207 protein-coding genes, 3 tRNA genes and 2 pseudogenes (2 of these 212 only partly in view) are annotated in these 229,406 nt (G+C 63.9%); 106 read left to right on the forward strand and 106 right to left on the reverse strand.

Annotated elements, in window-relative coordinates:
• Positions 1-174, forward strand: the 3' end of a protein-coding gene (locus tag QYC26_RS13980; protein WP_317512834.1) for a TetR/AcrR family transcriptional regulator. Its footprint begins 1,095 nt before the window's first position; the window shows 174 of its 1,269 coding nt (coding positions 1,096-1,269); its start codon lies beyond the left edge, outside the window; the stop codon is at positions 172-174.
• A 14-nt stretch (positions 175-188) separates the two neighbouring features.
• On the opposite strand, the gene QYC26_RS13985 is transcribed toward QYC26_RS13980, so the two are convergent.
• Positions 189-626, reverse strand: a complete 438-nt coding sequence (locus QYC26_RS13985) for a universal stress protein (RefSeq protein WP_317512835.1) — start codon at positions 624-626, stop codon at positions 189-191.
• Positions 627-732: 106 nt separating this feature from the next.
• Here QYC26_RS13985 and QYC26_RS13990 point away from each other — a divergent pair, with 106 nt between their 5' ends.
• The 4 genes from QYC26_RS13990 (at position 733) to QYC26_RS14005 (ending at position 6,022) form a co-directional block, all read left to right on the forward strand.
• Positions 733-1,692, forward strand: a complete 960-nt coding sequence (locus QYC26_RS13990; RefSeq protein WP_317512836.1) for a LysR family transcriptional regulator — start codon at positions 733-735, stop codon at positions 1,690-1,692.
• A 112-nt stretch (positions 1,693-1,804) separates the two neighbouring features.
• A complete protein-coding gene (locus tag QYC26_RS13995; RefSeq protein WP_317512837.1) occupies positions 1,805-3,439 on the forward strand; it encodes an MFS transporter in 1,635 nt (544 codons plus the stop codon).
• 26 nt (positions 3,440-3,465) lie between these two features.
• Positions 3,466-4,524, forward strand: a complete 1,059-nt coding sequence (locus QYC26_RS14000) for an HlyD family secretion protein (protein ID WP_317512838.1) — start codon at positions 3,466-3,468, stop codon at positions 4,522-4,524.
• Between the two features lies 1 nt (position 4,525).
• A complete protein-coding gene (locus tag QYC26_RS14005) occupies positions 4,526-6,022 on the forward strand; it encodes an efflux transporter outer membrane subunit (protein ID WP_317512839.1) in 1,497 nt (498 codons plus the stop codon).
• Positions 6,023-6,065: 43 nt separating this feature from the next.
• Here QYC26_RS14005 and ycaC read toward each other — a convergent pair whose 3' ends face one another.
• Together ycaC and QYC26_RS14015 are read right to left on the reverse strand one after the other, a co-directional pair.
• Positions 6,066-6,692 carry an isochorismate family cysteine hydrolase YcaC gene (gene ycaC / locus QYC26_RS14010; protein ID WP_317512840.1) on the reverse strand — a complete coding sequence of 209 codons (627 nt, stop codon included), beginning with the start codon at positions 6,690-6,692 and terminating at the stop codon, positions 6,066-6,068.
• A 139-nt stretch (positions 6,693-6,831) separates the two neighbouring features.
• Entirely contained in the window at positions 6,832-7,698 is an 867-nt protein-coding gene (locus QYC26_RS14015) for a pirin family protein (protein WP_317512841.1), read from the reverse strand.
• Positions 7,699-7,816: 118 nt separating this feature from the next.
• Here QYC26_RS14015 and QYC26_RS14020 point away from each other — a divergent pair, with 118 nt between their 5' ends.
• Positions 7,817-8,728: a LysR substrate-binding domain-containing protein gene (locus QYC26_RS14020; RefSeq protein ID WP_317512842.1), complete on the forward strand. Its 912-nt coding sequence runs from the start codon at positions 7,817-7,819 to the stop codon at positions 8,726-8,728.
• A 10-nt stretch (positions 8,729-8,738) separates the two neighbouring features.
• Here QYC26_RS14020 and QYC26_RS14025 read toward each other — a convergent pair whose 3' ends face one another.
• The gene (locus tag QYC26_RS14025; protein WP_317512843.1) at positions 8,739-9,194 is read right to left on the reverse strand and encodes a VOC family protein; all 456 of its coding nucleotides are present in this window, start codon (positions 9,192-9,194) and stop codon (positions 8,739-8,741) included.
• Positions 9,195-9,495: 301 nt separating this feature from the next.
• Here QYC26_RS14025 and QYC26_RS14030 point away from each other — a divergent pair, with 301 nt between their 5' ends.
• The 5 genes from QYC26_RS14030 to QYC26_RS14050 all read left to right on the forward strand — a co-directional run bounded on the left by QYC26_RS14030 (position 9,496) and on the right by QYC26_RS14050 (position 14,456).
• The gene (locus QYC26_RS14030) at positions 9,496-10,653 is read left to right on the forward strand and encodes a helix-turn-helix transcriptional regulator (protein WP_317512844.1); all 1,158 of its coding nucleotides are present in this window, start codon (positions 9,496-9,498) and stop codon (positions 10,651-10,653) included.
• A 64-nt stretch (positions 10,654-10,717) separates the two neighbouring features.
• Positions 10,718-11,203: a nuclear transport factor 2 family protein gene (locus QYC26_RS14035; protein ID WP_317512845.1), complete on the forward strand. Its 486-nt coding sequence runs from the start codon at positions 10,718-10,720 to the stop codon at positions 11,201-11,203.
• Positions 11,204-11,226: 23 nt separating this feature from the next.
• Entirely contained in the window at positions 11,227-11,682 is a 456-nt protein-coding gene (locus tag QYC26_RS14040) for a nuclear transport factor 2 family protein (protein ID WP_317512846.1), read from the forward strand.
• Positions 11,683-11,709: 27 nt separating this feature from the next.
• Positions 11,710-14,061, forward strand: a complete 2,352-nt coding sequence (locus QYC26_RS14045; protein ID WP_317512847.1) for a membrane-bound PQQ-dependent dehydrogenase, glucose/quinate/shikimate family — start codon at positions 11,710-11,712, stop codon at positions 14,059-14,061.
• Positions 14,062-14,090: 29 nt separating this feature from the next.
• Entirely contained in the window at positions 14,091-14,456 is a 366-nt protein-coding gene (locus tag QYC26_RS14050) for a nuclear transport factor 2 family protein (RefSeq protein WP_317512848.1), read from the forward strand.
• Between the two features lie 57 nt (positions 14,457-14,513).
• Here QYC26_RS14050 and QYC26_RS14055 read toward each other — a convergent pair whose 3' ends face one another.
• Positions 14,514-15,671, reverse strand: a complete 1,158-nt coding sequence (locus tag QYC26_RS14055) for a sulfotransferase (RefSeq protein WP_317512849.1) — start codon at positions 15,669-15,671, stop codon at positions 14,514-14,516.
• Positions 15,672-15,950: 279 nt separating this feature from the next.
• Between QYC26_RS14055 and QYC26_RS14060 the strand changes: the two genes are divergently transcribed.
• Positions 15,951-16,736, forward strand: coding sequence for an SDR family oxidoreductase (locus QYC26_RS14060; RefSeq protein WP_317512850.1), 786 nt, complete (start codon positions 15,951-15,953; stop codon positions 16,734-16,736).
• A gap of 73 nt (positions 16,737-16,809) precedes the next feature.
• Entirely contained in the window at positions 16,810-17,601 is a 792-nt protein-coding gene (locus QYC26_RS14065) for an SDR family oxidoreductase (RefSeq protein WP_317512851.1), read from the forward strand.
• Positions 17,602-17,651: 50 nt separating this feature from the next.
• Here the strand turns inward: QYC26_RS14065 and QYC26_RS14070 are convergent, their stop codons facing one another.
• From QYC26_RS14070 to QYC26_RS14095, 6 genes are all read right to left on the reverse strand, one after another.
• Positions 17,652-18,419: an SDR family NAD(P)-dependent oxidoreductase gene (locus QYC26_RS14070; protein ID WP_317512852.1), complete on the reverse strand. Its 768-nt coding sequence runs from the start codon at positions 18,417-18,419 to the stop codon at positions 17,652-17,654.
• 139 nt (positions 18,420-18,558) lie between these two features.
• Entirely contained in the window at positions 18,559-19,311 is a 753-nt protein-coding gene (locus tag QYC26_RS14075) for a helix-turn-helix transcriptional regulator (protein ID WP_317512853.1), read from the reverse strand.
• A 3-nt stretch (positions 19,312-19,314) separates the two neighbouring features.
• Positions 19,315-20,442 (reverse strand): helix-turn-helix transcriptional regulator, encoded by a 1,128-nt coding sequence (locus tag QYC26_RS14080; protein WP_317512854.1) that lies wholly within the window; start codon positions 20,440-20,442, stop codon positions 19,315-19,317.
• Between the two features lie 95 nt (positions 20,443-20,537).
• On the reverse strand, positions 20,538-21,260 hold the full coding sequence (locus QYC26_RS14085; RefSeq protein WP_317512855.1) for an SDR family NAD(P)-dependent oxidoreductase: 723 nt from the start codon (positions 21,258-21,260) through the stop codon (positions 20,538-20,540).
• Complete coding sequence (locus QYC26_RS14090) at positions 21,257-23,401, reverse strand: NAD(P)/FAD-dependent oxidoreductase (protein WP_317512856.1); 2,145 nt, start codon at positions 23,399-23,401, stop codon at positions 21,257-21,259. The genes QYC26_RS14085 and QYC26_RS14090 overlap by 4 nt, the downstream gene beginning before the upstream one ends.
• Positions 23,402-23,447: 46 nt before the next feature.
• Positions 23,448-23,906, reverse strand: coding sequence for a nuclear transport factor 2 family protein (locus QYC26_RS14095; RefSeq protein ID WP_317512857.1), 459 nt, complete (start codon positions 23,904-23,906; stop codon positions 23,448-23,450).
• A 161-nt stretch (positions 23,907-24,067) separates the two neighbouring features.
• On the opposite strand from QYC26_RS14095, the gene QYC26_RS14100 reads away from it, so the two are divergent.
• On the forward strand, positions 24,068-24,319 hold the full coding sequence (locus QYC26_RS14100; RefSeq protein ID WP_317512858.1) for a hypothetical protein: 252 nt from the start codon (positions 24,068-24,070) through the stop codon (positions 24,317-24,319).
• Between the two features lie 10 nt (positions 24,320-24,329).
• Here the strand turns inward: QYC26_RS14100 and QYC26_RS14105 are convergent, their stop codons facing one another.
• Positions 24,330-25,241, reverse strand: coding sequence for a histone deacetylase (locus QYC26_RS14105; protein ID WP_317512859.1), 912 nt, complete (start codon positions 25,239-25,241; stop codon positions 24,330-24,332).
• Positions 25,242-25,471: 230 nt separating this feature from the next.
• Here QYC26_RS14105 and QYC26_RS14110 point away from each other — a divergent pair, with 230 nt between their 5' ends.
• Both QYC26_RS14110 and QYC26_RS14115 read left to right on the forward strand, forming a co-directional pair.
• Complete coding sequence (locus tag QYC26_RS14110) at positions 25,472-30,070, forward strand: autotransporter domain-containing protein (protein ID WP_317512860.1); 4,599 nt, start codon at positions 25,472-25,474, stop codon at positions 30,068-30,070.
• 420 nt (positions 30,071-30,490) lie between these two features.
• Positions 30,491-31,858: a tyrosine-type recombinase/integrase gene (locus tag QYC26_RS14115; RefSeq protein WP_317512861.1), complete on the forward strand. Its 1,368-nt coding sequence runs from the start codon at positions 30,491-30,493 to the stop codon at positions 31,856-31,858.
• Between the two features lie 221 nt (positions 31,859-32,079).
• Here the strand turns inward: QYC26_RS14115 and QYC26_RS14120 are convergent, their stop codons facing one another.
• Positions 32,080-32,874: a universal stress protein gene (locus tag QYC26_RS14120; RefSeq protein WP_317512862.1), complete on the reverse strand. Its 795-nt coding sequence runs from the start codon at positions 32,872-32,874 to the stop codon at positions 32,080-32,082.
• Between the two features lie 198 nt (positions 32,875-33,072).
• Between QYC26_RS14120 and QYC26_RS14125 the strand changes: the two genes are divergently transcribed.
• The 14 genes from QYC26_RS14125 (at position 33,073) to QYC26_RS14190 (ending at position 49,806) form a co-directional block, all read left to right on the forward strand.
• On the forward strand, positions 33,073-33,447 hold the full coding sequence (locus QYC26_RS14125) for a DUF2946 family protein (protein ID WP_317512863.1): 375 nt from the start codon (positions 33,073-33,075) through the stop codon (positions 33,445-33,447).
• Between the two features lie 106 nt (positions 33,448-33,553).
• Positions 33,554-35,728, forward strand: coding sequence for a TonB-dependent receptor (locus QYC26_RS14130; protein ID WP_317512864.1), 2,175 nt, complete (start codon positions 33,554-33,556; stop codon positions 35,726-35,728).
• A gap of 129 nt (positions 35,729-35,857) precedes the next feature.
• Positions 35,858-36,460: a TonB family protein gene (locus QYC26_RS14135; protein WP_317512865.1), complete on the forward strand. Its 603-nt coding sequence runs from the start codon at positions 35,858-35,860 to the stop codon at positions 36,458-36,460.
• A gap of 974 nt (positions 36,461-37,434) precedes the next feature.
• Positions 37,435-38,703, forward strand: a complete 1,269-nt coding sequence (locus QYC26_RS14140; RefSeq protein WP_317512866.1) for a TolC family protein — start codon at positions 37,435-37,437, stop codon at positions 38,701-38,703.
• A gap of 2 nt (positions 38,704-38,705) precedes the next feature.
• Positions 38,706-39,875, forward strand: a complete 1,170-nt coding sequence (locus QYC26_RS14145) for an efflux RND transporter periplasmic adaptor subunit (protein WP_317512867.1) — start codon at positions 38,706-38,708, stop codon at positions 39,873-39,875.
• Positions 39,876-39,878: 3 nt separating this feature from the next.
• Positions 39,879-43,121 (forward strand): CusA/CzcA family heavy metal efflux RND transporter, encoded by a 3,243-nt coding sequence (locus QYC26_RS14150; protein WP_317512868.1) that lies wholly within the window; start codon positions 39,879-39,881, stop codon positions 43,119-43,121.
• The gene (locus tag QYC26_RS14155) at positions 43,118-43,621 is read left to right on the forward strand and encodes a hypothetical protein (RefSeq protein WP_317512869.1); all 504 of its coding nucleotides are present in this window, start codon (positions 43,118-43,120) and stop codon (positions 43,619-43,621) included. Before QYC26_RS14150 ends, QYC26_RS14155 begins: the two co-directional genes overlap by 4 nt.
• Before the next feature lie 47 nt (positions 43,622-43,668).
• Positions 43,669-44,181, forward strand: a complete 513-nt coding sequence (locus QYC26_RS14160; protein ID WP_317512870.1) for an SRPBCC family protein — start codon at positions 43,669-43,671, stop codon at positions 44,179-44,181.
• Positions 44,171-44,779, forward strand: coding sequence for a cation transporter (locus tag QYC26_RS14165; protein WP_317515077.1), 609 nt, complete (start codon positions 44,171-44,173; stop codon positions 44,777-44,779). Before QYC26_RS14160 ends, QYC26_RS14165 begins: the two co-directional genes overlap by 11 nt.
• A 95-nt stretch (positions 44,780-44,874) precedes the next feature.
• Positions 44,875-45,171, forward strand: coding sequence for a zf-TFIIB domain-containing protein (locus QYC26_RS14170; RefSeq protein ID WP_317515078.1), 297 nt, complete (start codon positions 44,875-44,877; stop codon positions 45,169-45,171).
• Positions 45,172-45,349: 178 nt separating this feature from the next.
• Positions 45,350-45,691: a hypothetical protein gene (locus QYC26_RS14175; RefSeq protein WP_317512871.1), complete on the forward strand. Its 342-nt coding sequence runs from the start codon at positions 45,350-45,352 to the stop codon at positions 45,689-45,691.
• A 69-nt stretch (positions 45,692-45,760) separates the two neighbouring features.
• Complete coding sequence (locus tag QYC26_RS14180) at positions 45,761-48,262, forward strand: heavy metal translocating P-type ATPase (RefSeq protein ID WP_317512872.1); 2,502 nt, start codon at positions 45,761-45,763, stop codon at positions 48,260-48,262.
• A 282-nt stretch (positions 48,263-48,544) separates the two neighbouring features.
• Complete coding sequence (locus QYC26_RS14185; RefSeq protein WP_317512873.1) at positions 48,545-49,444, forward strand: LysR family transcriptional regulator; 900 nt, start codon at positions 48,545-48,547, stop codon at positions 49,442-49,444.
• Positions 49,445-49,500: 56 nt separating this feature from the next.
• Positions 49,501-49,806 (forward strand): hypothetical protein, encoded by a 306-nt coding sequence (locus QYC26_RS14190; RefSeq protein ID WP_317512874.1) that lies wholly within the window; start codon positions 49,501-49,503, stop codon positions 49,804-49,806.
• Between the two features lie 10 nt (positions 49,807-49,816).
• On the opposite strand, the gene QYC26_RS14195 is transcribed toward QYC26_RS14190, so the two are convergent.
• The 50 genes from QYC26_RS14195 to dndB all read right to left on the reverse strand — a co-directional run bounded on the left by QYC26_RS14195 (position 49,817) and on the right by dndB (position 95,217).
• Positions 49,817-50,035 (reverse strand): DUF2274 domain-containing protein, encoded by a 219-nt coding sequence (locus QYC26_RS14195; protein ID WP_317512875.1) that lies wholly within the window; start codon positions 50,033-50,035, stop codon positions 49,817-49,819.
• Entirely contained in the window at positions 50,032-51,390 is a 1,359-nt protein-coding gene (locus QYC26_RS14200; RefSeq protein ID WP_317512876.1) for a TrbI/VirB10 family protein, read from the reverse strand. Before QYC26_RS14200 ends, QYC26_RS14195 begins: the two co-directional genes overlap by 4 nt.
• A complete protein-coding gene (gene trbG, locus QYC26_RS14205) occupies positions 51,387-52,424 on the reverse strand; it encodes a P-type conjugative transfer protein TrbG (RefSeq protein ID WP_317512877.1) in 1,038 nt (345 codons plus the stop codon). The genes QYC26_RS14200 and trbG overlap by 4 nt, the downstream gene beginning before the upstream one ends.
• Complete coding sequence (gene trbF / locus QYC26_RS14210) at positions 52,421-53,104, reverse strand: conjugal transfer protein TrbF (RefSeq protein ID WP_317512878.1); 684 nt, start codon at positions 53,102-53,104, stop codon at positions 52,421-52,423. Before trbF ends, trbG begins: the two co-directional genes overlap by 4 nt.
• Positions 53,105-53,110: 6 nt before the next feature.
• Positions 53,111-54,490 carry a P-type conjugative transfer protein TrbL gene (gene trbL, locus QYC26_RS14215; protein WP_317512879.1) on the reverse strand — a complete coding sequence of 460 codons (1,380 nt, stop codon included), beginning with the start codon at positions 54,488-54,490 and terminating at the stop codon, positions 53,111-53,113.
• Positions 54,487-54,756: a putative entry exclusion protein TrbK-alt gene (gene trbK-alt, locus QYC26_RS14220; protein WP_317512880.1), complete on the reverse strand. Its 270-nt coding sequence runs from the start codon at positions 54,754-54,756 to the stop codon at positions 54,487-54,489. Before trbK-alt ends, trbL begins: the two co-directional genes overlap by 4 nt.
• 27 nt (positions 54,757-54,783) lie before the next feature.
• Positions 54,784-55,506 (reverse strand): P-type conjugative transfer protein TrbJ, encoded by a 723-nt coding sequence (gene trbJ / locus QYC26_RS14225; protein ID WP_317512881.1) that lies wholly within the window; start codon positions 55,504-55,506, stop codon positions 54,784-54,786.
• Positions 55,503-57,953, reverse strand: a complete 2,451-nt coding sequence (trbE, locus tag QYC26_RS14230) for a conjugal transfer protein TrbE (protein ID WP_317512882.1) — start codon at positions 57,951-57,953, stop codon at positions 55,503-55,505. Before trbE ends, trbJ begins: the two co-directional genes overlap by 4 nt.
• 15 nt (positions 57,954-57,968) lie before the next feature.
• Complete coding sequence (locus tag QYC26_RS14235; RefSeq protein ID WP_317512883.1) at positions 57,969-58,241, reverse strand: VirB3 family type IV secretion system protein; 273 nt, start codon at positions 58,239-58,241, stop codon at positions 57,969-57,971.
• A complete protein-coding gene (locus QYC26_RS14240; protein ID WP_317512884.1) occupies positions 58,241-58,573 on the reverse strand; it encodes a TrbC/VirB2 family protein in 333 nt (110 codons plus the stop codon). The genes QYC26_RS14235 and QYC26_RS14240 overlap by 1 nt, the downstream gene beginning before the upstream one ends.
• Positions 58,570-59,544 (reverse strand): P-type conjugative transfer ATPase TrbB, encoded by a 975-nt coding sequence (gene trbB / locus QYC26_RS14245; RefSeq protein WP_317515079.1) that lies wholly within the window; start codon positions 59,542-59,544, stop codon positions 58,570-58,572. Before trbB ends, QYC26_RS14240 begins: the two co-directional genes overlap by 4 nt.
• 188 nt (positions 59,545-59,732) lie before the next feature.
• Complete coding sequence (locus QYC26_RS14250; protein WP_317512885.1) at positions 59,733-60,170, reverse strand: CopG family transcriptional regulator; 438 nt, start codon at positions 60,168-60,170, stop codon at positions 59,733-59,735.
• A 16-nt stretch (positions 60,171-60,186) separates the two neighbouring features.
• Entirely contained in the window at positions 60,187-62,184 is a 1,998-nt protein-coding gene (locus QYC26_RS14255; RefSeq protein WP_317512886.1) for a conjugal transfer protein TraG, read from the reverse strand.
• 128 nt (positions 62,185-62,312) lie between these two features.
• Entirely contained in the window at positions 62,313-62,495 is a 183-nt protein-coding gene (locus tag QYC26_RS16800) for a type II toxin-antitoxin system VapB family antitoxin (protein WP_411197604.1), read from the reverse strand.
• Between the two features lie 47 nt (positions 62,496-62,542).
• Positions 62,543-63,010 carry a PIN domain-containing protein gene (locus tag QYC26_RS14260; RefSeq protein ID WP_317512887.1) on the reverse strand — a complete coding sequence of 156 codons (468 nt, stop codon included), beginning with the start codon at positions 63,008-63,010 and terminating at the stop codon, positions 62,543-62,545.
• Positions 63,007-63,237: a type II toxin-antitoxin system Phd/YefM family antitoxin gene (locus QYC26_RS16805; RefSeq protein ID WP_411197605.1), complete on the reverse strand. Its 231-nt coding sequence runs from the start codon at positions 63,235-63,237 to the stop codon at positions 63,007-63,009. Before QYC26_RS16805 ends, QYC26_RS14260 begins: the two co-directional genes overlap by 4 nt.
• A 42-nt stretch (positions 63,238-63,279) precedes the next feature.
• The gene (locus tag QYC26_RS14265) at positions 63,280-65,034 is read right to left on the reverse strand and encodes a relaxase/mobilization nuclease domain-containing protein (protein WP_317512888.1); all 1,755 of its coding nucleotides are present in this window, start codon (positions 65,032-65,034) and stop codon (positions 63,280-63,282) included.
• Positions 65,035-65,287: 253 nt separating this feature from the next.
• Complete coding sequence (locus QYC26_RS14270) at positions 65,288-66,016, reverse strand: lytic transglycosylase domain-containing protein (protein WP_317512889.1); 729 nt, start codon at positions 66,014-66,016, stop codon at positions 65,288-65,290.
• 4 nt (positions 66,017-66,020) lie between these two features.
• Entirely contained in the window at positions 66,021-66,356 is a 336-nt protein-coding gene (locus QYC26_RS14275) for a DUF736 domain-containing protein (protein ID WP_317512890.1), read from the reverse strand.
• A gap of 54 nt (positions 66,357-66,410) precedes the next feature.
• Entirely contained in the window at positions 66,411-66,908 is a 498-nt protein-coding gene (locus QYC26_RS14280; protein ID WP_317512891.1) for a S26 family signal peptidase, read from the reverse strand.
• Positions 66,905-67,381 carry a DUF2840 domain-containing protein gene (locus QYC26_RS14285; RefSeq protein ID WP_317512892.1) on the reverse strand — a complete coding sequence of 159 codons (477 nt, stop codon included), beginning with the start codon at positions 67,379-67,381 and terminating at the stop codon, positions 66,905-66,907. Before QYC26_RS14285 ends, QYC26_RS14280 begins: the two co-directional genes overlap by 4 nt.
• On the reverse strand, positions 67,378-67,638 hold the full coding sequence (locus QYC26_RS14290) for a hypothetical protein (RefSeq protein WP_317512893.1): 261 nt from the start codon (positions 67,636-67,638) through the stop codon (positions 67,378-67,380). Before QYC26_RS14290 ends, QYC26_RS14285 begins: the two co-directional genes overlap by 4 nt.
• Entirely contained in the window at positions 67,635-68,273 is a 639-nt protein-coding gene (gene parA / locus QYC26_RS14295) for a ParA family partition ATPase (RefSeq protein WP_317512894.1), read from the reverse strand. The genes QYC26_RS14290 and parA overlap by 4 nt, the downstream gene beginning before the upstream one ends.
• Before the next feature lie 178 nt (positions 68,274-68,451).
• Positions 68,452-69,324, reverse strand: coding sequence for a replication initiator protein A (locus QYC26_RS14300; protein ID WP_317512895.1), 873 nt, complete (start codon positions 69,322-69,324; stop codon positions 68,452-68,454).
• Between the two features lie 3 nt (positions 69,325-69,327).
• A complete protein-coding gene (locus QYC26_RS14305; protein WP_317512896.1) occupies positions 69,328-69,591 on the reverse strand; it encodes a helix-turn-helix domain-containing protein in 264 nt (87 codons plus the stop codon).
• A gap of 96 nt (positions 69,592-69,687) precedes the next feature.
• Positions 69,688-70,329: a DNA -binding domain-containing protein gene (locus tag QYC26_RS14310; protein ID WP_411197653.1), complete on the reverse strand. Its 642-nt coding sequence runs from the start codon at positions 70,327-70,329 to the stop codon at positions 69,688-69,690.
• Positions 70,250-70,420, reverse strand: coding sequence for a transcriptional regulator domain-containing protein (locus QYC26_RS16810; protein WP_411197654.1), 171 nt, complete (start codon positions 70,418-70,420; stop codon positions 70,250-70,252). The genes QYC26_RS14310 and QYC26_RS16810 overlap by 80 nt, the downstream gene beginning before the upstream one ends.
• A 216-nt stretch (positions 70,421-70,636) precedes the next feature.
• Entirely contained in the window at positions 70,637-70,900 is a 264-nt protein-coding gene (locus tag QYC26_RS14315) for a DNA -binding domain-containing protein (protein WP_317512898.1), read from the reverse strand.
• Positions 70,901-71,080: 180 nt separating this feature from the next.
• Positions 71,081-71,293: a helix-turn-helix domain-containing protein gene (locus QYC26_RS14320; RefSeq protein ID WP_015460457.1), complete on the reverse strand. Its 213-nt coding sequence runs from the start codon at positions 71,291-71,293 to the stop codon at positions 71,081-71,083.
• 137 nt (positions 71,294-71,430) lie between these two features.
• On the reverse strand, positions 71,431-71,604 hold the full coding sequence (locus QYC26_RS14325; protein WP_015460458.1) for a hypothetical protein: 174 nt from the start codon (positions 71,602-71,604) through the stop codon (positions 71,431-71,433).
• 440 nt (positions 71,605-72,044) lie between these two features.
• Entirely contained in the window at positions 72,045-72,461 is a 417-nt protein-coding gene (locus tag QYC26_RS14330; RefSeq protein WP_317512899.1) for a single-stranded DNA-binding protein, read from the reverse strand.
• Between the two features lie 676 nt (positions 72,462-73,137).
• Positions 73,138-73,848 carry a thermonuclease family protein gene (locus QYC26_RS14335; RefSeq protein WP_317512900.1) on the reverse strand — a complete coding sequence of 237 codons (711 nt, stop codon included), beginning with the start codon at positions 73,846-73,848 and terminating at the stop codon, positions 73,138-73,140.
• A 36-nt stretch (positions 73,849-73,884) separates the two neighbouring features.
• Positions 73,885-74,823 carry a DUF2493 domain-containing protein gene (locus tag QYC26_RS14340; protein WP_317512901.1) on the reverse strand — a complete coding sequence of 313 codons (939 nt, stop codon included), beginning with the start codon at positions 74,821-74,823 and terminating at the stop codon, positions 73,885-73,887.
• A 365-nt stretch (positions 74,824-75,188) separates the two neighbouring features.
• Positions 75,189-76,241 (reverse strand): toprim domain-containing protein, encoded by a 1,053-nt coding sequence (locus QYC26_RS14345; protein WP_317512902.1) that lies wholly within the window; start codon positions 76,239-76,241, stop codon positions 75,189-75,191.
• Positions 76,242-76,255: 14 nt separating this feature from the next.
• A complete protein-coding gene (locus tag QYC26_RS14350) occupies positions 76,256-80,590 on the reverse strand; it encodes a strawberry notch-like NTP hydrolase domain-containing protein (RefSeq protein WP_317512903.1) in 4,335 nt (1,444 codons plus the stop codon).
• A gap of 216 nt (positions 80,591-80,806) precedes the next feature.
• Positions 80,807-81,613, reverse strand: a complete 807-nt coding sequence (locus QYC26_RS14355; RefSeq protein WP_317512904.1) for a DUF7007 domain-containing protein — start codon at positions 81,611-81,613, stop codon at positions 80,807-80,809.
• Positions 81,610-81,918, reverse strand: coding sequence for a hypothetical protein (locus QYC26_RS14360; RefSeq protein ID WP_317512905.1), 309 nt, complete (start codon positions 81,916-81,918; stop codon positions 81,610-81,612). Before QYC26_RS14360 ends, QYC26_RS14355 begins: the two co-directional genes overlap by 4 nt.
• 100 nt (positions 81,919-82,018) lie before the next feature.
• Positions 82,019-82,213: a hypothetical protein gene (locus QYC26_RS14365; RefSeq protein ID WP_317512906.1), complete on the reverse strand. Its 195-nt coding sequence runs from the start codon at positions 82,211-82,213 to the stop codon at positions 82,019-82,021.
• Between the two features lie 89 nt (positions 82,214-82,302).
• The gene (locus QYC26_RS14370; RefSeq protein ID WP_317512907.1) at positions 82,303-83,058 is read right to left on the reverse strand and encodes a hypothetical protein; all 756 of its coding nucleotides are present in this window, start codon (positions 83,056-83,058) and stop codon (positions 82,303-82,305) included.
• Between the two features lie 68 nt (positions 83,059-83,126).
• Positions 83,127-83,501 (reverse strand): DUF6915 family protein, encoded by a 375-nt coding sequence (locus QYC26_RS14375; RefSeq protein WP_317515080.1) that lies wholly within the window; start codon positions 83,499-83,501, stop codon positions 83,127-83,129.
• Between the two features lie 10 nt (positions 83,502-83,511).
• A complete protein-coding gene (locus tag QYC26_RS14380; RefSeq protein ID WP_317512908.1) occupies positions 83,512-83,982 on the reverse strand; it encodes a DUF6878 family protein in 471 nt (156 codons plus the stop codon).
• Positions 83,983-84,093: 111 nt separating this feature from the next.
• Positions 84,094-86,244: a ParB N-terminal domain-containing protein gene (locus QYC26_RS14385; protein ID WP_317512909.1), complete on the reverse strand. Its 2,151-nt coding sequence runs from the start codon at positions 86,242-86,244 to the stop codon at positions 84,094-84,096.
• Positions 86,245-86,449: 205 nt separating this feature from the next.
• Positions 86,450-86,662 (reverse strand): hypothetical protein, encoded by a 213-nt coding sequence (locus QYC26_RS14390; RefSeq protein WP_317512910.1) that lies wholly within the window; start codon positions 86,660-86,662, stop codon positions 86,450-86,452.
• Between the two features lie 140 nt (positions 86,663-86,802).
• Positions 86,803-87,777, reverse strand: a complete 975-nt coding sequence (locus QYC26_RS14395) for an ArdC family protein (protein ID WP_317512911.1) — start codon at positions 87,775-87,777, stop codon at positions 86,803-86,805.
• Between the two features lie 212 nt (positions 87,778-87,989).
• Positions 87,990-89,090, reverse strand: a complete 1,101-nt coding sequence (locus QYC26_RS14400) for a class I SAM-dependent methyltransferase (protein WP_317512912.1) — start codon at positions 89,088-89,090, stop codon at positions 87,990-87,992.
• Positions 89,091-89,111: 21 nt separating this feature from the next.
• Positions 89,112-90,275 (reverse strand): cysteine desulfurase family protein, encoded by a 1,164-nt coding sequence (locus QYC26_RS14405; protein ID WP_317512913.1) that lies wholly within the window; start codon positions 90,273-90,275, stop codon positions 89,112-89,114.
• Positions 90,272-90,649, reverse strand: coding sequence for a DNA sulfur modification protein DndE (gene dndE / locus QYC26_RS14410; RefSeq protein ID WP_317512914.1), 378 nt, complete (start codon positions 90,647-90,649; stop codon positions 90,272-90,274). Before dndE ends, QYC26_RS14405 begins: the two co-directional genes overlap by 4 nt.
• Positions 90,630-92,615 carry a DNA sulfur modification protein DndD gene (gene dndD / locus QYC26_RS14415; RefSeq protein ID WP_317512915.1) on the reverse strand — a complete coding sequence of 662 codons (1,986 nt, stop codon included), beginning with the start codon at positions 92,613-92,615 and terminating at the stop codon, positions 90,630-90,632. The genes dndE and dndD overlap by 20 nt, the downstream gene beginning before the upstream one ends.
• A 7-nt stretch (positions 92,616-92,622) precedes the next feature.
• Positions 92,623-94,104 carry a DNA phosphorothioation system sulfurtransferase DndC gene (dndC, locus tag QYC26_RS14420; RefSeq protein ID WP_317512916.1) on the reverse strand — a complete coding sequence of 494 codons (1,482 nt, stop codon included), beginning with the start codon at positions 94,102-94,104 and terminating at the stop codon, positions 92,623-92,625.
• 24 nt (positions 94,105-94,128) lie between these two features.
• Complete coding sequence (gene dndB, locus QYC26_RS14425; RefSeq protein WP_317512917.1) at positions 94,129-95,217, reverse strand: DNA sulfur modification protein DndB; 1,089 nt, start codon at positions 95,215-95,217, stop codon at positions 94,129-94,131.
• A gap of 271 nt (positions 95,218-95,488) precedes the next feature.
• On the opposite strand from dndB, the gene QYC26_RS14430 reads away from it, so the two are divergent.
• The 5 genes from QYC26_RS14430 to QYC26_RS14450 all read left to right on the forward strand — a co-directional run bounded on the left by QYC26_RS14430 (position 95,489) and on the right by QYC26_RS14450 (position 100,365).
• Complete coding sequence (locus QYC26_RS14430) at positions 95,489-97,363, forward strand: ATP-binding protein (RefSeq protein WP_317512918.1); 1,875 nt, start codon at positions 95,489-95,491, stop codon at positions 97,361-97,363.
• Positions 97,364-97,582: 219 nt separating this feature from the next.
• Positions 97,583-98,026: a hypothetical protein gene (locus QYC26_RS14435; protein WP_317512919.1), complete on the forward strand. Its 444-nt coding sequence runs from the start codon at positions 97,583-97,585 to the stop codon at positions 98,024-98,026.
• Between the two features lie 62 nt (positions 98,027-98,088).
• Positions 98,089-98,334, forward strand: a complete 246-nt coding sequence (locus tag QYC26_RS14440; protein ID WP_317512920.1) for a hypothetical protein — start codon at positions 98,089-98,091, stop codon at positions 98,332-98,334.
• Positions 98,335-98,488: 154 nt separating this feature from the next.
• Positions 98,489-99,025 carry a hypothetical protein gene (locus tag QYC26_RS14445; protein WP_317512921.1) on the forward strand — a complete coding sequence of 179 codons (537 nt, stop codon included), beginning with the start codon at positions 98,489-98,491 and terminating at the stop codon, positions 99,023-99,025.
• On the forward strand, positions 99,025-100,365 hold the full coding sequence (locus QYC26_RS14450; protein ID WP_317512922.1) for a DGQHR domain-containing protein: 1,341 nt from the start codon (positions 99,025-99,027) through the stop codon (positions 100,363-100,365). Before QYC26_RS14445 ends, QYC26_RS14450 begins: the two co-directional genes overlap by 1 nt.
• A 485-nt stretch (positions 100,366-100,850) precedes the next feature.
• Here QYC26_RS14450 and QYC26_RS14455 read toward each other — a convergent pair.
• From QYC26_RS14455 to dapB, 4 genes are all read right to left on the reverse strand, one after another.
• Positions 100,851-100,927: transfer RNA gene (locus tag QYC26_RS14455), tRNA-Arg, on the reverse strand.
• Positions 100,928-101,198: 271 nt separating this feature from the next.
• Positions 101,199-101,570, reverse strand: a complete 372-nt coding sequence (locus QYC26_RS14460; protein WP_317512923.1) for a hypothetical protein — start codon at positions 101,568-101,570, stop codon at positions 101,199-101,201.
• Between the two features lie 3 nt (positions 101,571-101,573).
• A complete protein-coding gene (gene nth / locus QYC26_RS14465) occupies positions 101,574-102,245 on the reverse strand; it encodes an endonuclease III (RefSeq protein WP_317512924.1) in 672 nt (223 codons plus the stop codon).
• A complete protein-coding gene (dapB, locus tag QYC26_RS14470; RefSeq protein WP_317512925.1) occupies positions 102,242-102,970 on the reverse strand; it encodes a 4-hydroxy-tetrahydrodipicolinate reductase in 729 nt (242 codons plus the stop codon). Before dapB ends, nth begins: the two co-directional genes overlap by 4 nt.
• Positions 102,971-103,009: 39 nt before the next feature.
• Between dapB and QYC26_RS14475 the strand changes: the two genes are divergently transcribed.
• Positions 103,010-103,342, forward strand: coding sequence for an SMR family transporter (locus tag QYC26_RS14475; protein WP_317512926.1), 333 nt, complete (start codon positions 103,010-103,012; stop codon positions 103,340-103,342).
• A gap of 91 nt (positions 103,343-103,433) precedes the next feature.
• Positions 103,434-103,507 (forward strand) — tRNA-Gly (locus QYC26_RS14480).
• A gap of 46 nt (positions 103,508-103,553) precedes the next feature.
• On the opposite strand, the gene QYC26_RS14485 is transcribed toward QYC26_RS14480, so the two are convergent.
• The 3 genes from QYC26_RS14485 to QYC26_RS14495 form a co-directional block, all read right to left on the reverse strand.
• On the reverse strand, positions 103,554-104,396 hold the full coding sequence (locus QYC26_RS14485) for an SMP-30/gluconolactonase/LRE family protein (RefSeq protein WP_317512927.1): 843 nt from the start codon (positions 104,394-104,396) through the stop codon (positions 103,554-103,556).
• A gap of 90 nt (positions 104,397-104,486) precedes the next feature.
• Positions 104,487-105,545, reverse strand: coding sequence for a type I restriction endonuclease (locus QYC26_RS14490; protein ID WP_317512928.1), 1,059 nt, complete (start codon positions 105,543-105,545; stop codon positions 104,487-104,489).
• Positions 105,546-105,699: 154 nt separating this feature from the next.
• Positions 105,700-107,844 (reverse strand): FAD-dependent oxidoreductase, encoded by a 2,145-nt coding sequence (locus QYC26_RS14495; protein ID WP_317512929.1) that lies wholly within the window; start codon positions 107,842-107,844, stop codon positions 105,700-105,702.
• A gap of 218 nt (positions 107,845-108,062) precedes the next feature.
• On the opposite strand from QYC26_RS14495, the gene QYC26_RS14500 reads away from it, so the two are divergent.
• Both QYC26_RS14500 and QYC26_RS14505 read left to right on the forward strand, forming a co-directional pair.
• Positions 108,063-108,926, forward strand: coding sequence for an AraC family transcriptional regulator (locus QYC26_RS14500; protein WP_317512930.1), 864 nt, complete (start codon positions 108,063-108,065; stop codon positions 108,924-108,926).
• Between the two features lie 285 nt (positions 108,927-109,211).
• Positions 109,212-111,449, forward strand: coding sequence for a TonB-dependent receptor (locus QYC26_RS14505; protein ID WP_317512931.1), 2,238 nt, complete (start codon positions 109,212-109,214; stop codon positions 111,447-111,449).
• A gap of 153 nt (positions 111,450-111,602) precedes the next feature.
• Here the strand turns inward: QYC26_RS14505 and QYC26_RS14510 are convergent, their stop codons facing one another.
• Positions 111,603-112,457 (reverse strand): alpha/beta fold hydrolase, encoded by an 855-nt coding sequence (locus tag QYC26_RS14510; RefSeq protein WP_317512932.1) that lies wholly within the window; start codon positions 112,455-112,457, stop codon positions 111,603-111,605.
• Positions 112,458-112,546: 89 nt separating this feature from the next.
• Positions 112,547-113,392 carry an AraC family transcriptional regulator gene (locus QYC26_RS14515; protein WP_317512933.1) on the reverse strand — a complete coding sequence of 282 codons (846 nt, stop codon included), beginning with the start codon at positions 113,390-113,392 and terminating at the stop codon, positions 112,547-112,549.
• Between the two features lie 275 nt (positions 113,393-113,667).
• Between QYC26_RS14515 and QYC26_RS14520 the strand changes: the two genes are divergently transcribed.
• From QYC26_RS14520 to QYC26_RS14565, 10 genes are all read left to right on the forward strand, one after another.
• Positions 113,668-115,968: a TonB-dependent receptor gene (locus QYC26_RS14520; protein ID WP_317512934.1), complete on the forward strand. Its 2,301-nt coding sequence runs from the start codon at positions 113,668-113,670 to the stop codon at positions 115,966-115,968.
• 64 nt (positions 115,969-116,032) lie between these two features.
• Positions 116,033-116,905: an alpha/beta hydrolase gene (locus tag QYC26_RS14525; RefSeq protein WP_317512935.1), complete on the forward strand. Its 873-nt coding sequence runs from the start codon at positions 116,033-116,035 to the stop codon at positions 116,903-116,905.
• Positions 116,898-118,715 carry a long-chain-acyl-CoA synthetase gene (locus tag QYC26_RS14530; RefSeq protein ID WP_317512936.1) on the forward strand — a complete coding sequence of 606 codons (1,818 nt, stop codon included), beginning with the start codon at positions 116,898-116,900 and terminating at the stop codon, positions 118,713-118,715. Before QYC26_RS14525 ends, QYC26_RS14530 begins: the two co-directional genes overlap by 8 nt.
• 2 nt (positions 118,716-118,717) lie before the next feature.
• Positions 118,718-119,893 (forward strand): acyl-CoA dehydrogenase family protein, encoded by a 1,176-nt coding sequence (locus QYC26_RS14535; RefSeq protein WP_317512937.1) that lies wholly within the window; start codon positions 118,718-118,720, stop codon positions 119,891-119,893.
• A gap of 8 nt (positions 119,894-119,901) precedes the next feature.
• A complete protein-coding gene (locus tag QYC26_RS14540; protein WP_317512938.1) occupies positions 119,902-120,846 on the forward strand; it encodes a bifunctional MaoC family dehydratase N-terminal/OB-fold nucleic acid binding domain-containing protein in 945 nt (314 codons plus the stop codon).
• Positions 120,847-120,858: 12 nt separating this feature from the next.
• Positions 120,859-122,001: an acyl-CoA dehydrogenase family protein gene (locus tag QYC26_RS14545; protein ID WP_317512939.1), complete on the forward strand. Its 1,143-nt coding sequence runs from the start codon at positions 120,859-120,861 to the stop codon at positions 121,999-122,001.
• Positions 121,998-122,399, forward strand: a complete 402-nt coding sequence (locus tag QYC26_RS14550; protein ID WP_317512940.1) for a MaoC/PaaZ C-terminal domain-containing protein — start codon at positions 121,998-122,000, stop codon at positions 122,397-122,399. The genes QYC26_RS14545 and QYC26_RS14550 overlap by 4 nt, the downstream gene beginning before the upstream one ends.
• Before the next feature lie 13 nt (positions 122,400-122,412).
• The gene (locus QYC26_RS14555; protein ID WP_317512941.1) at positions 122,413-123,582 is read left to right on the forward strand and encodes a lipid-transfer protein; all 1,170 of its coding nucleotides are present in this window, start codon (positions 122,413-122,415) and stop codon (positions 123,580-123,582) included.
• A gap of 187 nt (positions 123,583-123,769) precedes the next feature.
• Positions 123,770-126,706: a TonB-dependent receptor gene (locus tag QYC26_RS14560; protein ID WP_317512942.1), complete on the forward strand. Its 2,937-nt coding sequence runs from the start codon at positions 123,770-123,772 to the stop codon at positions 126,704-126,706.
• A gap of 31 nt (positions 126,707-126,737) precedes the next feature.
• Positions 126,738-127,244 (forward strand): hypothetical protein, encoded by a 507-nt coding sequence (locus QYC26_RS14565; RefSeq protein ID WP_317512943.1) that lies wholly within the window; start codon positions 126,738-126,740, stop codon positions 127,242-127,244.
• Positions 127,245-127,761: 517 nt separating this feature from the next.
• Here QYC26_RS14565 and era read toward each other — a convergent pair.
• From era to QYC26_RS14590, 5 genes are all read right to left on the reverse strand, one after another.
• A complete protein-coding gene (gene era, locus QYC26_RS14570) occupies positions 127,762-128,673 on the reverse strand; it encodes a GTPase Era (protein ID WP_317512944.1) in 912 nt (303 codons plus the stop codon).
• 61 nt (positions 128,674-128,734) lie between these two features.
• Positions 128,735-129,403 (reverse strand): ribonuclease III, encoded by a 669-nt coding sequence (gene rnc, locus QYC26_RS14575; RefSeq protein ID WP_317512945.1) that lies wholly within the window; start codon positions 129,401-129,403, stop codon positions 128,735-128,737.
• Complete coding sequence (lepB, locus tag QYC26_RS14580) at positions 129,400-130,239, reverse strand: signal peptidase I (protein ID WP_317512946.1); 840 nt, start codon at positions 130,237-130,239, stop codon at positions 129,400-129,402. The genes rnc and lepB overlap by 4 nt, the downstream gene beginning before the upstream one ends.
• 58 nt (positions 130,240-130,297) lie before the next feature.
• The gene (locus QYC26_RS14585) at positions 130,298-130,423 is read right to left on the reverse strand and encodes a hypothetical protein (RefSeq protein ID WP_317512947.1); all 126 of its coding nucleotides are present in this window, start codon (positions 130,421-130,423) and stop codon (positions 130,298-130,300) included.
• On the reverse strand, positions 130,420-131,640 hold the full coding sequence (locus QYC26_RS14590) for an MFS transporter (protein ID WP_317512948.1): 1,221 nt from the start codon (positions 131,638-131,640) through the stop codon (positions 130,420-130,422). The genes QYC26_RS14585 and QYC26_RS14590 overlap by 4 nt, the downstream gene beginning before the upstream one ends.
• Positions 131,641-131,862: 222 nt before the next feature.
• Between QYC26_RS14590 and pgi the strand changes: the two genes are divergently transcribed.
• Together pgi and gorA are read left to right on the forward strand one after the other, a co-directional pair.
• Positions 131,863-133,365 carry a glucose-6-phosphate isomerase gene (gene pgi / locus QYC26_RS14595; RefSeq protein WP_317512949.1) on the forward strand — a complete coding sequence of 501 codons (1,503 nt, stop codon included), beginning with the start codon at positions 131,863-131,865 and terminating at the stop codon, positions 133,363-133,365.
• A 121-nt stretch (positions 133,366-133,486) separates the two neighbouring features.
• Positions 133,487-134,833, forward strand: coding sequence for a glutathione-disulfide reductase (gorA, locus tag QYC26_RS14600; RefSeq protein ID WP_317512950.1), 1,347 nt, complete (start codon positions 133,487-133,489; stop codon positions 134,831-134,833).
• 47 nt (positions 134,834-134,880) lie between these two features.
• On the opposite strand, the gene acs is transcribed toward gorA, so the two are convergent.
• Positions 134,881-136,821 carry an acetate--CoA ligase gene (gene acs / locus QYC26_RS14605; protein ID WP_317512951.1) on the reverse strand — a complete coding sequence of 647 codons (1,941 nt, stop codon included), beginning with the start codon at positions 136,819-136,821 and terminating at the stop codon, positions 134,881-134,883.
• 146 nt (positions 136,822-136,967) lie between these two features.
• On the opposite strand from acs, the gene QYC26_RS14610 reads away from it, so the two are divergent.
• Complete coding sequence (locus QYC26_RS14610; RefSeq protein WP_317512952.1) at positions 136,968-137,891, forward strand: DUF808 domain-containing protein; 924 nt, start codon at positions 136,968-136,970, stop codon at positions 137,889-137,891.
• Positions 137,892-137,901: 10 nt separating this feature from the next.
• On the opposite strand, the gene QYC26_RS14615 is transcribed toward QYC26_RS14610, so the two are convergent.
• Positions 137,902-139,248, reverse strand: a complete 1,347-nt coding sequence (locus tag QYC26_RS14615) for a helix-turn-helix domain-containing protein (protein ID WP_411197606.1) — start codon at positions 139,246-139,248, stop codon at positions 137,902-137,904.
• 185 nt (positions 139,249-139,433) lie between these two features.
• Here QYC26_RS14615 and QYC26_RS14620 point away from each other — a divergent pair, with 185 nt between their 5' ends.
• The 7 genes and pseudogenes from QYC26_RS14620 (at position 139,434) to QYC26_RS14650 (ending at position 147,890) form a co-directional block, all read left to right on the forward strand.
• Complete coding sequence (locus tag QYC26_RS14620) at positions 139,434-140,966, forward strand: acyl-CoA carboxylase subunit beta (RefSeq protein ID WP_317512954.1); 1,533 nt, start codon at positions 139,434-139,436, stop codon at positions 140,964-140,966.
• Between the two features lie 10 nt (positions 140,967-140,976).
• The gene (mce, locus tag QYC26_RS14625) at positions 140,977-141,396 is read left to right on the forward strand and encodes a methylmalonyl-CoA epimerase (protein WP_317512955.1); all 420 of its coding nucleotides are present in this window, start codon (positions 140,977-140,979) and stop codon (positions 141,394-141,396) included.
• 80 nt (positions 141,397-141,476) lie between these two features.
• Positions 141,477-142,268 carry an enoyl-CoA hydratase-related protein gene (locus tag QYC26_RS14630; protein ID WP_317512956.1) on the forward strand — a complete coding sequence of 264 codons (792 nt, stop codon included), beginning with the start codon at positions 141,477-141,479 and terminating at the stop codon, positions 142,266-142,268.
• 47 nt (positions 142,269-142,315) lie between these two features.
• Entirely contained in the window at positions 142,316-144,463 is a 2,148-nt protein-coding gene (gene scpA, locus QYC26_RS14635; RefSeq protein WP_317512957.1) for a methylmalonyl-CoA mutase, read from the forward strand.
• Complete coding sequence (gene bioB / locus QYC26_RS14640) at positions 144,460-145,485, forward strand: biotin synthase BioB (RefSeq protein ID WP_317512958.1); 1,026 nt, start codon at positions 144,460-144,462, stop codon at positions 145,483-145,485. Before scpA ends, bioB begins: the two co-directional genes overlap by 4 nt.
• Positions 145,485-145,865: a lysozyme inhibitor LprI family protein gene (locus tag QYC26_RS14645; RefSeq protein WP_317512959.1), complete on the forward strand. Its 381-nt coding sequence runs from the start codon at positions 145,485-145,487 to the stop codon at positions 145,863-145,865. The genes bioB and QYC26_RS14645 overlap by 1 nt, the downstream gene beginning before the upstream one ends.
• Positions 145,866-145,867: 2 nt before the next feature.
• Positions 145,868-147,890 (forward strand): annotated as a pseudogene (locus QYC26_RS14650) (biotin carboxylase N-terminal domain-containing protein).
• Here the strand turns inward: QYC26_RS14650 and QYC26_RS14655 are convergent.
• Positions 147,871-148,143, reverse strand: a complete 273-nt coding sequence (locus tag QYC26_RS14655; RefSeq protein WP_317512960.1) for a hypothetical protein — start codon at positions 148,141-148,143, stop codon at positions 147,871-147,873. The pseudogene QYC26_RS14650 and the gene QYC26_RS14655 overlap by 20 nt on opposite strands.
• A 2-nt stretch (positions 148,144-148,145) precedes the next feature.
• Complete coding sequence (locus QYC26_RS14660; RefSeq protein WP_317512961.1) at positions 148,146-149,225, reverse strand: Glu/Leu/Phe/Val dehydrogenase family protein; 1,080 nt, start codon at positions 149,223-149,225, stop codon at positions 148,146-148,148.
• 119 nt (positions 149,226-149,344) lie between these two features.
• Here QYC26_RS14660 and QYC26_RS14665 point away from each other — a divergent pair, with 119 nt between their 5' ends.
• Complete coding sequence (locus tag QYC26_RS14665) at positions 149,345-149,833, forward strand: Lrp/AsnC family transcriptional regulator (RefSeq protein WP_317512962.1); 489 nt, start codon at positions 149,345-149,347, stop codon at positions 149,831-149,833.
• A gap of 55 nt (positions 149,834-149,888) precedes the next feature.
• A complete protein-coding gene (locus QYC26_RS14670) occupies positions 149,889-150,896 on the forward strand; it encodes a Tim44 domain-containing protein (RefSeq protein WP_317512963.1) in 1,008 nt (335 codons plus the stop codon).
• Between the two features lie 51 nt (positions 150,897-150,947).
• Here QYC26_RS14670 and QYC26_RS14675 read toward each other — a convergent pair whose 3' ends face one another.
• Together QYC26_RS14675 and QYC26_RS16815 are read right to left on the reverse strand one after the other, a co-directional pair.
• Positions 150,948-151,109, reverse strand: coding sequence for a hypothetical protein (locus QYC26_RS14675; RefSeq protein ID WP_317512964.1), 162 nt, complete (start codon positions 151,107-151,109; stop codon positions 150,948-150,950).
• A 280-nt stretch (positions 151,110-151,389) separates the two neighbouring features.
• Positions 151,390-151,581: pseudogene (locus QYC26_RS16815) on the reverse strand (hypothetical protein); the annotation flags it as partial.
• A gap of 242 nt (positions 151,582-151,823) precedes the next feature.
• Here QYC26_RS16815 and catB point away from each other — a divergent pair.
• On the forward strand, positions 151,824-152,456 hold the full coding sequence (gene catB, locus QYC26_RS14685; protein WP_031281281.1) for a type B chloramphenicol O-acetyltransferase: 633 nt from the start codon (positions 151,824-151,826) through the stop codon (positions 152,454-152,456).
• 7 nt (positions 152,457-152,463) lie between these two features.
• Here catB and QYC26_RS14690 read toward each other — a convergent pair whose 3' ends face one another.
• Positions 152,464-153,372 carry an alpha/beta hydrolase gene (locus QYC26_RS14690; protein WP_317512966.1) on the reverse strand — a complete coding sequence of 303 codons (909 nt, stop codon included), beginning with the start codon at positions 153,370-153,372 and terminating at the stop codon, positions 152,464-152,466.
• 62 nt (positions 153,373-153,434) lie between these two features.
• On the opposite strand from QYC26_RS14690, the gene QYC26_RS14695 reads away from it, so the two are divergent.
• Positions 153,435-154,181 (forward strand): metallophosphoesterase, encoded by a 747-nt coding sequence (locus tag QYC26_RS14695; RefSeq protein WP_317512967.1) that lies wholly within the window; start codon positions 153,435-153,437, stop codon positions 154,179-154,181.
• Between the two features lie 65 nt (positions 154,182-154,246).
• Here the strand turns inward: QYC26_RS14695 and rpsI are convergent, their stop codons facing one another.
• From rpsI to QYC26_RS14720, 5 genes are all read right to left on the reverse strand, one after another.
• Positions 154,247-154,768 carry a 30S ribosomal protein S9 gene (gene rpsI, locus QYC26_RS14700; RefSeq protein ID WP_317512968.1) on the reverse strand — a complete coding sequence of 174 codons (522 nt, stop codon included), beginning with the start codon at positions 154,766-154,768 and terminating at the stop codon, positions 154,247-154,249.
• Complete coding sequence (gene rplM, locus QYC26_RS14705) at positions 154,768-155,247, reverse strand: 50S ribosomal protein L13 (protein WP_317512969.1); 480 nt, start codon at positions 155,245-155,247, stop codon at positions 154,768-154,770. The genes rpsI and rplM overlap by 1 nt, the downstream gene beginning before the upstream one ends.
• A 149-nt stretch (positions 155,248-155,396) precedes the next feature.
• A complete protein-coding gene (gene cutA / locus QYC26_RS14710) occupies positions 155,397-155,726 on the reverse strand; it encodes a divalent-cation tolerance protein CutA (protein ID WP_317512970.1) in 330 nt (109 codons plus the stop codon).
• A gap of 6 nt (positions 155,727-155,732) precedes the next feature.
• Complete coding sequence (locus QYC26_RS14715; RefSeq protein ID WP_317512971.1) at positions 155,733-156,764, reverse strand: COX15/CtaA family protein; 1,032 nt, start codon at positions 156,762-156,764, stop codon at positions 155,733-155,735.
• Positions 156,765-156,827: 63 nt separating this feature from the next.
• Entirely contained in the window at positions 156,828-157,229 is a 402-nt protein-coding gene (locus tag QYC26_RS14720; protein ID WP_317512972.1) for a GFA family protein, read from the reverse strand.
• 162 nt (positions 157,230-157,391) lie between these two features.
• Between QYC26_RS14720 and QYC26_RS14725 the strand changes: the two genes are divergently transcribed.
• The 10 genes from QYC26_RS14725 (at position 157,392) to QYC26_RS14770 (ending at position 168,427) form a co-directional block, all read left to right on the forward strand.
• On the forward strand, positions 157,392-157,760 hold the full coding sequence (locus QYC26_RS14725; protein ID WP_317512973.1) for a MerC domain-containing protein: 369 nt from the start codon (positions 157,392-157,394) through the stop codon (positions 157,758-157,760).
• A gap of 75 nt (positions 157,761-157,835) precedes the next feature.
• Positions 157,836-158,294: a Fur family transcriptional regulator gene (locus tag QYC26_RS14730; protein WP_317512974.1), complete on the forward strand. Its 459-nt coding sequence runs from the start codon at positions 157,836-157,838 to the stop codon at positions 158,292-158,294.
• Positions 158,295-158,461: 167 nt separating this feature from the next.
• Entirely contained in the window at positions 158,462-160,387 is a 1,926-nt protein-coding gene (dxs, locus tag QYC26_RS14735; RefSeq protein WP_317512975.1) for a 1-deoxy-D-xylulose-5-phosphate synthase, read from the forward strand.
• A gap of 7 nt (positions 160,388-160,394) precedes the next feature.
• Complete coding sequence (locus QYC26_RS14740) at positions 160,395-161,126, forward strand: TlyA family RNA methyltransferase (protein WP_317512976.1); 732 nt, start codon at positions 160,395-160,397, stop codon at positions 161,124-161,126.
• 102 nt (positions 161,127-161,228) lie between these two features.
• Positions 161,229-162,281, forward strand: coding sequence for an efflux RND transporter periplasmic adaptor subunit (locus tag QYC26_RS14745; RefSeq protein WP_317512977.1), 1,053 nt, complete (start codon positions 161,229-161,231; stop codon positions 162,279-162,281).
• A 10-nt stretch (positions 162,282-162,291) separates the two neighbouring features.
• Positions 162,292-165,396: an efflux RND transporter permease subunit gene (locus QYC26_RS14750; protein WP_317512978.1), complete on the forward strand. Its 3,105-nt coding sequence runs from the start codon at positions 162,292-162,294 to the stop codon at positions 165,394-165,396.
• Positions 165,397-165,414: 18 nt separating this feature from the next.
• Positions 165,415-165,969 (forward strand): TspO/MBR family protein, encoded by a 555-nt coding sequence (locus QYC26_RS14755; RefSeq protein WP_317512979.1) that lies wholly within the window; start codon positions 165,415-165,417, stop codon positions 165,967-165,969.
• A 28-nt stretch (positions 165,970-165,997) separates the two neighbouring features.
• Positions 165,998-166,279 (forward strand): accessory factor UbiK family protein, encoded by a 282-nt coding sequence (locus QYC26_RS14760; RefSeq protein ID WP_317512980.1) that lies wholly within the window; start codon positions 165,998-166,000, stop codon positions 166,277-166,279.
• Between the two features lie 102 nt (positions 166,280-166,381).
• Complete coding sequence (locus tag QYC26_RS14765) at positions 166,382-166,891, forward strand: YbjN domain-containing protein (protein WP_317512981.1); 510 nt, start codon at positions 166,382-166,384, stop codon at positions 166,889-166,891.
• Between the two features lie 48 nt (positions 166,892-166,939).
• Positions 166,940-168,427 (forward strand): glycerol kinase, encoded by a 1,488-nt coding sequence (locus tag QYC26_RS14770; protein WP_317512982.1) that lies wholly within the window; start codon positions 166,940-166,942, stop codon positions 168,425-168,427.
• A gap of 28 nt (positions 168,428-168,455) precedes the next feature.
• Here QYC26_RS14770 and QYC26_RS14775 read toward each other — a convergent pair whose 3' ends face one another.
• Positions 168,456-168,818 carry an EthD domain-containing protein gene (locus tag QYC26_RS14775; RefSeq protein ID WP_317512983.1) on the reverse strand — a complete coding sequence of 121 codons (363 nt, stop codon included), beginning with the start codon at positions 168,816-168,818 and terminating at the stop codon, positions 168,456-168,458.
• A gap of 251 nt (positions 168,819-169,069) precedes the next feature.
• Here QYC26_RS14775 and QYC26_RS14780 point away from each other — a divergent pair, with 251 nt between their 5' ends.
• From QYC26_RS14780 to QYC26_RS14795, 4 genes are all read left to right on the forward strand, one after another.
• Entirely contained in the window at positions 169,070-170,179 is a 1,110-nt protein-coding gene (locus tag QYC26_RS14780) for a M48 family metallopeptidase (RefSeq protein ID WP_317512984.1), read from the forward strand.
• Between the two features lie 2 nt (positions 170,180-170,181).
• The gene (gene msrA, locus QYC26_RS14785; protein ID WP_317515081.1) at positions 170,182-170,730 is read left to right on the forward strand and encodes a peptide-methionine (S)-S-oxide reductase MsrA; all 549 of its coding nucleotides are present in this window, start codon (positions 170,182-170,184) and stop codon (positions 170,728-170,730) included.
• A gap of 65 nt (positions 170,731-170,795) precedes the next feature.
• On the forward strand, positions 170,796-171,665 hold the full coding sequence (gene galU, locus QYC26_RS14790) for a UTP--glucose-1-phosphate uridylyltransferase GalU (RefSeq protein ID WP_317512985.1): 870 nt from the start codon (positions 170,796-170,798) through the stop codon (positions 171,663-171,665).
• Between the two features lie 22 nt (positions 171,666-171,687).
• Entirely contained in the window at positions 171,688-171,945 is a 258-nt protein-coding gene (locus tag QYC26_RS14795; protein ID WP_317512986.1) for a hypothetical protein, read from the forward strand.
• A 63-nt stretch (positions 171,946-172,008) separates the two neighbouring features.
• Here the strand turns inward: QYC26_RS14795 and aqpZ are convergent, their stop codons facing one another.
• Together aqpZ and QYC26_RS14805 are read right to left on the reverse strand one after the other, a co-directional pair.
• The gene (gene aqpZ / locus QYC26_RS14800) at positions 172,009-172,710 is read right to left on the reverse strand and encodes an aquaporin Z (RefSeq protein ID WP_317512987.1); all 702 of its coding nucleotides are present in this window, start codon (positions 172,708-172,710) and stop codon (positions 172,009-172,011) included.
• 101 nt (positions 172,711-172,811) lie between these two features.
• The gene (locus QYC26_RS14805; RefSeq protein ID WP_317512988.1) at positions 172,812-173,765 is read right to left on the reverse strand and encodes an L-threonylcarbamoyladenylate synthase; all 954 of its coding nucleotides are present in this window, start codon (positions 173,763-173,765) and stop codon (positions 172,812-172,814) included.
• A 47-nt stretch (positions 173,766-173,812) separates the two neighbouring features.
• On the opposite strand from QYC26_RS14805, the gene QYC26_RS14810 reads away from it, so the two are divergent.
• On the forward strand, positions 173,813-175,537 hold the full coding sequence (locus QYC26_RS14810) for an acyl-CoA dehydrogenase (protein WP_317512989.1): 1,725 nt from the start codon (positions 173,813-173,815) through the stop codon (positions 175,535-175,537).
• A 74-nt stretch (positions 175,538-175,611) separates the two neighbouring features.
• Here the strand turns inward: QYC26_RS14810 and QYC26_RS14815 are convergent, their stop codons facing one another.
• Positions 175,612-175,968: a GntR family transcriptional regulator gene (locus tag QYC26_RS14815; protein WP_317512990.1), complete on the reverse strand. Its 357-nt coding sequence runs from the start codon at positions 175,966-175,968 to the stop codon at positions 175,612-175,614.
• A gap of 80 nt (positions 175,969-176,048) precedes the next feature.
• Positions 176,049-177,257, reverse strand: coding sequence for an MFS transporter (locus QYC26_RS14820; RefSeq protein WP_317512991.1), 1,209 nt, complete (start codon positions 177,255-177,257; stop codon positions 176,049-176,051).
• Positions 177,258-177,460: 203 nt separating this feature from the next.
• Here QYC26_RS14820 and QYC26_RS14825 point away from each other — a divergent pair, with 203 nt between their 5' ends.
• A complete protein-coding gene (locus QYC26_RS14825; protein WP_317512992.1) occupies positions 177,461-179,551 on the forward strand; it encodes a radical SAM/SPASM domain-containing protein in 2,091 nt (696 codons plus the stop codon).
• 18 nt (positions 179,552-179,569) lie between these two features.
• Here the strand turns inward: QYC26_RS14825 and QYC26_RS14830 are convergent, their stop codons facing one another.
• On the reverse strand, positions 179,570-180,148 hold the full coding sequence (locus QYC26_RS14830; RefSeq protein WP_317512993.1) for a nitroreductase: 579 nt from the start codon (positions 180,146-180,148) through the stop codon (positions 179,570-179,572).
• A gap of 139 nt (positions 180,149-180,287) precedes the next feature.
• On the opposite strand from QYC26_RS14830, the gene QYC26_RS14835 reads away from it, so the two are divergent.
• The 5 genes from QYC26_RS14835 (at position 180,288) to QYC26_RS14855 (ending at position 185,654) form a co-directional block, all read left to right on the forward strand.
• On the forward strand, positions 180,288-181,868 hold the full coding sequence (locus tag QYC26_RS14835; RefSeq protein WP_317512994.1) for a peptide MFS transporter: 1,581 nt from the start codon (positions 180,288-180,290) through the stop codon (positions 181,866-181,868).
• Entirely contained in the window at positions 181,865-183,253 is a 1,389-nt protein-coding gene (locus QYC26_RS14840) for an amidohydrolase (protein WP_317512995.1), read from the forward strand. The genes QYC26_RS14835 and QYC26_RS14840 overlap by 4 nt, the downstream gene beginning before the upstream one ends.
• The gene (locus tag QYC26_RS14845; RefSeq protein ID WP_317512996.1) at positions 183,250-184,560 is read left to right on the forward strand and encodes an amidohydrolase family protein; all 1,311 of its coding nucleotides are present in this window, start codon (positions 183,250-183,252) and stop codon (positions 184,558-184,560) included. The genes QYC26_RS14840 and QYC26_RS14845 overlap by 4 nt, the downstream gene beginning before the upstream one ends.
• A gap of 104 nt (positions 184,561-184,664) precedes the next feature.
• Positions 184,665-184,973 (forward strand): hypothetical protein, encoded by a 309-nt coding sequence (locus tag QYC26_RS14850; RefSeq protein WP_317512997.1) that lies wholly within the window; start codon positions 184,665-184,667, stop codon positions 184,971-184,973.
• Between the two features lie 48 nt (positions 184,974-185,021).
• Positions 185,022-185,654 carry a DUF2238 domain-containing protein gene (locus QYC26_RS14855; protein ID WP_317512998.1) on the forward strand — a complete coding sequence of 211 codons (633 nt, stop codon included), beginning with the start codon at positions 185,022-185,024 and terminating at the stop codon, positions 185,652-185,654.
• Between the two features lie 39 nt (positions 185,655-185,693).
• Here the strand turns inward: QYC26_RS14855 and QYC26_RS14860 are convergent, their stop codons facing one another.
• Positions 185,694-186,686, reverse strand: a complete 993-nt coding sequence (locus tag QYC26_RS14860) for an aldo/keto reductase (protein ID WP_317512999.1) — start codon at positions 186,684-186,686, stop codon at positions 185,694-185,696.
• A gap of 115 nt (positions 186,687-186,801) precedes the next feature.
• On the opposite strand from QYC26_RS14860, the gene glmM reads away from it, so the two are divergent.
• The 6 genes from glmM to QYC26_RS14890 all read left to right on the forward strand — a co-directional run bounded on the left by glmM (position 186,802) and on the right by QYC26_RS14890 (position 192,882).
• Positions 186,802-188,139: a phosphoglucosamine mutase gene (gene glmM, locus QYC26_RS14865; RefSeq protein ID WP_317513000.1), complete on the forward strand. Its 1,338-nt coding sequence runs from the start codon at positions 186,802-186,804 to the stop codon at positions 188,137-188,139.
• A 22-nt stretch (positions 188,140-188,161) separates the two neighbouring features.
• On the forward strand, positions 188,162-189,307 hold the full coding sequence (thiD, locus tag QYC26_RS14870; RefSeq protein ID WP_317513001.1) for a bifunctional hydroxymethylpyrimidine kinase/phosphomethylpyrimidine kinase: 1,146 nt from the start codon (positions 188,162-188,164) through the stop codon (positions 189,305-189,307).
• Positions 189,300-189,893: a ribonuclease HII gene (locus QYC26_RS14875; protein ID WP_317513002.1), complete on the forward strand. Its 594-nt coding sequence runs from the start codon at positions 189,300-189,302 to the stop codon at positions 189,891-189,893. Before thiD ends, QYC26_RS14875 begins: the two co-directional genes overlap by 8 nt.
• A 217-nt stretch (positions 189,894-190,110) precedes the next feature.
• Entirely contained in the window at positions 190,111-191,238 is a 1,128-nt protein-coding gene (locus QYC26_RS14880) for a site-specific DNA-methyltransferase (RefSeq protein ID WP_317513003.1), read from the forward strand.
• A 46-nt stretch (positions 191,239-191,284) separates the two neighbouring features.
• Positions 191,285-192,364, forward strand: coding sequence for a dihydropteroate synthase (gene folP / locus QYC26_RS14885; protein WP_317515082.1), 1,080 nt, complete (start codon positions 191,285-191,287; stop codon positions 192,362-192,364).
• A gap of 53 nt (positions 192,365-192,417) precedes the next feature.
• Positions 192,418-192,882 carry a hypothetical protein gene (locus QYC26_RS14890; protein ID WP_317513004.1) on the forward strand — a complete coding sequence of 155 codons (465 nt, stop codon included), beginning with the start codon at positions 192,418-192,420 and terminating at the stop codon, positions 192,880-192,882.
• On the opposite strand, the gene bla is transcribed toward QYC26_RS14890, so the two are convergent.
• Positions 192,872-193,780: a class A beta-lactamase gene (bla, locus tag QYC26_RS14895; RefSeq protein WP_317513005.1), complete on the reverse strand. Its 909-nt coding sequence runs from the start codon at positions 193,778-193,780 to the stop codon at positions 192,872-192,874. The genes QYC26_RS14890 and bla overlap by 11 nt on opposite strands.
• A gap of 72 nt (positions 193,781-193,852) precedes the next feature.
• Positions 193,853-194,398, reverse strand: coding sequence for a hypothetical protein (locus QYC26_RS14900; protein ID WP_317513006.1), 546 nt, complete (start codon positions 194,396-194,398; stop codon positions 193,853-193,855).
• A gap of 170 nt (positions 194,399-194,568) precedes the next feature.
• Between QYC26_RS14900 and QYC26_RS14905 the strand changes: the two genes are divergently transcribed.
• The 6 genes from QYC26_RS14905 to QYC26_RS14930 all read left to right on the forward strand — a co-directional run bounded on the left by QYC26_RS14905 (position 194,569) and on the right by QYC26_RS14930 (position 198,924).
• On the forward strand, positions 194,569-194,694 hold the full coding sequence (locus tag QYC26_RS14905) for an aa3-type cytochrome c oxidase subunit IV (RefSeq protein ID WP_317513007.1): 126 nt from the start codon (positions 194,569-194,571) through the stop codon (positions 194,692-194,694).
• A gap of 10 nt (positions 194,695-194,704) precedes the next feature.
• On the forward strand, positions 194,705-195,832 hold the full coding sequence (locus QYC26_RS14910) for a Re/Si-specific NAD(P)(+) transhydrogenase subunit alpha (RefSeq protein WP_317513008.1): 1,128 nt from the start codon (positions 194,705-194,707) through the stop codon (positions 195,830-195,832).
• 113 nt (positions 195,833-195,945) lie between these two features.
• Positions 195,946-196,233, forward strand: a complete 288-nt coding sequence (locus QYC26_RS14915; protein WP_317513009.1) for an NAD(P) transhydrogenase subunit alpha — start codon at positions 195,946-195,948, stop codon at positions 196,231-196,233.
• Between the two features lie 11 nt (positions 196,234-196,244).
• The gene (locus QYC26_RS14920) at positions 196,245-197,657 is read left to right on the forward strand and encodes an NAD(P)(+) transhydrogenase (Re/Si-specific) subunit beta (protein WP_317513010.1); all 1,413 of its coding nucleotides are present in this window, start codon (positions 196,245-196,247) and stop codon (positions 197,655-197,657) included.
• A 158-nt stretch (positions 197,658-197,815) separates the two neighbouring features.
• Positions 197,816-198,763 carry a winged helix DNA-binding protein gene (locus QYC26_RS14925; RefSeq protein ID WP_317513011.1) on the forward strand — a complete coding sequence of 316 codons (948 nt, stop codon included), beginning with the start codon at positions 197,816-197,818 and terminating at the stop codon, positions 198,761-198,763.
• An 85-nt stretch (positions 198,764-198,848) separates the two neighbouring features.
• Positions 198,849-198,924 (forward strand) — tRNA-Val (locus QYC26_RS14930).
• Positions 198,925-199,363: 439 nt separating this feature from the next.
• On the opposite strand, the gene QYC26_RS14935 is transcribed toward QYC26_RS14930, so the two are convergent.
• Both QYC26_RS14935 and QYC26_RS14940 read right to left on the reverse strand, forming a co-directional pair.
• Positions 199,364-201,022, reverse strand: coding sequence for an arylsulfatase (locus QYC26_RS14935; RefSeq protein ID WP_317513012.1), 1,659 nt, complete (start codon positions 201,020-201,022; stop codon positions 199,364-199,366).
• Between the two features lie 25 nt (positions 201,023-201,047).
• A complete protein-coding gene (locus tag QYC26_RS14940) occupies positions 201,048-203,321 on the reverse strand; it encodes a TonB-dependent receptor (protein WP_317513013.1) in 2,274 nt (757 codons plus the stop codon).
• Positions 203,322-203,850: 529 nt separating this feature from the next.
• On the opposite strand from QYC26_RS14940, the gene QYC26_RS14945 reads away from it, so the two are divergent.
• The 4 genes from QYC26_RS14945 (at position 203,851) to QYC26_RS14960 (ending at position 210,331) form a co-directional block, all read left to right on the forward strand.
• Positions 203,851-204,894 carry an AraC family transcriptional regulator gene (locus QYC26_RS14945; protein WP_317513014.1) on the forward strand — a complete coding sequence of 348 codons (1,044 nt, stop codon included), beginning with the start codon at positions 203,851-203,853 and terminating at the stop codon, positions 204,892-204,894.
• A 123-nt stretch (positions 204,895-205,017) separates the two neighbouring features.
• Positions 205,018-206,229 carry an amidohydrolase family protein gene (locus QYC26_RS14950; protein ID WP_317513015.1) on the forward strand — a complete coding sequence of 404 codons (1,212 nt, stop codon included), beginning with the start codon at positions 205,018-205,020 and terminating at the stop codon, positions 206,227-206,229.
• A 19-nt stretch (positions 206,230-206,248) separates the two neighbouring features.
• A complete protein-coding gene (locus tag QYC26_RS14955; RefSeq protein ID WP_317513016.1) occupies positions 206,249-207,967 on the forward strand; it encodes an N-acyl-D-amino-acid deacylase family protein in 1,719 nt (572 codons plus the stop codon).
• Positions 207,968-208,042: 75 nt separating this feature from the next.
• Positions 208,043-210,331, forward strand: coding sequence for a TonB-dependent receptor (locus QYC26_RS14960; protein WP_317513017.1), 2,289 nt, complete (start codon positions 208,043-208,045; stop codon positions 210,329-210,331).
• A 274-nt stretch (positions 210,332-210,605) separates the two neighbouring features.
• Here QYC26_RS14960 and QYC26_RS14965 read toward each other — a convergent pair whose 3' ends face one another.
• Complete coding sequence (locus QYC26_RS14965; RefSeq protein ID WP_317513018.1) at positions 210,606-218,789, reverse strand: autotransporter-associated beta strand repeat-containing protein; 8,184 nt, start codon at positions 218,787-218,789, stop codon at positions 210,606-210,608.
• Between the two features lie 298 nt (positions 218,790-219,087).
• Between QYC26_RS14965 and QYC26_RS14970 the strand changes: the two genes are divergently transcribed.
• Together QYC26_RS14970 and QYC26_RS14975 are read left to right on the forward strand one after the other, a co-directional pair.
• The gene (locus QYC26_RS14970; protein ID WP_317513019.1) at positions 219,088-221,574 is read left to right on the forward strand and encodes an energy transducer TonB; all 2,487 of its coding nucleotides are present in this window, start codon (positions 219,088-219,090) and stop codon (positions 221,572-221,574) included.
• A 7-nt stretch (positions 221,575-221,581) separates the two neighbouring features.
• Positions 221,582-222,667, forward strand: coding sequence for a cytochrome-c peroxidase (locus QYC26_RS14975; protein WP_317513020.1), 1,086 nt, complete (start codon positions 221,582-221,584; stop codon positions 222,665-222,667).
• A gap of 4 nt (positions 222,668-222,671) precedes the next feature.
• Here QYC26_RS14975 and QYC26_RS14980 read toward each other — a convergent pair whose 3' ends face one another.
• The 4 genes from QYC26_RS14980 to QYC26_RS14995 form a co-directional block, all read right to left on the reverse strand.
• Entirely contained in the window at positions 222,672-223,379 is a 708-nt protein-coding gene (locus tag QYC26_RS14980; RefSeq protein ID WP_317513021.1) for a TonB family protein, read from the reverse strand.
• Between the two features lie 117 nt (positions 223,380-223,496).
• Positions 223,497-224,267, reverse strand: coding sequence for an SDR family NAD(P)-dependent oxidoreductase (locus tag QYC26_RS14985; RefSeq protein WP_317513022.1), 771 nt, complete (start codon positions 224,265-224,267; stop codon positions 223,497-223,499).
• Between the two features lie 576 nt (positions 224,268-224,843).
• Entirely contained in the window at positions 224,844-225,026 is a 183-nt protein-coding gene (locus tag QYC26_RS14990; protein WP_317513023.1) for a CsbD family protein, read from the reverse strand.
• A 131-nt stretch (positions 225,027-225,157) separates the two neighbouring features.
• Entirely contained in the window at positions 225,158-225,721 is a 564-nt protein-coding gene (locus QYC26_RS14995; protein ID WP_317513024.1) for a helix-turn-helix domain-containing protein, read from the reverse strand.
• A 106-nt stretch (positions 225,722-225,827) separates the two neighbouring features.
• On the opposite strand from QYC26_RS14995, the gene QYC26_RS15000 reads away from it, so the two are divergent.
• The 4 genes from QYC26_RS15000 (at position 225,828) to QYC26_RS15015 (ending at position 229,129) form a co-directional block, all read left to right on the forward strand.
• A complete protein-coding gene (locus QYC26_RS15000; protein WP_317513025.1) occupies positions 225,828-226,310 on the forward strand; it encodes a DUF6456 domain-containing protein in 483 nt (160 codons plus the stop codon).
• Positions 226,311-226,368: 58 nt separating this feature from the next.
• Positions 226,369-227,010: a glutathione S-transferase family protein gene (locus QYC26_RS15005; protein WP_317513026.1), complete on the forward strand. Its 642-nt coding sequence runs from the start codon at positions 226,369-226,371 to the stop codon at positions 227,008-227,010.
• Between the two features lie 174 nt (positions 227,011-227,184).
• Complete coding sequence (locus tag QYC26_RS15010; protein ID WP_317513027.1) at positions 227,185-227,814, forward strand: hypothetical protein; 630 nt, start codon at positions 227,185-227,187, stop codon at positions 227,812-227,814.
• Positions 227,804-229,129, forward strand: a complete 1,326-nt coding sequence (locus QYC26_RS15015) for a DNA-packaging protein (protein ID WP_317513028.1) — start codon at positions 227,804-227,806, stop codon at positions 229,127-229,129. Before QYC26_RS15010 ends, QYC26_RS15015 begins: the two co-directional genes overlap by 11 nt.
• A gap of 15 nt (positions 229,130-229,144) precedes the next feature.
• Here the strand turns inward: QYC26_RS15015 and QYC26_RS15020 are convergent, their stop codons facing one another.
• Positions 229,145-229,406, reverse strand: partial view of a hypothetical protein gene (locus QYC26_RS15020; RefSeq protein WP_317513029.1) — the 3' portion only. Its footprint extends 71 nt past the window's final position; only the last 262 of its 333 coding nucleotides appear in the window; the start codon falls outside the window, past its right edge; its stop codon occupies positions 229,145-229,147.

The following is a 229,406-nucleotide window of genomic DNA, read 5'->3' on the forward strand; positions in this document are numbered from 1 at the left end:
GCACACGGCCTGCCACGCCCGGCCACTCATGCTGCGCGCGCATTCTATGTGCACGCCACCTTCGCGGTCCGTTTCCTTACGGTCCGGCAATTTCCGGAACCCGCGCAGCGCGACGCCTATTCGCGCGAAGCGGCCATTCTGTTCCTGAAGGGGATCGGCGCCACTGCGGCCTAGGGCGCCGGGCGTGTTCAGTTGCTCACAAGCACCGGGCAGGGGGCGGTGTCGATCACCTCGGCGCAGACCGAGGGGTGGAGCAACCGGCTCAGCCAGGAAAGGTGCCGGTGCCCCATCACGATCATCCGGCAATCGAGCGCTGCGGCGGCCCTGACGATCGCGGGGGCGGGCTCGCCCACCAGTTCCATCGCCTCGGCGGCGCATCCTTCGGCGCGCAGCCGGGCGACGGCATCGGCCAAGACGCCCACCGCGCGGCATTCTTCGTCGGCGGCGGCCGGATAGTCCTCGGCCTCCTGTTCGGTCGCATCCGTCAGCGGCAGCGCATAGGCGCGGTCGACCGTACACAGCACATGCACCGGGGCATTCAGCGCGCGCGCAATCTCGCTCGCCAGCGTCAGCACACCCGTGCTTTCGGGTGATCCGTCAACGGCTACGGCAATGGGGCTCGGCATCTTTCTGTTCCTGTGATCGATCCATGCTTTGCCATTGCGCGCCAAGCCGGTAAATCGCGCGGGGCGCACGGCATTGTTTCGCTTTGCGTCATGGCTGGATCACCGCATGTCACATCCCGATCTCAACCTGCTGATTGCGCTCGATATCTTGCTTGAGGAAGAAAGCGTTGCCGCCGCCGCGCAGCGCATGAACCTGAGCGCGCCCGCCATGAGTCGCACGCTCGCGCGGATCCGCGATACGCTGGGCGATCCCATTCTGGTGCGTGCGGGCAAGAAACTGGTGCCCACGCCCCGCGCGCTCAAGATGCGTGAGCGTATTCATGCGGTTACCGCCGACGCGCTCGAACTGCTCCAGCGCGTGTCAGAACAGGGGCTTGAAACGATCGAGCGTCAGTTCACGATCCGCGCCAACGATGTCTTCGTCGCCGCCGTCATGCCTGTGCTGCTGCGCAAGCTGCGCGAAAGCGCGCCGGGCGTGCTGCTGCGTTCGATCCCCGAAAGCGATCTCGACGACGATGCCCTGCGCCAGGGGCGGGTGGATCTGTTCGTCGGCGGCACCGAAAAGCTCCCGCCCGAAGTGCGCGTGCAGACGCTCTTCACCACCTATTATGTCGGGCTCGCGCGCGCCGGTCATCCGCTGTTCGACGGGCCGGTCACGCCTGAACGTCTGGCGTCATACGAACATATCAGCGTCTCGCGCCGGGGCGCGCGCACCGGGCCGATCGACGATGCGCTCGCCGCGCACGGGCTGCACCGTACCGTCGCGATGATCGCGTGGAACTTTTCCTCGGCGATGTTCGCGCTCCCCGATACCGATTTCATCCTGCCCGTGCCGCGCCACATGATCTGGGGACTCGACAAGCTCCACACCGATTTGCGCGCGTTCGAACTGCCGCTCGATCTGCCCCGCGTCGCGATCCGGCAGGCCTGGCATCCGCGTTTCGACAATGATGCGGTGCACCGCTGGCTGCGGCGGATGGTGCTCACCGTGTGCGGGCGCATGGCGGCGGCGCAGGAACTGGCGCTTGAGCGCGGGTCGGGGGCCTTGTCCTTCCCGGTCGAATAACGCCGTCATCATCCGTGCGTCAGACGCACGGATATATTGCAGCGCAAAAAGTTTTGTCGCGCCGCAAGCGGTTTTATGACCGCGCCGGTTGTAAAACATTTCGATCGGCCCGATGTCCATCACCCCGTCCAATCGGCTGGAAAGCTTTGCGCGCTCTGCGTACCGGCGGGGATTCGATAGCCGTCGCCTTGCGGTCATCGTCCGCAAGAACACCCGTCAGGCGCCGGCGTCGGCGGGCGTCTGGGGCCCGCGTGTCGCCACCGGGCTGGCGGCGATGCTGCTCGCCTCGTTCATGGCGGGGCTCAACGACCGCGTCACCGCCACCGCGCTCGCCGATATTCGCGGCGCGCTCGGCATCGGCCATGACGAAGGCACCTGGGTGCTCGCGCTTTACGAGGCGACCAATGTCGCGATGATGGCGTTCGCGCCGTGGTTCGCGGGCACCTTCTCGATCCGGCTGTTCTCGATCTTCGCGATCATGATCGTCGCGGGCACGGCGCTTCTCTGCCCGTTCGCGCCCAATGTCGAAATGCTCCTCGTGCTGCGCACCGTGCAGGGCATCGGCGCGGGCTGCCTGCCGCCGCTGCTCCTCACCGTCTGCCTACGCTATCTGCCGCCCCATATCCGGCTTTACGGGCTGGCGGGCTATGCGATGACGGCCACCTTCGGCCCCAATCTGGCCACCCCGCTTGCGGCGCTGTGGACCGATTATGTCAGCTGGCAGATGGCCTTTTGGCAGATCGTTCCGCTCTGCCTGTTCAGCGCGGTCGGCCTTGCCTGGGGGCTGCCGCAGGATGCGCTCCGGCTCGAACGGCTGCGCCAGTTCAACTGGATCGGCTTTTTGACCGGTTTCTCCGCGATCGCGATGCTCGTCATCGCGCTGATGCAGGGCGATCGGCTCGATTGGCTGCGCTCCGACGTCATCTGCGCGCTGCTCGCGGGCGGGGTGGGGCTGCTCGGCTTCTTCTTCGTCAACGAATGGACGCATCCGCAGCCCTTCATCCGGCTGCATCTGCTCACCCAGCGCAATTTCGTCCATGCGCTGGTCAGCCTCACCGGCATTCTCGTCGTCTTTGCCGGGCTCACCGCCATTCCCACCGCCTATCTCGGTTCGGTGCGCGATTACCGCCCGCTCGAAGTCGCGCCGATGCTGCTCCTCGTGGCGCTCCCCCAGGTCGTCACGCTGCCGCTTACCGCGGCGCTGCTCAACATCCCGCGCGTCGATTGCCGCTGGGTGATGGGCATCGGCTTCGCGCTCGTCTGCGTCTCGTGCGCGCTCGGCAGTTTCCTGACCGAGGAATGGGTGCGCGAGAATTTCTACTTGCTCCAGGCCATGCTCATCCTGGGCCAGCCGATGATCGTCGTCTCGATCCTGATGGAGCTCACCGGCGGCATGGCGCCGTCCGACGGGCCGTTCACTTCGGCGATGTTCAACACCTCCAAGGGCTTTGCCACCGCCATCGGCGTGGCTGTCGTCAGCTCGCTCACCCGCGATCGCGGCCGCTATCATTCCGAAATGACGGTCGACCGGCTGGGCAATGTCCCCGGTATCTCCATGCCCGATATGTCGACCGACGCCGCGCTCCGCGCGATCGGCGCGCGCATCCGCGATCAGGTCAATGTGCTCACCGCGGCGGATCTCTACCGCGTCATGGGGCTCATCACCTTCGCGCTGCTGCTGCTCACGCTTTTCCTCCCCACCCGCACCGTCCCGCCGCGACCCGTCGGGGCACCTCCTTCACGCTGAATCAGGCCAATCCAATGCCCTTTCAAATGACCAGGAAGTTTCTTCTCGCAGGCTGCACCGTCCTGCTGCTCGGTGGCGCCGCGCTCGGGGGAGCGGCGCTCATTTCCGACAGCCCGAGCCAGGCGACCGACGATGCCTATGTCACCGCCGATTTCACCCGCGTCGCGCCGCGCATCGCGGGGCAGGTGGAGCGCGTCTTCGTCGAGGATAACCAGCAGGTAAAGGCGGGCCAGCTTCTCGCCAAGATCGATGATCGCGATTACCGCGCCGCGCTCGCCGCGGCCGAGGCGCTGGTGCTCGAGGAAAAGGCCGAAATCGCCAGCCTCGATGCCGAAATTGCGCGCCACCCCGCGCTGGTTGCGCAGGCGCGCGCCGCGCTCCGGGCAGACCGCGCCGCCATCTCGTTCGCGCAGGCCGATGCCGTGCGTTACCATAATCTGTCGGAAAAGGGCGCGGGCGCGCTGCAGGAAGAGCAAAAGGCGCACAGCGCGCTCGAACAGCAGCGCGCGGCGCATGAACGCGACAGTGCGGCGCTCACCGCGTCGCAGCGCCAGCTGCCGATGCTAGAGGCCGCGCGCGCCGAGCAGGTGGCCGAACTCGCCAAGGCCGAGGCGGCGCTCGAACAGGCGCGGCTCAACCTGTCCTACACCGAAATCCGCGCGCCGATCGACGGCATGGTCGGCCAGCGCGCGCTGCGTGTCGGCCAGTTCGTCACGCCGGGCACGCACATGGCTGCGGTCGTGCCGCTGGCGGATGCCTATATCCTCGCCAATTTCCAGGAAAACCAGCTCGAACACATGCGCATCGGCCAGCCGGTCCGGATCACGGTCGACAGCTATCCCGATCTCGTCCTCAGCGCGCATGTCGACAGTCTGGCGCCCGCCACCGGCCTGTCCTTCGCGCCGATCGCACCCGACAATGCAACGGGCAATTTCACCAAGGTCGTCCAGCGCATCCCGGTCAAGATCGTGATCGACAAGGGGCAGGCGCGCGCCAACATGCTGCGCGTCGGCATGTCGGTCATCCCCACGGTCGATGTCACCGCACCGGGCATGCGGATGCTGCGTCCCGGAAAGGCTGGCTGACATGAACCGCGCGCTCTGCGTCGCCCTGCTTCCCGCCACGCTGCTTGGCGGGTGCATGGTCGGCCCCGATTTCGAAAGGCCGGTGGTGGAGGCGCCCGCCGTCTTCAAGCAAAAGCCGCTGCCCGAAACCGCCAGCATCACCACGGCGGACGATATCGATCCCGAATGGTGGAAATTGCTGGGCGATCCCGTGCTCGACGAACTCGTCGAAAAGCTCGAGGAACAGAATTTCGACGTCCAGATCGCCTCGGCGCGGATGCAGCAGAGCCGCGCGATCCGCCGTGTCGCGGGCGCCGCGCAAAACCCCAGCATTGGTGCCGCCGGTTCGTTCTACGAGGAACGCGCGAGCCCCAACGGCATCTTGTCCCTGCTCGGGACCGAGCCTGCATCCGCGCCGCCACCGTCGGCGGGCGGGGATTCGGGCCTCGGCGTCGTCGGCATGCCGGGGGAAAAGGGCTCGCCGCCCTTTGGCCTCTGGCAGTTCGGCTTCGATGCGCTCTGGGAGCTTGATATATGGGGCAAGGCACGCCGCGCGGCGGAGGCTGCGGACGCGGGGATGGCGGCAGCGGCCGAGGAACGGCGCGGCATCCTCCTCTCGGTCGAGGCGGAACTGGCGCGCAACTATGTCGAGCTGCGCGCCACGCAAAAGCTGCTCCACATCGTCGAGAATAATCTGGATATCGCCGAGGACAGCCTGAAGCTGACCGAGGTCCGCTATTCGGAAGGCGTCATCACCCAGCTCGACGTTGCCGACGCCGCCGCGCAGGTGGCGGGGATCGAGGCGCGCGTCCCCAAGCTCGAGGCGCGCGAGGAAGCGTTGATGAACGCGATCAGCCTGTTGCTCGGCCAGATGCCCGGCGCGCTCGAAGAGGAACTGGAAGACGCCGTTGCCATCCCCGGCGTTCCCGCCAAGGTGCCCGTCGGTCTGCCGTCCGATCTCGCGCGCCGCCGTCCCGATATCCGCGCGGCAGAGGCGCGGCTGCATCAGGCAACCGCCGCGATCGGCGTCGCCAAGGCCGATTTCTATCCCAGCATCTCGCTCACCGGCAGCCTCGGCGCACAGGCGCTCCAGCTTTCGGGGCTGGGCAACTGGAATTCGCACCAGTTCGTGATCGGGCCCAGTATCTCGCTGCCCTTTTTCCAGGGTGGCAAGCTCAAGGGCCAGCTCGACCTGCGCAAGGCCGAGCAAAAGGAAGCCGCGATCGTCTTCCGCCAGACGGTGATGCGCGCCTGGCACGAGGTGGACGACGCGCTCACCGAATATAATGCCGAACAGCGCCGCCAGGCACGGCTGGCAGAGGCCGTCCGCCATCACAAAAAGGCGCTTGAGGTCGCCCAGCTCCGCTACCGCGAGGGGGCGATCGATTTCCTCAACGTGCTCACCGTCCAGGCCGCTCTGCTCGACGCCGAAAGCGCGCTCGCCGAAAGCGATGCGGGCGTCTCCCTCCACCTCGTCGCGCTCTGCAAGGCGCTGGGCGGCGGCTGGGCCAAGGGATGATGTGGTTGCGGGAGGCGCCGGTGAAGCGCCTCCCGCGTGTCGATTACTTGCCCTGGGTCAGCATGGTGTGGCTGGTGATCAGGTTGCGGTAATCGGGGATGTGGTTCGAGAACAGCGCGCCGAGGCCTTCGACATCGTTGCGCCAGTCGCGGTGCAGTTCGCACGCCACGCCGAACCAGCTCATCAGCTGCGCGCCGGCTTCGGCCATGCGGCTCCACGCGGCGTTGCGGGTGATTTCGTTGAACGTGCCCGATGCGTCGGTGACGACGAAGACGTCATAGCCTTCTTCAAGGGCCGACAGCGCCGGGAAGGCGACGCAGACTTCGGTCACCACGCCCGCGATGATCAGCTGCTTCTTGCCGGTGGCCTTCACCGCGGCGACGAATTCCTCATTGTCCCACGCGTTGATCTGGCCGGGGCGCGCAATATAGGGCGCGTCGGGGAACTGTTCCTTCAGTTCGGGGACGAGCGGGCCGTTGGGTCCGGTTTCGAAGCTGGTGGTCAGGATCGTCGGCAGGCCGAAATATTCGGCGATATCGCCGAGCGCGAGGACGTTGTTCTTGAACTTGTCGGGATCGAAGTCGCGGACAAGCGAGAGCAGGCCGGTCTGGTGATCGACCAGCAATACGGCGGCATTGTCCTTGTCGAGGCGGACATAGGGCTTCGTCATCAATTTTCTCCTGGCAATGCCCGCGTGAAATCATCCATCCGGAACATCGTTCCGTCGGTGGGAATGACGGTGCGGGGAAACCGTCTCCTGAATTTGGGGAAAGGGTGGCCCAGCCCCGTTAAGGGGCCGGGCCGAAGGATCAGGCGGCCTGGGTGAAGCGGCCGCTGTTGAAGTCGTCGATCGCCTGCCGGATCTCGGCTTCGCTGTTCATCACGAACGGCCCGTGCCCGACAATCGGTTCGTCGATGGGCTCGCCGGTCAGCACCAAGAGCGTCGCTTCGCCATCGGCATGGATCGAAACGCCGCCGCCTTCGCGATCGAGCAGAACGACCTCGGCTTCGCCGGCGGCCATGCTGCCGTTCACCGTGACATGTCCGCCAAGCACCACCAGCATCGCGGTGTGCCCTTCGGGCAGGTCAAGATCGATGTCCGCATCGCGCGTCAACCGCATGTCCCAGACGTTGATCGGGGTGAAGGTCCGTGCGGGGCCCTTCTTGTCCATCATCTCGCCTGCGATGATCCGCGCGGTGCCGGCGCCTTCGGGCAGCGTCACCACCGGAATCTCGTCCGAGGTGATGCCCTGATAGCCACCGGGGGCCATCTTGTCCTTGGCGGGCAGGTTCACCCACAGCTGCACCATGCGGAACGGTCCTCCGGTCCTGGCAAAGGCCGGCGAATGATATTCCTCGTGCACGATGCCGCCTGCGGCCGTCATCCACTGGACGTCGCCGGGGCCGATCACCCCGCCATTGCCGGCGGAATCGCGGTGCTCGACCTCGCCGTCATAGACGATGGTCACGGTTTCGAAGCCGCGGTGCGGGTGTTCGCCCACGCCGCGCCGTCCATCGGTCGGCTCGAAATAATGCGGGCCGGCATAGTCCAGCAGCAGGAACGGGCTGACATGCTGGCCAAGCGTGTTGTACGAAAACAGCGAACGGACCGGAAAGCCATCGCCAACCCAGTGTCCGCGATCATTGCCGTAACGGCCCAGGATCTTCCTCGTCATCTTCTATCTCCAGGGCGGTCGCACCCTTTGTGGCCGACCGCTGTTGAAGGCAAGATATGACAGGGACGATCGGCCCGAAAGATTGTGAAACTGGACCCTGCGTTCTATTGATAGAACGATGCAGGACCTTAATGACCTCTATTATTTCGTTCAGGTGGTCGATCATGGCGGCTTTGCCCCCGCCGGGCGCGCGCTGGGGATGCAGAAATCGAAGCTCAGCCGCCGGATCCAGCAATTGGAAGACCGGCTGGGCGTGCGGTTGCTCAACCGCTCGTCGCGGCGCTTTTCGATCACCGAAATCGGCCGCGAATATTATGAACGCTGCGTCGCGATGCTCGTCGAGGCGGAGGCCGCCGACCAGATGATCGCGCGGATGAGCGCGGAGCCGCGCGGCGTGGTCCGCATCGCCTGCCCGGTGGCGCTGATCAACTTCCAGTTCGGGGCGCTGATCGCGCGCTTCATGGCCGAGCAGCCCGCGGTGCAGGTCCATCTCGAAAGCACCAACCGCCGCGTCGACGTGATCGCCGAGGGGTTCGACGTCGCGATCCGTGTCCGCTTTCCGCCGATCGAGCCGAGCGACCTTGTGATGCGTCGGCTCGACACCAGCACCCAGTGCCTTGTCGCGAGCCCCCAATTGCTGCCGCACAGCCTGGTATCGCCCGCCGATCTCCATGCGCTGCCCAGCCTCGACATGGGGCCGCCGCACGACCGGCATCAGTGGCAGCTCGAAAGCAACGATGGGCAAAAGGCCACCGTCCCGCATCGCCCCCGGCTGGTGACCGATGACATGGCTGCGCTGCGTCAGGCGGCGCTTGCCGGGGTGGGGATCGTCCAGCTGCCGACGATGATGGTCTGGGACGATATCGAAAGCGGGCGGCTCCTCCATGTCCTGCCCGACTGGCATCCGCGCGCCGGTATCATCCACGCGGTATTCCCCTCGCGCCGTGGCCTGCTTCCGGCGGTTCGCGCACTGCTCGATTTTCTCGCCAATGGTTGCAGCGAGCATCGCCAGCGCATCCCGATGGATTGAAACGCTTCGCTCAGCTTTCCGCTTTGGCTTCAATCCGGGCAAGGCTGACCGTAAAGCCGCAGCGCGGGGCGGTGTCGAGGTTGAATTCCTGATAGCGCTGGAACAGCCCGCCCAGATGCTCGTCGATTTCGGCCTGCGTATAATCGAGCGAATGGACGCTGGTGTAACCCTGCCGGGTGGCGCGATCGATCGCCGCTTCCCCATCGGTGACGTTGAAGAAGACATTCATCACGCCTTCTCCGTGGCTCGCGAGAAAGCCCGAAACGGCGCTGCTGTCTTCTCGGCCGGGCAGGGGGGCGCACAGCTCGATCCCGGCATCCCAGGCGATCGACACCGCGATTCCGAACGGGGCGCCGGTCCAATGCGCATCGAGGAACGTGGCGCCGAGCAGATCATGATATTTCTTCTTGGCCGCTTCCAGATCGTGCACGGCGATTAGGATGCGATTGACTCCATTGATGGCCATAAGCCGCCTCCCGTGTTGAACGTCGGGACCGATGCTACGCGGGGCGCGTGCCGCCGCAAGTCTATCCGGCGCGATGGAATGAAATGATCAATCGGCACAAAAAAAAGCCCCGCCGGGGGATCAGCGGGGCCAGAGGAGAGTGTCACTGGCTTTTTTCTACGGACGCATCCCCCGCGCGCGATATGCGTAGATATGCGTAACCTGCGCTTTTCCGGCGTTCGGGCCCGGCTAGTCCGAATTGAGGTGACGCCCCGCCCGAAAGACCGATAGGGTCTGGCAAAAGCGTTTGGAGAGGCGCGTCGTGCACAGTTTGAACGAAGTCGACGCGGTTTCGGGGCCGCTGCTCAAGCTCTATTCGAGCCTGACGCGCAGCGATCCCTGGACCGGATTTCTGGAGGCGATGCGCCAGCATTTCGACGCCAGCTTCGTCACGATCATCCTCACCCCGCCCACGGCGCAGAAACCGGGGCTGATCATCACCCCCAATGTCGATCGCGCCGCCATCGCTGCGGCGGAGAATTATTTCGCCTGCGATCCCTTTGTCGGCCTGCCCGAGGGCAAGGCCGTCTCGACCATGGGCCATATCGGCCGTGCGGCGTACCGCAAGTCGCGCTTCTACCGCGAATATGTGGCGCACTATCAGATCGGCGACATTCTCGGGCTCGATCTGATGGCGCGCAGCGGTTTCCAGATGCGCGTGCGCGTCTGCCGGCTCGAAAGTCAGCCCGATTTCAGCCGCGAGGAACAGGATTGGCTGATGCGCTTCGTCCCGCACCTGCGTGCCGCGATCGACCTTTACGAGCGGTTCAAGGCGCAGCACGGCGAGGCCGATGTCTATGACAGCGCGATCGAACAGCTGTCGATCGGCACCATCCTGCTCGATCGCACGGGCAACATCATCCGCTGCAACGATATCGCGCGCAGCGTGCTGGCCGAAAGCGACGCGATCAAGCTGGTCGGCAACCGGCTGGCCTTTTCCAGCCTCGCCACCGACCGCGCGTTCAAGCGGGGGATGACCGAACAGCGCGACATGGGCGGCCCATCGCTCCGTTTCCTGCGCGTCGAAAATCCGTCGGGGCAGCGCGATATCGGCCTTGCGCTGCGCGCGCTTACCCCACCCAGCGCCACCGGCGTCAACATGGTGCCCGCCACCGCAGTCTTTCTCACCGATCCCAACCGGCAGGCGGACCTCACCGGCAAGGTGATTTCGGGCATTTTCGGCCTGACGCCGATGGAGGGGGAGATTGCGGCCTGCCTGTCGAACGGACTGCGCCTCAGCCAGACCGCCGAGGTGCTGGGGATCGCGCAGAATACCGTGCGCGCGCATCTGCGCTCGATCTTCACCAAGCTCGGCGTCAGCCGCCAGTCACAGCTCGTCCAGCGCATCCGCGTCGGCGTGCACGGTCTTGTCGCCGGGGCCTCCGCGCCCGCGGCTGGCGCGCGCGCGCTCTCGCTCTGACGCTCTTGCGCGGGTCCAGCACCCGCGTGGCACTTTCTTCCATGCCAATTCAGGGAATTCGCTCATGACCCTTCGTCTCGAAGACATCGAACTGATCAAGCAGCTCAAATATCGGTATTGCCGCTTCATCGACACCGCCGATGTGGCGGGGCTGGAAACCGTTCTGACCGAAGACATCGTCGTCGATTATGTCGGCGCCACCTATCATTTCCATGCCGAGGGGCGCGACGAGGTGGTCTCGGTCCTGAACGCCGCGTTTCACGAGGATTTCGTCGGCTGCCACACCGTGCACCAGCCCGAAATCACCGTGCTCAGCGATACGCATGCCGAGGGGCGCTGGACGCTCACCGATTATGCGGTGGACATGCGCACCCGCATCGAAACCACCGGCGCCTGCCTCTACCGCGACGAATATCGCAAGGTCGATGGCGCATGGCGCATCGCCCGCTCGGCCTATCGCCGCCTCTATGAACGCGTCGAGACGCTGGCGGTGCTGCCCAACTTCACCTCGCGCTACCTCGCCGAAAAGGCGGCAAATCCCGAAATCTGATCTCTGAAGGGGGACACGCGATCATGTCGGACATTCTGTCGGCGGCGGATTATCAGCAGATCCAGAATCTCATCCACCGCTATCCCAAGCTGCTCGATCAGGGCGATCTCGACGGCGTCGGCCAGCTTTTTGCCGGCGCCACCGTATGGATACAGGGGCAGGAAGAACCGATCCGCAGCGATGCGACGCGGATCACCGGCATGTTCGCCGATTTCCTCCAGCTTTACGAGGGCAAGCCGCGCACGCGGCACATCATCGCGAATGTCATCATCGAACCCGATGGGGCCGATCATGCCACGGCCAGCAGCACGGTGGTGGTGTTCCAGCAGACCCCGGCGCTGCCGCTGCAACCGATCATCACCGGCGATTATCACGATCGCTTCATTCGCCGGAACGGCCGCTGGCAGTTTCTCGAACGCCGTATCTCGAACGACCTGTTCGGCGATCTGAGCGCGCACGGCCGATATGATTATCGCTGACCCGACATTTTGGATGCATACCTGACAATGATCGAAACCCGCGCCCGCCGCACCCCGAATGCGCTGTTCTCGGCGCTCATTGGCGCCGTCGTCGCCCTTTATGGCGGGGCGCTGGCCGTCGCCGGGGGCATGCTGATGGCGCAAGGGGGCAGCCCCTATTATCTCGCCGCCGGGCTCGGCACGCTGGCAAGCGGCGTGCTCGTCGCGCGACGCAGGCGGCTCGGCCTGTGGATAACTTTGGGCGTTGTGCTGCTCTCGCTGGTCTGGGGCGTGACCGAAGCGGGCACCGAAACATGGCTGCTCGTCCCGCGCATCGCCGCGCCGCTGATCGCCGGGCTGTTCGCCTGTCTGCCTTGGCTCTTTACCGGACGGGGCAGGGGGGCGGCCGAGGAACGCCGCGCCGTCTCGCCGCAGCTGAAGACCGCACTGTTTATCGGCGGGGGTGGTCTGGCGCTTGGCGTCGTCGCGCTTAATACCCCGCTTACCCGCGCCTCGGGCGATCTGCCCGTTCCCGGCGGGGCCGATGCCAGCCAGTGGCTCCATTACGGCAACGATCTTGCCGCCACGCGCTATTCGCCCGCGCAGCAGATCACGCCGGATAATGTCGGCGATCTTGAGGTCGCATGGACGTTCCGCGCCGGGCCGCTGCGCAATATCGGCGCGGGCAACCTTCCCGCGCTTGAAACGACCCCGCTCAAGGTGGGGCCAACCCTCTATATCTGCACGCCCGAAAGCACGGTCATCGCGGTCGATGCAGCCACCGGTGTCGAACGCTGGCGCCACGATCCCAAGGCGAAGATGGTGGGGCTCGGCACCATCACCTGTCGCGGCGTGGCCTATTATGAAAAGCCGGGTGCGGCCGAATGCCCCAGTCGCATCATCGCCCCGGTCATCGACGGGCGGCTCGTCGCGCTCGATGCGCGCACCGGCCAGCCCTGCCGCAGCTTCGGCGCGGACGGGCAGGTCTCGCTGCTCGAAGACCTCGGCGAAGTCCTTCCCGGCTATTACAGCCTCACCTCGCCGCCCACTATCGTGCGCGGCGTGGTCGTCGTCGGCGGCGCGGTGAAGGACAATGCCTCGGTCGACGAACCCTCGGGCGTCATTCGCGGTTTCGATGCCGAAACCGGCGCGCTGCGCTGGGCATGGGATCCCGCGCGCGCGCCGGATGCCCCGGCGCGCAAGCCGGGCGAGCATCATACCCGCGGCGCGCCCAATGCCTGGGGCGTGTTCAGCGGCGATGAGGCGCTTGGCCTCGTCTATCTCGGCATGGGCAATGCCACCCCCGATTTCTTCGGCGGGCTGAAGGATGACGACAAGGCACGCTATGCCAGTTCGGTCACCGCGCTCGATGTGGCGACGGGGCGTCCGCGCTGGTCGTTCCAGACGGTCCACCGCGACATCTGGGATTATGACGTCGCCGCCCAGCCCACGCTTGTCGATCTCGACACCCCTGCCGGGCCGGTTCCCGCGCTTATTCAGGCCACCAAGAGCGGCCAGCTCTTCCTGCTCGATCGCCGCACCGGAAAGCCGCTTGCGGATGTGGAAGAGCGTGCCACTCCGCGTGGCGCCGCACCGGGCGAACGGCTGGCGCCGAGCCAGCCCTTCTCGGTCGGCATGCCCTCGCTCGTCCCGCCGCAGCTTTCCGAGGCGTCGATGTGGGGCATCACCCCCTTCGATCAGATCTGGTGTCGGATGCGCTTTCTGGATCTGCGCTATGACGGCATCTTCACCCCGCCATCGGTGCAGGGCACGATCTTCTACCCGTCCGCCGTGGGCGGGGTGAACTGGGGCGGCGTTTCGGTCGACCCCGAACGCCAGCTGCTCATGGTCAATTCCAACCGCATCGCGCAAATCTGGACGCTCGTTCCGCGCGGCGAAAAAGCCGCCGAACCGGGCAAGCGCCAGCCGCTGCAGGAACAGGGCTATTATCAGGAACAATCGGGCACGCCCTACGGCGTCGCGCTCGAAATGTTCCTGTCGCCGCTCGGCATCCCGTGCACCCCACCGCCCTGGGGGGTGGTGGAGGCGATCGATCTCAAGACGCGCACGCGACTGTGGACGAAACCGCTTGGCGGCACGCGCGATCAGGCGCCGGTGCCGATCGACATCGCGCTCGGCACCCCCAATTTCGGCGGATCGCTCACCACCAAGAGCGGGCTCACCTTTATCGGGGCGGCTGCCGAGAACAGCGTGCGCGCCTTTGATAGCCGCACGGGCGCGGTGAAGTGGAAGGCGCGCGTCCCCGCCGGGCCACAGGCAACCCCGATGACCTATGTCGAGAACGGGCGCCAATATGTCGTCTTCGCGGCGGGTGGTTCGGCGATGCTGGGCACGGTGCCGGGCGATTATCTGATCGCCTATGCGCTGCCCCGGCGCTGACATTGGTAATTTTGGAGAGGAGAGACACGATGAATCTTGAGGATATGCCGCAGGCATCGCTGAACGCCGTCAAGGCCAAGGACCGTGCCGGCTGGCTCGCGCTGTTCGAGGATGATGCGCTGGTGCAGGATCCGGTCGGCCCGTGCGAATGGGATCCGGAGGGCGTGGGGCAGCAAGGCAAGGAAGCGATCGGCCGCTTCTACGACATGTTCATGGGGTTTCAGGATTCGCTCGATTACGAAATCCACCATCAGGTCGTGCGCGGCAATGAGGCAGCGGTGGCGCTGACGCTCCACATCATGATGAAGGATGGCACCAAGCAGGAATCGCGCGCGATCAATATCTACAAGGCCTCCGAAAACGGAAAGATCGCGTCGCTGCGCTCCTTCTGGTGAGGGCAGGGCGGCGCCAGTCGACGGGAATAGCCCCACAGCTGGCGCCGCCGCATCCCATCAGGCGGCCGGAAGCCCCTTGAGATAGGGGGCGAAATCGGCCTGGATCCGGTCGATCGACAGACCGAATTCTTCCATGCTGTATTTGTGCTTGGGGCGCTTTTCGCGGGCATTGCTGGCCACGCACGCCTCCATCGCCGCCGCATCGGCCGCGGTGAACTCCAGCCCCATTGCCGCCATCGCCGCGCGCCCGGTGTCCACCGGGTTGCTCACGGTGTTGCGGTAATGGACGTCGAACACCGCACCCTCGCCCAGTTCGCTGCGCAGCGCGTCGAACCGCTTCAGCCCGTCAAGGAAGCGCGCGGTCCAGTATGCGCCCTGATCTTCCTTGCGATAGGTGGACGAGGCGTTGATCGTCATCGACGCGCACATGCTGCAATAGCTGGGAAGCACCTCGGCCGGGTCGCGATGGGTCATGATCAGCCGCGCCTCGGGGAACACCTTCACCAGCCCGCCCATCCCGCCGAGCAGGTGATGCGGCGTCTTCAAGATCCATTTCTTACCGCGCCGGTGCGGCTGCTGGCTCTGCAGCACCTGCAGCCAGATCTTCAGCTCGCGGTAGGCCGGTTCATGGTCCTGCTCGGCCTGCCAGAAACCATAGCTCGGCACATGCATCATCGAATCCCACGACGATGACAGGAAGGTCTTGTCGAGCAGGATCACCTCTTCGGCCACCGCCATCGCGTCGATCGGGTCGATGCTCTCGAAATCGGGCCAGGACTTGAGGAGATATTCCACCGTCTGGTGCGCCAGCTCGATCCGCGGCGATGCATCGCCCGGGTCTTCGCCGTCGAGCGGCAGGGGAAAGGTCGTTTCCCACCAATAGGGCGAATTGAGCTGGGGGGAACTGGCGAGCAGCCGGTGCACCATCGTCGATCCCGTGCGCGGCATCCCCACAATCGCGCCCGCGATCGCGATCGGCTCGTCGAGGATCTGGGGCTGCTGCTTCAGCAGCTGGACCAGCTTCAGCCGGTCCATCAGCGACGCGATGATCCGTTCGACCGGCCCGTTTTCCTGCTCGCGAAGCCCCGCCTCGCGGTTGACGAACCCGACCAGCGCCTCAAACGGCGCGCGGAACCAGTCATCGCCATAATCCTCAAGCCCGGTGCGAACCCGGGCAATCTCCAAAAGGCTGGAGGGCCGATAGTGCGCGCTCATGCACAGGCCCCCTCGAAACCGAAAAACGCTGTCATCATCGTAAACCCTGCGATCAAATGGCCCCGGTTGGGACGGGGATGATCGCGGGACTATCGCCGCCGGAGCCGCGCCACTTCCCCCAATTCGACTAGGCCGCGCGGACAAATGCTGCGGCGGACGGACGGGGTTTGGGACAATGGCGCACCTAGTCGATTTGAAGGAGTTGCGGCCTTCTCACCGCGCATATTGTGGCGCTCCCAAGGAGAGGTTCTTGGCTGAAACAGCCGGATAGAGAGGGTTATGTTACTCAAGGACAAAGTCATCATCGTCACGGGCGTGGGCCCGGGCATGGGCCGCGCGATGGCGCGGATCGCGGCCAGCGAGGGCGCGAAAGTCGCGGTTGCCGCGCGCAGCTCGGCGTTCATCGATTCCGTCGTCGCCGATATCCGCGCGGCGGGTGGCGAGGCGATCGCCAAGCCGACCGACGTCACCAGCCGCGCCGATTGCGATGCGCTGGTCGCCGCGACGGTGGAGGCCTTTGGCCGTGTCGACGGGCTTGTGAACAGCGCCTATATCGGCGGCGAGGACGCGCTGTTCGAAAATGGCGATGTCGAGCGCTGGGGGCAGGTGATCGACGTCGCCGCGCTGGGCGCCGCGCGCATGGCGCAGGCCGTGCTCGAACCGATGAAGGCACAGGGCGGCGGCGCGATCGTCAACGTCGCGACGATGCAGTCGTTAAAGCCGATGTCGGGCGGGTCGGTGTCCTATGCGGTGGCCAAGGGCGCGCTGACCACGCTCACCCGCCAGATTGCCGCCGATGTCGGCCAGTATAATATCCGCGTCAACAGCACGCGCATGGGCTGGCTCTGGGGCGATCCGGTGCGCGAAGCCGTCGGCCGCATCGTCGCCGCCACCGGCGGCACCGAAGAAGCTTTCATCGCCCACGTCGCCTCGCGCATCCCGCTGGGGGTTATCCCGCCAGAGGAAGAATGCGCGCGCTCGGTCCTCCTCTTCGTCTCGGATTACACGAAGATGGTGACCGGTGCCGTGCTCGACGTGAACGGCGGGGAATGGATGGCGCCCTGACGGGTGCCGTCCTGATGGGGTGGGCCCAGCGCCCGCCCCATTCCCTGTACCAGATGGCATGATTGGCGGGAGAATGGCGATGCGTGTGGACCTGTCCGGGCTTTCGGCCCTTGTCACCGGCGCAACGCGCGGGATCGGCCATGAAGTGGCGCGCCAGCTTGGGGCGAACGGCGCGCATGTGGTGGTCAACGGCCGCACGCAACAGGCGGTCGACGCCGCGCTCGAAACCTTGTCGCCGCACGGCCGCTTTTCGGGCTTTGCCGCCGACATGGCCACGCCCGAAGGGGCAGGGGCGCTTGCGGCGAGCCATGCCGCCTTCGATATCGTCGTGGTCAACGCGGCGGTGTTCGACTGGACGGGCTTTTTCGATACCACCGACGAAGACTGGCTCAGCCATTTCCAGATCAACGTGCTTTCGGGCGTGCGCCTCGCGCGTACCTATCTGCCGGGGATGCTGGATCGGAACTGGGGCCGCATCGTCCTCGTCGCCTCCGAAGCCGGGCTCAACATCCCGCCCGAAATGGTGCATTACGGCGTCGCCAAGGCCGGGGAGATCGCGCTCGCGCGTGGGCTGGCAGAGCTGACCGCGGGGACCGGCGTCACCGTCAACAGCGTGCTGCCCGGCCCCACGCGTTCCAGCGGCGCCGATGCGTTTCTGGCCGATTATGCCGAACAGCACGGGATCGCGGCGGAGGATGCCGATCGCCACGCTGCGCTCAGCCTGCGCCCCACCATGCTCCTCCACCGCATGGCGCGGGTGGAGGAAGTTGCCAGCATGATCCTCTATGCCTGCTCGCGCGAAGCCTCGGCCACCAACGGTGCCGCCCTGCGCGCCGAGGGCGGGATCTTGCGCCACGTTGGCTGAACATCCCGGCCCGGTGCCACCTGTCCCGGGCCGGAAAAGAACGGCCGTGCTTACAGCCCGAAACCGCCCGACACGTTGATCTGCTGGCCGGTGATATAGGCGGCATCCTCCGATGCCAGGAACACGGCGGCGCGGCCGATTTCGTGCGGCTTGCCCCAGCGCTTGATCGCCAGCATCGCCTGCGTCTCGTCGATCCATTTCTGGTCGAACTGCCCCTGTTCCAGCAACTGCGGGAACATCCCGGCCTCGATCACGCCGACAAGGATCGAATTGGCGCGGATATTGTAGCGGCCTTCCTCGCGCGCCACGCCGCGCACCAGCGATTCATTGGTCGCCTTGGGCGCCACCGAAAGCCCGTCGCGGTCTGGCCAGCGCAAATGCCCGGCCGATCCCAGCGTCACGAACGATCCGCCGCCCTGTTCGCGGAAATGGGGAAGGGCGGCCTGCACCGCGTTGAAGAAACCCATCACCTCAACCTCGATCGCCTGGCGCCAGTCGTCATGCGTCATCGCGCTGATATGGCGCTGGTTCACGAACGGCCCCGCCGCCCAGACGATGGTGTGGACGCGGCCATGCGCCGCCACCGCCGCATCAACCGCGGCCTGCACCTGCGCCGGATCGGTCACGTCCACCTGAAAGGTCGATGCCTGAACGCCCAGCGCGCGGATATCCGCCGCCACGCGTTCGGCCACATCGGCCTTGCTGCGATAGCCGATCGACACCGCCGATCCCGCCTTGCCGAATTCCAGCGCCACACCCTGGCCAATGCCGCCGCTGCCGCCGAACACCAGCGTCGCGCCTTCGGGAAACTGCCTCATATTCGAACTCCTTTTGCCTGAACCCTGTCGTTGGCAAAGGGATCGCAAAAGGGGCCTTTCGGGCAAGTCATTGTTGAAAATGGTTTTAAAGGATCATCAGCTGATCCCTGTCGGGGGCGGTGCATGGCCCCGGCGCGGCTCAGCCCGCGTCGTCGGCGCTTTCCCAAAAGGCACGCGGATCGATCGGCCGCGCGGCGCAGAGCAGGCTGTACCATCTGGTCTGTTCGGCGGGCAGCGCGCGGTCCTCGATCGCAAGCTCGCGGATGCGGGTGGAAAGCGCCGCAATCATCTGCCCCAGCTTGGCGATCGATCCGGCCGAAAGCTTCATCGTCTCCAACTCCCACACCGAGCTTGGGGCATGGAAATCCATCTTCTCGAAATGCATCCGCATCGAATGGTCGATCTGCCGGCGCAGCGGGCCGCCGGGCAGCCATTCGGGATTGCGCACCGTCAGCAGCCGCACCCGGTTGCCGGGATAGAGATCCAGCAGCCGCAGCTTTTCCAGCCGGCGCAGGTGCAGGATCAGTTCGGGCTCGCCCAGATCGAATTCGCGCTGCACCTCGGCGGGCGTCCAGTCATGGCGCAGCAGCAGGAAGAGGAAGGCGGTAAACAGATTGTCGGCAAGCCCCGCTTCCTGTGCATGCGTCAGCGCGCGGGCCCTTGCATGGCCGCGCTGCGCCGCCAGTTCGGCCAGTTCGATCAGCCCGATATCGGCAATCCGGCAGATCGCCTCCAGCGTAACAAGGCTCAGGCCCCGGCCATTGAGCTGGCGCTTCACCGTCGTCTCGCTCAGCGCCAATTGCGCGGCGATGTCGCGGTACCGGATGTTCCGGTCCTTCAGCACCTTTTTCAGCTCGGCGAGCAGCAGCGCCTGATCGCTGGTTTCGCGCATGGATCAGCCGATCGCGAAGGTTTCGGGAAAGCTGGTGTGGATCAGATGGACCAGCTGGGATTGGCGGCTGATGTCCAGCTTCAGAAAGATCGAGCGCAGATGCGCGCGCACCGTGTTCTCGGCAATGCCCAGCTGTTGCGCCGCCTCGCCGACGAGATGGCCGTTGGCGAGCGCGGCGGCGATCATCCCTTCGGTGGGGGTAAGCCCGAACAGCTTGCACAGCGCATCGCCGTCGATCTTGCGCTTGCGCGCGGGGTCGGTGATCAGCAGCGCAACCGCGGGCACCGCCTCGCCGTGCATGAACACCGGCGTGGGCACCGGCTGCACGATCGCCATGATGTCGCTGCCCGTCGCGCCGCGTTTGACGGGAAAGAGCTGGCGCCCCGATGTGCTCGCGTCGCGCACCGCCGCCATCGTCGCCCGGAACGCGCCGTCCGCGTCGGCATCGGTCAGCACCACCTGCCCGTCGATCAGCGCGATCCCGTCAGCCTCGGCCAGGATCGACGCCGCGACTTCGTTGAGCTTCAGCACCTGGAAACCGGAATCGAGCAGCACCGTGCCCACCGCGAACTGCTCGACCGTGTCGAACATCACCGCGCGCTCATATTGCGACAATTCCAGCCGCTGATAGATTTCAAGCGCCTGGCGCAGATGCGGCAGGATCTTTTCCACCCAGCGGCGTTCCTCGGGCGTGAAGGCGCGTCCGCCCGGCGCGCGCGACAGGCGCAGCCGCGCCTCATAGCCGCTCGCCAGCCGCATATCGACGCCCAGGATATGCGACGCGTCCACCGCCGCCAGCCATTCCCTGTAATCGGGCAGCTGCTCCAGCGTCTCGCGCCCGACATATTCGAACAGCGCCACCACCTGCCCCTCGGGCAGGCGCACGAACGGATCGATCTCCAGATAGCGATCGATATATTCCTGAATTTCGTGCGGCGTCGATGTGGGCGTGGTCATCGTTCCCCGGCCGCCCGCATCGGGCGGCACAAGGATGAGCGTGCCGTGTTTGGCGTCGATCTGGCGGCTCAGTTCCAGCAGAAACCCGCGCCACGGATCGTCGCTCACCAGCGAGGTGCTGAGGCTGAGAACTAGGGTCGAGAAAGCATCTACCGGATCTGAAGGAATACCCAATGCAACGTCTCCGGCGGGGCCGCTCCCCCAAAATCTGCCCGGAACCGTGTGTAGAGCCTTTCGTCGTGCCAACTCCAGCATAATGTCGCGCCCGCTCAGGAATCCGCGATCATATAGCCGCCGCTCGCTGACAGGCATTCGCCGGTCACATAGGCCGCCGCCGGGCTGCACAGGAACAGCGCGGGCCCCACCATGTCCGCGGGGGTGCCCCAGCGGCCAATTGCGGTGCGCTTCGCGGCTTCGGGGCCGTAAAACGGATCGTCGGCAAATTTCTCGGTCATCGGCGTGCGGATCGCGCCGGGGGCGAGCACGTTCACCCGCACCCCGCGGGCGCCCCAGCCTTGCGCCAGCGACCGCGCCAGCACCAGCAGTGCCGCCTTGGCCGCACCGTAACCGGGGAAGATCGTGTTGCCCAGAAACGCCATCATCGATGCGGTGAACAGCACCGCGCCGCCGCCCGGCTGACCGCTTGCAGCCAGCACCGGCAGCAGCGCGTTGGTGAGCGCATAGGTGCCCTTCAGATTATCGTCGATCGCCGCGTCGAAATCCTCCGGCATCGCGGTGCGCCCGGCATTGTTGATGAGGATGTCGAGCGACGCGCAGGCACCCGCCACGCGCTCGATGCTCGCGCGGTCGGCAAGGCTCATCTGCAGATAGCGGGCATGGGTGGGCAGGGCGGTATAGGCCGAGGCATCCGTCGCCGTCCCCGTGATCGTCACTTCGGCCCCGGCATCGGCAAAGGCCTGCGCCAGCGCCGCGCCGATCCCGCTCGTTCCCCCCGTCACGAGCACCGACCGGCCCGAAAAATCGAACATCATGCAGTCATTCCTTCCAATGTCCGGGCCAGCTCCGCAGCATCCTGCATCGCGCCCTCAATATATCCCACGCCCTTGGCGTCGCCGATCGCGTGCACTGCCAGCCCGGCCGCCGCGAATGCATCGGCCAGCCGCAGATCGCCCGTCGCGCCCTGCGCCACGATCACATGGTCGGCCGCCAGCGTGCGGATCTGCCCCGCCGGATTGGCATAGCTGACGGTGTGATCCCCGATCGCAATGTCCTGCGCGTGCGAAAGCATCGTCACGCCCAGATGGTTGAGCTCGTCCAGCACGCGCCAGCGCCGCACCACTTGCAACCCGGCGCCGGGGCGCGCCGCCGGATCGACGATCGTCACCTTGCGCCCGCGCTGCGCCAGGAATTCGGCCAGTTCCATCCCCACCAGCTCGCCGCCGATGATGACGATCCGGTCCCCCAGCGGCATCCAGTGCCGGCTGGCCGCGCGGACAAAGCCGGGCCGTCCGGTCAGCCCGGTCATCCGCCCCAGCGTCACCGCCATCCGGGTCACCCCGTCGATCTTGCCCGACAGCGCATCCAGATTCTGCGCCAGCATCAGGCTGCGCATCTCGTCGCCGTTGAACACGAAATCCTGATCCGCGCCGGGGATGGGGGGCATCGCCCGCCGCGCGCCCGTCGCCATGACGACATGATCGGGGTTGATCTGACGGACACGCTCCAGCGTCGCCTCGGTGTGCAGTTGCACCGTGATATTGGGCAGCGCCGCCACCTGTCGGCGCAGCCAGTCGACAATGCCGCCATTGGGCGCATAGGCGATGGAGGCGAACCGCGCCGTCCCGCCCAGCGTCCCGCTCGCTTCCATCAGCGTGATGGTGTGCCCCTGCAGCGCCAGCCGCCGCGCGGCCTCCATCCCCGCGGGCCCGCCGCCGACCACGACGATCCTCCTCGTCTTCGCCGCCGGGGTCAGCGCGCGTTCGCGCTCGAAACCGGTTTCGGGGTTCACCGCGCATTTCACCGGGCGCGAAAAGAAGATCTGGCTGATGCAGGTATAGCAATAGATGCAGGGACGAACGTCCTTGGCGCGCCCTGCGGCCAGCTTGCCCGGCAGTTCGGGATCGGCCAGCAGCTTGCGCCCCATGGTGATGAAATCGATCCGCCCTTCGCGGATGAAACGGTCGCCGTCCTCGGGCTCGATCCGTCCGGGGCAGATCACCGGAATGTCCACCGCCGCGCGAATCCGCGTCGCGGCGTCGATAAAGCCGTTGCGCACATCGGTCGCATGGCCGGTGGAATAGGTCAGCCCCCGGCCGGGGTGGCCGTCGGCCGAAACATGGATGGCGTCGGCGCCCGCGTCCTCGGCCAGTCGTGCGGTCGCGGCGGCATCCTCGACGGTCACGCCGCCGTCGATCAGGAAATGCTGGCTGTCGATCCGCGGCCAGATCGGCATGTCCGGCCCCACCGCCGCGCGTACGCCGCGGATGACGTCGCACAAAAAGCGCGCGCGGTTCTCGATCGATCCGCCATAAGCGTCGTCGCGGGTGTTGATGAGCGGGTTGAGAAAGGCCGAGATCAGATAGCCATGCCCGGCATGCAGCTCGATCGCATCGACGCCCGCGCGCTGCGCCCGCACCGCCGCGCGCGCGAACATGTCGACGATCTGGCGGATGTCACTGTGGTCCATGATCCGGTAGCGCGGCTCGCCCATCGTCGCATAGGGCGCGGCAAAGATCGCCAGCTCGTCTTCGAGGAACCCGTCCATCATGTCGCCATCCGCCTTGCCGATAGCGGGGGCGGAGGGGGTCCAGATCGGTCGTCCGGCCAGCATGTCGTTCATCGCCACCAGCCCGGCATGGTGCAACTGCACCGCCAGCTTCGCGCCGTGGGCGTGGACGGCATCGGCGATCGCGCGGACGCCCGGCACATGGCGTTCGTCGGAAATCGCCTCCTGCCGCCAATTGCTCGATCCGTCGGGATAGCCCACCGAAACCGAACCCATCGTGATCAGCGCCGCGCCGCCGCGCGCGCGCGCCTCGTAATAGACGCGCAGGCGGTCGCCCGAAATGCCGTCATCCTCGGCCAGGTTCGATCCCATCGGCGTCATGAAGATGCGGTTGCGCAATTCCATCGGGCCGATCCGCCCCGGCTTTAGCAGGTGCGCGAATGCCATAATCTCTCTCCCGCCCGGCGCCCGTGGCGCGGGCTCTGTTCCAGGTTCAGGCGGCGGCGTCCGGCGTCACGGGGCCGCTCGCCTCGGCGCTCCATTCCTGCGCGCCCATCACATTGGCGATCACCATGGGGTTGAGATATTCGCGCCAGCGGCTGATCCGCCCGTCCGCGAACTCGACGATCGAGACATAGCGGTTCGAATAGGGCGCGTTCGTCGGGTGATAACGGCTGTGCGAGCTATATTCGGCCACCAGCATGTCGCCCGCCGCCATGTCGTGAATGGCCTCGATCCGGTAGGCATAGGGATCGAAATCGCGCCAGCTTACCTCCAGCACCTCGCGAAACCACCGCGCCCCGCGCTGTTCGAGTGGATAGCCCTCCATCACCGGAAACGGCCATTCCAGCAGCACGTCCTCCGCCAGGCAGGCCTCGAACGTGTCGAAGTCCTTCTGCCCAAGCGCGGTCAACATCGTGATGAACAGCTCGCGGTTCGCGCTGTCGGTCATATCCTCTCCCTCATCTCCCACCGCCGCACCGCGCCGATGGCTCAGGAGAATCACGCTAGGCGCACCGGAGCGGGGGCGCCTCCTTCGATTTGACTAGGGCGGTCGGCGGGCGGTCGGCTTTCAGCCTATGCATTCGCCCTAAGTCGCGATAGGCGCACATCATGATGAACATTCCCTGGGACCAGCCCGCAACGCTGATCGATCTGGATGGCAAGACGCCGGTAATCGGATCGATGCTCGAATGCGTGGCGCATTTTTCGCTCTTCACGCCTTTGGCCAAGGAACAGGCACGCATCCTGCTGACGGGGCCTGTGATGCGCGAAGGCCGCAAGACCCGCACCTGGATTCTCAATCCCGACGAGATCGAAAAACTTGTCGACCGGCTCGATGCCGAGAAGAAGGCGGCGCAGTAAGCCCGCGCGATCAGGCGGAATTTTTCGCGTTGATCGTGGTGGAAAGGGCCAGGATCGTGCGCGCGTGCCGCAAGGCCACGGCTTCGCGGTCGGCGCCATAACCACCGCCCAGCGTACTCGCCAGTGGAATGCCGCGCCGCTTCGCCTCTGCCGCAACAAAGCGGTCGCGGTGCGCAAGGCCTTGGTCGGTCAGGCTCAGCCGGCCAAGCTTGTCGTCCCTATGGGCATCGACGCCGGCCTGCAGCAGGATCAGGTCGGGTATGAAATGATCGAGGACCATGGGCAGCGATCCGGCCAGAGCGTCCAGATAGCCCGCATCGCCCGTTGCATCGGGAAGCCCGACATCCAGTGAAGAACGCGCCTTGCGGGCCGGAAAGTTCTTCTCGGCATGAATGGAAAGCGTGAAGATGTCGCTGCGCCCTGCGGTCAGGGCGGCAGTGCCATCGCCCTGATGCACATCGAGATCAAGGATCAGGATGCGCGCGGCGTCGCCCTCCTCGATCAGCCTGTTGGCGGCGAGCGCCAGATCATTGAACACGCAGTAACCCGCGCCCGAATCCGCCAGCGCATGATGGCTGCCGCCGGCGGAATTGGCAGCATATCCGTGCTGCAACGCCAGCTTCGCCGCAAGCCATGTTCCACCGGGGGAGAGTTGCGAGCGCCGGGAAATCCGCTCGTCGATCGCAAAACCGATCCGGCGCTGCTTGGCCGCCGGCACCGTGCAACTCATGACTTCGTCGACATAGGCCGGTTCGTGGACAGCCTCGAGCCATTTTCGCGGCATGATGTCGGGCGCATGGACCGTCATTGTCACGCCACTTTCGCCCAGCACCCGCATGACCAGCGCATATTTGTCATGCGGGAAAGTGCCCGCACGCTCGGTTTCGACCACATAACCGGGATGATGGACGACATGCAGCATGGCCTTGCAGGTAGAACGCCAAGGCGCCCAGGTCGAGCCGCATTGCCGGGCATAGGGCCTGACGATTTCAGCCGGGGTTTGCGGTCACAATCTATACGATCTGCACTGACGGCGGACAAATCGCGCAAGACCCGAAACAGGGGCATTTCTTAGCGATTTGTTGACCGGAAACCAGACGTTCGCGCCCTTCATCCTATAACGCATGATATTGGATCAAGGGGAGTATTGATTTGAATAAAAAGGTTATTCGTGGTGGCATCCGTCACCGCGCGATTTTGAGCGCCAGTGTCATTGCGCTTGCTGCGATTCCGACGGCGGCACTCGCGGTTCCGGCCAACCCGCCGTGCGAGGATGCCGATACCGGCTTCTGCCGGATCGTCGTGACCGACACCGTCGGCCCAATCTACACGCAGGAACCCACCCATATCGTCAACAGCGGCACGATCAACGAGATCCGTCGCGGCACGCGCGATATTCTCTCCGTTGTGAACCAGGCGGGCGGAACGATCGGGGGGATCGACGCTGTAGTCCCCGGCTCTCCTAGCTATAATAGCAGCGAGGCCATCATCAACGCCGGCACGATCGCCGGAGATGTCGTGCTGTCTGACGGCTTCAGCATTTTCGTCAATTCGGGCGGCACGGTGACCGGGCAGGTGCGCATGGGCAATCCGACGGGCACCGGCAGCCTGCTTTATGTCAACCGAACCTGGAATTCCAACATGGCCAATGTCGACGCCGGCCTTGGCGATGACATCTATGTGCTATCCTTCGCGGAGCGCGGGCAGTCTGTTATTGGCGCAACGCCACCGACGAGCTTCGAGATCTGGGGTGTCGAGGCGCTTGGCGCCAACACCGCCGTCACGCTGATTTCGCCTGATCCCGAACAGCCTGGGTCGGGCATTGTGCTGATGGGCGATGGCCATATCGTCAACCAAGGGAATATCGGCCTGATCCCCGGCACGCTAATCGGCAATCAGAGTGAGTACGCGATCTTCTATCTCGGCTCTCTGGGCACGGTGAGCGACATGGCCAATAATGGTCCATTTAGTAGCAGCCAGGCCGGGCTCGCCAGCTTCACCAACCAGGGCACGATCGGCGGGAACATCCAGCTTGCAGCCGCATCATTTGCCAATGATGGCGTGATCAACGGCGATAGCTATGTTGGCGCCGGATCATTCACCAACAGTGGCACGATCAATGGGAATAGCCAGGTTTCTGGCAGGTCGTTCACCAACACCGGCACGATCAACGGGAATAGCTATGCTGCGGGCGAAACGTTTGCCAACAGCGGCACGATCAACGGCGACACTCAGGTTCTCGCCACATCGTTCACCAACGATGAGACGATGAATGGGGCAAGCTTTCTTGCAACCGCATCGTTCACCAACAATGGCACGATCCGTTCGACGAATGCGAATGCCGACCCGATGGTTACGGTCCTGGCGACCGGCAACCCCGACTTCTCGTTCGTGAACACGGGCGATATCACCGTCGATATCGATACCTCGGGCGCAGGCGCGTCGAACTGGATGCGCTTTCCCCTCGCGGTCCGGATCTATGATCAGGCGATGGAGCCCGGCGGCCGGAATTTCCGTGTCCAGAACGACGGCAGCATCACCGGCGGTATCCAGATCAATGCGCTGTCCGAAACCTTCACCTTCACCAATGACGGTGTGATTTCCAGCCCCGGCAGCGCCCATGTCGGCGCTTCTCAGGCAGTCAATGCCAATATCGGCTATAATGGCAACGGCCGGGCCGCGAACGCCGCAACCGCGACGATCACCAACCGCGGCGACATTCTGGGCGGCGCGAGCTTTGATATCAGCGCCGAGGAGACGCATTTCGTCAACACCGGCCGGATCGAGGCGGCGTACGACAGCGACCGGGCGATAAACCTGAGCATCTATAACACGCAGGGTAGTGGCAGCCTTGCCAGCCTGAACTTCGCGAATGAGGGCGATATCGTCGGTTCGGCTTCGATCTTCAGCGAGACGCGGGTTTCCAACATCGTCAACAGCGGCAGCGTCAGTGTCGAGGCGACGCCCTGGGGCAGCTATAACAGCTCGGCCTTCCAGATCGCAAACTATGCCGCCGATGACTCGGTGATCAACTTCACCAATTCGGGCACCATCACGAACGGCCAGGCCGGCGGCAACGCGGTCTTGATCAATGCCGGTGGCGGTATCATTTACGGCCGCGCCGCTGCGCAGCCCGTCGCCAACAAGGACGTCGTGATAGCCAATAGCGGCACGATCGCGGCCACCGGCGGGCTCAACGACACGGGTTGCGGCGTGGCCAACCCGACTGCGCTGGCGGTGCTGCTCGACGGCGGAGATGCAGACAGCATCACGATCACCAACGCCGCGGGCGGCATCATCACCGCGCAGGCGGCGGCGTCGGAGCTGAATCCCGATGCGACGGGCCATGGCGTCGGCATCGTCGCCCGCGCCGATCGCGTTACGATCGTCAATGCCGGCCTTATCGCGGGCGCCAACCAGCTCAGCAATGACAGCGCGGGTTACGGATTTGTCCAAAATCTGGTGGGCGACGAAACCCTGTTCGGTGGCGCGATCGACACCTTCGGCTCGACCGATCTCGTCCGCAACGAGGAAACCGGGCAGATCATCGGCGGCATTTCGCTGCGCGAGGGGGATGACCGTCTCGAAAATTATGGCTCGATCATCGGCGATGTCGCGATGGGTGATGGCGACGACATCTTCATCCAGGGCGTGCGCGCAAGCGTGGACGGCCTGATCGACGGCGGAGCGGGCAATGATTCCTTCCTGTTCGACCTGACGGGCGGCGGCACGCTCAACAACGCGCTGCTCGACCGCGTCGTCAATTTCGAGACTATCGACCTCACCGGCATTGGCGCGATCGATGTCAGCGGGCTGCTCGCGGTCAACACCGTCCAGCTTAACGGCGGCACGATGACGGTGGCGCAGGGTTCGACGCTGCAGACCCAGGGTGCAACCACCATCACCGGCGCCGACGGCCAGAACAATCATATCGTCAACAATGGCACGATCCTCGGCGCGATCGCGATGGGCAATGGCGACAGTTCCGTCACCAACCATGGCGCGATTCTCGGCAATATCGTGTTCGGCAATGGCAATAACCGCTTCAATCTGTACGGCGGATCCTCCGTCCTTGGCACGGTCACTGCGGGCACCGGGCAGAATACGATCGGGCTCTATCTCGGCGGGACCGCCGATGCGCCGCAGCTGCTCGATTTCGGTGGTTTCTCGGGCTTCAATACGCTGCTCGTTGAATCGGGCGTTGGCCGTATCAACGGCGCGACGGCGTTCGATTTCTTGACGATCAACGGCGGCCGCCTGATCGGCGGCGCGGGCAGCACGCTCACGGCCGCGCTGTTCAACGTCGGCGCCAACGGCACCTTCGGCAGCGCAGGCACCGTCAACGGGAATGTCAATGTCGCCGGAACGCTGTCGCCGGGTGCCTCGCCGGGCACGATGACCATCAACGGCAATCTGTCGCTGGCCTCGGGCTCGAACACGCTGTTTGAAATGACGCCGACGATCAGCGACGCGATTGTCATCAACGGTGCGCTCACGATCGCCGATGGGTCGACGCTGACGCTCACCGGCGAACGTCCGCTGACCCCGGGGCTCGCCTATAACCTCATCACCGCAACGGACGGCATCACCGGCACGTTCGGCACGATCGACAAGGCGGCATCGGTTCTCGGCTATATCCGCCAGTCGGCGAACAGCATCCAGCTGCTTGGCCAGTTCGCGCTGCACGACGGCGCCAAGCCGCAGGTGACCGCGGTTGTCAGTTATATGAACAGCCTGCTCATCGACGGTACGGCATCGGCCGGAATCCTCGATGCGGTGCCCAGCCTGCTCACCACCGACGGCTTTGCCAATGAAGCCGCGATGGCGCGCCTCTCGTCCGAGCCCTATGCTTCGGCGACGCAGATCGGCATCGAAAACGGCCTCGCGCTCGCCGGCGCCGCGCGCACGATGCAGATGGGGCATGGCGATCAGGCAGGCCTGTTCACCTTCGGCCAGATGTTCGGCAACTGGCGTCGCCTTCCCGGCAATGACGACAGCGGCGTTTCGCGCGCCAATGTCTCGACGCAGGGCGTGCTCGGCGGCATCGGCTTCGGCTCGCAAAAGGCATCGATCGGCGCGTTCGTCGGCTATGTCGATGCCCAGCAGAACGTCAACGCGCTGGGCGCCAAGACCGATGCGGATGGCGTGATTGCGGGTGTGATCGGCAAGGCCGAAATGGGCGGCTTCGACGCCAGCGCACTCATCGCATGGGATGGCAGCAAGGCCGATACCCAGCGCGAACTCAACGCCAGCACCACCGCGGCCAGCCACTACACGCTGCGCGGCTGGACCTTCGACGCGGCGGTTGGCTACACCGCGCCGATCGGTGGCGGCTGGATGGTGCGCCCCGAACTCGGCATCACCCACATCGCAACCAAGCGTGGCGATGCCACGGAAAGCGGCGCCGCGCATTTCGACCTGATCGTCGACGGCAAGAAGACCGATGCGACCTTCCTGAGCGGCGCCATCGCCGTGCAGGGCAACGCAGAGGCCAAGCTCCAGCCTTGGGCATCGCTCGGTATGCGTCACCAGACCGCGGGCAACCTGACCAGCGTCAGCGCGCGCTTCGTCGACACCCCGACCAGCTACACGCTGCCGGGCGTCGCCCGCGATCGCACGCTCGCAACGGTCGAGGCGGGCCTCAATGCCAGGGTCTCCGACGGCGCGGTGCTCTTCGTCAACGTGAACGGCGAATTCGGCGCCGACACCAACGCGAAGGGCGGCCGCATCGGCGCACGCGTCAGCTTCTGATCCGCTGACAGGCGAAGCGAAGGGGCGGGTTCCGAAAGGAGCCGGCCCCTTTTGCTTTGGCGATACTAGGCTGAAAAGCAGGGGCTTGCTGACAGCCTCCATAAAGTGGGCGTGACTCGGGCATAACTCGGACATGACCCGATTTAGGTCAGAAGCTCAGTCTTAATTTTTTTGACGGAATATGGTGCACCCAAGAGGATTCGAACCTCTGGCCTCTGCCTTCGGAGAATTAGAACATAGGCCACGCCACGGTTTGATGTTCTATGCCAAACTACGAAAATCTACGCTAATGCTCTATATTAATTAGCATTTTTCTAAAATAGAATACGCCGCTGGTACGCTGTTGTTTCCGGGACTTTGCTCCCACCTGCTTCCGTGGTGCTTCCGTGGAAGCAGCTCAGACGCTGGAGGTATTTCGCCATGGCCAAGATCAACAAGCGCAATGTGGATGCTGCTGAGGTTCGTGAAAAGGACTATTTCGTTTGGGACGACGAGCTTCCCGGTTTCGGCCTGAGGGTCTTCGCTTCAGGGAAACGCAGCTATCTCGTTCAGTACCGCGCGCTTGGACGGACCCGGCGATTCACGATCGGCTTGCACGGTGTCTGGACGCCGGAGATGGCGCGAAAGGAAGCAAAGGTGCTTCTCGGCCGGATCGCGCAAGGCGAGAATCCCGCAGAGGAGAGACAGCTCGACCACAAGTCGATCACGGTCAAGGAGCTGTGCGATCTTTACCTCAAGGATTTGGAGGAAGGGCTGATCCTGGGCAAAGGTGGCCGACCCAAACGGTCCGGAACAATCGTATCTGACAAGGGGCGTATTCATCGTCATATCGTGCCGCTGATCGGCACACGCCGGGTGAAAGATTTGACAAAGGCCGATGTCACGAAAGTTCTTAAAGATGTGATGGCGGGAAAGACCCGTCGAAACGTCAAGACAAAGACACTCCGTGGTCGCTCCATCGTCAAGGGCGGCGCCGGGACGGCGAACCGCACTGTGGGTTTGCTCGGAGGAATTCTGACCTATGCCAAAGATGCGGGCATCATTGAGGTCAATCCTGCTGCCGGCGTCAAGAAGCCAAAGGACCAAGTCCGTACTCGACGCCTGACTGAATCGGAATATCGACGGTTTGGCGAGATTTTAAACGATGCGGGTCGGAACCCCAACTTTTCGATGACTGTAGAGATCGCGCGGCTTATTGCGCTGACGGGCGCGCGCCGCAGCGAAATCATTGGGCTGGAGTGGAGCGAATTCGACGCCGACGAAAGCTGCCTGCGATTGAACGATAGTAAGGAAGGCGCGTCCGTCAGGCCAATCGGCCTACGTGTGATCGACCGGCTCGAAAGCCTCCGTCCGATCGAGGAGCAGACATTTATTTTCCGGGGAATCCGGAGACGCGACCAAGCCTTTGGTGGGTTTCCCCGTCAGTGGCGGGCGATCTTCAAAGGCACGGAGTTGGAGTGGATGACGCCTCACGTGCTGCGTCACAGCTTCGCGAGCCTTGGCAATGACCTGGGATTCACTGAGGCGACCATATCCGCGATCGTGGGTCACTCTCGCAATAGTGTGACAAGCAAGTATATTCATACGCTCGATACGGCGCTGATCATGGCCGCAGATACCATCTCAGGTTATATTGCGGGCCTGTTGGACGGAATGTTGCTCAGCCACACATCATACGCCCTTGATCGCATGTCGCGCCAAGCAGCCTTGTCTCGATTCCTCGGTCTTTCAGATGGTGACAGCCAGCCTGGAATCGATGATTCGACGTGCCTACCGATGGCCGCGTAAAGTTGCCAGTGCCGACTCCAAAGCAGTTGTATTGCGATCGCTCTTCGCCCTTAAGCGGGCCGAAGGCGCGCTGGCCTGTGCTCGTATCCGGCAAAGAATGGCTCAGCGACCGCGCAACAACCGAATGAGCTGGCGACGTCGGCGGTCGATGAGAAGCCCGTACCGTCAGATTCCTCATCAGCAGAGTGTCGCCGATCTGGAGGTTTTCGCGAGCGTATCAATTATCCAGTCATGTACCAGGAAAGTTCGGAGCATTGAGTGAACTGTCTGGTGGCATTGCCGAACAGCCGGTCGCGCAAGGTTCGTTCGCTGCGAGCCCCGGAAATGACGATGTCAGCCCCGGACGCTAGGGCATGGTCGATGATCACCTCGCCAGGGCGACCTTTGGGATCGGGCAAGTGGATCGCCCTGGCCGGCAGGCCCGATCGCCCGAGAAAGTCGACAACCTCGTCCAGCCTCCGCATCGTGACCTCGTCGCCGACGCCCACGACCTGAATTTCGTTCGCCAACGCCAGCAGTGCGCGCGACGCATGCAAGGCGTGTCGCGCTGCCGCGCCATCCTTCCAGGCGACGACGGCGACTCCGATCGGGGCAGCCTTAATGCCGCCTTTTAGCCTGAGAACAGGTGTTCCAGAGCGAACCGCAAGGTCGATCGGGTCCGGCGTGACGCATTGACGGCTCGATCCTGCGATCGAGATAAGCATATCCGCAGTATGGAGATGATCAAGAATGGCGTCGTCCGGTTGCGCGATGCCGGTACACCAGCTTGTATCGGGAGACTCCAGGATCTTCGTTCCGGCATCCCGCACGGATGCGATTTCCAATTCCATGCGTCGCTCGAGCCCGGCAGTTCCGAGCGGATTGAGAAGCGCCTCCTCGAGATCAGATTTGGGCCAGGCGTAGGACACGCATGACAAACGCGCCTGGAGCCGCTCGTTGAATCGGTCGACCCAGGAGAAGAGTTGCTCGATCCCCTCTTTTGGGCTCGCATCAATGACGATATCCCTGATCGGCATTCATCCTCCTCACCGTGACGGGTTTCGCACACCTTAGCGAAGCCACCGGACTGAAGCGATCAAAACACGGTAGAGCCGTTCATTGTCGATCGCCAAATCCCGATCCGGCTTTTCCATTGTTGAGATGGGCCGCCACATGTGGCTAACAGGCAGTCCGTGACGCACCGAGTCCTCTCGACGTCGTGGCACGCAGGGACATTGCGGCTTTTCGCACTTCTGCTGCTGGCGACCAGCTTACTGATGCCGCGTGGCTTTATGCCTGCGCGCGATGCGCACGGCGTTATCCGCGTCATGTTGTGCACCGGCACCGGCCCGGCTTCGATGGCCATGGTGATCCCCTTCGACAAGGACCATCAGGATCATGATGGTCATAAAGACGGGCAACCGGATAAGACCTGCGCGTTCGCAAGCAATGCCGCGCCTCTGGCTGCAGCGGACAATGTCCGGCTACCGGCGCCTATCGCGGGGTTCGATCTGGACCGAAATGGCGCTCCGCTTGTCGGCCTTGCGCCCGGCCGCGGCATGGCTGCCCCGCCACCGCCATCGCAGGCCCCTCCCGTCGCTTTGAGTTGATAGCAAGCTTCCCGGCCCGCAGGCCGGTAAGCGCCTTTCACTTGTCCTGTCTCCTCCACGGGAGGCGGGATCGGCCCGATGGCCTTGCTCAATTGCGAGATTTATAATGTCACATGTCAATGGTTTCCGCGCGGCCCGCCGCCACGCATCCTGCTGCCTGCTTTCCAGCGTTGCCCTGCTGGGGCTGTCCGCGCCCGTCTTTGCCCAGGAAGCGACGGCGCTTCCGGATGTCGATGTCGATTCCACGGCCAGCCAGGATATGTCTCCGGCAGCACCCGAGCGCATCGACCGATCGCAGCTGCGCGCTCGACAGGCAGAGTCGAGCGATACGGCAAAACTGCTGCAGTCCCTTCCCGGTGTCAGCGGCCGCTCGGCGGGCGGCTTCTCGACCTTGCCAATCATTCGCGGTCTTGACGCTCAGCGTATCGGCATCACCGTCGATGGCGTTACGATCGCTTCGGCTTGTCCCAACGACATGAACCCGCCGCTTTCCTACACCGATCCGCAGACGATCCGCTCGATCGGCGTCATCACCGGCGTGTCGCCGGTCAGCGCTGGCGGCGACAGCATCGGCGGGATTATCGCGGTCGAAACCGCGCCGCCGCAATTTGCCTCGATCGGCGAGACGCTGCTGACCGGGGAGGCCTCGGCCTTCTATCGCAGCAATGGCGATGGCTTCGGCGGCGCACTTTCGGTCACGGCTGCCAGCGACACGCTGAGCCTGACCTATAACGGCTCCTACACGCAAGCCGACAATTTCGAGGGCGGCGGCTCGCTTGGAAAGGTGCGCTCGTCCGAGTTCGCCAAGACCGATCACAGCCTCAATCTCGCCGCGCAGACCAACATCGGCCTGTTCGAGCTCAAGGGCGGCTATCATTTCTCGCCCTATGAGGGCTTCCCCAACCAATATATGGACATGACGTCCAACAAGAGCTGGTTTCTCAACGGCCATTATGCGGGTGCCTTCGACTGGGGCGATCTCGATGTGCGGGCGCATTACCGCAAGACCGACCACGAGATGAACTTCCTCGACGACAAGGGCGGCACTGCGGGCGGCGGGATGCCGATGAACACCGCAGTGCGCCAGGCAGGCTATAATGTGAAGGCCGACATCCTGCTGGGCGGTGCCGGGATACTCCGGATCGGCAACGAGTTTCAGCACCAGTGGCTGAACGATTTCTGGCCGCCGGTCGCAGGCAGCATGATGATGGGGCCGAACCCCTATATCAATGTCAATGGTGCGAAGCGCGACCGGCTCGGCACTTTCATTGAATGGGAAAAGGGCTGGGAGAATGGCGTCACACTGATCGCCGGCGTTCGCAATGACCAGATCTGGATGAATACCGGCGACGTCCAGCCTTACGGGACGGGGATGATGCAGATGGCCGACATGATGGCGGCGGCGGATTTCAACACCGCGAACCGTCGTCGGCACGACAGCAATTGGGGTGGCTCGGCGCTGTTGCGCTACGATCTCTCCGGAATCGCGACGCTCGAACTCGGCTATGCCAGGAAGGTGCGCTCGCCCAATATCTATGAGCGCTACACTTGGGGACGCGGCGCCATGTCGAGCAGCATGATCGGCTGGTTCGGCGACGGCAACGGCTATGTTGGCAATCTCAATTTGAAGCCAGAAAAGGCCGATACGATCAGCGCCGCGTTCACGCTGAGTGACGGCGGTGACGAAGGCTGGTCGTTCAAAATCGCTCCCTACTACACCCGTGTGAACGACTATATCGATGTCGTGAAGTTGCAGGACTTCACCGACATGATGGGAATGCCGACCGGCTTCGTGCAGTTGCAGTTCGCCAATCAGGACGCGGAAATCTACGGCATCGATGTTTCAGGTGTCGTGCCGCTGTGGTCGAATGATCGCTTCGGCAAGGGCCGTATTTCCGCCAAGACGAGCTGGCTGCGCGGGCAAAACAAGAGTGAGGGCGCGCCGCTTTATCACCAAATGCCATTGAGCGGCACGGTCAGCCTCGAACACAGTCTGGATGGGTTCGAGTCGCGCATCGACTTCACCTGGGCGGCGGACAAGGATCGCGTCGATCCGACCCGTAATGAACCCCGCACCAAGGGATATGCGCTGCTCGATGCCCAGGTCGCCTATAGCTGGAAGAATTACCGCTTCACGCTCTCGGCGGAAAACCTGTTCGACAAGGCCTATTACGCACCGCTCGGGGGCACGTCGCTGGGCGACTACAACGCAACCGGTGTGCTGCGCCCGGTGCCGGGACGCGGTCGGTCGATCAATCTCGGCCTCGGCGTCAAGTTCTGACGTTTGGGCAATCGGCCATCCTCTCAGGCAACAGGGCCGGGATATGCTTCATATCCCGGCCAAGCCGGCGCACATCTTGGAACGAGGCTGGTTGGCGCGGGCACGTCGCTGCTGCTGACCGGACTGCTCGTGGCAGGACTGGCGGAGGGACTGACAGGCACTCCGCCGCGCCTCCCGATTCCGGAAGCACGCCAGATCAACCTGCTCACCTTGCCTTCTGAGGTGGCGGCGGCGCCCAAGCTGGAACCGCGTCAAGCGGCATCGGTGCCCGACCCAAGGTCGGTGGCCCCCAAGCTTGCTGTTTTACCACCACCCGTATCGCCAATGCCGGGAAGCGGCCATGACGCGGAGGAAGTGAAGCAACCGGCCATCGTCTTGCCAGCGCGGGCACAGACCAGCCCGCCCATCCAGGCTCCCAGGCCATCGCCTCCTCTCGTGAGAAGCCAGCAAATCGCCGACACGGCATGGAACAGTTATCAGCTCCTGTTGTGGCGCCAGGTTCTGGCGCGGCGGCCGGACGGATTGTATTTGTCCGGCGAAGCGACCCTGCGCTTCACGCTCGACACGAATGGCGCGCTCATCAATGCGGACATCGCTCGCTCGAGCGGCAATCGAATGCTGGATCGCCTGGCGCTTCGAGCGCTGAGGAACGCAGCCCCCTTTCCAGCGCCGCCGGAGGAGATCAGGGACCGGATCCTAACCTTTACAATCCGCTTCCAGTTCAACAGATAACCGTCATGCCATCCCGGATTGTCGCCCGAACAAAAGCGACAGTCGAATAGCTGCGTTGCTCGCGCGTGGACCTTGCCTTGTCTCAGGCCGAATGCGGTTCCATCGCGACGTGGACGCCTTCGCCATGTACTCCACCTCGTCTCGACGCACTTCATCGCGGTGCGCGCAGGGAAGCCGGTACAGCGGTCGCCAAGGGCGGCATTATCCTGCCTTTCGGCCTCGCGGTGATCGCCGAAATCTCCGACAAGATCGTGAACGACGCGCCACATCACTGGGCCTTATGCTGAGTATGGGCGGCGGCATGGCGCTGATCGACAATTTCATTTGCCTCGCGCTGTTCCGGCGCTTCCGCTGCGCCAGTACGTTGAGACAAAACCCATATAGTTCTGGAACGATTTAGGAAGATACGTAGTATCATATCCATCTCTATTTCCCGATCATCTTACGACAGCATCGACTTCAAGTGCGCGATACAAATAATCGAGGTTCTTAAACGAATATCTTTGAATATATTCATGCCTCCTCCACTTTGGCCATGACACCGGGGGCAACATAGGCTATGCGGCTCACCATGTTCCGCAAAGGGTTCCTCCTCATCTGGCTGGTCGTCGCGTCGCTGACGGTAACAACGACCGTGCATGCGCAGGAATTCCCTGGCATGGTCACGCTGGAATGCTCCGGTGCCGTTCATACGGAAAATAGCGAAAAGTCGTCACCTGGGGACACTGATCCCGGCGTGATGCACCATCATGGATGCCATAGCGCTTCCCATTTCCTCCCCGGCGATCACGCTGTCTCATCGCTCCTGGCGTTGCCCACGGATGACTATCCGACTTCACGAGTCGCGGGACACAGAGTGCGCCACGCTGGCCCGGACCTGCGCCCTCCTATCGTCTGAACAAGTCGTAACTCTGTCCACGCCCTGATCCCGTCAGGCGCGGATGTTTTGACGTCTCTGTTCAGGATATCCAACTATGTACCGATTGATCGCGGCCATGCTGGCCGCGGCGTCCTGCGCGACTATCGCGCAGGCGCAAAGCGCGCCGCCGCCTGTAGTAGAGGTGGGCGCGACGCTTAGCCTTGACCAGGCTCTCTCCATGGCCGGTGCCTCGGCACCCTCACTCGATGCGGCTGAGGCCGACATCAACGCCGCTGCGGCCGCGCGGACGGTCGCGGGCCTGCGTCCCAATCCCAGTATCTCGGTGGAAGCCGAGAATGTCGCGGGAAGCGGCCCTTACCGGGGAACGCAAAGCCTCGAGACGACAACATCCTTCGCCTTGCCGATCGAACTCGGCGGCAAGCGCTCGGCCCGGATCGGCGTCGCCGATGCGCGCTCGCGGCGTGTCGCGGTGCAGGCGGCGATCACCCAGGCCGATCTGCGCTTCAACGTTATTCAGGCCTATGCGGAGGCTGCTGCTGCGCAGCAGCGGCTGGTAACCGCAAGCGACCAGGCCCGGATCGCTGCCGAGGGGTTTCGGGCAGCACAGGTGCGGGTGCAGGCTGGACGTGCTTCGCCCATCGAAATGCAGCGCGCCGATGTCGCCCGCATCAACGCTGATGCCGATGTCGAGCGGGCCCAGCGCCTCGTCGAGGTGTCGCGATTTTCCCTGTCGAAACTGATCGGGCAACCTGTGTCGGGCACTCTCGACACCAACTGGTTTACGGGCGTCCGCTCTAACTATGGCCCGCTTCGAGAGATCGACAGCACCGGTACGCTGGCTATGGCGGCGGCCGAAGCGGACCTGGCGGTGGCCGACGCGGGCGTCCGTCTCGCCCGCTCCCAGCGGGTTCCCGATCTGACCGTCGGCGCGGGCGCGCGTTACATGCGCGAAACCGGCGATACCGCAGCGCTGTTCAGCCTGACGATCCCGCTGCCCCTGTTCAACAATGGCAAGGCTGCGGTCGATCAGGCCTCGTCCGAGCGTCTTCGGGCCGAGGCGCAGAAGCGTGTGACCGCGCTGGAAGTCGATCAGGCGATCGCCCGCGCGCAGGCCGAGGCGGCCAATGCGTCGACCTCCGCCGTCACCGCGAAGGGGCCGGCATTAGCTGCGGCCGAAGAAGCCGCCCGCATCGCCCGGATCGGCTACCGCGAGGGCAAGTTCGGACAGCTCGAATTGCTCGATGCGGAACGCACGCTCGCCGAGACCCGGCTCGCTGCGATCGACGCGCTGCTGAATTACCACAACGCCCAGGCGCAGCTGGAACGGCTCACCGTGCGCGCGCCAGACCTTGAGGGGAACTGATCATGAAGACCATCTACAAGGCAGCCTTGCCGCTGACGTTTGCCGCCCTGCTGATGGCGGGCTGCTCTGGGGGCGATCCCGCTCCGGAGAAAAACGAGGCAACCGAGAATGCGGCGGCCGGTGAGGAAGCCGGACATGCGGATGAAGAGGGCGAGATCGATCTGACGGCAGAGCAAATCAAGGCCGCTGGCGTTGAACTTGTTCGTGCCATCCAGAGCGGTGGCGGCGCGCTCACGCTGCCTGCCACGATTGAGGGCGATCCGCAGGGTATGCAGGTTGTATCAGCCGCGATCGGTGGGCGTGTGGTCTCGCTCACGCGCAATCTCGGCCAGACGGTTGGCCGGGGACAGCCGCTCGCGATTATCGAAAGCCGCGAAGCCGCCTCGCTTAATGCCGAGATCGAAGCCTCGCGTGCGCGCTTGTCTCTCGCGGAATCCAACCTGCGCCGCGAGCAGCGCTTGTTCGATCAGAAGGTCTCGCCCGAGCAGGACCTCATTGCCGCGCGAACGGCGGCGGCTGAGGCGCGCATTGCGCTGCGTCTTGCACAGCAACAAGTAGCTGCAGCCGGCGGCGGTGGCGGCGCGCTCAACCGCATCGCCATCACTGCGCCGCTTTCTGGCCAGGTGGTCGGCCGCAGCGTGACGCTGGGTCAGACAGTCGCGGCCGATGCGGAGCTGTTCCGTGTGGCGAACCTCTCGCGCGTGGCCGTTACTCTGGCGCTATCGCCTGCCGATGCCGGCAAGGTTCGGCCTGGCTCAGAGATCGAGATCGTATCCGGCGACCGCCGATCGGTGGCGAAGGTCGATTTCGTCTCCCCGATCCTCGATGAGACCACGCGTCTGGCCACGGTGATTGCGCTGATCGACAACCGATCGAGCCAATGGCGCGTCGGCGAGCCGGTCACCGCCTCGATCCGGCTTGCCGGCGATACCGGTGGCAGCGCGGCCTCAGTCCTGGTGCCGCAAAGCGCGGTGCAGACCGTCGAAGGGCGGTCCACTGTTTTCGTGCGCACCGATCACGGGTTCCAGGCGGTTCCTGTCACGCTCGGCAGTCCAAGCGGCGACAATATCGTCGTGACGTCCGGACTCAAGGGCGGCGAACAGATCGCAGGCAAGAACAGTTTCACGCTCAAGGCCGAACTCGGCAAGGGCGAAACGGAGCATGGACATTAAACCATGATCGACAAAATCGTCACATTCGCCGTCGAGCGGCGCTGGTTCGTGCTGCTCATGACGCTCATCGCCATGGTGATCGGAGGCTGGGCGCTGTCGCGCCTGCCGATCGACGCCGTTCCCGACATCACCAACAATCAGGTTCAGGTCAATATCGTCGCGCCCGCCCTCTCGCCCGATCTGGTCGAGAAACAGGTGGCATTCCCTATCGAAACCGCGCTCGCGGGTGTGCCCGGGCTTGAATATACCCGCTCGCTAAGCCGCAATGGCTTTGCGCAAGTCACGGCGGTCTTCTCGGAAAAGACCGACATCTATTTCGCGCGGCAACAGGTCGCCGAACGATTGCGAGTGGCGGAAGAAAGCCTGCCCGATGGGGCTACGCCCACCATGGGGCCAATCGCCACGGGTCTTGGCGAAGTCTATATGTGGACGGTCCATCTCGAACATCGCGAGGGTGACCAACACAAGCCGGGACAACCGGGGCTTCAGCCTGATGGCAGTTATATCACGCCGGAAGGCGACCGGCTCGTCAGCGAAGCGGACAAAGCGACCTATCTGCGGACCGTGCAGGACTGGATCGTCGCGCCACTCCTGAAGAATACGCAAGGTCTTGCTGGCGTCGATTCCATCGGTGGCTATGTGAAGCAGTTCCAGGTCATTCCCGATACGCAGCGGCTCGCGGCGCTCGGCATGAACCTGACCGATCTGGCGCAGGCGCTCGAAGCCAACAACGTCGGGGTCGGCGCCGGTATTGTCGATCGTGGTGGTGAAGGCCTCGCGGTTCGCTCGGACGCGCGCATTCGCAATATCGGCGAATTGGCCGCAACCGTCATCGCGACGCGCGAAGGCACGCCGATCCGGCTTGATTCCGTGGCGCAGGTGCGTCTCGGCCAGGCCATCCGGCAAGGCTCTGCGTCAGAGAATGGCGAGGAAGTCGTCGTCGGCACCGCCATCATGCGGATCGGTGAGAACAGCCGAACGGTGGCATCCGCGGTCGCGGAACGGCTCGATGAGGTCAACGCCTCGATGCCGACCGACGTGGTGATCCAGCCAGTGCTGGACCGCACCGCGCTCGTTAACTCGACAATCAAGACGGTTGCGAAGAATCTCTCCGAAGGCGCCTTGCTTGTCATCGTCGTGCTGTTCCTCCTGCTGGGCAATTTCCGGGCGGCGCTGATCGCGGCGCTCGTGATTCCGATCACCATGCTGATGACCAGTTTCGGGATGTTGCAGGGCGGCGTCTCGGCCAACCTCATGAGTCTTGGCGCACTGGACTTCGGCCTCATCGTCGACGGCGCGGTCATCATCGTGGAAAACGCGCTCCGGCGCATATCGGAACGACAGCATCATCTGGGCCGCAACCTGACGCTTGACGAACGGCTCAATTCGGTTGCGCGCGCCGCGCGTGAGATGATCCGCCCCACCGTATTCGGCCAGGCTATCATCATCCTCGTCTATGTACCGATGCTCACCCTTTCGGGGGTCGAGGGCAAGACCTTCTCGCCAATGGCGCTCACCGTCATCATCGCGCTGGGTTGCGCCTTTGTGCTTTCGCTCACCTTCGTGCCGGCGATGCTCGCCATCTGGCTGTCGAAGCCGGTTGAGGAGAAGGAAGGCCGCATCATGTCCTGGCTCAAACGCAAATATGAGCCGGGTCTCGATAAGGCGATGAAGCGCCCGACGCTGACCATGGGTGTTGGCATCGGTGCATTCCTGATCGCCATCCTGACCTTCTCCTTCCTGGGCCAGGAATTCCTGCCGCAGCTCGACGAAGGTGATCTCACCGCGCAGGTTCTGCGTGTACCGGGCACCTCGGTCGACCAGAGTCAGGCGATGCAATCGCGCATCGAGAAGGAAATCGCCAGGCTGCCCGAAGTCCGCTTCGTCTTCTCCAAGACGGGCACGGCGGAGTTGGCGTCCGATCCTATGCCGCCCAACATCTCCGACACTTTTATTATCATGAAACCGAAAAAGGAGTGGCCTGACAGCGGCCTGACCAAGGCCGAGCTGGTGGCGAAGGTCGAGAAGGTGCTGGAGGGTATTCCGGGCGGTGCGTTCGAGATCAGCCAGCCGATCCAGATGCGTTTCAATGAACTTATCGCCGGCGTGCGCGGCGATGTTGCGATCAAGGTGTTCGGCGACGACTTCGACAGTATGAACGCAACCGCGAACGAGATCGCGGCTGTTCTGCGCAAGACCGAAGGCGCCGCCGACGTTCGCGTCGAACAGACGCAAGGACTGCCGATGCTCGACATCCGCCCGAACAGGGACGCCATGTCACGGCTCGGTATCACTGCGCAGACCGTCCAGGATACCGTCTCCGCCGCGATCGGCGGGCGCGATGCCGGGATGATCTTCGAAGGCGACCGGCGCTTTGCCGTCACCATCCGTTTGTCGGATGCGGCAAGAGCCGATCTCCAGACGCTGGCGCAGGTTCCGGTGCCGCTGCCGGGCGGCGGGTTCGTCCCGCTCCAGAGCGTTGCGGATATCGGCGTCACCGATGGCCCCAACCAGATCAGCCGCGAGAATGGCAAGCGGCGGGTCGTGGTGCAAGCCAATGTGCGCGGCCGCGATGTTGCCGGCGTAGTTGCCGACGCGCAGGAGATGATCGACAAGGAGGTACGCCTGCCCGCGGGTCAGTATCTCGACTGGGGTGGCCAGTTCGAGAACCTGCGTTCCGCCAGCGAACGGCTGATGCTGGTGGTGCCTGCGTGCTTCGCCCTGATCATCCTGCTGCTCTACGGGGCGTTGGGAAGTGTACGCGATGCCGTGATCGTGTTCACCGGAGTGCCGCTGGCGCTTGTTGGTGGTGTCCTCGCATTGTTCCTTCGAGGAATGCCCTTCTCCATATCGGCGGCCGTGGGCTTCATCGCCCTGTCCGGCATCGCGGTGCTGAACGGCCTTGTGATGGTGACCTCGATCCAGGCGCTGATGGAAGATGGCATGGATCGGGCGAAGGCCGCTTATGAAGGCGCCATGATGCGCCTGCGTCCGGTGGTCATGACCGCTCTGGTGGCCAGTCTTGGGTTTGTTCCCATGGCGCTCGCCACGGGATCGGGGGCCGAGGTGCAAAAGCCGCTTGCGACGGTCGTCATCGGCGGCCTCATCTCCGCGACGTTGCTCACCTTGTTCGTCCTTCCAACGCTCTATGCCCGTTATGGGCATCGGATCGGCGACGAACCCCGTGAGCTTGTCCCGGAGGAGCCTGAAGGCGGTGATGGCGGTCTTTCTGAGGCGCATACATGAGCATAGGCAACAGGTGCGTGGGCTTTACGGCCGCGCGCTCGTCCCGGCAGTGGGTGGTCTTGCCGCTTGCTGCCGGGATGGCTCTCCTTGCTGGTTGCGCTTCGGCCCCACCGCTCCAGGCTGGCATCAAGGTCGTGCCCGACGAGCGGATGGAAATATTCTGGGTGCGGACTTATCCCGGCAAGGAGGCAGTCCTTGTCACCGGACAGGTCCGCAGAGCCGGGATGAGCAAGCCGGCGCTCGGGGGACATCTGCATGTTACCGCCGAGATGGAAGATCGCCATCAGCCCGCCAGCGTCGATACCCGCTGGACCGGCAGCCTGTCAGGACGGGTTCGCCGCTCGGCCCGCTTCAGCGTGTTGGTCCCGGTGGTTCCGGTCGACAAGCTCCGCTCGATCCGCGTCGAGTATCGCGCCGGTCGCGACGCGGCGCCCAAAGGAAGAGCCGCGGCCGAGAGCCCATCCGTTCCGGTAGCCGGAGGCAGCCACGATCGCATCTGAGCGATCGTCCTGTCCTCATGCGACCCGTGTGAAAGGTCACACAGCCGATGAAGGCAGAAACGAGTTTTACCATCAACATGGCCCCAATCCGGGTCTGGTCCCATCTCGCCGATTTTGGCGCCTATGCGTTCTGGCATCCGAACTATCGTTTCGAGACGGACGCGATTACGCCCGAGCAACGCATTCCGTTGAGCTACGCCCTCTACAAGGGAGAATATCGCATAAAGGCGGAGGCGACGATTACCGCTTCCGAAAAGCCGGACCTTTTCTCGTGGACCGTGGGGATTGGTGGCATCGCGGTACTCGAAGAGACCTATAGACTGGAGTCGCTGGCTTCGGGCACGCAGGTTCGCCATTCGATCGCGTTCGACGGTTTCTTCAGCCGCATCATAGCCGTACCGTTCAGGCGCGGGCTGACGCAAACACTCGCCATCCAGGATGGTGCATTCGTTCGCTTCCTAAAAAAGGAAATGCACCGCGCTGGGAGCGCCAACCTCAACCGTCATCGTCGTCGCGCGCGTGCCGCCCGCCACCCACAAAAAGGGGCTAATGATGGGTAGAAGCGATCGCTCCGCCACCACCGAGCGGCACACCTTGTGGATCGTGCTGATCCTCAATGCCGGCATCTCCGCGGCCTTCTTCCTGGTCGGCCTCACCAGCGATTCCAGTGCCCTAATCGCCAACGGCGTCGATAATCTCTCCGATGCACTTGTCTATCTGTTGAGCCTCATCGCGCTGAGCCGCGGCGCTGTTTGGAAAACTCGCGTAGCGACGGTTTCAGGAACAATGCTGCTGCTCTTCGCCGTCGGAATCCTTGTCGATGTCGGGCGCCGCTATCTCTATGGCAGCGAACCGATCGGGTCAGCCATGATGGCGATGTCGGCCGTCGCAGCCGCGGTGAACTACATCTGCCTTAGGCTGCTTCAGCGCCTGGAAAAGCCCGATGTCGCGCTGCGCGCGGCCACCACCTTCAGCTTCAACGATTTCATATCGAACGGGGGCATCCTTGTCGCGGGCGGTCTGGTGCTGTGGCTCGGCGGCAATTGGCCGGACCTCATCGTCGGTGTGATGACGGCGCTCATCGCCATCAAGGGCGGCATCGAAATCCTGAAGGACGCGCGGGCCGAAGCCGGCCAGCGCGCGGAGACCGCGCCATGACCGGACCGGCATTCGCCCATTCCCGAAAATTGCAGCCCGATGCAGCGCTGTTTCATGCCGCATCGTCCATTCTGTCAAGGAAGAAGGAATTACGCATGGTAGAACGCGCGTCAAAGCAGGGGCTTCCCTGTCCTGTCTGCAAGGTCGATCTCGTCATGAGCGAGCGGCAAGGCATCGAGATCGACTATTGCCCACAATGCCGGGGCGTGTGGCTCGATCGCGGCGAACTCGACAAGATCATAGAGCGCAGTGCCGTCGAAACAGCTCCCCCTCCGCCCACTCCGTCGCGCGGAGGATACGATCGCGGCCACGACAGCCACAGAGGCGATTACGGTTACGGCGATCACAAGCGCCGCCGCCGCAAAAGCTTCTTCGAGGAGCTGTTCGACTGACATGAGGATTGGCCCCCCACAAGCCTATGCCCCCCTTGCGTGCTTGTGCGAGAAGGGTCCGCGCCGTGAACGCCGCACCCCAGCGTTCACGGCGAAAGATAGCACGCCGCAGCCTCGCAGTGGCGTGCCCTTTTCAGGGTGGGCCCAGCGGCGGCGCGCTGTCGCGCTGTTGGCCGGTATGTTCATGCTGGTCGCCAACACGGCATGTTCGCCCGACAGCAACGTGGACAAGGAAGATCGCCCGCTTCCTCTCGCCGGAACGCATATCTTCACATGCGGGAACGGAACGAAGGTGCGGGTCGATTTCGTCGGCAACGGCTTGACGATCGATTTCGCCTCCTTGCCTGATGGCGAAACCGAGCGCCTAACCTCTCCAGCTGCCGGTGTTACCTATTTTGGTGATGCCATGAATCTCGCAATCTCGAACGGGTCGATCGTGGTCATTCGGCCCGACACCGGATCGCAGGTGTGTCGCCCCGATGGCCCCGCCCCGGAACGGGACGGACGACCACCTCCGTGATCTCTGACCGCCTCGCTCTATTCCCACGGTGCAGGCGCTGAACGAGATCGATGCAACAGAGGAAATTTTATGACCGAACAGATCCAGCTCGAAATTCCGCTCATTCTTCCCGAGATTCCGGATGCGACCGATGCCTGCGTCGATCGCCTCACCGCCAATCTCTCCGCACGGCCAGGAATCGAAAAGGCGCATATCGTGCCAGCGCAGGATGCAAAGCCAGCGCTCTTATGCATCCATTACGATCCGGACATGGTGCCGCTCCCCCGTATTCGCGACATAGCGCTAGCAGCGGGCGTGGCTATCGCGGAGCGATATGGCCATGTGGTGTGGTCGGTTAAAGGCATCCGGCACCAGCGAAAGGCCCGATCCGTGGGCGAGCAGCTGCGGGCCTTGCCTGGCGTGCTCGAAGCCGATGCCAATGCCGCGGGCATGGTTCGCATCGAGTTCGATCTGGAACAGATCACCGAACGCCAGCTTCAGGACGCCCTTGCTGGCATGGGTGTCGAGCACAGGCGGCGATCCCTTGTTCTGTCTGCGCAGGAGACCCATGCCGGGCATGATCACGCGTCAGAGGGCGATGGGAAGGATAAGAAGACAGATGCCAACCATGATCATGATCATGGCGAATTTCTGGGTCCCAATACCGAGCTGATCTTCGCGCTCGCCTGCGGATCCTTGCTCGGCATCGGCTTTGCGATCGAAAAACTCGTCACCGGAGTACCCGTCTGGCTGCCGACAGCGCTTTATGTCGCAGCTTACTTCTTCGGCGGCTTCTTCACGCTGCGCGAGGCGATCGACAATCTCAAACGCCGCAAGTTCGAGATCGACACGCTTATGCTGGTCGCGGCCGCTGGCGCGGCGGCGCTTGGCGCGTTCGCCGAAGGCGCGCTGCTGCTGTTTCTGTTCAGTCTGGGGCATGCCCTCGAACACTATGCGATGGGCCGAGCCAAGCGGGCGATCGAGGCACTGGCCGAACTGGCGCCGCGCACCGCCACGGTGCGGCGCACCGACGGCACGACAGAAGAAGTCTCCGTCGATGCGCTGAAGGTCGGCGATACCGTGATCGTAAAACCCGACGCACGGGTGGCGGCAGACGGCTTCATCATCAAGGGCACCAGCGCCATCAACCAGGCTCCCGTGACGGGCGAGAGCATTCCGGTCGACAAGCAGCCTGTCATGGACGATGCGGCCGCCCGCGCCAATCCCGATCGGGTCGATGCCGCGAGCCGGGTGTTCACCGGCACGATCAACGGCAGCGGCCTCATTGAAATCGAGGTGACCCGCCTGTCGAGCGAAAGCACGCTCGCCAAGGTGGTCAAGATGGTGAGCGAGGCGGAGACGCAGAAGTCGCCGACGCAGAGGTTCACCGATAGGTTCGAGCGGGCCTTCGTGCCGCTCGTCCTCCTGCTGGCGTTTGTGCTGCTGTTCGCCTGGGTCGTGGTCGATGAGCCCTTCCGCGACAGCTTCTACCGTTCAATGGCTGTGCTGGTGGCGGCCAGTCCCTGCGCACTAGCCATCGCCACTCCCAGCGCGGTCCTTTCCGGCGTAGCGCGTGCAGCGCGCGGCGGTGTTCTCGTCAAGGGTGGCGCCCCGCTCGAACTGCTTGGCTCGCTCGATGCGATCGCGTTCGACAAGACTGGCACGCTTACCAAGGGCGAGCCGCGCATTCAGCAAGTCATCACCGCGCCGGACGTGGACAAGCGGGAGTTGATGGCGATTGCGGTGGCGGTCGAAGGCCTGAGCGATCATCCGCTGGCACAGGCGATCGCGCGAGATGGGCGCGATCATATAGGGGACTTTCCGGTTCCGAAAGCGGAGAGCCTGCAAAGCCTCACGGGTCGCGGCGTCTCGGCCGTGGTCGGGGAAGACCAAGTCCTGATCGGCAAGCCGGGAATGTTCGGCACCGACGGCATCCCGCCACTATCCCCAGCGATTGCGGCGGCCGTCGAGCAATTGCGCGAAGGTGGTCAAACCAGCATGGTCGTGCGGCGCGATGACCGTGATCTGGGCGCGATCGGCTTGCTCGACACGCCGCGCGAGACGGCGTCAGCGGCGCTGAGGCGCCTGCACGACATCGGCATCAAGCGGATGATCATGATCTCCGGCGACCATCAACGGGCGGCCGAAGCGATTGCCCGTGAAGTCGGGATCGACGAGGCATGGGGCGATCTCATGCCGGAAGACAAGGTGAAGGCAATCAAGAAGCTCCGCGCCGAAACCAAGGTTGCTATGGTTGGCGATGGCGTCAATGACGCGCCCGCCATGGCGACGGCGACAGTTGGCGTAGCGATGGGAGCAGCGGGTTCTGACGTGGCGCTGGAGACGGCCGATGTCGCGCTGATGGCGGACGATCTCTCGCATTTGCCGTTCGCGGTTGGTCTTAGCCGCACAACGCGATCGGTGATCCGCCAGAATGTGTTCGTGAGCCTCGGGATCGTCGCCTTCCTCGTACCAGCGACTATTCTGGGGCTTGGCATTGGCCCTGCTGTAGCTGTGCACGAAGGGTCGACCTTGCTGGTGGTGTTCAACGCGCTGCGGCTGCTCGCTTATCGGGACAGTGGCGGTGCCTAAGTTCTCGACCCGAATTTCAATTCGACCGAGGAATACTGAACAATGAACCATCCGTCTGCCACGCAGGCTATGCTTTGTCAGATCTGCCGGATTCCATTGACGCTGTCTGAGCGACATGGAGTCGACCTGGCTTGATCGGGGCGGACTCGAGGAGATTGTCGCGTGCTCGAACGCCCGAATTCACGTGAGGGCAGACTCGCGCTTTCTTATGATCAACGACACGATGATGGACAATTAAATTGCAAAACATCCCCGTTCGAATAACCTTAAAGAAGGCCGTTCATGCCGCTTGAAACCAAACAGCTGCGTTACGCGGTACTCGCAGCAGATATGATGAGTTTTTCAAAGGCTGCTTCCTTTTTGAATATCAAGCAGGCGACCCTCAGCCGTAATGTATTGAATCTAGAGCATCGCTTGGGTCTAAAGCTGTTCGAACGACAAACGCGCGGTGCAATTCTCACGCCCGCAGGTATTCCAATCATTGACGCCGCACGGCGGATATTGACCGAGGTTGATAATCTCAAGAGTCGCGCTCGGGCGATCCGAAATGGCGATGCTGGCGAACTCACCATCGGCTTTTGCAGTTCGCTCACCGCAGGTGACCTGCGCTTTGCCATTGTCGAGTTTCAGCGGCGTTTCCCTGATGTTCGGCTGAATGGCGTCGAGCGCGACCGGCGATTCCTCCACCATGCGCTCCATGCCGGAGTGATCGATCTAGCAGTCGTCACCGGCGAGCTCGCGGACCCGGCGGTCAAACGCCGTTCGCTCTGGTCGGAGCGGGTGCTGGTGGCTTTGCCCGAAGGTCATCCGCTCGCCGAGGCCGAGCGTGTCTATTGGCACGATTTGCGCCGGGAGAGCTTCGTTCTGGGGACACAAGACCCTGGACCGGACCTGATGCGGCTCCTGCGCGCCCGGCTCGCGGAGCCCGGCTATGAACCCGAAGTCGAAACCCAGGACGTCAGCCGCGAGAATGTGGTGGCGATGGTGTCGGCGGGCTGGTTCCTGACGCTGGTATCGGAATCGGCGCTGGGCTTCCAGCATCCCGGCATCGTGTTCCGCGAGGTGCATGAACCTACTGGCCAGGCCCGCATCGACTATGGCTGTTACTGGCGCAGCAACGATAGCAGCCCGGCGCTGCGGCGATTTCTCGGCCTGATCCGCGAACGCTATCCCGAAACCTGAGATACGCAGGCGGCCCGCGCCCGATTTCGCATCACCTGATCGAAGGAGTGAGCATCATGAATGGCAAGACAATCTTCATCGCAATCGTGGCGCTCGCGATCGGCTTCGGGTCGGGCTTCGTGCTGCGCCCCGTGATTCTGCCGGTCGCCGCGCCCGGCCTCACCTGTCAGGGTGCAGATCTGACGCCGACAATCAGCGAGGCGCGCGGCACGCAATATTTCGAGGCCAATATCGAGGAAGCGCGCAAGCTTGTCGCCCAATGCGCTGCGGGCACGGTGCGCGGCCAAGAATGCGCCAATGCCGAGCAAGCCGTCGTCGAGGCCGAAGGCAAGGAACGGTTCGAAGCCTTCATGGGGCGCTGACCGGCCTGCCTCAGTCAGTCTTTGTGCGATAGCGCCGGAACGCCCGATCGGTCGCCATGAACCGCTCCAGCATGGGCGCAATCAGCCGCGTAGGCGGAACAGGCTGGGCGCCGTCGACCGCCAGCACCCGGCCATAGGCTTCAAGATCATGGTGAACCGAGGCGGGCAGTTCTATGGTGAGACGCACCGGCCTGGCCTCTGCGAGATCGGCAAGTTTGAGTTTGGTCATCGTGTCTGCCTCCATGGAGAAAGCACCAGGTCGCGGCTGACCAGAACGCGAACCGGATAGCCGGGCCGCACGGTCAGCGTAGGCTGGATGTTGAGCTGGCGCCGGACGATCTCCTGGCCAGCCTGATTGAGTGTGTTCTGCCCGCCGTTGCGAATGGCGCGGGCGATATCATCCTCGGAGTCCGTCCCCAGCTCCGCCCCGACGCTGAGCAATGTCGAAAGACCGGCTGCGCGCAGGATGCCGCCCCAATGCTCATTGACCCGGTCTTCCAGCCCAGCATAGCCAGCGGGATCGCCTGCGGGCTGGCGATCGAGAATGAGCGAGCGGCCATCGGGCAGGATCAGGCGATCCCACACCAGCAGCACCCGGCGCTGGCCAAAGGCGACCTCGGCGTCATAGTTGCCGATAAGCCGCGAGCCCTGTGGAATGAGCAAGGTTCGGCCTGTCGGGCTGTCATAGACGCTCTGCGTGACCTGCGCGGTGACCTGCCCCGGAAGATCGGACCTGATGCCGGTGACGAGTGCCGCAGCGATGACGCTGCCAGCCTGAACGACATGAGGCGAGACCGGCGGCGTCAGCTGACCGCTGTTGACAGTGCGGCTTTCGGGCGAGCGTTCAACGAACTCACGCTTCGCCCGCTGCATATTGGGGCCGTCTGCCGGCTCCGGCGCGGCGGGCACGGCCGCGCCCAGCGCCGCGAGATCGAGACCCGGCGTTGCACCACTGGAGGCGCTCGCGGTTGCGCTGCTCCCTGCTTGACCACCGAGGAACAAGCGGCTCGCCAGCGCCGCCTCGCGCTCTTGCGCGGCCCGCTGTGCCGCCAGTTCCTCCGGCGTCATCGCCTGCGCTCCGGCAGGCGGCGGCACGGTTGGGTCGCCAGTCCCTTCGCCTTGCTGAGCGGCAAGGATCGGCCCGCCGAGATCGCCGGGAAGTGGGTCGCCGAGCGGCGGCACGCCGGGCTGCAATTCGCTGTAGTCGCGTGGGCCGGTTGAGACCTGCTCGGTCACCGCGCGGCTGTCGGTGTTGTAGAGTTCCTCCGGCGCTACTCTGTCGCGGCTTTGCAGCGCGAAAGTGAGCGCGCCGCCGACCGCCAGCGCGCCGACCGCTCCCAACGTCGCCATCGCCTTGCGCGAAAGACGCATGACGCGTGGCGGATCGCCGCGCAGTTTGAAGCCCGAAGGGTCCGCAAGAGTTTCGGGGCCAACGCGCGTCTCAATATCCGCCGGACCATCCAGCTCGATGCCGGCCTCGTCGTCGCCGTCGACATCCTGTCGCGCCGGTGCGCGCGGCGTGGGTGCGCCCTCCTCCCTTTCTGGCCCGTCAGCCAGAGCGCGGTTCTTCTCGTCGTTGCTCATCGCCGGTTCCTGCGCTGTGTCCGTCCATCATCACGCAGGATGCGGACACGCTGCTGCCGCTCACTGCCGAGACGAAGTTCGGCGGCCGCGAACAGGTGATCGACAATGATATGACGTTCGCTGACACGATAATTGACCAGCTCGCCGCCGCCTTCTGGGCCGATCACGAACAAAGGCGGCATTTCGCCTTGGGCGATCCCGGCGGGAAATTCGATGAAGACCTGAGTGCCATCATCAAAGGCACGAAGCGGGCGCCAGGGCGCGTCGTCGCCTTCGATCCGGTAACGGAAATTAAGCCGGGCGATATCGACGCCGCTTGCGACGGACGCCGCTCCTGCGGCAGACATATTCTGCCCGCGCAAGGCGATGAGGCGATCCTGCGGATAGGTCCAGGAGACCGACGCCATCCAGGTCGAGCGCGTGGCGCGCAGTTCGATATGGTAGGTTCGCCTGTCGGTATTGATGACGAGGTTGGTCGCCAGGTCGGACCGGGTCGGCTTTACGAGAATATGGACCCGCGCCGACGCACCGGCGCCGCTCACCGTGTTTCCGATGATCCAGCGCACCGTATCGCCGGCAGCGACCGGCCCCGGTCCGACGAGCTGCTCGCCTTCCTGCAGGGCGATATCGGTCACCTGACCGGGTGCGGCATAGACCTGATAGAGCGCGCCGTCCGACCAGGGATAGACCTGGATCGCATTGATGAATCCATCGCGCACCGGCTGCATCCGCGCGGCGGCGTTGGCCTGATTGACGCGAGCCGATGGATCAGCCTGTTCGGGCGCAGGCGCGGCATCGCCCACCGGCTTTAATTGACCCGGCAAGGGCAGCGGTTCGGGGATGGTGACGATTTCAACGGGGGCCGCCGGTGCGGGCGTCGGGATCGCAGCGATCGCAGGCGCATCATCGTAGCGTATCGCGGGCGTCTTCGCCGATGTGCTGGCGCAGGCGCCGAGCGTGGATACGGAAATCAGGAGAAGCGGAAGGCCGCCGATACGCAAATGCGCACCGCGGCGCTGTGTGGAGAGGGTCATTGGCCAAGCTCCTTCGACCAGTTGATAGCGTTGACGTAGACGCCGAGCGGGTTCTTCTTCAGGCGCTCCGGGTCGCGGGGCGGCTGAACGGTGATGGTCAGGATGGCCGACCAGCGCTCGGTGGCGGCGAGGCTGCCGTCCTGATAGCGGCGCTCGACCCACGCGACCCGGAAGCTGTCGGGCGAAGCCCGGATGACACTGGAGATTTCCGTGGCGATCTGGATGCGGCCGATATTGGCGAAGGGATCGTTCGTGCGCGCATAATCATTGAGCGCCATCGCGCCCCGATCCGTCGTGAAGTCATAGGCGCGCAGCCAATTCTCGCGCACAATCACCGGATCGGCGGGGATGCTGCGGACCTGTTCGATGAAGCGGGCGAGATGGAAAGCGATCTGGGGATCGCTCCACCGATAGTCGGCGTTGGCCGGGGCGACGGTCTGAGCCTGGCCGAGCTTATCGACCTCGACGATCCATGGCGTGATCGTGCCGCGCGCGCCCTGCCAGACGAGGCCGCCCGCGAGGCCCGCCGAGACGGCGAGGCAGCCGAAGGCGATCAGCCGCCAGTTGCGGGCCTGGATACGGGCCGATCCGATGCGGTCATCCCAGGCCTGTGCGGCGCGCTGATAGGGCGTGTCAGGATCGACGGCCTTGCCGTACCGAATGGAGGGTCGCTTGAACATGAGCGCTTAATCCTTCTGCTTGATGTCGGGCGACATTCCGCCGCCTCCGCGATCGCCGGAGCGGACCGCGTGTGTGACCGAGGTGACACCGCGTTGCAGCGCCTGCTGCCGTTTCATGGCCTGCGCCCATGCGGGTGGAGAGCCCCCGCCTGCCGGCGCGGAAGTCGATGCCGATCCAGCGCCGCCAGATGCGCCCGACCCGCCGGATATGGTGCCGCTGCTCGCTCCGAAACCGGCGCGCGCACCGGAACGGAAGCTCGATTTCACGCTGTCGCCGGCCTTGGCGGCGGCCTTTTTGAGCGGGGCTGTTGCCGCCTTGGCCGCACCGCTGGCGGCGGATTGGCCAACGGCTACAAGTCCGCCGGCGACTGCGCTGGCGCCGCTCTTGCCAAGCGATCCCATGCTGTAGCTACTGGCGGCGGCGCCGGCGGCGAAGGACCCGCCGCGTGCAGCGGCCGTGCCGGCTTTCATACCGCCGCCGATGGCAGAGGCCGCACCGCCTGCCGCCATGCGGGCACCCATTGCGCCGCCCACGGCCATTCCGCCTGCGGCGAGCGCTGTGCCAACGGCGGCGCCAGCACCGAGCTGCGGGGCGCCGGAGACAAGTCCGGTCGCGATACCCGGACCGAAGATCGATAGGCCAAGCAGCGCCAAAGCGGCGAGCGCCACCGACATCGCCTGTTCGGCCGTCGGAATTTCACCGAACGCGCTTTCAAACTGGGCGAAGAGCCCGGTGCCGATCCCGACGATGACGGCCAGTACCAGCACCTTGATGCCGGAAGCGACGACATTGCCCAGAACCTTTTCGGCCAGGAAAGCGGTCTTGTTGAACAGTGCGAACGGCAACAGGACGAAACCAGCAAGCGTGGTCAGCTTGAACTCGATCAGGGTCACGAAGAGCTGGACGCTCATGATGAAGAAGGCGATCAGGATGATCACCCAGGCGATGAGCAGGATCGCGATCTGGACGAAGTTGGTGAACAGGCCGACCGGCCCGGTCAGTTCGCCCGCGGAATCCAGCAGCGGCTCGCCAGCATTGAACCCGGCGGCGGCGACGCTGCCCGGTTTCATGAAATCGGCAAGGCTGATCGCCGATCCGCTGGCTTTGAGGCCGAGCCCGGCAAAGCTCTCGAACACGATCCCGGCGAGCGCAGAGAAATTGCCGATCACAAAGGCGAAGAAGCCGACATACATGACCTTCTTCACCAGCCGGTGCATCACATCTTCATCGGCGCCCCAGGCCCAGAACAGCCCGGCGAGCGTGATGTCGATGACGATAAGCGTGGTCGAAAGGAACGCCACCTCGCCGCCGAGCAGGCCAAAACCGCTGTCGATGTAGCTGTTGAAGGTGTTGAGGAAGGTGTTGATGACGCCGGTGTCGTTCATGGCCGCCCGTCCTTACGACCAAGGGAATCCTCACGGCCCATGAACCGACGGCGATGCTCCTCCCAGGCCGCATCGCAGCCTGAATCCGGCATGGTGATCGTGCGGCAGCGGGCGAGTTCATCGGGCAGCGGGTCATACGGCGCCAACTCAGTGGGCGATGGCAGCGGCGCTGTCGGCTTGCGCTCATCGACGGCAATCGCGATCGCAGTCGCCATCAATATGCCCCCGGCAAGCGCGACCCCGGCTATTTTGGCGCTGCGGCTCATCGTCCATTCCCTTCCGTCAGCGCGGCGTCACTGGCCGCTGCGTTTCATGAAGCGGCGAAAATGCTCACGTCCCTGTTCCTCGGTCGCCGCGTTGCGGGCGGATTCGAGCGTCTGGGCGCGTCCCTGCGCCGCGATCAGCGCGGTCAGATCCGCAATCTGGCGCGATTGCAGGGCGAGAAGCTGATTGCCGGCCTGGGCGGCCTGAAGCGCGCCGGTCGCCGACTGGCTGGCGCCGACGATATTCGCCATTGCGGTCTGCGAGCCTTCGATATTGCCAACGACGCCGGCCTGAACACGCAGCGCATCCTCGAAACTGCCGACGCTGTCCTTCCAGCGCTCGCGCGCATTGGCGATCAGCGTGGCGTCGGACGCGCTCATATCGACATCGCGGTAGCGCTGGGTGAAGGCGTCCTCGATGGTCTTCACATCATAGGCGATGCGCTGGGCTTCGCTCAGCAACTGCCGGGTCTGCTGGATTTGCGCCTGAAGTTCATTGAGGCTGCTGAACGGCAGCGAGGCGAGATTGCGGGCCTCGTTGATGAGGGAGGTTGCCTGCTGCTGAATCTGCTGGATCTGATTGTTGATCTGCTGAAGCGTTCGCGCGGCGGTCAGCACATTCTGCGCGTAGTTGGTGGGGTCATAGACGATCCCACCAAACCCGAACTGGGCGCTGGCGGGGGTGGACACCGCCGTCAGCCCCAGCACGGCGATGCCGGCGATGAGGCTGCGACGCAGGTTGCGATGGGTCATGGCACTCTCTCCTCTGTGAAGGCTGGCAAAAGATCGGCGGCCCAATGGAGGCCGCGATGGCGCAGCCAGGCGGCCGCGAAGCCGTCCGCCCCATGGGCGTCGATGAGATCGCCGATGGCGATCTGGTCGGTCTTGGAAGAGGCAGCGGCGAAGGCGAGCGCCACATCACCCAGACCCAGCTCGAACAGCCGATTGCCGCGTGGGGACTGGCAATAATAATCGCGCTTCGGCGCCGCGCGCGCCAGGATTTCGATCTGCCGGTCATTGAGACCGAACGCCCGGTAGATGCGGGCGATCTGCGGTTCGAGCGCGCGTTCGTTCGGGAGCAGGATGCGGGTCTTGCAGCTCTCGATAATCGCCGGCGCGACGCTGCTACCCTCGATCTGGGCCAGCGACTGGGTGGCGAAGATGACGCTCGCGTTTTTCTTGCGAAGCGTAACCAGCCAGGTCGAAAGCTGCCGAGCAAAGGCCGGAGAATTGAGCGCGAGCCAGCCCTCATCGATGATGATCAGCGTGGGGCTCCCGTCGAGCCGATCGGCGATGCGGTGGAACAGATAGGCCAGGACCGCGGGCGCCGCGCCGCTGTCCATCAGCCCTTCGGTCTCGAACGCCTGCACCGAAGCGCTTCCGATCCGTTCCTGTTCGGCATCAAGCAGCCGGCCCCATGCGCCGCCGACGCACCAGGGCGCGAGCGCCTGCTTCAGCTCCTGCGACTGGAGCAGTACGGCAAGGCCGGTGAGCGTGCGCTCGCCGGGCGGGGCGCTGGCGAGCGAGGTCAATGCCGACCAGATGTGGTCCTTCGCCTGCGGGTCGATCGTGGCGCCTTCGGCCTCGAAGATGCCAGCGAGCCATTCGGCCGCCCATGCGCGCTCGGCTGCGTCGTCAATCCGCGCCAGCGGCTGCAACAGCACGCCGCTATCATCTTCCCTCCCAGCCTCGCTGGCGAACAGGCTGCCGCCAAGATCATGCCAATCCCCGCTCATGGCCAGCGCGGCGGCACGGATGCTGCCGCCGAAATCGAAGGCGAATATCTGGCTGCCGGAATAGCGGCGGAACTGAAGCGCCATGGTGGCGAGCAGCACGGATTTACCCGCGCCGGTGGGACCGACGATCAGTGTATGGCCAACATCGCCGACATGAAGCGACAGGCGAAACGGCGTGCTGCCCTCGGTCTTCGCGAAAAGCAGCGGCGGCGCCTTGAAATGCTCATCACGCGCTTGTCCCGCCCAGATCGCCGAGAGCGGAATCATATGGGCAAGGTTCATCGTCGAAATCGGCGGCTGCCGGACATTGGCATAGACATGGCCGGGGAGTGATCCGAGCCAGGCCTCGATCGCGTTCATGCCTTCGGGGATGCAGGTGAAATCGCGGCTCTGGATGATCTTCTCGACCAGTCGCAGTTTCTCGGCGGCGATGCCGGGATCTTCGTCCCAAACAGTCACGGTCGCAGTCACATAGGCCTGACCGACATCATCGGCGCCCAGTTCCTGAAGCGCGGCATCGGCATCGGCGGCCTTGTTCGACGCATCGCTGTCCATCAGGACGGACGCTTCGTTGGTCATCACTTCCTTGACGATGGCGGCGATCGACTTGCGCTTGGCGAACCATTGGCGCCGGATCTTCGAGAGCAATTTGGTCGCGTCGCTCTTGTCGAGCATGATCGCGCGGGTCGACCAGCGATAAGGAAAGGCGAGCCGGTTCAGCTCATCGAGAATGCCCGGCCAGGTCATTGTCGGAAAGCCGATCACGGTCAGGACGCGCAGATGATGCTGGCCGAGCTGGGGTTCGAGGCCGCCGGTCAGCGGCTGATCGGGGAGCAGTGCGTCGAGATACATCGGCGTTTCCGGCACGCGGACCCGCTGGCTCCGGGTCGAGATCGTCGAATGGAGATAGGTCAGCGTCTCGCCGTCATCGAGCCAGGCCGATTCCGGGACGAAGCCTTCAATGAGATTGAGAAGCTGAGCACAGCGATCGGTGAAGCTCTTGACCATTTCCCAGGGATCGACCCCGTCTCTGGCCTTACCTTCATAGAGCCAGCTCTCGGCGCGCGCGGCATCCTCCGCGGGCGGCATCCAGAGCAGGGTCAGATAATAGCGGCTCTCAAAATGCGCGCCTGCATCGACGAACTGGGCGCGCCGTTCCTCATCGACCAACGCCGAGACCGGATCGGGAAAAACGGAAACCGCATAGTCATCGGATGGGATGCGCTGGGCTTCGACGAAGATCGACCATCCCGATCCCAAACGGCGGAGCGCATTGTTCAGCCGGTGGGTGACGCCGACCAGCTCAGAAGGCGTCGCGGAATCGAGATCGGGCCCGCGAAAACGCGCGGTGCGTTGGAAAGAACCATCCTTGTTGAGGACCACGCCCTCGGCGATCAGTGCGGCCCAAGGCAGGAAATCGCTGAGCGAGGCGGCGCGATGGCGATATTCGGCGAGGTTCATCATGCTGTTGGCTCCTCGTCACACGCGCAAAAAGGCGGGATATCGAAGGTGGCGGCGAGCGACGTCGGCGAACTGCGCGTCGCGGCGGGCGGCCCAGACGGCGGCGAGATGACCGACCAGCCAGAACACCCCGCCGGCGATCCAGAGCTGGAGACCGAGACCGATCGCGGCCGCCAGCGTGCCATTGGCGATGGCGAGCGTGCGCGGGGCGCCGCCCAGGAGAATGGGCTCAGTGAGCGCCCGGTGGACCGGGGCGTAGAAGCCCGCCACCTCATCGCCGCCGCCCTGCATCAGATGACGGCCCCGCCGCCGAAGCTGAAGAAAGAGAGAAAGAAGGAACTGGCGGCAAAGGCGATGCTGAGACCGAAGACGATCTGGATGAGCCGCCGAAAGCCGCCATTGGTGTCACCGAAGGCGAGCGTCAGGCCGGTGACGATGATGATGATTACCGCGACGATCTTGGCGACCGGCCCTTCGATCGACTGGAGGATCGATTGAAGCGGCGCTTCCCAGGGCATGGAAGAACCCGATGCCTTGGCGGCGCTGGACATGGCGAGCGCGACGGCGACGCCGATGATGGCGGTGTTCGCTGTGCTGCGTAGCCGGACAAGTGCGTTGGTCATGCGAGTTCTCCTGGTTGATGGATCGGGAATTCTGCCGCGGTGCGGATGGGTTCGAGCGGCCCCGGAAGCTGGCGCAGCGCATATTCGCCGGCGGCATTGAGCCCATCGACGCGCGCGAGTTCGGAAAGGCGGCGTCCATGGCCGTCGCGCACGAGGACCGCGACGTAATTGATGGTCTCGGCGATCAGCGCGCGCGGCACGGTCACCACCGCCTCCTGGATGAGCTGCTCCATGCGCCGCAGCGCGCCGATCGCGGTGCCGGCGTGGATCGTGCCGACGCCGCCGGGATGCCCGGTGCCCCAGGCCTTCAGAAGATCAAGCGCCTCGGCGCCGCGCACCTCACCGATGGGGATGCGATCAGGGCGCAGCCGCAGTGACGAGCGGACAAGATCCGACAGGCTGGCGACACCATCCTTGGTCCGCATCGCCACCAGATTGGGCGCGCTGCACTGGAGTTCGCGCGTATCCTCGATCAGCACGACGCGGTCGCCAGTCTTGGCGATCTCGGCGAGCAGCGCATTGGTGAGCGTGGTCTTGCCGGTGCCGGTGCCGCCCGCGACAAGGATGTTGGCCTTGTCCGCGACTGCGATGCGAAGTGCTGACGCCTGCAACCGCGTCAGAATCCCATCGGCGACATAATCATCGAGGGTGAAGACAGCGACGGCAGGCTTGCGGATCGCAAAGGCCGGCCCGGCGACGACAGGCGGCAACAAGCCTTCGAACCGTTCCCCGCTTTCCGGCAGTTCCGCCGAGACACGCGGGCTTCCCGCATGAACCTCGGCGCCGACATGATGCGCGACCAGCCGGATGATCCGTTCGCCGTCTGCCGGTGCGAGCCGTTCGCCAGTGTCGGACAGGCCTTCGCCTAGCCGGTCGATCCAGAGCCGGCCATCGGGGTTCAGCATCACCTCGGCGGTTTTCGGGTCCGCCAGCCAGCCCGCAATTCCAGCACCCAGCGCTGTGCGCAGCATCCGTGCGCCGCGAGATAGGCTCTCCGATTTGAGACTGGTGGCCAAGTGATCGTCCCCTGATTGCGCCAGCGCGCAAGCCGCGTGCGGGCATGGGGACAGTTAGAAGAGGCAGAAAAAACGCTATCGCAACAACAATTTGCGTTTAGCGTAGGGTGTCGAAGTAATAGAAAGATAAGCGTAGGGCGCGATCAATCCTCGAACCCCGATGCTACCGTTCCCGGCTGCGAGTTCACATCGAGCGATATTTCCCGCGCAAGACTCGATCCCGATTCGACGCGGCGGCCCAGAGCTTCGACGAAACCCTTGTAGCGTTCATAGCCACTAACCTTTGCGGCGCCGAGCGCGGTATCCGGCAAGGGTGGCGTGGTCGTCAGCCAGAAGCGAACGAACAGCGCGACAGCCTCATTGGATATGGTGATATTCTGCTCAAGGCGATCGAGCTGGCGTGACAGCCGGTCCAGTCGCCGGGCCAGGGTCGCTTCGAGACGTTCGGGGCCATCCGGGGAGAGGAAAGACAGGAGCGCCGCTTCGAGGATCTGAGTCTGCGGCACCCGTTTGCGGGCGGCATAGTCTTCGATCTGGTCCGCCAGTTCCGGCGGCAGGCGATAGGTGCGTTTGACGCGCATGGTTATAATCTCCGCTTCAAAGTTCAATGCCGTCATTGGGATCGAGGCTCGCAATGCGGGCGATCCGGTGCATCCGCCGCTGCGCGGTCGCATCATCGGCACTCGCGTCCGGTTCATCGAAGTCGAATTCCTGCACGGGCGCTGGCGGCTCGCGGACAATTTCCTCATGGTCCGGCAGATCGGGCTCGCGGCGGATATTGGCATTGGCGTCGTCGCTGTCCGCAGGTTCAGCAGGCTGCGCCATCGCCCCCGACTGGCCGGGCGGTGTGCCATCGGGAGATGGCGGCGGCTCGATCCCGGTCCAGTCGTCGGGATGCGGCGGCTTTCGGGAGCGATTGGGTTTGGGTGCAGGCAACAGTCGCCGGGTCAGGCGCGGGTCGGTGAAGTAGCGCGCCTTCTTCGCCCGCACCGGTGGCGTGCCGGCCACCATCACGATCTCATCATCGGGCGGAAGCTGCATGATCTCGCCCGGCGTGAGGAGCTGGCGGGCGGTCTCTGATCGCGAAACCATCAAATGCCCAAGCCAGGGCGACAAGCGGTGCCCGGCATAGTTCTTCATCGCCCGCATCTCGGTCGCGGTGCCGAGTGCGTCACTCACCCGCTTTGCGGTTCGCTCGTCGTTGGTCGCGAACGAGACGCGCACATGGCAGTTGTCGAGGATCGAATGGTTGACGCCGTAAGCCTTTTCAATCTGGTTGAGGCTTTGGGCGATGAGAAAGGATTTCATCCCGTACCCCGCCATGAACGCCAGCGCGCTTTCGAAGAAATCCAGGCGTCCCAAGGCCGGAAATTCGTCGAGCATCAGGAGCAGACGCTGACGTTTGGCGGTGGAGGCCAGTTCCTCGGTCAGCCGCCGCCCGATCTGATTGAGGATTAGGCGCACCAGTGGTTTGGTGCGGTTGATGTCGGACGGCGGAACGACGAGGTAGAGCGAGACCGGATGCGGACCGTTCACCAGATCGGCGATGCGCCAATCGCATTGTCGGGTGACGGCCGCCACGACCGGATCGCGGTAAAGCCCCAGGAAGGACATGGCGGTGGACAGGACGCCGGAGCGTTCATTGTCGCTCTTGTTGAGCAGCTCGCGCGCGGCCGACGCGACGACGGGGTGGACCCCGGCTTTGCCCAGGTGCGGGGTGAGCATCATCGCCCGCAGCGTGGTCTCGATCGGACGGCCCGGATCGCTCAAGAAATTGGCGACGCCTGCCAGTGTCTTGTCGGGCTCGGCATAGAGAACATGCAGGATGGCGCCGACCAGAAGCGCATGGCTGGTCTTTTCCCAGTGGTTGCGTTTCTCCAGCGAGCCTTCGGGATCGACCAGTATGTCGGCGATATTCTGAACGTCGCGGACTTCCCACTCGCCTCGGCGCACTTCGAGCAGCGGATTATAGGCAGCGCTCGCCGCATTGGTCGGATCGAACAGCAGCACTTTGCCGAACCGGCTGCGGAAGCCTGCGGTCAGACTCCAGTTCTCGCCCTTGATGTCATGGACGATGCAGCTACCCGGCCAGGTCAGGAGACTAGGGACGACAAGGCCCACGCCCTTGCCCGATCGTGTCGGCGCGAAGCAGAGAATATGCTCCGGCCCATCATGGCGCAGATAGTCGGTTCCCAGTTTGCCGAGGATCACGCCATCGTCGCCGAGTAGCCCGGCGGTGCGGGCTTCGTTCTCGGTCGCCCAGCGCGCTGACCCGTATGTCTCGGCGTTCTTGAGTTCGCGCGCGCGCCAGACCGACATACCGATGGCGACGGCGATCGAGATGAAACCGCCTGATACGGCGATATAGGCGCCGCGCACGAATATGTCCGGCGCATAGGCATCGAAGGAGAACCACCACCAGAAGAAGGCGGGCGGCGGATAGACAGGCCAGTCGCCTATGGTGAACCAGGGCGATCCGAGCTGGGGCTGATGAGCAAGGGCCGCGGCGGTCCACTGCGTCGCCGACCAGACCGACAGCAATACGATCGTGAAGACAGCGAGTATCTGACCCCAGAGAATCTTGGTCGCAGACACATCCTTTCCTTTCCGGTCAAAAGCCAGAAGGTCGGGATTGAAACTACGTTATTACAATACCTTGGCGCAGTATGGCGCAGGAATAGAAAGGCGGTCGCGCAAATAGAAACGATGGCGTAGGTGCGGACCTATGGGCGGCGTGTAGTTTGACCGCTTCGCTCTTCACACAGTCGCCAAGACGCGCGACGATTGCTCTCGCGTTGAACCAAGGCCTCCATTGCTTCGTGTGCAAGCGGAGTGATGGCCTCTATCCCGGTGAGCGCCCTGGCCTTCGCTACCAAATTCTCATCCAGCTCTAATGTTACGCGCATATGGGGTCTCTTTCGTAGGAGGCGGCGGTGCGCGATGGGAAAGGCACTCAGGCTGATGCAATCAGCAACTGGGCGAGTTTCGGATGAGGCTCATCGGCGAGCGGGTTAACGATCGTAAGCCCACGGGTGACAAAGCCTGATTGCATATCTTCGGACAGTAGAAGCGTGCAGCCCGCATCCGCGGCCGCCGTCAGAATCAAAGCGTCCCAAAATTGCAGCTTGTGATCGACTACGAGATCAGCAGCCGTTAGGGCAGTGCGGACTTCGGATGCGGAAGTTCCGAACGCCTCTGAAAACTCTAGAAGGATCGCGCGCGCCTCCGAGGCCGTCGCGCCGCCCCGCCGCAGAACCACGAACAGTTCACCTAATGTCTGCGCAGGAGCGATCAGGCTAACGCGATCGGAGAGGCGTCCCATCATTTGACGGGTCTGCGCGATCTTCGCGTCATCCTCTTCCGCGCGGGAAACTCCGGCCAGATAGGCTAGAATGTTTGTATCGAGCGCGACGCGACTCATTCGTAGAGATCGTCCCGCGTCCATTTGCCAGCTCGCCGGATGGGCAGTCCCGAAACGAAGTCGAGGAGACGTGTAACAGCCTGATGCTCCTGTAGACGATCGACAGGCAGGACGCGTGCAACGGGCCGTCCCCGCGACATCACGGTGAAACTCTCTCCTTCCGCCACATCGCGGAGGAGTTCGGAGAAGCGCTGGTTGGCTTCGCTAGCGGAAATGGCTCTATCCATGGACCTTAGTTAGTGGATAACACTAAAAACATCAAGGTGAGCCTATAGACCCAGTCCACGCTGCCGTCCAAAGGACCAGTCCACGCCTCCGCCCGGCGTCATCGTACCGGAGACATGGCGACCGAGATGCTGTTCGAGCGCCGGCCGCCAGGGGACGAGCTGGAAACCCAGCCCATTATCGATCATGGCAAACCTACCTGAGGCCAGCGTTACGCGCTGCCGATAGATACCCGCGACATGATCACCTGGCCTCGATGGCAGAGGCGCAAGGCCGGTTCGGTCAACAAGGTCGGTCTTGATGTGCAGCATTTCCCGGTCCTTGAGCGTCTGGATCAGCGCGCGGGCGAAAATGACGCGGGCGCCGCGCCGTTCCGCCAGTCCCTCATTGACCAGATGATCTGTGCGCGCCTCCATGGCTGCGGTGACGTCCGCGCCAAAGCCGCCACCCAATATGGGGCGTTCAGGAGCGATGAGATTGCGATCGAGCCAGGTCGCGCCATCGGAGGTGATCTGTTCTCCAAGCGACAGATCGGATCGGGTCGCGAGCGAATGGCGTTGCTGCCCCCTCGCATCTTCCCAGGAGCGCAGTTCGACGATCGCGCCGGCCTTTGCGTCTCCTGTCATGTCGATATCAGCGAAACGCAAATGGTGGGTGCGACCATCAACGCCATCGACAACAGCATAGGCGCTGCCCTTGAGTTCGTCGTAAAGCCCGCGATCGACCAGACGCCCAACGACCGGATCGACCGGCGTGCCATGATGGATCGCAAAGCGCGACACCTCCGGGCTCGGCGTGTCCCGCGCCATCGCCTTGTGCATCGTCTTGATGATGTCCTCTCGAATAGCGAGATCGCGGAGCTTCTCCTCCAGGCCTGACTTCATAGTCCAGGCCGCAGGACCGAGCGGTTCGACCAGACCCATGGCCTCCAGCTTTTGCGCACGGCCCACCAGAAGATGTCGGTTCTCAGGTCCGCGTCCATTGGAGTCCGGGCGCAGATCGACAATGCCTCCGTGGCGGTCGGCGAAATCCCGCAAGCTGCGATCTAGGCTGGTCCAGCGATCGGCCCGCACCTCGCGGCCGAGCGCCGCATGGATCTCGCGCTGCGTCCGTGGCCCCAATTCGAGGGTCACGCGATCTTCGGCACGATGACGGAAGCCCTCGCGGATATAGTCCCGGCTTATGACGAGGTCGCGGCCATCGTCACCGCGACCCCGAACCAGCACATGAATATGGGGGTCATCGGTATTCCAGTGATCGACCGCCACCCAATCGAGCGAGGTGCCGAGGTGACGCTGTGCGTCCGCCATCAACTCGCGGGTAAAGGCACGCAGGTCGTCCATCTCCCGCGCATCTTCCGGCGAGATGATCATGCGAAAATGATGGCGATCATCTTCGCAGCGATCGGCAAAGGCGTTCCCGTCGGCCTGATCGCCAGCCGCATCGAACAGGCGGCCCGGCGTGCCGTCACGGGTCACGCCTTCGCGTTCGAGATAGTTGGCGTGCCGCGCGAGTGGCGCCGCCCGGAACCTGGCGCCCTGATGCCGGACGATACGCATCTTGACGACGACGCGCCGATCCGTCGCTCGGCGCGCGCGACGTGGGGCAGTCACCCTGCCGCGCCCGAAGCGGGAAACGCTGCCCCCTTTCCGGCGAGGATTGTAAGCGCGCCCGCCGCGTCCGCCCTTGTTCGCCGCGCGCATGACCTGACCGACGAAGGACTTCGCTTGCCGGCCTTTTGTCCCGCCGTCGCGGGACCGTCCCGGTCTGACCTCGAACTCGTCGTCGCGGTCGCTCATCGGTGGAGGAAACCACAGGCGAAATCTGCTGCCAGACGCAGAAGTGCGGAAATATAGGCAGTTTCATGAAAAGATGCTGGCAGGCTTCTCAAGGAGCCATACGCAAAAACCCCATCCAACCAACCATCTGGACCCAGCCTGCTGGCGGTCCTTTTATCTTGCCGTGCCTCCTTCTTTTCCCTGCTTTCCCAGCACCTTCCACTATAGCGACCGCTATTGCGCGCCTGATTACGCCTGCCTGCGAGTGCGCGCTTCATGACGGCTGTTGACCGGAAAGAGGAACGAACAGACCGTCTCCGACTTCGGAGGCGTCTGCTTCAGGTGCATCTCCGGCATCGTCCTGCGGCGCGTCGGACGGCTCGGGGGCTGCGCCAGAGGCGACGTTCACAGGACGCGAAAAGAGCGGCGCGTGAGTCCAGGCGAGCGCATCGGCGGGCGGGCTTGAGGCGATAAGACCGGGCGCGCCGCCGACCATCGGCGTGAGCATTGCAAGATAGGCACGCGTCTCTCGCGGCAACGGACGACCGGTCGCGAGATGTTCATCATAGCGTCCCGGCCCGGCATTGTAGGCCGCCAGCATTGCGTTTGGATTGCCGTAGCGATCATGCAACTCGCGCAGATAGGCGGTGCCTGCAATGACGTTGTCGCGGGGATCATAGGGGTTGCGGCCGAGACGGTAGCGCACACGAAGTTCCGCCCAGGTGCCGGGCATGATCTGCATCAGGCCCATGGCGCCAGCGTGCGAGATCGCGGTCACATCGCCCGCGCTTTCGACGCGCATGACCGCCCATATCCAGCGTTCCGGGATCGCGAAGCGGCGAGACGCCTCGGCGACATGGGCGGCGATCGGCGAGATGGGTGATGGTCTGGCGGACGGTTCGTCTTCGGTACGGGCGAAAACCGTCGCCGGTGCGCTCGCAAGGCAGGCGAGCAACACCAGCGACAGCGCCCGACGACACGCAGAACAGCGGCGCGGGCGCATCAGATCAGCCCCGTTCTTCGCGGGCGCGCGGGCGGCTGATCGACAGCCGGAACGCGGTCCCATCATCATCGGCTCGGAAGAGATGCGCGCGCAGATTCTGGCCGGCAAACAGCGGGCTTTCGATCTCCAGCGAGACATAGTCGCCGGCGCGTTCGCCGACATCCTTCCATGCGGCGCCGACTCTCGGGCCATGCTCATCATCGAGCAGGACGCGGAAATCCGGTGCCTTGTCTGCATCACTCGGTTCGGCGGGAACGAGGCTGACAACCTCGTCTATGCCGAACAAACGGATGCGGCCCGTATAGCCGTCATCGGTGGGCTTGAAGATATTGGGTTGCATTGCCAGTCTCCTTTGCTTGGCGGGGTGAAAATGAAATCGGGACACGCTGCGCGCTCACATCGGCGTCGCCCGTCCGATCACGGTCGCGGCGGGAAGCGGCCCGAAATAGCGGCCGTCGAGGCTGTCCTCGCGGTCGGCATTGAGGAAGAAAATCTGGTCCGCTGCGAGTGTTCGGCAGCCCGACCAGACGGGCAGAAAACGGCCGAGCCGGTCGGTTCTCTGCGCCAGTGCGATCGCATCGCCGTCGATGCTGATCGTGTCGCCGATCCGGCAGACCGTCTGCCCGGGAACACCCGCGACGCGCTTGAGGAGCGGCAGGCCGAGCGGCAGATAACCGCCCTTGTCGAGGAACCCGGCCATGCCCGGCGGCGGCGCCACGACGGCAAGATCGCCGCGCGATACCGGCTCGCCGACCCGCACCCGGTAGAAGCCGATCGGGACGCTGGGACTGGCGTTCCAGATCAGGCGCGGCGGCGGCTCGATCCACATCGAGATGCCGATCAGACTGATCGCGACGACGGCGAGCGCGAGCGTTTTTCTGTGACGGGTCATTGCAGGGAGCCTTTGCGGGCGAGCCAGGCGCGGTGGCGCTCCAGCCTGTAGGGACGCGGCGTCTCGCGGGCGGCGAGGCGATTATGGACGTGGCGCCAATGGTCCGGGGCGGTGTCGGCGGGATCGATGCCGAGCGCGTCCACCGCGTCGATCGCCTCGAACACCCGTTGCACCTTGGGCCAGCCGGAAACCCGCAGCAGAATGTCACCGCCAGGATCAACGCCGGGCACGGTCTGATAGGGCTCGCCCGGTAGGACGGCGCGCAGGATGTCGATGCGGGAAACGACCGTTCCGAAGTCGTTGGACGCCCAGCGCACGAACGCGAACAGGCTGTCGGGCGCGAAGCCGAGGCGGCGACGGCGGCGATCGAGTATCTGATCCTCGACGGGTCGCCCGAAGCGTATCCAGCGCTCGATCTTCTTTTCGATCCACAGCAGATCGACGCGGGTACGATCATCGCGAACGGCGATCATGGCGCGCTCCCCTGATCTTCGTCGGGGAAAGCCTCGGCCAGCATCGCGCGCAACAGATCGGCCAGTGTCAGCCCGCGCTGAAGCGCCGCCAGCTTGATCCGTTTGCGCAGTTCCGGTGTCACGTCGATGGTGAGCCGCGCGGTGTTGGCGCTTCGCGACGGCGGCGCCGGTGGCTTCCCATCGCCTGCGGAAATCCAGGCATCGACTTTGCGCGGTCGGGCAGCGAAGCGGCGGGACGATTTGCCCGGCGCGCTCATGATGGGAGATTCCCGACCTGCTGCGCCAATGCGGCGATCTCGTGTGAAGCGATGCTATCGGGGGCCAATTCGGGGGCAAGGCGCCCGGTCCGCATGGCGTCCGCGAAGATGACCCGCTGGCCGATATGTTCCGGCAATAAGGACGGGTCGTGGTCAGCAAGACTGTCTGCGGTAGCGCGGCCGATCAGCGTGCGGGCGGGATATCGGTTGAGGACGAAATGCGCCCGGATGTTGGGTTTGAAGATGCGTGCCTGGTCGAGCAGCGCCAGCATCTCGGCCGATGCCCAGCCGTCGAGCGGCGAAGGCTGCACCGGCATCAGGACAAGATCTGCGGCGAGCAAAGCTGAGCGAAGCAGCCCTGCGACGCGCGGCGGCCCATCGATCACCACATGATCGACACTGCGCGCCAGCTCGGGAACCTCGTGGTGCAGCGTGTCGCGCGCGAGACCCACCACGCTGAACAGCCGTGGCAGGCCTTGCGATGCACGCTCTTGCGCCCAGTCCAGGGCTGAGCCCTGCGGATCGGCATCGATGAGCAGGACACGCTTGCCGGTCATTGCCCACTGGCCTGCCAGATGGAGCGCGAGGGTGGTCTTACCGACGCCACCCTTCTGATTGAGCAACGCGACGATCATCGCATTTCGTCCACAGGCAAACTGCGCGTTAGCATGAATCCGAAGGATTCAGAGTTAGCAATGTTAAGGGGCGGAATCGCGCAATGATTCCATAACCTTATACCCTGTTTCGGTTCCCGATAGTCCGAGGATCGGGTTCCTGATCGTCCGATAGTCGCGGTTCCTGATAGTCCGTGTCTCATGGCAACTTATCCACAGGCGGATAGCCCATCCGCCGCATGGCGGCGTCGAGCGGATCGATGGGGAGCGGAGCGAAGTTCAGCCGATGGCGGCCAAGTTCGAAGGTGAGCGTCAGGCGGTATCCAGGCAGCGGCTGACGGCGGACGATATCGCGCAGATCGAAGCTGAACCGCTTGAGGGGCGAGAGGACGCCCGACTTCAGGTGAAGGTGGGCGACATCAAAGCTCCACCCATTTTCCTGACGCCCGCCATGCTTGCGGCAGATGCGATAGAGCCAGCGTTCCAGGCCGCCGGTCAGGCTGAAATAAGCGCGGTCGATGGTGAGGACGAGCGCATGGTCCAGCACCCCGGCGTAGAACCAGTCGGGTACAATCATCTCGATGCCGAGCGCGCGGCCCTGGCCGTCGAGACGCTCACGCCACTCATTGATCCATGAGAAGCGATGGCGCCGACGCTGGGTGTTTTGACGGATGCTAGTGGCGATCGTGGTCGACTGAAGCCGGTCGAGGCCGGCGCGCAGCCGCTCATAGCTCGCCTTGCCGGTGCCGCGCCGGGTGAAGGTCAGGATGTCATAGGGCGTGGCGGCGATGAGACGCGAGGTGGGCAGGCCCGCGTCATTCGCTTCGACAATTTGGCTTGCCGCCCAGATCAGGATATCGGCGTCCCAGATGGTCGCCATCCCATGTTCCGGCGTGGCTTCGACATGGATCGAGACATCGCCCATGCGGAACAGGATCGGCGCGACCCGCTTGCTCTTGGCGAGCGAGAAGAAGGGCCAGCTCATCAGATCCTGGGCGTCACGCGGGGCGATATCTCCAGCGATCGGACGGAACAGGTCGAGCTGCTGGGCGGAGAGACGATTGGCTGACACGGATTAGCGTCCGCGCTCGCCAGCAGCCGCCCGTCTCGTGGTGGCGATGCCCGGTCCCGGGTCGGACGTTGACCGGCGCATCCCGGCCGCTGCCCATTCGTCGATGTCGGCGACCGTGTAGACGATGCGGCCACCGAGCTTGTGGTAGATCGGGCCGGTGCCGAAGCAGCGATGTTTCTCCAGCGTGCGCGGCGAGAGGCCCAGACGCTTCGCGGCATCAGGGGTTTTCAGAAAGCGTGGCGCATCATCTGCGGGATTGGGCTGCATCGTCGGTCTCCGTCGAAGCGCAGGCCGCACGGGGCGAGCGCGTAGTGGCGGAGACAAGGCTGGCGTATGCTGATCGGATCGGGAGAGTGGGCAAAATCACGGCGCGGGAAATGTCGCACCGGGCGGCGGCTTTCGACCGCGCAGCAGGTCGAGATATCCGCTCTCGCTGAGGTGGATTGCTTCGTCTCGTAGCCGCTGGACCTGACGACGTTCGTTGGCGCCACGCCAATCGGAGCCGTGAAGGCCAAGTTCAGGATAGACGGCGGCATCAGCGAGTTCGCGCGTGCTGAGGCCCGTCGCGAGGAGGCCGAGCAGATGCAGAAGGAAGGTCAGCCTCATCCGCTGGAATTCTGTCGGCCGAAACGCTGTGGGCACGCGCCCGCCCACGGCGCCGTGCAGTCGGCGGGCCAGACGATCGGCAACGGCCCGCCGCAAAGCATAGTTGCTGTCCGGGATCAGGATGATGACCGGATCGATTTCTATTTCCGGTTCGGCGAGCCACAGGCGCAAGCGGCCGCCAGGGTCGTTGATGACGAGGTGGCGGCCATCCTGATCACTCTGATCGGCGAGGATCAGCCCCAATCGTTCCGGCTCAAACCGCCCCTTGGTCGCATGACCATGCGGCGGATGCGTCAGGACAACGGTTCCGGGAGCAATCTCAGGCCGCCAGAGCGCAGGACAATCTGCCGCGGAAACCTGGGGATCGATCGGGAAACACCAACCCCCAGCGCCGGGCAAAGCCCGTGCTGAGGGTCTCCTTTGATGAAGCGCCGTTCCTGCGCGCGGCATATCGAGCGTATTGCCGCCGGTATTCCTTGTTGTGCCGCAGGAACTCCTAGGCAAAATCGGCATAATCGAGATTGGCGGTTTCCGCGGCGATCGTTTGCGACCGCCAATTGCTGGCAGTTGGCATCGCACCTCTCCCTGTCGCCCCTTTTTCGGGACTGTCGAAGAGCTTGCCCGCGCTGTTGCCCCCCGGAAGAGCCAGGCGCGCTACGGAGTTCACCGCGACTTCGAATAGCTGCGGGCTGTCGATCCATTCGGTCTAATGCGGTCTACCACGAAGGAGATGGAGGTAGCCGGTCTCGGTCATCCACTTGGCGCGCGCCAGATGGCTTTCGTAGACGCCCCATGCTCGCTTCGGCTCCCGAACTGGGTCAAGATCGAAGATGATGCGGACGATTTCATGCCAATGCGCGCCTTCCTCATCTGCCTCCAGCATTCGCAGATAGGTGACGAAATGGCGTTCGTCGTAGCGGGTCACACGCTCCGATTGCGGCGGGTGATCATCGAAATCGGGGAACGCCATCTTCAGCGGTCCGCCCGGCGCGCGGCGCGCCAGTTCTCCGGTCGTCGGGGTGAAATTATCCTCTTCGGGGGATAATGGTGAAAGCGGCGGCGTCTCGACACAATCATCGCGCCGGGGGTGCGCATTCGGAAACGAGATGGTGCTCGTCCAACCAGTCCCGACGACAATACCGCTGGAACGTCAATCTGCCTTGCGGAAGAATTCGATCGGATCGACTTCGAGTATCGCGGCGATACGTTCGAGCATATCGACCGTCGCGGCGTGTTCTTCACGCTCCAGCATTCCGATATAGTTGCGATTGACACCTGCACGATCGGCAAGCTCCTCCTGCGACAGGCTCTTGGCATGACGCATTTGACGCAAATTCGTGGCGACGATCTCCCGCAGGCTCATGCGGGGGACGTCGCCGCTCTGCCTAACCCATGACCACCCAATATACTAGGGAATCGTAAATACGTATCTGCGCATCTACGCAAAAGCGCGCTTCTGGGTTTCAGGAAAGCGGGGCCGACCTGCGGCCCCGCTTCGCCTTACCAGGCGAAGGGATCAAACTCGCGAACGATGCTCGCCGAGTCGCCGTCCCATTCACTGGCCGGCATTGCGCTGAAAAGACCGGCTTCGGTGCGGAACACGATGATATTGACCATGAGGCTGCGGGCGAGGCTCCAGGCATAGGCGGATACGGTTTTGAGCGACGTGGACATTTTTGAGCTCCTGTCTTTCGTCGCGGGGGGCATCCCCACTCGACAGGCTCCCGAAGTGTCGGGCGCATGGCCGCAATCACCGCGCAGGCGCAGCCTGAAGGCCGCACGCGAAGCGTAGCGGACCCTTTACGGGTTGATGGCGTCAGGCCTTGGGCCAGACCAAGGAAAGAGCCAATGTGAGCGGGGATGGCGCCGGCGGCGAAGCGAGCGTGATGTCCGTGTCGATAAGCGTCCCTCTGCCTCGAATCTTCCGTGCATGTCCGCTGTCTCGGCTGCGACGTTGAACAGCCCGCGCCATTCGCGATCACCTCGGATGTCGCGCCGACCCGGGAGCCTCTGGCAGCATGTTATGGCGGTGTCGGCGCCGCGCCCCGATCCCCGCGGGCGTCGGCATGAAAAAAGGCCCGGCGGATCGCTCCGCCGGGCATGCTGCGTTCTGGTCAGAACGGGATGTCATCGTCCATGTCGTAGCTGCCGCTGCCGCCTTCGCCGCCATTGTCCTGAGCGGGCTTGCCCCGGCTGAGGAAGTCGATCGTCTCGGCGATGATCTCGCAGCCGTAGCGCTTCACGCCCTGCTGATCGTTCCATTCGGTGTAGTGGATGCGGCCGCGCACCAGAACCTTCATCCCCGTGGTACAATGGTCCTGAACCGTCTTGCCCAGGCCGTTGAATGCGGTGATGCGGTGCCATTCGGTGTCCTGGAGGCGGCGGCCCTGGTCGTCGCGAAGCGCCTTGCCGGCCGCGTAGCGGGGACGCGAGGTTGCGAGGCGAAAACTGGTGATGTTGGTTCCGCCCTGGGTGCTGCGGCTTTCCGGCTCGGCGCCGATGTTGCCGGCGAGGATCACGATGTTCTGCATGATGTATCTCCGTTGCTTCAGATCCGAGGGACCGTCCCTCCGACGAAGCCCGGATGAAGGCCGTCCAGAGCCGTCTGCATCGCCGCCCTCGGGCGGCGGCCTGACCCCATAGGCCCGGAGTGGTGCGGGCAGCCGCTCAGCGGCAACTCGGTCCGGCGCCGCCGGGGTTGCTGGCGGAAATGGAACGGACTTAGGGATTCGCCAGTCGGAGGGAACGAACCCTCGATCGACGCATGACGGCGATAACCGCGAAACCACGGCAACTCTGGCGCATTGGCTCTGAGCCGAAATGACGCCTCATCTGAAAGACGAACCCGTTCCAACCTCGCGCACCCGACCGCCCAGGCCTTACGGCACATGTCTTCGCAATTCAGGCCGCCGCTGATCGCCACCCTACGCCATCACGCAGCGACAGCCGCGACAGGTCAGACCAGGCAACAGGCGTTAAGGTGGTGCGGACGCCTCTTCCACGACCTTGGACCTGACAGCAGGGAGAGGACGCTGTGATGCACGATGCGAGACACAGCACTGGGACCGAACTGCCCGTTCACGAATAGCGGCGACGCTGCGGTGCGCGTCCAACGTAACGAGACACTGTGATGGCTCTGATCGGAATGCAGCAGGGCTGGCGGCTCGATCCGTGCTGCCTGCTTATCTGGCCGCGCCCGTGTATCGATCAGCGCAATGCTGGACGCCAACCGGCACGCCGGGCCTCCGCGATCGAACAGAACCAGCGTTCGCCCCGCGCGGTGTCGATCCTGACGGCGGCATAGTCGCGCTGGCCGGGTGCATGGACGATCCGGCGTCCATCCGCATTGATGTTGCCTTTGAACGGGCAGCGCGGATTTGGCGGCGCGGCCGATGCCCTGCGTCGCTCGTCTTCGCGGGCCACGCGCCATTCCCAGGGCGGTGTGATCATCCCGGCCCAGACGCCGATGCGGCGACGCCGGGCGCCCTGTTCGGCGGTGCGATAGGCGCCTTCACTGTAGCGCGGAAAATCGAGCGCCCAGCCATTCTCGACCAGCCAGCCTCCTATATCGCGGCCGCGGGCGGTGCAGCGCGCGACGGGACGGCCGCCCTGGGCGCGATAGGCCGGAACGCAGCGAACGGAGGCGCTGCCGAGCCAGGTCCGCAGGGCCGCCTTGGCGCGCTGACCGCATGGCCATGACCGACCTGCTGCATCGGTACAGGATTGAGCCAGCTCCGGGGCGTCGATTCCCAAAATCCGCACCCGTTCCCGGCCGAGATCGAACGTGTCGCCGTCGATCACGCTGGCCCGGCCCTCGATGGGCGGGGCCGCGTAACTCGCAGCCGGAAGGCCGAAGGATAACGCCGCGAGAAGGCCAGCAGCTATGTTGCACATGATGTTCATGATCGAGGGCACCATATCGCCCGATCGAGAGAATGCGAGGATGGGCGGCGCTTACGCGCCGCCCAGGTGACGGAAATCCCAGACCTTGATGCCGAGCGCCTTGGCCTTGTCGCGGATGTTCGACTGGATGCCGGTGCCCGGAAACACGATCAAACCCTTCGGCATGGCGGCGAGCACTTCGTCATTGCGCTTGAACGGTGCGGCCTTGCCGAGTTTCCAGTCGGGCTTGATGGGGACGCTCGGCACGCCGCGCTGGTCGGCCCAGAGCACTGCGATATGTTCGCCGCCGCTTTCGGTCGCGCCATGGATCAACACCATGTCGGGAAATTTGGCCCGGATCTTGTCGAGCGTCGACCAGATCAGCCGCGTATCGTTGAAGGTCGTACCCGACGATACCGCGATGCGAACACCCTTGGGCATGAGCACCTGCTTGTCGGCCCATTTGCGGTCGTTGATGAAGTCCTTGCTGGCGATGACCGCCGAGGTCAGCGCCTTGCGATTGACCTTCGAACCGGACCGGGGAAGCCAGGGTTTCTTGATAAAGCTGCGGTACTGGTCGGCGGCGGCGTCGCGCAGATATTCGAACGTATCGCGCCGCTCGATCATGGTCACGCCCTCGGCGATCGCGCGCTCGAGTTCGAACGACTTCACCTCCGAGCCGTCCTGTTCGCGCTGCATCCGCTTCTGCGCCACCTCGTTATCATCCAGTTCGCGTTCGACGCGATTGATGCCGCTCTGGAAGACGTTGACCAGTCCCCAGAGGATGTCTTCGAGGTCGGGTTCGATCCGCGTGTCGACCAGCGCCGAGACCATGCCGTCGAACATATCGGCCACCGCGCCATCGACGAGACGGGATTCGGGCAGTGGGCGCTGATCGGGTTCGTCCTCGAAGGGACGGTAGCCATAGAGCTGCATTTCTTCGAGTAGATAGGCCATCTGGGATTGGGCGTGTTCGGGCTCGTCAGCGGGAATATCGTTGCTGTCGTTCATGGGATGTCGCCTGTTCTAGTCTGGGAGCCGCGACCCTCGCGGCCTTCATGGCGACGAAAGGCAGCGGGCCGGACGGCGCGCACACCGCCAAGCGCCATGCGTGCGCGCGCCCCTTTCGGGCGCGTGATGGCGGCCGGAGCAAAGCGGAGGACGGACAAGAGGGGGCTATTTTGCTTCGCGATGCAAAGCGGCCGCTCGCGGGCGCGGCGGGAAATAGCCCCCGGCGTCCGTTGTGCTCGCTGGACGCCTGCTGCTTCTGTCGCCCTCTATGAAGGCGTGGGCGCGGCCTCTTCAGCGGAAATGGCGCCTATGACGCGACATAGCTTCGCCGGTGACGACAAAGCCGAACTCCCACTTCCCGGCCTTCAGCCGGACAGGAGAAGGTGACGCTCGGCATCTTCGTCCCGCAGTTGAGGCGCCAGATGCGTCCGCAGCCGATCCGCCCCCAGACCATGCAGGTCCGAGTTGAAATCGTCGAGCATCGGCGCCAGCGGGATAGCCTCGATCCCGGCTGCGGCAGCCCTGCGGGTCAACAGGCTTTCCGCAGCGGCTCCCGTGGAATCCTCGTCGCGAGCGATATAGAGGCGCCGAAGATCCGGCGGGAACCGTATGGCCGCGAGGTGGGCGCCCGATAGCCCGGCGATTGCGGGTAATGCCGGCATGATCGTGCGGAGCGACAGGATCGTCTCAATGCCTTCGCCGGCGACCATCACCGGACCAGCGCGCCCGGAGCGAACGCCGTGGCCGAGAAGATGGCCCATCGCCCGGCGGGGATAGGCGACCGGCGCTTTATCGATCGTCGTGGGATCGAGCCAGGTGCGATGCACGCCCGTGATCGCGCCGGCCAGATTGGTGACGAGAGCGATCATCGCCGGCCAGGCCCGACGCGTGCCCGGGCGATCTTTCCGGGATGCTCGATAGTAGCAGCGCGGATGGAAGCGGAGCGGATCGCCGGCTTGCAGCGGTGCGATGCTTCGCCCTGTGAGATAGTCCGCGACAAGGGTGCCGTGAACGGCAAGCGATGCTGCGGCCAGACGCTGGGCAGCCTCCGGCGTTCCGGACGGCGCTTTGGGTTCCCGCCGCGATCTGGCCCCCGCATGCCGGGGCGATGGCTGCGGCAGGCTGAGGAAGCGCCGGGCTTCCTCCAGCGTATCGCGCAGCCGCGCATGGCCTCCCGCGATGGTGATGATATCGAGCAGATCGCCATGATCGCCGGTCGCGGCATCGGTCCATTTGCCGGCCGCGCCTCCATCGGGAGAGGCGACCAGGCGGACATAGAGGCTGCGACCGGGCGTGTTGCGGGCATCGCCCACCAGCCAGTAGCGGCCTTCGCGATGCCCTGTCGACAGATAGCGGCGACAGACACTCTCGGCATTATCAGCGAGACGCTGCGCAATGTCGGTGGCGGAGTTTTTCATCTCACATCCCTCCGTCACGCCGCATGGCGCTCGCCGACCCGCTGAAGCGGATACCGCTCCAGCAGTCGGGCGAGCACGGTGGGGCCGTCGCTTCCGGTCGGGATGAACAGCCGCAGCTTCCAGGAGATGATCTCCGAGATCAGTCCCATCGCCTTCAGCCGATCCCGCATCGTGTCGGTGAAACCGTCCAGTTCGATGCGGTGCACGCCCATGACGCGCACCCGGCGAAGCTGGAGCCCTTCGGCGAGATCGAGGATGGCCTGACCATTCATCAGCGCCGTGAAGGCGGCGTCGGGCGCGAGCACAGGGCCATTGTCGTTCACGGTGGCGGTCGCCGCCCAGGCAGGCGACACCCGGCGGCCGACGATGCGCTCGCCGTCGTCGGTCTGGAGCCGGTAGACGCGAGTGGATTCCTGCGGCAGCCGCTTCCAGATCGGCAGCAGAAGCCCGGCGACGATGTGCATGGTGCTGGTCGCAAACTCCGGCACATCGACAAGTTCCGCCTGCCATGCCCGCTCGAACGCGCCTCGATCGGCTTCGCGCCACTGGGTTTCCGCCATGGCCGCGAGCGGAAGCGACGTCGATTCCATCGGCCGGACAAGCCGGATGCGCGCTTCCACGCTTCCATCATCTAGTTGCAGGCCGCGCGTCGGTATCTGCACGGCAGCACGTCCGGACTGCGCGTTGACCAGCAATCTGGCGCGGCGATCGCGCAGATGGTCGAAGGCGTCATCTAGCGTCACCGGCCTGTTGCGGTCCTTGCGTTCGATGGTCAGCAATCGCGTCTCCGCTCTCGTGCCCGGATGGGTATAGATGGTAGCGCGGTCGACGATCTTGAAGCTCTCGGCCTGGAGCGTCTCCAGTCCCAGCTCATAGGTTCCACTCGCAATCGCCCCCTCGATGCGGGCGGTCAGCAGATCCTCGAACCGCGTGAACAGGATGTTCTGGAGGTCGATGGTGAGCGCCAGCATCCGGTTGAGGAAGGTGGTGATCGGGGGCAGTTCGTCCCGAAGACCGCCCTCATCGCCGAGCGTCAGGCCGGTCGCGGCTTCGAACTCGCCGAGCGAACAGCCCTCGACCTTGCCGCTGAAGATCAGCCGGTAGAGCTGGCGCAGCGCATCGCGCGCATACCAGGATTCCAGATTATCCTCGGGCCGGAACAGCCCCTGGCCGCCGGTCTGGCGCTGGCCGCGCGTAATCGCGCCGAGGGAATCGAGCCGCCGCGCGATGGTCGAGATGAACCGCTTCTGCGCCTTCACATTGGTCGTGACCGGCCTGAACAGCGGCGGCTGCTTCTGGTTGGTGCGGTTAGAACGGCCGAAGCCCTGAATCGCATTGTCGGCCTTCCAGCCCGCCTCGAGCAGATAATGGACGCGCAGGCGCTGGTTCTTCGCGCCGAGATCGGCGTGATAACTGCGCCCGGTGCCGCCCGCGTCCGAGAAGATCAGGATGCGCTTGGCGTCGCTCTGGAAAGCGTCGGTCTCGGATATATTGGCCGAGCCCGGCCGGTTCTCGACGACGAAGTGGTCGATGCCGTCCGATCCGCGCCGCTTGACGATGCGCCGCGAGCGGCCTGTGACCTCCGCGACCACATCCGTGCCGAAATGGTGAAGCACCTGGTCGAGCGCGGCCGGAACCGGCGCCAGCGAAGCGAGCCGCTCGATCATCCGGTCCCGGCGTTCGATGGCATCGCGCGATTCAACCGGATGGCCGTCCTTGTCGGTGACGGGCCGGGACGAAAGGTTGCCTTCGCTGTCGCTGAAGGGCTCATAGAGCTGCACCGGGAAGCTGTGTTCGAGGTAGGAGAGAACATATTCACGGGGCGTCACATCCACGCGAACATCATCCCATTCCTCGGTCGGGATGTCGGCGAGGCGGCGCTCCTGCAGGGCCTCGCCGGTCGAGACGATCTGGATGATGGCGGCATGGCCGGCTTCGAGATCGCGTTCGATGCTGGCGATCATCGCCGGGGTCTGCATCGCCGTAATAAGGTGATTGAAAAAACGCTGTTTCGCCGACTCGAAGGCGCTGCGGGCGGCCGACTTCGCCTGGCTGTTGAGGTTGCTGCCGGCGGCGCGCATGGCCGCGTCGAGATTGTTATGGATCACCTGAAACGCCCCGGCATAGGCGTCGTAGATGGCGATCTGGGGCGCGGTCAGCGCGTGTTCGAGCATCTCATATTCGACGCCGTCGAAGGAGAGCGACCGCGCCGAGTAAAGACCGAGCGCCTTCATGTCGCGGGCGAGCACCTCCATCGCCGCGACCCCGCCATTCTCGACCGCGCCGATGAACTCCCCGCGGGTGGCGAACGGGAAATCCTCGCCGCCCCAGAGGCCAAGGCGCTGGGCATAGGCGAGGTTCTGCACGGTGGTCGCGCCGGTCGCAGAGACATAGACGATGCGCGCGTCCGGCAGCGCGTGCTGGAGCCGCAGGCCTGCACGGCCCTGCTTCGACGGCGCCTGATCGCCGCGGTCGCTCTTGCCACCGGCAGCATTGGCCATCGCGTGGGATTCGTCAAACACGATCACCCCGTCGAAATCTGCCCCGAGCCAGTCGACGATCTGCTGGACGCGGCTCGCCTTCTCCCCGCGATCCTGGGAGCGCAGCGTGGCGTAGGTCGTGAACAGGACGCCCTCGTCGAGCATGATCGGCTTGCCCTGGCGGAAGCGCGAGAGCGGCGTCACCAGCAGACGCTCCTGACCGAGCGCCTCCCAGTCGCGCATGGCGTCCTGGTGCAAGGTCTCGGAGCGGCTCACCCAGACCGCGCGGCGGCGGCCCTTCCGCCAGTTGTCGAGGATGATGCCGGCGACCTGGCGGCCCTTGCCCGCGCCGGTGCCGTCCCCCAGCATCCAGCCGCGCCGGAAGCGCACGGCGGCCTTGGCATCGTCCGGTGCGGCGGAGATAACGTCCCAGGTCTTGTCGACGGTCCAGGCACCCGCGAGATGTTCGCCATGCGCTTCGCCCGCGAGAATTATGGATTCGAGCTGGGCGTCGGAGAGGATGCCGTCATCGACCAGATGCGCCGGGAGCGAGGGCCGATAGCTCGGCACCGGCGGCGGCACCGAAGCCATCGACGCCGACTGGACCAGCGGAGTCGGATGCGGCCGGGCGCCGGGGATGCGGATTGATTGGAGCGCATAGGGCTCGTAGATCGCATCGGTCAGATGGCCGTGACCCGGGACAGCTTCAGCGCAGGGCGTATAGGCCAGCTCGATGCCCTCGATCACGGGCGCTGGAACCACGGGCCGGGCAGCGGCGACGCGGCGTACCGGGCGAGCAGCCATCGTCTGGACGGCGAGCGGCGCGCCGGGCGGCGGGGCATCTGGTGCGGGGGTGCGCGGCGGCACCTGAGCCAGCACCATGTCCAACAGTGCGGACGTATCGGGGGCAACGCCTGGAGCGTCAGGGAAACGGCGCGGATCATCGGCAGGCGTCCGGTCGATGACGGTGAGCCGCGTGTCGATCGTGGTCCCGTGCTTGCGATAGACGCGGCCGTCGATCGCCGCCGAGAACAGGACGCGGCCACGCTCCTGGAGTGCGACAAACGCTTGCGTGAAGGCGGGATTGTCGGGCGCGCAGGAGGCGCCGGTGATAACGACAAGACGGCCGCTAGGCCGCAGGCGGGCCAGCGCCGAGCCGATATGGCGCAGCGCCGCATCCTTCATCCGGGCATCGACATGGGCGATCGCCGAGAATGGCGGGTTCATCACCACCACGTCGGGCACGGCGGCGGGATCGAGATAGTCGTGGATATGAGCGGCATCGTGCGCGGTGACGCCGACCTGCGGGAACAGCAGGTCGAGCAGTGCGGCGCGGGTTTCGGCCAGCTCGTTGAGCATGAGACGGCTGCCTGCAATCTCGGCCTGGATCGCCAGCAGGCCTGTGCCCGCCGAGGGTTCGAGCACGCGCTCGCCCGGCTGGAAACCGGCCGCGACGCCGGCGACATAGGCGAGGCCGGCCGGCGTCGAGAATTGCTGGAGCGCCTGGGAGGTTTCCGAGCGGCGGGTATGGGTGGGCATCAACCCCGCGATCTTCTCGATCAACGCGAGACGTGCTTGCGGATCAGCGTATTTGCGGAAGAGCGTATTGGCGTATTTCCGCAGGAACAGGGTCTGAGCTGCCTCGCAGGCGTCATAGGCCGCCTTCCAGTCCCACAGCCCTTCGGCGTCGGACCCGCCGAAAGCGGTTTCCATCGCGCCGCGCAGCGCGGGCGCGTCGACGGGACGGCCGCTTTCGAGGTGAGGCAGGATGAGCTGCGCGGCGGCAAGCAGCTTCTCGGCGGCATCGGCGAAATGACGCGCAGCGCCAAGCGGCACGGCGGCGAGTGCCGTGGAACGTGTGAAGGTCATGGGGAATCTCCGGAAGAGGTGCGGGATCGCAAACCGGCGGACCCTCTCTCTCAACCCGCCAGGCTCACCCCGTTCCGGCTTTCCACTTCCTCTCCGAGATTACGGGTTCCGAACAATGCAAACTGCGCATCCTGCGCCAGCCCGACCGGATCGATACGAGACTCTGACATGCGAACAAAAAAATGGGCGACCCCATGACGGGGCCGCCCGGATTGATCAGACTTCCAGATGCCGGGCCTCGTCGATTACGAAGCCGAAGCGCGCGGCGACATATTCATCGGATGGAACGAGGAAACGCCGCTCATCACCGTGATCGCGGCGACCGCCGAGCCGCGCGATGCAATCCGTCATTTCGGGATGCTCGTTTGATCGGATTGCGGACACGACCACCCAGTCGTGCCGGTGGTTATCGCCAAAAAGCCGCCGGTCATTCTCGACAGATTCACCGGGCGCCAGGAAACGACCGTGGATCGCCTCCCAGCAGTTCGGGTAATAGTCGCGCAGTGTCTTCTCTGCATGACGCCGTTCATAGGCCGTGAAGAGATCGGGGAAGCCCGTCGCGACCTTCGCCCATTCTGCATCTTCTTCATACCAGCTACCGGCAACCCTTATGGCCGCTGGCATCCTCGCGTTATGCGCGCGATCGAGCTTGATGCCTCCATGGCTGGCGGTGGAATGGAAGACCACGCCATCGGCGTAGATCTCGCTGGACTGGGATTTTCCCCAGGGCGTCGCAACCTTTCCGTTACCGCGTTTGCGATCGAGCCTCAGTAATTCCTCCCTGTGCCGGACCAGTTCGGCGATTAGGTTATTGAACCCCAGCGCATCCGCGACGACGGCGATTGCGCCATGGAAATCATCGCGCCGCCATTCGCTCATCGGCTTGCGGAGCCGCCAGCGGTTCGCGACCCGCAGGCCGCTCCGACCTGGAATGGCGGCGTAGGCAGTGTCGTCGACAAGCGCGGCGAGATCGCCATCGACGGTGCGGCCATAGGTGGCCGGAACCAAAGGCGCCGCGTTCATGCCGCCCTCCTGAGGGTCGAGACGACGGGTTCATCCTCGACAAGCTGGAGGACGAGATTGGAATAGCGGTTCCGGGAAACCCAGCTTTCGGCGTCCGCCATATTGGCGGCAAGATGTTGTAGTTCGTGCTTACCGTTCCAGCGGGTGAGAACCCGCACCATGCCCGGCTGCGGCAATTCGAGAACGTCGAATCGAAGGTCGGTCGTGACCATATAGTGTCGACGCACGACAAGGACCGGCGTGATGCCGGACATGAAGGTACCCTCGTGGAGCACGAAGCTTGCCGGGTAGGTGCTGCCGCCCATAACCGCCGACCGCTCTCTCTCAAGCCGGCCGGCTCACCCGCTTCCCCGCCGCCCTCTCACTCTGGCCGCCGGTCCGGAGACGCAGCCGACGACAGACCGATCACTCCCTCAGCGACCCTGCGGCAATATCCGCCAGCCACTCCAGGGCCTCTTCCACGTCTGCGTTATCCTCTTCGACAAGCCGCGCGAGAGCGACAGCGCCGTTGCGGCCCAATTGGCCAAGGCGCTGAAGTACGGTGAGCAACACAGGCGCAAGCGCCTCCGGGCCGGCGTTTTCGATGTCGGAAATCTTCATGGGTCAGTCTCCATTGCCTGGGAGGAAAAGACCCGAGCGCAGGGCGCCCGGGCGTTGATCACCGGCAGAATCCCGCCGGCCTGCGCGGTTCAGCGGGCAGCGAGTTCGCGCTCGGCTGCGAGAGAAATCGCTCGCGTCGCGGCCTTGAAGGCGGCTTCTCCCTCTTCATGGGAGAGATCGCTCGCCGCCTTCACATCGAGGGACGCCTGACGAATATCCGCGTTGCTCACATCGGCGATCTGGAGACCATCCGGCGCTTCCGTCTCGAAGACCACGTCCACTGTCGCGCGGACATGCTCCTCGCAGAGGCGAAGCAGGACATGCGAGCCGAGCCCCGGCTCGACGCCGAGCGGCCCATATTCCGCGATGCCGAGCATTTCATCGAGCATGGACTCAGTGCTGCGCACCATGATCTCGTCGGCCGTGATCAGCACGGCCATGCCGCCGAAACCGTCTGGCCGCATTTTCGTGCAGGTCCAGGCGGACATGGCGGAGACATAAGGAAGTGCGGACGAGCGCCGGACGATGCTCTGGAAAAACACTTCCCAACTGGAATCCGACAGGTCCAGTTGCAGATAGGCGTCATCATCACCGAGTTCGGCGAGGCCCGCCCGGACCGTGTCTGCTGCCGCGCTTTCAATATCGCCGGACAAGGCGAGTGCTGCGCGGACCTCGTCGACAGGATAGGCGGGCATGTCATTGGCGCCCTGTTCGGCATAGAAATAGAGGCCGTCTCCATCAACTTCACTGCTGAAGATGCGCGAGAGGATCAGCCGTTCAAGCGCGGTCATCGCGCTCAGCGGAATGGTGGGCTGGACCACCGTGGAACAGTAATAATCAGCCATATCGGGTCTCCAAAAACGCGAAAGCCCGGCGCGTGGCCGGGCTCTCGATGAAGGTGATGGGGTATAAATCAGGACGCTGGGGGGCTTTCGATCGCGAAAGGGTCCACCAGCTTGTGGATCGGCTGCGCGCGGCCCATCCAGGGCTGCGGCCGGATGCAGCGCACCCAGTCCGCGAAGCTCGGTATGAAGCCGAGATCCTCCAGGACATGTTGTTCACCGATCAAGCGGGCCGGAACGACCCGGCCGCTTGTGACCGTGATGGTCGCGCCGAAAAACCGCTCGAGCATGAAAATGCCCTCGGCGTGATGGCGCAGCGCGCGGTGGCGGAAGTCAGCGGTGATCGCCTTGGACTCGTCGAACCACTGATGCAGTGGCAGATAATCCTCGGCCGAGCCGCCCCATTTCCGCACGGACGAGAGCGCGTGATGATAGCAATGGCCCATCATCGCCTCCCTATAATTCGTAATAATGGTTTTCAGACCGTTCGATCCGATAATTGAAATCGATCACGACAGTCCCGGCGGCGACGTCAAAGGTGAACTCGCCATAGCCGCCTTCATTGTTCTCCCAGCCGCCATGCTTGCTTTCGAGGAGGTCGTAACACATCGCCTCGATCGCATCCGAGAGTGGGACCGTTACATGCCGGACCTCCTCGTCGTGACATTCACAGCGAGCGAGCACGACAGATGTATCGGGCAGGTCAGCACTGCTCTCACCGGAGCGCGCGTCAATCTCTTCGATCTGACCGCTGTCACCGCCGCCATCGAACCGCACAGTGACAAGGGTGATGCCAGATCCTGCCAGAACAGACAGGACGGCAGCCTTATTGGCGGGAAAGATCTCGCTCGCTCGTTTCTCATATTCCGCCTGGCGTGCCAGGAAGGCGGTCATGTCGAACGTGGGAACAAAAGGCGTATTGCTCATTGTCGATCTCCGAAAATGAATAAGCCCGGCGCGTGGCCGAGCTGAGAATGGGATTGTAAGAAAGACGGTGCGGGACGAGGCAGCGACTGCCAGCTCGCCCCGCACCAGCATTCAGGCGGCGATATCGTATTCTTCGTCGCCCTCCTGGTCGTTGGCGGCTTCCTGCTCGGCGAAGGTGTCATCCCCGTCGAGGAAGGCCGGCAGCGCGTCCGCCTCACCCGTCAGCGGCAGCGGCTCATCGATGACCGGGGTCCGCAGCGGCTCGGGGAGCCAGTCCGCATCGGCCAGCAGGCGTTCGGCCTCGCGCGCCATGTCGCCCTTCTTCAGATGGTCGATCAGGCCCGCGGTTTGCGGTCCCTTCGCCTCGGCGACCGCCTCGAGGATGCGCGGTTTCGCGACCCGGTTGAGGTAGTTGTCGAAGGTCGGACGCCAGCCCGCGCCGATCATGTCGAGACCCACCGCACGCGCCAGCACATTGGCATGGTCGATACGGCGGGCGACGCAGCGTACGGAGACACGGCCACCGCCATGCTTGGGGACCGGCTCCCACTGTGCGTTCACCGAATAGGCGGCGCAATGGGCGAACAGACTGGCCTGTTCGCTGCCGTCGAGCTGCTGGAGCGCATCCCAGACATCCTTGTCGGCCTGGGGAAGCCGCTCCTTCCAGCGGGCGTGACGCTCCTGGATGGATGCCGCCGACGGACTGCTGCGCAGGTCAGCGCCCTGGAACGGCATGGAGACGCGGTGGACGCCCAGTTCCATGCAGCTTTCGGTACGGCCGATGTAGAAGACCGAGAGCACCATGGCGTGCAGCACGGCGGCGAAGGCCACCGAAGGCGACTGCGCGAAGGCATCCTGAAGCGCCAACGTGCGGGCCGCGGTCAGTTCGGCGACGAGCCGGTCCGGGAGCGGCTTGATGACCTCGCCGTCGTCATCGTCATCATTCGTCGTCGGCGCGGCCGGGGCCGTGCGGGCTTCGGGATCGGCAACTTGCCCGCCGATCTCATCGGGGGAGTGGTCAGATCGGGCATCGGACGCCTCTTCGGCGCCGTCGTCGGCATCTTCCGCCTCCGGCTCATCCTCGGCGCGGACATAACCGCGATCGATATAGAGTGTGCCGTCGTCCTCGAGACCGATGAACACACCGGCATTGTCGATCTCGGCAGCATCGAACACCCGGTTGCCCTGGGCGAGAACACCCAGCTCGGCGTCGATGGCGGAGACCCGCAGCTCCACGTCGGCCGGAATGTCGGGCTTGCCGTCCCATTTGGCCTCAAGAGCATCAGCCTCGGCCCGCAGGGCGACGATTTGCGCCTCCTGCGCCTCGGACAGCGGCTGCACCTGGCTGGCGATGGCACGGCAGTCCTCGTCATAGCCGTAGGGAAGATCGACCAGCGCCTCGACCCACTTCCAGCCTTCACCCATGACCGTGTCGGCTTCCACGCGCAGCTTCTCGTCGACCAGACGGTCGAGCAGGGCCGGGTCGGAGAGCCAGCCGCCATCGTCGGGTTCGAACAGGTCGCGGATGGGACCAGCGCCGCCGGCGGCGATATAGGCGTCCAGCCCGATGAAGCGGACACGCTTGTCCGTCACCTCGACCTTGTCCTCCAGCAGCTTGGACTTGATGAACCAGGACGACTTGTTGTTGCTTTGCGCGAGTTGCGCCCACAGATCCTCCTGACGCTGGTGACCGTCGCTCACCGTAAACGCCATGAGCTGGTCGAGGGTCATGTCGCCTTCGGCATAGCATTCGTGCAAGGCAGGCGAGACTGACGCGAGCTTGAGGCGCTGGCGAACGACGGCAGGCGTCACGCGGAAGTGGGCGGCGATCGCCTCCTCCTGCTCGCCCTTGTCGAACAGGGTCTTCATCGCCCGGAATTCATCGAGCGGGTGGAGTGGCTCGCGCTCGCTGTTCTCGGCGAGCGAATCTTCTTCGGCCGGGACCGGATCGTTCGCCGCCTTGACCACGCAGGGAACCGGCGCATCCTTGGCGAGCCGCTTGCGCTTCACCAGGATCGCCAGCGCACTGTAGCGGCGGCCACCGGCGGGGATCTCGAACATGCCGGTGTCTTCGCCAGCCTCGTCGAGCACGGGCCGGACGTTGAGGCCGGTGAGCAGGCCGCGGCGTTCGATATCATTGGCCAGATGCTCGATGGTCACGCCATGCTTCACGCGGCGGACGTTCGATTGCGAAAGGACCAGTCTGTCGAACGGAATGTTCTGGGACTGGTTGAGGGTGATCTTCGATGGGGCTTTCGCCATGACACGTCTCCATGACGGGCGGCCGGAAGTCTCTCTCCCAGCCTCCAACCCGTCACGAAAACCAGGGCCTCCCTCTCACTCTTTCCAGCCGGCAGGCAAGACGCAGCGGATTTGCGGAAATCCGTATTGTCGGATCTACGAAAGGACACTGCGTAGCTCGTGCTCAAACCGCTGCGGTTCGGTGGGAAGGAGTATTCGGCCACCATCACCGATATTCATCGGGCAAATCCTCCTGGTTGCCCTGCCAGATAATCCGGTCACCCTCATAAACGGTGACCATGCCATCATGGGCCGGGACCGACATCGCGGCGTCGGCCTGGAAGTTGAGGCAGGTGAAGCCGGGCGCGGTGGCGGAAAAGCTCACAGGCCGCCCCTCGGCGATCAGTACCCGATCACACTGGCCGATTGGCTGTTTCACAGGGCGTTTCGTTATACCTGCGCGAAACGCGTCGAATGCCGCAAGAAGCGTTGCAGCAGGCGCATGCCAGTGACGACAATGGCGGCAGCACCGGAGGCGATGCTGTAGTTCTCGTCCCGCCGGACGGTCCTTATGGCCGCTCATGACACGGCACCGTCGACCGCGGAGGATCGAGATCCTGCTCTTCGTTGTCGTTGGGCCGTGGCAAGGACTGGCCGGAATGCGAGAATATGACCCGCCGCGCGAGATGCGGCGCTTGCTGCCTTAAGGACCGCTTTGTTGTCTTCGCGCATAAGCGCAAGCCAGGCGCCGATATAGTCGCTGTGACGAACGGTGGGCACGATCCCGAGTTCGGCGCAAAGGAAGGCGCCCGAAAGCTCAGCGACCAGTTCTTCGCGGGCATAGGCGTCGGTTCCGAATGTCTCCGCCTGGTTTCGATCGAGGCGTGAACGGTGGCCGGTCCAGTGCGACAGCTCATGAAATGCTGTTCGATGCCAGTCGATGGGTTCAAAGAAATCCGCAGGGCACGGCACCTGCACGAAATCATGAAGCGGATCATAGAAGGCTTGCGTCCCGCCGATCCGGAAATCAGCGCCAGTTTCCTGGATCAGCGCCTCGGCTGCGGGAATGATGAGGGAGGTGTCCGGCGCGCGCTGCGAGCTTGTGAACTCAGAGGGCAGGCCATCGCACTGATCGACCGAGAAGACCGTGAAGTGCCGGAGGAACGGGACTGAGGCGACCGGCTCACGGCCTTCGTGTTGGGCGCACAGGCGTTCGTCACGGGTGGCGACGCGGTGTGTGTAGATGATATCGGTGCCCTGTTCGCCCCGGCGAACCGTGCCGCCCAGCGAGCGGGCCTGCCGAAACGTCAGGAAGCCCTGTCCGGAAAGCCCTCTTGAAGCCATCGCGTGCCAAAGGGTCAGGACATTGATGCCGCTGTATTTCCGGCCACTGACGATGTTAAAGGGTATGCCCACCGGAGCAGCGGCACTGGCCCAGGGCTGGACCCAAGGCACGCTTCCCGCCTCCAGTTCGGCGATGATACGATCGGTAATCGTCTGATGTAGATTAGTCCGGGCAGCGCCTTTTCGATGCCCGCGAGAACGATAAGCCATCGCGTGTCTCCGCGACGGGCGGCGCGAGGCTCTCTCGCACCCCTCAACCCGTCACGGCCGAACCCGGCCTTCCTCTTTCTCTAGGTTCTATGTGGCAGCGTACAATCAGCCGCGCGGCTCACCGCCAAGAGGGCGGTGTCCCCCTGTGATGCCCAAGCTTTGCGTGTCGTTCTCTCGCTACACTTCAGGTGCGACTTGAGCGATCCAGCATGTCAGTTCGTTACAGGGGTCTGGGTTGGCGCACGTTTAAGTTCGATCTTCTGCCAACGAACATCAGCACGTGAAAGAAGATCAGGACTATCTCCCAAGAGATGAACGGCGAGATTTTGTGTCTGTCCTAGCCGGACCACTTCTTCGAAAGATACTGCGTGGATAGAACGCGCCTTGTCAGTCGGGCCAATGCGCAGCGTCAGGTAAATCGACCCATTTGGGCCAAGCAGCCCGCCAAGACGCTGCAAGGCCTTTGGGCGATCGGCGGGAAGTATGTGCATCCAGACCGCGCTCAGCATGATCAGATCATAGCCCCCGCTCGGAACGCTGCGTAAATCCGGCAAGGCGTCATCGATCCACACGACCTTGTCGGACCGATGACGCATTTTCGCGAGCTGTCGCATCTTGGAGGATGGCTCGACTGCGATGACGTCGTGGCCATGTCCGGCAACCCAGGCAGCATCACGCCCCGAGCCGGCGCCGATTTCGAGTACTTTCAGGCGCGCATTCGAGGTCAACAACGGGACAAGGTCAGGATGCGCCGCTTCGAAACTGATCGCCTCATAGCCGTCAGCCAACTCGGCGGCGTGCCGGTCATAATAGGCGATCGAGGAGCGGCTGGTCGGATCCGAGGACATTGAAGGACAAAAAACTCCGGCGAGGAATGCTATGACTGCGGCGACGGCGCCGAGCAGCTCCTGGCGATAGGTGACACCGATGAGGAAGAGACTGATCGCGGTGGCCAAGCCCAGCAGCCACTGAAACGTGCGCTGGACCAGTCGGCTCCGTGTAAACAGGCTTTCACCCTTGGCCGAGACATGACCTTCGGGATAGGCGTTCTCGAACCAGGTCAAATAGCAGCCCATGATATAGCGCAGTCGTCCCAGGGCGACGATGAGACCCATATTCCCTACTGCCGCCAGAAGCAGCAGGCAGACCTGGAATGCCTTGTTGGCCTCGACTTTTGACACACCGAACCAGAGACCGCCCGTCAGCGTCATTGCGATTAGCGGAATCTGCCACATCAGACCGTTGAGCGACCGGAAATGCTCCGCATTCTGGTTGTAGGCGGCCAGAAACTTGTCGTCGTCGAACTTGGCCAAGACCTGCTTCCTTCCGCCGTGTCAGGCCGCGAATCTTCGCAGGGTTTCGACTTCGGACACCAGGCGCCGGGCAAAATCGAGCAGTGCCCCCTTATCCGTAAAACGCCCCGGAGCAACGCGGAACGCCTGCCGGGCGCGCGCTGTGTCGCCGAACATCGCGAGCAGGACCGGGCTGGTCTCCACCTTTTCAGTCGAGCAGGCGCTCGATGCCGAAAAGCTCGCGATGTCATTGAGCTTGTGCATCAAGGCCAGCGGTTCGACACCTTCGATAGAAAGCGAGTTGTTGCCTGCGAGGCGCTGGACCGGATGGCCGTTGAAGGAGACGCCCTCGAGATTGGCGGCAACATAGTCCCGGAAGGCCGATGATATAGCCTGCAAGCGCGCCGCATCCGCCGCTCCTTGCCGCGCGGCGATCGAAATAGCCTCTCCCATACCAACGATCAGGGGAACATTGAGCGTCCCGGACCGCAGGCCCTTTTCCTGGCCGCCGCCATATTGAATGGGCACCAGTCGCGCACGCGGAGAGCGTGACCGGGCATAGAGCGCCCCCACGCCCTTAGGCCCGTAAGCCTTGTGGCCCGACAGGCTGGCCAGATGCACATGGTCGGCAATGACGTCGATCTGACCCTGAGCCATGATCTGGGCCAGGTCGACGTGGAATAGAACGCCAGCCTCCTTGCAGACCATTCCAATCTCGCTGATCGGCTGAATGGTCCCGACCTCATTGTTGGCGGCCATGATCGAGACCAAAAGCGTATCAGCACGCAGCGCTGCCTTCACATCCTCTGGCGAGACCATGCCCGACTCGTCGACGGGCAGAATGGTGAGCGACCAGCCCTCGCGCTCCAGTTGCCGACAAGGTTCAATGACCGAGGGATGCTCGATCGCGGTGGTGATGAGATGTTTCTTGTCAGGCTGCGCGCGCGCAGATCCCAGGATGGCGATATTATTGGCTTCAGTGCAACTGCCGGTGAAGATGATCTCATTCTCGCGGGCACCGATCGCCTGAGCGACCTGCTCGCGGGCAACCTTCACAGCGGCCTGCGCCCGGTTGCCGTGCACATGTTCAACGCTCGACGGATTGCCGAATATGTCGGTGAAAAAGGGTAGCATCTTGTCGACCACGCGCGGGTCGGTCGGGGTCGTGGCATTATGGTCGAGATAGAGCGGGGTGACGCTACTCATGCCACCATCGCCAGGCGCGTGAGGTCAGCGGGCGCTTTGGCCCGAACGGCTAGGGTCGCGACACCGCGATGGATATGCGCGCGCAGCCGGGCTACGAGTTCGTCACTTTCGAGCGGCTCCGACAACCCCGGCTCCACCTCCTCGACATAGCGCAGCAAGGCCGCGATGAGCCCGTTATAGTCGCCTGTCAGTGTGTAAGCGTTGAATTCCTGGCCATTCTCGTCCGGCCGAGCGCCCGCACCCACCGGGCCTTCCTCGAGCGAAAGCATGATTGCCGCGCGGCACAGGAGATTGGGCGTTAGACCGGTGCGTTGGCGCAGCGAGCGCAGACGGCTCGTGGCATCGGCTGAGATTTTAAGCTTGTTGAAGCGCATCGCTCGCTCCCTCTTCGTCATGAAAATAGCCCGGGCTGACCTTGGTAGCGCGCAGGTCATGATCATAGTCGAGCCTGAAGCTGTGGCTGATATTCGGTCCAAGCTTTTCGAGCAGCCCATCATCGATTTCGGTGTCTGTCGACAGCACGATGACCTGATGGCTTGCCTCTGGGAAATAGCGCTCGACCAATGCGGCGCGATGCTCGGTATCGAGGCGGGCCAGCGGGGTGTCGATAATCATCGGCAACTGGCGACCGCTGGTATGAGCCAAGGCCCAGAGCATGGCGATCGCGTAGATCTGCTTCTCGCCGGCGGAGAGGCTGGACTTGTGCAATTCCCTGCCTTTGGCATCGATCAGCACCGCATCAAAGGTCGAGCGATCAATCCGCACATCGGCGACGAATGCTTCCTTCCGCGCCAGGTGATTGAAGCGCTGGACGAACGCGGTCTTGAGCTGGGCGAGCTTCAGATCGAGCAACTGCTCTTCATAACGCTGAAGGACGGTGCCGACGCGCTGGGCAAGACCAGCGCGGCCTTCCGCGTCACGGACTTCATTCTGCGCTTCCTCCAGCTTGCGCTTTTCGCGCTGCAAGCTGATCTTGCGGAATTCCAGAACTCGAAGCTCTTCGGTCCTGGCGGTAAGTTGCGCAGCGGCCGATGCCAGTTGCACTTCTGCCTGGTTGAGCTCTTCGAATACGACACCGGTCGCCTGACCTGCCGCGCGAACAAGTTCTGCCTCGATTTCGCGCAGCCGATTGGCGTGTGCGTCCAGGTCCGAGGTCAACAGTCGCGCGCGCGCCGAGGTCTGGTCGCGCACTTCCTCAAGGCGGGCGAGCAGGCCGCGCCGCTCCCCGACTTCGAGCCACGACAATTCGGTATCGGTCGGCGTTGACTGATCGGATGCCAAGAAGCTTTCAAGATCGTCCCAATGCGCCTTCTTCCAGCCGCCCTTGCGTTCAGGCTGGCCCGTCGCACGCCACTCCAGCAGGCGTTGCCGCATCAAGGCGAGCGCACCATCGAGGCCGGGATCGCCCGCCAGCGCCAAAGCCTTGGTGAACCGGCCGATGAGCTTGGGTGCCATCGCGAACGGCAGCAGTCCCCCTGCGATTTCCTTCAGCTCATTCTGGCGTCGGGCGATCTGCGATTTAACCTCCGTGCGCGCGGCTTCCAGCGACACGCGCTGGCTTGCCGCATCGCCGCCCTCCGCCACGAAACGCTGCCGGATATTCTGGGCGTGGCGCTCCTGGCCGGCATGAACCGAACGCAATTCGGCGACGTCTTCGGCCATGCGCGCGATTTCAGCCTCCACGGCGCCGATCTCGCGAACGCATTCCTCATAGCGTTTTGCCGCCGTGCGGTCCTCGCTTCTGGCGTGCCGAGCGAGATAGAGGCCGAGGTCGGTGCGCAGACGCTCGACCAGTTCGATGCCCAGCAGACCGCGAACGGCTTCTGCCAGACCTTCATCAGGTCCATCATGGGCGATTTCCGCGATCTTCTCCCCATCGAAGAAGAAGAGCTGCGAGACGCCGGGCGGGATCAGTTCCTGAAGGAAATTCTGCCATTCCTCGCGCGGAACCTTCTGGACCGGTGCCCCGTCTTTTTCGAGGAGAAGGGTTTCGGTCGTGCGCTTATCGGTGACCGACCACCGGCGGATCACGCGGTAGCGATGGACCAGTCCGTCTTCGGTATAGTCGAAATCGAGGCCCACTGAGGCATGGGTCGCCTGTTCATGGGCACCAAGGTGGATCCGGCGGCGCAAATGTTGCTCGTAGGAAGATTGCGCCACCCGGAAGCCCAGCGCCCGGCGACCGTAGAGCGCCAGACGCACGGCCTCGAGCAAGGTGGTCTTGCCGGCACCGTTTCGGCCACCCAGAAGAATGACCGGCCGTCCGCGCGGAACCAGGTCCAGCGTCTGCAATCCCGCATAGAGGCCGAAATTCTCAAGTTGTATGGATCGCAGGATCATCGTGCTGTCACTCGCTTCCTGCCTTGGGATCGCCGGCAATATATTCGGCGTCACCCTCGTCGTCGTCGTCGATGACAATCGCGTCATCAGCGTCCTGGCCGATCTCAGCGCGCCGTTCGGCGACAAGCGTGTCGAGGTCGCGCCATTCCAGGCGGAACACATCTTCGATCCGCGTATGAACCGCATGACGGCGCTTTAAGCCGTGCGACGCGCGTTCCACGTCGAGCAGCTTCACCACCAGGTCGGTCGGCACGTCATGTTCCGCGCACAGACTATCCAGGAGTTCGTTGTCGTCCTCGGTGAACGCCACCGTATCTTCAGTGAGCCAGTCGAGATCGCGGCCGAGCTCTTCACGCACGATCCGCGGAACGCTGTCGGGCCAATCACCCCGCTCCGTTCGCCACAGGCGGCGGATTTCATGGAGTTCGGCCTCATGGATAAGGATGGGCGCCTCGCCCGGCGGGGCATCGGCGGCGACATCCTTCTGTGTTTTGAGAAGTTCTCGCAGCAGTTCGCGGCAGAAGTTCATCGTGTATGGGCCAGGCATTACGCGGTCCGTATCGCCGATGAACTGCACTTTGCCCGAGCGCCGCTTGTAATCACGATACCTGGATTTGAGTTCAGGCTTTTGGGTTTCAGAGAGCTTGTCGCGAAACTCGAGCAGCGGGGTCAGCCACTCCTCGCCGCTGTCGATCATCGCTTCCATGGCCTTGTCCCGTTCAACGACCGTGCAGACCCAGCAGCCGAACCTCGAATTACCGCAAGAGGGCGTCGTCGTATCGACCACCAACGGGCATTCGCCCGATGCAGCATTGCGATACATGGCAACGAGGTCGCGATTGTCGCTGCCCCAAGGCGAGGGATTTTGCAGCAGATAGGTCCAGACATCGTCCGTCGAGAAGTCGGCGATCGGTGCATAGACGAAGGCGTTAAGCAGACTGGAATGCCTGGAGAGCTTTGAGCCCTCGATGCGGTGAAGCGACATGACCTGCGCGCGCGTCGCCGATTCCTGCGAGCGGACGCCCAGCACCATGATGACCTCGCCGAATTCGGCGACCCGGCTCTTGATGAAATCGTTGGCTGGCTCGATCTTCAATCGCTCGGTACACCAGCGAAAGCGGCGCGATGGCGCCGGATAGCCGCGGCCGATCAGATTGACCCAGAAGCTGCGATCGATCGATGGAATGACCTTCTTGGTTTCCACTGGCATCTTCTGTTCAGCGGCTGCCTTGCTGATCTTTTCCAGCGTTACGTCGATATAATGCGATACGACGGGCGTTTCGACGAGTGTGTCCGAACTGATGACATAGATGGTCTTGGATCGTTGTTCTTCAGGAATTGCCCGAATAGCTGTCCATATTATTTGCAGGGCGGTGGTCGAATCCTTGCCGCCGCTGTAACCAACGACCCACGGGCGTGTGTCAGCAAGATATATCTGCCTGATATCTTCATAAAGGCCTTCAAGGAGGCCGGCTTTTTTGCCTGTCATACTCTTTAATCACGCCTAGCAGGATTACGTTCTCGTCTTGTCCCACTTTAGGGCCGGACGCGGAGGAACGCCACCGTCTTGCGAGGCGAAAATGCTCCAGATCAGCTCGGCCGTCATGAGAACGCTAGTGCGGGACCGATTGACGCGCCCGCCAACCAGTGCGCGCCCTTCCCAAAGGGCCGTATTGCTGCGGGCCCAGTCGATCGAACGCAGCGCGCTCACATGATCGCGCCAGCGTTCCGGATAGGCCTGGAGAAGACGGGCGCCCGCCACCGCAAGCGCCTCGAGCGCCAGCCCATGGGCGTGAATCATGTCGCGCCGCAGTTCGGCAGGGTTGAGAGCCAGCCGTGCGGCCGCTTGCCAGTCCGGCATTTCGTCGGCCACCGCCGTCCAATAGGCCAGCGCCGCCTCCTGTGCGGCATCGCTGTCAGCACCCAGATCACTGAGGAAGGCGCGCATGGCGCTGTGAACGCTGGAAAGACCGAACAATTTGCGCGAGCCGGCCCTGGGTGTCACATGGACAAGATCGGTAAGCGCCCGGAACACGGGGATTGCTTCGATGACGGCCTTTGTGAGTTGCGCTGCCTCGTCCCGATGATCGTAGAACAGGCGCAACGAGCGGGACGGTTTCACCCCGTGCTGGTTGAGGTCGACGAACATCTGCTGGGCATGCTCGATTCCGCGATGGGGGAACAAGGTGACCGCGACGGTCTCCCGTCCGAGATGGGGCCGCTCGCGCAGCGCTTCGATGATCGCGGCGCGCCGGTGCTGTCCGTCATGCAGCGTCAGCGTGGCGGCAATATCGATTTCCACGGTGCCGATTGATCGGTCGCCTTCGCCTCCCTCGAACGGGTAGAAGACAAATCGTCCGTCGATCGAGGCGGAGAGTGCTGCAAGCACATAATCCTCGCCATTGTCCAAAATGTAGTTGGCCAGCGAGGGCACGCGATGGGCAGCCAGCGCTCGCTGGGCCATGAGCTGTGGCGGCAGCTCCTCTTCCACGGTGAACAGGCGCTCGACCGCACCGAATGGAACCATAATAACATAGTAGGCGCGACCGGCCTGAACGCCGCGGATCGCGGCAAATCGATAACAGTTCACAAGCAGCCTCATGCGCCTGCCGCCTGCGCTTGCAGGGGAAGCGTAGCTCAAATCTAAAGGGACGTCCGTTCATCATGCGCGGCTGTTCGCGCACGGCCGACCACCTTGACCAAGGCGCCGTGGACGAAGGCTTATAGCTGCAAAATCGAGAAAAATCGAAGAATCAAAAATTTTCCCGTTACGTTCCGTAGGCGTCGCCCACCTTAGTTAGTGAGTGGCCATGACGGCGCTCGATTTTCCGAACGCAAGAGCGCGTTCAGAACCATGGAAAAGGAATGCAACGATGTTGAATGAGACTGAACCGGCGACGAATCCGCTCCCTAACGACCCCTATCACAGCTGGGGCAATGACGCTCCGAAGGGCGGCCGCGCCGTCCTCCAGCGCATCCTCAAGGAAGGCACGAAGGTTCCGCTGTTCCTGGGGCAGACGTTGGTCAATTCGCTGCGCGACGTGGGCTACAACAATACGACGTCCGCAGTGTGCGAGCATGTCGACAATTCGTTGCAGTGGGGCGCGACCGAAGTCCGGATCTATTTCCATGAGACGAAGGACAAGGCCGGCAAGAGCATCGATGTGATGGTCATCGACAATGGCAGCGGCATGGCGCCGCACGTTCTTCAGGTCGCCACCTCCTTCGGTGGCTCGATGGTCTATGAAAACCGCTCCAGCATCGGCCGCTACGGCGTCGGCATGAAAGCGGCGGCGCTCAGCATGAGCCCGGTCATGGAGCTTTATTCCTGGCAGGAACCGCGCGCCTTCTATCGCATGGTTCTGGACGTTCAGGACATCAGCAACAACCGTTCGAACCTCATCGAGCTTCCCGAACCCGAGATGATGGCTGAGCTGCCGGCGACCATCGAGCGCGTCCTCGCCAAGCCGATGATCTACCCCAAGAACCCCGCCGATACCCAGGAGCTGTTCGCGTCCAGCGAGGACGATATTTACGAGCGCCTCGGTTCTCACGGCACGATTCTGCTCATGCCAGACTGCGATCGTCTGACTTACAAGTCGGCCAAGGGGCTGGTCGATCATGCCGTGCGGGAAATGGCGCGGGTTTACCGCCGCTATATCGAGAAGGGGGTGAAGATTTACGTCAACAACCGCCGGCTCGAAGCCATCGATCCCACCTTCTGGATGCTGTCGGCCCGCCATGCCAAGGTCGAGGACCTGGAGGAGAAGCGCAGCCGGCTCGTGCAGACCTGGAGCCGGATCGAAGTTCCCGTTTCGGAAGGTAGCAGCAAGACCGCGCCGGTCGCTGTTCGCCTCTATCGCCTGCCGATCGAGGAATGGAAGAATCTTTCCAAGAAATCGCTCAAGAGCGACATGGGGGTGTTCGACAACCACCAGGTCTCATTCATGCGCGCTGACCGCGAGGTAGCGGCAGGACCGAACAGCCAGCTGAAGCTTCCCGCGCATGGCGACACTTTCTGGATCCGCCTTCAGATCGACTTCCCGGCCGAACTCGACGAAGCCTTTGGCGTCTCGATGAACAAGCAGGGCGTGCGCCCGAAGGATTATGTCTATCAGGTCATCAAGGCCGCCATCCAGGATGAGATCCAGTCGGTCCGACAGAGCATCCAGAAGTCGCGCGCGCAGAAGGATGCTGAACAGGGGGGAAGCCCGGCAAGCGAGGCCGAACGCCGCGCGAACGCCGCCGACCCGCTACAAGGACGGCAACTCCCGACGCCTGCGCCCGAAACGGAGGAAGAGCGCCAGGCGCTGGAAAGCAATCTGCGCGGTCTGGCGGTTGCGCTCAAGCGCGATGGCGAGAGCGACGAGGACGCTTTCACCCGCGTCACCGGGTCTACCTATCTCACCCAGTTCAAGCATGATGAGTATTGGCCGTTCTACCATGCCGATTTTCAGTATGGGAAGGTGATCCTCACCATCAACACGGCGCATCCCTTCTACAGCAAGCTCTACCAGCCGCTGGTGAAGCTGGCGTCGGCCATCGGCATTGAGGGTGAGGATGAAGAGACGACCGGCGACGCCGAAGCCAATGAGGTGGTGATCGCGCTCCAACTGCTGCTTCTCAGCCTCGCACGCACGCAGGGCCAGCTCACGAGCGGGCCGGACAGCGAGGATCGCCGCGACCTGTTCGACAAGCTGCGCCGTGACTGGTCGGAGAACCTGCGCGTCCAGCTCCAGACCAACTGAAAAGAGGCGACGCCGGCCTGGTTGGCCGGCGTCGCTGGCATCGATCCTGATTTTATAGTAACCAACCTGTTCACGAAGGAATCGACCGCTTCGCCGCGATCAGCCCTCACCCCCGGCACAGCGTCCGGGAATGAGGACGAGGCCAGGTGGCACGGCCCTTCTTGAGCATCCTGCCCAGCAAGAGCGCTGGCAGAACGATAGGATGAAGACATGAAGACTTTGCCCGAAGAATGGGCTTTCTACGCCCGCGTCCAACGCGGCGCGAACCGCACCCAGATCACCAGCCGCTATTGGGCTGCCGATGAAGCCGCGGACATCGCGCTTGAGATGCTGGCGGTCCCTACGCCGTCTCTCTCAGAACTGTCCATCGGCCTGAAGAATATCGCCGCCAATCGCGCAGCGAAACATCGCCACCGTGCCCGCATTCTCCATGACCAGTTCTTTCCGATGATGCAGGACATGACCATGCCGCCGATTGATCGGCAGGTCGTGGCGATGGCCGAACTGGAGCGCATCCGCCATCGCCTTTCCCGGCAGGATTGGCACCTCCTGCTCGAAGTCGCCCAAGGCCAGAGCTATGCAACACTTGCCGCGCAGTGTGACGAAACCGTCGGCGCGCTCAAAATGCGCGTATCGCGCCTGCGCAAGCTCCTGCTTCATTGACGGTGCGGGCCGCGGGAGCGCCACACGGCGGCCCGTGGCCAGCGCCAAGAAGGATTTCCGATATGTACGTAGTGTTCGATAGTTTCTGCAAAATACCCACCTGGGATACCAGCCACCCACTCGATGTGGACCGGTTTCGCGCTGCGCTGGCGGAAGTGGTTCACGAGCCGGATTTCTCGCCCGAAGCCATGGGAGACTATATCCGCGCCAATCACGCCGAACCGATGTGGCCAAAGTCGCCCGCGCACCTCGACCGCGTGATTTCAGGCTTGGTCAGTGATGCCGCAGCTGCGCTGCACCGTCGCTAATCTGCTTTGCAGCAAAATATCGCCAATAGCAGGTAAAAATACATGTTCTCGATGCGTTCGAGGAATGCTTGATCGGAAGACCTTGCTTGACGATGGTCGGTGTATCAATAACGTTGCTCTTGGGCGACGATGATTTGTCGCATCGGGGGGAATAATGAGTTCGGGCGAAACCGAAACTGATGCGGGTGAAAATCCATGGGCGATGATAGGCCGACGCCTTAAACGGCCATGTCGGCAATGGACTTTTTATGTCGTTCTGATCCTTGGTATTGTGATCCTCGGCTACCTGGCAGTCTGGATCGAGGTGACGCGCGCTTGGAACTTCACGGCTACGCCTGGAGCTCCGCATCTCGATCTCAACTCGATCAGGCTTGCCTATGCGACCGCCATCCTGGCCGTTGGCGCACCGTGTTGCATGCAGATTGTGCTGACACTGAACAAGATGGCGATCCTTGCTGGTATCATTCTCATATTCGTGATCCTCACGCTCGCTTATTCAGTGTCTACAAGCGATCTTAGTCTGACCGGCGTTCATTCTGCGGGACTTTTCGGGTTGCTCTTCGCAACATTGTCTTGGTGGCTGGCTAACGGCGAGGATGAGCTGTTCCAGGACCGGGTCAATCCGAATGCTGGATCTGGCGGAGACCTGACGCGCAACCTCTCGGGCGGTAAAAGTGGGGTGAAGGTTTAATGGCGTCGAGTATCCCTCCTGAAGCCTTTCCGTTGCGCCTGAAAGCGCTGCGTGTCGATCAGCCAATCGGCAGCTTCTTCGCGGTTGTCATGACCGCGCGTATGCTGCTCGAACTTTCATACACGAAGGCGGTGTCCGCCGAGCTTGACCCGACTACCGGGGGCTACAATGTATCCGGCACGCAGCGTTTGCAGGACCCTAAGCGTCTTTCTGCCATCGCCGATTATATCGATCAGGTTGATGCCACCTTCCCGAACTCAATCATCCTGGCCGCCAATTTCAGGCGTGATGAAACGCGCATCGAAGGTGATATCGATTCCGATTTGGATGACGAGCCCAACGAAGCGGAAGCGCAGGCAGAGTTCAGTCGTCGGTGGATTATTGAAGCACAGCCGGTGCTGAATGAGGCCGGTGAAGCGAGCAGCGAGACGTATGAGTTGGTTATCCCGACCGGCGACCAACTCGCTCGTGTGATCGACGGTCAGCACCGGCTTTTCGCGTTCGCTGAGGCCGAGCCAGATCGGCTCGACACGCAGCTGCTTTGCGCCATTTTCATGGACTTGCCGCCACCGATGCAGGCGACAATCTTTGCAACGATCAACTCCAATCAGAAGCCAGTGGACAAGAGTCTCACCTATGAGCTCTTCGGCTACAATGTCTCAGACGAGCGCGAGACCGAGTGGTCACCTGAGAAACTTGCGGTGTTCTTGGCGCGTCGGCTGGCGACAGACACGGAATCGCGTATGGCGGGTCGGATTGCAGTGGCGCCCATCAATGATTTCGCGTCAGCACAAGCCATCCCCAAAACTGAGATGAAAATCTCGTTTGCCACCATTGTCGGCGGGATCGTGCGGCTGATCAGCTCCAATCCCAAGGCAGACGCCAATAAGCTTAAAAAATCTTTCTTCGCAAAGCGGTCCTCGTTGGGACTCGGCCGGGCTAATGGCCCGCCATTTCGGCAGCTATATCTCAACGGCGACGACGTGCTGATTTATGCAGCAACGCGCAATTTCGTAAACGTCGTTGATGAGCTGTTCTGGCGCGAGGCGGATCCGAAGTCCTTCATACGGAAAACAGTCGGTGTGCAGGCACTGTTCGACGTCTACCGCGAAATTGCCGGATCATTGTTGGAGGCCGGCGACTTAAGCGAGGACGCATTTCGCGCCCGGCTCGCACCTGCACGCAAGATCGATTTCGCCAATGTGCGTTTCCAGAACGCATCCGGCTCCAATCGCACGGCGATTCGACGCATTATGCGGGTTAACCTCGGGCTGATCCCTGCGTCGGAACTGCCGCCTGGAGATGAACAATTCATCACGCAAGAAGCGGTGCTTATATAGATTACTTCGCTGAGGAGCTTGCGTGGCTTCGCATTCTCCAGAAAATGCGAGCTTCACGTACTTGAACTGCAATCTTGCACTTGCCGTCTGATCGCCATCACAACCAGGGTGCCTTCCGTCTGCCCGCAAGCAGGAAAGGCAGAGCACGATGCTGCTACGGGGCTAGTTGTGGCGGGAAATCCAGTTCGAGATCCGAGTAGCGCGGTTCTAAGCTAAATGTCCCCTCGCTATTCCGGCCCGTACAACGACCAAGTAGGGGCGACCTTTGCGCCGGTCGGTTCCGAGCTCCGTGATACGCTCGATTCGGCAAAGACGCGGAAGGGCGCCGTCCGGTCAGAGAGGCGCTTCCGCAAAAAGCTACAGAAACCACGCAAAACCAAGGAGAAGCGGGGCAAGCTGAGCGCAAGGCGCTTCCGTGGCCAGAAACTGCTTCGTACAGCCACGATTTCTGATGTCGGATAGCGTGTTGATATTTAAGGGAAAATTGGCGCACTCGACAGGATTCGAACCTGTGGCCTCTGCCTTCGGAGGGCAGCGCTCTATCCAGCTGAGCTACGAGTGCATCCGGTTCCCCCTAAGCGGGGGCTGGAAAACCGTCAATCTGCCGATTGCTTCCGTGGTGCTTCCGCGGCGTTTTTGCCCCGAAAATCCGCTTCCGTCAAAATCGACCTAAAACCTTGTTATTAAAACCTTATTCTTATCGTTTGGCACCCCTGAATCAGCTTGACTTCCGCCTTCGGAGGGCAGCGCTCTATCCAGCTGAGCTATGGGTGCCTATCGCTTCGCAGCGTGTGATGGCGCTTAGCAAAGCAATTTGCGCTTGGCGAGAGGGTTTAGCGCTTTTCCAGCTTGATCGGCTGGAATTTTCCAAGCCCGCAGGTCGGCCCCTGCACGGCCGGGGGCGTGTGGAGCACCGTGATCGTGTCGGTCGAGCACAATTGGCTGAGCGAGGTCTTGTAGAGGAAGCGTTCCTCGAAGCCGAGCGAACTGCACTCATAGGGCAGCTCGTTGCGATAGACGCGGTTCCCGGTCATGTAGAAATCGATCACCTTGTCGCTGCGGACGCGGGTGTTGCGGATCTGGTTGAGCGGGATGCAGCTCACCGCCTCGCCATCGGGCGTGCCGACGGGGATTTCGGGCTTTTTCGCCGATGCCGCGCCCGTGGCGAGCAGGGCGGCAATCGTTCCAAGCACAAGCGCACGCATCGTTCAGTCTCCTGGCTGCAGCTTTGCCTTACGGTGCGCCGGGGCAGATGACTTGGGCCTGAACGCGCACAGGTCCTCGACCTTGCAGCGCCAGCATTCGGGGGTGCGCGCCTTGCAGACATAGCGGCCATGAAGGATCAGCCAGTGATGCGCATGGAGGCGAAAGGGCTGGGGCGTCGCCTTGTCGAGCTTCTTCTCCACCGCCAGCGGGGTTTTGCCGCGCGCCAGCCCGGTGCGGTTGCCGACGCGAAAGATATGCGTGTCGACCGCAAAGGTCTCCGCGCCGAACGCGCAGTTCATCACGACATTGGCGGTCTTGCGGCCAACGCCGGGCAATTGCTCCAGCGCGTCGCGATCGGCGGGCACCTGGCTGCCATGCTCGGCGATCAGCTTTTCGGACAGCGCGATCACGTTCTTGGCCTTGGAATTGAACAGGCCGATCGTCTTGATATGTTCGCGCAGGCCTTCCTCGCCCAGCGCGACCATCGCCTCAGGGGTCTGCACTTCCTGAAACAGCAGCCGGGTCGCCTTGTTCACGCCGACATCGGTCGACTGCGCCGACAGGACAACCGCGACGAGGAGCGTGAAGTCGTTGACATATTCCAGTTCCGTCTCGGGCGACGGATTGTCTTCGGCGAGGCGGGAATAAAATTCGACGACGTCCGCCTTCTTCACAGGCCGAGAACGTCCGACATCTTGTAACGCCCGGCGGGCTTGTCGCGCAGCCAGAGCGCGGCCTTCACCGCCCCTTGCGCAAAGACCGACCGGTTTTCGGCACGGTGGCCCAGTTCGATGCGCTCCGCATTGCCAGCGAGGATCACCATATGGTCGCCTGCAACCGATCCGCCGCGCAGCGCGGCAAAGCCGATATCGCCTTCGCGGCGCGGGCCGGTCATCCCCGAACGCCCGCTGTCGCTGTGGCGCGAAAGATCGATCCCGCGGCCTTCGGCGGCGGCCTGCCCCAGCAGAAGCGCGGTGCCCGAAGGCGCGTCCACCTTGTGGCGGTGGTGCATCTCGACGATCTCGATATCCCAGTCGGTGCCGAGCCGCGCCGCGGCCTGCTTCACCAGCGCGGACAAAAGCGTGATGCCGAGCGAGGTATTACCGGTCTGGAGCACGGGCACATGGCGTGCGGCATCGTCCACATTCTGCAGATCGTCTTCGCTCAGGCCGGTCGTCCCGATCACGATCGGCTTGCCTGCGGCCACCGCCGCGCCGAGATTCCCGACAAGCGCTGCGGGTACCGAGAAATCGACGAGCACATCGGCCTGACGGGCCAGCGCAACCGGATCGCCGCCGGCATCGCATCCACCGGCAAACTCGGCGCCTGCCTCGGTTATGGCCTCGGCAATCGTCTTGCCCATGCGGCCTTCGCTTCCGTAGATACCAATACGCGTCATCGTCTTGCCTCGTTTCTCCTGCGATGCTTCATGGGGGACATGAACGCATATGTCTATCTCATGCTCGCGATCGTCGGCGAAGTCATCGCCACCAGCGCCTTGAAGGCTTCCGAGGGTTTTTCCAGGCTCTGGCCCAGCCTCATCGTCGTCATCGGTTATGCGTTCGCATTCTACATGCTTTCGCTCACGCTGCGCACCATCCCCATTGGTATATCCTATGCGCTTTGGTCGGGGATCGGCATCCTCCTCATCACGCTTGCGGCGTGGCTGCTCTATGGCCAGAAGATCGATGTGCCCGCGATGATCGGCATGGGCCTCATCGTCGCGGGGGTGGTGGTGATCAATCTTTTCTCGAAAAGCGCAGGCCATTGAAACTGTGATCTTGCCGAATGCCGATCGGCTGGGTATCAGCCGATCAGACGGCGGTGAAAACCCGCCGCCCGATCAGCAGATCCCCGGATTTGCGGGTGTAGCTCAATGGTAGAGCAGCAGCTTCCCAAGCTGAATACGAGGGTTCGATTCCCTTCACCCGCTCCACGGATTTCATCCAGCACATAATCGTAATCAGCCAGCGTGCCGCCCGCTATGCGGCGGCAATGTCAACGCGTACCGTTTCAATCGCGCCGTGGCGCAAATCGCCACCCATGTCGCGGTAATCGCCGGCAAATGTGCAGCAGAACAGCGTGCGCCCGTCGGCGCCGCCCAGCGCGCAGGCGACCGCACGGCGGCCTGGCACCGCAACGCGATCGGTAACCACGCCGCCCGCACGAACACGGACGAATTCGTCGGTGTCATAGCACGCAACCCAAAGGCCGCCTTCGGCATCGGCGCAGATGCCATCGGGGGAGCGCCCATCCAGATCGGCAAAAATCCGGTGGCCTGACAAATTGCCATCCTGATCGCGGTCAAAGGCCGCGAGGCGCCGGGCCCAGCTTTCGGCAACAACCAGCGTGCGTCCGCCGTCGATCAGCGCCATGCCATTCGGAAAACTGAGCCCTGAGGTCACGATGCGCGCTGCTCCATTCGGCTCGATCGCGATCAGATCGGCGTCTGCGGGCGCAGCGCCGCCATGCACATCGAAGCCGAAATTGCCGACATAGGCGCGTCCGGTTTCGTCGACGAGCATGTCATTGCAATCGCCACCGACCAGCGCCGACAGATCGGCGTGCAGCACCAGCGCGTCATCCACCACCCGCATCACCCGTCGATCGGCCATCGAGACGACGAGTGGCGTGCCATCGGGAAGGAAGCCCAGGCCCGAAGGCCGCTGCGGCACGGTGCACAGCGTCGTGCGTGCGCCGTCCTCGGTGACGCGCAGCACTGCATGGCCCCACATGTCCGAAACCCAGAGCGCCCCATCACGCCAGCGCGGGCCTTCCAGAAAAACGAAGCCGTTCGCCAGCACTGTGGACTGATGCTCTTTCACTGTCGCTCTCCCTGACTATGGCCGCATTTCAGAGGATCGTTTGGTTTGTTAGAGGAGACGCCTTGTGGTCGGCGTCGTCCCGTCCTCTGATTATACTTCAAGCTCCTGGATGCGCGTTTCCAGATGGTTTGTCAGTTGGTAGATATCGGCCAAATCACTGATTTGGTGACGTGTCTCATCCTTTCCTGAAAAGGTGCTCACGTATTTTACGGTTGCAGCATTGAAGTGCAATCGTGCCAATGATTTGCGATTGTTGTCATCCAGAAGGATGGCTGCATATGATTTGGCATCTCTTAGGTGGATACGCTTCGGATCGACCAATTTGGCTGCAATCGCTTGAACGATTCGAAAGCCCGAAATTTCTTCTTCCGTCGTTACGATTTCATCATTTGAATTTTCAGCGGCGGAGGCACTGTCGGGTATATCATTAGGCTCGGACACTTTCAGGGCGGATGATAACCTCTCGGTGACGAGTTCACGCACAATGGAATTGATTGCCGCTGCAACGTGTTTTGAAAAGTTTTCGCGGATCGCAGGAGTAAGGCGTCCGTCGTGAATCCTTCTGGCCAGCATGGTAACGAATTCATCAGACGGAGCAGAAAATTCCTTTTCTATCTCCAGCCGCAATTGTGATTGGATTTTTAGTCCGGCCGCTTCCTGAACAATCAGGTCGATATCGAAAGCGGGTTTGGTGAAGCGTTCAATGATGCGCGTATCGCTTTGCTTAAGGGCATCCAAGCTGAATGTGAAAAATGGCTTCTCGTCCATTTTGTTGGGCTGTTCGATATCTGAATAGAATTGATAGACAACGCCATTCGTGAGAATGGCCAACCGCGCTTCAGTGACGCTGAAATAGCGAAAGAGCTGGCTGGCATGGTTGATGTTGAGTGCGATAGAGACTGGCTTGCATTCAACTAAAATGGAAACCTTTCCCTCCCGGCATACAGCGTAATCGACTTTTTCGCCCTTCTTCGTGCCGACGTCGCACGTAAATTCCGGGACGACCTCAGAAGGGTTGAACACATCATAGCCGAGCGCCTGGATGAACGGCATGACCAGCGCGGTTTTTGCAGCTTCTTCCGTAAGCAGAACTTCACGATGTTCAGTGGCGCGTTTTTGAAGGTCAGCTAGGCGCGTGGCTAATTCCATGAATAATCCCCTCCCAATATTATTGGTTAGGCTAACAGATAGAAAACTCTTTTCAACTTTCAGGTGATCATTGATTTAGATTGAAAATGGTCGGGCATTTTCTGTTTCGTGATGGGCCTGGTTGGCTCATCGCTTGCCGTGGCGTCATTTGTTTTTAGCCGAAATTCGGCACAGCCCCGCCAATCGCCGCCGCAGCCCGCGCCGCGCCGCGCATCGCGCCTTCGATATAGCCGACACCGGTGCAATCGCCCACTTCGTGCACGGCAAAGCCCGCCGCCTTCAGCTGGTCGGCAAGGGTGAGGTCGCCGGTTGCCCCCTTGGCGACGATGACATGGTCGGCCGGGGCGCTCTGGCCGGCGCCCTGATTGTCGGTGAAGCGCACCGCATCGCTATCGATCCGGATGTCGGCCGCTCCGGGGTAGAGATCGATTCCGTGTTCCTTCAACTCGGTGATCAGCCGCATCCGACGGACGATCGTCAGCCCCGCACCAAAGCGCGGTGCATCGTCGACCACGGTGACGGTGCGGCCGCGCTCGGCGAGGAATTCAGCGAGTTCGAGCCCGACCAGCTCGCCGCCGACGATCGCGATATTCTTGCCCAGCGGCATCCATTTGTGCGTCGCCTGGCGAACGAGATCGAGATTGTCGGTCAGCCCCGTCGCGGCGCCGATCTTGGTTGCGATACGCGTCGTCCAGCTCGTCTTCGCCTTCAGCGCGTCGGAACTTTCGCCCAGCATCAGCTTGCGCATATCGTCGCCGCTGAACACATGCGGGTGATCATTGCCGGGAATATCGGGGAGCGCACGGCGCGCGCCGGTCGCCACCACCACGGCATCGGGGTTGAGTGATTTGAGCAACTCCGGGGTTGCCTGTGTGCGCAGCCGCACGTCGATCCCCGCCTTGTCCACCTGCGCGCGCAGCCAATTGAGCAGCCGTTCATTGGCGGGATAGGCGAGCGACGCAAACCGCAGCGTTCCGCCCAGCCGCTCGCCCTGTTCCAACAGGATGACATGATTGCCCGCAGCTTTTAGCCGGCGCGCCGATTCCATCCCGCCCGGCCCGCCGCCGATGACGACCACGGTCTTGCCGCTGGCAAGGCTCTTGGGCTGGAGATGCTCGAACCCGGTTTCGGGGCGCACCGCGCAGCGCAGCGGCTGGCAGACATAGATCGCGCTGATGCAGGTATAGCAATAGATGCAGGGCAGCACCTCGTCCGCGCGCCCCTCTGTGAGCTTTTTGGGCAGCGCCGGGTCGGCGAGCAGCTTGCGCCCCATCGAGACGAAATCGATCGCACCGCTCGCGATATGCGCGTCGCCCACTTCGGGTTCGATCCGGCCAGATGCGATGACGGGGATGGTCAGCGCCTTGCGCAGCTGCGCTGCAAAGGGAAGGTTCAGTCCCGGTTCGTGCGGGGTATGCGATCCCGAATGAAGCTTGGGCTTGCCGGCATCGTGATAGGCGGTGGCGGTGATCGCGTCCGCGCCCGCGGCTTCCACCATCTGCGCGGCGCGCACCGCGTCCTCGATCGTGATCCCGCCCTTCTTGCCTTCCTCGCGCGTGTCGAGCTTCACCCAGACGGGGAAATCGGGGCCGACAGCGGCGCGCACTGCGGCAATCACTTCGAGGAGAAAGCGCATCCGGTTTTCGAGCGAGCCGCCATATTCGTCGGTGCGCCGGTTCGATTTTGGCGAGATGAAGGACGAGAGCAGATAGCCGTGTCCGGCATGGATCTCGGCCCCGTCAAAGCCGGCGCGCTTGGCGCGGTCGGCGGCGGCGGCGAACTGGTTGACGACGAAGGCGATGTCCTCGGCGGTCATCACCTTGAAATCGACGCTGCGAATCCGGCCGAACGGGGCAGCGGCAAGCTCTTCGGCAAGGAACATCTCGGTAAAGTCGCCCGAGGCCGGCTCGGGAAGCGAGGGACACCAGATCGGGCGTCCGGCGAGCATGTCCTCCATCGCAACCAGCCCGCCATGGTGCAGCTGCGGCGCGATCTTGGCGCCGTGCGCATGCGCCGCGCGCACCAATGCTTCGAGCCCGGGGAGAAAACGATCGTCCGAAATCGCGATCTGGTTCACCTGATTGCCGCCCACCGGCCAGGCCACGCCCGCCACGCCGGTGATGATCAGCCCGACCCCGCCCTCGGCCTGCGCCTCGTGATAGCGGATGATGCGTTCGCCGCAGTGGCCGTCAATCTCGGCCAGGCTCGCGCCCATCGCGGTAACGGCAATGCGGTTGCGCAGCTCCATCGAACCGATGCGGCCGGGGGAAAGCAGGTGGGGCAGGTGGGTGCGGCTCATCGCATATAGTCCGTTTTGGGGTGATCGAACCGCGAGCCTGCCGCTAAATACGAGTGATCACTATCCACGTATTTTACGCAAAACGATCATTTTTGTGGGAAATGGTGTAAGAATAGGAGGTGTCAAGCGCGAAATTCGATTGAATCATGTTGAATCTTGGCTAGCCTGCCCCGCAGACAAGGTCGGGCGAACCGCCTGTCGGAGGGAGAGCGTAGACGATGAAGTCCTGGCAGGAAGGGCGTGTCGAAACGGTGGCGGTGGACGGTATGGTCGTCCGGCTGTGCAAACCGTGGCTGCTCAATGCTGACACTCCGGAACTGAGCGGGTGTGAAACCACCTATCAGGTCGGGCTGTGGACTTCGGAAAGCTGCCGTCCCAAGGGCCAGTTCCGCTTCGGCGCCCATGCCGACAGCATGCCGATGGGCCGGATCAGCTATGTTCCCGCAGGCGTGAAGTGGAGCGCCACGATTGAATCGCAGGAAGACGCGCGTGCCGCCTTGTTCTGCGATTTCGATCCCGGCCGCTTCCGCAATGTCACGGGGCTCGATCCGGACGAGGGCAGCCGCCATCTTGTGGCCTGCCACACCGTCACGACGCCAAGAATGCAACAGGCGCTGTGGGCGCTGCTCGAGGAAGTGAACATGCCGGGATTTGGGCACCACATGTCGGTTGAGGCCCTTGGCCAGCTCATCATGGTAGAGGTCGCCCGCTATTTCCGGGGCGTCGAAACCATCGACGAACGGCGCTGCAAGGGGTTGTCCGACGTGCAGGTCGCGCGGATCCGCGGGTTTATCGAGGAAAGCAGCGGTCAGCGGATCACCATCCGCGCGATCGCCGATCTCTGCGGTATCAGTTCCTCGCACATGCGCCGCGTGTTCAAGGAGACGACGGGGCTCAGCCTTGGCGCCTATGTTGAACAGGTGCGCATCGCACGGGCCAAGGCTCTGCTCGGGGAAAACCGTCTGCCGCTCAAGCAGATCGCGTTCCAGCTGGGTTTTGCCAATCCCAGTGCGTTCTCGGCGGCCTTCCGCCGGGCAACGGGCAGCACACCGCGCAACTATCGGCTCGCACTCGCAGCCTGATCGAAGATCGTACGCGCGCTGATTATTGCGCCTTCGCATCAATTCTGACGAAAGCTGCTCGCCGCGCTTGCGGGAGGCAACGGGCATGGGCAACGGCGGCGCCTGACAACACGGCGCCGCAAGCGCCTGTCGCTGTCACGGCATAACAGAGGCGGAAAAATCCGTCCGCCGCCACCGCGCCGCAAATGTGCAGGGCGTGTTGGCCGATCCGGCTTCTGCTGACGCAACGTCACGGGGCCACTGCATATCGAAAACAGCCCATTTTGAATGGAGAGGGGCCTTTCAATGAAGAGTCTTGGTAATCTGTTGCTTGCATCCGTCGCATTTCTGCCAGCCATGGCACAGGCGCAGGACGCGCCTTCCGGGATCGAGGACATCGTCGTCACCGCGCAGAAGCGCGCAGAAAACCTTCAGGACACGCCGATCGCGATCACCGCGTTCACGGCGGATTCGCTTGCGAACATGGGCACCAGCAACGTGTCCGATCTCGCGCGCAACACCCCCAGCCTCTATGCGGCGCCTTATCCCAGCTCGTCGAACACCGTGACGCTCTATATCCGCGGTCTCGGCGTCAACGATCCGATGCAGATCACCAAGGACGGCGCAGTCGGCGTCTATGTCGACGGTTTCTACATGTCGCGCCCGCAAACCTCGACGGTCGATCTCGCCGATGTCGAGCGCGTCGAAATCCTGCGCGGCCCGCAGGGCACGCTGTACGGCCGCAACACCACGGGCGGCGCGGTCAACATCGTCAGCCGCAAGCCCACGGGCGAATTCGGCGTGCGCCAGACGCTTACGCTCGGCAATTACGATCATGTCCGCAGCCTGACGAACATCGATCTGCCCGCAGTGGGCGATTTCGCGGTCAAGCTCACCTTTCTCGGCAGCGCGCGCGACGGCTGGGCCCGCAATCCGCGCGGCAATGATTTCAACAAGGAAAGCCAGATGGCGGGCCGCGCGGCGGTGCGCTGGACGCCGTCGTCCGATGTCACCGTCGACTATGCGTTCGACAAGGGCCGCGTTGAAAGCACGCCGATCTATTATGTGAACGATTCGCTTGTCGGCGTGTATCCGGGCTACACGGCGGATCCGAAGCGCCCGTACCGCGAATTCGATCTGCCCGAAAGCGTCACCGAATTCGAAGGCCACTCGCTCACCGGTGAATGGCAGGCTTCGAACGATCTGACGCTGCGTCTCCTGCTCGGCATGCGCGATCTCGATTTCCTTGCGGTGCAGGATTATGCCGAGGCATTCGGCGTGCCCTTCCGCTCGCGCGATGTGCTCGACAGCCGTCAATATACCGCAGAGCTTCAGGCCGTCGGCTCGCTGGGCGACCGGATCGATTATGTCGCGGGTCTCTATTATTTCCGCGAAAAGGTCGGCCACCCGCAATATGTTTCGATCCTCGACGGGGCTATCGAAAATAATCGCGACGTGAATGCGCGGGCACGCTCGCTGGCCGCCTATACCCAGGTCACCTGGACCCCGGACATGCTCGACGATCGCCTCGCCCTTACCCTCGGCGCGCGCTACACCAATGATCGCCGCAGCGCGACGCGCGACCTGACGTCGGTCTTCCACGCGGCCCCCGGCGTCGATGTCGATCTGCGCCCGCGTGAAGATGGCATCAGCAACGCGCAGAAGTTCAGCCGCTTCAATCCGTCCTTCACCGCCAATTTCCGGGCAACCGAGGACGTCACCGCCTATGCCAAGGTGTCGACCGGCTACCGGGCGGGTGGTTCGAACGAATCCGGCATGGATTTCACGCGCACCTTCGGCCCTGAAAAGGTCATCAACTATGAAGTCGGCCTGAAGACCGATCTGTTCGACCGGCGCGCGCGTATCAATCTTGCCGCGTTCATGCTCGACTATAAGGCGCTTCAGCTCGATACCTCGCCCAGCGAGACCGATCGTTCGATCACCGATACGATCAATGCGGGCAACGCCAAGATCAAGGGGTTCGAGGCCGAAGTCACGCTGGCTCCGGTCAGGGATTTCACGATCACCGGCTCCTATTCGTTCCTCGACGCCAAGCTGCGCGACATCTACGTCACGCCGGGGTCGACCTTCGATCCGAACATCAGCCCGCTCGCGGCGTCGATGGGCTTCCAGATCGGTGACGACGTGTCGGATCGCTATGTGCTCTCCTTCGCGCCGCGCCACAGCTATTCGATCGCGGGTGACTGGACCTTCCTGCGCAACGACAATGGCAATTTCGCCGCCCATGTCGATTATGTGTGGAAGGATTATGCCTATACCACGGCGGGCGCGGGCTCGGCGGTGCCGGGGCACGAGATTTACCGCATTCCGGCTTACGGCCTGCTCGGTGCGCGTCTCACCTACACGCACGAATTGTCGGACGATCGCAATGTCCGCTTCTCGATCTGGGGCCGCAACATCACCGATAAGCGCTACAAGTCGCACGTCGTTGGGAATGGCGATATCGTGCAGGGTTATTTCAGCACGGCCTATTCAATGGGGACGCCGGCAACCTACGGGATCGAATTCGGCTTCGATCTTTAATCTGAAGCGATTTCGAAGCAGATGGATGGCATCTGCTGACTTGGAAATCGCGGCATAACGAAAAAGCGGTGCCCGATCCCATCGGATCGGACACCGCGCGAGGGGAGGGCCGCCGCGGACCTGAAAGGGAACCGCGGCGGCTGAACCGCAGCTTTAAGCGCGCGTCAGATATTCGAGCGCGATCGACTGGAATTCGTCGCGGCGCTCGATCATCGCCCAGTGGCCGCATTTCGGGAATACGTGCAGTTCGCAATTGGGGATGAGCCGCATCGGCAGCAGCGCGCCGTCGAGCGGGTTCACCCGGTCATCGCGGCCCCAGGTCAACAGCGTCGGCGACTGGATACGCGGCAGATGGGCGAAATGCTGCACGGCGTCCATCCCGCGCTGCATCTCGGCGATCGCGTTCAGCGCCTCGCGCGTATAGATTTTCCGGCTCGTTTCCATCGTCATCGGCTCGATCGCGGCGTTGTAGCGCAGGTCGATCAGTTCGTCGGTGACAAGCGCCTGATCATAAACCATCGAGCGCAGCCAGCTTTCGATCCGCGCGCGGGTCGGGTCCTCGATGAAATCGACAAGCCGGGTCAGCCCTTCGCCTGGAAAGCTCGAAAAGATGTTCACGCCGATCCCGCCGATCGCGATGAAGCGTCCGGCCTTTTCGGGGAAGCGGGCGGCAAGGTGCGCGGCGATGATCGCGCCATAGGAATTGCCGATGAGATGCGCGCTTTCCAGTCCCATCGCGTCGATGAAGCGCGCGATCGCGTCGACTGTCGCGGGGATGGGGATGCCGGTCACCGGATCGCTGCGGCCATAGCCGGGCAGATCGGGGACGATGCAGCGGAAATGCGGCGCGAAAAAGTCGAGGTTCCCGCCGAAATTGGCCCAGCCGGTCACCCCGGGCCCCGATCCGTGGAGCAGGATCAGCGCGGGGCCTTCGCCCGCTTCGTGGTAATGCATGGTGCCGGTGCCGATCTCGATGGTCCGGCTGGTAGTGTCGAATGAATAGGTCAAAACATCCTCCGTGCGCGCCGTGCTTCGGCGTCTTGGGGAGGGATCATTGGCGTCCGTGCCAGAAATGCAATGCTTCAGCGTGGCAACATTCAGTTTTTCAGCATTTTTCGATAATTTCCGGGGCTCGTCCCGGTCAGTCGGCGAAAGGCGATTGAAAAGCTTGCCGGGTTGGCAAAACCCATTCGTGCGGCGATCTGCTTCAGCGGCATCGCGGTGCCCGCCAACAGCGCCTGGGTCTGCTCCAGCCGGATCTGTTCGACGAAACTGTGCACCGTCGCGCCCATGCTCTGCTTGAATGCGCGCATGAAATGGGCGCGGCTCAGCCCGGTCAGCGTCGCCAGATCGGTCACCTTCACCCCGCCGACCGGCCAGTCGCGCACATAATCCTCGATGGTGCGCAGCTGGTGCGGGGTCAGTCCGCCGCGCGCCAGCGGCTCGTCTCCGCGCATCGTGTGGAATAGCCGCGCCAGTTCGATCGGCAGCACGCTGGTCAGCGCATCCACCAATATGTCGCTGCCAAAACCGGGGGTGATCACTTCCTGCCCCAGCCGGCGCATCGTGTCGGTGATCCGGCCCGATCGCAGATCATAACAGCGCGCCAGTTCGCGCCGATCCAGGCTTGTCTCGAAATCGGCCAGCGCGTCGATCTGGCCGGGGGCAAAGGAACAGGCCACCATGTCCTGCGGGCCACCGGGGCCGCTGCCATACAGCGCATGGCCGGCGGGCACGAAGATCAGTTCGCCCAGTTCGGCAAGGCTGTTCTGGGGCCCCGCCTGAAACTGGCCGACATTGCGGCGCTGCGGCGTGGTCATCAGCGTCAGCGTATGGTTGGACGGCAATCCCACCATTTCAGACGGTTTTTCATAATGATAGGTCTGAACCCTTATGCGGGTGGGCCCATTGTGCATCTCGGCCCGGACGATATTGCGACTCATCCACCTCTCCACACGCGTCAGGGCCCTTTGCCGGGCAAACCTTGTCCGCTTGCAAAGGCTAACACGGGCTTTGCGGTGAAAACAACTCGCATGGCGCAATCTCCGGTCGCGGCACGGCTTTCGCACGAATCATTTTGTGTCACGATCGGATAATCAGAGCACTTTTGGAAAAGACGTGCCCGGTGCGTCCGGGCCCCCAATCGTTACTCTCTGCGCGTACGAGAAATCAGACGCTCAGGACCCGAAATCGGGCCGGGCAGCAAGGGGAGGACTTTGTGGTACGTGTAAATCATCGCGCCGGTTTCGTAAGGGCGCTGGCACTTCTCGGTGTATCGGCTGCGGCCATCAGCCTGCCGGCTGCCGCCTGGGCGCAGGATGGCGGCAACCAGCCGACCGCGCTCGACGACATCATCGTCACCGCTGAAAAGCGCAGTGAATCGCTGCAGCGCGTCCCGCTCGCGATCAGCGCGGTCAGCGCCGATACGATCGAAACGCGCCGCATCACCGACGCCTCGATGCTGAGCGCAGTCGCGCCGAACCTCACCACCACCACCGGCCCGTCGACCAAGGGGCACCTTATCATCCAGGTGCGCGGCGTCGGGGAATCCGAACCGATCCTCACCGCAGACTCGCCCGTCGGCGTCTATGTCGACGGCGTCATCGTCGGCCGCTCGACCGGCGCGGTGTTCGAACTTGTCGATCTCGAACGTATCGAGGTGCTGCGCGGCCCGCAGGGCACGCTCTATGGCCGCAACACCACGGGCGGCGCGGTCAGCCTCATTTCGCGCAAGCCCTCCGACGAATTTGGCATGGAAATGACGGGGTCGTACGGCAACCGCGGCTACTGGCAGGCCAAGGGCTCGCTCGACACCGGCGAACTGGGCAATAGCGGGCTCAAGGCCAAGTTCAGCTATCTCCACAAGCAGGCCGACGGTTTCGTCAATTCCCTCAACGCCAAATCGAGCCGAGATCCCGGCGCCTACAACACCGATGCGTTCCGCATCGCGCTGGCGTTCGACAATGGCGGGCCGTTCCGCGCAAATTACACGTTCGACTGGTCGGAAATGGAGGCTGTCGCCACGCTGTCACAGCTCGCCGCCGCACGTCCGGACGTGATCGATTATTTCAGCAATTCAGCGGCGCTTGGCGGTACGGCCTTCATCCCGCCCAGCAGCGAACGCCGGGGCGAGGCGCGTCCCGATTATACCGGCACCTATGATCGCAGCGTCAGCCACACCTTCTCGGCCGAAGCCGATTTCACTGACAATCTCACCTTCCGGTCGATCACGGGCTTCCGCGAATGGAAGAACCGCATCCAGAACACCGATCTCGACGGCAATTCGGGGCTGAGGGGGCTTGTCGTTAGCCCGGCTCCCGCAGGCATCAAGGAAGTCTGGCTGTTCGGCGGTGACAATGATCGCAAGCAGCACCAGTTCAGCCAGGAATTTAACCTGCTGGGTCAGGCGGGTGACTCGTTCGATTATGTTCTCGGCGCCTTCTACTTCAACGAGGAAGCCCGCGAGCTCAATCCGCAATGGTACACCTTTGTCCGCAACATCCCGGGCACCGGGCTGGTCGGCATCAACCTGACCAACACGATGAAATATCGCCACCGCAACGAATCCAAGGCGGTGTTCGGTCAGGCCACCTATCGCTTCACCGATCAGCTCAGCTTTACCGGCGGCCTGCGTTACACCGCCGACGAAAAGAAGCTCTATCAGGAAAGCCCGTTCGCCCGTCAGCTCGAACGCAGCTTCTCCAAGCTCAACTATTCGGCCACGCTCACCTATCAGGCGACGCCCGACATCATGGCCTATGGCCGTATCGCCAGCGGCTACAAGGCCGGCGGTTTCAACCCGCGCGCGATCAACGACGGCTATGATCCGGAATCGGTCACCAACTATGAAGTCGGCGTGAAGAGCGAGTTCTTCGATCGCCGCCTGCGTTTCAACGGCACGGTCTTCTACGCCGATCTGAAGGACAAGCAGCTCAACCAGCTCGTCGCGGGCACCGGCGGTGCATCGTCGCAGACGATCAACGCGGGCAAGGCAGACTTCAAGGGCGTCGAGCTCGAAATGGAAGCGCTGCCGTTTGATGGCCTGCGTCTCAACGCCTCGTTCGGCTATGTTGATCGCAACTTCTCCGAACTGCTCGCCCTCAATCCGGTCACCAACCTGATCGAGGATTATTCCGACATCGCGAAGTTCAGCTATTCGGCCAGCACCACCGCCAATGTCGGCGGCGAATATTCGATCCCGGACGTCGCGGGCGGCAGGCTCTCCTTCCGTCTCGACTGGGCGTATAAGAGCCGGGTCCGCTTCAACATCCTGCCGGGCGAGCCGTTCAGCCCGAACGACGCGGCGATCCAGGCGCCGGGCTATGGCCTGCTCGATGGCCGCATCATGCTGGCCAATGTGCCGATGGGCGGCACCGAGGCCAGCTTCACGCTCTGGGGCAAGAACCTCACCAACAAGGAATACCGCACCGCCGGCATCGACTTCGGGTCGCTGGGCTTTGCGACCTCCAACTATGGTGAGCCGCGCAGCTACGGCGTCGACATGAAGGTGAAGTTCTGATGGGCGCGGGCGGAACGCATCGGTCGTTCCGCCCGTCCGCCTCGCACGTTGTACGGGTGATTGCTTGAACATTATCGAAAGAATGAGTTTTCGGGGGCAGGGCGGTCTCGCGCTTGCCGCCGATCGGCGCGGGCCGGAAGATGGGCCTGCGGTTCTGATGCTCCACGGCGGCGGCCAGACGCGCGGTTCGTGGAATATGGCGGCGAATGCGCTCGCCGCGCGCGGCCTCTCGGTCACCACGCTCGATCTGCGCGGCCACGGTGAAAGCGCCTGGTCGGCGGACGGTGACTATCAGCTTCACATGTTCGCAGAGGATCTGCGCGAAGTGGTCGATCAGCTCGGCACCGCGCCGGTGCTGGTGGGCGCGTCGCTCGGCGGCATCGCCTCGATGCTCGCCTGCGGGGAAAGCCCGCACGCCAGGGCGGCGGCGCTCGTCCTGGTCGATATCGTTCCGCGCATGGAAAGCAGCGGCGGCAACGCCGTGGTCGGTTTCATGCGGCGCACCGCCAGCGGGTTCGATACGCTCGATCACGCCGCCGATGCGATCGCCGAATATCTGCCGCATCGCCCGCGTCCGCGGTCCAACGAGGGGCTAGCCAAGAATCTGCGGCAGGGCGATGACGGGCGCTATTATTGGCGCTGGGATCCGGCCTTCGTCACCCCGCGTGAGGGATGGGATCCCGATGCCAGTGCCCGCCGGATCGAGGCGGCGGCGCTCGCCATCACCGTCCCCATATTGATGGTGCGCGGCATGAAGAGCGATGTCGTCTCGCAGGAAGCGGCGGAAAGCTTTCGCCAATTGCTGCCACATGCTGAAATCGCCGAGGTCGCCGATGCGCACCACATGGTCGCCGGTGACGACAATGACGCCTTTCTGGATGCGATCACGGCGTTCGTGACGCGCCACGCAAGGCAGGGAGAGAATGCAAATGGGTGAATGGATCACGCCGAGCCGTGAGGAATCCATGGCGCGCCTCATGCGTGGTTATTCGCGCGTCGCGGGCTTCACGCGCGACATGGATTACAGCGTCGCCGACCGGATCGAGGAACGCGCCGCCGATCATGCCGATACGCCCTTCATCCTGTTCGAGGATGAAAGCATCAGCTTCGCCGCCGCCAATGCGCGCGCCAACCGCATCGCGCACGCCGCCGCCGCAGCTGGCCTGAAAAAGGACGATGTCGTTGCGCTGATGATGCTCAACCGGCCCGATTTCGTGCTGATCTGGCTGGGCCTTGCCAAGATCGGCGTGGTCACCGCGCTCATCAATACGTCGGCCACCGGCACGGTGCTCGCCCATGCCATCAACCAGGTCGGCGCCAAGGCGCTCATTGTCGATTCCGAGCTGGCCGGCGCGGTCGCCGATCTCGATCCCGCCGATGTGCCGGCACTGCTCTGGGAACAGGCAGAGGCGGGCCGGGCGCTGTCGGGCCTGCGCGGCGCGGTCGATCTCGAACCCGTGCTTGCTGGCCAGCCCGATCATAACCCCGACCGCACTTTACGCGCGGGCGTGGTGCTTGCCGATCCGCTTTATCTTATCTTCACCTCGGGCACGACCGGCCTGCCAAAGGCCGCGCGGATGAGCCATCTGCGTTTCCTGAACGCCGGCGAAACCATGACCGGTCTCATGCAGATCGGGCCCGACGACGTCTTTTACTGCGTCCTCCCGCTCTATCACGGCGCGGGCGGCATGGTGGTGCCCTCGGTGGCGCTCGCCAGCGGCATTCCCTTCGTGCTCCGCCGCAAATTCTCGTCCAGCGGTTTCTGGGCGGATGTCCGCCGCCACAAGATCACGTGCTTCTACTATATCGGGGAAATCTGCCGCTATCTGCTCGCCGCGCCCGAACGCGCCGATGACGGCGACAACAGCCTGCGCGTGATGACCGGCGCTGGGCTCAAGCCCGATGTCTGGGAAGCGTTCATGCGCCGCTTCGACGTCGCCAATGTCCTCGAAGGGCTCGGCTCGACCGAGGCGAATTACGGCTTCACCAATGCCGATAACAAGATCGGTTCGGTCGGCCGCGTGCCCTATCCCGAACACACCAATATGCGTTTCGTGGTCTATGACGTCGAAACCGACGATCATGTCCGCGATGCCGATGGCAAGCTCGTCGATGCCAAGCCCGGCGAGGTCGCCGAGGTGATCGCCGAGGTGCTCGAAGGCACCGGCGTCGGCGGCTATTTCGAAGGCTATACCTCGCGTGAGGCAACCGAGCAGAAGCTGCTGCGCAACGTCGTGAAGCCTGGCGACGCCTGGTTCCGCTCGGGCGATCTCATCCGCTTCGACGAGGATCATTATTTCTATTTCGTCGACCGGATCGGCAACACCTTCCGCTGGAAGAGCGAGAATGTCTCGACCGAAGAGGTCACCGCCGTTCTCACCGGTTTTCCGGGGCCCGAAATCGCCAATGTCTACGGCGTCAGCGTGCCGCGTACCGAAGGGCGCGCAGGCATGGTCTCGCTCACCTATGCCGATGCATCGGCCTTCGATCCCGTCGCCTTCTACCGCTTCGCGACCGAAAAACTTGCCCATTATGCAGTGCCCGTCTTCGTTCGCATCAGCGGTTCGGCGGACATGACGACCACCTTCAAGCTGCGCAAGGTCGAGCTTCAGAAGGAAGGCTATGATCCCGGCTCGGTGGGCGGCGATCCGCTCTTCGTCGCCGATCCTGAGGCCGGTCGCTACGTCCCCCTTACGCCCGAGACGCTCGATCGCCTCGGCATCGCCCCCTTCAAACCGGAGAATTGATCATGCGCGTTGAACCCAGCGCGGAACAGGCCGCCCTGCGCGCCGAATTTCGCGCCTATCTGGCGGGCATCATGACCGATGAGGTCCGCGCCGCGACGCAAGGCGCCGAAAGCGGCACCGTCTACCGCGATGTGATCCGCCAGATGGGCCGCGACGGCTGGCTCACCCCCGGCTGGCCCGTCGAATATGGCGGCCGTGGCCTCGATCCCTCGATGCAGAAGATTTTGCTCGAGGAACTCGTTCTGGCCGAAGCGCCGTTCCCCTTCGTTACCGTGAACACCGTCGGCCCCGCGCTGATGCGGCTCGGCACCGAGGAACAGAAGCGCGAGATTCTGCCCCGCATCGCTACCGGCGATCTCATCTTCGCCATCGGCTATTCCGAACCAGGCGCAGGCTCGGACCTTGCCGCGCTCAGCACCCGCGCGGTCCGCGACGGCGACGATTTCGTCATCAACGGGCAAAAGATCTTCACCAGCGGTGCCGAGGGCGCGGATTATGTCTTCCTCGCCGCGCGCACCGATGCCGATGCGCCCAAGCACAAGGGCATCACCATCTTCATGATGGATACCAGGCTGCCCGGCTTCTCGGTCTCGCCGATCTGGACCGTGGGGGGCGTGCGCACCAACGTCACCTATTATGAGGATGTCCGCGTTCCCGCGTCGATGATCATCGGGCAGGAAAATGGCGGCTGGCGCCTGATCGCCGAACAGCTCAACCATGAACGCATCGGTCTGGCCGCGCTCACCTACGGCGCCAATGGCTGTTTCGACGAAGTCGTCGAATGGGCGCGTGGCGTCGATGCGGCCGAGGGCGGCAAGCTCATCGATCTGCCCTGGGTCCAGCTCGCGCTCGCCGAATGCTACACGCTGCTCCGCGCGATCGGGCTGATGGGGGACCGTGTCGGCTGGGAAGTGTCGCAGGGCGTCACCCGCCCCGAACTCGCCAGCGGGCTCAAGGTCTTCGGCACCGAAGGCATGATCCGCGCGATCCGCCTGCTCCTCGATGTCATGGGCCCTGCCGGGCTGGTGCGTGACGGGTCGCCCGGCGCCCAGCTGCGCGGCCGGATCGAGCGTGAATTCCGCAAATGCCAGATCAACACCTTTGGCGGCGGCGCCGTCGAGGTTCTTCGAGACATGGTTGCCCAGATGGGCCTCAATATGCCGCGCGCGGCAAGATAAGGACGACAATGACCGAGCAAAGCGATCTGCTGACCCGCGCCCGGGAGTGGCTGGGCCGCGAAGCGACCGCCGCCACCACGGCGCGCGATCCCGTCAATCAGGCGATGATCCGGCGTTGGGCCGAGGCGATGGGCGATGCCAACCCCTTGTGGCACGATCCTGCTGCGCGCGCCGAACAGGGTTTCGACACCCCCGTGGCGCCGCCCGCCATGCTCGAAGTGTGGACGATGGCGCCCTACCGCCCCGCAGGCCGGACCGAGGAAGAGGGGATGGCCGTCCTCAAGATCTTCGACGATGCGGGCTATTTCGGCGTCGTCGCCACCAATATCGAACAGGAATATATCCGCTATCTGCGCGAAGGCGATGTGATCAGCTATCGCACCGTCATCTCGGAAATTTCGGACGAGAAGAAGACGGGGCTGGGCACCGGCCATTTCGTCACGATCGATTACGAATTCACCGACCAGAACGATGAACTGGTCGGCCGGATGAAGTTCCGCGTGCTCAAATTTCGCCCGCCCGAAAAGGCTGCCGCGCCAGAAAAGGATACCAAGCCCAAAAAGTTCGCGCATCCGCGCCCCGCGATCACGCACGACAATGCATTTTTCTGGGACGGGCTGAAGGAACGCAAGCTGCTCATCCAGTCCTTTGGCGGTCGGCTCGTCCACCCGCCGGTGCCCGCATGCCCTGAAACCGGTTCGTTCGACTGGACGACGGTGGAGGCCAGCGGGCGCGGCACGATCCACAGCTTCGTCGTGATGCACCATCCGCAGCTGCCGGGCTTTGCCTATCCGCTGCCGGTCGCCCTCGTCGAGCTTGCGGAGGGTGTGCGCATCGTCGCCAACATGATTGCTGGCACAAAGGTGGAGGATGTCGCGATCGGCAAGCCGGTCACGCTCGATTTCGTCGAGGTGGAGCCCGATTACGTGCTTCCCGCCTTCCGTCTGGCCTGAGGGGAGGGGGATATGGATTTCGCACTCAGCGAAGAACAGCAAAGCCTGCGCGATCTCGCCGCGCAGATTTTTGGAGACCGCGTAACCGACGAAAGCCTGCGCGCTTTCGACCGGGACGGGCACGCCTATGACGCTGGCTTGTGGCAGACCTTGGCCGAGGCCGGGCTGCTCGGCCTTGCCGTGCCCGAGGAACAGGGCGGACTAGGTTTCGGCATGGCCGAACTCGCGCTCCTGCTCGAAGAACAGGGCCGGGTGCTCGCGCCTCTGCCGCTCCACGCCACGCTCGTCGCCGGCGCGCTGCCGGTCGCAGCCTTCGGCACCGATGCGCAAAAAGCGGTGCTCGCCCGCGTCGCCACCGGGCAGGCGGTGCTCACCGCCGCGCTCGAGGAACTGGGCAACACCGATCCCGCCGCCCCCGTGCTCCGCGCCGCGCGCACCAATAGCGGCTGGACGCTTGACGGGGTGAAGATCGCGGTGCCGTACGGCGCCGAGGCCGATCTGCTCCTCGTTCCCGCGCGCTGCGACGGACAGATCCTCGTCTTCCTCGTCGATCCCGCCGCTGCGGGCGTCGAGATTGCCGGCCAGCGGTCGACGAGTTCACAGCCCCACGCCGAAATCCGCTTCAACGGTGCCGCCGTTGCGGCCGATGCGCTGTTGGGGGGCGAGGAACAGGGCGGCGCGGTTGCGCGCTTCCTTGTCGATCACGCCCGCGCCGGGCTCGCCGCGCTCCAGCTTGGCATTTGTCAGGATGCGCTGCGCCGTACCGCCGCCTATTCGAGCGAGCGGATCCAGTTCGGCCGTCCGCTCGGCTCGATGCAGGCGGTGCAGCAGCGCGCCGCCGACGGCTTTATCGATGTCGAGGCGATGCGCTCGACGCTGCAACGCGCGGTCTGGCTGCTCGACAATAAGCGTGAGGCGCGCGCCGAAATCGCCACCGCCAAATATTGGGCGGCGATGGGTGGCCACCGCGTGTCGCACAGCGCCCAGCATCTCCACGGCGGGCTCGGGGCCGATATGGATTATCCGATCCACCGCTATTTCCTCGCCGCCAAGCAGGTCGAGCTCGCCCTTGGCGGGGCCCAGCCGCTGCTCTCCGAAATCGGCCGCGCCATCGCCGCTGGCCGCACCGCACCCCTTGCCGGAGCAAATGCATGAAGTTCAACGACATCACGGTCGGTCAGGCGCTGCCTGAACTGTCCTTCCCGATCACGGCATCGGCCATTGTGGCGGGTGCGCTCGCCACCAATGATTATGAAAATGTCCATCACGACAAGGCCGCCGCCCAGGCGCGCGGCGTGCCGGATATCTTCATGAACATCCTCACCACCAACGGCCTCGTCCAGCGTTTCGTGACCGATTGGGCGGGCCCGTCGGCGCGGATCAGGAACATCGCCATCCGCCTCGGCGCGCCCAATTTCGCGGGCGACACGATGGTGGTCAACGGCACCGTCGAGTCCGTCGATGCCGCCGCGCAGACCGCCGCCATCAAGGTGTCGGGTCGCAACGGGCTGGGGGAACATGTCACCTCCACCGTCACCATCGGTTTTGCTTGAAGGAGAAGGGCTGATGGGAACGATCAGCAACCAGGCCGCGATTGTCGGCATTGGCGCCACCGAATTTTCGAAGAATAGCGGGCGCTCCGAACTGCGCCTCGCGGTCGAGGCCACGCTCTCTGCACTGGAGGATGCGGGCATCGACCGGGCGGAAGTCGACGGCCTGTCGACCTACACCATGGATAACAATCCCGAGATCGAGCTTTTCCGCGCGATCGGCGGCAAGCAGCTGAAATTCTTCAGCCGCATCCATTATGGCGGCGGCGCGGCCTGCGCGCCCATCGCCCATGCCGCGATGGCGGTCGCCACCGGCGTCGCCAATGTCGTCGTCTGCTACCGCGCGATGAACGAACGCTCGCAATATCGCTTCGGCACTGGCCACACCCCGCCGCCCGTGCCCACCGCCGAAACCGCGCATTATGGCTGGTACACGCCGTACGGCCTGATCTCGCCGGCTTCATGGGTGGCGATGCAGGCGCAGCGCTACATGCACGATCACGGCGCCACGACCGAGGATCTCGGCCGCATCTCGGTCGCGATGCGCAAGCACGCCGCCACCAATCCCAATGCGTGGTTCTACGAACAGCCGATCACGCTCGCCGATCACCAGGCCAGCCGCTGGATCGTCGAACCGTTGCGCCTGCTCGATTGCTGCCAGGAATCCGACGGCGCGGTCGCGGTCGTCGTCACCTCGCTCGAATATGCCAAGAAGCTGAAGCAGACGCCCGTCGTCATTCGCGGCGCGGCGCAGGGCGCGGGCGACGACAGCCAGATGATGACGAGCTATTATCGCAAGGATATCGGCCGCATCTCCGAAATGAACATCGTCGCCGAACAGCTTTATGCCCAGTCGGGTCTGCGTCCGGACGATATTCAGGCGGCGATCCTCTACGATCACTTCACCCCCTTCGTCATGCCCCAGCTCGAGGCGTTCGGTTTCGCCAAGGAAGGGCAGGCCAAGGATTTCATCCGCGAAGGCAATATCGAACTGGGTGGGCGCCTGCCGATCAACACGCATGGCGGCCAGCTGGGCGAAGCCTATATCCACGGGCTGAACGGCGTCGCCGAGGGGGTTCGCCTCGCGCGCGGCACCTCGGTCAACCAGCCGGGGCCGGTTTCCAACGTGCTCGTCACTGCGGGCACCGGCGTGCCCACATCGGGGCTCATTCTCGCGCCCGCCTGATTATTGGAATACGAACGGGGCGGTGCGGCGCATCGCCCCCATTTGGTGGGGCTGGAACTTCGGCTCCAACACCGCTAGGTGACCAAAATCCAAGCGACTAAAGCTGGATTTTAGCAGCACAACTTTTTCTATCTTTGTGATAGAGAATGTCTTCGCTAGCTGCATCCCCAATTAAAGGGGGATAAAAATGTCCATTTCGTTGAGTTTTGTTCGTTCCGCTGCGGCCGCGCATATCCTGGCGCGCAGCTCGGTCATCGCGCTTGCCGTCGCCGCCGCTCCCGCCGCGTTCGCGCAAGATAGCGCCGATGCCGCCGAGGCACCCGCCGCCGCCGACATCGTCGTCACCGGTTCGCGCATCGCGCGCCGCGATTTCTCGTCGGATTCGCCGATCACCACGGTGGGGCAGGATGCGATCAAGAACACCGGCCAGCTGACGCTCGACAAGTCGCTGTCGCAGCTCCCCCAATTCGGCCTTGGCGAAAACTCGACGCAGACCGGCTACAACACCTCGGGCCAGGCCTCGGTCAACATGCGCGGCCTCGGCACCTTCCGTAACCTCGTCCTGCTCGACGGCCGCCGCATGCAGCCCTCGAACATCCAGCAGGTCGTCGATCTCAACACGATCCCGACCGCGCTCATCGAAAGCATCGAAGTCATCACCGGCGGCGCCTCGGCGGTTTACGGCTCGGATGCGATCGCCGGCGTCGTCAACGTCCGCACCAAGCAGAAATTCGAAGGGCTGAAGCTCGACGCGCAGTACGGCATCACCGAACAGGGCGATGGCGCGACGTCGGATATCAGCCTCACCGCCGGCACCAACTTCGCCGGTGGCCGCGGCAATGTCGTCGTATCGGGTTCCTATTCGCACCGCGACACGATCAACTATCAGTCGCGTTCCTTCTTCCGCAAGAACGAGGGCGGCACCGATCTGCGTCTGCCCACCGGCGTCTATGCCCCCGGTTCCAACCGCCCCAGCCAGGCCGCGCTCGACGCGCTCTTCGCGCAGTACGGCGTCGCGGCGGGCAGCGTTGTTCCCGCCTCGGGCATCAGCTTCAACGATGACGGCACGCTCTTCAGCGCGTCGAACGGCGTGTTCAACTATCGCGGGTCGCAGGGCGGGCTGCTCTACAGCACGGGCAATCAGGTCAACAATCTCAACACCTTCCTGACGCTCCAGTCGCCGCTCGAACGCTATTCGGCCTTTGGTCGCGCCACCTTCGACATCACCGACAGCGTCACCGCCTTCGCCGAGGCGAATTATTCGCGCTACGACACGACCATTTTGGTCGAACCGGGCAACGCCTCGCTCAGCATTCCGGTGAACAACGCCTTCATCCCGGCCGATCTGCAGGCGCTGCTCGCCTCGCGCGCTGATCCGAACGCGAACCTCACGCTCGAAAAGCGCTTCTACGAAGCCGGCCCGCGCGTCACCGAACGCCGTCTCGACATGCTTCAGGTCACCGCCGGCCTGCGCGGCAAGCTTTCGGGCCTCGATGGCAGCTGGGAAATCTACGGCTCGCACGGCCGCACCAAGATCGACGAACGCTCGCCGGGTTCGGTGCTCAAGACCTCGCTCGCCTCGCTCATCAACGCGGCCGATGGCGGCCAGAGCATCTGCGCGGGCGGCTACAACCCCTTCGGCGTCAACCCGCTCTCCGCCGAATGCTACGCCTATCTCGTCGCCTCGCCCGAACGCGCGGTCGAGCTGGAACAGGATGTGATCGAAGCGAACCTGCAGGGCCGCCTGTTCGCGCTGCCCGGCGGCGATGCCCGCTTCGCGGTGGGTGCGGCCTATCGCCGCAACAGCTATTCCAGCCAGCCCGATGCGATCCTCTCGGCGGGCAATGTCGTGGGCGTTCCCTTCACCAGCGCCAGCGAAGGCGAAAGCAATGTGAAGGAAGGTTATGTCGAGCTGTTCCTGCCGCTGATCGCGGACAAGCCGTTCATCCACCGTCTCGAAGCCAGCTTCGGCTATCGCTATTCGGATTATAACCTCGCCGGCGGCGTCCACACCTACAAGGCAGAGGGCAACTGGCAGCCGGTCGAATCCTTCCGCATCCGCGGCGGCTATGCCCGTGCGGTCCGCGCGCCTTCGGTCGGTGAGCTTTTCGTCGCGCCCAGCGGCTCGACGCCGGGCCTCGGCCGCGTCACCAACGGGCAGGGCGATCCGTGCCACGGTGCCAACCCGATCCATAGCGGCCCCAACGCCGCCGCGATCCGCGCGCTCTGCGTGGCGCAGGGCGTGCCCGATGCGCTCGTCGACGGCTTCGTCAACCTGCAGGATGACAGCAACGCCACCAGCGTCGGCAATCTGGGTCTGAAGCCCGAAAAGGCCGATACCTTCACCCTCGGCGCCACCTTCAATCCGCGCAGCAGCTCGCCCTGGCTGTCGGGCCTCGCGCTCTCGGTCGATTATTATGACATCCGCCTCAAGGGCGCGATCGGCGTGGTCTCCTCGCTCCAGAGCGTGCAGAAATGCTTCAACCTCGACGGCTCGAACCCGAATTACGCGGCGGACAATTTCTTCTGCGCCAATATCGAGCGTGATCCCACCACCGGCCGGATCGAAAACGTGCTGCAGCCGACGCTCAACCTCGGCGGCTACAAGACGCGCGGCATCGACTTCCAGGTCGACTACCGTCTCGGTCTCGATGCGCTCGGCGCGTCGGATCGGTCGTCGATCGGCCTGAACAGCGTCGTCACCTATCTTGACAGCTTCAAGGTGCAGACGACGCCGGGCGGCAGCTGGGCCGAATATGCCGGCACCGTCGGCGGCACCTCGACCAGTCAGCCGGGTTCGCTGCCCAAGTGGAAGGCGGTCACCACGCTCGATTACCGTGCCGAAAGCTTCACGCTGGGTGGCCGCTGGCGGTTCATCGACAGCATGAAGGCGGCGGCGCGCGCCACCAATCCGGCCAGCACCACGCCGGGCGTGCCGTCCTACAGCCTGTTCGATCTCTTCGGTGAACTGCGCGTCACCCCCGATTACACGCTGCGCGCGGGGATCAACAACCTCGCGAACAAGCAGCCGCTGGTTCTGAACGGTGTCATCGGCACCACCGAAGCCAGCACTTATGACGTCATCGGCCGCAGCTTCTATGTTGCGCTGAGCGCCAAGTTCTGATCGATTTCAAACTGTTAACAGGAGGATTGAAATGAAGTTTCTGTCTCGCGCCGCGCTTGCGCTCGTTGGCGCCGCCGTGCTTGCCCCCGCAGTCATCAGCACCCCGGCACAGGCGCAGGCCATGTCGGGCCGCCAGCTCGAAGATCGCCCCCGGATCAGCGTCAGCTATTACAAGACGCCCCCGGGCAAGCAGGATGAGTGGCTGGCGCTCTACCTCAAATGGCACCGTCCGATCATGGACTATCAGATCAAGAACGGCGCGACCGAAAGCTCGACCATCTATGCCAATTCGGGCCACGCGCTCGCCCCGGCATGGGATTTCATGATCATCAACATCACGCCGGTGAAGGCCAAGAAGCTCGACAAGACGCGGGGTGAGATCATCCAACTGCTCTATCCCGATCTCGACGCCTATACCGCAGGCGAAAAGAAGCGCTGGGAAATGACCGAATCCCACTGGGATCAGAGCGCGATGGAAATCGACCTCACGGCCGAGCATCCGGGCATCTACTACCCGATTCTCCCCAAGAAGAAGTAAGCGCGTTTAACCGCAGCTTAATTCGGCCCCCGTCCTTCCCTAGTGGAAGGGCGGGGGTTTTCGTTGCAAATCCGCCCTTTTCCAGCGAGCCTGCGGAGGCTGCTGCGACGAAAATTGTCAAATGCGCGGTGAGAGGCAGAATCGCGCTTGCATTTTGATAGTTTTGCGGTGAGTATCCTCGTCATAATAATATTTCATAAATATTCGCGAGGAGAGAGGGATGCGCACGCTGAAAGCCATTCGGGATCGATCGGATTGCATCATGGTTGTTGGTTTTGCCACGGCGGTATGGACCGGCCTGATCGGCAGCCTGGTCGGAAAGTTCTGATCCGAACATCCTGAAGCGCCCGTTTCCTACACGGGCCATTCAGCGTAAAACCGAATTGCGCGGGCATCTGGCCCGCGCATTTTCGTTTCAGGGCTTTGTTTTCCAGAAATTCAAAAACGACATTCCAGCGAATGTCATGGCGCATATGTCGCCTTTACGGGGGCTTTCCCGAACCGTGCAGGCGGGGGCTCAGTCCACCCAGTCCAGCCCGATATCGCGGTAAAGGCTGCGGTCTTCTTCCCAGTCGGGGTTCACCTTCACGTGCAGATACAGGTGCACGCGCACGCCCAGCAATTCGCCCAGCTGCGCGCGGGCGCGGCTGCCGATTTCCTTCAGCCGCTGGCCGCCCTTGCCCAGGATGATCGCGCGCTGGCTCGTGCGGCCCACCAGGATCTGCTGGTGGATCTCCACCGAACCGTCCTCGCGTTCCGAATATTTCTCGGTCTCGACCGCGCTGTCATAGGGCAGCTCGGCGTGCAGTTGCAGATAGAGCTGCTCGCGCGTCACTTCGGCGGCCAGCATCCGGTCGGTCGCGTCCGACACCTGGTCCTCGGGGAAGTGCCAGGGGCCCTCGGGCATCGCCATGCCCAGTGCGGTCTTCAGCTCGGGCAGGCCGTCGCCGGTCGCCGCGCTCACCATGAACACCTCGTCGAACGCCACGCGCTCGGTCAGCCGCTGGGCGTGGACCAGAAGCTTGCCCTTGTTGGCGACATCCACCTTGTTGAGGATCAGGATCTTCGGCTCGCGGCGATCCTTCAGCGCCTCGACGATGCTTTCCACCTTGGGGCCAAGCCCGGCCTTGGCATCCACCACCAGCGCGATCAGGTCGGCATCCTGCGTCCCGCCCCAGGCCGCCGCCACCATCGCGCGGTCCAGCCGGCGGCGGGGTTCGAAGATGCCGGGGGTGTCGACCAGCATGATCTGGTTGTCGCCGTCGATCGCCACGCCCATCAGCCGCGTGCGCGTCGTCTGCGCCTTGGGGCTGACGATCGCCACTTTCTGGCCGACCAGCGCATTGACGAGGGTGGACTTGCCCGCATTGGGGGCGCCGACCACGGCAACAAGGCCGCAGCGCTGGAGGGGAAGGCTGTTCATGGTCATAATATCCGTATCGGGGGCGGCAATGTCGAGCCGCCCGTTCTGATGTTTTTGTGGCGCGGGCTCAGCCCAGCTGCTCCAGCAGCGCGCGGGCCGCCGCAGTCTCGGCTTCCTGCTTCGACGTGCCGGTCGCGCTCGCTTCGGCCAGCGTGCCGATCGATACCTTCACGGTAAAGCGCGGCGAATGGTGCGGGCCGGAACGGTCGGTGATCTCATAGACGGGCGGGCGCCGGTTGTTCGCGGCGGCCCATTCCTGCAGCGCCGATTTGGGGTGCTTGGGCGCGGTGTTCTGGGTCTTGACGATCGTCGACCACGCCTTGCGGATAAAGGCGCGCGCGGCATCCTGTCCGGCCTCGATATACAGCGCGCCGATCAGCGCCTCGACAACATCGCCCAGCACATTGTCGCTCTGTGCGGCGCCGTCGTCGCGCGCCTGCTTGCCCAGGCGCATATAGGAAACGATGCCGATCTGGCGGCCGATCTCGGCGCAGGTCTCGCGCGTCACCAGCGCGTTCAGCCGGCGCGAAAGCTTGCCCTCGGGTTCGTCGGGGAACAGCTCGAACAGCCATTCGGCCATCAACAGCCCCAGCACCCTGTCGCCCAGAAATTCGAGGCGCTCATAATTGGGCGCGTCGAGGCTGCCATGCGTCATCGCACGCGTGAACAGCGCGACGTCCTTGGGCTTGTGGCCCAGCGTCCGTTCAATCCAGACGGGGAATTCGGGGGTGCTCAAAACCCTTCTCCAATCCGGCTCCAGCGCGCCGCCGTCACCCAGGTCCAGGGCTTCAGCCAGTCGGCATTGCCGTCGGTCGAAAACACGCTCACCCAGGCCTTGCCGACAAGATTGTCGACCGGAACCATGCCGATCGCGCCATTGTCGGCGGCGGGAAATCGGCTGTCGGCGCTATGGTCGCGGTTGTCGCCCATCAGGAAGATATGGCCTTCGGGCACGGTGAACAGTTGCGTGTCGTCGCCGGCGGTGCGCGGCGTGGTGTCGAGCACGAAATAGCTCTTTCCATTGGGCAGCGTCTCGCGGAAGCGCGGGTAACGGCACATCACCCGGCCGTCCTTCTGCTGCTCGATCGAGGCCGCGGTCAGGCAGTTGCTCGTCGGGGTTTCGGGCAGGACGATATCGTCCATCTTCACCCGCGACACGGGTTTGCCGTTCAGGATCACCTGTCCGTCGCTGATCTCGACGGTGTCGCCCGGCAGGCCGATCACGCGCTTGATATAATCCTGACGCTGATGGGGCGGCGCCTTGAACACCACCACGTCGCCGCGCTCGGGCGTGGAGGGCAGGATGCGGCCGGGGATCAGCGGCACGTCGAACGGCAGGCTGTAGTTCGAATAACCATAGTTCCATTTCGACACGAGCAGATAGTCGCCCACGAGCAGGCGCGGCATCATCGACTCGGACGGAATGTTGAACGGCGCGGCGATAAAGCTGCGGATCACGAACACCAGGATTCCGAGCTTGAGCAAAAAGCCAAGGAAATCCAGCGTTTCCGATTTTTTCTTGGTCGCCGGGCCGGCCATGGGCTCGGCGGAAGCCGGGGTCGTATCGTTCATCGGTGCGCTTTGCGGCGGAAGGCGCGCAAAATCAAGCGCAGCGGCCCGGAATAGGCGATCAGAAGCAATAGGGGGTAAAGCCCGAAAGCCAGATCAGCGCACCCTGATCGCGCCACAGCATCAGGCCGATGGCCAGCAGCGCCGCGACGCCCAGCGCAATGAGCAGGGGGGCGGCGCGCTTCATGCCGGCTGCGCCCGCATCAAGGGCGCATCGCGGATCGGCAGGTGGACCAGCGCGGCAAACAGGCTGAGCACGATCGAGGCACCCCAGGCGAAATTGTAGGAACCGCTCGCATCATAGGCGATGCCCGCCAGCCACGCGCCGAAAAAACTGCCGATCTGGTGGCTCATGAAGACGAGGCCGCCCAGCATCGACAGATGACGCACCCCGAAAATCTGGCCCACCAACCCGTTGGTGAGCGGCACCGTGCCGAGCCATAGAAACCCCATGACCGAGGCAAAGACCATCGCCGATGCGTTGGAGAGCGGTAGCGCCAGGAATATGAGGATCGCCACCGCACGGGCGACGTAGAGCCCGGCCAGCACATGATGCTTGCGAAAATGATCGCCCGACACGCCAAAGGCATAGGATCCGAAGATGTTGAACAGGCCAATGAGCGCCAGCGCGGTCGCGCCGATCATCGTGCCGAGGCCATGGTCGTTGAGATAGGCGGGGAAATGCGTGCCGATAAAGGCCAGCTGGAACCCGCAGACGAAATAGCCGGCGTTCAGCAGCAGATAGCTGCGCTGCCCCAGCGCTTCGCGCAGTGCCTCGCCGGCGCTCTGTTCGGCATGGTCTTGCTCACCGCCTGGATGCCCGGCAATGCCGATGGCAAGCACGGCGCCGATGGCGACCAGCCCGGCGAGCGCAATCAGCGAAATGTGATAGCCGTAATCGGCGAGCATCATCTGCGCGCCCGGAACGACGAGAAACTGACCAAGCGAGCCGCCGGCGGTGACGATCCCAAAGGCCATGGTGCGCTTGTGCATCGGAACGACACGGCCCACCGCGCCCAGCGTCACGGTAAAGGTGCATCCCGCCATCGCAAGACCCACGAGCACGCCAAGCGACAGGTGCATGCCGATCGCGCTGCCCGCATAGGCCGCCGCCGTCAGCCCGGCAGCATAAAGCAGCGCGCCGCCGGCGGCGACACGTCCCGCACCGTGGCGGTCGGCCAGCGCGCCGACAAAGGGCTGCGCCAACCCGAAGACGAGGTTCTGGATCGCGATGGCCAGCCCGAATGACGATCTACCGATATCGAGCGCCATGCTCATCTGCGGCAGGAACAGCCCAAAGGATTGCCGCGCGCCCATGGCCAGCGTCACGATCGTGGCGGCACAAACGATCACGATCCATGCGGACTTCATCGGCCGAAGGGGCGTATGGGCTGGGCGGTTCACTGGTTGATCCTTGATACGCTGTATAGATGCTGGGCCTCAGGCGCGCACGCACATCTGGGGCGGCAACCGGGCTTCGCAGCTGGCGCTTCCTAACAGAATATCGCGCCAATGAAAGGATTGAACGCGAACCACTAGCGCTGAACCGCGGGTGGAGAAAAACAGGATTAAGTTCGTTCCGGAACTGTTCTAGATAGTGCCATCATTCTGCGGAGATCGAGTTACATGACCAGCACCTCATCGGCCTGGGGGCGCCTTCAGGCCGCGCAAAGGTTGCCTTTGTCCGCACTGTTCGCTGCGCATCCCGATCGGTTGAGCCGCTTCACGCTCGACGAATGCGGCATGCATTTCGACTGGTCGAAAACGCATGTCACGCCCGAACTGATCGCCGATTTCGTCGCGCTCGCCGAAGAGACCGGTCTTGCGGCTGCGCGCGAGGCGCTTTTCTCCGGCAAGACCATCAACCAATCCGAAGGGCGCGCCGCGGAGCATACCGCCGAGCGTGGCGAGGGCGCGCCCGACAGCGTGGCCCAGGCGCGCTTCTTCCATGCCCGCATGCGCGCGATCATTGATGCGATCGAGGCGGAGGCGCTGGGGCCGGTGCGCCATATCCTCCATGTCGGCATTGGCGGTTCGGCGCTGGGCCCCGCGCTGCTCGTCGACGCGCTTGGCCGCGATGCCGGCCGGTATGACGTGGCTGTCGTCTCCAATGTCGACGGCGTGGCGCTTGAGGATGCGTTCCGCAAATTCGATCCTTCCGCGACGCTCTTGGTGGTTGCGTCGAAAACCTTCACCACGCGCGAAACCCTGCTCAACGCGGCGAGCGCGCTCGAATGGCTGGCCGATGGCGGCGTCGAGGATCCTTACGGCCAGGTCATCGCGCTCACCGCCGATCCCGACCGCGCGGTGGAATGGGGCGTCGACGAAACGCGCGTTCTGCCCTTTTCCGAAACCGTGGGCGGGCGTTTCTCGCTCTGGTCGTCGATCGGCTTTCCGGCAGCGCTCGCGCTGGGGTGGACGCAGTTCGAGGAACTGCTCGAAGGCGCCGCCGAAATGGATCGGCATTTCCGGCTCGCGCCGCTCGATCACAACGCGCCAGTGCTCGCGGCCTTTGTCGATCAATATTACGCGCGGCTGCAGGGGGCGACCACCCGTGCGGTGTTCGCCTATGATGAACGGCTGAAGCTGCTGCCCGATTATCTTCAGCAACTGGAGATGGAATCGAACGGCAAGAGCGTCCGTATCGACGGAAAGCCCGTCGAGGGGCCCTCCGCGCCGATCACCTGGGGGGGCGTTGGCACCGATGCCCAGCACGCGGTTTTCCAGTTGCTGCATCAGGGCACGCATTTCGTGCCGGTCGAATTCCTGGCGTCGATCGAACCGGGGCACGGGCTGGACGAGGCGCATCACCGCCACCTGCTCACCAACTGCTTCGCGCAGGGCGCGGCGCTGATGACGGGGCGGGCCAATGACGATCCCGCGCGCGCCTATCCGGGGGATCGCCCGTCGAGCACCATATTGCTCGACCAGCTCGATGCCCGCACGCTCGGCGCGCTTATCGCCTTTTACGAGCACCGCACCTTCACCAACGCCGTTCTGCTCGGGATCAACCCGTTCGATCAGTTCGGCGTGGAGCTGGGCAAGGAGATTGCCCGGTCGATCGAGGGCGCCGATATCCAGCATTTCGATCCGTCGACCCGTTCGTTGATCGAACGCGCCTTCGGCTGAGGCGATTTCAGTGATGCGGAAAAGGCGTTTGTCTGTTCCGCATCCGCTGCCTACATCGCGACAGGATGAAACTGGCCGTCGCGTGCCGCGTGCGGCCGTGTGCAATGGATAAGGATGGAACATGCCCGGCTTCGACTATGATCTTTTCGTGATTGGAGCCGGGTCGGGCGGTGTCCGGGCCTCGCGCATTGCGGCCGCGCACGGCGCCAGGGTGGCGGTGGCCGAGGAATACCGCGTCGGCGGCACCTGCGTCATTCGCGGCTGCGTGCCCAAGAAGATGCTCGTTTACGGCGCGCATTTCGCCGAGGATTTGGAAGATGCTCGCCGGTTCGGCTGGGATGTCGGCGAACCCAAATTCGACTGGGCAACGCTGCGCGACAATGTGCTCGCCGATGTCGATCGGCTGAACTGCGCCTATACGGATACGCTCAACAACAACAAGGTCGAGATTATCCTCGAGCGCGCGACCATTGCGGGCCCCAACGCGGTGCGCCTTGCCTCCGGCCAGACGGTGACCGCAGGCAAGATCCTGATCGCGACGGGCGCCTGGCCGATCATTCCGGATGTGCTGGGGGCGGAACATGGCATCACCTCGAACGAGGTGTTCCATCTGGAAGAACTGCCGCGCCGTGTCGTGATCGCCGGGGGCGGCTATATCGCCAATGAATTTGCGGGCATCCTGCACCAGTTTGGCAGCCATGTGACCATCGTCAATCGATCGGACACCATCCTGCGCGGCTATGACGAGCAGATCCGCGACCGATTGCTTCAGATTTCGATGACCAAGGGCATCGAATTCCGCTTCAACGCGCCGTTCGAAAAGATAGTGAAGCAGGAGGATGGCTCGCTCCGCATCTTCCTGAAGGGCTGCGAGCCAATCGAGGCCGATGCGCTGCTGTTCGCAACGGGGCGCCGCCCGCATACCGAGGGACTTGGCCTCGAAAATGCCGGCGTCGCGGTAAACGAAAAGGGCGCGATCGTGGTCGGTGCGGACAACCGCACAAGCTGTGACAGCATCTACGCGGTGGGCGACGTTACCGACCGTATCCAGCTGACCCCGGTCGCGATCCGCGAGGGGCAAGCCTTTGCCGACAGCGTGTTCGGGGGCACGCCGCGCCAGGTCGATTACAGCTGCATTCCCTCAGCCGTGTTCAGCCATCCGCCGATCGCGGGTGTGGGGATGACCGAGGGCGAGGCGCGCGAGAAAATCGGCGAGATTGCGGTCTATCAGTCGGATTTCCGACCGATGAAGAACGTCCTTGCCGGTCGCAACGAACGCTCGCTCTACAAGATGATCTGCAATGCCGAGACGGGCGTGGTCGTCGGGCTCCACATGATCGGCCCCGATGCGCCCGAGATCCTTCAGGCAGCGGCGATCGCGGTGAAGGCGAAACTCACGAAGCAGGCGTTCGACGACACCGTCGCGCTCCACCCGAGCATGGCGGAAGAATTGGTGCTGATGCGCTAAGATGCGTCCGGGCGCCCAAGCTTAAAGCCCGGGCGCCTGGTACAGCATCAGGCGACGCGGTTGGCAACGAGATCGTCGACGACCGAGGGGTCGGCCAGCGTCGAGGTGTCGCCCAGCGACGACATATCGCCCTCGGCGATCTTGCGCAGGATGCGGCGCATGATCTTGCCCGAGCGCGTCTTGGGCAGGCCGGGCGCGAACTGGATCGCGTCGGGCGTCGCGATCGGACCGATTTCGGTGCGGACCCATTGCTTCAGAGCGGCGCGCAGTTCTTCGCTCGGCGACACATTGGCGTTGAGCGTGACATAGGCATAGATGCCCTGGCCCTTGATGTCGTGCGGCATGCCGACGACCGCGGCCTCGGCGACATCGGCGTGAAGCACGAGCGCGCTTTCGACTTCGGCGGTGCCCATGCGGTGGCCGGACACGTTGATCACGTCATCGACGCGGCCCGTGATCCAGTAATAGCCATCCTCGTCGCGGCGGCAGCCGTCACCGGTGAAATATTTGCCGCGATAGGTGGTGAAATAGGTTTCGAAGAAGCGCGCATGATCGCCCCAGACGGTGCGCATCTGCCCGGGCCAGCTGCGCGCGATCGCCAGATTGCCCTCGGCCGGACCTTCGAGAAGATTGCCCTCGGCATCGAGCAGTTGCGGATCGACGCCGAACATCGGCTTGCTGGCCGAGCCCGGCTTCAGCGCGACGGCACCGGGCATCGGCGCAATCATCGCGCCGCCGGTTTCGGTCTGCCACCAGGTGTCGACGATCGGGCAGCGGCCTTCGCCGACCACGTCATGATACCAGCGCCATGCCTCGGGATTGATCGGTTCGCCGACCGATCCAAGCAGCTTCAGCGACTTGCGGCTTGTCCGCGTCACATAATCATCGCCTTCCTTCATCAGCGCGCGCAACGCCGTGGGGGCGGTGTAGAGAATCTCGACCTGATGGCGGTCCGCCACTTCCCAGATGCGCGAGGGCGTCGGCCAGTTGGGCAGGCCTTCGTACATCAGCGTGGTCGCGCCGTTCGCAAGCGGGCCATAGACGATATAGCTGTGGCCGGTGACCCAGCCGATATCGGCCGCGCACCAATAGGTCTGGCCTGGGCGATAGTCGAAATAGAGTTCGTGCGTGAGGCTGGCCCAGAGCAGATAGCCGCCGGTGGTGTGCAGCACGCCCTTGGGTTTTCCGGTCGAACCCGAGGTGTAGAGGATGAAGAGCGGGTCTTCGGCGCCCATCGGCTCGGGCGCGCACTGTGCGGGGACGTTGGCCGCCGCGTCGTGATACCAGATGTCGCGGCCGTCCTGCATGGCGACGTCGCCGCCGGTTGCCTTTACGACGATCACCTTGCTGACGCTGGTGCAATGTTCGAGCGCGGCGTCGACATTGACCTTGAGCGGGACGCGCTTGCCGCCGCGACGGCCTTCATCGGCGGTGATGACGATATTGGAATCGCAGTCGGTGATGCGCCCGGCAAGGGCTTCGGGCGAGAAGCCGCCAAAGACCACCGAATGGATCGCACCGATGCGCGCGCAGGCGAGCAGCGCGAAGGCGGCCTCGGGGATCATCGGCATGTAGATGGTGACGCGGTCGCCCTTGCGCGCGCCGGCTTCCTTCAGCACGTTGGCGAAGCGGCAAACCTCTTCATGCAACTGGCGATAGGTGAAGCTGCGCGACGCTTCATCGGGGCTGTCGGGTTCCCACAGGATAGCGACGGTGTCGGCCTTGTCCTTCAGGTGCCGGTCGATGCAGTTCGCGGTGACGTTGAGCTTGCCGTCGGCGAACCAGCGGATGTGGAAATCTTCTTCGTTGAAGGACCAGTCACCAGCGATCTCGGGACGCTTGATCCAGTCCAGCCTTTTGGCCTGTTCGAGCCAGAAGCTGCCGGGATCGGCGAGCGAAAGGCCGTACAGCTTGGCATATTTGTTCTCGTCGACATGGGCCTTGGCTGCCCATTCGGCGGGGACTGGAAACAACTCCTGCTCTGACATCCGATTCTTCTCCTTGTGGAGCGATGTTTGACGGAGGTCCGCCAAGCAACGCAACCCCCGATTGGACTAGACCCGATCGGATTTGGGGCGTTGCGCGACGATGCGCCGCTGCTACAAAACCGCAAAACGAAAGGAAGTTCAGTCTTATGCCGTCCGGATTGGCTGCGTTGCTTGATGATGTCGCTGCGATTGCCAAGGTGGCGGCCGCATCGCTGGACGATGTGACGGCGGCGGCCGGCAAGGCGGGGACGAAGGCCGCCGGTGTCGTGATCGACGATACCGCGGTGACCCCGCAATATGTGACCGGTTTCACCCCTGACCGCGAACTGCCGATGATCTGGCGTATCGCGCTGGGATCGCTGCGCAACAAGCTGCTGTTGCTGCTGCCCGCCGCGATCGCGCTGAGCATGTTTGCGCCCTGGGCGATCACGCCGATCCTGATGGTGGGCGGCGCCTATCTGTGTTTCGAGGGCGCAGAAAAACTGATCGAGGCCATGGGCGGCGGGCACGGCAAGGATGCGGACGAGGACGGGGCGGGGGACCCCGCGCATCTTGAGGAGCAGAAGGTGTCGGGCGCGATCCGGACCGACCTGATCCTGTCGGCCGAGATCATGGCGATCACGCTGGCCGAGGTGGCGGACCGCTCGCTCGGCATGCAGATCGGCGTGCTCGCGGCCGTCGGGATCATCATCACGCTCGCGGTGTACGGCGTGGTCGCGTTCATCGTGAAGATGGACGATATCGGGCTGCACTTCGCGCGCAAGGACGGTGCGTTGATCCAGGCGACTGGGCGGATGCTGGTGCGCGGCATGCCGCATCTGCTGACGACGCTTTCGGTGGTCGGTCTGGCCGCGATGATCTGGGTCGGTGGTGGTTTCATCGTCCACGGGCTGGGCGAGTTCGGGCTGCACGGGGTGGAGGAACTGATCCACGGCGCGCAGCATCATGCGGCGGCCGCAATGCCGTTTGCCGAGGGCGTCGTGTCGTGGACCGTGGGGGCGATCGGCGCCGGGATCGTCGGCCTGATCGTGGGCCTGATCGTCGCGCTTGTGGTCAAGCGCTTTCACTAAAGCGCCCGCGTTAGCTGACGCGGTAGGGGACGATATCGCGCCGGTCGGGATCGATGCGGATCGCCCGGTCGGCGGGCGGAAAGGCGCGCTGATCGCAATCGGTGCGCGGGCAAAGGCGGCATGAGATGCCAATGGGTGTCGCGCTTGCCTCGGGCCGCGTATCGATGCTGTCGGCATAGATGAAATCGCCCGCATGCTCGACCTCACAGCCTAGCGCGACCGCGTAGCGGCGCGGCGAGCGGGCATAGCTACCCGAGGGTTTGACCAGCCCCTTGGCCATCTGGACGTAGCGTAGCCCATCGGGCGTTTCGGCGAGCTGGACGAGGATGCGATCGGGAATGGCGACCGCCTCGTGGACGTTCCACAAGGGGCAGGCCCCGCCGAAGCGCGCGAACTGGAGGCGGGTGGCGGAGTGGCGCTTGGTGATGTTGCCCGCCATGTCGACGCGGCAGAAGAAGAAGGGAATGCCGCGCGCGCCGGGGCGCTGGAGCGTCGACAAGCGGTGGCAGGCCTGTTCGAAGCTGACGAGGAAGCGCTGGCAGAGCCGGTCGATATCGTGGCGGAGCATCCGCGCGGCGCCGCGAAAGCGTTCATAGGGCATGAGCAGCGCGCCGGCGGCATAGTTGGCGAGCCCGACCGAGAGCAGGCGCCGCGCCTCGGTGGTGCGCAGCCGGGCGGCATCGGCGATCAGATCGATCTCGGCTTCCATTTCCAACGCAATCAATTGATGCGCGAGGAGGAAGCGCCGGCTGGCGGCGGGCGCCCCCCCGAAGAGGCGGAGCCGGCGGTGGCTGCGATCCAGCTCACGCAAGGGCGCCTCGGGCGCGTAAGCGGCCTTTTCGACGAGGATTCCGTAGCGTTCTTGAAGATGATGGGCGAGATCATCTTCGGTCAGGATATGTTCGGGCCCCTGGCCGAGCGCGGCGGCCAGCGCCTCTGCCCGGCGATCGAGCAGGTCGACATAATTACCCGCCTCATGAAACCAATCGCGCGTTTCTTCCCACGGAAGGCGGCCGCCGCCGGAGACGCCCGTTGAGATGCTTTCTTCCATCATCTGCAACCGTTCCTCGGCGCGGCGATAGGCGGTGTGGAGCGTGAGGAAGCGATCGGCGAAGTCGGGTTGCTGCTCGATCAGGCGGTGAAGGCTGTCCTCCGAAATCGAGCTGTCGGAAAATAAAGGATCGCCAAGAGCATCGCGCGTCGCAGCAAAACGTCGTTCGGGGTCGTCGGATTGAAATATATCAAGCTCGAGCGGGAAATGACGGCCGATCGCCGCGAGCACCGCGCGCGTCATCGGACGATCGTCATTTTCCAACTGACTGAGATAGCTGACGGAAAGGCCGAGCCTTTTGGCCATGGCAGCCTGGCCCAATCCCGCGCGGTTGCGAAGTTCGCGGAGCCGATTTCCAGCAAATAGGCGGTGTTTGACGGTCACGATCCAAGGGTAGTTTGCAAAATTAGCATTCGCAACTTCGCAAATTCACAATTGCAACCGCGACAGAACCTTGGAAAGGAGCGCGCGAGTTAGGAACCGAGGACACCATGCAGGCAATTGTCGAACAACTCGAAGCAAAGCGTGCAGCCGCACGTCTGGGCGGTGGGCAGAAGCGAATCGACGCGCAGCACGCCAAAGGCAAGCTGACCGCACGCGAGCGCATCGATGTGCTGCTCGACGAAGGCAGCTTCGAAGAGCTTGATATGTATGTCGAGCACAACTGCGTCGATTTCGGCATGGCCGACCAGATCATCCCCGGCGACGGCGTCGTCACCGGTTCGGGCACGGTCAACGGCCGTCTGGTCTATGTCTTTTCGCAGGACTTCACCGTGTTCGGCGGTTCGCTGTCCGAGCGCCACGCGCAGAAGATCTGCAAGATCATGGACATGGCCCTGAAGGTGGGCGCACCCGTGATCGGCCTTAACGATTCGGGCGGCGCGCGCATTCAGGAAGGCGTGGCATCGCTTGGCGGCTATGCCGAAGTGTTCCAGCGCAACGTGCTGGCATCGGGCGTGGTGCCGCAGCTGAGCCTGATCATGGGCCCGTGCGCGGGCGGCGCGGTGTACAGCCCCGCAATGACCGACTTCATCTTCATGGTGAAGGATTCGTCGTACATGTTCGTGACCGGCCCCGACGTGGTGAAGACCGTCACCAACGAAGTCGTGACGCAGGAAGAGCTGGGCGGTGCGGTGACGCACACCACCAAGTCCGGCGTGGCCGACGTGGCGTTCGAGAACGATATTGAGGCGCTGCTCGCCGCACGCGACTTTATCGACTTCCTGCCGCTGTCGAACCGCGAGGAGGTTCCCGAGCGTCCGACCGCCGATCCCTATGACCGGATCGAGGAAAGCCTCGACACGCTGATCCCGGCATCGGCGAACCAGCCCTATGACATGCATGAGCTGATCCGGAAGACCGTGGACGAAGGCGAGTTCTTCGAGCTGCAGCCGGGCCATGCCGCCAACATCATCATCGGCTTCGGCCGCATCGAAGGCCGCACCGTCGGCATCGTCGCCAACCAGCCGATGGTGCTTGCAGGCTGCCTCGACATCAACTCGTCGAAAAAGGCCGGCCGGTTCGTCCGCTTCTGCGATGCGTTCGATATTCCGATCGTGACTTTTGTCGACGTTCCGGGCTTCCTGCCGGGCACGCAGCAGGAACTGAACGGCATCATCAAGCACGGCGCCAAGCTGCTGTTCGCCTATGCCGAAGCAACCGTTCCGAAGATCACCGTCATCACGCGCAAGGCTTATGGCGGCGCCTATGACGTTATGGCCTCGAAGCACCTGCGCGGCGACCTGAACTATGCCTGGCCGACCGCCGAAATCGCGGTGATGGGCGCCAAGGGCGCGGTGGAAATCATCTTCCGCCAGGACATCAAGGACCCAGCCAAGATCGCCGAGCGCACCAAGGAATATGAAGACCGCTTCGCCAACCCGTTCGTGGCGGCGTCGAAGGGCTTCATCGACGAGGTGATCCAGCCGCATTCGACCCGCAAGCGGATCGCGCTTGGGCTTCGCAAGCTGCGCAACAAGCAGCTCGAAAATCCTTGGAAGAAGCACGACAACATTCCGCTCTGAGGAGGGCAATATGGCTATCGGCCGTCTGAACCATGTGGGCGTTGCGACGCCCTCGATCGAGAAATCGATCGTTCTGTACCGCGACCTGATGGGCGCGACGAAGATCCACGAACCGTTCGACCTGCCGCCGCAGGGCGTGCGGGTGTGCTTCGTCGACACGCCCAACAGCCAGATCGAACTGATCGAGCCGCTGGGCGAGAACAGCCCGATCCTGAAGTTCCTCGAAAAGAATCCGCTTGGCGGGCAGCATCATGTCTGCTTCGAGGTGGAGGACATTCACGCAGCCAAGGCCGAGATGGAAGCCAAGGGCGCGAAGGTGCTGGGCGAGCCGCGGATCGGCGCACACGGCACCCCCGTGATCTTCGTCCATCCGAAGGATATGGGCGGCGTGCTCGTCGAACTGATGGAAACGCCCAAGGGCGACCACTGACGCCTGCGTTGTGCCACGGCGGCTGATAAAGCCGCCGGGCACCGCCCGCGGGTGCGGGGGCATGAGGGGAAGGATGTGCTGTGAGCTATCAGACGATCAGGCTTGAAGTTGCGGACGCGGTGGGCGTGATCACGATCGCGCGTCCCGAGCGGCTGAACGCTGCACCGCCGCGCACCTTTGACGAAATTCGCGACGTGGTGTCGCGCGTCGGCGAACTGGGCATCCGCGCGCTGGTGATCACCGGCGAGGGGCGGGCGTTCTGTTCGGGCGCCGACCTGACCGCCGAGGATGACGGCCAGTCGATCACGGGCGGCGAGGGGGCCTATAAGGCGCTCAAGAACAGCTATAACCCCGCGATGCTGGCGCTGGCACAGGCGGATGTGCCGATCGTTTCAGCGGTGAACGGCGTGGCGGCGGGAATTGGCTGCTCGCTGGCGCTGGCCGCCGATTTCACGCTGGCCGCACGCTCGGCCTATTTCCTTCAGGCCTTCGTCAATATCGGGCTGGTGCCCGATGGCGGCGCAAGCTGGATGCTGCCGCGCCTGGTGGGCAAGGCCCGCGCGACCGAGATGATGCTGCTGGGCGAACGGCTTCCGGCCGAAAAGGCGGAAAGCTGGGGCTTGATCTACAAGGCGGTGGACGCCGAAGCGCTGATGGACGAGGCGATGACGCTCGCCCGCAGGCTGGCGGCGGGCCCGACGCTGGCGATCGGCATGATGCGCAAGGGCATCGCCGATGCGCTGGAACAGGATTATGCCACGACGCTGGACGCCGAGGCGGGCCGGCAGCGCAAGGCGGCCGACAGTGCGGACGGGCATGAGGGAACGCTCGCCTTTCTTGAAAAGCGCAAGGCCAACTTCACGGGTAAATAAGAACGCGACCGCCCGGTGCAGGACGGGTCGGAAAACGGGAATGAAACATGGCGGATAAAGTGACGATCGACAATTGGAAGGCGCTCGCCGACAAGGAAGTCAAGGGCAAGAACCTTGACTGGCAGACCCCTGAGGGGATCACCGTCAAGCCGCTGTACACGGCGGAAGACGTGCAGGATGTCGAGCCCGGCCTGCCGGGCTTTGCGCCGTTCACGCGCGGCGTGCGCGCATCAATGTATGCGGGGCGCCCCTGGACGATCCGCCAATATGCGGGCTTTTCGACCGCCGAGGAATCGAACGCATTCTACCGCCGCAACCTCGCGGCCGGCCAGAAGGGGCTTTCGGTCGCCTTCGACCTTGCCACCCACCGCGGTTATGACAGCGACCACCCGCGCGTGACGGGCGACGTCGGCAAGGCGGGCGTGGCGATCGACAGCGTCGAGGACATGAAGATCCTGTTCGACGGCATTCCGCTCGACCAGATGTCGGTTTCGATGACGATGAACGGCGCGGTGATCCCGATCCTCGCCTTCTTCATCGTCGCCGGTGAAGAGCAGGGCGTCGACCGCAAGCTTTTGGACGGAACCATTCAGAACGACATTCTGAAGGAGTTCATGGTCCGCAACACCTATATCTATCCGCCCGAACCCTCGATGCGGATCATTTCGGACATTTTCGGCTATACCAGCCGCGAGATGCCGAAGTTCAACTCGATCTCGATTTCCGGCTATCACATGCAGGAAGCCGGCGCGACACAGGTGCAGGAACTGGCCTTCACCATCGCCGACGGCATGGAATATGTGAAATACGGCGTTGCCTCGGGCCTCGACATCGACAAGTTCGCCGGCCGGCTGAGCTTCTTCTTCGCGATCGGCATGAACTTCTTCATGGAAATCGCGAAGCTGCGCGCCGCCCGCGTGCTGTGGCACCGCGTGATGACGCAGCTGGGCGCGAAGGACGAGCGTTCGAAGATGCTGCGCACCCATTGCCAGACGTCGGGCGTGTCGCTGACCGAGCAGGATCCGTACAACAACGTGATGCGCACGACGATCGAGGCGATGGCGGCGATGCTGGGTGGTACCCAGTCGCTCCACACCAACGCGCTCGATGAAGCGATCGCGCTGCCCACCGACTTCTCCGCACGCATCGCGCGCAACACGCAGATCGTGATCCAGGAAGAAACGGGGATGACCAAGGTCGTCGACCCGCTGGGCGGTTCCTATTATGTCGAGGCGCTGACCAAGGAACTGGTCGACCGCGCCTGGGAGATCATCCAGAAGGTTGACGCCGAAGGCGGCATGGCGAAGGCCGTGGCGGCCGGCTGGCCCAAGTCGATGATCGAGGAAGCCGCCGCTGCGCGTCAGGCCCGTGTCGACCGCGGCGAAGACGTGATCGTCGGCGTGAACAAATATCGCCTGGCCGAAGAAGCCGAGATCGAAATTCTCGACGTCGACAACGTCGCCGTTCGCGAAGCGCAGATCGCGCGCATCAACACGGTGAAGGCGAACCGCGACGAAGCCAAGTGCCAGGCCGCGCTCAGCGCGCTGCGCGACGGCGCCGCCAGCGGCGCGAACCTGCTGGAACTGGCGGTCGAGGCCGCACGCCACCGCGCGACGCTGGGTGAAATCTCGTCGGCGATGGAAGATGTGTTCGGCCGCTTTGGAACGGTGCCGACCCCGGTGAAGGGCATTTACGGCGGCGCCTATGAAGGCGACGACCGCTGGGCGCGCGTTGTCGACGGCGTCGACGCGTTCGAACGCCGCAAGGGCCGCAAGCCGCGCATGCTGGTGGCCAAGATGGGCCAGGACGGCCATGACCGCGGCGCCAACATCATCGCTTCGGCATACGGCGACATGGGCTTTGACGTGGTCAGCGGCCCGCTGTTCCAGACGCCCAAGGAAACGCTTGAACTGGCGCTGGAAAAGGATGTCGACGTGGTTGGCGCGTCGAGCCTTGCGGCCGGCCACAAGACGCTGATCCCCGAGCTGATCAACCTGCTGCGCGAAGCCGGCCGGTCGGACATCAAGGTGGTAGCGGGCGGCGTGATCCCCGCACAGGATTACGACTTCCTGCGCAGTGCCGGCGTGGCGGGCATCTATGGCCCCGGTTCGAACGTGATCGACAGCGCCGCCGACGTGCTGCGCCTGCTTGGCCACAACATGCCCCCCGAGGGCCTTGAGGACGCCGCAGAATGAGCAGCTGTTCCACCGGCGTGGCGATGACGCCCGACCTGCGCACCGACTGGAGCCGTGAGGAGATCACGGCGCTGTTCGACCTGCCGTTCAACGACCTGATGTTCGAGGCGCAGACCATCCACCGCGCGAATTTCCCGCGCAACGAGGTCCAGCTGTCGACGCTGTTGTCGATCAAGACCGGCGGCTGCCCCGAGGATTGCGGCTATTGCAGCCAGTCCACCGAGGCGGAAAGCGGGCTGAAGGCCACCAAGCTGATGGACGTGCAGGCGGTGCTGCAGGCAGCAGCGCAGGCCAAGGACCATGGATCGGGCCGGTTCTGCATGGGCGCCGCATGGCGCAACCCCAAGGAACGCGACATGCCCGCGCTCATCGAAATGGTGAAGGGCGTTCGCCAGATGGGCATGGAAACCTGCATGACGCTGGGCATGCTGAGCGAAGGTCAGGCCAAGCAGCTCGCCGAGGCGGGGCTCGATTATTACAACCATAATATCGACACGAGCCCGGAAAACTACGCCAACGTCATCACCACCCGGACCTTTGAGGACCGGATCGAGACGCTGGAAAATGTGCGCAGCGCGGGCATCAATGTCTGCTGCGGCGGGATTGTTGGCATGGGCGAGACGCGGAGCGACCGGATCGGCTTCCTCCACGCGCTGGCGACGATGCCGCACCCCGAAAGCGTGCCGATCAACGCGCTGGTGCCGGTAAAGGGCACGGTGCTGGGCGACATGCTGGCCGATACCCCGCTGGCGAAGATCGACGAGGTCGAATTCGTACGGACGGTGGCGGTGGCGCGCATCGTGATGCCGAAATCGATGGTGCGCCTGTCGGCGGGCCGCGAAAGCATGTCGGAAGCCTGCCAGGCGCTGTGCTTCATGGCGGGCGCCAACAGCATCTTCACCGGCGACAAGCTGCTGACCGCAGCCAATGCCGGTGATGACAAGGATGCGGCGCTGCTCGGCAAGCTGGGGATGACGGCGATGCAGGCGCAGCCGCACGGCCATCTCGAGGCGGCCGAATAATGCTGGCGACGGTGCTCTTCCTGGCCGCGGCGGTGCAGCAGCCCAATTGCGCGGACCCGGACACGCAGACGGACATGACCCTCTGCGCCGGGCGCGACTACAAGGCGGCCGACGCCGCGCTCAACGCGCAGTGGAAGATCACCTATGCCAAGATGAAGGCATGGGACGCCGAGGGGCTGAGCAATGACGGCCGCCCCGGCCATGCACCGGTGCTGCTCGACGGGCAGCGCGCCTGGCTGAAATATCGCGACGCGCACTGCGTGAGCGAAGGCTATTACGCGCGCGGCGGCAGCATGGAACCGATGCTGGTGAGCCTTTGCCTTGCCGAACTGACCAAGAAACGAACCGAACAATTGCGGGAACTGGCGGAAAGTAACTGAAGATGTTCAAGAAGATCCTGATTGCAAACCGCGGCGAAATCGCTTGCCGCGTGATCCGCACGGCGAAGAAGATGGGCATCCAGACCGTCGCCGTCTATTCCGATGCCGACGCCCGCGCACCGTTCGTGCAGATGGCGGACGAAGCCGTGCATATCGGCCCGGCACCGGCGGCCCAGTCATACCTGATCGCCGACAAGATCATTGCGGCGTGCAAGCAGACCGGCGCTGAAGCGGTTCACCCCGGTTACGGCTTCCTGTCCGAGCGCACCTCGTTCGCCGAGGCGCTGGCCGCAGAAGGCATCGAGTTCATCGGCCCCCCCCGTCGGCGCGATCGCCGCGATGGGCGACAAGATCGAATCCAAGAAGCTGGCCAAGGAAGCGGGCGTCAACGTCGTTCCCGGTTTCGTCGGCGAGATCGAGGATACCGAGCATGCGGTGCGCATCTCGGACGAGATCGGCTATCCGGTGATGATGAAGGCATCGGCCGGCGGCGGCGGCAAGGGCATGCGCCTTGCCTATAACGAACAGGACGTGCGCGAGGGCTTTGAGTCCGTGAAGCGCGAAGGCCTCAATTCGTTCGGCGACGACCGCGTCTTCATCGAAAAGTTCATCCTCAACCCGCGCCACATCGAGATCCAGATCCTCGGTGACAAGCACGGCAACATCCTGTACCTGAACGAGCGTGAATGCTCGATCCAGCGTCGCCACCAGAAGGTGGTCGAGGAAGCGCCGTCGCCGTTCGTGACGGAGAAGATGCGCAAGGCGATGGGCGAACAGTGCGTCGCGCTGTCGCGCGCGGTGGGCTATTATTCGGCGGGCACCGTCGAACTCATCGTTTCGGGCGCCGACCCGAGCGGCGAGAGCTTCTACTTCCTTGAAATGAACACCCGCCTGCAGGTGGAGCATCCGGTGACCGAATGCATCACCGGCATCGACCTTGTCGAACAGATGATCCGCGTGGCCGCCGGCGAAAAGCTGGCGATCAGTCAGGACGATGTGAAGATCGACGGCTGGGCGATCGAAAACCGCGTCTATGCCGAAGATCCGTATCGCGGCTTCCTGCCCTCGACGGGCCGCCTCATCCGGTACAACCCGCCGGTGGACGGCTGGGCCGACGACGGTGCCGAAAACGGCCGTCGCGGTATTGACGGCGTGCGCGTCGACGACGGCGTCTATGAAGGCGGCGAAGTTTCGATGTTCTACGACCCGATGATCGCCAAGCTGATCACCTGGGGCAAGACGCGCGACGAAGCCGCCGACAAGCAGATCGCGGCGCTCGACGCATTCGAGATCGAAGGCCTTGGCCACAACATCGATTTCGTGTCGGCGATCATGCAGCATCCGCGCTTCCGTTCGGGCGAGATCACCACGGGCTTTATCGCCGAGGAATATCCCGAAGGGTTCGAAGGCGCCCCCGCCGACGAAAAGCTGAAGCGCAGCCTGGCCGCGATCGCCGCATTCGCCGGCACCGCGCATGCCGACCGCGCCCGCCGCATCAGCGGCCAGCTGGGCGACCAGCTTGCCCCGCCGAGCGACTGGCAGGTCAAGATCGGCGACGATCTGATCGACGTTTCGGTCGATTATGACGAGGTGACGGTGAACGGCGAGGTGATCGACCTCGAACTGGCCTACACCCCCGGCGACCGTGTGATCGAAGCCGAAGTGGACGGCGAACCGCTGACCGTACGCATCGCGCGCACCAAGACCGGTTTCCGCCTGACCACGCGCGGCGCGATCCACAATGTCCGTGTTCTGCCTGCGAACCTTGCGTCGCATGCCGGCCACATGATCGAAAAGCTGCCGCCCGATCTTTCCAAGTACCTACTGTGCCCGATGCCGGGCCTGCTCGTCGCGCTGCATGTGAAGGCAGGCGACAAGGTGGAAGCGGGCCAGCCGCTGGCCGTGGTTGAGGCGATGAAGATGGAAAACATCCTCCGCGCCGAAAAGACCGGTGTGGTGAAGTCGGTGTCGGCGGCCGCAGGCGAAAGCCTGGCCGTGGACGCGATTATCCTGGAACTGGAATAAGTTCGGGCACGGCGCTGGAGACGAAATCCAGCGCCACGCTTTCGACGAGTACCGACGCCCGCATCTTCTCTGCGATGATGCGGGCGTTGTGCTGTTCGATGCCCGGCTGAACGATGCTGAGCATCACCAGCCCGAAGCCATCCTCGCGCGCGGCAAGACGCGACGGGATGAGCGCTTGCTGCGCGAAATAGTTGAGGAGGCGCGGGATCGCCTGCGGCTCTGCTGCGGCATGGACGGTGTAATGCGCCTCCATGATCAGGCGGCCTGCATCAGCAGCCGCTTGGGCTGCGCGGCCGAGATGACGGCGCGCGCCATGTCTTCGGCGACGGCATGGGTGCCGGTGCCGCGCAACTGCGCCTCGGCAAAGATCGCGCGCAGCCGTTCGGGGATGGCGCGCAGGCGCGCCTCGGTCTGGCTGCGGCCTTCCTTCAGATGATCGGTGGCGAGATGGATCATCCCGCCCGCATTGGCGACGAGATCGGGCGCATAGAGGATGTCGCGCGCGTGGAGCAGGGCGGCGTCGTCGGCGCTGGCCAGCTGGTTGTTCGCGGCCCCCGCGACGACGCGCGCGCGCAGCCGGGCGATGCTGTTGCGGTTGAGCACGCCGCCCAGCGCACAGGGCGCGAAGACGTCGCAATCGGCCTCGAGGATGGCGGCGGCGGGGAAGACGCGCGCACCGGTTTCGGCGGCGACCGCGCGGGCGCGCGACACGTCCATATCGGCGACGAGGATGGTGGCATCCTCGGCTGCGAGCAGGCGGCACAGTTCGGCGCCGACATTGCCCGCACCCTGCACCGCGACGACAAGCCCATCGAGCGAGCGGCGGCCCATGCGCACGGCGACCGCGGCGCGGATCGATTCGAGCACGCCCCGCGCGGTCCAGAGCGCAGGATTGCTCGCGATGCGGCCGGGGGCGGCGGCCTGCCCCGCGACATGGCGGGTGCGGGTGCGCAGCACGGCCATGTCGTGCGCGTCGCTGCCGACATCGGGGAGGGTGAGATAGGCACCGTCGAGCCGTTCGACATGATCGCCGACAAGGGCGAACAGCGCCGCGCGATCGAAATCGCGCTGGGGGCGCTGGAGCACGGTGACGCCGCCGCCAAAGGGCAGGCCGGCGAGCGCGTTCTTGTAGCTCATCGTACGGGCGAGGCGGAAGGCATCGGCGGTGAGTTCGGCAGGGCTGTCATAATGCCAGAGGCGGCATCCGCCGGCCGCCGGGCCGAGCGCGGTGGAGTGGATGATGGTGGTGCCCGAAAAGCCGCGCTCTTCATCCTCGATCAGATGGACTTGCTCGGGCAATTGGTCCGCACCGACAAAACACTCTTTCGCGTTCATGAGAAACTCCTTCAGAACGGGATTTATCACCGAAGCCGGGAAAATTATTTGCTATTTCGCCTCTCATGGCAGAAATTGTGCATAAATTATGTGAATTATGGCGAAATTGGAGATTTGGTATGTTGGCGCCGCTCGATGAGTTCGACCGGAAGATTCTTGCGGTGATGCAGGAGGACGCCACGCTGTCGACCGGCGACATCGCCGAACGGGTGGGGCTTTCGCAATCGCCGTGCTGGCGGCGCATCCAGCGGCTGCGCGACGAGGGCTTTATCCGCCGCGAGGTGGCGCTGATCGACCGCAAGAAGGTGGGGCTCAACGCGCAGATCTTTGCGCAGGTGAAATTATCGGCGCATGGGCGATCGCACCTCAACGATTTCGTCGAGGCGATCCGGGGCTTTCCAGAGGTGCTCGACTGTTTCGTGCTGATGGGGCCGGTGGATTTTCTGCTGCGTATCGTGGCGCGCGATATTGAGGATTATGAGCGCTTCTTCTTCGAGAAGCTGTCGCGCGTGCCGGGGGTTCAGGAAGTGAATTCGACCGTGGCGCTGTCGGAAATCAAGTCCACCACCGCGCTGCCGCTGCCCAGCAACAAACCAGAAACACTTTGATCCTTGGGAGTTGCGAAGCCCTGTGGCATAGATGGGTGACCCTTAAGGAGTTGAGATGAAGCGTATCAAAACTGGGAATCTGGGTGCACTGGCGCTGGCATTGACGGTGGCCGTGATGCTTTCGGCGCCCGCAGATGCACGGCGTGGCGGCAGCTTTGGCAGCCGCGGCGCCCGCACCCATTCGACCCCGCCCGCAACGGCGGTGGCGCCGAAGCAGACCGCACCGGTCCAGCGTTCGATGACCGAGAACAAGACCCCCGCAGGCACGCCGCAGGCCGGTGCCGCCAATGCGGCAAAGCCGGCGGCAGCCGCAGGCGCGGCGTCGAAGTTCGGCGGAATGAAGGGCCTGGTCGGCGGCTTGCTGATGGGTGGCCTCATTGGCGCACTGCTGGGCGGTGGCCTCGGCGCGCTGGGCGGTGCCGGCGCGTTGATGGCGCTGTTCCAGATCCTGCTGATCGGTGGCCTGATCTTCTTCGCGATCCGCTTTTTCCGGCGCAAGTCGGCGCCCGCACAGGCGCCCTCGCACGCGATGGCAGGCGCAGGCGCAGGCGCGCCCTTTGGCGGTTCGGCGCATCCCTTCCAGGCGCAGCCGAATAATGTCGAACCCATTCGTCCGCAGGGCTTTTCGGGCATGGCGCCCGTCGCCCCGCAGACCGAGGAAATCGGCATCAACGACCAGGACCGCGATGCGTTCGAACGCCTGCTGAGCGAAGTGCAGGACGCGTTCGGCCGCGAGGATTATGCCGCGCTGCGCGAACGCACGACCCCCGAGGTGATGTCGTATTTCGCTGAGGAAATGAGCCAGAACGCAACCAGTGGCCGCCGCAATGCGGTGTCGGGTACCAAGCTGCTCAACGCCGAGGTGGCCGAGGCATGGAATGAAGGGCATATGGATTATGCCACGATCGCCATGCATTATGAGAGCATCGACGTGATGCTCGACCGGAACACCGGCGCGGTGATCGAGGGCGATGCACACCGCCCGACCGATACGACCGAACTGTGGACCTTTGCCCGCGAGGGGCATGGCCCCTGGCGCCTGTCGGCCGTTCAGGCCGCCTGATCGAAGCAACAAGGGCGCTGCCCGGGCACATCGTCCGGGCAGCGTTTTTCTTTACTCTTCCCCGTAATTGCGCGCGATGACCGGGCCGAGCAGCGGGTCCGCCGCGACCGCATCGGCAATTGCCGACAATCTGGGGGCATGGGCGGCGAACCACGCACGGCGCGGGCGCCAGTGCACCATCACCGCGACGAACAGATCGAGCGCGCTGCGCATGGTCCCCAGCACCCAGGGGCCGGTGACCTCCCCCTCCAGCCATTCCCACAGGCGGATGCGATAGGCATCGGTATGGGCGACGAGCGCTTCCGCATCGCGCGGGGCCCAGCGTTCGGGATAATCGCCATAGGTGAAGGTGGGATAGATATTGGCGACGATCCAGACGAGCAGCCGCAGGAAGCGCGCGCGCCGGATCGCCGGGGGCGGGGGCGAGCCCTGCGCCGGGATGTGTTTCCGCGAGGTGGAGCGCGATCGCGGCGCTTTCGGTCATCACCTGCCCGTCCGCCAGCACGAGCACCGGGATCTGCCCGAGCGGGTTGAGCGCGAGGATGCGGTTCCGATTGGGGCCGGGGGCGTCGAACCCCTCGACCGCGACGAAATCAAAGGGCGTCGACGCGGCGACGAGCATGATCTCGGCAAGGGTGGAGCCCCAGCCGGGCAGGCCGTAGAGCGTGGCGCGATCGTGGCTCATGCGAGGGATGGTGCCATAGGCGCGGACGGGGGCCAAGGGGTGGGGTGAGGGCTTGCCGCCCGCCGCAATCGCCCCTAGCGTGGTGCTATGATCATGGCCCGATGTACGATCTGATTGGTGCTCTCGCTCGGCTGAGCTGAAGAGCCGTTGCCGGGCGGCGCTGCTTGCCCGTGCATTTTCCTGCGCATCTTGAATTCGATCGACCGTGCCTGGCGCGGCGATCTTTTATTGGACCCATGATCATGACCAATTTCTTCGAAAGCCCGTTCAAGGGCATCCCGCTCGATCAGCAGGTGACGCATCCCAACATCGTCGTCGGGCGGCACAGCTATTATTCGGGCTATTATCACGGGCACGGTTTTGACGACTGCGCGCGGTATGTGTTGCCCGATGCCGATGCCGACCGGCTGATCATCGGCGCGTTCTGTTCGATCGGCTCGGGCGCGGCGTTCATCATGGCGGGCAATCAGGGGCACCGCCATGAATGGGTGAGCACATTCCCCTTCTTCTATGCGAACGAGAGCTGGCAGCAGGCGCAGGCGGCGGACGGCTATCTGCCCGCCGGAGACACGGTGATCGGCAATGATGTGTGGATCGGCAGCGAGGCGATCATCATGCCCGGCGTGCGCGTGGGCGACGGCGCGATCATCGGCACGCGTGCGCTGGTGACGCGCGATGTCGAGCCCTATGCGATTGTCGGCGGCAACCCGGCACGGGTGCTGCGCAAGCGGTTCGACGAAGACCGGATCGCGCTGCTGCTCGAGATGCGGTGGTGGGACTGGCCCGATGCCGCGATCGAGGCGACGATGCCGCTGATGACGAGCGGCGATATCGAGGGGCTGCACGCCGCCTGGCAGCGCCAGACGCGGCGGTGACGATACGCTAGGCGCGTTCGAGCGCCAGCGTGTCGGCGGGGGCGAGATGGCGGTTCAAAAACGCCGTCGCCTCCGCCAGCACCGGGGCCTTGGCGCGAAAGGCGCGGGCGAGCGCCATGACGATCCCGGCGTGATCGAGCCCCTGATATTCGCGGAGTTCGACCGCCGTACCATGCGCGTGTTGCGCGGCGGCGAGCGCGCGGCTGTTGCGCGGCTTGACCGCGATATCGGCGGTGCCCGTGGCGAGCCAGAGCGGCGGGGCGTGCGGGCCGGCATAATGGATGGGCTGGGTGGCCTGCGGATCGGGCACTGCACCGAAGACACGCTGCGCGATGACATCGGTAAAGGGGTGGAAATCATAGGGGCCGGCGAGCCCGGCGACGCCGCGCAGCGCGGCACGATCGACCCCGGCGCCGTCCAGCCAGCGCGGATCGAGCGCGAGCAGCATCGCGATATGCGCGCCCGCCGAATGGCCCATCAGCACGACGCGGTGGGGATCGCCGCCAAATTCATGCGCATGATCGACGGCCCAGCGTATCGCAGCGGCGGCATCCTCGACAAAGGCGGGAAAGGGCGCGGCGGGATGGAGCCGGTAATCGGGGATGACGGTGGCGAAGCCTTGCGCGGCGAGCGCCTGGCCCGCGAAACGATATCCCTGGCGGTGCCCGCTCGTCCACCCGCCGCCATAGAGGAAGACGAGGATCGGCTGGCGCGCAACTGCTGGGTTGCCTGTGGTGTAAACATCAAGCCGCTGGCGCGGGGCGGGACCGTACGCGGCGCCCGAGACGATGCGCCGGACAGCGCCTTCGCCCGGCGTGAGTGCGTTCACCGCGTTGAACAGCGCAAGCCCGTCGACACCGAAACGCGCGACCGTGCGTTTGCCAAGCGAGGCGATGCGGGCGACGAACTGTTTCATCCCCGCTTGCTGCCACGCCGCCCGCGCGGCAACAAGATGGATTGAAAGGACAGGGGAGCGGAATGATCCGGCTTTTTCACGCAAGCGACCTTCATTTCGGACGCGAGGACGAAGAGGCCGTGCGCTGGTTTGCCGAGCGGGTCAATGACGAGCGTCCCGATGCGGTGGTGATCACCGGCGACCTGACCTACCGCGCGCGCCGCCGCGAATTCGAGGCGGCGGCCGAATGGCTGGGCGGGCTGCACGTGCCCGCGACGATCGAGCCGGGCAATCACGACCTGCCCTATTTCAATCCGCTGGCGCGGTTTTTTGCGCCCTATGACCGGCACCGCTGGCTCGAGCGATCGTTCGAAAGCGCGCTCAATCTGCCCAATGTGTCGTTCATCCCGCTGCGCACCACCTCGCGCGCGCAGTGGCGGCTCAACTGGTCATGGGGCGTGGTGCGGCCGCTAAGTCTGCAACGCGCGCTGAAGAGCCTTGAGGAGGCGCCGGCGCGCAACCTGAAGCTGGTGCTGTGCCACCACCCGCTGGTGGATACCGGGGCGGCCGCGCGCTACGCGCCGACGCATGGTGGGGAGAAGGCGCTCGACGCGCTGGCGCTGGGCGGCGCGGACGCGGTGCTGAGCGGGCATATCCACGACCCGTTCGACGAGAAATACCAATCCGGCCGCCGCGCGATCCGCCTGATCGGCGCGGGCACGCTTTCCGAACGCGTCCGCGCGACGCCGCCATCGTTCAACGAACTGCTGTTCGAGGCGGGGACGCTGCACGTGAAGGTGCGGGAGATGACGGAGAGTGCGGCGGGGTGAGCCCAAAGAAAAAGGGCGGCGCCCGGAGGCACCGCCCTTTTCTGTTCGATTGAACCGACGTTCGATCAGCGCTTCGAGAACTGGAAGCTGCGGCGGGCCTTGGCCTTGCCGTACTTCTTACGTTCAACGACGCGGCTGTCGCGCGTCAGGAAGCCGGCCGACTTCACTGCGCTGCGCAGAGCGGGTTCGAACTTGGAGAGCGCCTGGGCGATGCCGTGCTTCACAGCACCGGCCTGACCCGAGAGACCGCCGCCCTTGACGGTTGCGACGACGTCGTACTGACCTTCACGGTCCGAAACGCCGAAGGGCTGGTTGATCACGAGACGCAGCGTCGGACGTGCGAAATAGACTTCCTGATCGCGGCCATTGACCGTGATCTTGCCGGTGCCGGGCTTGATCCACACGCGAGCAACGGCGTCCTTACGACGGCCGGTGGCGTAGGAACGGCCCTGTGCGTCGACTTCGCGTTCGCGCAGCGGCGCAGCCGGCTGTGCGGGGACGGCGACTTCTGCGGCTTCGGCGGCGGCTTCAACAGCGGCGCCGGCGATGTCCTTCAGGTCGGAAAGCGATTGGCGGTTATCGGACATTATGCGCCCACCTTGTTCTTGCGGTTCATGGCAGCAACGTCGAGCACGGTCGGGTTCAGACCTTCATGCGGATGCTCGGCGCCGGAATAGATGCGCAGGTTGCGCATCTGCTGGCGGCCCAGGGGACCACGCGGGATCATGCGTTCGACAGCCTTTTCGAGCACGCGCTCGGGGAAACGGCCTTCGAGAACCTTGCCAGCGGTGATGCTCTTGATACCGCCTGCATAACCGGTGTGCTTGTAGTACACCTTGTCCTGCAGCTTCTTGCCGGTGAAGCGAACCTTGTCCGCGTTGATGATGATGACATTGTCACCGCAATCAACGTGCGGGGTGAAGCTCGTCTTGGTCTTCCCGCGGAGGATGTTGGCGACGATGGTTGCCAGACGGCCGACCACCAGGCCTTCGGCATCGATCAGATGCCACTTTTTTTCCACCTCGGCCGGTTTGATCGACTTGGTGGTCTTCATCAGCGCCTTCATGGAGCTTGACCTCTTGATTTGAAACGAATGACGCCGCCCGATCGCTCAGGCGGCACCGATGCATGGCGCAATGAAGATCGAGGGGCTGAAAGTCAAGACAAACCGGGGGTTTTGAAACGGGTAAAATAATACCGCCCTGAAAAGCCCCGTCAGCTCTGGGTTTCCGCGCCCACCCAGAATGCATAGCTTTCGGGACTGTGCTCGACCGGCCAGACGGCGATGGCAGGCACGTCGTAACTGTGCATTTCCGCGATTTTTGCGGCGAGCGCGGCGGCGTGATCGGCGCGCGTCTTGAACAGGGCGGGGGTTTCGGTGGCGGTTTCGACCGCGCCCTGCCAGCGATAGATCGAGCGGCAGGGGGCGAGGATGTTGACGCAGGCGGCGTCGCCCGCCTCGATCACCGCGCGCCCGATCCGTTCCGCCTCGTCCGATGAGGCGAAGACGGCATAGACGGTTGCGATGGGGGCGAGGCTGGTCATGGGCGTTCAGGCCGGGCGACGGCCGACGACGTGCATCCCCCAGGCGGCCGAGCCGACGACGAGCGCGCCCACGGCCTGGTGGAGAACGGCGAGCGTGATGTCGATCCCCGTCACCACCGTTGCGATGCCGAGCAGCACCTGCGTGCCGACCGTCGCGCTGATCGCGACCGAGGCACCGCGCGCGCCCAGCGCCTTGGCTTTGCGCGCAAGGACCATCAGCGCGATGAACGCCACCCATGCCCACCAGCGGTGGATGAAATGGATGAGGAAGGGATCATTGCCGAGTGTGGCGAAGAACGAGCCGAGCCATTCGACCCCCTCGGGGAAGATATGGTCGTTCATCAGCGGCCAGGTGCTGGAGACATAGCCCGCGTTGAGCCCGGCGGTAAACGCGCCGTAGAGCAGCTGGAGGAAGAGGATGACCGCGACGCCCCATGAAAGCCGGGTGAAACGCGCCTTGGGGCGGGGATGATCGCGCAGGTCAAGCGCCGTCCAGACCAGCGCGCCGATGATGAGGAGCGCGGTGAGGAGATGGGTGGCGAGGCGGAAATGGCTGACATCGGTGCGTTCGCTGAGCCCCGAGGTGACCATCCACCAGCCGATGAACCCCTGAAGCCCGCCCAGCGCGAGCAGCCCGACCAGGCGCGGGCCATAGCCTTCGGGGATCATCCGGCGCCAAGCATAGACGGCAAGCGGCAGGGCGAAGGCGAGGCCGATGACGCGGCCGAGCAGGCGGTGGATATATTCCCAGAAGAAGATGAACTTGAAATCGGCCAGCGTCATGCCCTTGGCCTTGTTGATTTCCTGATATTCGGGGATCTGCTGATATTTCAGGAATTCTTCCTGCCACTGCGCCTCGGTGAGCGGCGGCAGTGTGCCCGACACCGGCCGCCACTCGGTGATCGACAGGCCGGATTCGGTGAGGCGGGTGATCCCGCCCACGACGACCATCATGAAAACGAGGCTGGCGACAAGAAGCAGCCAGCGGGAGAGCCTTTTCGGCTGCGGATTCGCGGAGGCGGGACGGGCAAGCGACATGATGGCCGGGCTATGCCCGTCCGCGCGCGTGGGGACAAGCGGTGACGACTGGGACGAAATGTCTCAGCCTTCGGGATAGCGTTCGAATTCCGGAAGTTGGTGGGCGTTCTTCATCCAGCCGATACGGTCGGCCACCTGGATCTGCGCCGAGGGCGCGACCACCGCATCGGGATCGTCGAGCGTGGCGGTTTGCAGATCAATGAGGTTCGGGAAGATGACCGCGTTGGTGTAGAAAAGCCCGGTGCCACAATCGGGGCAGAAATGGCGGCGCCCATCGGCGGACGAATGATAGACCTTGGCCGTGCCCTGAACGACCTTGATCGCGGTTTCGGGATAGACCGCCCAGGCGACCAGCGGCGCACCCGCCGATTTTCGACAGTCGGTGCAGTGGCATAGCGCGTGGCGGGGGGCGTCCTCGGAAATTTCATAACGAATTGTGCCGCAGTGGCAGCCGCCGGTGAGCATCGGAGTTTCTCCACGAATCAAGGAGGATAGCTTAGCACCACCCGGGGCAGCCGCCGCGCGCAAAGGAGGGAGTGCGCGGAAAAACGTACATTTTTCTAAAATGATATGTTGTAACTTTGCGCCGGACGTGCCAGATGCATTTCCATCGTCACGGAGATTTCCTTGTCCAGCACCCTTAGCCGTTCTGCCCTGCTCGACCGACTGGCCATTGGCCTGTCCGGTTTGTGCCTGGTGCACTGCGTGGCGAGCGCGGTGCTGGTGGCGGTGCTGGCATCGGCCGGCGGGATTCTTGTCGACCACCGCATCCATGAGGTGGGGCTGATCATCGCGATGGTGCTGGGCGCGGCCGGGCTGGGATCGGGCGTGCTGCGCCACGGTTTCATGATGCCGTCCGCCGTCGGCGCGCTGGGACTGGGCGTGATGGCCGGGGCGCTCACCATGCCGCACGATGCGGGCGAAGTGGTCTATACGATCGTCGGCGTTTTGCTGGTGGCGCTGGGCCACGACCTCAATCGCCGCGCCAACCACTGAGCGATCGCGCCCCAAATTAGCCCGAAAGGCGCGCAAGAGCTTGCCCCCGAGGGTGGGAGCGCCTAGATTTCGGCTATGTCACAGCATCATCATCACGAGCATCAGGGCGTTGCGCTGGCCGATGCGGCCAAGGCAGCGCTTGAGCGTTCGGGCGAGCAATGGACCGCGATGCGCGCGAGCATCTTCGATGTGCTTTCGGGATTCGAGAAGCCGGCTTCGGCCTATGACATTGCCGAGGCGGTTTCGACCGCGCAGGGGCGGCGGGTGGCCGCCAACAGCGTTTACCGCATCCTCGACCTGTTCGTGAACGCGAATCTGGCGCGCCGGGTGGAAAGCGTGAACGCCTATGTCGCCAACAAGCACCCCGATTGCCTGCACGATTGCATCTTTCTGGTATGCGACGCGTGTGGGCAGGCGACGCATATCGACGACGACCATGTGACCGACGGGGTGCGTTCCGCCGCGATCAAGGCGGGGTTTGCGCCCCAGCGCCCGGTGATCGAGGTGCATGGGCGCTGCGCCGATTGCGACTGACCGGCCCGGGCAAGGTCGATAAGTGAAAGCCTGCCCAGCAGGCCGATGATTGAAATCAACACCAATCGCAGCGCCGCACGGAACCCGAAGGCCGCAGGGTCTTTTTAGCGGTTCCGTTCGACAGCGGGATGCCATGCGATTAAAGCAGGGCCTGAAAGGGAGCCTTGATGTCAGAATTACCCGCGACTCCGCTTTTGGATAAAGTCGCATTCCCAGCCGATCTGCGCGCGCTTGCGCCGTCCGACCTGCGCCAGCTGGCGGCCGAACTGCGCGCCGAGACGATTTCGGCGGTGTCGGTTACCGGCGGCCATCTGGGCGCGGGGCTGGGGGTCGTCGAACTGACGGTTGCGCTCCATTATGTGTTCAACACGCCCGACGACCGGTTGATCTGGGACGTCGGCCATCAATGCTATCCGCACAAGATCCTGACCGGGCGGCGCGATCGCATCCGCACGCTGCGCCAGGGCGGGGGGCTTTCGGGCTTCACCAAGCGTTCGGAAAGCGAATATGACCCGTTCGGCGCGGCGCACAGCTCGACCTCGATCTCGGCAGCGCTGGGCTTTGCGGTGGCGAACAAGATTTCGGGCAGCCCGGACAAGGCGATCGCCGTGATCGGCGACGGCGCGATGTCGGCGGGCATGGCCTATGAGGCGATGAACAATGCCGAGCAGGCGGGCAACCGGCTGGTCGTGATCCTCAACGACAACGACATGTCGATCGCGCCGCCGGTGGGCGGGCTTTCGGCCTATCTGTCGCGCATCGTTTCGAGCCGCGAATTTCTGGGCCTGCGCGAACTGGCCAAGCGGCTGGCGCGCAAGCTGCCCCGGCCGCTGCATCAGGCGGCGCGCAAGACCGACGAATTCGCGCGCGGCATGGCGATGGGCGGCACGCTGTTCGAGGAACTGGGCTTTTATTATGTCGGCCCGGTCGACGGGCATAATCTGGACCAGTTGATCCCCGTGCTTGAAAATGTGCGCGATGCGGAACAGGGGCCGATCCTTGTCCATGTCGTGACGCAGAAGGGCAAGGGCTATGGCCCCGCCGAGGCAGCGGCCGACAAATATCACGGCGTCCAGAAGTTCGACGTGATCACCGGCACGCAGGCCAAGGCCCCGCCGGGACCGCCGAGCTATACCAATGTCTTTGCCAAGGCGCTGATCGACGAGGCGACGCGCGACCCCAAGGTGTGCGCGATCACCGCGGCGATGCCTTCGGGCACCGGGCTCGACAAGTTCGCCCAGACCTTCCCCGAGCGCAGCTTCGACGTCGGCATCGCCGAGCAGCATGCGGTGACCTTCGCCGCCGGGCTCGCGGCGCAGGGGATGCGCCCGTTCTGCGCGATCTATTCGACCTTCCTGCAGCGCGCCTATGACCAGGTGGTGCACGACGTCGCGATCCAGAACCTGCCGGTGCGCTTTGCGATCGACCGCGCCGGGCTGGTGGGCGCCGATGGCAGCACCCATGCGGGCGCGTTCGACGTGACCTATCTTGCCAGCCTGCCGAACATGGTGGTGATGGCGGCGGCCGACGAGGCCGAGCTGGTGCACATGGTGCACACCTGCGCGCTGCACGACAGCAGCCCGATTGCGGTGCGCTATCCGCGTGGCAACGGCACCGGCATCGCGCTGCCCGAAACGCCCCGGCAGCTGGAGATCGGCAAGGGCCGCACCATCCGCCAGGGCAAGAAGGTGGCGATCCTGTCGCTCGGTACCCGTCTTGAGGAGGCGCTGAAGGCGGCGGACCAGCTGGACGCGATGGGGCTTTCGACGACGGTGGCCGATCTGCGTTTTGCCAAGCCGCTGGACGAGGAACTGATCCGCAAGCTGCTGACCAGCCATGAGGTGGCGGTGACCATCGAGGAAAATTCGGTGGGTGGGCTCGGCGCGCATGTGCTGACCTATGCCAGCGATGCCGGGCTGATCGACGCCGGGCTGAAGCTGCGCACGCTGCGCCTGCCCGATATCTTCCAGGAGCATGAAAAGCCCGAGAAGCAATATGACGAGGCAGGGCTGAACGCACCGAACATCGTCGAGACCGTGCTGAAGGCGCTGCGCCACAATTCAGCCGGTGTGTCGCACGGGGCGAGCGCCTGATCGCATCATGGCGAAAGTTCGCACAGATCAGCTGCTCGTCGACCGCGGGCTGGCCGAAAGCCGCACGCGCGCGCAGGCGCTGATCCTCGCGGGCCTTGTCTTTTCGGGCGAGCGCAAGATCGAGAAGGCAGGCCATGCGCTGCCCGAGGAGGCGCCCATCGAGGTGCGCGGGCGCGACCATCCCTGGGTGTCGCGCGGCGGGATCAAGCTGGCGCACGGGCTGGAGCATTTCGGCTGGGACATTGCGGGCGCGGTGGCGATGGATGTGGGATCATCGACCGGCGGGTTCACCGACGTGATGCTGACCAAGGGCGCGGTGCGCGTCTATGCCGTCGACAGCGGGACCAACCAGCTGGCGTGGAAATTGCGGCAGGACCCGCGTGTCGTGGTGCACGAAAAGACCAGCGCGCGCATCTTGACCGCCGACCATATCCCCGAGCCGATCGACCTGATCGTGTGCGATGCGAGCTTTATCTCGCTGGCCAAGGTGCTGGCGGTGCCGATGGGCTTTGCCGCGCCCGGTGCGCGGTTGATGGCGCTGATCAAACCGCAGTTCGAAGCGGGGCGCGACGAAGTGGGCAAGGGCGGCGTGGTTCGCGATCCCACGATTCATGCGCGGGTGTGCGGCGAGGTGCGCGGCTGGATCGAAGCATCTGGCTGGACCGTCGAGGGAATTACGGAAAGCCCGATCAAGGGGCCTGAGGGCAACATAGAGTTTCTGATTGCCGCCCATTGCTAAGTTGCGACAATTTGCGACAACTGATGTGCTTGCCAATTACCTAGTTGCGCGATAGCGACATATTATAACATGATAAATCGGCTCATCCTTTTCGCTCCCCTGATGCTGCTTGCTGCGTGCGGCGGCGCGAACGGCAATGAAGGGCGCGCGCGCAGCGCGCCGCTGGTGACGGCGGAGGCGGTGGCGTCGCAACGCTTTGTCGACCGGATCGATGCCGTGGGCACCGCCTTTGCCAATGAGCAGGTGACGCTTTCGGCACCCGTGACCGAACGGATCGTGAGCCTCAATTTCAGCGATGGCGGCTATGTGCGCCAGGGCCAGGTGATCGCCGCGCTCGCACGCGGGCAGGAAAACGCCCAGCTGGCCGAAGCCAATGCGCGCGCGCATGAGGCGCGCCAGCAGCTCGACCGGCTGGAGGCGCTGCGCAACCGCGGCTTTGCCACCAAATCCGCCGTCGACACGCAGGTGGCGCTGGTATCATCGGCCCGCGCGCAGGCGCAGCAGGCCGAAGCCGCGATCGGCGACCGCGTGATCCGCGCGCCATTTTCGGGCTGGGTGTCGCTGCGCAACATTTCGGCGGGCGCGGTGATTACGGCTGGCACCGAGATTGCGACGATCAGCGACCTTTCGCAGATCAAGCTCGACTTCGCGATCCCCGAGACGCTGCTGACCGCGCTGCGCGAAGGCCAGACGATCAAGGCGGTGGCCGCCGCTTATCCCGATCAACGCTTTGCCGGCACCATCCGCACGATCGATCCGGTGGTGAACCCGCAGACGCGCACCGTGCAGGTGCGTGCGATCCTGCCCAATGGCGACCGCAGGCTGAAGCCCGGCATGATGATGACGGTGAGCGTCGAAGCCGCCGAACGCCACGGGCTGGCCGTGCCCGAACTGGCGCTGGTGGGCGAGGGTGACAAGAGCTTCGTCTTCCTGATCGGCAAGGACAAGAAGGTGAAACGCACCCCGGTGCGTACCGGCCTGCGCCAGAGCGGCGTGGTCGAGATCGTCGAGGGGCTGAACCCGGGCGACCGCGTGGTGACCGAGGGTGTGATCAAGCTGAGCGACGGCATGCCCGTGCGGCTGGCCGGCGAAGAGGGCAAGCCCGCAGGCGCGCCGCAAGGTGGCAAGCCCACGCCCAAGCCCGGCCAGGGCTGAGGCCAAGGCCATGCAGCTTTCCGACCTTTCCGTCCGCCGCCCGGTTTTCGCGACGGTCATCGCGATCCTGCTCTGCATTGTCGGGGCGGTCGGCTATTCGAGCCTGTCGGTCCGCGAATATCCCGATACCGACCCGCCGGTCGTGTCGGTCCAGACGACCTATACGGGGGCCGCCGCGAGCGTGGTTGAAGCGCGCGTGACGCAGGTTCTGGAAGAACAGCTTTCGGGGATCGAGGGCATCCAGACCATCACCTCGCGGTCGCGCGACGGTGAATCGAACATCACCATCGAATTTTCACCCGGCCGCGATATCGAATCCGCTGCCAACGACGTGCGCGACCGCATCGGTTCGGCGGCCGAGGACCTGCCCGACGAGGCGCTGGCGCCCGAAGTGCGCAAGGCCGATTCCGATTCCCAGCCGATCATGTTCCTCGTCGTCTCGCGCCCCGGCTGGAGCCGGTTGCAGCTGAGCGATTATGTCGACCGCAACATGGTGGACCGTTTCTCGTCGATCGACGGCGTCGCGCGCGTCTTTATCGGCGGCGAGGCGCGCCCGTCGATGCGGGTCTGGCTGGAACCTGAAAGGCTCACCGCCTTTGGCATGACCCCCGCCGATGTCGAACAGGCGCTGCGCAGCCAGAATGTCGAGCTGCCCGCAGGCCGGCTGGAATCGAAGGACCAGAACGTCACGCTGCGCGTCGAGCGGCCCTTTGGAACGCCTGCCAGCTTTGAACAGCTGATCGTCGGGCGCGGCGACAATGGCTATCTCGTTCGGCTGGGCGATGTCGCCAGGGTCGAGGAAAATGCCGAGAATATCTATCAGAATTTCCGCCTGAACGGGCAGCCTGCGGTGGGGCTTGGCATCGTTCGTCAATCGGGCGCGAACACGCTGGAAGTTGCCGACCGCGCCAAGGCCGAGGCGGAGGCGCTGCGCGCCAACCTGCCTGATGGCATGACGATCACCATCGGTTCGGACGACTCGCTGTTCATCAGCCGCGCGATCGAGCGCGTGTGGCACACGCTGGCCGAGGCCGCGATCCTGGTGGTGCTTGTCATCTTCCTGTTTCTGGGAAGCTGGCGCGCGACACTGATCCCCGCCGTGACGGTGCCCATTTGCCTGCTCTGCGCCTTTGCCGTGCTGTGGCTGTTCGGATATTCGATCAATCTGCTGACGCTATTGGCGCTGGTGCTGGCGATCGGGCTGGTCGTCGATGACGCGATCGTGGTGCTGGAAAATGTCTATCACCGGATCGAGCAGGGCGAGCCCCCGCTGGTGGCGGCGTTCAAGGGCACGCGGCAGGTGGGCTTTGCGGTGATTTCGACCACCGTCGTCGTCTGCGCGGTGTTCGTGCCGGTGATGTTCCTCGCCGGGCAGACCGGGCTGTTGTTCCGCGAACTGGCGGTGGCGATGGTCGCGGCGATCGCCTTTTCGGGTTTCCTTGCGCTCAGCCTTGCGCCGATGCTGTGTTCCAAGATGCTCCGCCGCGAGGAACGCGGCCGGGTGACCGAGTGGCTGGAAGACAAGTTCCTGCGCATCGAAAATGGCTATTCGAACGCGCTTAACCGCGCGCTGACCAAGCCGCTGATCCCCGTGGCCGCGACGCTGGTGTTCGTCGTGGGCGCGGGCGCGCTGTTCACGACGATGAAGTCCGAACTGGTGCCGACCGAGGATGTCGGCATTGTTCAGGTGAACATCAGCGCGCCCGAGGGCACCGGGTTCGCGACGATGGATAATTACGTCACCCAGATCCAGGACAGCTTTCTGGAGCTGATGCGCGACGACGGCGTGATCCGTACCGTGGCCGCGCGCACCCCCGGCGGTTTCGGCGTGAGCGACGATTTCAACACCGGCGGCTACACCGTTTTCCTCAAGAACTGGGAAGACCGCGAGAAGACCACGCAGGACGTGGTGGACCAGATCAACGCCCGGCTGGCCGAAAACCCGGCGGTGCGCGGCAACGCGTCGATCCGCAATTCGCTGGCGCGGGGACGCGGCCAGCCGATCGATTTCGTGATCGCGGGCAACAGCTATGAGGAACTGGCCGTCGCGCGCGACCGTATCCTTGCCGCCGCCGCCGAGAACCCCGGCATCATCAACCTCGATTCCGATTACAAGGAAACCAAGCCGCAGCTGCGCATCGAGGTGGATATCCAGCGCGCGGGCGATCTGGGCGTATCGGTGGCCGATGTTTCGAACGCGCTGCAGAGCCTGCTCGGGTCGCGCCGCGTATCGACCTATCTGGACCGGGGCGAGGAATATCGCGTGATTGTGCAGGCGGGCGCCGAAGGGCGCGTTGCGCTGTCCGACCTTGCCAAGATCAATGTCCGCAGCCGCACCGGCGCGCTGGTGCCGCTGTCGAACCTGGTTACCACCCGCGAAATGGCGGGGCCGCGCGATCTGGGCCGATACAACAAGATGCGCGCGATCACGCTTTCGGGCGGGCTGGCGCCGGGATACACGCTGGGCGAGGCGCTCGATTTCCTCAATGAACAGGCGATCGGCAGCCCCGAGATCACCGCGATCGGTTATCGCGGGCAGAGCCAGGCGCTGAAGGAAACCGGCGGTTCGATCTGGGTGGTCTTTGGCCTCACCATCGTGATTGTCTTCCTTGTCCTCGCCGCGCAGTTCGAAAGCTTTGTCCACCCGTTGGTGATCATCGCGACGGTGCCGCTGGCGGTGGCGGGCGGGGTCGTCGGCCTTGCGCTGACCGGCCAGACGATCAACCTCTACAGCCAGGTTGGGATCGTGATGCTGGTGGGGCTTGCCGCCAAGAACGGCATCCTGATCGTCGAATTTGCCAACCAGCTGCGCGACGAGGGCAGGCAGATCGCCGAGGCGATCCGCATGGCCGCGGTGCGCCGCCTGCGCCCGATCCTGATGACCTCGATCGCGACCGTTGCCGGCGCGGTGCCGCTGGTTGTCGTTGGCGGGGCGGGGGCGGCTTCGCGCACCGCGATCGGCGTCGTTATCGTCTTTGGCGTATCGATTGCGACGTTCATCACGCTTTTCCTCATTCCGATTTTATATGGGCGACTGGCCCGGTATACGGGATCGCCCGAAGCCGTTGGGCGTGAACTGGATGCAGCATTGGCGAGGCCTGCGCCCGCCGAATAAGGAAAGGCAGGGAACGCCATGACCGAGATCGCATCGCAAGGCCAGTTGCGGGAATCTGCGGTGAGATGGGGGCTGGTGACCGTGCCCGCCATCGTGCTTTTGGGGACGCTTTCGGGCCGGCTGTCCAATTCGGGCTATGGCAATCCGTGGTTCGATGCGCTCGACAAGCCCGGTTTCATGCCGCCGGGCTGGGCGTTCGGCGTGGCGTGGACGCTGCTTTACATCCTGATGGGCATCGCCCTTGCGATGATTTTGAACGCGCGCGGTGCGCCGGGGCGGGGGCGCGCGATCGGGCTGTTCGCGGTGCAGCTGGCGCTGAACCTCGGTTGGTCTCCGCTGTTCTTTGCCGCGCATCAGGTGACGCTCGGCTTCTGGCTGATCCTTGTCATCCTTGCGCTGGCGGCGGCGACGACCTTGGCCTTTCGCGCGGTGCGCCCGGTGGCCGCGCTCTTGATGCTGCCCTATCTGGGCTGGCTGATTTTCGCGTCGACGCTGAACTTTGCCATAGACCGGCTGAATCCCGATGCGGAAAGCCTTGTGCAGACCCGCCCGAGCGCCCAGATAGCGCTGTGAGACCCAAAGCCGCTGGAGGCCGTATATAATGCAATCTGAGAACCGGATTTTTGACGATTTCGCGAAGCTGATCAACGGCGCCGCCGGCACGCTGGCCGGGGTTGGCCGCGAAGCCGAAGCCGCCGCGCGCGAACGCGCCAAGGAATGGATCGGCGGGCTGGACTTTGTGAGCCGCGAGGAATTCGAGGCGGTGAAGGCAATGGCAGCCGCCGCGCGCGACGAAGCAGATGCGCTGCGCGCCCGGCTCGATGCGCTGGAAGGCAAGCCCGCGTCCGACGCCGGAAAGCAGGAGAATGTTTCGGAGGGCTAATGAATTCATCCACAGATAATTTCTCAGGCGCTACGATTTGCCTTGTTTTAGGGGCAAACCGGTTGCACCAGTTGCCCGAGATGACAATTCGGGCGGATGGGAATGACTTTGGACGAGTTTGAGGCGGCGCGCGACAGTGGTGTGCCGATCGACATGCTCGAGGCATATTACAGCGCCCATGGATGGAGCCACGAGCGCGTGGGCGACGACGAGATCGTCGCCACGGTCGATGGCAGCTGGACGAAATACGAGCTGCGTGCGGTGTGGCGCGAGGAGGACCGGGTTCTCCAGTTCCTTGCGCTGCCCGACATCAAGACCCCGATCGAGAAACGCGCCGAGGTGTACGAAACGCTGGGGCTGATCAACGAACAGCTGTGGCTGGGCCATTTCGAGCTTTGGTCTTCGAGCGGGATCGTGCTGTTCCGCCATGCGGTGCTTCTGGACGGGCAGGATGAAAGCCTGTTGTCGCTGGAACAGGCCGAACTGCTGGTGGAAACCGCGATCGACGAGTGCGAGCGTTTCTATCCGGTGTTCCAGTTCGTGCTGTGGGGCGGCAAGAACCCCACCGAGGCGATTGCCGCGGCGATGATCGAGACGCGCGGGGAAGCCTGAGGGCCCGAAAGGCTTTAAGCCAAGCGCTGAATATGGTTGAGTTTGCGGATGGGGGAGAATCCGCACCGCTCCGATACGCTGCTCGTCATCGACGAGGGCACGACATCCACCCGCGCGATGCTGTTCGCCGCCGATGGCACCCCCATCGGCCAGGCACAGGCGCCGTTGACCCAGCATTATCCGCAAGCCGGCTATGTCGAGCATGATGCCGAGGAGATCTGGCAACTGACGCTCAACTGCGCGCGCGAGATGGTGGCGCGCGCGGGCGGGGCCGCACATATCCGCGCGATCGGCATCACCAACCAGCGCGAAACGATCGTGTTCTGGGATCGGCGAACGGGAAAGCCGCTGGCCCCCGCGATCGTCTGGCAGGACCGGCGCACCGCCGATATCTGCGCACGGCTGAAGGCCGAGGGGCATGAAAGCCTGGTGCAGGCGAAGACCGGGTTGCTGCTCGACCCCTATTTTTCGGGCAGCAAGATCGGCTGGGCGCTGGCGCATTGGCCGCAACTGCGGCACGCGGGCGAACATCTCGCGGTGGGGACGATCGAGAGCTATCTGGTTTACCGGCTGACGGGCGGCGCGCATGTGACCGACGCGACCAATGCGTCGCGCACCGCCTTGATGGCGATCGGCGCGAGCGGCTGGGATGACGGGTTGCTCGACCTGTTCGACGTGCCGCGCGCGATCTTGCCCGAGATTGTCGACTGCGCAGGCCCGATTGCTATGACCGCGCCCGAATGGTTCGGCGCGCCGATTGCTATCACCGGCATGGCGGGCGACCAGCAGGCCGCGACGATCGGGCAGGGCTGTCTCGACCTCGGCCAGACCAAGGCGACCTATGGCACCGGCGCCTTTGTGCTCACCAGCACGGGGCGCCGGCTGCGCCATTCGCAGAACCGGCTGCTCAGCACGATCTGCTGGCAGATCGGTGGCGAGCGCCATTATGCGCTGGAGGGCGCGGTGTTCGTGGCGGGGAGCCTGATCCAGTGGCTGCGCGACGACATGAGGATGATCGCGCGCGCCGATGAAAGCGAGCCGCTGGCGCGTTCGGTGGCGGACAATGGCGGGGTCTATCTGGTGCCCGCGCTGAGCGGGCTGGGCGCGCCGTGGTGGGCGCCGGGTGCGCGCGCCGCGATCACGGGATTAAGCTTTGCAACCGGGCGCGCGCATGTGATCCGCGCCGCGCTTGAGGCGATGGCGCACCAGACCGCAGACCTGAAGGCGGCCTTTGCCGCTGACGGCGCAGACTGGAATATGCTGCGCGTGGACGGCGGGATGGTGGCCAATGACTGGATCGCGCAGGATCTGGCCGACATGCTCGACATTCCGGTCGAGCGCCCCGGCTTTGTCGAGACGACCGCGATCGGCGCGGCGATGCTCGCGGCGGTGGGGGCAGGCCTTTATCCCGGGCTTGTCGAAGCGGCCGCGATGCGGGGCAAGGTGGAGGGATTCACCCCCGCAATGGCCCCCGAGGCGCGCGCGAAGCGGCTGGCCGGATGGGGGGCTGCGGTGCGGGGGGTGTTGGGCGGCTGAAGCTGTATCGCCGCCCGTCTGGTCTGGTTCAGGCGCCGATCGGCGATTTGGTTTCGTCGACCACGAACATCCGCGTTTTCGAGCGATCGAACACATTTTCCTCGTCATCGGCGATCGCCTGCGCGACTTCGGGCCGGGTCCACACGGCAACGGCGGCGTCATAGGCGGCGCGGTCTTCGAACCAGATTTCGGTCACGCTGTCGAAATTGATTTCGGTGCCGTCGGCGGCTGGGAACGCGCCGTCCCAATCGACGAAATTGCGGTGATAGGCCTTGAGCCCCGGGGTCAGGCTGACGATCAGCGGTGCATGATTATTTTCATAATAATCAATGAATTCCTGCCGGCTCAGACCGTCCTTGCGCTTCAGAAGCGCGATCGATTTGAAGGTCATCTTTTCTCTCCAGTTTGTCTGGCCGATTGAGGCCCGTTCGCACCGGCTCAAACATGAAAGCGGGGCCCGGGCAAGCCCGATTTCCGGCGAATTGCGATGCTTGCTGTCTGTTTGCGACGATCCGGGTTCTTGCTCTCTGTCAGAACGAGAGGAAAGGTGCAGGATCGGCAGATATGCTCCGACAATGCTTCAGAGCGTCGCATTCGAAACGCGGAACCTTATTTCCCCCTAGCGCGTATCTGTGCTGTCTTATGCACCACCTATCTGCCATGGTGGCGGAAATTCCCCGCCTGGAAGTTGATCCCACCGTGTTCGAAAAGAAATCCGCTCGTCGTCGTTCCGTCTGTCTGCTTGTGGCGGCGGCGCTGATCGGCGGGGCGGGGGCTTCTGGGCCGGTGGCGGCGGCCGATCCCGAGGTACGCCGATCGCTGGAGGCGCTCAGCCATCTCGATGCGATGACCGCGCAGGTGGGATACCGGATCGTGACCGCCAACGCCGCGCTGTGCGAACGCCAGATGCCTGCGAGCGGGATGCTCCTTCACGGGATCGAGCAATATGGCGCCGAGTTTCGCGCGACGGCGGCCGAGATGTTTTCGCTGGGCGAGGCGCCGGGCGTAGCGCTGGTGCTGGGCGGATCGCCCGCGGCCAAGGCGGGGGTGCAGCCCGGCGATGCGCTGATCGCGATCAATGGCGAGGCGATGCCAGGGGCGGGGGCCGAGGGCGGCAAGGGCGCAACGCGCGGCGATTTCGACCGGATGGCGGTGGTGTTCGACCAAGTGGAAGCCGCGCTGAAAAAGGGGCCGGTGACGCTGTCGCTGATGCGCAAGGGCGAACCGGTGGAGGTGCGCTTTAGCGGTGCGCCGGCGTGTGAATCGCGCTTTCAGGTGCTGCCCGACACCGCGCTCAATGCGGCCGCCGATGGCCGCTATGTCCAGATCAGCACCGCCTTCATCCCCTATTTCAAGAATGAGGACGAGTTCGCCGCGATCCTGGCGCATGAAGTGGCGCACAATATTTTGCGCCACCGCGACCGGCTGGACGAACAGAAGGTGCCGTCGGGGATATTGCGCAAGTTCGGCAAGAACGCCGCGCGCATCCGCGCGACCGAGATCGAGGCCGATGTTTTCAGCCTCAAGCTGCTCGCCAATGCCGGATACCGGCTGGAGGCCGCGCCCGAATTCTGGCGCCGCTTTGGCCCCGAGCATGGCTATGGCATTTTTTCGGATGCTACCCATTTGCGCTGGAAGAAACGGGTACAGTTGCTGGAAACCGAGATCGCCGAACTGCGCGCGCAGAAGGCAGCGGCGGGAAGTGGTGCTGGCGCTGGTGCGGGCGGGGCGGCCCCAGAGAAAGGACAATGAAGATGGCGGAAGAACTGGCAACGCTGGCAGGCGGCTGTTTCTGGTGCGTCGAGGCGGTGTTCGACGATGTGATCGGCGTGGGCGACGTCGAAAGCGGCTATATTGGCGGGCATGTCGACAACCCGAGCTACAAGCAGGTGTGCGGCGGCGATACGGGCCATGCCGAGGCGGTGCGCATCCGTTTTGATCCCGCGGTCATCAGCTATGACGATGTTCTCGACATCTTCTTTCACATCCATGATCCGACGCAACTGAACCGGCAGGGCAATGACGTGGGCCCGCAATATCGGTCGGCGGTGTTCCCGCATTCGGCCGAACAGGAAGAGGCGGCGCGCGCGGCGATTGCGCGGGTGGGGGCCGAATTGCCCCAGCCGGTGGTAACGACGATCGAGCCGTTGGCGACCTGGTATCCGGCCGAGGATTATCACCAGGAATATTTCGAGCGCGAGGGGAGCCGTAATCCCTATTGCATGGCGGTGGTGGCCCCCAAGCTCCAGAAGTTCCGAAAGAGCTATGCAGCCCGTTTGAAGAACGCTTCGGCGGTAGGCTGATCGGAAGAATTGACTTGGATGCGGCGCTGCACAATGCAGGAGCCGAAACTGAAAAGAGGCTTGTAATGCAGCGTGTTCGCAAGGCAGTTTTTCCCGTTGGCGGTCTGGGCACCCGGTTCCTTCCGGCGACCAAGGCGATGCCGAAGGAGATGCTTCCGGTCGTTGATCGTCCCCTGATCCAATATGCGGTCGACGAAGCCCGCGAGGCCGGGATCGAGCAGATGATCTTCGTTACCGGGCGCGGCAAATCGGCGATCGAGGACCATTTCGACATCGCCTATGAATTGCAGGCGACGATGCTGTCGCGGGGGAAATCGATCGAGATCCTCGAGCCGACGCTGCTGAAGCCGGGCGCCTTTGCCTATGTGCGCCAGCAGGAGCCGATGGGGCTGGGCCATGCGGTGTGGTGCGCGCGCGACATTGTGGGCGACGAACCCTTTGCCGTGCTGCTGGCGGACGACCTCATGGTCGGCCAGCCGGGTTGTCTGAAGCAGATGATCGAGGCCTATGAGCAGGTGGGCGGAAACGTGATCTGCGCGCAGGAAGTGCCCGAGGAACAGGCGCACCAGTACGGCATCATCACGCCGGGCACGCGCGACGGCAAGCTGACCGAGGTGAAGGGGCTGGTCGAAAAGCCCAAGCCCGGCACCGCGCCGTCGAACCTGAGCGTTATCGGCCGTTATATCCTTCAGCCCGAAGTGATGCGCGTGCTGGAAAAGCAGGAAAAGGGCGCGGGCGGCGAGATCCAGCTGACCGACGCGATGGCGACGATGATCGGCAGCCAGCCTTTCCATGGCCTGACCTTTGATGGCCGCCGTTTCGACTGCGGCGATAAGGCCGGCTATATTCAGGCGAACATGGCGCTGGCGCTGGAACGCCCGGACATCGCCCCGGCGGTGAAGGCGTTTGGCGACAAGCTGTTCTGCCAGAGCTGATCGGCATTTGGGGAGGATTGGTATGAAAAAAGCGCTTTTGATCCTCCTTTTGCCCGCAATGCTGGGCGGGTGCCTGGCCAAGGCGGCGGTCGATGTCGTCACGCTGCCGGTGCGCGCGGTGGGCGCGGGCGTGGACGCGGTGACGACGAGCCAGTCCGAAGCCGATGAAAAGCGTGGCCGTGAACTGCGCAAGCAGGAAGAGCGCGAGGGTCGCGAAGCGCGCAAGCGCGAAAAGGAAGCCCGCAAGGCGGCCGAACGCGGCGAGCCCTATCCTTATTGAACGCGAAACGGGCGCCCCCTTGGGAGCGCCCGTTCTTCCTTCCGCCTGCGTGCGGAAACGCTGTTATGTTTTCTGTCCCGCCACCGCGCGGTAGACGATGCCGCCAAGCGCACCGCCCATGAGCGGCGCCACCCAGAAGAGCCAGAGCTGGCTGAGCGCCCAACCGCCGACGACGAGCGCGGGGCCCGTGCTGCGCGCCGGATTGACCGAGGTGTTCGTCACCGGAATGCTGATGAGGTGGATGAGCGTGAGCGCAAGCCCGATGGCGAGCGGCGCGAAACCGGCGGGCGCGCGGCCATCGGTTGCCCCCATGATGATCATCACGAAGAAGAAGGTGAGCAATATCTCGATCATCAGCCCGGCAGCCATCGTGTATTTGCCGGGCGAATGATCGCCAAAGCCGTTGGCGGCGAGGCCGTTGACGGCAAGGTCGTACGTCTCGGTGCCGCTGGCGATGGTGTAGAGCGCGAACGCCGCCGCGATCCCGCCGATCACCTGCGCGATCAGATAGGCGGGGACGTCACCGCCCGAAAAGCGCCCGCCGGCCCACAGGCCCACGGTGACCGCCGGGTTGAAATGGCCGCCTGAAATATGGCCGACCGCATAGGCCATGGTGACGACCGTGAGGCCAAAGGCCAGCGCGACGCCGGCAAAGCCGATACCGAGTTCAGGAAAGGCGGCAGCCAGAACCGCGCTGCCGCACCCGCCAAATACAAGCCAGAATGTTCCGAAGAATTCCGCGATACCGCGTTGAGCTATCGTCATGTCTCGCTCCCCCTTGATGGGACGCCCCCTTGAGGACGGGGGCGGGGCGAGACTGAACCAAAGTTCCGTCTGCGTAAAGAAGCGGTTATGCGCGCGCCATTTCAGGCGGCGGCGCGGGCGAGCCGGTCGTTGATCGCGGCGCCCAGCCCCTGATGCGGGATCGGGGCGATCGCGATCCCCGCGCGCCCGCTGGCATCGGCCTGATGGAGCAGATCGAACAGCCGGGCCGCGGCCTCCGCCAGATCGCCACTGGGGGAGAGGTTGGCATCGCCGTCGACCGCGCCGAAGCCGATCAGCCATTCGCCGGGTTCGGCGCGGTTCGCATTGAGCCGGACGGGGTGCGCGGGAGCGTAATGGCTGGTGAGTTGCCCGGGTGCCTCGATCTTGTCCCCCGTGGCGGCGGCGACGGGCAGGCCGGTGGCGGCCTCGATCGCCTCGGCGGTGACTGGGCCGGGGCGGAGCAGGCGGATCACGCCGTCGCCGGGGGCGACGATGGTCGATTCAATTCCCTGCATCGTCGCGCCGGAATCGAGGATGAGCGGGATGCGGCCATCGAGGCTGGCCTTGACATGTTCGGCGCGCGTGGGGCTGATCCGCCCGCTGGCATTGGCCGAAGGCGCGGCAAGCGGGCGGCCCGAGGCGCGGAGCAGGCCCTGCATCGCGGGATGGGCGGGGCAGCGGATCGCGATCGTATCGAGCCCGGCGGTGACCAGTGAGGCCGCCTTGCAACCCGGCGTGCGCGGCAGGACGAGCGTGAGCGGACCCGGCCAGAAGGTGGCGGCCAACGCCTCTGCCACGGCATCGAACCGCGCGAGCGCGCGCGCGGCATCGAGATCGGGAATGTGGACGATCAACGGGTTGAAACTGGGGCGCCCCTTGGCCGCATAAATGGCGGCGACCGCCTCGGGATTCGTGGCGTCGGCCGCGAGTCCGTAGACCGTTTCGGTGGCGACAGCGACCGGGAAGCCAGCGCGAATAAGCTCCGAGGCATCGGCAATCGCACCGTTTCCGTAAGTGCGGACAACTGTTTCGCAAGGCGGGTTTGAGCCGGTCATATGACGGCGCTATAGCGCAGCCACCCCACAAGCAAGGATCAACTAAAATGAGTTATGTTGCCCCGGTTGCAGAACAGCGCTTTGTCCTCGACCATGTCGTCGGGATCGGCGAGCTTGCCGCGACGGAGAAATATGCCGCGGCCTCGCCCGACATGGTCGATGCGATCCTCGAAGGCGCAGGCCAGTTCGCCGCCGGCCAATATGCCCCGCTGAACCGTCTGGGCGATGAAGTCGGCGCGCAGTGGAAAGACGGCGACGTCATCATGCCCGAAGGTTTCAAGGCGGCGTACAAGGCGTTCGTCGAAGGCGGCTGGGGCACGATCAATGGCCCCGAGGCCTTTGGCGGCCAGGGCCTGCCTTTCTCGCTTGCCAGCGTCATCCTCGAAGACCTTGGCACCGCCAATATGGGCTTTTCGCTTTGTAACATGCTGACGCCCGGCGCGATCGAGGCGCTTATCGCTTATGGCAGCGACGAGCAGAAGGCGGCCTATCTGCCCAAGCTGATCACCGGCGAATGGACCGGCACGATGAACCTGACCGAGCCGCAGGCCGGTTCGGACGTGGGCGCGCTGCGCAGCACCGCGACGCCGGTGGGCGACGGCAGCTTCAAGATCAAGGGCACCAAGATCTTCATCACCTTTGGCGAGCACGACCTGGCGGACAATATCGTCCACCTCGTCCTTGCCCGCACCCCCGGCGCGCCCGCCGGCACGCGCGGCATTTCGCTGTTCCTTGTCCCCAAGTTCCGCCTCAATGCAGACGGCACGCCGGGCGCGCGCAACGACGTGCGCTGCGTGTCGATCGAGCACAAGCTGGGCATCCATGCATCGCCCACCTGCGTGCTGAGCTTTGGCGACAATGACGATTGCATCGGCCATCTGATCGGCGCTGAGTTCGGCGGCATCGCGGCGATGTTCGTGATGATGAACAATGCCCGCCTCAATGTCGGCCTGCAGGGGGTGCAGATCGGCGAACGCGCGACGCAGCAGGCAGTGGCCTATGCCGGCGAGCGTATCCAGTCGGCGCGCGCGGGTGGCCCCTCGCGCGATCCGGTGGCGATCATCAACCACCCCGATGTGCGCCGCATGCTGCTGCGCATGAAGGCGCTGACCCAGGGCGCGCGCGCGCTGATCTATTATGCCGCAGGCCAGGTGGACCGCGCGCATATGGGCGATACGGCTGCGAAGAACCGCCTCGACCTGCTGACCCCGCTGGCCAAGACCTATGGCACCGATGTCGGCTGCGAGGTCGCCTCGCTCGGCGTGCAGGTGCATGGCGGCATGGGCTTTATCGAGGAAACAGGTGCTGCGCAGCATTACCGCGATATCCGCATCGCGCCGATCTATGAGGGCACCAACGGCATCCAGGCCGCCGACCTTGTCGGCCGCAAGCTGAGCCTTGAGGGCGGCGCGGTGTTCGCCAGCCTGATCGCCGACATGCGTGCCGAGGCAGCGGCGCCGCAGTTGCGCGCGTTGATCGACAGCGTCGAAGCGGTGGCCGCCGATCTGGCCGCGCGCAGCGTCGATGACCGTCTGGCCGGAAGCTATCCGTTCCTGACGATGCTGTCGGTTGCGGTTGCGGGCTGGCTGATGGAACGCCAGGGCCGCGCGGCAGCTGCCGTGGCGGACGGTTCGCCCTTCATCGCGATGAAGCAGGCCGCCGTGCGTTACTATATCGACCAGCTCGTGCCTGAGGCCGAAGGCCTGCGTGCATCGGCGCTGGCCGGTGCCGAGCCGCTTTATGCGGTGTCGGACGAAGCCTTCGCCGCCTGATACAGGTGAAGGACAGGCTCCCCCTGCCCAAGGGCGGGGGGAGTTGCCTGTTGGATTTTAGCGAGGAACCGCGATCAGGCGGTTTCGGTTTCGAAAAGCTCTGCCGGGGCGATGCCCAGCCGCTCGATATGGCGGCGGATCTGGGGCCAGTGATCGTTGAGGAACTGCGCGCGCGCATCGATGCGGAGCCGTTCGACCGCGCCCGCGGCCACGAACATGCCGACGCCGCGCCGCACCGTGACATAGCCGTTTTCCTGAAGGCTTTGATACGCCTTGGCGACGGTGAGCGGATTGGCGCCATGCTCGCCCGCAAAGGCGCGCACGGAGGGAAGCTGATCGCCCTCGCCATATTCCCCATCGAGAATCAGGGCCGAGAGCTTGTTCCGAAGCCGCAGATAAATCGGGCTTTCTTCACCGCCAATCGCTGTCATATATCCCTAATACACGATCCGCCCAAAGATGCCAACCGCCTGAGCGGTTGGCGACATAATCGCTCCACAATGATTTACATTCAGGCGCAGGCAAGGCCCGCGCGGCGGCGCTGAAATCCGGCATCCCAGGCGGTGATGCCGAGGAGGAGGAGGCCGCCCAGCGCGAGCAGGCTGCCGACGATTCCGGTCGACGTCCAGCCATAGCCAGCAGCGATCGCCATGCCGCCCAGCCAGGGGCCGAGCGCGTTGGCGACGTTGAACGCGCTGTGGTGGAGCGCGGCGGCGAGCGTCTGCGCATCGCCCGCGACATCCATCAGCCGGGTCTGGAGCACGACGCCGAGCCCCGCACCCAACCCTATGAGGAAGATGTTGACCGTGAACGCCGCCGGGTGCGGCGCGGTGAACGGATAGAGCGCGAGCGAACCGGCGCTGATGACGAGCATGGCGGCGGCGGTGGGCATGAGCGCGCGGTCTGCCGCCCAAGCGGCGCCGAGCGTCCCCAGCGTCATCCCGATGCCGAAGACGGCGAGGATGACGGGTAGCCAGGCACCCGAAATTCCGGTGACGTCGAGCAGCGTGTTCGCGACATAGGTATAGACCGCGAACAGCCCGGCAAAGCCGATCGCGCCGGTGGCGAGCGTCAGCCAGACCTGCCTTTTGCCGAGCGCACCCAGTTCACGTAAGGGGCTGGCGTCTTCGGGCGCCGTGTCTGCGGGGGCGAAGCGGCGGACGAGCAGCGCGGTGACGAGTGCCAGCACCGCGACGATGCCGAAGCCCGCGCGCCAGTGGATCGCCTGCCCCAGCCAGTTGGCGACGGGGACGCCGATGACAGTGGCGATGGTGAGCCCCGCCATGACGCGCGCCACTGCTTGTGTGCGCTTTTCTGGGGGCACGAGGCTGGCGGCGACCAGTGCTGCGACGCCGAAATAGGCGCCGTGCGGCAGGCCGCTTAGAAAGCGAAAGGCGAGCATCCAGTGATAGCTGGGGGCAAAGGCGCTGAGCGCATTGGCGACCGCGAACATCAGCATCAGCCCGATGAGCAGGCTGCGGCGCGACAGCCGCGCGGCGAGCACCGCGATGATCGGCGCACCCACGACGACGCCGAGCGCATAGGCGCTGATGACATGGCCCGCAGTGGGCGCATCGATGCCGAGCGACGGCGCGAAATAGGGAACGAGGCTCATCGCCGCGAATTCGGTCGTCCCGATCGCGAACCCGCCCATGGCGAGCGCGAAGAGGATGAGGCCGGGATGGATGGCGTGGGCGGGCTGGTTCTGGCTGGGAGGCATTGGCCCCGCCTAGCCATGGCGGCGGCGCGGCTCAATCATGGCCAGATGATTTTTGCGGCAGGGCGCTTTCGCGCGCTGCAAGCGGCAGATCAATTCGACCGCCCGAGACATTCCGAAAGGCGCGCTTGCTATAATGATCCACAGATGAGGAGGCGGCCCGACGGCTGGATATGCGCGCTTCCGAAAGACAGTGGAGTTATGCGTTGGCCTTCGAAAACAGTTCTGCCGTGGCCGAGCGTTCGGCAAATGGTGCGGAGATGATCCAGATTGCCGAGCTTCGCATGAAGCAGGAGGGGGTGTCGGCGATCGGCGCGGCCATGGACATGGTGCGCGATATGGAACTGGAAGATGCCGATATTCTTGTTCCGTTGCTGGCGCTTGTCGTCAACAGTCTGACGCAGGCCTTTGAAGAAGATCCATTTTCAGCCGTTGCCTATGGCGGGCTTGAGGCCATTCCGGGCGGGTTGGCGGCGACCATGTTCGACCTGACGGTGCAGGCCGCCTTTGGTGATGGCGGCCATGATGTGGGTGCGCTGCGGCAATCTGCGGTGCTGAGCCTTGCGGGCCTGTTGTCTGCAGCCGACGCGCATGAACAGGCGGCGACCCTGCTGGCGCAGGCGCGGGAAGGCGACCCGACCCCCGCGCTGGCCAAGGCGGCGTGGGTTGCGCGGTGCCGCTGGGCCGGGTGCACGACCGATGCGACGGCGTTCCTGCCCGAAGCGGTTTTCGGATATGACACGCCCGAGGCGGTGCAGACCCGGATCAACACCGAGCCCTTGCACCTTGATGGCCACCGCGCGCGGATGCGGATTGCGCTGGCCGCAGCGGATTTCGAAGCGGCGCTGGCGGCGATCGCGACCGCGCTGGCCCTGCCGATGGGCGATAGCGACAAGGCGCCGCTTGTGGACGATCTGGCGACGCTGGCCGGCGTGGTGGGCGCAGCGGGTGCATCTGCGATGCTGGGCGCCGATCGGGTGCGCTGGGCGCTGGCGGTTGCGCCCGCCGTGACCCGGGCCGCCGCCTCGGCGCTGGAACACCGGTTTCGCAGTGGCGCGCTGCCCTTTCTGGACGAGGCGGAAGCGCTGGATGCGGCAGCCGCGCTGCGCACCGCCATTCCGGAGCAGGGGCGTACGATCTCGGCATTTCCGATGCGTGACGGCAAGCCGCATGTCGATATCGTGTGGCTGGAGATCACCAATCACTGCAACCAGAAATGCACTTTCTGCCCGGACATGTTCCGCGAGGATGCCCGGACCTGGCTTCCGCTGGAGCAGGTGAAACAGCTGATCGACCAGCTGGCCGATACGATCAGCGTCGGATCGATGCAGCTCAATGCCTATGGCGAACCGTTGCTGCACCCCAATATCGACGAAATTCTGGCATATATCCGGGAACGCCAGCTGCCCTGGCCGACCTTTTTCACGACCCATGGGATGACGCTGGTCGACAAGAAGCTGAAGCAGCTTTCGGGCAACTATCCGGCGGGAATTGCGATCTCGCTGCACAATGACAGCCAGGAATCCTATGACAAGACCCGCAGCTACAAGATCGGCGACTATGACACGCTGGTGAGCCGGGTGGCGGCGCTGATGCGCCAGATGGCGTTCGAGCGCGCGCCGACCCATTTGCGGCTGTATCAGATGATATCCAACGCCTATGCCGATGCACGCGTGGACCCGATGACCCGGAGCGCGTTTCCCGACAGCGTTGAACGGATGCGCGCGCATGTGCGCAAATGGGAGGCGATTGCCGAACAGATCGCAGCAGACGCGCCGGCTGGCACTTTGGCCCGCGCGCAACGCAATAGCGACGAGCGAATCCATGCGGCGTTCACCGATTCATACAAGGGAGACAGTCTGCAACTGCCGCTGCTGAGCTGGCTCGATCAGGCCGGCCATCGCCAGACCGCGTTCATGTCCGCCCGCCCGGTCAACACCTATGCCAATCTGCTGCTTGAATATGATCCGCGCTGGTCGGTGGAGCGCAGGCTGGTGAGCAACCGGACATGCGGGTTCACCAACAAGCCGTCGCTTGCGATCTATGCGACCGGCAAGCTTGGCATTTGCTGCATCGATCTGCACAGCACGGCGACGTTCGGCGCGCTATCCGATTTCGACACGTTGCACGATGCGCTGACGAGCCCGCAGGCGCTTCGGATGTTCGCGCAGTTGGCCAATGGCGTTACGACAAGCCCCGGATGCCAGATCTGCCTCGGCGACACCGCGCCGCATTGCGCGAGCGGGAAGCCGAGCCTGCCGACACGCCCCGAAGGGCATTTCAGGCCCGGTATCTGATCGCGGACGACCAGCCGGTCAGCCGCGCCAGTGGGAGACGATCTCTTCCATTTCGGGGCGGGGGCGTTCTTCGAGCGGCTTGCCGGGGGTGCCGATATAGATGAAGCCCGCGACGCGTTCGTCTGCGCTGCCAAAGGCGTTGCGGACATCGGCGTTGAAGGCGGGCCAGCCGGTGATCCAGCCGGCGGCAAAGCCCATGGCGTGCGCGGCGTGGAGGAGGTTCATGCAGACCGCGCCGGCCGATAGTTCCTGTTCCCAGAGCGGGATCTTGCTCGACGCGCGCGGCGAGGAGAGCACGACGACGAGCGTCGGCGCGAAGCCCGCGAAATTTTCCATCGCCTCGATCTCGAGCCGGCCGGCCTCGGGCTTTTCCGCGCGGTAGGCGGCGACGAGCATGTCGGCGAGCGCCGGGCGGCTTTCGCGGTCGACGATCACGAAGCGCCAGGGCGCGAGCTTGCCATGATCGGGGGTGCGCGCCGCGATCTCGAGCATCTGCGCCAACTCGCCCGAATTCGGGCCGGGCGCGACCATTTCGCGGGGTTTGCCCGAACGGCGCGTGGCGAGGAGCGAAAGCGGAGACGTGAGATCGTTGAACATGGTATAACCCCTAACAGCACCGATGCTGCGCAACAATCTTCTTCACACGCGCAATTTCGACGCTAGTCTGCGCGCCAACAGCGCCGGGCCGACATTGCGGCCGGAGGCGTGCACAAATATCACGGGAGCATCACGCTCAATGGCTAGCACCTATCAGGGCCAGGCGGTGGAGGAGAAAACATTCCTCGGCCATCCGCGCGGCCTTTTCGTTCTGTTTTTCGCCGAGATGTGGGAGCGCTTTTCCTATTACGGGATGCGCGCCCTCCTGATCTTTTACCTTGTCCAGCACTGGATGTTTTCCGACGAGCAGGCGTCGGTCATCTACGGCGCCTATACCGCGCTCGTTTACATCACGCCGGTGATCGGCGGTTATCTGGCCGATCGCTATCTGGGGCAGCGCAAGGCGGTGCTGTTCGGCGCCGTGCTCTTGACCTTCGGCCATTTCCTGATGGCGTTCGAGGGTGACGGTGGCCAGGGGGCGGCCGAGATCAACATCTTCTGGCTGGCGCTGGCGTTCATCATCGTCGGGTCGGGCTTTTTGAAGGCCAATATCTCGGTGATCGTCGGCCAGCTTTATCCGCGCACCGATGCGCGCCGCGACCCGGCCTATACCATCTTCTATATGGGCATTAACCTGGGGGCCGCGCTCGGCTCGCTGATCGCGGGCTATCTGGGCCAGACCTATGGCTGGTCGTATGGCTTTGGCGCGGCGGGCGTGGGCATGCTGCTCGGCCTCATCGTCTTCGTCTGGGGTAAGCCGCTGTTGATGGGCAAGGGCGAATCCCCCGATCCGGCGCGGCTGGCCAAGCCCGTGGCGGGCATCAAGTTCGAATGGCTGCTCTACATCATCAGCTTCCTTTCGGTGGGCGTGATCTGGACGCTGATCCAGTATCAGGCGCTGGTCGGCGGGCTGCTGATGGTCGCCGGTGCGATCCTTGTCGGCTATGTGCTGTTCACCGCGGTCTTCAAGCTGCCCGCGCAGGACCGCGACCGCATTCTGGCGGCGATGTTCCTGATCATCGGCTCGATCCTGTTCTGGGCGCTGTTCGAACAGGCGGGCTCGTCGCTCAACCTCTATACCGACCGCCAGGTCGACCGCGTGATCTTTGGCTGGGACGTACCGTCGTCGATGTTCCAGTCGATCAACGCGATCTATATCGTGCTGCTCGGCCCGGTATTCGCGTCGCTCTGGCTGTTCCTTGCCAAGCGCGGGCTTGAACCCTCGACCCCGGCCAAGTTCGGGCTGGCGCTCGTTCAGCTGGGTCTGGGCTTCCTTGTCCTCGTCGCGGGCGCCGCCGCTGCGGGCTCGGGCAACCTGACCCCGGTGATCTTCATCTTCCTCATCTATCTGCTCCACACCATGGGCGAGCTTTGCCTGTCGCCGGTGGGTCTGTCGGCGATGAACCGGCTGGCGCCCGCGCACATGGCGAGCCTGATCATGGGCACCTGGTTCTTCGCATCGGCCACCGGCAACTTCGCCGCCGGCCTGATCGCGGCGGCAACCGGTGCGGAAGGGGCGGGCCCCGAGCGCGTGACCGAGGTCTATTCGACCGTTGGCTGGACCGCCGTTGTCGTCGGTGTCGCGGTGTTCGTCATTTCCCCGCTGATCAAGCGGCTGATGCACCTCGACACGCTGAAGGACAATGAACTGGCGGGTCAGACGGAACTGGCCGAAAACCAGGCCGCCGGCCTCAATCTGGCGCAGGAGGAGCGTTCGTGAAATTAGCGTCTGTGGTCGCTCTGGCAGCGGGCCTTTCGCTCGCTGCCTGTGCCCAGGGGGGGACAGAGCCCAAAACAGCCTCTTCGGAAAAGCCGCCCGCGGCCCCCGAAAACCCCTATCCATCCACCTATAAGCCCTATCCGGGTGTGGCGACCGCGATCCGCGGCGCCACCATCTTCGACGGCGAGGGTGGCCGGATCGAGAATGGCGTGGTCTTCATGTCGGGCGGCAAGATCACCGCGGTGGGCGGACCGGACACGCCGATCCCCGCCGATATCGCGGTGTTCGACGGCACCGGCAAATGGGTGACGCCGGGTATCATCGATATCCACAGCCATCTGGGCGATTATCCGTCGCCCGGCGTGCAGGCGCATTCGGACGGCAATGAGGCGACCTCGCCCGCGACCCCCGATGTCTGGGCGGAACACAGCGTGTGGCCGCAAGACCCCGGGTTCAGCCGCGCGCTGGCCAATGGCGGCGTGACCACGCTGCAGATCCTGCCGGGATCGGCCAATCTGTTCGGCGGCCGTTCGGTGACGCTGAAGAACGTGCCCGCGCGCACGATGCAGGGGATGAAATTCCCCGATGCGCCTTACGGCCTGAAGATGGCGTGCGGCGAGAACCCCAAACGCGTTTACGGCGGGCGCAACCAGAAGCCATCAACCCGAATGGGCAATGTGGCGGTGAACCGCCAGGTCTGGACGCGCGCGGCCGAATATAAGCGCAAGCGCGATGCCGGCAAGGATCAGGCGCGCGACCTGGGCATGGAAACGCTGGCCGATGTGCTGTCGGGCAAGGTGAAGGTACACAACCATTGCTACCGCGCCGACGAGATGGCCATCGTGATCGATATGGCCAAGGAATTCGGCTATAAGGTCGCGAGTTTCCAGCACGCGGTGGAAGGTTACAAGATCGCCGACCTGCTGCGCGAGAACGATATCTGCGCGGCGATGTGGTCCGACTGGTATGGCTTCAAGATGGAAAGCTATGACGCGGTGAACGAGAATATTCCGCTCGTCCACAATGCGGGGGCGTGCGCGATCGTCCATTCCGACGACCCCAACGGCATCCAGCGCCTGAACCAGGAAGCTGCCAAGGCGCTGGCCGATGGCCGCCGCATGGGCATCGACATTTCCGACGCGGTGGCGTGGACCTGGCTGAGCTACAACCCCGCCAAGTCGATGGGTATCGCCGACAGGACCGGCAGCCTGAAGGCCGGCAAGATGGCCGATGTGGTGCTGTGGAACGGCAATCCGTTCAGCGTTTACACCCGCCCCGAAAAAGTGTGGGTGGACGGTGCGTTGCTGTATGACGCGCAGGACCCCAAGCGCCGCCCGGTGAGCGATTTCGAGCTGGGCCAGCCCGGTGAAGGAGACGTCAAATGAAGCGCCTCCTGACCGGAACCGCGATGCTGATCGCATCGCTCGCCAGCCTGCCCGCGCACGCCGAAACCATCGCGATTACCGGTGGCACCGTGGCGCTGGGCGATGGCAGCGCGCCAATCGAGAACGGCACTGTGGTGCTGCGCGACGGCCGCATCGTGGCGGCGGGACGCGGCGTGGCCGTGCCCGCGGGCGCCGCGACTGTCGACGCCAGCGGCAAATGGGTGACGCCCGGCATCGTCGCCGGCTTTTCGCGCCTCGCCATCGTCGAGGTGGAGGGCGTGGCGCAGACCAACGATGCCTCCGCGCGCAACACGCTCTGGTCCGCCGCGCTCGACGTGGCGCCGGCGGTGAACCCGAGCGCGACGCCCATCGCGATCAACCGCACGGCGGGCGTGACGCGCGCCATCGTTTCGCCCGGTGTGGGCACGACGATGTTCGCGGGACAGGGCGCCGTCATCGATCTCGGCAACGACATGGATGCGCTGACCAAGCGGCAGGCGTTCCAGTTCGTCGAGTTCGGCGAGGCGGGCGCGCGTGCGGCGGGGGGCAGCCGCCCCGCGGCGTTCCTGCAGTTCCGCAGCTCGCTCCAGAATGCCGAGCGCTATGCGCGCAATCCGGCCGGTTATGACGGCAACAGCAAGGATGCGATCCTCTCTACCGCCGATGCCGCGGCCCTGGTGCCGGTGGTGAAGGGGCAGATGCCGCTTCTCGTCCATGTCGAACGCGGCGTCGATATCCTCAACGTGCTCGACCTGCGCCGCGAATTTCCGGCGCTGAAGCTGGTGCTGGTGGGCGCGAGCGAGGGCTGGACCGTGGCGCCGCAGATCGCGGCTTCGGGCGTTCCGGTGATCGCCTCGGCGCTCAACGACCTGCCCGGCAGCTTCGAGGCGCTGGCAGCCACCCAGTCGAACATCGGCCGGATGAAGGCGGCGGGGGTCAAGGTCTCGATCGGGATGATCAACGACAATGACGCCAACCAGGCGCGCCAGTCGCCGCAATATGCGGGTAATCTGGTGGCGTTGCAGAAGGTGCCCGGCGCGACGGGGCTGGATTGGGGCGCGGCCTTTGCGGCGATCACTTCCGGCCCGGCCGAGGCGATCGGGCTGGGCGGCGAGATCGGTTCGCTGAAGGCGGGCCGCCGCGCAGACGTGGTGTTGTGGGACGGCGATCCGCTCGAATTGGCCAGCGCGGCCGAGCGGGTGTGGATCGACGGGATCGAACAACCGCTCGACAACCGCCAGACCAAGCTGCGCGACCGGTACCGGACGGCGACCGACGGCGATCTGCCCAAGGCCTATGACCGCTAAGGCCGCCAATCAGGCATGAACCCGGTGGCTCCCCCGAAACCCGCATCAGCCGGTTTCGCGGGGAGCCATTTTTATTTGGGGGCAGGCGGCGGGGGAGGCCGGCGATGCTGCTGATCGCGCTGTTGCTGCAGGCGGGGCTGGACAGCGGTGCGTCGCCCGCGAGTTTCGATCTCGGGAAATTGCCGCCACGACGAAGCGGATGTGGCGCGGATGGCACGGGCGGCGAGATCGTCGTGTGCGCCAAGGCCGGGCAGGGCGACCGGCTGGAGCCGGTGGCCGAAATCGACGAAGGGCCGCCAAAGGCCGAGGCGGGGCTGTTCGGCAAGGTGCGCGGCGGGGTTGCGGCCGAGGGCGGGAATGTCGGCGGGTTCCAGAGCAACCGCGTGATGGTGAAGGTGAAGGTGCCGCTTTAGCATCGCGGGCGATTGACGGGAGACACCGCCTTCGGCCAAGCAGGTGAAATGACGGTGTATTTCAAGGCGTGGCGCGCATTGCCGCGCGGGCAGCGGTGGCTGCTGATCCTATTGGGACTGGCGGTGGCGATCGCCAATGTCGGGCAGCCCTATCCCGATGTCGCGCCGTTGCACCATGTGCCGACCGTGCTGCTTGTGCTGGCCGGGCCGCTTGTGCTTCGCCGCTGGCCGCTTTCGACCGGATCGCTGGGCGCGCTGGTTGCGTTCTTCCTGCTCCACACGCTGGCCGGACGATATACCTATTCCAACGTGCCTTATGACGCCTGGGCGATCGCGCTGACCGGGCATGACGTGACGGGCAGCTTTGGCCTCGAGCGCAACGGGTTCGACCGGCTGGTGCATCTGGCGTTCGGGCTGTTGTGGACGCTGCCCTTTGCCGAAATCATCCAGCGGCACGGCGGGCTGGGGCGGGCGGCGAGCCTGTGGATGGCGTTTCTGTTCGTCGGCGCGGGGAGCGCCGCCTATGAGGTGTTCGAATGGCTGCTGACCATGGTCGTCGCCCCCGGCATGGCGGAAAGCTATAACGGGCAACAGGGCGATATGTGGGATGCGCAAAAGGACATGGCGCTGGCGATGGGCGGATCGCTGGCCGCGTGCTTCTGGCCGCGCAAGCGCCGGTAGCGAGCCTACCGGCGCCTCATCGTCAGGGGCGTTTGCCGGTCAGAGGCGGACCATCGACAGCGCGTTTTGCTGGTAGCGCGGACCATGGGTGCCGCCGCGCGGGGCGGCTGCGTCGAGGCGGGCGAGATCGTCGGCGTCGAGCGTGACATCGGCGGCGGCCATGCTGTCTTCCAATGTCGCGCGGCGTTTGGAGCCGGGAATGGGGACGATATCGTTGCCCTGCGCGAGCAGCCAGGCGAGCGCGATCTGCGCCGGGCTGACGCCGTGGCGGCCCGCGATCGATTTGACGACGTCGACGACCGCGAAATTGGCGGCGAAATTTTCTTCGGAATAGCGCGGATCGCCGAGACGGTAATCGCCCTCGGGAATATCGGTGCGGCTGGCGAACTGGCCGGTGAGAAAACCGCGGCCGAGGGGGCTATAGGGGACGAAGCCGATGCCGAGTTCGCGGCAGGTGGGCAGGATTTCGGCCTCGATATCGCGTTCCCAGAGCGAATATTCGGACTGGAGCGCCGAGATCGGATGGATGGCAGCGGCGCGGCGGATGGTGGCGGGGGCGGCTTCGGACAGGCCGAGATGGCGGACCTTTCCTTCCTTCACCAGATCGGCCATCGCGCCGATCGTATCCTCGATCGGAACAGCGGGGTCGACGCGGTGCTGATAATAGAGATCGATCACGTCGATGTTCAGCCGCTTGAGCGAGGCTTCGCATGCGCGGCGGACATTTTCGGGGCGCGAATCCACGCCCGTCATCCGGCCATTTTCGATCCGGAAACCGAATTTTGTGGCGATTACCAGCCCGTCGCGGCGGCCCGCGATCGCCCGACCGACGAGTTCCTCATTGGCATGGGGGCCGTAGACTTCGGCGGTGTCGAAAAAGGTGACGCCGAGATCGATCGCGCGGTGGATGGTGGCGATCGATTCATCCTCGGTCGCGACGCCGTACATATGCGCGCCGACGCCCGCCATCGGCATGCAGCCGAGGCCGAGTGCGGATGTTTTCAGCCCATGGCCCAATTCGCGATAATGCATTGTTCGTCTCCCCAAATTCGTTCCGTCCCAAAAGGCTCGCCCCTCGCGATGCATCGCGCTATCAGATCGGCAAGCCTGCACAGTCGGGCGAGTAATAGCATGGGGCAATGACAGAATGGCGCGGAGATTTTTCGGAACCGACGGAATTCGTGGGCGGACCAACGCTTTTCCGATGACGGCCGAAATCGCGATGAAGGTGGGGATGGCCGCAGGTGCGCACTTCATGCGCGGCGACCACAAGCACCGCGTGGTGATCGGCAAGGATACGCGCGTTTCGGGCTATATGATGGAATCGGCGCTGGTGGCGGGGTTTACCAGCGTAGGGATGGACGTGGTGCTGCTCGGCCCGATGCCGACGCCCGCGGTGGCGATGCTGACCCATTCGATGCGCGCCGATCTGGGCGTGATGATTTCGGCCAGCCACAACCCGTTTCACGACAATGGCATCAAGCTGTTCGGCCCCGATGGGTACAAGCTGTCCGACGCCGACGAGGTGGAGATCGAGACGCGGATCGATGCCGAGGCGCAACTGGCGCCGTCCGAGCAGATCGGCCGGGCCCGCCGCGTCGAGGATGCGCGTGGACGCTATATCCACTTCGCCAAATCGACCTTTCCCAACGACCTGCGGCTCGACGGGCTGAAGGTGGTGATCGATTGCGCCAATGGCGCGGCCTATAATGTCGCCCCGGCGGCTTTGTGGGAACTGGGTGCCGAGGTGATTTCGATCGGGATTGAGCCCAACGGCCTAAACATCAACGACAAGTGCGGATCGACCGCGCCGCAGGCGTTGCAGGAAACCGTGGTGGCATCGGGCGCGCATATCGGCATCGCGCTGGACGGCGACGCCGACCGGCTGATCGTGGTCGATGAAAAGGGCCGGATCGTCGACGGTGATCAGCTGATGGCGCTGATCGGCACGACGATGGCCGAAGATGGCCGGCTGGTTGGCGGCGGGCTGGTGGCGACGGTGATGTCGAACCTGGGGCTTGAGCGCTATCTGGGCGGGCGTGGCCTGACGCTGGAACGCGCCAAGGTGGGCGACCGCTATGTGCTCGAGACGATGCGCGCCAAGGGCTATAACCTAGGTGGCGAGCAATCGGGGCATATCATCCTGAGCGATTATGCGACGACCGGCGACGGGCTCGTGGCGGCGCTACAGATCCTGGCCGCGCTGGTGCGCAGCGGCAAGCCGGCGAGCGAGCTGCTCCACCTGTTCGATCCCGTGCCGCAGCTGTTGAAGAATGTGCGTTTCAGCGGTGGCAAGCCGCTGGAGGACCAGAAGGTGATCAGCGTCATTGCCCAGTCCGAAGCCGAGTTGGCGGGCAAGGGACGGCTGGTGATCCGCCCTTCGGGCACCGAGCCGCTGATCCGCGTGATGGCCGAGGGCGACGATGCCGGGCAGGTGGAACAGCTGGTCGACCGGATCTGCGCCGCCGTGGCCGAGGCGACCTGATGCAGGAATGCCGGCACCACCCATGACGAAGACAGCACGCATATTGGTGATCGCCGGATCCGATTCCGGCGGCGGCGCGGGGATTCAGGCCGATATCAAGGCGATCACCATGCTGGGCGGCCATGCCATGACCGCAATCACCGCGATCACCGCGCAGAACACGCTGGGCGTGACGGGGGTGCATCCGATCCCGCGCGATATGGTGCTGGCGCAGATCGACGCGGTGGTGGGCGATATCGGCGTCGACGCGGTGAAGATCGGGATGATCGGATCGGCCGAGATTGCGCATGCCGTGGCCGACCGGCTGGAAGCGATGCCCGGCGTGGCGGTGGTGTTCGACCCCGTGATGATTGCGACGAGCGGTGCGGTTCTGGCCGATGCCGACACGATCGCGGCCTTTGGGCGGCTGATGCGCCGCGCGACGGTGACGACCCCCAATCTGCCCGAACTGGACGCGCTGGGCGGTGAGTCGGCGGTGACGGGCATGGGCGCGGTGCTGCTGGCCAAGGGCGGCCATGCCGAGGGGGCTGAGGTGATCGACCGGCTGATCGGCGCGGCCGGCGAGATTGCGCGCTGGCAGGACAAGCGGATCGAGACGCGCCACAGCCATGGCACGGGCTGCACGCTGGCGAGCGGGATTGCCTGTGGGCTGGGCCAGGGACTGGCGCTGGCCGACGCGATTGCGCGGGCGCGCGCCTTTGTGCGCGTGGCGCTGAAGGAAGCGCCGGGGCTGGGCGCGGGCCATGGGCCGATGGGGCATCAGGCGGTGCGCCTCGACACCCCGGGCGACGGCCCGATGCTCAATCAGGTGACGCTGGGCTGTGGCGATTACGCCGCGTCAGTGGCGTTTTACCGCATGCTGGGGCTGCGCCAGATCGTCGACAGCCCGCCGCGTTATGCGCGGTTCGAGACGGGGGGCGGGGCGACGCTGTCGATCCATGCGAGCGACGCGGGCGTGAGTGCGGCGACGCAGGTCTATTTCGAGCAGCGCGATCTGGACGCTGAGGTGGCGCGGCTGAAGGCGCTGGGTGCGGTGTTCCTCCACGATCCCATCGATCAGGACTGGCAGTGGCGCGAGGCGCGGCTGGCGGACCCGTTCGGCAATAGCATCTGCCTCTATCAGGCGGGTGAGATCCGCCGTTTTCCCGACTGGCGGATCGATGCCTGATTTCGCGCTGGAGGCCGCACTGGCGGGGCCAGTGGCGGGGGTGGATGAGGCCGGGCGCGGGCCGCTGGCGGGGCCGGTGGTGGCCGCGGCAGTGATCCTTGACCCCGCGCGCGTGCCCGAGGGGATCAACGATTCCAAGAAGCTGAGCGCCGCGCGCCGCGCCGCGCTGTGCGCCGAGATACAAGCGTGCGCCGTGTTCGGCGTCGGGATTGTCGCGGTCGAGGAGATCGACCGGATCAACATCTTGCAGGCGACGATGGTGGCGATGACCCGCGCGGTCGAGGCGCTGGGCGTGGCGGTGGGCCATGTGCTGGTGGACGGCAACCGCCTGCCCAAATGGGACTGGCAGGCAACCGCGGTGGTGGGCGGCGATGCGCGTTCGCTGTCGATTGCGGCGGCGTCGATCATCGCCAAGGAAACGCGCGACCGGATCATGATCGAGGCCGATGCGCTGCATCCCGGATATGGTTGGGCGAGCAACAAGGGATATGGATCGGCGGTGCACATGGAAGCGCTTCGCCGACTGGGGCCGACGCCGCTTCATCGCCGTTCCTTTGCCCCGGTTGCGCAGTTGAGCCTGCTCTGAAAAAATATTTTTGTGCCGGTGCGAAAGGGGTGAGTCTTTCGCGCCACACCACAAGGGGTTGAGTCTGCGATTCCCCGACTGACTCAATATGTCGTGTGGGACTCGTTTCGTTCCGCCCGGGAACAGAACGGAATCGCAGCGACTCGCCGGATTCCGGGCACTTGACGGGAAGACTCCGAGGACTCAGGGTCCGCGCTCAAACTACAGGGGCGTAAAAATGGGTGTTATGGAACGGGTCTCGACGCGGAAGAAGGCGGCTGCCGATGTGCGCGCCAAGCTGCCGCTCGATCAGATCCTGATGGACGATTGCGTGGCCGCGATGGCATCGCTGCCCGACAAGTCCGTCGACATGATCTTCGCCGACCCGCCCTATAACCTCCAACTGGGCGGCGACCTGTACCGCCCCGATGGCAGCCAGGTGGACGCCGTCGACGACGAGTGGGACAAGTTCGACACCTTTGCCACCTATGACAAGTTCACCAAGGCCTGGCTGAAGGAAGCGCGCCGCATCCTGAAGGACGATGGCACGATCTGGGTGATCGGCAGCTATCACAATATCTTCCGCGTGGGTGCTGCGATCCAGGATGAAGGCTATTGGATCCTGAACGACATCGTGTGGCGCAAGTCGAACCCGATGCCGAACTTCAAGGGTACGCGCTTCACCAACGCGCACGAGACGCTGATCTGGGCGTCGAAGAGCGAAAAGGCGCGCTACACCTTCAACTACCGCGCGATGAAGACGCTCAACGACGAGCTGCAGATGCGTTCGGACTGGACCATTCCGATCTGCAACGGTTCGGAACGCCTGAAGCGAAACGGCGTGAAGGCGCACCCGACGCAGAAGCCCGAGGCGCTGCTCTATCGCATCCTGCTCGCCTGCACCAAGCCGGGCGACGTCGTGCTCGACCCGTTCTTTGGCACCGGCACCACGGGCGCGGTGGCCCGCCGCCTGAAGCGCCGCTGGATCGGCATCGAACGCGAAGCCGATTATATCGAGGTGGCGAAGGAACGCATCGCCGCCGCGCTGCCGCTCGACGAATCCGCCGTCATCACGATGCAGTCCCCCAAGGCCGCGCCCAAGGTGCCGTTCGGCACGATCGTCGAGAACGGCATGCTGAAGCCCGGCACCGTGCTGATGGATGCCAAGCGCCGCTGGGAAGCGGTGGTGCGCGTCGACGGATCGCTGCAGGCGGGCGAGGCGACCGGATCGATCCACAAGGTGGGCGCCACGCTGCAGGGTGCGCCGTCGTGCAATGGCTGGACATTCTGGCATTTCGAGGAGAAGGGCGCGCTGAAGGCGATCGATACGCTGCGCCAGACCTATATCCTTGCGACGGAGCCGTGATTTGAAAACGATAGATGCCGGTGCGCAGATCTACCTGCGCCCGGTTATGCCGGTCGACAGCCCGGTCTGTTTCGATGGGCAGGTGGCCCGTCTGGCAAGCGGGCTGAACTGGTTTGGCGGCTATGAGCTGTTTGCCGTCCAGAACGGCCGCCGGACGGCGGCGTGGATGCTGCCCATCGACCGGTTCGACGAGGCATTGGAGCGGCTTTCGAGCGAACAGGCTGAGCGCGCGCAGTTGCTGCGCCAGCGGATCGAGGCACCGCGTGCACCGATACAGGCGGGCGAGCGCGTGCTGCGCTTCGACCAGCCCATCGTGACCAGCATATTGAACGTGACGCCCGACAGTTTTTCGGACGGCGGCAGCAATTATGGCGACCCGGCGGCGGCCGCAGCCACCGGCGTGGCGCAGGCCGAGGCGGGCGCGGGGCTGATCGACCTGGGCGGGGAATCGACGCGGCCGGGCTCGACCACCGTGTGGGAAGGCGACGAGATCGCGCGGATCGTGCCGGTGATCGAGAAACTGAAGCCCACGGGCGTCGCGATTTCGGTCGACACGCGCAAGGCCGCAGTGATGGAAGCCGCGCTGGCCGCGGGCGCGCATATCGTGAACGATGTCGCGGCGCTGCTCTATGACGAGCGCGCGCTTGAGGTGGTGGTGAAGGCGGGATGCCCCGTCATCCTGATGCATTCGCCCGATCCGAAGACCGGTGGGCACCGCGAGGAGCGCCATCTGGAGGTGCTGGCCGAGGTTTATGACTGGCTGGAGGCGCGCGTGGCGGCGGTGGAGGCCGCTGGCGTGGCGCGCGAGAATATCCTTGTCGATCCGGGTATCGGCTTTGGCAAGACGCTGCAGGACAATCTGCGCCTGATCAACGGGCTGACGCTGTTCCACGGGCTGGGCTGTGCGATGATGCTGGGCGTGAGCCGCAAGCGACTGATCGGCGCGCTTTCCAACGAGGCATCGGCCGATGAGCGGCTGGGCGGATCGGTGATGCTGGCGGTGAAGGGGGCCGAAATGGGCGCGCAGCTGCTGCGCGTGCACGACGTGGCGGAAACCGCGCAGGCGATCCGCGTGTGGCGGGGCCTGCGCGATACGGCGATGCTGCCCCCCGGGCTGGGAATCTGATCCGGAATGAAAGGGATGCGTGGATGATGGGGCATCGCGCCTTGCTTGCTGGCATGAGCCTTATGCTTTGCGTGCCAGCGGGGGCGGCGGATATGCCCGATTGGCCGATTGCCCGAGCGCAGGACATCATTCATGCGGTAAGCGAATGCAGCGCGACTTCGGGCGATGCGGAGCGCCTGGCGCAATGGGGCTGGGCAGTGGATGGTGCCGACCCCATTACGGGTGCGGGCATGACGCAGTTTCGTCGACCGGGCCTGAATGCGCGACTGGGATTGCCCGATTTGGCAGGCAGCCGGACGCGTTGCTGGGTGCTTGCGCAAACGCGCGACCATGAGGACGGCTTGATCGCGGCGCTCAGCGCGGCATGGGGCGCGCCGATGCACCGGGGTAGGCGTCAGGCGCTTTGGCGCCGCGATGGACAGGTGCTGGTGCTTGACTGGTTAGCCCAGAACAGCGCCCCCGTCGCTCTGCGGGTCGAAGTGGTGGCGGACAGCGGGGCGGGCAGCACTAACCCATGATGACCGCCGTCGCCGCGCGGGCGACAGCGGCGAGGACGGCATCGTCCTCGGGCCGGGGCGGATCATTGGCGGCGGCGGCCTCGAAATAGGCGGTGAGCATCCAGCGCGTGCCCGAGGGAGCGACGATCATCGCGACATCATTGTGCTTGGTGCCCAGATCGGGATAGGCGGCGGTGCCGGTCTTGTCGCCGACCGCCCAGTCGGTGGGCAGGCCGCCGCGCAAGCGACGCAGCCCGGTTTGCGTTTCGCGCATCCATTGCCAGAGCAGCGCGGTGCTGGCGGGGGACAGCCAGTTGCCCAGAAGGATCGCCTGCATCGTCTTTGCCATGGCGGCGGGCGTCGTCGTGTCACGCGCATCGCCGGGAAGGACGTGGTTGAGATCGGGTTCGGTGCGGTCGAGCCGCGTCAGATCGTCACCCAGCGCGCGCAGGCGCCGGGTATAGGCTGCCGGGCCGCCGAGCTGGCGCAGGATGAGGTTGGCGGCGACATTGTCGCTTTCCACCTGCGCGGCGCGCGCGAGCGCAGTGATCGGGGCGCGGCCTGTGGCGAGATAACGCGTGGAAACGGGGGCATAGGGCACCATGTCCGCCTCGCTGATCGGCAGTTGCAGATCGGCGGCGATCACCCCGTCATCGATATCCTTGAGCACCATCGCCGCGAGCGCGAGCTTGAAGGTGGAGCAGAGCGCAAAGCGCTCGGACGCGCGGTGGCCCATGGCTTCGCCGGTCGCGGTATTGCGCAGGCAGACGCCCAGCCGCCCGCCCGAGGCGCGTTCGAGCGCGGTGAGTTCGGCCTCGAAGCTCTGCGCGCCCGCAAGGCTGGATGCTCCGCGCGTGGCGCAGGCCGCGAGCGGGAGGAGGGCGATGCCGGTGATGATCTGCCGTCGTGTCGATTTCATGCGGTGGGTGGGCCTGCGAACGAGGAAGGGATTGTGCGTCTTAATGCCTGAAACAGGCGGAAGATCCGACCGTCAATTGCCGGGGGCAAGGCTGTGGAGCGTGGCGTCGGCGCTGGCCTCTGTGAGCGGGGAGATTTTGTCCTTTGCAATGCGTATTCGCGCGGTGGCGCCGCCATGGGGTGTCGCCAGAACGCGCGCGCGGATGATGTCCCCCGCAGCATTGCGCCCGACCAGACGGTAGTCGCCCGGATGGCTGGAGCTTGCAGTGACCGTTTCGACCGAACGGCGGAGCGCCGTGACCGCGCCGTCGAAGTCGGATGAATGACCAAGCGACAGTATCGCGCCCGTGGCGGGATCTCGGAAAGCAATGCCGGGGGCTTCGGGCGCCGCATTCCAGCCCGGTGGCAGCGCGATCGAGAAGCGGCCCTGCGGATCGGCATAGACCGCAAGTGGCTCGTCGGGCGCGGATTCGAGCCGTTCGGGGCCTACGGCCTCGGCAAAGGGGATGGCGGCGGCATTTTCTTCGATAGTCGTCGGGCGGCCGCAACCGGCTGGAAAGGCGGCAACTATTGCCCCCAGCACGACATATCCGGTAACAAGCCGTATTGGCGTACGCATGCGACACGCTGTGCCATGATGGACGGAGCGGGGTAAAGCAGGACTAGTCCGAACCGAGGATTTAATGTGGCCTCAACACCCCCAAAAACGGGTTGAGGCTAACCAAATTGCTGTTAAGCCACGTTCCAGTTTCGAAAACTTAGTCGTAAACCTGTGAGGGGAACAACAAAATGGCCGATACGGGCGATTTCAAGATGCACGACGACACCTATCAGGGTTTCATTTCCCTGATGAAGTGGGGTGGGCTGGCCACGATCGTGGTGACCGCTCTCGTCATCGTTCTGATCGCGAACTGATAGCGCGACGATGAAGATCGCGGTGTTGGGGGAAGGCGCCGAGGGCGAGCGCCGGGTTTCGGCTACGCCTGAAACCGTCAAGAAATTCAAAGCATTGGGTGCTGAACTTGCCGTCGAACGGGGCGCAGGTGCGCATGCGACGATTGACGACAAGGCTTATGAGGAAGCCGGCGCCGTGGTGGGCGACCGGGCTTCGGTCATTGCCGGTGCGGACATTCTGCTGGGCGTACAGGGGCCGGATCCGGCAAGCCTGAACGGCGTGAAGCCGGGCGCATGGATCGTCGCGGGCCTGAACCCGTTTGGCGAACGCGCGCGCGTTGACGCCTATGCCGGGCTTGGCGTCGAGGCGCTGGCGATGGAGTTCATGCCGCGCATCACGCGTGCGCAGTCGATGGATATCCTGTCGAGCCAGTCGAACCTTTCGGGCTACAAGGCCGTTCTGGATGCCGCAGCCGAATATGGCCGGGCATTCCCGATGATGATGACGGCGGCGGGCACGGTTTCGGCCGCGCGCGTCTTCATCATGGGCGTCGGCGTGGCCGGGCTGCAGGCGATCGCCACCGCGCGCCGCCTGGGCGCGCAGGTGTCGGCCACCGACGTGCGTTCGGCGACCAAGGAACAGATTGAATCGCTGGGCGCCAAGGCCATTTTCGTCGAGAATGTGGCGGGTATCGAGGGCGAAGGTTCGGGCGGCTATGCCACCGAAATGTCCGACGAATACAAGAAGGCGCAGGCCGATCTGGTGTCGAGCCACATCGCCAAGCAGGACATCGTCATCACCACCGCGCTGATTCCGGGACGCCCGGCACCGCGGCTGATTTCGGATGCACAGCTGGCGTCGATGAAGCCGGGTTCGGTGATCATCGACCTTGCCGTCGAACAGGGCGGCAATGTCGAAGGCGCGGTCGCCGGCCAGGTGGTGGAACGCCACGGCGTGAAGATCGTCGGGCACAAGAATGTGCCGTCGCGGCTTGCCGCCGACGCATCGGCGCTGTTCTCGCGCAACCTCTACAACTTCCTGTCCGCCTATTGGGACAAGGACGCCGGGCGCCCCGTGCTGCCCGACGAGGACGAGGTGACGCAGGCCATCCGCCTGACCCAGGGAGGCAAGGTGGTCAGCGAGCGTCTGCTCGGCTGAACAATCTGTACCCGGCGGTGACGGCTCTGGATGCCGCAGCCGCCGGGATTGCGCCGCACGCGACAGCACGCCCGGATACCGGGCGGCCGCGGACGGCGAACGGGGAGTGAATTATGGATTTCATATCAATCCTGTCGATATTCGTGCTGGCGTGCTTCGTCGGCTATTATGTCGTCTGGTCGGTGACACCGGCCCTGCATACGCCGCTGATGGCGGTGACCAACGCGATCTCGTCCGTCATCATCGTCGGCGCGCTGATCGCATCGGCCGCCGAAGGATCGGCCAGCGCCAAGTGGCTGGGCCTGATCGCCGTTGTACTCGCCAGCGTGAACATCTTTGGCGGCTTTGCCGTCACGGAACGCATGCTCGCCATGTACAAGAAAAAAGAAAAGAAGGGCTGAGGGGATAAGCCATGCATGAAGTTGCACCCGTCAACCCTTGGGTTGCGCTCGCCTATCTGATCGCGGGCGTCTGTTTCATCATCGCGCTGCGCGGGCTTTCGAGCCCGGCGAGCAGCCGTCGCGGCAACCGTTTCGGCATGGCCGGGATGGCGCTGGCCGTCGGCACCACGCTCGTCACCCATGAGGTCGCAAGCATCGCCGAAATCATCGGCGCGATCGCCATCGGCGGCGCCATCGGGTTCATCATCGCGCGCAAGATCGCGATGACCGACATGCCGCAGCTCGTTGCGGCGTTCCACTCGCTCGTCGGCATGGCCGCGGTGCTGGTGGCAGCGGCCGCCTATCTCAATCCCGGCGCGTTCGGCATTCTCGGCGACAATGGCGAGATCCTGGGCGTCAGCCGTGTTGAAATGGGCCTTGGCATCGCGATCGGCGCCATCACCTTCTCGGGTTCGGTGATCGCGTTCCTCAAGCTCAACGGCAACATGTCGGGCAAGCCGATCATGCTGCCCGCGCGCCATGTCATCAACCTCGGCACGCTGGCGGCGATCATCGGTCTGGTCGGCTATTTCCTGACCGACCAGAGCCCCTGGGTGTTCTGGACGATCACCGCGCTTTCGTTCCTGATCGGCTTCCTGCTGATCATCCCGATCGGCGGCGCGGACATGCCGGTCGTCGTCTCGATGCTCAACTCCTATTCGGGCTGGGCGGCTGCGGCGATGGGCTTCACGCTCTCCAACACCGCGATGATCATCACCGGCGCGCTTGTCGGTTCGTCAGGTGCGATCCTGTCGTACATCATGTGCAAGGCGATGAACCGCAGCTTCATCAGCGTGATCGCGGGTGGCTTTGGTTCGGAAGCCGATGCGGGCTCGGGCGGCGCGGCGCAGACCGACCGTCCGTGGAAGCGCGGCTCGGCCGACGACGCGGCGTTCCTGATGAAGCAGGCCGAAAGCGTCATCATCGTTCCCGGTTACGGCATGGCCGTTGCCCAGGCGCAGCACGCGCTGCGCGAAATGGGCGACCTGCTGAAGGAAGCCGGCGTGAAGGTGAAATACGCCATCCACCCCGTGGCTGGCCGTATGCCCGGGCACATGAACGTGCTGCTCGCCGAAGCGAACGTGCCCTATGACGAAGTGTTCGAGCTGGAGGACATCAACTCCGACTTTGCACAGGCCGACGTGGCCTTCGTCATCGGCGCGAACGACGTGACCAACCCGGCGGCGAAGACCGACAAATCCTCGCCGATCTATGGCATGCCGATCCTCGACGTCGAAAAGGCGAAGACCGTGCTGTTCGTGAAGCGTTCGATGGGCGGTGTCGGCTATGCCGGCGTCGACAACGACGTGTTCTACATGGACAACACCATGATGCTTCTCGCCGACGCGAAGAAGATGGTAGAGGATATCGTCAAGGGTCTCTGACCCGCAGGCGACCATCCGAAGCGACAGAAAGCGGCCCGCTTTCCCACAGGGGAAGGCGGGCCGTTTCGCTTCTGGCGCCAATGCCTCCATTACGGTGGCATCGCCGCTTTATCTGCGCCCGCGCGGTTGCGACACAGGCGCGCAGACGGGGAGAGACGATGGACGGAAGCGGGAATGGCTGGCGCGTGGAGGCGCCCGTGGTGATGGTGATCGCCGACCACCCCGGCGCGCAGGCCGTGGCGACCGCGACGCTGGGGGCGCTGGGGATCGCCCCGACCGCCGCATGCGGCCTTGCCGAGGCGCTGGCACGGCTAAACGGTGACGCGCAGCCCGATGGGATATATCTTGAGCTGACGGACGATGCCGGGCCGGTGCTGGATGCGCTGTTGCCCTGCATCGATGCGCTGGTGCGCGACGGGCGGTGCCGGGCGGCGATCGCGCTGCCGGTGATGCTGATCGACAGGGTGATGGCGCGGATCACCGAGACAGGAGTGCAGATGCTGTGCGATCCCGATACGCTCGAACGCTCGGCGGCGCTGGGGCTGATCGCGGCGGGGCGGCGCACGGGGCTGCGCGATACCGACCTGGCGGGCGAGGCGCAGCGGCTGCACCAGCTGGGCGAGGAGGTGGCGCGGATCGCGCGTGCACTGGCGAAAATCTCGGAGGAGGGGCTGGACGGCGGCGGCGTGAGCGACCGTGCCTTCGGCTATGCGGCGGGCCCGCGCACGGCCGCGCCGGTGACTGCCGAGCGGATTCGCGCGCTCATCCGCGCCAGGCGGCTGCGCGACCGTTATTTTTCGCCCGAGCTTTTCGCCGATCCGGCATGGGACATGCTGCTCGACCTGATGGCCGCGCGGCTGGAACGGCGCGCGGTTGCGGTGTCGAGCCTGTGCATCGCCGCCGCCGTGCCGCCGACCACCGCGCTGCGCTGGATACGCACGATGACCGAGGCCGGGTTGTTCGTGCGCGAGGACGATCAGGATGATGGCCGGCGCGTGTACGTTGTGCTTTCCGACCGCGCGGCGGAAGGCCTGAACGACTATTTCGCGGCGATCCAGAAGGTGGGCCAGAAGGCGGGCCTGATGGCGGGCCTGATGGCGGTGTAAGCGGGGCTTTACGAAAAATTGGCAAAAAGCGCGGAATCGCTTGACCGGCGCGGGAAATCCCCTAATTGAGCGCTTCTCCGCAAGGGGGCGCTTAGCTCAGTTGGTAGAGCATCTCGTTTACACCGAGAGGGTCGGCGGTTCGAGCCCGTCAGCGCCCACCATATTTCCCAAATACTTAGCGCAAAGCCCGAGAGGCTCTAGTGGTTCAGATGTACCACTACCAGTGTCGTGCCGCGCTCACATCCTCCATGAAGTTTGGACTGCACCGGGCGTAAACGCGCCCCGCGATGCGCTGGAACACATGCGCCGAGCAAGCCACGCCGGATTGGTGCGCAACTTTGCCATTGGCGCTGACGGCAGACAGATGTGAGGGAAGGGGAAGGCGGCCGCGCCTCCGAAGTACGGCGTAAGGCAAAAGAGGCGCTGCTTCGCATTATCCTGAAGGGGCTGCAGCGCCTCACGTTGCTCCGAGGCTGCCCATCGCATCCGGCGTCGCCAGAGTTGGGTGGACGACGTGTTCACTCAAGGCATTTGCACAAATTTGCGAGTTTGTAGCTGGCGGAGAGGCCGCTCGTAAACCAACCGCCTCTCCGGCAATCGTCAGTTGCCCGGAATGATCGGCGGAATAACCCCCTTCTCGTCGGCATAGGAATTCCATGCCCTGATTAGCTTGCCGACGATTTCGGGGTTCTTAGGGGCGAGGTCGGTGGTTTCGCCGGGATCGGCCTCGATATCGAATAGTTCCCAGCGGCCGTTTCCGGTTGGGGGAGGGATGTGGACTGCCTTCCACTGCCCTTCGCGGACGTAGCGCCGGCCGAACATTTCTCCTGCGGCGAAGGCCGGGGAGATGTTTGGGGGCGGTGCGCCAGGGAGGATTCGCTGGGCGAAGGAAATGCCCTGAGGGGCGATCACTGCCTTGCCCTTATATTGTGCCGGGTTGTCGAGTTTCACATGCGCCAGATCGAGCAAGGTGGGCAGCACGTCGCGTACTGAGATATAGCTAGTTTCGATGCCGGTGCGCGCGTGTTTCGGATAACTTAGAAAGGAGACGACGCGCGTGCCGCCTTCGGTGGGGAAGGATTTCGAAAGCCGGAACGGGGCCGAACCCGCTTCCGCCCAGTTCGATTTGTACCAAGTATAGGAGTGCGCGGTGCCGATCGAGCCGAGACTGTTGTCGGCCGAGGCAAGCATCGCCTTTCCAGCTTCGGGGATGATGAAGGACTTGTCGAGTTCATGTCCCTCCGGCCCGTTGTCGGAGAAGAAGAGGATCACGGTATTGTCGTAGACGCCGCGTTTCTTCAACTCGCTGACGAGCTTGCCCATATTCTGGTCTATCCGGTCGACCATGGCGGCATAAGCCTCCATCGTGCGAGATTCGATGCGTTTATCGGCATCGTTCAGACTGTCCCACCGCACCGACGACGTCTGCGCATGGGCAGTAATTGTGCCGGGGATAAGCTTCAGTTCCTTTAGGCGCGTCAGCCTTTGTTCGCGCAGTGCATCATAGCCGGCGTCATATTTCCCCGCATAGCGCTGGATGTCTTTCGCAGGTGCATGGATTGGATAATGAGGTGCAGTGAGCGCCAGATATCCGAAAAAGGGGCGTTTGTCCCCGCGCTCTGGGAGGAAGGAAATCAACTGATTTGTGAAATAGTCGGTTGAGTAGAAGTTATCGGGGATCGAGACCTCTTTGCCGTCGAGGGTGTAGATCAGTCCCACATTGGGCATGTTGGGACGGGGGCGGCCCTTGTCGGTACCGAAATGATTGTGGCCGCCGCCCAGCATGGTGAAGGAGCGTTCGAACCCCCGTGCCGCCGGGTTGGCGCGCAGATCATAACCGACATGCCATTTTCCCGAATGGATCGTCTTGTATCCCGCATCCCGAAGCCGTTCGGCAATGGTAACCACCCGGTCGTTCAGATACCCCTCATATCCGGGTCGATCGATCTGGTTGTCTTGACGCAGTTCAGGAAAGTTGCCGAGCCCCGTCTGATGATGGTCCACCCCGGTCAGAAACTCCGCCCGCGTCGGTGCACACACCGGCGTGGTGTGGAAGTTGTTGAACTTCACCCCCTTGTTGGCCAGCGTATCGAGATTGGGCGTCCGGATCTCACCGCCAAAGGCACCAAGATCGGAAAAGCCCATATCGTCGACCATGACCACAATGATGTTTGGGCGGGTGTCGGACGTCTTTTCGGCATGCGCGGGCGCAAGGGCGGTCAGCGCGGTCGCCGACAACATGATACGCAGCATCTTCATCGAAAGGCTCTCCATCCGTCGGGGATTACAATTTGGTGCGGAACGTCAGACCATAAGTGCGCGGATCGCCGGGGCCGCCGCTATACTGGCCGGTGTTAAAGGCGCCTGGGCCCTTGCTGTTGAAATATTCGACGTCGAACAGGTTGCGTGCGTAAAGCGACACATCCCATCGACCATCGGGTTCGCGCACGCCGATATTGAGGTTGGTGATGCCATATCCGCGGACCACCGCGTCGGCGGCGAGGTTGTAGGTGCCGTTAAATTTTGATCGATAGCTGTAGTTCGAGTTCAGATAGACCTCTGCGCCTGGGTTGATCTCGGTTGAATAATCGATGCCAAGTGACGCGGAATATTTGGAAACCCCCGGCAAGTTTCGTCCGCTCAGGTCACATACGGTTTGCAATCCGAGATATTCAACCGGGCAGGGCGCGTTTCGAAAATCCTGATAGACCGCATCGACATAGCTGCCTGATGCAAACAAGTTTAGATGGCGAACCGGGCGCAAAGTAATGTCGGCTTCAACCCCGCGTGACCGAACGCGGCCGACATTGGCGATATAGGCGGTGAGTGCGCCGGTAATGTCGATCTGCTGGCTTTGATAGTTGCGGATGCGGGTGCTGAAGGCGGACAGGTTGACGGTCAGTAGACGATCGAACAATGTCGATTTCAGGCCGGCTTCGACATTTTCGACCTTTTCGGGATCCACCACGGGTGGTGCGCCGGTTGCGTTAAGGTTGAGGCCGCCAGACTTGTAGCCCCGGGCATAAGTTGCATAAAGCATCACGTCCCGCGTCGGCTTGTATGACGCGGTGATCAGACCCGATATATTGTCTTCCTTGGTTTCTGCAGTGTAGCGCGGGATCGCCCGGCCGAAGGCGTTGCGGATTGCCTGAGCGCCCAACGCGATCTGCGCGGGCGTCAGCACCGGTCCGAGCTGGACCTGTTCGAAGAAGCCGTCCTTCTTTTCATTGGTGTAACGTAGTCCAGCCGTCAGATCGAAGCTGTCGGTGAGATGCCAGGTTAGCTGGCCGAACGCGGCATAGCTTTTGGTGTCCGCACGCGCGGTGCCGCTGACATAAAAGCCGTTGAGTGCGGCTTGCCCGCCGGCCGATGCTGAACTGCTTCCGGGCGCGGGGCCGAGGACCCAGAGCGCGGCATCGGACCCGTATTTGGTGAAGATGTCGTTGTCGATCCGCTGCGAGAAATAATAGATCCCAGCTACGTAATCGATCGTGTTGCGGCCATTCGAGGCAAGGCGCAGTTCCTGACTAAACTGTTCCTGCTTCTCGTTGATGCCGGCATCCTGAAAAATATCGAGGCCGATGGTGTCGCCATCGATTGCGGGGCGATATTCCAGCGAGCGCCAGCCAGTCACCGAGGTTAGCGTTGCCGGCCCCAGATCATAATTGGCGATCGCGGAGACACCGCGCGTGTCGATTTTCAGCCAGAGCGGCCGGTCAATATCGATCTTGCGCGCAAAGGGATCAATGGGCAGCGGGGTATAGTCGAACCGCGCGATACGGTCGTAGAAATTATTGGGCAGTGCGCTTCCGTCAACACGCGTGGTGCGTACATCCGTCAGCGTACCGATGCAGCAATCCTGCTGCATGTCACTGTAATCGCCGATAAGACGTAGCGAGAAATCGTCGTTTGGCTTGAACAACAGCTGCCCACGAACGGAAAAGCTGTGAAGATCCGACTTGCGCGACCCGTCGTGAACGTTCGTGATGAAGCCCTTATCGCGGGTGGTGTTGGTCACCGTCAAGCGTGCCGCCAGCGTGTCGGTAATCGGTGCCGAGCCGGTAGCGCGGACCTGGAACGACCGGTAGTTGCCGAAGCTCATTTCACCACGAAATTCAGGCTCGAAGCTAGGCGCCTGCGAGGTGATGTGGATGGCGCCTGCGGTGGTGTTCTTGCCAAACAATGTTCCCTGCGGCCCACGAAGCACTTCCACGCGCTCAAGGTCATACAGATCGAACGCAGTCTGCGCGGGGCGGCTGTAATATATCTCGTCGACATAGATGCCGACGCCATATTCAAGGCCAAGGCTGGCAAATGCTGGTGTCGCCCCCAATCCACGGATGTTGATGTTGGTCTGCCTCGCATTCGTGGCGGTAATCTGGAGGCTTGGCGCCAACTGCGCGACCTGTGTCAGGCCGACCGTTCCGGGCACCGCGATCTGTTCATTGCTCAGCGCCGTCAGCGCGATCGGCACATCCTGCGCGCTTTCCGCGCGCCGGCGCGCGGTCACCAGAATTGTGTCGCTATCGTCGGGCCGGGCGACGACGGATTCTGGCATATTGGACTGAGCATATGCGCCAGGTGCGCAGACAAGCGCGCCCCCGGCGCTGCCAATCAGCAACGCGGCGACCTTTCGAGAGATCATCCCCAAAACCTTTCTGTTTCTCTTATGGAAAGCCGAAATTTCGCCGCTGGACTGTAAACCCATGTGACGCGGCGCGGATCGCAGGATCTATTATCGAAACAGCGCAAGGTTTTCGATTTTGAATCGTGATATTGTCTTTCGTCGCTTGTTTACGCCGGCAGCGTTGTGAGCTTGCAGTTTTCTGAGACGTGGGAACGCAACCATTCGCTATATGGACTATTTCACGCAGTTACATGTCGTCGAACTTTGACGTATCTGCCTTTGCGTATGGCCCGGTAGCGCACGTTGCAGGCATCGGATCTGCGCGCGAATTGACCCTTCATTCCCGATGTGATTGACCGCATGATCCGGGGTATGACCGAGATCGTCGCCACCCGGTCAAACCAAAAACAAGCAACGGCCAGATCAACTGGATTTTAGGAGGGGGTAATCTTATGCCCGAGTGCATGTTGCGGATTTTAGTCGCGTCCGACTGTCTAGTGCTTACTCCTTTAACAATAATCGTGCATTGATGCGCCTTTCCCTTTCCGATCTTCTGCAATCCCTCCGCATTGCTCGGATTGATGCGGCGTTCCTCGATATCGCGGACAATTCAGGGGCGCACCTGCGGGCTAATCGACGGGCGTTCATTCACCTTTGTCTGGAAGGAGCTGCCTGGATTGAGGGCGATAGTGCCGCAGGCTCTATCCGCTTGGCCAAGGGCGACTATTATATTCAGCTTGGAAACGAGACGCCGCGTATCCGCGCCGAGCAAAATGCATCGCTGCGACAAAGTGATTTCTTTCGCGAATCCCATGCGCTCGATACCCCGCCCGTGCTGCGCTTTGGGACGGGACCGCGTGTTCTCCGGCTGCTCACAGGGGCCTTTCACCTTACCACCGTCAATCCGATCATTCGCGCGCTTCCTCGTAGCATCGTGGTGCGCCAGGCTGACTTGGCTGGGGCGGAATATCTCGTGATCGACGCCGACAATATCGCGCAGGCGGCGATGGGGCCAGGGGCGGCCACCTTCATGACATCGACCTTTGACATATTGTTCATGCAAGCGGCACGTGCGCAGATCACGGGCCTTTTGCGCAGTGGTCTGGACGTCGCATCGGCCGTCGACCGGTTTCGCATTCCGATCGCGCTCACGCTTGTCCACTCCTATCCGGATCGGGATTGGACGCTCGAGAAGCTGGCTGCGGAACTCGGCATATCCCGCTCGACCTTCGCTGCTGAATTTCACAAGGTCGCCGGGTTACCCTTTTTGCAGTATATCACCCGCCTGCGCATGACCCGTGCGGGAGACATGCTCCGATGGCAGCCGGTTTCGGTCGCTGATGCCGCCTATTATGCGGGGTATAAGTCGGTTGCCGCGTTCACCCGCGCCTTTCGCAATTTTTACGGGATGACGCCGGCCGCCTATCAGCGTGCCCAGGCCCCCTTTCTCGACAACAGCGTGGGCGGGCACATGCATTGGTCGCCCTTTCTTGGCGCGAACTGATCTGGACGATCTGCAAACTCTTCTGGACGATTGGATATAGTCGCTCGCCCGACTTTGACCGCATAACCGTGTCGACAATGATCGATGCAACGATGCCGAGACATCGGGAAGAGAGGATAAGCCATGGCCCTGTTCGACAACCCTATTCTGGAAACCATCGCCCAGACCAAAGATGTAGCCATATCCAATACACTTCCGGATAAGCTGATCTCGGCGGACTCGCACGTCACCGAACCTCCGCACTGCTATGTCGACCGGATCGATCCCGCATATCGCGATCGTGCGCCGCGCGTGAGCACTGACCTTGATGGCGGCGACTCCTTTGTGATCGACGGCATGCCGGGCGCGGTGCCCATGGGTATCGTCGCGGCGGCCGGCAAGAACCCCAAGGACATGAAAAAGGGCGAAACGCTCTTCAAGGATCTCCATCGTGGCGGGTGGGACGGCAAGGCCCGCCTCGGCGATCAGGACCGCGAAGGCATAATCGCCGAAGCCATCTACCCGTCGGTTGGCATGGTGCTCTGCAACCACCCCGACGCGGACTATAAACAAGCCTGTATGTGGGCGTATAATCGCTGGCTCCATGAGGAATTCTGCGCCGCAGATCCCAACCGCCTGCTCGGCATGGGGCAGACGGCGGTCCGCTCGGTAGCCGAGGCAATCGAGGATTTTCGCCAGTTCAAGGAAATGGGCTTTCGCGGGGTGATGATGCCCGGCAATCCCGCGACCGAGGAAGATTATGATCACCCGAACTTCGATCCGCTGTGGCGCGCCGCGGTTGAACTGAGCCTTCCCATCAGCTTCCACATCCTCACCAGTCGACAGGATGGTCCGAATGCGGTGGGCTCCGCCGGGCAAAAGGCCGTCGTATCGAGCCATCGTGGGCCGCCGCAGAACGCCACGCAAAGCCTGCTCAAGTCCATTCAGGACATTATCGGCGTCTTCATCTGGGGCCGAGTTTTCGAACGCCACCCGGATCTGAAGCTGGTCTGTGTTGAAGCCGATGCGGGTTGGGCACCGCACTTCGCTTATCGCATGGACCATGGTTACAAGCGCCACCGCTTCTGGATGAAAATGGGAGATATGGGCCAGCTTCCCAGTGAATATTTCCGCAACAATGTCTATCTGACGTTCCAGGACGATTGGGTCGCTTTCAAGATGACCCATCTGATGAACCCGCGCCGACTGCTCTGGGCCAATGATTTCCCGCACAGCGATTCGACCTGGCCGTGGAGCCGCGAACTGTTGCTTGGGCAGACCGCGCACCTTTCCGAAGAGGAAAAGAACTGGATCCTCTATGAAAACGCCGCCGAACTATACGGTGTCGGTCGCTGATCCGGCGGGAGGGGAGGCCATGACCGTATCAGTAGACCTTCTGATCCGTGGTGGATCGGTTGCCGATGGATCGGGCGCACCGATCCGCGAAATGGACGTGGCGATCAAGGATGGGCGCATCGCAGCGATGGGCCCATCGCTATCCTGCCGCGCCGATGAGGAAATCGATGCGCGGGGCTTGCTGGTCACACCCGGCTTTGTCGATATCCACACCCATTATGACGGCCAGGTAACCTGGGAAAACTCGGTCCGACCATCGAGCGTGCACGGTGTTACGACCGTCCTCATGGGCAATTGCGGTGTCGGCTTTGCCCCCTGCCGCCCCGGTGACCGGGATCGGCTTGTTCGGCTGATGGAAGGCGTCGAAGACCTTCCGGAAATCGTTCTCACAACCGGTCTGCCCTGGAATTGGGAGACATTTCCCGATTACATGAATGCGCTTTCGGGGCGACGGTTTGATGCCGATGTGGCGACCCAGATCCCGCATGCCGCGCTGCGTGTGTTCGTCATGGGGCAGCGCGCGGCCTACCGGGAAGAGGCCACCGAGGCCGATTGCGCCGCAATGGCGCGCCTTGCCGGGGAAGCCATCGATGCCGGGGCGCTCGGCTTCGGTACGTCGCGCACGCTCAACCACCGCGCCAGCGATGGATCGCTGATCCCGACGCTGACCGCTGCCGAGAATGAACTCAAGGCGATTGCAGGCGCGCTCCGCGCCAAGGGAAGCGGTGTGTTGCAGGCGGTGTCCGACTTTGCTGATGTTGATACCGAACTCGCGTTGTTCCGCCGCGTGATGGAGCAGAGCGGCCGTCCGCTCTCGCTCTCGGTGATGCAGTGGCACACCGCGCCTGAAAAATGGCGGACGATTGTCGACTGGATGGATCAATGCACCGCCGATGGGCTCGAGGTACGCGCGCAGGTGAGCGGTCGACCGGTCGGCATGATGCTGGGTTTCGATCTCAGTTATCACCCGTTCGTCTTTACCCCCACCTTCAAGAAACTCGCCGCCCTGCCACGCGAGCAGCGTCTGGGGGCGCTGCGCTCGGCGGATGTCCGGGCGCAGATCCTCTCCGAGGAATTCGATCCCAACGACTTCATGGGGGCGGGGCTTCTCCGCCTGTGGGATGCGATGTACCCGCTAGGCGAGCAGCCGGATTACGAACCCGCGCCCAACAGCCATGTTGCCGGGCGCGCGGCCGCCATGGGCGTCGATCCGGCATCGCTCGCCTATGATCTGATGCTGGAGCAGGACGGCCAGGCGGTGCTGATGCTGCCCTCGGTCAATTATGCCTTCGGATCGCTCGACGTTGCGGGCGAAATGCTTCGTCATCCGCGCAGCGTCTATGGGCTGGGGGATGGCGGCGCGCATCTCGGCTTTCTGTGCGATGCCAGCCTGCCGACCTTCATGCTCGAATATTGGGCGCGCGACCGTAAGGCCAGCCGCCTCAGCGTCGAAGATGTTGTCCGTGGCCTGAGCCACGAGACAGCGCGCGCGATCGGCCTGAACGACCGCGGCCTGCTCCGTTCTGGCTACAAGGCCGATATCAACGTCATCGATTTTGATCGCCTGAAGCTGGGGCCGCCCCGCGTAACCAATGATCTGCCCGCCGGGGGGCGGCGTATGGTGCAGCAAGCCAGCGGGTACCGCGCCACGATTTTGAATGGGCAGATCGTCGCCCGCGATGACACCGCCACTGGAGCTTTGCCCGGACGCCTGGTGCGCGGGGCCAAGGCCGCCTGAGGCCATTCGCTCAATCAGCCAGTAACGACAAGAAAACGGCCGAAAAAACAGGCCGAAAGTCTAGAGGGGATTGTCATGAAGAAGCTGCTAACCTGCCTGCTCGGTTCTGCCGGGCTGGCCGGGCTCATGCCCGCTATTGCCCATGCCCAGTCGGATGATGCGTCCGTTGGGATCAGCGACATTGTCGTTACTGCCCAAAAAAAGGCGGAGAATCTTCAATCGACGCCCATCGCGATCACCGCCTTCACCGGAGAAGCCCTGACCTCTCTCGGCATCAATTCGGTGGCTGATGTCGCCTCGGTTACGCCCAGCCTCTATTCCGCCCCCTATCCGAACTCACCCACCACGATTCAGCTCTATATGCGCGGGCAGGGGGTCAATAACCCGCTTCAGATGACCAAGGACGGCGCCGTCGGCATGTATCTCGACGGCTTTTACCTTTCCCGCCCGCAAAGCGCGACGATGGATATGGCGGATATCGAGCGGATCGAGGTCCTGCGCGGCCCGCAAGGCACGCTTTATGGCCGCAACACGACGGGCGGTGCGGTCAACATCATCACGCGCAAGCCCACGGGCGAAGCTGGGCTGCGTCAATCGCTGACGCTGGGCAATCGCGATCATGTCCGCACGCTCACCAATATCGACGCGCCCGCCTTGGGGCCGCTCGCGCTCAAGGGCACCTTCCTTCACAGTCGTATCGATGGCTGGACGAAAAATGATGGCGGCGAAGATTTCGGCATGCGGCAGCAAACCGCAGGTCAGATTGCGGCGCGGCTCACCCCCTCCGACAGCCTCACGGTCGATTACAATTTCGACATCGGCCGCGTTTACAGCACCCCGCTCTATTTCGTGAATTCGGATCTTGTCGGCTTCATCCCCGGCTATACGGTCGATCGCAAGCACACCCATCGCGGTATCAACATCGACAAGAGCCGGATGGATTTCAACGGCCATGCGCTCACCCTTGAATGGCAGGCAAGCGATGCGCTCACCTTGCGTTCGCTTTCGGGGTATCGCCGTGTCAGCGCCGAGATGACCCAATATTATCTCGATGTGTTCAGTGCGCCGGCAACGGGCCAGGTCATCAATATCCGGCCCTTCGATGATATCGTCACGCGCCAATATTCACAGGAATTCCAGGCGGTAGGCAATCTCGGCGATCGTCTCGATTTCGTTGGCGGCCTTTATTATTTCCGTGAAAAAGGACGCCATTTCCAGGATACGATCACTGCGTTGTCAGTGGTTTCGGGGGCCTCCACGGGAACCGTCCGGACCGAACGGTTCGTTGATATGGTGGCAGAATCCAGGGCGGCCTTTGCGCAGTTCACCTATACGCCGGCGATCCTCGATGATCGGCTCGATATCACCCTTGGGCTCCGTTACACCGAAGACAAGCGTCGCGCTTCACGCGATCTGAAATCGATCTTTACCATGCCGAGCGGGGGCAGTTTTCCCACCCGCCCGATCGAGGTGGATGTCACCAACCGGCAGAAATTCTCGAAGCTGAACCCGGCCGCGACCATCAACTTCCGCGCCAGTTCGGACCTGACGATCTACGCCAAATATGCCAGCGGCTATCGCGCCGGCGGATCGGACGAAAGCGCGCTGTTCTTCAAGGAAACCTTTGCGCCGGAAACGGTGTCCAATTTCGAAATCGGGTTGAAATCGGACTGGTTCGACCGGCGCCTTCGTCTGAACCTCGCGGCGTTCCTGATGGATTATCGTGACATCCAGCTCGATATGCCGCTTCGTAGGAACGATCCCACCATCAACCAGACGATCAATGCCGGCAAGGCCCGGATCGGCGGGGTCGAGGCAGATCTCACGATTGCCCCGAGCAAGGATCTGCTGCTGACTGCCAGCTACGCCTATCTGGATAGCAAGATTAAGGAAATTTCGGCGCGCGCCGGCACTGTCCTTGATCCTGCGGTCAATCCCGATTCCGGCTTTACGATCGGCGAGAATGTCGCGTCGCGCTTTACCATGGCCTATGCGCCCCGCCACGCTTTTTCCGCGTCGGCGGACTACACCTTTTTGCGGATCGGCGATGCCAAGGCCGTCGCACACGCCAATTATCAGTGGAAGGACGATGCCTTTGCCAGCAGCCCGGCCGGCCCGGCGATTATCGGCCGACAATTCTGGGCGATACCCGCTTTTGGAACGCTCGACACCCGCCTGACCTTCAGCTGGGATCTCGCGAGCGGCTCAGAGGCGGCCATCGCGCTCTGGGGGCGCAATGTCACCGACAAGAAATACAAGGCGACGGTCGCTGCGGCCGGATCACCCGCTACCGGCTTCAACGGACAAAGCTTCGCTTATGGCGAACCGGCAACCTATGGCATTGAATTAAGCTATAAATTCTAATTTCATCAATTAGGTGCACTGCCCGTCGGTGATTCTGATCGACGGGCAGTGTCCGTCGATGGCCAGCCGGATAGTTTCTGGCGTTCAACCGGGGGGCGTGGTTTGCGACTTCCCGAATGTCGGCTTCAAAGTTTGCCGCCTTGGCGTGATCGGCTGTTTGCGTCCTCGCGCCGCTTGGTCAGCGGATAGTGAGCCGGGGCGAGGCGCGGCTTGGCCAACGCATTGAACATGCTTGATGGCGGAAGAAGCCCGGCCGGAGCCGGGCTTCGATCGCTTAGAACGCCAGCGAGAAGGTTGCGCGGGCGCTGTGGTTTTCGACGCGCTTGGCGACGTCGCCGGTATAGCCGACATCGAGACGCGCGCGCTTCGAGAGGGCGAGGCCGAGGCCGATATCCGCCGAGAGTGCGTCCTTGGCTATGGCCGTGCCGCCGATGCTGAACGGATCGCCATTGATGAAGGCGAGCCGTGCCTCGGGGGTGCGATCGCCAAAGGCGTGACGCCAGCCTGCGGCGGTGCGCAGATCGGCCTGCATTCCGCCCAGCTTGAACGACTGGCCGATGCGCGCACCGAGCGTGGTGAAGCTGGTGTTCATCGCCCTGTGGTCGATGCGGAGTGCGGCGGCATCGCCACGCTCGCGCACCGCCTCGGCGTCGAGCGCGACATGCGCGATATTGGCGAAGGGTTCGATCGCGGCGCCCGCGAGATCGAGGCGATAGCCGATTTCGGCAAAGCCCTGTGCGGTCGACGCACGCCGGCTGGTCTCGGCGGTTTCGCTGAAGCCGGCGAAGCTGATCCGGCGGGTGATGTCGGCATCATGCCAGCCAAAGGCGAAGCCCGTCCGGAGGCTGAACCGGCCGGTATCGGCGCCGGCGTAAAGCCCGAGATGATAGCTGTCGATATCGGCTTCCGATCCAAGCGTGCGGACCGCCGCATCGCCCTTTTGCCATCCGCCGAAGAGGCCGAACTGGAGTTTTTCGGCGGCAATCGCATCGACGCCCATCAGCATGCCGGCAGCATCATGCTTGATCCGGTGTGCATTGGCATTGCCATCGAGGCGGCCCCAATGGCCGATGCCCTGCATCCACCAGGCGACGCCGCGCTCGCTATCCGTCGCAGCGCCGGCAAGCCGCATGCGATCGAGCGCGGCCGAACGGATGAAGCGGCTTTCTTCAACGAAGACCGACTGGAGCGAGGCGTGGATTTCGCCCGACAGGCTGTCGAACGCGGTGCGCGCCTGATCGGCCCCGAGCATGACGACGGCCTCGAACAGCGGATTGCCCGAATCGAGCGCTTGCACCGCGCTTGCGACGGCCCTTTGGTTCGGGTTGCGGCCGATGGTTGCGAAGTCGATATCGTTGCGCTGCAGCGTCAAGGTGACAGCATTGGCCGAATAGCCGAGCAGTGCATCGAGGAACGCATAATCAGACGTGACGCCCGCAAACTGGCCCGTGACGCCGCCATCGGCGGTCAGGATTGTATAGCTCGCATTCTGTCGATAATTGCCGTCGAACCCTATATGCGTGACGATGCCGCCATTCAGGATCGCGCGGCCGGTGACGGTGATGCGGTCGCTGGCATCGCCCGTCGCATCGACCTCGACCGTATAGGCGGAGCCCGCCTCGAAGGTGAGATCGCCGTTGATGGTGAGCGTGCCGATCGAGTTGCCGGGCGAGGCGATCCCGCCTGCGCCCACGATCATGTGGCCGAACGTGCCATTGCCGCCGACAAAGCCGCCATTGCCGATGCGGGTGGTGCCGCCGAGCGCGCCATTGGCAACCAGCTTGCCGCTGCGTACGTCGAACAGCCCGGTGAAGGCTGCGTTGTTGCCCGTCAGCTCGACCCGGTGGCCGCCGTCGATGGCGAGCGTGCCAGCGCCGCTGAGGCTGCCGGCATAGCTGCCCGCAGCCGTCTGGTTGAAGAGCAGCGTGGCGCCCGCCGCGATCATCGCATCGCCGGTGAAGGCCTGCGTGCTGGTGATGAGCGATCCTTCCTTGATCGACCAGCCGAGCGAGGAGGGGCCGGTGAGCGTGAGGTTGCCTGCGCCGCGCTTGATCATGCTGCCGTCGACGCCGCCTGATCCGGCGATGCTGCCGGCAAAGCTGGCATTGCCCGCCTGATCGAAGATGACCGTGCCCGCATTGGCGATGTTGCCGCGGATGGCGGCGGCATTGCCGATGAGCGTGCCGCCTTCGACGATGGTGTTGCCGGTATAGCTGTTGATGCCGGTGAGCGTCAGCGTGCCGCGATCGGCCTTGACCAGATCGCTGGTGCCGGTGAGTGCCGAGGCGATCGTTGCGGTGATGCCCGCACCGGTGGCCGAACCATCGCCCACGCGGATCACGGTGCGCCCGCCGCTGCCCGCCAGCGCGAGCGTATCCCCGACAAGGCTGTAGCCGCTCGCCGCGAATTGCATGCCGGTGACGCCCAGCGCGCCGGCGCTGGCATCGAGCGTGACGGTGCCGCCTGCGCCCTGGAAGACCGCAAAGCCCGGATTGGGGCGCATCGCGCCGTTGGCCACGCCGTCGGTGCCCGTCCAGGTGCGGCCTGTGGCGGTCCAGATACCGGCGCCGCCATTGACCGCGCCATTGTCGTGGAGCGCGGCGTTCGAGCCGTCCCAGAACAGGAGGTCGGTGCCCGCCGAGGAGACGAGATTGACCTGGCCTGTCACGGCGGTCTGGATAAGAAGGTCGTCTGCGGCGATGCCCGCAGGCGCTGTATCCAGTTCCAGCCCGTTATCGGTGAGCGTACCGCCATAATCGAAGAGGCGATAGACGCCCGCGCCGAAGCCGCCCGCATCGTTGATGCTGAGCCTGCCGTCGAGCACCAGATCGCCACTCACGTCGAACAATGCACTGGCAGAAGGCGTGCCGAGCAGCGCCACGACATTGGCATCGCTGCTGAGCGCAAGGCTGTCCATGCCGAGCGTATCGCCCGCGCGCCCGATCAGCGCGCCGAACCCGGTGACCGTCACGGCGCCGACATGGCCCGCGCCTTCGAGCGATGCGCCGGTGCCCAGCGCGAGGCTGCCGCCGAGCGCGCCGTCGACACGCAGCGTGCCGGCCTGCACGGTGGTGGCACCGGTAAAGCCCGCGCTGTTGCCGGTCAGCGTGAGATGCGCCGAGCCATATTGACGGAGCGCGCCATTGCCCGAAAGCACGCCGTCGAACGTGGCCGCGCCGGCACGGTGGAAGGCCAGCGTACCGTTGTTGGTGACATTGCCCGTGAGCGTGCCCGTGGTTCCGCCATCGCCGATCTGCAGCGCGCCGCCGGTGATGACGGTGCCGCCGGTATAGCTGTTGGCGCCGGTGAGGATCGTCCAGCCGTCGAGCTGATGGACGCTGCCGGTCCCCGTGATCGGGGTGGCGAAGATATGGCCGCTGCTGAGATGGTTGAAGTTGATCCGGCTGTTGGCGCCGTTCGCCAGATTGATTGAGGCGGCCGAAACCGTACCCGCGACAGTGGCGAGTTCACCGGCCGCCGCGCCGATATTGAGCGTGCCCGCCCCCAGATTGCCGATGGTGAGGACGCCGCTGTTCGTCCATGCAGCGTCCGTGCCCATGACGGTTACGGTGCCCGACGCGGTGGCCGCGTTGCCGAGGATGGTGGAGGCGGTGTTGACGGTGCCGCCCCACGAAATGTTGAGCGCGCCGGTGCCCGCTTCACCGACATAGAGCAGGTTGTCGACGTGCCAGCTGGAAGCGGCGCCGTTGACGATCACCGAGCCGTTGCTGCCGTTCGAGACGCCGATCGAGGCGGTATCGCCGACCGTGACCGTGCCGCCATTGGAAATGGTGAGCGCGCCCTGATCGCCCCGACCGATCTGGAGACCGAAGGTGTTGGTCCAGGTTGATCCCGCGCCGCTGACGAATGCTGCGGCGCTGTCGGAATAGAAATTATCGATATTGGCGCGGTAATTGGTGAAGGTGCCGCCATCGGTGATCATCAGCGAGCCGCGGCGGACGACGGTGGCGCCGTCAATCGCGCTGTGGCCTGTGAAAATCGTGTCCCCGCTGCCCATCAGGGTGAGCGCGCCGGTGCCCGTCATGGCACCGTCATAGGTGAACATGCCGGCACGATTGATCAGGATATCGGCATTGTTGACGATGCTGCCCGAGATGCTGCCGTTCGTTCCGCCGTTGCCGATTACCAGAATACCGTCGTTGACGGTGGTGCCCCCGCCATGGGTGGCGCTGCCCGTCAGGGTAAGTGAGCCCGAGCCCGATTTCACGAGCGCGCCGGTGCCCGTGAGGGATCCGCCATAGAAGATCGAGGTGGAGCGATTGAAGGCGAGGGTGGCGTTGTTGACGATGTCGCCAGCGATGGTGCCCGTTGTGCCGCCATCGCCGATTTGCAGCGTGCCGCCAGAGATGGTGGTGCCGCCGGTATAGTTGTTCGCGCCGGTGAGGATCAGCGTGCCGCTGCCCGTCTTGGTAAGCGCGGTGCCGCGGGTGCCGTCGCTCAGCTGGGAGGCGATGGTTGCGGAAATGCCGGTATCGACCTGGATCGTCGCGGCGCTGCCCGTGGCCGGATCGAAACGCAGTGCATCGCCGGTCAGTTGGTAACCGTTGGTGGAGAATTGGAGCGTATCGAACGATTGTGCGCCCTGAACGGTGACAGTGCCACCCGTCGCGCCGCCGAAGATGCCGACCGATCCACCCCAGCGGGTGTTGATCCCTGCCTGACCCGGCTGACCGGTCCAGTTGGAGCCGGTGCCGCTCCAGATGCCCGCGCCGCCATTGACGGCGCCGTTGCCGGTGGTGTCCGTGCCGTCCCAGAACTGCATGGTCTGGCCCGCGCCGAGGACGGCGAGGTTCACCTGGCCGGGAATGAACGTCTCAACCCGCGCCTGATCGACCGTGAAGGCGCTTGCGCTGGTATCAACCGTGCCAAAGCTGCCCGTAAGCGCACCGCCATAGTTGAACAGGCGGTAATAGCCCGCCGCCGCTGCCTGGGCATTCAGCGTGCCGCCCAGCGTGAGATTGCCCGTGACGTTGACGAGATCGTTCCCGCCGACGCCCGTGCCGCCGACCACGCCCGGCGTATTGAGTTCGAAGGTCGAATTCGCCCCCGCACCCAGGGTGAGCGACGCGACAGTGAGCGTGCCGGGGCTGTTGCCCGCCGACAGCGTGCCGCCGCTCAGGACGGTGACTGCGCCGCCGATGCTGCCCGACCCGCCGAGCGTGGCGCCGTTATTGACCGTGACTGCGCCGCTGCCCAGCGACCCGTTGACGCGCAGCGTACCGCCATTGACGGTCGTGGCGCCGGTATAGCTGTTCGCACCGGTGAGGGTGAGCGTGCCGGTGCCAGCCTTTGTAAGGCCGCCCGCCATGCCGCTTATTTCGCGGATGACGCCGGAATAGGTGGTGCTGGTGTTGTTCCCGCCCACGGTAAGCGTCTGGTTTGCGGTATCGATCCTAACGGTTCCGGCGCCTGCGAGCGAGCCGATTGTTTCCGATGCCCCGATCTCCAACTGACCCGCATTGATCGTTACGGCGACGTCGTCATTCAACGCTGATCCACCGAGCAGACCAACTGACCCGGCGTTGATCGTCAATGGGCCGGTGAGGGTGCTTGCACTGCCCGCCCTCAATTCTACGAAGCCGTCCCCTTGCTTGATCAGGCCAGCGGCGTTGGAGATGCCGGTATTGACGTAGATGGCCTCGCCAGCGGCGACCCCCAGGGTAAGGTTGTGGCCATCGCCATTGATGGTCCCCAGCACCATGGTCTGATCCGCGATGATGCTGGAATCGGATGCGAGGGTGATGGCACCGCGATAGGCGGCGCCATCGGTCAGATTGCGCAGAGCGCCGGCATTGCCCACGCCGAAGCCGTTGATCGTCAACGCCTCGAGAATATCACCTGCGGCCCGCACTTCCAGCGCGGCGCCGTTCTGCACCACCGTGCCGCCTGCGGTTGTGCCGAGCGCGGCGTTGTTGCCAATGCTGAGCGTGCCGCTGGCGACGGTGACGCCGCCCTGGAAGGTGCTGGCTCCGTTGAGCGCGAGCGTGCCGGTGCCGTTGAACGTCAGGCCGCCAGTGCCGCCGATCAAGCTGCCCAGCGTGATATTGTTGGTGCCGTCGATGGTGAGGCCCGCGTTCAGCGTTATCGCATTGCCGAGATTTATGCCGGTATTTGCATTGAGCGTTGACGCACCGCTGACGGTGAGCAGGCTCGCCCCAAGCGCGGTGTTGTTGCCCAGCGTCAGGCTGCCGCCTTGCAGATTGAACCCGCCGGTAAAGCTATTTGCGGCGTTCAGGGTCAGATTGCCTGTGCCAGCCTTGGTCAGCGTGCCACTGCCGGAAATCGCATTGGTGACCGTTATATCATTGGAACGGTTAAAGATAAGGCTGGCATTATTGACGATATTGCCCGTGCCGAGCGTACCCGTCGTGCCGCCATCGCCGATCTGCAGCGTGCCCGCATTGATCGTCGTGCCGCCGGTATAGGCGTTCGCGCCGGTAAGGATGAGGGTGCCCGTGCCATTCTGGATGAGCGCGCCGGTGCCCGAGATGGCGCCGCTTTGGGTGACATTGTTCGACCGGTTGAAGGTCAATATCGCATTGTTGACGATGCTGCCCGTGCCGAGCGTGCCGGTTGTGCCGCCATTGCCGATTTGCAGCGCGCCGGCGTTGATCGTCGTGATGCCGGCATAGGCGTTGGTGCCGGTGAGGGTGAGGGTGCCCAAGCCATTTTTGGTCAGCGCGCCGGCGCCGGAGATCGCGTTGGCAATGGCAGACGTGCCAGCGTTGTTGAAAGCGAGCGTTGCGGCGGTGTTGATCGAGACGGCGCCGCTGCCCAGCGCGCCGTCATTGACCGCCAAGGTGCCGCCCGTGATGGTTGTCGTGCCCGAATAGTTATTGGTGCCGGTAAGGGTGAGCGTACCCGAATGGAGCTTGCTCAGCGCGCCGGTGCCGGAGATATTACCCCCAAAGCTTGACATGGCGCCGCTGTTGAAGACGAGCGTACCATTATTGGTGACGTTGCCGGTGATCGACCCTGTCGCGCCGCCCTCGCCAATCTGGAGGGCGCCGGAGTTGATCGTCGTGCCGCCGCTATATGTGTTCGCGCCAGCGAGGACCAGCGTGCCATTAAGAGCCAAGCTGCCGGTGCCGGAGATAACTCCGCCATAAACAAGGGTGCCCCCGCGGTTGAAAGCGAGCGTGGCATTGTTGGTGATGTTACCGGCAATGCTTCCGCTCATGCCGCCATTGCCGATCTGCAGCGTACCCGCGCTGATCGTCGTGCCGCCGGTATAGCTGTTGTCACCGGTGAGGATCAGCGTGTTTGCGCCGTTCTTGATCAGCGCGCCCGTGCCGCTGACCGCGTTGGCGAATGTCAGCGCATCGGAGCGGTTAAAGATCAGGCTGGCATTGTTGACGACGCTGCCCGTGCCGAGCGAGCCCGTCGTGCCGCCATTGCCGATTTGCAGCGTGCCCGCGCTGATCGTCGTGCCGCCGTTATAGGCGTTGCTACCGGTCAGGGTGAGCGTGCCTGTGCCCGACTTGGTCAGGTCACCCGTGCCGGTGATGGCATTGGCCAGCGTAAAGTCAGTGCTTTGGAACAGGTCAAGCGAGCCGGTTACGGCGATGTTGCCCGTCAGCGTAGCGCCGTTGTCGAGCGAAAGCGTGTTCGCACCACCGGTGAAACGGATGGCATCTGCCCCGCTGCCGCCGGCCACCGAACCGGTGGACCCGATCGTGACCGAAAGGTTCTCGCCAACAAGCCCGGCGCCTCCGGCGCCAGCGCTGGGAACGCCCCAAAAGGTATCGCCAGCACCGACCGCGCCGCCGGTGCCCCCCTGCACCTGGCCCGCAAGGGTGAGGCTGACACCGTCGGCCGCATTGATCCACAGACCCACGCCGCCGCTGCCGCCGCTGCCGCCGGCGAAAACCGAGCCATTGCCGCCGTTGCCGCCATTGCCGCCCGTCACACTGGCGCTGAGCGTGCCGAGCGCCCCCGAGCCGGTGAGGACCGCGCCATAGCCGCCCGCCCCGCCAGCGCCGCCAAAGTGGCTTGCGCTTGCGCCCGCCTGCCCGTCGGTGCCGGTCGCCGGGCTGGAGGGCAGCGCGTTGCTGACAAAACCATGGGATCCACCTGCGCCGCCGCCTCCACTAAGGCCGAATGCTGGACCACCGGCACCACCCGTTGTGCCTGCGCCGCCGCCGCTCCCGCCGTAGGTGTCACTTGCCCCGGCGCCGCCCGGACCGGTTGGGTTGTCCGCACCGCCCGGGATATCGCCTCTGGCGTTCGCGCCGCCATCGGCCTGTGCATCCTGAATCGCGACCGTGAGCGCGAGCGCCGAGGCCATCGCCAGCAGCGCGCCGCTGCGGAAGGCGCGTGCGCGGGTGATGGCAGGCGCGGCAACGCTGGGTGAAACCAGCGCGAACGCGGTGGAGTGGAGCCGCGTCGTCGCGGATGTGCGGGCAGCGTGATTGCGACGAAGACGAAGATGCGTCACCGGTAATTCCCCTCAATTCCGTATGGCGCCCCGCGATCCGGATCGCCTGGTCATGCTTCATTTTGCAGGCGGGCGCCTGTGTCCCTTCACTTATAGAAAGCGCGCAAAGGGATATGCGTGTGCGGGCAGTAAGCAGTGTTGATTTACAAGCTACTAACAACATGGCGTGTTTTGCCGCCGTGATCTGGATCACGGGGCGCGTGCAGGACGCGAAAAACCCAATCTGCTAATGCAAGTGCGTCGCAACAACGGATTCAGATGCTATGAGCGGCCCCGAATTGATCGCAAGGGGGCTTTGATGACGTCGACTAAGGCTGTGCTGGCGCTGACGATTGCGGGTGCGCCGTTCCTGTGGAGCACAGCGCAGGCGCAAGGGGTGGCCGCGCTTCCCGAAGTGGTGGCGCAGGGCGAGACGATCCAGCCCCCCGCACGGCTGGGCACAGGGGTGGAAACCGGCACTACGACGATCGAGCGGCAGGATATCGAACTGCGCGCGCCGGGATCCGGCGATGTGAACCAGCTGCTCAAGATTGCGCCCTCGGTCCAGTTCAAGCGTGCCGAAGGGTTGGCATCGCGCGACAATATTCAGGATCTGCGCCCATCCAACCTCTCCATTTCGGGCGGGATGTTCTATGACAACCGCTTTACGCTGGACGGCATTGCGATCAGTTCGCGCGTCGATGTGACGAACACCAATCCGCAAAATGGCAGCGAGCTGGCGGGGGCCACGTCGCAGGCGCTGTGGCTGGATGCCGAGCTGATCGGCAAGATCACGCTGCGCGATTCCAATGTGAGCGCCGAGCATGGCAGCTTTACCGGCGGTGCGCTGGCTATCGAGACGCGCGATCCGCGCCGCAGCTTTGGCGTGACGGGGACGCTCAGCTATACCGAGGACGGGCTGACCAAGATGCGGCTTTCCGAGGCGAGCCGCGACGCGCTGGACGGCCAACCGGTGCCGTTGAAGCCGATATTCGACAAATGGCGCATCGGCAGCACGGTCGATCTGCCGCTGGGGGACCGGGCGGCGCTGTTGATCGGATATAATCGCAGCCAAGCGACCGTGACGCATTATGCCAATTCGCGGTACGGCAATGCCGAGCGCCGGTTCACGAGCAGCAGCGACAATCTACTGGTGCGCGGGATTTATGACATCGATCCGGCGACCAAGCTGACGGGGCAGTTTTCCTATACGCCCTATAGCAGCGAATCCTCGACCGATGCGGCGATCGACGCGGTGGTGCATTCGAAGAGCGGGGGCTATTCGGGGAAGGTTGAGCTGGATCACCAGGGTGATTTCGCGTGGAAGCTGGCGGCCACCTATTCGCGCGTCGATACCGGGCGCACGGCGCCGCAGCAAATGTACAATATCCCATCCTCGGTAGCGAATGGCAGTTTTTGCAGCAGCAGCACCTGTACGCTTGGGGGCATTGGCCGGCTGGACCAGACCGAGGAGAGTTTCGGGCTGAACGGCCGGATCGAGACCGAGATCGGCGCCGTGCGGTTGCGTGCAGGGGGCAGCTATGAGCATGTCGGCGTGGTGAAGCAGCGGCCCGACGCGGTGCGTTCCTATAGCCGGGGCGTGACCGGGGCGAACATCGTCTGCGCCGATGGCGATGATCTGGATTGCGCGGCGGGCGAATATGCGCTGGGCCAGTATAATCTTTCCGCAGCGTACCGTGCGACCGTGGACCTGGACGCCATTGGTGCCTGGGCCGAGCTGGAAGGCGAGATCGGCCGGCTGACGGTGCGCGGGGGCGTGCGTTATGACTATGAAAGCTATCTCGGCAATCATGTTTTTGCGCCGCGCCTGGCGCTGGCCTATGCTCTGCCCTGGGATGGCTGGGAGCTGAGCTTTGGCGCCAACCGCTATTACGGCATGAGCATGGTGGGTTATGCGCTGCGCGAGCAATATCCGAGCGCCGAGATATATGTCCGCACCCCCGTGATTTCGAACGGGAACCGCGTCTATTCGGACAATGACTGGGTCTTGAGTTCGATCAGCAATGCGACGACCTACAACACGTCAACGCTCGAAACGCCCTATTCGGACGAACTGACCGCAGCGGTGAGCGGGCAGGTGCTGGAAGGCGTTTTGCGCGTGAAGGGCATTTACCGCGATGGTCGCAATGCCTTTGTCCGATCGCCGATGCAGACCTATGTCGATACCAGCGGGGGCACGGCGGTGACGCGGCGCTTTTTTGAAATGACCAATGACGGCAAGAGCAGCTACCGTGCGCTTTCGGCCGAATGGCAGCGCAGCTTTGGCGATCATGCGGTTGGCCTGAGCGTGAATTATTCGCGCACCAGAACGCTCTATCTGCCCTATTTCGAAAGCTCCGATGACGAGCTGTTCGACGCGGTGCCCGTCATCTTCGAAGGCGAGATCGTGACGATCTCGGATGTTTTCGCCCGCAATCGCCGCGCGGATTATGCCTCGCCGCTGACGGCATCGGCGACTTGGAGCGCGCGCTGGCTGGACGGGCGGGTTCGTACCAATCTGAGCGGCAATTTCCGTGACGGATTCCGCCGGATCGAGGATACGCTAGCGAACGAGACGATCGATGGCGTGCGCTATGACGTTTATGCGTGGAAGAAATATTCGGCGAGCTTTGATATCGACCTGAATGTTCAGGCCGATATCGTCCGTTCGCGTTATGGCACGCTGACGGTGGATGCGCGGATCAGCAACCTGCTGAATGCGGTGCCGATGCGCGATTATTCGGCCACCGAGGACGGCTGGCAATATGGCCGCGCCGCATGGTTCGGCATCAAGTTCAGCTACTGATCGCCCAATGCTGCGCGTCTTTCGCCTTTCCTGCCTGATCGGGGCTGCCGCCATGCTGATGGGGGCGGTGGCCCTGCGTGATGACAATCCCCCTCCGGACGCCTTGCGCCAGCTTTATGCCGGGGCGCCCGCCAGCTGGCCGCGCCCCATGCTGCACGACGGCGCGGTGTTCGAGGAGTTTGGCGCGCTGGCGCCGCGCCCGAAGCTGGAGGGCAGGGAGGCCGCGCTTGCCGCGTTGGGCGAAAAGCTGTTCAACGAACCCGGCCTGTCGGGATCGGGGCAGATCGCCTGCGCATCGTGCCATAATCGCGAGCTTGGCTTTGGCGATGGGTTGCGCACATCGTTCGGCCATGATCGCAAGCGCGGAACGCGCAACGCCCAGCCGCTGTTCACCGCGGCGTGGATGCACGAGCTGTTCTGGGACGGACGTGCGCCAAGCCTTGAGGCGCAGTCGCATCTGCCGATCGAGAACCCCGTCGAGATGGCGGGGGAGATTGCCGCCGCCGAACGCTGGGTGAATCGGCAGCCCGGCTACCGCGCCGAATTCGAGGCGGTGTTCGGCCCGGGGCGGATCGATATCGATCATGTCGCATCGGCGCTGGGCGCGTTCCAGCGCACGCTGCGCCCACCACGCAGCAAATGGGACAGGATGCTGGAGGCGGGGCCACAGGCGTTTAGCGATCAGGAGCTTTTGGGGCTGCACCTGTTCCGCACCAAGGCGGGGTGCGCCAATTGCCATAACGGCCCGCTCTTCAGCGACCAGCGTTATCACAATCTGCAGATCAGCTTTTACGGGCGGCGTCTGGAGGATCTGGGGCGGTACACGGTGACCAAGGACCCGGTTGATGTCGGCCGGTTCCGTACGCCCAGCCTGCGCGCGGTGCGCCGCACCGGGCCGTTCATGCATAACGGGATTTTCCCGACGCTGGTGGGCGTGGTGAACATGTATAATGGTGGCGGCGGACGCGACCGGCAGACCCCATCCGAAATCAGCCCCGGCGTGCCCGTGCCGCAGCCCGATCCGCTGTTGAAGCGGCTGGACCTGACGGGTGAGGAACGCGCCGCGCTGGTTGCCTTTCTGGAAACGCTCTAGGCGGTTAGCCGATGGCCCGGTAGGTCATCGGCACGCTGAAGGCGCGTAGCCGCCAGCCGGCATCGTGGGGGGCGCGGGGGAAGGGAACCGCACCCGCAAGCTGGCTTGTCGCCAGCGTATCGAGTGCCGCGTGCCCGCTGCTCCGTTCGATGCGCAGATGGTGGAGCCGGCCGCGCCGGTCCAACTCGAACGCGACGATCACGGTGCCGTGAATGCCGCGGCTGGCAAGCTGCGCAGGAAAAGCCTTGTGCCGCTCGATCCAGCGATGGACCGCGCTTTCGAAGGCGTCGGATGCGCTTCCGGCCGGGCTGGCAGCCGCGTGCGGCGCGGCAGCACCATTGGCGGCAGGCGGAACCGCAGGTCCCATACCCGATCCGCTGGCGTTGGTCGGGGGCAGCGCGGGAAGCGGCGCCCCGATCGCGAGGCCGGAGGCAGACGGTAACAGGATCTGCGGCGTCGGTGCGGTGAGCAGCGCAGGCGCTGTGGGCGTGCGCGCCGGATCGCGCGGTACGGCCGGTTGCGCCGCGCTTGGCGCGGGCGCGGGCATTGCCATTGCGGGCATGGCGGCGGGGATGCTCGTGACATTGAACGTCGCCAGCGACGTGCCGTTGGACAGCTTCTTCACGTTGGCTGGCCACGCCGCCAGCGCGGCAACCAGAACCGCGCCGTGGAGGAGGGTGGTGAACGAAGCCGATGCCAGTCTGCTGTGCATGGCCGGCTATTAATGCAAGTGACTATCAGGTGCAATGCGCATGCGGTAATTGATCTGGTGATCACCCCATGCGCATTGCCATGTCCGCCTATAGGCGGGGTGCTTTAGTGACCGGGATCAGACGCCAAAGCCGCCCGCGACCGAGATGGTCTGGCCGGTGACATAATTGGCATCGTTGGAGGCGAGGAATACCGCCGCCTTGCCGATATCGGCCGCTTTGCCCCAGCGCTTGATCGGGAGGAGTTTCTTCACCTCGCGTTCCCAATTCTCGTCGAAATAGCCTTCCTTCTGGCCAATGTTGAACTGGCCGGCATCGATCACGCCGATCAGCACTGAATTGGCGCGGATTTCGTTGATGCCTTCTTCCTTGGCGATCCCCTTGATGAGGGATTCGTTGCACGCCTTGGGCGCGACCGAGAGGCCGTCGAGATGCGGCCACCAGTCGTGCCCGCCCGATCCCAAATGGACGAAGGAACCACCGCCCTGCGCGCGGAAATGCGGAATGGCGATGCGGGCCGCATAATAGAAGCCAAAGGCCTCGATCTCCATCGATGCACGGAACTGTTCGAGCGACCAATCGGCGATCCCCACCTGCGCGACGATCGGCCCGGCGCCCCAGACGATGCTGTGCACGCGGCCATGGGTGGAAACGGCCTCGCCAAGGGCGGTTTCGAGTTCTTCGTAATTGCGGGCATCGGCCTGATGGATGCTCGCCTTGCGGCCGAGCGCGCGGACTTCGTCTGCAAGCGCTTCTGCCACGTCCTTTTTCGAACGGTAGAAGATCGCGACATCGGTGCCGGCCTTGGCGAATTCGAGCGCCACACCCCGGCCAATCCCGCCGCTCGCGCCGAAGACCGCAGCTGCACCTTCCGGAAAATCCCTCTCCATTATCGTTCCTTCGCTTTGTTTTTACGCCAGATTATTCACTGACCTTGTAGGCGGTCGGAAAAATTTTAGAAGGGCGGGAACCCATTTTAGCCATGGCTCGTTAACATGGTTACAGCGCGGTTGCGCCATTCACTCTCCCAATATTCACCTTGCCCCGCCATTGTGCGGGGCAGTTTTTATGATCTTGTGGTTTGAATTCATTTATCTTGAAATGATGTGGCGATGTTTTCCTGTTTATTTCAATAATGAAATAAGATGCGTTTTAACTTAATTTGGATTCTGTTTTGAACATATCCTGCGGTCAGCCCGTTATCATGGCTTGATATGCTGGAGGCGGATCATGGAAACACGTTTGTTGGTGGCGTATAGTTTGATCGTGTTTTTGATCGTCGCAACATTGGCGATTGTGCTTTATTTGCGCAGGATCGGGCGCGAGCGTCGCCGCCGGCACTGGTGAGCAATTGATGCGTCCCGCCACGTTAACCCTATAATAAGTTAACCCCATAAAAACGGCCACGCCCGAAAATGGGGCGCGGCCGCACCGATCCGCGTGGGTTCGGACCGCTTCTCGAAAAATCAGATATCGTCGCCGAGCGCGCCCTTCACCTTGCCCACAAATTGTTGGGCCTTGCCCTTGCCTTGCTGGACGACGCCTTCGGATTCGAGCTTTTCATTGCCCTGATGTTTTCCGATCGCTTCCTTGGCCTTGCCGATTGCTTCATTGGCATTGCCTTTGATCTTGTCGACGAGTTCACCCATGGCTTCGGTTCTCCTGTCAGGGACGGCTGAAAACGCGGCCGTCTTCACCCCAAACCAACCGGTGATGGCAGGTAATGGTTCCGGCAGATCGGGTGCTGCGAGCGCGCCGTGCGGCGAACCGGAGGCGGAAATCAGAGCGCGCGGACGAGGCGGACGGCGTGCGCCATCCAGGGCGGATCCTTCACCACCTGCTGGCGCGCACCCGCGCCGGGGGGAAGGATGCGCAGCATGCCGCCCTCGCGTTCGATCAGGCGGCCGAACACGAAGCGCCCCGCCGGGCGCGGGACGAGCACGTCGCGGTTGAGCGCGCGGCTGAAATCCTGCGGGGCAAGGCGCGCGCACCAGATTTCGTCGCCGGCGCGATATTCGCCCATGCCGGTTTCGACGAGGAGCGCGACGAGTTCGGGCGCAGCCCGCGGCGGCAGGACGACGGCGGCGCTGCGCGGCGCCTCTGCGCCATCGGCGCCGAGGATGGCGGCGACAGGAAGGTCGACACGGTCGGGCAGGCGGACGAGATCGGCGGCGGTGACGCCCAGCGCGGCGGCGATGCGGTTGAGCCAGGCGACCGAAACGGTGCGCGTGCCCGTTTCGAGGCGGCCGATGGTTTGCGCGGTGGTGGGCGGATTGCAGCGGCGGGCGACATCTTCCAGCGTCAGATTGCGCGCGCGGCGCACCTCGCGAATGGCAGTGATCATCGGGGCTGTTTCTCCGCGTGTCTCGTGAACCGATCTGGTTTCTTTTCTTTCCTACAGTTGCGCCCCAATGGCAATACCGCCCCCTGAACGGCAGAAGGAGGGCAAGATGGGACAGATATTGGCCGAACGCGCGCTGAACACGGGCGAGGGGCAGGCGCCGGGGCGAGGGCGTCGTGCGGCGCGCAGCGTGACGGTGAATCTGGCGGAATCGCCGCTGTGCTGGCTGAAGGCGCGGGGGATGATCACGGCGCGGCAATTTGACGCGGGCGAGCGGCTGCGCATGGATTACGAGACCGCGGCGCTGGGGCCGCGCGTGACGATGCGCTGGGAGCCATCGGTGCCGGGGCGCGGAGCACGCCATGCGCCCGAGGGGCTGGACCCGACATTGGCGCAGATCGCGGCGAAGCGCCGCTTCGATGAGGCGCTGGCGGTGGTGGGGAGTGGGCTTAGCGACATAGCGTGGCGCGTGGTGTGCGCGGGCGAGGGGCTGGCGCAGGCGGAAAAGGGACTGGGCTGGCCCAGCCGCGCGGGCAAGCTGGTGCTGATGTTGGCGCTCGACCGGCTGGCGACGCATTATCGCATCGCCTGAGCGCGGGGGCTGCGATATACGTGTCTGATCGAAACTGATTTTTCGAAAGGCCGGATCGATGAAACTCTTTGGCGCTTCCCTGTCCCCCTATGTTCGCAAGGTGCTGGCCTATGCTGCCGAAAAGGGGATCGAACTGGAGCTGGTTCCGGGCGGTATGGGGCAGGGCGGCGCCGAGTTCGAGGAACTGAGCCCGTTCGGCAAGATGCCGGCTTTTCGCGACGGCGATTACGGGCTGTGCGATTCCAGCGCGATCATCGCCTATCTGGAGGCCAAGCACCCCGAGCCGCCGCTGATCCCCGCCGATCCCAAAGCGCGCGGCAAGACGATCTGGTATGACGAGTTCGGCGACACGATCGTGATGGGGGCGGGCGCCAAGATCTTTTTCAACCGGCTGGTGGCGCCGCGCATCCTGAAGATCGAGGGCGACATGGCGGCGGCGGACGCGGCCGAGCGCACCGAACTGCCGCGTATCTATGATTATCTGGAGCGCGTGATCCCGGCATCGGGCTTTCTGGTGGAGGACCGGCTGACGCTGGCGGATCTGGCGGTGGCGAGCCCCTTTGCGAATCTGGGGCATTTGGGGCTGATGGTGGACACCGCACGCTGGCCGCGCACCGCTGCCTATGTCGACGCGATCCTGGCGCGGCCGAGCTTTGCGGGATGGGTAGAGCGCGAGCGCAAGTGGATCAGCAAGGGGTGATAACTTAACCGTATTGGATAAAATAGCTTGACATCGTCACGCTGATATGGCACAAATAACCCACGCTGAATAATTGCGAGTCGGGCCCCGAGATCGGGGCTTAAGACGGGCTGGAACCTCCCTTGCCGTGTGAAGGGGTGGGTTCCGGCCCGTTTCCGTTTGGAGTGAAAATCCATGGCAGGGCAGGGAGATGAGGCGTTTCGGCACAGCGTTTGCCGGGACGATGCAGAGGCGCGCGGCGGAGAAGCTGGCGGGCAGCATGCGCCAAGCGCGGGCGAAGCCGAGAACGGGACGGTGGCCGAAGGGGGCACTGCCAACCGGGCGCAGCGCCATGACGGCTGGAGCGCGGCGCGGCAGGACCGGTTTTTCGAGCATCTGGCGATGACATCCAATGTGAAGGCGGCGGCGCAGGCGGCGGGGCTGACCCGATCGAGCGCGTACCGGCTGCGCGACCGCGATGCCGACTTCGCGCGGCGCTGGGACGCGGCGCTGGCCGAGGGCTATGCCCAGCTGGAAATGGAGATGCTGCATTATGCGCGGTTCGGCAGCGAACGCGTGATCATCGAGGTCGATGGCAAGGGCGAGGTGCTGCGCAAGATCATCTCGCGCGCGATCAATGGCGGCGACGGGATGCGGCTGCTTCACCACAACAAGCGCAACGCGCTGGCGCAGGAACGCGCGCTGGAGGCGCAACTGGTGGGGCAGCAGGACATGGCGGTGGAGGAAGCGACGCGCAAAGGCTTGGCGGCGCTGCGCAAATTGCTGAGCGAGCGTGGCGGCGGACCGGCCGGCGATGCGGGATGACCCTCGATCGCTGGCCGAACGGGTGCAGGCGGACGGGAACGGCGCGGTGCTGCTCGACCGGGCGGGGCTGGCGGCGGCGGGGCTGGAGCGATGCTGGGATTTCTGGGCGCGGCCCGCGCAGACGGCACCCGAGGGCGACTGGCGGATCTGGCTGATCCTGGCGGGGCGCGGTTTCGGCAAGACGCGCGCGGGCGCCGAATGGGTGCGGCGCAAGGCGCGCGAGCATCCCGGATGCCGGATCGCGCTGATCGGCGCGACGATGGCCGAGGCGCGGCAGGTGATGGTGGAGGGGGTGAGCGGCTTGCTCGCGATATCGGCGCCCGCCGAAAAGCTGCTCTGGGTGCCCTCGCTCGGGCGATTGCGCTGGGGCAATGGCACGCAGGCGCGGCTGTTTTCCGCCGCCGAGCCCGAGGGGCTGCGCGGCCCCGAACATCATTTCGCCTGGGCGGACGAGGTGGCCAAATGGACTGATGCCGAAAAGCCATGGGACAATCTGATGATGACATTGCGGCTGGGGGTGAAGCCGCAGACGCTGGCGACGACGACGCCGCGCCCGGTGCCGCTGATCCGCCGCCTGCTGAAGGAAAAGGGCGTGACGCTGAGCCGGGGGCGCACCGACGACAACCGCGCCAACCTGTCCCAATCCTATCTGGCGGGGATGGCGGCGCTGTACGGCGGCACGCGGCTGGGGCGGCAGGAGCTGGACGGCGAATTGATCGACGATATGCCCGGCGCGCTGTGGAGCCGTGCGCTGATCGAACGGCAGCGATGCGCGGGGGATGACAATCAGTGGACGCGCGTGGTGGTGGGCGTGGACCCGCCGGCGGGACGCTGCGCGCAAGATGCGGGCGGCGGCGATGCCTGCGGGATCGTCGCGGTGGCGTTGGACGGCGCGGGGTGCGGCCATGTGATCGAGGATGGGAGCGTGGCGGCGACGAGCCCTGAAGGCTGGGCGCGCGCGGTGGCCGAATGCGCCCAGCGCCACGGGGCGGACCGCGTGGTTGCGGAGGCGAATAATGGCGGGGCGATGGTGCGTTCGGTGCTGCTGGCAGCGGGCAGCGGCCTGCCGGTGAAGCTGGTGCATGCAAGCCGGGGCAAGAGCGCGCGCGCCGAACCGGTGGCGGCGCTTTATGAGGCGGGCCGCGCCTTTCATGACGGCGCGTTTCCCGCGCTGGAGGACCAGATGTGCGGGCTGGTGCTGGGCGGCGGTTATGAAGGGCCGGGGCGATCCCCCGACCGCGCCGACGCGCTTGTCTGGGCGTTCAGCGAACTGATGCTGGGCGCACAGCGCGTGCCACGGGTGCGGGGGCTTTAGAGCGAGGTGCCGGGATCAGCGGTCGCACTGGCTCCAGTCGCCGCCGCGGCAGGCGGCGACGCGGCGGCGCCAGGCATTGTGCGCGGCGCGGTATTCGGCCTGCGCCCGGGCATTGGCGGCATCGCGCCGCTGGACATTGGCGCGGTCGCGCCGCGCGGTGGCATTGGCCTGGGCCGAGTTCAGTTCGGCCACCTTCTTGCGATCGGCGAGCTTGGCTTCGCGGTAGGGATCGTCGGGCGCAGGATCGGGCGTGCGCGAAACCTGCGCGGCGGCGGGG

Source organism: Sphingomonas sp. C3-2, from assembly GCF_033025475.1.
Taxonomy (GTDB): Bacteria; Pseudomonadota; Alphaproteobacteria; order Sphingomonadales; family Sphingomonadaceae; genus Sphingobium_A.

What these genes read in the sequence shown, in the direction of transcription:
- QYC26_RS13985 (WP_317512835.1), bottom strand. Translation starts at nt 626, where the DNA reads ATGCCGAGCCCCATTGCCGTAGCCGTTGACGGATCACCCGAAAGCACG.
- QYC26_RS13990 (WP_317512836.1), top strand. Translation starts at nt 733, where the DNA reads ATGTCACATCCCGATCTCAACCTGCTGATTGCGCTCGATATCTTGCTT.
- QYC26_RS13995 (WP_317512837.1), top strand. Translation starts at nt 1,805, where the DNA reads ATGTCCATCACCCCGTCCAATCGGCTGGAAAGCTTTGCGCGCTCTGCG.
- QYC26_RS14000 (WP_317512838.1), top strand. Translation starts at nt 3,466, where the DNA reads ATGACCAGGAAGTTTCTTCTCGCAGGCTGCACCGTCCTGCTGCTCGGT.
- QYC26_RS14005 (WP_317512839.1), top strand. Translation starts at nt 4,526, where the DNA reads ATGAACCGCGCGCTCTGCGTCGCCCTGCTTCCCGCCACGCTGCTTGGC.
- ycaC (WP_317512840.1), bottom strand. Translation starts at nt 6,692, where the DNA reads ATGACGAAGCCCTATGTCCGCCTCGACAAGGACAATGCCGCCGTATTG.
- QYC26_RS14015 (WP_317512841.1), bottom strand. Translation starts at nt 7,698, where the DNA reads ATGACGAGGAAGATCCTGGGCCGTTACGGCAATGATCGCGGACACTGG.
- QYC26_RS14020 (WP_317512842.1), top strand. Translation starts at nt 7,817, where the DNA reads ATGCAGGACCTTAATGACCTCTATTATTTCGTTCAGGTGGTCGATCAT.
- QYC26_RS14025 (WP_317512843.1), bottom strand. Translation starts at nt 9,194, where the DNA reads ATGGCCATCAATGGAGTCAATCGCATCCTAATCGCCGTGCACGATCTG.
- QYC26_RS14035 (WP_317512845.1), top strand. Translation starts at nt 10,718, where the DNA reads ATGACCCTTCGTCTCGAAGACATCGAACTGATCAAGCAGCTCAAATAT.
- QYC26_RS14040 (WP_317512846.1), top strand. Translation starts at nt 11,227, where the DNA reads ATGTCGGACATTCTGTCGGCGGCGGATTATCAGCAGATCCAGAATCTC.
- QYC26_RS14045 (WP_317512847.1), top strand. Translation starts at nt 11,710, where the DNA reads ATGATCGAAACCCGCGCCCGCCGCACCCCGAATGCGCTGTTCTCGGCG.
- QYC26_RS14050 (WP_317512848.1), top strand. Translation starts at nt 14,091, where the DNA reads ATGAATCTTGAGGATATGCCGCAGGCATCGCTGAACGCCGTCAAGGCC.
- QYC26_RS14055 (WP_317512849.1), bottom strand. Translation starts at nt 15,671, where the DNA reads ATGAGCGCGCACTATCGGCCCTCCAGCCTTTTGGAGATTGCCCGGGTT.
- QYC26_RS14060 (WP_317512850.1), top strand. Translation starts at nt 15,951, where the DNA reads ATGTTACTCAAGGACAAAGTCATCATCGTCACGGGCGTGGGCCCGGGC.
- QYC26_RS14065 (WP_317512851.1), top strand. Translation starts at nt 16,810, where the DNA reads ATGGCGATGCGTGTGGACCTGTCCGGGCTTTCGGCCCTTGTCACCGGC.
- QYC26_RS14070 (WP_317512852.1), bottom strand. Translation starts at nt 18,419, where the DNA reads ATGAGGCAGTTTCCCGAAGGCGCGACGCTGGTGTTCGGCGGCAGCGGC.
- QYC26_RS14075 (WP_317512853.1), bottom strand. Translation starts at nt 19,311, where the DNA reads ATGCGCGAAACCAGCGATCAGGCGCTGCTGCTCGCCGAGCTGAAAAAG.
- QYC26_RS14085 (WP_317512855.1), bottom strand. Translation starts at nt 21,260, where the DNA reads ATGATGTTCGATTTTTCGGGCCGGTCGGTGCTCGTGACGGGGGGAACG.
- QYC26_RS14090 (WP_317512856.1), bottom strand. Translation starts at nt 23,401, where the DNA reads ATGGCATTCGCGCACCTGCTAAAGCCGGGGCGGATCGGCCCGATGGAA.
- QYC26_RS14095 (WP_317512857.1), bottom strand. Translation starts at nt 23,906, where the DNA reads ATGACCGACAGCGCGAACCGCGAGCTGTTCATCACGATGTTGACCGCG.
- QYC26_RS14100 (WP_317512858.1), top strand. Translation starts at nt 24,068, where the DNA reads ATGATGAACATTCCCTGGGACCAGCCCGCAACGCTGATCGATCTGGAT.
- QYC26_RS14105 (WP_317512859.1), bottom strand. Translation starts at nt 25,241, where the DNA reads ATGCTGCATGTCGTCCATCATCCCGGTTATGTGGTCGAAACCGAGCGT.
- QYC26_RS14115 (WP_317512861.1), top strand. Translation starts at nt 30,491, where the DNA reads ATGGCCAAGATCAACAAGCGCAATGTGGATGCTGCTGAGGTTCGTGAA.
- QYC26_RS14120 (WP_317512862.1), bottom strand. Translation starts at nt 32,874, where the DNA reads ATGCCGATCAGGGATATCGTCATTGATGCGAGCCCAAAAGAGGGGATC.
- QYC26_RS14130 (WP_317512864.1), top strand. Translation starts at nt 33,554, where the DNA reads ATGTCACATGTCAATGGTTTCCGCGCGGCCCGCCGCCACGCATCCTGC.
- QYC26_RS14140 (WP_317512866.1), top strand. Translation starts at nt 37,435, where the DNA reads ATGTACCGATTGATCGCGGCCATGCTGGCCGCGGCGTCCTGCGCGACT.
- QYC26_RS14145 (WP_317512867.1), top strand. Translation starts at nt 38,706, where the DNA reads ATGAAGACCATCTACAAGGCAGCCTTGCCGCTGACGTTTGCCGCCCTG.
- QYC26_RS14150 (WP_317512868.1), top strand. Translation starts at nt 39,879, where the DNA reads ATGATCGACAAAATCGTCACATTCGCCGTCGAGCGGCGCTGGTTCGTG.
- QYC26_RS14155 (WP_317512869.1), top strand. Translation starts at nt 43,118, where the DNA reads ATGAGCATAGGCAACAGGTGCGTGGGCTTTACGGCCGCGCGCTCGTCC.
- QYC26_RS14160 (WP_317512870.1), top strand. Translation starts at nt 43,669, where the DNA reads ATGAAGGCAGAAACGAGTTTTACCATCAACATGGCCCCAATCCGGGTC.
- QYC26_RS14165 (WP_317515077.1), top strand. Translation starts at nt 44,171, where the DNA reads ATGATGGGTAGAAGCGATCGCTCCGCCACCACCGAGCGGCACACCTTG.
- QYC26_RS14170 (WP_317515078.1), top strand. Translation starts at nt 44,875, where the DNA reads ATGGTAGAACGCGCGTCAAAGCAGGGGCTTCCCTGTCCTGTCTGCAAG.
- QYC26_RS14175 (WP_317512871.1), top strand. Translation starts at nt 45,350, where the DNA reads ATGTTCATGCTGGTCGCCAACACGGCATGTTCGCCCGACAGCAACGTG.
- QYC26_RS14180 (WP_317512872.1), top strand. Translation starts at nt 45,761, where the DNA reads ATGACCGAACAGATCCAGCTCGAAATTCCGCTCATTCTTCCCGAGATT.
- QYC26_RS14185 (WP_317512873.1), top strand. Translation starts at nt 48,545, where the DNA reads ATGCCGCTTGAAACCAAACAGCTGCGTTACGCGGTACTCGCAGCAGAT.
- QYC26_RS14190 (WP_317512874.1), top strand. Translation starts at nt 49,501, where the DNA reads ATGAATGGCAAGACAATCTTCATCGCAATCGTGGCGCTCGCGATCGGC.
- QYC26_RS14195 (WP_317512875.1), bottom strand. Translation starts at nt 50,035, where the DNA reads ATGACCAAACTCAAACTTGCCGATCTCGCAGAGGCCAGGCCGGTGCGT.
- QYC26_RS14200 (WP_317512876.1), bottom strand. Translation starts at nt 51,390, where the DNA reads ATGAGCAACGACGAGAAGAACCGCGCTCTGGCTGACGGGCCAGAAAGG.
- trbG (WP_317512877.1), bottom strand. Translation starts at nt 52,424, where the DNA reads ATGACCCTCTCCACACAGCGCCGCGGTGCGCATTTGCGTATCGGCGGC.
- trbF (WP_317512878.1), bottom strand. Translation starts at nt 53,104, where the DNA reads ATGTTCAAGCGACCCTCCATTCGGTACGGCAAGGCCGTCGATCCTGAC.
- trbL (WP_317512879.1), bottom strand. Translation starts at nt 54,490, where the DNA reads ATGAACGACACCGGCGTCATCAACACCTTCCTCAACACCTTCAACAGC.
- trbK-alt (WP_317512880.1), bottom strand. Translation starts at nt 54,756, where the DNA reads ATGAGCCGCAGCGCCAAAATAGCCGGGGTCGCGCTTGCCGGGGGCATA.
- trbJ (WP_317512881.1), bottom strand. Translation starts at nt 55,506, where the DNA reads ATGACCCATCGCAACCTGCGTCGCAGCCTCATCGCCGGCATCGCCGTG.
- trbE (WP_317512882.1), bottom strand. Translation starts at nt 57,953, where the DNA reads ATGATGAACCTCGCCGAATATCGCCATCGCGCCGCCTCGCTCAGCGAT.
- QYC26_RS14235 (WP_317512883.1), bottom strand. Translation starts at nt 58,241, where the DNA reads ATGCAGGGCGGCGGCGATGAGGTGGCGGGCTTCTACGCCCCGGTCCAC.
- QYC26_RS14240 (WP_317512884.1), bottom strand. Translation starts at nt 58,573, where the DNA reads ATGACCAACGCACTTGTCCGGCTACGCAGCACAGCGAACACCGCCATC.
- trbB (WP_317515079.1), bottom strand. Translation starts at nt 59,544, where the DNA reads ATGCTGCGCACAGCGCTGGGTGCTGGAATTGCGGGCTGGCTGGCGGAC.
- QYC26_RS14250 (WP_317512885.1), bottom strand. Translation starts at nt 60,170, where the DNA reads ATGCGCGTCAAACGCACCTATCGCCTGCCGCCGGAACTGGCGGACCAG.
- QYC26_RS16800 (WP_411197604.1), bottom strand. Translation starts at nt 62,495, where the DNA reads ATGCGCGTAACATTAGAGCTGGATGAGAATTTGGTAGCGAAGGCCAGG.
- QYC26_RS14260 (WP_317512887.1), bottom strand. Translation starts at nt 63,010, where the DNA reads ATGAGTCGCGTCGCGCTCGATACAAACATTCTAGCCTATCTGGCCGGA.
- QYC26_RS16805 (WP_411197605.1), bottom strand. Translation starts at nt 63,237, where the DNA reads ATGGATAGAGCCATTTCCGCTAGCGAAGCCAACCAGCGCTTCTCCGAA.
- QYC26_RS14265 (WP_317512888.1), bottom strand. Translation starts at nt 65,034, where the DNA reads ATGAGCGACCGCGACGACGAGTTCGAGGTCAGACCGGGACGGTCCCGC.
- QYC26_RS14270 (WP_317512889.1), bottom strand. Translation starts at nt 66,016, where the DNA reads ATGCGCCCGCGCCGCTGTTCTGCGTGTCGTCGGGCGCTGTCGCTGGTG.
- QYC26_RS14275 (WP_317512890.1), bottom strand. Translation starts at nt 66,356, where the DNA reads ATGCAACCCAATATCTTCAAGCCCACCGATGACGGCTATACGGGCCGC.
- QYC26_RS14280 (WP_317512891.1), bottom strand. Translation starts at nt 66,908, where the DNA reads ATGACCCGTCACAGAAAAACGCTCGCGCTCGCCGTCGTCGCGATCAGT.
- QYC26_RS14285 (WP_317512892.1), bottom strand. Translation starts at nt 67,381, where the DNA reads ATGATCGCCGTTCGCGATGATCGTACCCGCGTCGATCTGCTGTGGATC.
- QYC26_RS14290 (WP_317512893.1), bottom strand. Translation starts at nt 67,638, where the DNA reads ATGAGCGCGCCGGGCAAATCGTCCCGCCGCTTCGCTGCCCGACCGCGC.
- parA (WP_317512894.1), bottom strand. Translation starts at nt 68,273, where the DNA reads ATGATCGTCGCGTTGCTCAATCAGAAGGGTGGCGTCGGTAAGACCACC.
- QYC26_RS14305 (WP_317512896.1), bottom strand. Translation starts at nt 69,591, where the DNA reads ATGCAGCCCAATCCCGCAGATGATGCGCCACGCTTTCTGAAAACCCCT.
- QYC26_RS14315 (WP_317512898.1), bottom strand. Translation starts at nt 70,900, where the DNA reads ATGGCGTTCCCCGATTTCGATGATCACCCGCCGCAATCGGAGCGTGTG.
- QYC26_RS14320 (WP_015460457.1), bottom strand. Translation starts at nt 71,293, where the DNA reads ATGAGCCTGCGGGAGATCGTCGCCACGAATTTGCGTCAAATGCGTCAT.
- QYC26_RS14325 (WP_015460458.1), bottom strand. Translation starts at nt 71,604, where the DNA reads ATGTCCACGTCGCTCAAAACCGTATCCGCCTATGCCTGGAGCCTCGCC.
- QYC26_RS14330 (WP_317512899.1), bottom strand. Translation starts at nt 72,461, where the DNA reads ATGCAGAACATCGTGATCCTCGCCGGCAACATCGGCGCCGAGCCGGAA.
- QYC26_RS14335 (WP_317512900.1), bottom strand. Translation starts at nt 73,848, where the DNA reads ATGGTGCCCTCGATCATGAACATCATGTGCAACATAGCTGCTGGCCTT.
- QYC26_RS14340 (WP_317512901.1), bottom strand. Translation starts at nt 74,823, where the DNA reads ATGAACGACAGCAACGATATTCCCGCTGACGAGCCCGAACACGCCCAA.
- QYC26_RS14345 (WP_317512902.1), bottom strand. Translation starts at nt 76,241, where the DNA reads ATGAAAAACTCCGCCACCGACATTGCGCAGCGTCTCGCTGATAATGCC.
- QYC26_RS14350 (WP_317512903.1), bottom strand. Translation starts at nt 80,590, where the DNA reads ATGACCTTCACACGTTCCACGGCACTCGCCGCCGTGCCGCTTGGCGCT.
- QYC26_RS14355 (WP_317512904.1), bottom strand. Translation starts at nt 81,613, where the DNA reads ATGAACGCGGCGCCTTTGGTTCCGGCCACCTATGGCCGCACCGTCGAT.
- QYC26_RS14360 (WP_317512905.1), bottom strand. Translation starts at nt 81,918, where the DNA reads ATGGGCGGCAGCACCTACCCGGCAAGCTTCGTGCTCCACGAGGGTACC.
- QYC26_RS14365 (WP_317512906.1), bottom strand. Translation starts at nt 82,213, where the DNA reads ATGAAGATTTCCGACATCGAAAACGCCGGCCCGGAGGCGCTTGCGCCT.
- QYC26_RS14370 (WP_317512907.1), bottom strand. Translation starts at nt 83,058, where the DNA reads ATGGCTGATTATTACTGTTCCACGGTGGTCCAGCCCACCATTCCGCTG.
- QYC26_RS14375 (WP_317515080.1), bottom strand. Translation starts at nt 83,501, where the DNA reads ATGGGCCATTGCTATCATCACGCGCTCTCGTCCGTGCGGAAATGGGGC.
- QYC26_RS14380 (WP_317512908.1), bottom strand. Translation starts at nt 83,982, where the DNA reads ATGAGCAATACGCCTTTTGTTCCCACGTTCGACATGACCGCCTTCCTG.
- QYC26_RS14385 (WP_317512909.1), bottom strand. Translation starts at nt 86,244, where the DNA reads ATGGCGAAAGCCCCATCGAAGATCACCCTCAACCAGTCCCAGAACATT.
- QYC26_RS14395 (WP_317512911.1), bottom strand. Translation starts at nt 87,777, where the DNA reads ATGGCTTATCGTTCTCGCGGGCATCGAAAAGGCGCTGCCCGGACTAAT.
- QYC26_RS14405 (WP_317512913.1), bottom strand. Translation starts at nt 90,275, where the DNA reads ATGAGTAGCGTCACCCCGCTCTATCTCGACCATAATGCCACGACCCCG.
- dndE (WP_317512914.1), bottom strand. Translation starts at nt 90,649, where the DNA reads ATGCGCTTCAACAAGCTTAAAATCTCAGCCGATGCCACGAGCCGTCTG.
- dndD (WP_317512915.1), bottom strand. Translation starts at nt 92,615, where the DNA reads ATGATCCTGCGATCCATACAACTTGAGAATTTCGGCCTCTATGCGGGA.
- dndC (WP_317512916.1), bottom strand. Translation starts at nt 94,104, where the DNA reads ATGACAGGCAAAAAAGCCGGCCTCCTTGAAGGCCTTTATGAAGATATC.
- dndB (WP_317512917.1), bottom strand. Translation starts at nt 95,217, where the DNA reads ATGAGGCTGCTTGTGAACTGTTATCGATTTGCCGCGATCCGCGGCGTT.
- QYC26_RS14430 (WP_317512918.1), top strand. Translation starts at nt 95,489, where the DNA reads ATGTTGAATGAGACTGAACCGGCGACGAATCCGCTCCCTAACGACCCC.
- QYC26_RS14440 (WP_317512920.1), top strand. Translation starts at nt 98,089, where the DNA reads ATGTACGTAGTGTTCGATAGTTTCTGCAAAATACCCACCTGGGATACC.
- QYC26_RS14445 (WP_317512921.1), top strand. Translation starts at nt 98,489, where the DNA reads ATGAGTTCGGGCGAAACCGAAACTGATGCGGGTGAAAATCCATGGGCG.
- QYC26_RS14450 (WP_317512922.1), top strand. Translation starts at nt 99,025, where the DNA reads ATGGCGTCGAGTATCCCTCCTGAAGCCTTTCCGTTGCGCCTGAAAGCG.
- QYC26_RS14460 (WP_317512923.1), bottom strand. Translation starts at nt 101,570, where the DNA reads ATGCGTGCGCTTGTGCTTGGAACGATTGCCGCCCTGCTCGCCACGGGC.
- dapB (WP_317512925.1), bottom strand. Translation starts at nt 102,970, where the DNA reads ATGACGCGTATTGGTATCTACGGAAGCGAAGGCCGCATGGGCAAGACG.
- QYC26_RS14475 (WP_317512926.1), top strand. Translation starts at nt 103,010, where the DNA reads ATGAACGCATATGTCTATCTCATGCTCGCGATCGTCGGCGAAGTCATC.
- QYC26_RS14490 (WP_317512928.1), bottom strand. Translation starts at nt 105,545, where the DNA reads ATGGAATTAGCCACGCGCCTAGCTGACCTTCAAAAACGCGCCACTGAA.
- QYC26_RS14495 (WP_317512929.1), bottom strand. Translation starts at nt 107,844, where the DNA reads ATGAGCCGCACCCACCTGCCCCACCTGCTTTCCCCCGGCCGCATCGGT.
- QYC26_RS14500 (WP_317512930.1), top strand. Translation starts at nt 108,063, where the DNA reads ATGAAGTCCTGGCAGGAAGGGCGTGTCGAAACGGTGGCGGTGGACGGT.
- QYC26_RS14505 (WP_317512931.1), top strand. Translation starts at nt 109,212, where the DNA reads ATGAAGAGTCTTGGTAATCTGTTGCTTGCATCCGTCGCATTTCTGCCA.
- QYC26_RS14515 (WP_317512933.1), bottom strand. Translation starts at nt 113,392, where the DNA reads ATGAGTCGCAATATCGTCCGGGCCGAGATGCACAATGGGCCCACCCGC.
- QYC26_RS14530 (WP_317512936.1), top strand. Translation starts at nt 116,898, where the DNA reads ATGGGTGAATGGATCACGCCGAGCCGTGAGGAATCCATGGCGCGCCTC.
- QYC26_RS14535 (WP_317512937.1), top strand. Translation starts at nt 118,718, where the DNA reads ATGCGCGTTGAACCCAGCGCGGAACAGGCCGCCCTGCGCGCCGAATTT.
- QYC26_RS14540 (WP_317512938.1), top strand. Translation starts at nt 119,902, where the DNA reads ATGACCGAGCAAAGCGATCTGCTGACCCGCGCCCGGGAGTGGCTGGGC.
- QYC26_RS14545 (WP_317512939.1), top strand. Translation starts at nt 120,859, where the DNA reads ATGGATTTCGCACTCAGCGAAGAACAGCAAAGCCTGCGCGATCTCGCC.
- QYC26_RS14550 (WP_317512940.1), top strand. Translation starts at nt 121,998, where the DNA reads ATGAAGTTCAACGACATCACGGTCGGTCAGGCGCTGCCTGAACTGTCC.
- QYC26_RS14555 (WP_317512941.1), top strand. Translation starts at nt 122,413, where the DNA reads ATGGGAACGATCAGCAACCAGGCCGCGATTGTCGGCATTGGCGCCACC.
- QYC26_RS14560 (WP_317512942.1), top strand. Translation starts at nt 123,770, where the DNA reads ATGTCCATTTCGTTGAGTTTTGTTCGTTCCGCTGCGGCCGCGCATATC.
- QYC26_RS14565 (WP_317512943.1), top strand. Translation starts at nt 126,738, where the DNA reads ATGAAGTTTCTGTCTCGCGCCGCGCTTGCGCTCGTTGGCGCCGCCGTG.
- era (WP_317512944.1), bottom strand. Translation starts at nt 128,673, where the DNA reads ATGACCATGAACAGCCTTCCCCTCCAGCGCTGCGGCCTTGTTGCCGTG.
- lepB (WP_317512946.1), bottom strand. Translation starts at nt 130,239, where the DNA reads ATGAACGATACGACCCCGGCTTCCGCCGAGCCCATGGCCGGCCCGGCG.
- QYC26_RS14585 (WP_317512947.1), bottom strand. Translation starts at nt 130,423, where the DNA reads ATGAAGCGCGCCGCCCCCCTGCTCATTGCGCTGGGCGTCGCGGCGCTG.
- pgi (WP_317512949.1), top strand. Translation starts at nt 131,863, where the DNA reads ATGACCAGCACCTCATCGGCCTGGGGGCGCCTTCAGGCCGCGCAAAGG.
- gorA (WP_317512950.1), top strand. Translation starts at nt 133,487, where the DNA reads ATGCCCGGCTTCGACTATGATCTTTTCGTGATTGGAGCCGGGTCGGGC.
- acs (WP_317512951.1), bottom strand. Translation starts at nt 136,821, where the DNA reads ATGTCAGAGCAGGAGTTGTTTCCAGTCCCCGCCGAATGGGCAGCCAAG.
- QYC26_RS14610 (WP_317512952.1), top strand. Translation starts at nt 136,968, where the DNA reads ATGCCGTCCGGATTGGCTGCGTTGCTTGATGATGTCGCTGCGATTGCC.
- QYC26_RS14615 (WP_411197606.1), bottom strand. Translation starts at nt 139,248, where the DNA reads ATGGCCAAAAGGCTCGGCCTTTCCGTCAGCTATCTCAGTCAGTTGGAA.
- QYC26_RS14620 (WP_317512954.1), top strand. Translation starts at nt 139,434, where the DNA reads ATGCAGGCAATTGTCGAACAACTCGAAGCAAAGCGTGCAGCCGCACGT.
- mce (WP_317512955.1), top strand. Translation starts at nt 140,977, where the DNA reads ATGGCTATCGGCCGTCTGAACCATGTGGGCGTTGCGACGCCCTCGATC.
- scpA (WP_317512957.1), top strand. Translation starts at nt 142,316, where the DNA reads ATGGCGGATAAAGTGACGATCGACAATTGGAAGGCGCTCGCCGACAAG.
- bioB (WP_317512958.1), top strand. Translation starts at nt 144,460, where the DNA reads ATGAGCAGCTGTTCCACCGGCGTGGCGATGACGCCCGACCTGCGCACC.
- QYC26_RS14645 (WP_317512959.1), top strand. Translation starts at nt 145,485, where the DNA reads ATGCTGGCGACGGTGCTCTTCCTGGCCGCGGCGGTGCAGCAGCCCAAT.
- QYC26_RS14655 (WP_317512960.1), bottom strand. Translation starts at nt 148,143, where the DNA reads ATGGAGGCGCATTACACCGTCCATGCCGCAGCAGAGCCGCAGGCGATC.
- QYC26_RS14660 (WP_317512961.1), bottom strand. Translation starts at nt 149,225, where the DNA reads ATGAACGCGAAAGAGTGTTTTGTCGGTGCGGACCAATTGCCCGAGCAA.
- QYC26_RS14665 (WP_317512962.1), top strand. Translation starts at nt 149,345, where the DNA reads ATGTTGGCGCCGCTCGATGAGTTCGACCGGAAGATTCTTGCGGTGATG.
- QYC26_RS14670 (WP_317512963.1), top strand. Translation starts at nt 149,889, where the DNA reads ATGAAGCGTATCAAAACTGGGAATCTGGGTGCACTGGCGCTGGCATTG.
- QYC26_RS14675 (WP_317512964.1), bottom strand. Translation starts at nt 151,109, where the DNA reads ATGCGCAGCGCGCTCGATCTGTTCGTCGCGGTGATGGTGCACTGGCGC.
- catB (WP_031281281.1), top strand. Translation starts at nt 151,824, where the DNA reads ATGACCAATTTCTTCGAAAGCCCGTTCAAGGGCATCCCGCTCGATCAG.
- QYC26_RS14690 (WP_317512966.1), bottom strand. Translation starts at nt 153,372, where the DNA reads ATGAAACAGTTCGTCGCCCGCATCGCCTCGCTTGGCAAACGCACGGTC.
- QYC26_RS14695 (WP_317512967.1), top strand. Translation starts at nt 153,435, where the DNA reads ATGATCCGGCTTTTTCACGCAAGCGACCTTCATTTCGGACGCGAGGAC.
- rpsI (WP_317512968.1), bottom strand. Translation starts at nt 154,768, where the DNA reads ATGTCCGATAACCGCCAATCGCTTTCCGACCTGAAGGACATCGCCGGC.
- rplM (WP_317512969.1), bottom strand. Translation starts at nt 155,247, where the DNA reads ATGAAGGCGCTGATGAAGACCACCAAGTCGATCAAACCGGCCGAGGTG.
- cutA (WP_317512970.1), bottom strand. Translation starts at nt 155,726, where the DNA reads ATGACCAGCCTCGCCCCCATCGCAACCGTCTATGCCGTCTTCGCCTCA.
- QYC26_RS14715 (WP_317512971.1), bottom strand. Translation starts at nt 156,764, where the DNA reads ATGTCGCTTGCCCGTCCCGCCTCCGCGAATCCGCAGCCGAAAAGGCTC.
- QYC26_RS14720 (WP_317512972.1), bottom strand. Translation starts at nt 157,229, where the DNA reads ATGCTCACCGGCGGCTGCCACTGCGGCACAATTCGTTATGAAATTTCC.
- QYC26_RS14730 (WP_317512974.1), top strand. Translation starts at nt 157,836, where the DNA reads ATGTCACAGCATCATCATCACGAGCATCAGGGCGTTGCGCTGGCCGAT.
- dxs (WP_317512975.1), top strand. Translation starts at nt 158,462, where the DNA reads ATGTCAGAATTACCCGCGACTCCGCTTTTGGATAAAGTCGCATTCCCA.
- QYC26_RS14740 (WP_317512976.1), top strand. Translation starts at nt 160,395, where the DNA reads ATGGCGAAAGTTCGCACAGATCAGCTGCTCGTCGACCGCGGGCTGGCC.
- QYC26_RS14745 (WP_317512977.1), top strand. Translation starts at nt 161,229, where the DNA reads ATGCTGCTTGCTGCGTGCGGCGGCGCGAACGGCAATGAAGGGCGCGCG.
- QYC26_RS14750 (WP_317512978.1), top strand. Translation starts at nt 162,292, where the DNA reads ATGCAGCTTTCCGACCTTTCCGTCCGCCGCCCGGTTTTCGCGACGGTC.
- QYC26_RS14755 (WP_317512979.1), top strand. Translation starts at nt 165,415, where the DNA reads ATGACCGAGATCGCATCGCAAGGCCAGTTGCGGGAATCTGCGGTGAGA.
- QYC26_RS14760 (WP_317512980.1), top strand. Translation starts at nt 165,998, where the DNA reads ATGCAATCTGAGAACCGGATTTTTGACGATTTCGCGAAGCTGATCAAC.
- QYC26_RS14765 (WP_317512981.1), top strand. Translation starts at nt 166,382, where the DNA reads ATGACTTTGGACGAGTTTGAGGCGGCGCGCGACAGTGGTGTGCCGATC.
- QYC26_RS14770 (WP_317512982.1), top strand. Translation starts at nt 166,940, where the DNA reads ATGGGGGAGAATCCGCACCGCTCCGATACGCTGCTCGTCATCGACGAG.
- QYC26_RS14775 (WP_317512983.1), bottom strand. Translation starts at nt 168,818, where the DNA reads ATGACCTTCAAATCGATCGCGCTTCTGAAGCGCAAGGACGGTCTGAGC.
- QYC26_RS14780 (WP_317512984.1), top strand. Translation starts at nt 169,070, where the DNA reads ATGCACCACCTATCTGCCATGGTGGCGGAAATTCCCCGCCTGGAAGTT.
- msrA (WP_317515081.1), top strand. Translation starts at nt 170,182, where the DNA reads ATGGCGGAAGAACTGGCAACGCTGGCAGGCGGCTGTTTCTGGTGCGTC.
- galU (WP_317512985.1), top strand. Translation starts at nt 170,796, where the DNA reads ATGCAGCGTGTTCGCAAGGCAGTTTTTCCCGTTGGCGGTCTGGGCACC.
- QYC26_RS14795 (WP_317512986.1), top strand. Translation starts at nt 171,688, where the DNA reads ATGAAAAAAGCGCTTTTGATCCTCCTTTTGCCCGCAATGCTGGGCGGG.
- aqpZ (WP_317512987.1), bottom strand. Translation starts at nt 172,710, where the DNA reads ATGACGATAGCTCAACGCGGTATCGCGGAATTCTTCGGAACATTCTGG.
- QYC26_RS14805 (WP_317512988.1), bottom strand. Translation starts at nt 173,765, where the DNA reads ATGACCGGCTCAAACCCGCCTTGCGAAACAGTTGTCCGCACTTACGGA.
- QYC26_RS14810 (WP_317512989.1), top strand. Translation starts at nt 173,813, where the DNA reads ATGAGTTATGTTGCCCCGGTTGCAGAACAGCGCTTTGTCCTCGACCAT.
- QYC26_RS14815 (WP_317512990.1), bottom strand. Translation starts at nt 175,968, where the DNA reads ATGACAGCGATTGGCGGTGAAGAAAGCCCGATTTATCTGCGGCTTCGG.
- QYC26_RS14820 (WP_317512991.1), bottom strand. Translation starts at nt 177,257, where the DNA reads ATGCCTCCCAGCCAGAACCAGCCCGCCCACGCCATCCATCCCGGCCTC.
- QYC26_RS14830 (WP_317512993.1), bottom strand. Translation starts at nt 180,148, where the DNA reads ATGTTCAACGATCTCACGTCTCCGCTTTCGCTCCTCGCCACGCGCCGT.
- QYC26_RS14835 (WP_317512994.1), top strand. Translation starts at nt 180,288, where the DNA reads ATGGCTAGCACCTATCAGGGCCAGGCGGTGGAGGAGAAAACATTCCTC.
- QYC26_RS14845 (WP_317512996.1), top strand. Translation starts at nt 183,250, where the DNA reads ATGAAGCGCCTCCTGACCGGAACCGCGATGCTGATCGCATCGCTCGCC.
- QYC26_RS14850 (WP_317512997.1), top strand. Translation starts at nt 184,665, where the DNA reads ATGCTGCTGATCGCGCTGTTGCTGCAGGCGGGGCTGGACAGCGGTGCG.
- QYC26_RS14855 (WP_317512998.1), top strand. Translation starts at nt 185,022, where the DNA reads ATGACGGTGTATTTCAAGGCGTGGCGCGCATTGCCGCGCGGGCAGCGG.
- QYC26_RS14860 (WP_317512999.1), bottom strand. Translation starts at nt 186,686, where the DNA reads ATGCATTATCGCGAATTGGGCCATGGGCTGAAAACATCCGCACTCGGC.
- glmM (WP_317513000.1), top strand. Translation starts at nt 186,802, where the DNA reads ATGGCGCGGAGATTTTTCGGAACCGACGGAATTCGTGGGCGGACCAAC.
- thiD (WP_317513001.1), top strand. Translation starts at nt 188,162, where the DNA reads ATGACGAAGACAGCACGCATATTGGTGATCGCCGGATCCGATTCCGGC.
- QYC26_RS14875 (WP_317513002.1), top strand. Translation starts at nt 189,300, where the DNA reads ATGCCTGATTTCGCGCTGGAGGCCGCACTGGCGGGGCCAGTGGCGGGG.
- QYC26_RS14880 (WP_317513003.1), top strand. Translation starts at nt 190,111, where the DNA reads ATGGGTGTTATGGAACGGGTCTCGACGCGGAAGAAGGCGGCTGCCGAT.
- folP (WP_317515082.1), top strand. Translation starts at nt 191,285, where the DNA reads ATGCCGGTCGACAGCCCGGTCTGTTTCGATGGGCAGGTGGCCCGTCTG.
- QYC26_RS14890 (WP_317513004.1), top strand. Translation starts at nt 192,418, where the DNA reads ATGAGCCTTATGCTTTGCGTGCCAGCGGGGGCGGCGGATATGCCCGAT.
- bla (WP_317513005.1), bottom strand. Translation starts at nt 193,780, where the DNA reads ATGAAATCGACACGACGGCAGATCATCACCGGCATCGCCCTCCTCCCG.
- QYC26_RS14900 (WP_317513006.1), bottom strand. Translation starts at nt 194,398, where the DNA reads ATGCGTACGCCAATACGGCTTGTTACCGGATATGTCGTGCTGGGGGCA.
- QYC26_RS14905 (WP_317513007.1), top strand. Translation starts at nt 194,569, where the DNA reads ATGGCCGATACGGGCGATTTCAAGATGCACGACGACACCTATCAGGGT.
- QYC26_RS14910 (WP_317513008.1), top strand. Translation starts at nt 194,705, where the DNA reads ATGAAGATCGCGGTGTTGGGGGAAGGCGCCGAGGGCGAGCGCCGGGTT.
- QYC26_RS14915 (WP_317513009.1), top strand. Translation starts at nt 195,946, where the DNA reads ATGGATTTCATATCAATCCTGTCGATATTCGTGCTGGCGTGCTTCGTC.
- QYC26_RS14920 (WP_317513010.1), top strand. Translation starts at nt 196,245, where the DNA reads ATGCATGAAGTTGCACCCGTCAACCCTTGGGTTGCGCTCGCCTATCTG.
- QYC26_RS14925 (WP_317513011.1), top strand. Translation starts at nt 197,816, where the DNA reads ATGGACGGAAGCGGGAATGGCTGGCGCGTGGAGGCGCCCGTGGTGATG.
- QYC26_RS14935 (WP_317513012.1), bottom strand. Translation starts at nt 201,022, where the DNA reads ATGAAGATGCTGCGTATCATGTTGTCGGCGACCGCGCTGACCGCCCTT.
- QYC26_RS14940 (WP_317513013.1), bottom strand. Translation starts at nt 203,321, where the DNA reads ATGCCAGAATCCGTCGTCGCCCGGCCCGACGATAGCGACACAATTCTG.
- QYC26_RS14950 (WP_317513015.1), top strand. Translation starts at nt 205,018, where the DNA reads ATGGCCCTGTTCGACAACCCTATTCTGGAAACCATCGCCCAGACCAAA.
- QYC26_RS14955 (WP_317513016.1), top strand. Translation starts at nt 206,249, where the DNA reads ATGACCGTATCAGTAGACCTTCTGATCCGTGGTGGATCGGTTGCCGAT.
- QYC26_RS14960 (WP_317513017.1), top strand. Translation starts at nt 208,043, where the DNA reads ATGAAGAAGCTGCTAACCTGCCTGCTCGGTTCTGCCGGGCTGGCCGGG.
- QYC26_RS14970 (WP_317513019.1), top strand. Translation starts at nt 219,088, where the DNA reads ATGACGTCGACTAAGGCTGTGCTGGCGCTGACGATTGCGGGTGCGCCG.
- QYC26_RS14975 (WP_317513020.1), top strand. Translation starts at nt 221,582, where the DNA reads ATGCTGCGCGTCTTTCGCCTTTCCTGCCTGATCGGGGCTGCCGCCATG.
- QYC26_RS14980 (WP_317513021.1), bottom strand. Translation starts at nt 223,379, where the DNA reads ATGCACAGCAGACTGGCATCGGCTTCGTTCACCACCCTCCTCCACGGC.
- QYC26_RS14985 (WP_317513022.1), bottom strand. Translation starts at nt 224,267, where the DNA reads ATGGAGAGGGATTTTCCGGAAGGTGCAGCTGCGGTCTTCGGCGCGAGC.
- QYC26_RS14990 (WP_317513023.1), bottom strand. Translation starts at nt 225,026, where the DNA reads ATGGGTGAACTCGTCGACAAGATCAAAGGCAATGCCAATGAAGCAATC.
- QYC26_RS14995 (WP_317513024.1), bottom strand. Translation starts at nt 225,721, where the DNA reads ATGATCACTGCCATTCGCGAGGTGCGCCGCGCGCGCAATCTGACGCTG.
- QYC26_RS15000 (WP_317513025.1), top strand. Translation starts at nt 225,828, where the DNA reads ATGGGACAGATATTGGCCGAACGCGCGCTGAACACGGGCGAGGGGCAG.
- QYC26_RS15005 (WP_317513026.1), top strand. Translation starts at nt 226,369, where the DNA reads ATGAAACTCTTTGGCGCTTCCCTGTCCCCCTATGTTCGCAAGGTGCTG.
- QYC26_RS15010 (WP_317513027.1), top strand. Translation starts at nt 227,185, where the DNA reads ATGGCAGGGCAGGGAGATGAGGCGTTTCGGCACAGCGTTTGCCGGGAC.
- QYC26_RS15015 (WP_317513028.1), top strand. Translation starts at nt 227,804, where the DNA reads ATGCGGGATGACCCTCGATCGCTGGCCGAACGGGTGCAGGCGGACGGG.